Origin of the sequence: Chenggangzhangella methanolivorans (assembly GCF_042648545.1) — a bacterium.
GTDB lineage: Bacteria > Pseudomonadota > Alphaproteobacteria > Rhizobiales > Methylopilaceae > Methylopila > Methylopila methanolivorans.
Map to the genome: position 1 here is coordinate 216,551 of NZ_JBHRXS010000004.1, position 167,907 is coordinate 384,457.

The window sequence follows — 167,907 nt, forward strand, 5'->3', positions numbered from 1 at the left end:
GATCGACGCCGACGGAAAGCCGCGCTTCCAGGGCTTTGGGGGCGGAGGCGGCCCTTGGGCGCAGCGCGCCGGCGGCCAGCGCCACGAGTTCGATTTCGGCGGCGGCGGTCCGTTCGGCGGCGGCCGGCGCGGCCAGCCGGGCGGCAACGACGACATCATCGACGAGATCCTCGGGGCTTTTGGCGGTCGGCGCTCGCGCGCCGAGAGCGCGTTCGGCGGCGGCGGCCAGGCCCCGAAGGGCGAGGATCTGCGCGCCGAGGTCACCGTGCCGTTCCGCGACTGGGCGCTCGGCGCGAAGACGCGCGTGCGCCTGCCGAACGGGCGCGAGCTCGAGGTCTCGGTGCCGGCCGGCGTCGAGGACGGCAAGACCATCCGCCTGAAAGGGCAGGGCGGCCAGTCCGGCTTCGGCGGCGAGGCCGGCGACGTGCTTATCGTCGTCCATGTGGGCAAGGATCCCGCCTTCAAGGCGGAGGGCAAGGACGTGCGCGTCGAGGTGCCGATCACGCTCTATGAGGCGGTGCTCGGCGGCAAGGTGCGGGTGCCGACGCTCGACGGACAGGTGGAGATGAAGGTGCCGCCCGGCTCCGACGGGGCGCGCACGCTGCGCCTGCGGGGCAAGGGGGTGCAGGCGAAGTCCGGCGCCGGCGACCTGCTGGTCGAGCTTCGCATCGCGCTGCCCAAGGGCGGCGACGCGCGCCTCACCGAATACGCCGAGGCGATGCGCGACAACGCGCCCTACGACCCGCGAGGGTAACCCGATCACCATCCCGTGGGTCGCCGCCCGCATGACTGGCCTCGGCTGCGACCGGTTCTAGAACCGGTTGCAGACAACCGGGGAGAACGGCTTGGCGAGTTTCGCGGACGAGGTGGCGGCGTCGCTGCCCGAGGGCTTCGAGCTTCCGGACGCGTTCCGGAAGATGTTCGACTGGATGGAGCCGAGAGGGCACGTCGAGACGGTCGAGGAGATCGGGCTCAGCTATGTGGGCTTGTTTCCGAAAGGCGACCCGGGCGGTCTGAAGTCCTGCATCGCCTTCAGCACCAACGAGTCCGACTGGTTCGGCGGATGGCTCGCCAATGACGAGCCGGACGTCGCCGATCGCGTCGCCGTCATCATGCAGACCGGCGGCGACGGCTCCCGCGCGGGTCTCTGGCTCGACGACGAGGGGCGCCAGCGCATCGTGCATATGGGGTCGGGCTCCGGCTCCACGATGGTGTGCGTGCTGCCCGACGACCCCGTCGAGATCCTGCGGCTGTGCGCCATCGGCTACGACGAGCTCTGCTGGCCGGAGGACTACGGGCTGACGCCGTCCGAGATTAGGGAGCGGAGGGCCGTCAGGGATGACGACGGCGAGCTGGTCGTTCCCGACCCGAACGAGGTCGAACCGGTCGCGTTCCGCGCCTGGGTCGAGACGACGTTCGGCGTCACGGTTCCGGCGACGGCGTCCGAAATCGTCGCGACCACCGCGGACATGGACGACGAGACGTCCGACGATCCGTTCTGTCGCTGGACGCGCGAATACTCGGGCTGAAGGGCCGTCGCCCATCGCAGGCGCGAATGGGCCTCATGAGGATCATTGGTTGGACCGGCGGCGGGCGCGGGCGCATCTTTTTCGGATCGCCCGCCCACAGCCGGAGATCCGCCATGCCCGAACCCACGACCCTTCTCGCCTTCGCGGCGGTGGCGCTCGGCATGGTGCTGACGCCCGGGCCGAACATGATCTACCTGATCTCGCGCTCGATCTCTCAGGGCGTGCGCGCGGGTCTGATCTCGCTCGGCGGGGTGGCGCTCGGCTTCGTGTTCTGGGCGATGTCGGCGGCCTTTGGCCTCACGGCGCTGCTGCTTCTCGTGCCCTACGCCTATGACGCGCTCCGCATCGCCGGCGCGCTCTATCTCGCATGGCTCGCCTGGGAGGCGATCCGCCCCGGCGGGCGCTCGCCGTTTCAGGTGAGCAAGCTTCCGGCCGCGAGCGGCAGGCGGCTGTTCGTGATGGGCTTCGTGACGAACCTGCTGAACCCCAAGATCGCGATGGTCTATCTCGCGCTGCTGCCGCAGTTCGTGGATCCAGCCGCGGGTTCGGTGCTGACCCAGACGCTCGCGCTCGGCGCGGCGCAGATCCTGGTGAGCGTCTCGATCAACGCCCTGATCGCGATGACCGCGGGAACGATCGCGGCCTTTCTCGCCGGCCGCCCGTTCTGGGCGGTGGTCCAGCGCTGGCTGATGGCGACGGTGCTGGGCGCGCTCGCGGTCAGGATGGCGCTCGACGCGCGGCGCTGAGCGCGGACGACGCGCCGCCGTCATCCCGGCCGAAGAGCCGGGATCCATGAACGCCGAACGGCGGAAAGTTTCGAGCCGTCAGCGGCGATGGATCCCGGGTCAAGCCCGGGATGACGGTCTCAGGTTCCAGAGCGCGTCGTCGGACGATGGCGCCCTCGCCCTACCCCCCGCTCACCGCCGTCAGGATGACCACCTCCGCGCCAGGCAGCAGCTTGGCGTCGAGCCTGGCGCGCTTGCCGTCGACGAAGACGTTCATGTGCCGACGGATCGCGGGGCGGGAGTCGCAGATGCGGTCGCGCATGCCCGGCCAGCGGGCGTCGAGCGCGTCGACCATCTCCTTGACCGACGCCGCCGGCAGATCCACCTCGCGGTCGGCCTCGGGAAACAGGCGAACCAGCAGCGGCGACAGCCGCACGGTGACGGGCGGGGCTTTGCTTTCCTGCGAGACGCCGCTCATCGCTCCACCACCAGCGTCTCGACGGACGAGATCGACGGCAGGTGGCGGGCGACGCAGTCCCAGGTCTCGCCCTCGTCGCGGCTGGCGTAGAGCTCGCCGGAGCCGGTGCCGAAATAGACGCCCGCCGGCTCCAGCCGGTCGACGGCGAGCGCCTGCCGCAGCACGTTGAGATAGGCGTTCTTCTGCGGAAGCCCCGCGCGCTTGTCGGCCCATGTCGCGCCGCCGTCGCGCGTCTTCCAGGCGGCGGCCTTGGCGTCGGGCATGTAGCGGCCGTGGATGTCGCCGTTGAGCGGCAGCAAGTAGAGCGTCTCGGGATCGCGCGGGTGGACGGCCGCCGGGAAGCCGAAGCTCGACGGCAGGCCGTTCTCGATCGAGGCCCAGTTTTTCCCGCCGTCGTCGGAGCGGTACATGCCGCAATGGTTCTGCTGGTAGAGCCGGCCCGAGCCGCCCGGCGCCATGACGATGCAGTGCACGCACTGGCCGAACTCGGGATATTTTTGGCCTTCGGGCAGGAAATCGCAGCGCGTGCCGGAATTGCGCGGCTCCCAGGTCTCGCCGCCGTCGCCCGTGTGGAACACGCCGACCGACGACATGCCGACCCAGATCTGCTTCTCGTCGTCCGGGTCCGGCACGATCGAATGCAGGATCAGCCCCGCGCCGCCCGCCTGCCATTCGGGCCGGGTCGGATGACGCTGCAGACCCTCGATCGGGCTCCAGGAGAGGCCGCCGTCGTCGCTCGAAAACAGCCCGGCGGGCGAGACGCCCGCGTAGAGCCGGCCATGGCCGGCGGCGAGACTCCAGACCGCGGTGATCGGGTCGTGGCCTTCCGGATAGGCGAGGCCCTGGCTCGAATGCGACCAGGTCTCGCCGAGATCCTCGGACTTCCAGACCGCCGGCCCGAACCACTCATTGCCGCCGCCGGCGTAGATCGTGCCGGTTCGGGGAACGCCGACCACATGGTTCATCGGCCATGTCTCGCAGAACGGACCGGACAGCTCCCAGTCCTTCCGCGCGGCGTCGCTCTTCAGGATGAACGCGCCCTTCTTGGTTCCGAGCAGAACAAGCACCATCGCGCCCATCTCGGCCTCCCTTTCGTGTCGTCACACGAGGCAAGGACGTTCTGAGCATCGCCGATCCGACAGGCGAGGGCGATTCTTTTCGGGCTTCAGAGACCGAGTTCGGTCAGTCCCGGAAAATCCTCCGGCCGCGGGCCCTTGGGCCACAGGAACTTGCGCTCGCTCTCCTTGATCGAAACGTCGTTGATCGAGGCCTCGCGGCGGCGCATCAGGCCGTTCTCAGCGAACTCCCACTGCTCGTTGCCGTAGGAGCGGAACCAGTCGCCCGCAGCGTCATGCCATTCGTACTGGAAGCGCACCGCGATGCGGTTCTCGTGGAAGGCCCAGAGCTCCTTGATCAGCCGGTACTCCTGCTCCTTCCGCCACTTGCGCGTCAGGAACTCGACGATCGCCGGACGCCCGGCGAAGAACTCCGAGCGGTTCCGCCAGGTCGAATCCTCGGTGTAGGCGAGCGAGACCTTTTCCGGGTCGTGGGTGTTCCAGGCGTCCTCGGCCTTGCGGGCCTTCAAGGCCGCCGAATCGCGGTCGAAGGGGGGAAATGGCGGGCGGGCTTCGGACATCGCGGATCTCGCCTGTTGATCATTTGGATAAATCGCGCGCAAGACGATCATGGCGCGGCGTCCGCGGTCAATGCGGGATCGTCCGCCGGCGCTCGATTTAGAGGAGGCGGGCGGTATCGCGATGCGAAACGCGGCGTGACCTCGTCGGACCTCGGACGGCTTGATGCGGGTCGACGGCCTGTGTCATAGCCAGCCCGTCCAAACGACGTGTCGAAGCAGCGCCGAGGCTCGTTCCCCGGCGCCCGCGCAAGAGGTGGGTTCATGACCGATGTCCGTGGCCTGATGGCCGGCAAGCGCGGCCTCGTCATGGGCGTGGCGAACAATCGGTCGATCGCCTGGGGCATCGCCAAGGCCTGCGCGAACGCCGGCGCGAAGCTCGCCTTCACCTACCAGGGCGACGCCTTGAAGAAGCGCGTCGAGCCGCTGGCCGCCGAACTCGGCGCGGAGGTGGTCGGCCATTGCGACGTCACCGACGCCGCCTCCATCGACGCGGTGTTCGACAAGACCGGCGAGGTTCTGGGCGGGCTCGACTTCCTGGTCCACTGCGTCGCGTTTTCCGACAAGGACCAGCTCGACGGCCGCTATCTCGAGACCACGGCCGACAACTTCAACAAGACGATGTTCATCTCCTGCTACTCGCTGACCGCGGTGGCGCAGCGGGCCGAGAAGCTGATGGGCGGCGGCGGCTCGATCCTGACGCTGACCTATTACGGCGCGGAGAAGTGGATGCCGCACTACAACGTCATGGGCGTCGCCAAGGCCGCGCTCGAGGCCAGCGTGCGCTATCTCGCGGCCGATCTCGGCCAGCAGAACATCCGCGTCAACGCGATCTCGGCCGGTCCGATCAAGACGCTGGCGGCGTCGGGCATCGGCGACTTCCGCTACATTCTCAAGTGGAACGAATACAACGCCCCGCTCCGCCGCACCGTCACCATCGACGAGGTGGGCGACTCGGCGCTCTACCTGCTCTCCGACATGGGCCGCGGCGTCACCGGCGAGGTCCACCACGTCGACGCCGGCTACCACATCGTCGGCATGAAGAACCCGGAAGCGCCCGACATCTCCGTGGTCTGACGCCGCTCGATGGCGCCGCTGATCTTCGTCCGCCACGGCGAGACCGACTGGAACGTCGCCGGCCGCCTGCAGGGCCGCACCGACACGCCGCTCAATCCGAAGGGCCGCGACCAGGCGGACTCCGTCGGCCGCGCGCTGAGGGACGTTCCGGACATCTCCGATCGCGTCTTCCTCGCGAGCCCGCTCACCCGCGCCGTCGACACCATGCGCCGCATGCGCGCGGCCATGGGGCTCGATCCGGACGGCTTCTCCACCGACGAGCGGCTCGCCGAGATGTCGTTCGGGCGCTGGGAGGGGCTGACGTTCCGCGAGATTGGCGAGCGCGAGCCCGCGGCCATGAAGGCGCGCGAGGCCGACAAGTGGTCCCACGTGCCGCCGGACGGCGAGAGCTACGTGCAGGTCTGCGAACGCGTCGGCGCGCTGCTCGGCGGGCTCGACCGGCCGGCCGTGCTGGTGAGCCATGGCGGCGTGGCGCGCGCGGTGCTGGCGCTTTGCGGCGCCGACCGGACGAAACTCGCCGACATCCGCATCCAGCAGGGCAGGGCGCTCGCGATCGAAGACGGCCGGTGGCGCTGGATTTGATCTGCTCCTTGTCCCGGCCTTGAGCCGGGACCCAGAACCGTTGTCGTTTCAAGAAAAGGCCTTCGCCAGGGAGCCTCATCCGGCGCGCGAACCGCTTCTGGGTCCTGGCTCAAGGCCGGGACATGGGAGGCGCTTCACCTCCTGAACGTCGCCACCGTCTCGACATGCGCCGAGTGCCGGAACTGGTCGATCGGCACGGCCCGCTCCAGCCGGTAGCCGCCCGCGATCAGGATCGCGGCGTCGCGGGCGAGCGTCACGGCGTTGCACGAGACCGCGACCACCGTCCGGACCTTCGAGGCCGCGAGCTGGCGCGCCTGGGCTTCGGCGCCGGCCCGCGGCGGGTCGAACACGACGGCGTCGAAGCGCGACAGCTCCGACGAGGTGAGCGGCCGGCGGAACAGGTCGCGGGCCTCGGCGGTGACGCGCTTCAGCCCCTGCGCGCCCCTCGCGGCGGCGTCGAGGGCGGCGATCGCGGGCTTTTCCGTATCGGCCGCATAGACTTCGGCGCGCTCGGCGAGACGCAGCGCGAAGGCGCCCGATCCGCAGAAAAGATCCGCGACGCGCTTGGCCTTGCCGACGCCCTCGAGCGCAAGTTCCGCGAGGGTCCGCTCGCCGAGCTCGGTCGCCTGCAGAAACCCGCCGGGCGGCGGCGCGAGACTTGCGCGGCCGACGGCGAGCGTCGGCTTGCGCCGCGCCACCACCGCCTCGCCATGGATCGAGAGGCGGGAAAGGTCGAGCTCTTCGGCGAGCCGGACGAGCTTCAGCCGCATCGGCTCGGGCAGGGGGCCGAGGCCGCGGACGTCGAGATCGAGCCCGGTGTCGGTCGCGGTCACCGCGAGGTCGAGCGGCTTGCCCTTGCCGAGCAGCACGGCGGCGACGGCGCGCGCGGCCGGCAGCGCCCGGGCCATGGAGGGCGCGAGCAGCGGGCAGTCTGAGAGCGCGATCACCGAATGGCTGCGCGCCTCCGAGAAACCGACCACGGACCGCCCGTCGGGTCCGCGCCGTGCGTGGAAGGTCGCGCGGCGGCGGCCGGCGCCGTGGGCGTCGACGCAGGGTCCGACCAGCCCCTCGCAGGCGACGCCCTCGCGCGACAACGCCTCCATGAGGAGATCCCGCTTCCAGGCGAGCGCGGGACTCTGCGCGAATTCCTGCGTGGCGCAGCCGCCGCAGCGGCCGACTTCGGGACAGTAGGCCGCAACGCGGTCCGGCGAGGGCTCCACCACGTCGAGAAGGGCGGCGCGTTCGCCGTTCCGCTCGACCGACACCAGTTCGCCGGCGAGCGCGCGGGCGACGAACAGCGGTCCGTCGGCCGTCGAGGCGACGCCGTCGCCGCGCGCGCCGAGGCGTTCGATCCGCACGAGCTCAGCCACGCGGGCCCCTCCGTCTTGCTGCGAGAAGATATTCGACGTTGCCGTCGCCGCCTGAGATCGGCGAGGGCGCGTGGCCGAGAACCGTCAGTCCGAGGCTCTCGACCAGCGCGACCGCGCCTTCGAGCGCGCGCAGCCGCGCGGCCTCGTCCTTCACGATCCCGCCCTTGCCGATCTCCTTGCGGCCGACCTCGAACTGCGGCTTCACGAGCGCGACGAGCGTCGCCTCCGGCGCTGCGAGCGCGAGCGCCGCCGGCAGCACCGCGGAGAGCGGCGCGAAGCTGACGTCGACGACGACGACGCCCGGCGGCTCGGGCAGGTCGGCGGCGGCGAGCGCGCGAATGTCGGTCTCCTCGCGGCTCGTCACGCGCGGATCGGCGGCGACCTTCGGATGAAGCTGGCCCCGGCCGACGTCGACGGCCGTGACGTGCGCCGCGCCTCGTTCAAGCAGAACCTCGGTGAAGCCGCCGGTCGAGGAGCCGACGTCGAGCGCATGGAGGCCCTTTGGCGACAGCCCGAACAGGTCGAGCGCGGCGCTGAGCTTCACGCCGCCGCGCGAGACGTAAGGGTGCGCCGGCTCGGCTTCGATCGCAGCGTCGGCGGCGAGCATGTCGGAGGCGCGGCGCACGGTCTCGCCGCCTGCGCGCACGAGGCCCGCGGCGATCGCGGCCTGCGCCTTGGCGCGGCTTTCGAACAGGCCGAGCTCGACGAGCAGCACGTCGGCGCGGCGGCGGGGCGGGGGCTGGGGCGTCATGGTTCGGCGCACCCTTAGCAGACCGGAGGCCCCCGCGCTCAAGCGCCTGCGATTTCCCGAAAGCGCGGCGGCCGCATAGGATCGCCCCGTCCCGCAGTCGCCGGGGCCCGGGGGATGCCGCGTGGACCGTTCCGTCGCCGTCGAGATCGACGCGCTTCGCCGCCGCCTGCTGCTCGGCGCAGGCGCGCTCGCGGCGCTGTCGGCGGCCCCGACTTACGCCCAGGCTCTGCCGGGCGCGCTCGACGCGGCCTCGATGGGCGTGAAGCCGGGCGACGCCGACCAGAGCCGCGGCCTCCAGCGGGCGCTCGACCGCGCCGCGCGCGACGGGCGCCCGCTCGCGCTCGCGCCCGGCCTCTACCGCGCCGCAGGCCTCACGCTGCCGGACGGAACCGTTCTGGTCGGCGCGCCGGAGCTCACCCGGATCGAGCTCGTCGGCTCCGGGCCGCTGATGACGGCGCAGGGCGCGCGGCGGGTCTCGCTGCGCGGCGTCGCGCTCGACGGCGCCAATGTCCCGGCCGGGCAGGAGATCGGCGTGCTGGCGGCCGACGACGTGCAGACGCTGACGCTCGACGAGGTCGCCGTGACGGGGGCGGGCGGCAGCGCCATCGTGCTGAACCGCGTCGGCGGGGCCGTCCGTCAATGCCGCATCGAGGGCGCCCGCCACGCGGGGCTGTTCGCGCTCGACGGCCGCGGGCTCTCGGTCGCGGACTGCGTCGTCCGGAACTGCCGCAACAACGGCGTGGTGATCCGCCGCTCGATCAAGGGGCCGGACGGCTCCGTGGTCTCCCGCAACCGCATCGAGGACATCGGCGCGCTCGACGGCGGCCTCGGCTGGAACGGCAACGCCGTCAACGTGTCGAAGGCCGCCGGCGTGATGGTGGCCAACAATTCGATCCGCCGCGCGGCCTTCAGCGCGGTGCGCGCCCACGAGGCGGACGACGCCGTGATCACCGACAATCTCTGCCTCGACAGCGGCGAGACCGGGATCTACGCCGAATACGGCTTCTCGGGCGCGGTGATCTCCGCGAACCTCGTGGACGGGGCCGCGAACGGCGTCTCGGTCGTCAACTTCAACGAGGGCGGCCGGCTCGCGACCGTCTCGGCGAACCTTGTCCGCAACCTGTTCCGCCGCAAGAACCTCGACGAGCCGGGCGAAGGCTATGGCGGCGGCATCGGCGTCGAGGCCGACACCGCGGTGACCGGAAACGTCGTCGAGAACGCCCCGGAGATCGGGATCCTGGCGGGCTTCGGACCGTATCTTCGCGACGTGACGGTGTCGGGCAACGTCGTGCGCGCCTGCGGCGTCGGGATCGGGGTTTCGGTCGTAGAAGGCGTCGGCGCGGCCTCGGTCGTCGGCAACACTATCTCTGGTTGTCGTCTCGGGGCGGTTCTTGGATACCGCTGGCGCGAGGTTGTGACCCAGGATCTGACTCTCGCGGGCGGCGACAGGCGATCGGGGCTCCTGGTGTCCCAGAACGCGGTTCGTTAAGGCCTCATTTACAGTTTCACGACGCTCTCGAAGCGGGCGTCCTGCAACCAATTGGATTTCTTATAGTTTGCCCAATTCTCGGGCGCCGACTGCCCTCAAAGCCCGGCGTTTCTTGGCTGCCACAGTTGCGACATTTCAGAGACAGTTGGGGCGGAACGGCGTCGCGAAGACGTGAATCCGGTAGCAAACGCCGCCTAAAAAATGTCCTCTGAGGAAGGCGGCGCCGAGTCGGGGGCGCACGTTGAGCCTATCGGTTGTGGTCCGACAGTTCGAATTCGGGACGGACGACACCGCACCGGAAGGCGAAGACGAAACAAAGCAATGCTCGGAGAGGCGGCGTTCCCGGCAGGGCGCCGATCGGAGGAAAAAGGCAACATGAAGAAGTTTCTGAAAATCGCGGCCGCGGGCGTGTTCGCCCTCGCCGCCACCACCTCGGCGGCCTTCGCCGGCGCGACTGCGCAGCCCGGCGAGACCGTCGGTCTGGCCAGCGGCGCGCCGCTCCCGGAAGGCGTCTACTTCGTGAACACCCTCGACTGGGGTGTCCGCAAGCTCCCGGGTCAGGACGCCAAGTCCCTGGTCACCATTCCGATCATCGCCTGGTCGACCCCGTGGTCGATCTTCGGTGGCAACCTGCAGCTGATCGGCGCGACCCCGGCGATCCACGCCGACGGTCCCGGCGCGGCTGACAACTACGGCTTCTACAACCCGATCCTCGCGGCCCGTATCGCTTGGGATCTCGGCGGCGGCTTCGGCTTCAGCTACCTGTCGGGCAACTACTTCAACGTCGGCGAGCGCGGCATCCGCGTCCCCGCCAACACCTGGCGTCAGGACTTCGCGATCTCGTACACCGGCGACGGCTGGAACCTGACCGCGAACCTGCTCTGGGGCATCACCTGGGACACGTCGAAGTTCGCCGGCAACAAGACCGCTAACGGCTTCAACCTCGACCTGACCGCCACGAAGACCTTCGGCAAGTGGGAAATCGGCGCCGTCGGCTTCGGCTCGACCGAGTACGATCGTCCGAACAACGCGCTCGGCGGCAAGATGAAGCAGTTCGCCGTCGGCCCGCTCGTCGGCTACAACTTCGGCCCGGTCATCCTCCAGGCCTACCTGACGCGCGACGTCTACCAGCGCAACATGGGCGGCAAGGACACCCGTGGCTGGACCCGCGTGATCATCCCGCTGTGGACGCCTGAGACCCCGGCCGCCCCGCTCGTCACCAAGTACTGAGACGAGCGGAACGGCTGATCCTCAGGGATCAATGAGACGGGGGCGCCTTGTGCGCCCCCGTTTTCGTTCGCGCTGCGGCCTGGTCCCGGAAGACGGCGCGCCGCTCGTAGCCCCGCGGCGAGGCGCTATCGCAGCAGCGCGTCCGCGGCGCGGACCTCGCCGACCTCCTTGCCCGCGACGTTGCGGAGCGGGCGCCGGACTCGGTCCGCGAGCCAGTCGCCGGCGTCGCCGGTCGGCGCGAGCAATCGGGCGAGCACCGCCGCCATCGCGGTCTCCGAGGCGCGGGCCGCGCCGTCGTCGATCTTGATCGCGATCCCGAGCCCGAGCGCTGGAAGCGCCGCCGCATGGACGCCCTCGGCCCCGACCTTGACGAACACCGCGTCGCCGAGCGCCTGGATCGCCTGCGTGTCGAAGCGCCCGGTCCCGGAGACCTGGTTGGGCGCCGACCACACGGCCGCCATCAGCCGCCGCGCCGCGGCCGCGCGCGCCGGCGTCAGCCCCTGGCCCGATCCGAAGCGCGCAAAGCCCCGGGCGATCGCGACGAGCGGCATAGCGTAGGTCGGGACGCCGCATCCGTCCGTGCCGACCGGCGCGCTGGCGAGGCTCGCCCCGGTCGTCGCCTCGATCGCGGCCGTCACCTCGCGCTGGACCGGATGGGCGGCCTCGACATAGCCCGCAGGCGCGACATCCATGGCGCAGGCGAGGCACAGAAAGCCCGCATGCTTGCCCGAGCAGTTGTTGTGCAGCGGGCTCGGCCCCACGCCGCTCGCGGCGAGCGCCCGCGCCGCCGTGTCGCTCAATGGCCAGTGAGCGCCGCATTCGAGCGCCGCGTCGTCGAGGCCGAGCCGCGCCAGCGCCCCGGCCGCGGTCGCCACATGCTCGGGCTCGCCGGCATGGGAGGCGCAGGCGAGCGCGAGCTCGGGCTCGGCGAAGCCGAAGCGGTCCGCCGCCCCGCTCTCGACGAGGGGCAGCGCCTGGAGCGCCTTGACGGACGAGCGCGCAAACACGGGCCGCTCGACGTCGCCGAGCGCCAGCACGGTCGCGCCGTCGGCGTCCACGACCGCGACGGCGCCGCAGTGCCGGCTTTCGACCGCGAGCCCGCGGGTGACTTCGACGAGCGTGGGGGAGGGGGCGATGGCGGCGTCCTCGGTCAGGGGATGGCGTCGCGCAATCTAGCGCGCGTCGTTCGAAAGGCGCGGGAACGGAGTCTCCCGCGCCCGAGTTGAGGTCTCGTCGACTTCGCGAGGGAGGCGAAAGATGGCGGCGACGAAGGCGTCCAAAAAATCTCCGAAAGACAATCCGTCGATCAAGAATCCGGAGGTCTATGAGGCGCTGCGCGAACAGGGCGCGAGCCCCGAAAAGGCCGCGCGCATCTCGAACGCGCAGGCGAAGTACGGAACCAAGGGCAAGAACGCGCCCTCGACCAAGGGCGGCAAATCGCCGGACTACGAAGAGTGGCGGCGCGACGACCTCTACGCCAAGGCCCGCGAGATCGGCCTCGCCGGTCTTTCGCGCGCGAGCAAAGGCGACATCATCCACGCGCTGAGGACGCATTGATGGCGGGGCCGGACGACGATGCGGCCTCGGTCGAAGAAATCGCGCGCGAGGCCGGGCTGAAGATCGCCTCGGCCGAAGACCTCGACATCACGCGTCGCCGGTCGGGCAAGGGCTTCTTCTACATCGACGGGAACGGCAAGCGGATTTCCGACGCCAAGGTCGTGGCCCGCATCAAGTCGCTGGCGATCCCGCCCGCCTATGAGGACGTCCGGATCGCGGCCGATCCTGCGCTCCATCTGCAGGCCGTCGGCAAGGACGAGGCGGGGCGGACGCAATACCGCTACCATCCCGACTGGGACGCGGTGCGCGAGACCCGCAAGGTCGAGCGGCTCGACCGGGTGATCGAGGCGCTGCCGAAGCTCCGCCGCGCCCTCGAGCGCGACATGGCGAGCCCGAAGCTTTCGAAGACCAAGGCGCTTGCGGCCGCCGTCGCGCTCATCGACGAGACCCACATCCGCGTCGGCTCCGAATCCTACGTCCGCACCAACAAGGCGCACGGCGCCTCGACGCTGCTCAAGCGCCACGTGAAGGTGCGCGGCGAGGCCGTCGAGCTCGCCTTTCGCGGCAAGGGCGGCAAGGACGTTCGCCTGCGGATGCGTTCGCCGCGGCTCGCTCGGGCGCTGGGGCGCGTCGGCTCGCTGCCGGGACGCCGCCTGTTCCAGTACAAGGATCCGGACGGCAAGGTGCGCCGCATCACCTCGGTGGACGTCAACGCGTATATCCGCGAGATCACCGGCCTGCCGGTGACCGCCAAGGATCTTCGCCAGCTCGGCGCGAGCGCGAGCGCGGCCGAAGAGCTCGTGGAGCTCGACCCCGCGACGAGCGAGACCGGCCGGCGCCGTCAGCTCGCGACCGTGATGCGCGCAATCTCCGACAAGCTCGCCAACACGCCTGCGGTGGTTCGCAAGTCCTATGTCCACGCGGTGGTGGTCGAGGGCTTCGCGTCCGGCGCGCTCAAGAAGGCGCATGAGGGCGCGCGCGGGCGGCCGGGCCTGCGACGGGCGGAGAAGACGGTGGCGCGGCTGGTCGAGCGGATGAAGCGGGGGCGCTGAAGCGCCTCAATTCACGCCGATCCGCGCCAGAATGACGTTTCGCCTTGTCTTCGCCGATATTCTCGCGCGAATGAAACGGCGGTCGCCGTCGCGGCGCCGCATTCGTTTCTGTCCGGGATGCTTGGATGACGCCTTTCGTCCGTCGCGCAGCGCTCGCTTTCGTGTTCGCGCTTCCGGCCGCCTCCGCCATGGCCGCCCCTCCGCCCGCCGACGTGACGGCCGCGCCCTGCGGCGGGGACTTCGACGGTTGGCTCGAGGGCGTGAAGAGCGAGGCGCGCGCCGCAGGCGTTTCGGACCAGGCGATTGCGCAGGCGCTCGAAGGCGTGCGGATCGAGCCGAAAGTGCTGGCCGCCGACCGCGGCCAGTCGGTGTTCCAGCAGACCTTCCTGCAGTTCGCCGGCCGCATGGCCGCCGCCCCGCGGCTGCCCAACGCCATCAAGCAGGTGAAGGCCAAGCGCGACATCTTCGATCAGGTCGAGAAGACCTATGGGGTCCCGGCCGAGGTGATCGCGGCGTTCTGGGGCCTCGAGACCGATTTCGGCGGCAATCTCGGCAAGTTCGACACCCGCAACGCGCTGGCGACGCTGGCCCATGACTGCCGGCGGCCAGCCTTCTTCCGGCCTCAGCTCATCGCCGTCATGAAGATCGTCGACCGCGGCGACCTCGCGCCCGCCGACATGCGCGGCGCCTGGGCCGGCGAACTCGGCCAGACCCAGATGATGCCGGTCGACTATGTCCGCTCCGGCGTCGACGCCGACGGCGACGGCCGCGTCGATCTCATGAAAAGCCTGCCCGACGCGCTGAACTCGGCGGGCAAGTATCTCGCCGACCTCGGCTGGCGGCGCGGCGAGCCCTGGCTGCAGGAGGTGGTCGCGCCCGCCGACATGCCGTGGAAGGAGGCCGACATCGACATCAAGCACCCGGTCTCGCAGTGGAAAGCCTGGGGCGTGAAGCCGCGCAACGGCGCGCTCGCGCCCGACGGCGCGCCCGCCGCGCTGCTGCTGCCGATGGGCAAGAACGGGCCGGCGTTCCTCGCCTACCAGAACTTCGACGTCTACAAGACCTGGAACCAGTCCTTCATCTATTCGACGACCGCGGCCTATCTCGCGACCCGCATCGCCGGCGCGCCGCAGATCTCGGAAGGCAACGCCCCGGTTCGTCCGCTCGGAAGCGACGAGCTCAAGGAGCTCCAGCGCCATTACGTGCGCGACGGCTGGCTGCCGGAGGACGAGGTCGACGGCAAGCTCGGCGGCGACACGCGCCGCGCGACCCGCAAGGCGCAGGAGAAGCTCGGCCTGCCGGCCGACGGCTATCCGACCGTCGAGCTCCTGCAGGCCCTCAACGCCTCTCGCGGCTGACCTCAGCCCGCCACGAACCGCGAAGACTGCGCCGATCTGGGGCGGTTTCGCATCTTCTGCGCTAGTTTTCTTGACGGCGAAGAGTTCTGGTTGCGCGAACGCCGCGCAGCTCCAGAAAAGTTTTATCGGCTACGTGCAACTACGCTCTTGTCGATGCGCTTGTCTGCGGAGACCCTAGATCAGCAAGTGGTTCGAGGGGCTTTGGGCGGAATGAGCGCTTCGACGTTTCTTAACGACTGCGATTTCGACGCGCTGGTCGATACGCTTCACGCGTTGACCAACGCCATGCGCGACCGCGGCGACATCGATCGCTGGCAGATCCGGCTGGCGCTCGGCGAGCACGGCGTCGCGCCGGCGGGCGCGGCCGGCGATTTCGACGAGCGCCTCGCGCAGAGCCTTGGGGCCGCGCGGCGCGGCTGGAGCGGGCGCGACGCCGCCTGAGCCGTCTCTCCGCGAAGGCTGTGCGTAGCGCGCATGGCCCGTCTTCTTGGCTTGCATGGCGAGGCTGCGCGGCCGATTGTGCCTGAATGCTTCGGGCATGGGCCTTGACGGACGGGGACGCCGACGACGAGACGCGCTGTCTCGGCGTCGCGGAGGCCGTCGCCGACCGCGTCGAGCGCCGCCATGTCGCGCCGCGCGCGCCCTGGCGCTGGCTCGCCCCCTTCGGTCCTATCGATCCGCGTGACGCGCCCGACCGCGCCGCCGGCCCGATCGCGCCGCGCCGCGGCTGGCCGGACGTCGTGGTCGCGAGCGGGCGGCGGGCCGCTCCCTATCTCGCAGCCGTCAAGCGCGCGTCGCGATCGCGCGTGGTCACCGTTTTCCTCGGAGACAGCGCGCTCGGCGCGCGCGCGGCCGACATCGTCGCGGTGGGCGAAGGATCGCGGCTGAGCGGCCTCAACGTGGTGCGCACGGTTTCGGGCCCGCACCGGATCGACGCCGTGCGCCTCGCCGCGGCGCGCGGGGGCGACGCGCTGGGACCCTCCGACGCCCGCGCGCGCGTCGCGGTGCTGCTCGGCGGGCGGTCGGGCCGCGCGTGGCAGGAGGAGGACGCGCGGCGCCTCGCGGCCGGCCTCGCACGGCTTGCGGCCGACGGCGCGACGGTGCTCGCGGCGGCCCGGCGGGAGGCTCCGGCGGCGCTCGATCTGGCGGCGCGCGAGGCGGCCGCCTATCTGTGGGACCGCGCCGGTCCCGATCCCCGCGTCGCGCTTCTCGCCCATGCCGACGCCGTCGTCGTCGCGGGCGACGACGCGCTCGCGGTCGACGAGGCGGTGGCGACCGGCCGGCCGGTCTTCGCCTTCCGGCCGACCGGACTGAAACGGGCCGCGGCCGCCCATCTCGACAGGCTCGCGGCGCATGGCGTCGTGCGGCCCTTCGCGGGGCGGCTCGAGGCCTATGGCTACGCGCCGCTCCACGCCGCAAGCGAGATCGGCCGCGCGGTGGCGGCGCTCGCCGCGACGCGCGAGGCGCTGCGGCCAAGAAACGAACGGCGCGCGGCGCCGCTCAAGCGTGAAACGAACGGACCGACGACCCGATGAGCTCTGAAAAGATCACCCACGCCCGCCTCGTCATCATCGGTTCGGGCCCGGCCGGCTGGACCGCCGCGCTCTACGCCGCGCGCGCCATGCTGGAGCCGGTCGTGATCTCCGGCCTCCAGCCCGGAGGCCAGCTCACCATCACGACCGAGGTCGAGAACTATCCGGGCTTCGCCGAGCCGATCCAGGGGCCGTGGCTCATGGAGCAGATGCAGACCCAGGCCGAGCGCATGGGAACCCGCACGCTGCATGACCACGTCGCCAAGGTCGACTTCTCGCGCCGCCCCTTCGTGATCGAGACCGAGAGTTCGGGCCGCATCACCGCGGACGCCGTGGTGGTGTCGACCGGGGCCCAAGCCAGATGGCTCGGGCTGGACAGCGAGGAGACCTTCAAGGGCTACGGCGTGTCGGCCTGCGCGACCTGCGACGGCTTCTTCTTCCGCGGCAAGGAGGTCGTGGTCGTGGGCGGCGGCAACACCGCGCTCGAGGAGGCGCTGTTCCTGACGAACTTCGCCTCGAAGGTGACGCTCGTGCATCGCCGCGAGAGCTTCCGCGGCGAACGCATCCTTCAGGACCGCGTCTTCGCCAATCCGAAGATCGAGGTGGTGTGGAACGCGACCGTAAGCGAGATCCTCGGCAACGCCGGCATGCCGCCGAAGGTCACCGGCGTGAAGCTCGTCGACGCGCGTACCGGCCAGCCGACGGTGAGGTCCGCCGACGGCGTGTTCGTCGCGATCGGGCACCAGCCGGCGACAGAGCTGTTCCGCGGCCAGCTCGACATGAAGCCCTCGGGCTATCTCAAGGTGACGCCGGGAACCTCGCTCACCAACGTGCCGGGCGTGTTCGCCGCAGGCGACGTCGCCGACGAGCATTACCGCCAGGCCGTCACGGCGGCGGGCATGGGCTGCATGGCGGCGCTCGACGCCGAACGCTTCCTCGCAGCCGAGGAGGCCGCCCGCACCGCCGCGTGACGGCGCGGGTTTTCCAATCGGGTCACGGTTTTTTCAGCCTCGCGAAAGGGGCCTGAAAGGACCGAGATCCTAGAATGGCGTAAACGCCCTCCGCTTGAGGGACATGTGCGAGCCCTTGCGGGGACAGGAATGGACTGGGACAAGCTGAGGATCTTCCACGCGGCGGCCGACGCCGGCAGCTTCACCAAGGCGGGCGAGACGCTTGCGCTCAGCCAATCCGCGGTGAGCCGTCAAGTCTCGGCGCTCGAGCACGACCTCAAGGCGCCGCTGTTCCATCGCCACGCCCGCGGGCTGATGCTGACCGAGCAGGGCGAGCTGCTGTTCCGCACCACGCAGGACGTGTTCTCCAAGCTCGAGCAGGCGCGCTCGATCCTCACCGACAGCCGCGAGCGGCCGCACGGGGTCCTGAAGCTCACCACGACGGTCGGCTTCGGCGGCGCCTGGCTCGCGCCGCGTCTCGGCCAGTTCATGGAGCGCTACCCGGACATCCAGGTGCAGCTCATCCTCACCGACGACGAGCTCGACCTCGGCATGCGCGAGGCCGACGTCGCCATTCGCCTGCGCGCGCCCACCCAGCCGGACCTGATCCAGCGCCGGCTGTTCACGGTGCACTATCACGCCTACGCCTCGCCCGAATATCTGAACTCCCACGGCCAGCCAGGCGGTCTCGACGAGCTCGACCAGCACCGCATCATCGAGTTCGGCGGGCCCATCCCGTTCTTCCTGCAGTCGATCAACTGGCTGAAGACCGCGAACCGCGCGCCCAAGAACCCGCGGCTCGCCAGCCTCACGATCAATTCGGTCGCGGCCATCAAGCAGGCGTGCGAGCGCGGCGTCGGCCTCGCGGTCCTGCCAGATTATCTCCTCGACGAGACCTCGAACCTCACGCGCATCTTCACCTCGATGGAGATGCCGGCGCTCGAGGCCTATTTCGTCTATCCCGAGGAGCTCAAGAACGTCGCGCGCGTGAACGTGTTCCGCGACTTCCTGCTCGAGAAGGCGCAGAAGTGGTCGTACTGAGAGGCGCGGCCGGACGCGTCACGTGACCGGGATCACGACGAAAAACCGACTGCCGCCGGCAGACCGAAGTCGATCGCATTCTCGAAGCTCATGCAAAAGCACCAGCGGTAGCGCTCGCTGACGAAATAATGGTGCTGCGGGTAGCTCAGGACGATCGGCATGATCTCGATCATGTCGTCCATGTCGGCCTGAACGGCGAGCGTGGTGACGCCGTCGCCAGCGTAGATCACGCGTCCCGAAAGGCCGTGAACGTCGCGCTGTTCCCGGAAGAACGACACGAACCGGCTGGTCCAGTCCGGCTCGTCGCCGCTCCCGCCCTGCACGCGCAGCTCCAGCTTTCGCCAGTCGATCCGGCTGTCGGCGAGCGGGTAAAGCCGGGCCAACATCTTGAAGACCTCGCCGTCCGGGCCGATCGACACGGCGCCGCGGGCGAGGCGATCACGCAGTTCGTTTCTCAGCTCGTCGTCATGCCATGTCATGGTTCGTCGGCTTTTTAGCGTTCTCAGCGATCGGAACAGCTGCGCGGGCGGCGCTCAAAAGTAATTTTATAACATCTGAAAAATCATGGTTCTAGTGTAACATCGGACGATTGGGGTATTGCTTGTCCGTTGCAAGGAGAGACGCCATGAGCGCTGGTTGCTGCGGACATAACGCCAAGTTCGACGGGCTGTCGGCGGACTACAAGCGTCGCCTCTGGGCCGTGATCGCGATCAACGGCGCCATGTTCGTCGTCGAGATGGCGGCGGGCGCGCTGTCGGGCTCGCAGGCGCTCAAGGCCGACGCGCTCGATTTCGCGGCCGACGCCACGACCTACGGCATCAGCCTCGCGGTCATCGGCGCCTCGCTTGCGACCCGCGCCAGGGCCGCGCTCCTGAAGGGGCTCAGCCTCGCCGCGATGGCCGTCTGGGTGCTCGGCATGACGGCCTACAACACGCTGGTGCTGGGCGTTCCCACCGCCGAGGTGATGGGAGTGGTCGGCCTGCTGGCGCTCGCCGCCAATCTCGCGAGCGTCCTTATCCTCGTCCGCTACAAGGACGGCGACGCCAATGTGCGCTCGGTGTGGCTCTGCTCGCGCAACGACGCGATCGGCAACGTCGCGGTGATGTTCGCGGCCGCCGGCGTGTTCGCGAGCGGCACCGCCTGGCCGGACCTCATCGTCGCGGCGCTGATGGCCGGCCTGTTCCTGACTTCCTCGGTCCAGATCCTGCGGCAGTCCTTCGCCGAGGTCGCCGAGGCGAAGCGGACAGGGCAGGGGAGCGGCGAGGCCCATGCGCACGAGGCCCACGCGCCGGACGCGCATGCGCACGGCGCCCACGGGCACGGGCATTCGCACTGAACGTTTCCGGCGCACGCGCAGGCGTGAGGGATCGGTTCGCGCCTTAGATCGTTACCCCCTTGAGACGTCCGGGCGACGACGCCCGGCGAAAGCAGGGAGGTTTCCCATGAGCGACGCCCACACCATCCATCAGAGCGAAGCCCCGAGCCGCCGGCCGCCGGCCGGCGAGACCACGACCGCCAAGCACGAGGTTCAAGCCAAGCAGGGCACCGACAAGCCGCGCGGAATGCCCGTGGTGCTGCTCGTCAGCACCGTCGGCGCGGCGGTGGCGCTGTGGGTGATCTGGTCGGTGTTCTTCGCGGCGGGCTGAGCGAAAGACGCGCTTAATCCGCATCCGCCATTCGGGCCAGGCCCGGGATGACGGATGAGACGACGCGGAAAACAAAAAGCGCCCGGAGCCATGGCTTCGGGCGCTTTGCTTTGGCTGAACGCTTGCGGTTTACGCGAAGCGGATGTTCAGGATCTCGTAGCTCTTGCCGCCGCCGGGCGTCGCGACCTCGACGGTGTCGCCGACCTTTTTGCCGACGAGCGCGCGCGCGATCGGCGAGCCGATCGAGACGCGGCCGGCCTTCACGTCGGACTCGGCCTCGCCGACGATCTGGTAGGCCTTCTCCTCGTCGGTGTCTTCGTCGACGAGGGTGACGGTCGCCCCGAACGTGATGGTGTCGCCGGTGAGCTTGGAGACGTCGATGATCTCGGCGCGCGCGATCATGCTCTCGAGCTCGGCGATGCGTCCCTCGTTCAGGCTCTGCTGCTCCTTGGCCGCGTGATACTCGGCGTTCTCGGACAGGTCGCCATGCGAACGCGCTTCGGAGATCGCGGCGATGATGCGCGGCCGTTCGGTGGAAGCGCGGTGTTTCAGCTCCGCCTCCAGCGCCGTATGGCCTGCGGCGGTCATCGGGATCTTGTCCATTTCACTTCTCTCTCGACACAAAAACGTCGCGCCCGCCGTGTGCCGACAGCGAGCGCGCATAAGATCAGAAACGTCGGAAGCCCGTTCGACGTTCCGGTCGGTTCGGCGAGCCGGGCCGCTCAGCCGAAATAGGACTGCAGCGACCGCACTTCCAGATCGTCGCCCAGATAGGCCTTGATCCCTTGCGCCGCCGCCACCGCGCCGGACAGCGTCGTATAGTACGGCACTTTGTGCAAGAGGGCCGCGCGGCGGAGAGACCGGCTGTCGGCGAGCGCCTGAGCGCCGTCGGTCGTGTTGAAGACGAGCTGCACCCCGCCGTTCTTGATGGCGTCCACGACGTGCGGACGGCCCTCCAGCACCTTGTTGATCTTATGCGCCTTAACGCCGTTGGCGACGAGGTGCTTCTGGGTGCCCGACGTCGCGATCACCTTGAAGCCGAGCTCGGCCAGCATCTTCACCGGCGCGAGGATCCGGTCCTTGTCGGCCTCCTTCACGGAGACGAACAGCACGCCCTCGCGCGGGACCCGCGTGCCGCCGCCGAGCTGGCTCTTGGCGAAGGCGACGCCGTAGTCGCGGTCGAGGCCCATGACCTCGCCGGTCGAGCGCATCTCGGGCCCGAGCACAGTGTCGACGCCGGGGAAGCGGGCGAAGGGGAACACCGCCTCCTTCACGCCGATATGGCCGAGCGGCTCTTCCTTCAGGCCGAAGGACGCGAGGCTTTCGCCCGCCATCACGCGCGAGGCGATCTTGGCGAAGGGCTTTCCGACCACCTTCGCGACGAAGGGCACCGTGCGCGAGGCGCGGGGATTCACTTCCAGAACGTAGATGACGCCGTCCTTGATGGCGTACTGCACGTTCATGAGGCCGCCGACCTCGAGCGCGAGCGCGAGCGCGCGGGTCTGGCTCTTCAGCGTCTCGATCAGCTCTTCGGAGAGCGAATGCGGCGGCAGCGAGCAGGCGCTGTCGCCCGAATGCACGCCGGCTTCCTCGATATGCTCCATGATGCCGCAGACGAACACGTCCTTGCGGTCGCAGAGCGCGTCGACGTCGACCTCGATGGCGTCGGACAGATAGCGGTCGAACAGCAGCGGGTTACGCGACAGCACCGTGTTGATCTGGCCGGTCTTGTCGTTCGGATAGCGCTGCTTGACGTCTTCCGGCACGAGGTCCGGCAGGGTGCCGAGCAGGTAGTCCGACAGCATCTTCTCGTCGTGCAGGATCGCCATCGCCCGGCCGCCGAGCACGTAGGACGGGCGCACGACCAGCGGGAAGCCGAGGTCGGAGGCCACGATCCGCGACTGTTCGACCGAATAGGCGATCCCATTCATCGGCTGCACGAGGCCGAGCTTGTCGAGCAGGCGCTTGAAGCGGTCGCGGTCTTCGGCGAGGTCGATCGCGTCGGGCGTGGTGCCGAGGATCGGGATCCCGGCCTTTTCGAGCGCGGTGGCGAGTTTCAGCGGAGTCTGGCCGCCGAACTGCACGATGACGCCGTGGAGCGTGCCGTTCTGGCGCTCGGTCTCGAGGATCTCGAGCACGTCCTCGGCGGTCAGCGGCTCGAAATAGAGTCGGTCGGAGGTGTCGTAGTCGGTCGAGACCGTCTCGGGATTGCAGTTGACCATGATGGTCTCGTAGCCGGCCTCGGTCAGCGCGAAGCAGGCGTGGCAGCAGCAGTAGTCGAACTCGATGCCCTGGCCGATCCGGTTCGGTCCGCCGCCCAGGATCACGACCTTCTTGCGGTCGGAGGGCTGCGCCTCGTCCTGGGGCTCGCCGCCGGCGAAGGGCGGCGCGTAGGTCGAGTACATGTAGGCGGTCGGCGAGGCGAACTCGGCCGCGCAGGTGTCGATGCGCTTGTAGACCGGCCGCACGCCGAGCGAGCGGCGGCGCGCCTGGACCTGCTCGGCCGAGAGCTTGGAGAGCGTGCCGAGGCGGGCGTCCGAGAACCCTTGCGCCTTCAGGCGCCGGAACGACTTCTCGGTCGTCGGCAGGCCGTGGCGGCGAACCTTCTCCTCGGTCTCCACCAGCGTCTTGATCTGCGAGATGAACCACGGGTCGAAAGCGCAGGCCTCGTGGATCTCCTCGATGGTGAAGCCGTGGCGCAGCGCCTGCGCGACCTTCAGCAGCCGGTCCGGCGTCGGCTTGCCGAGCGCGGCGCGGATGGCGTTCTTGTCGTCGCCCTGGCCGATGCCGTCGATCTCGATCTCGTCGAGGCCTGTGAGGCCGGTCTCGAGCGAGCGCAGCGCCTTCTGGAGGCTCTCGGCGAAGGAGCGGCCGATCGCCATCGCCTCGCCGACCGACTTCATCGAGGTGGTGAGCGTGGGCTCGGCGCCCGGGAACTTTTCGAAGGCGAAGCGCGGGATCTTCGTGACGACGTAGTCGATCGTCGGCTCGAACGAGGCAGGCGTCGCGCCGCCCGTGATGTCGTTCTCGATTTCGTCGAGCGTGTAGCCGACGGCGAGCTTGGCCGCGACCTTGGCGATCGGGAAGCCGGTGGCCTTGGAGGCGAGCGCGGAGGAGCGCGACACGCGCGGGTTCATCTCGATCACGATCATGCGGCCCGTCTTCGGGTCGATCGCGAACTGGACGTTGGAGCCGCCGGTCTCGACGCCGATCTCGCGCAGCGTCGCGAGCGAGGCGTCGCGCATGCGCTGATATTCCTTGTCGGTCAGCGTGAGCGCCGGCGCGATGGTGATCGAGTCGCCGGTGTGGATGCCCATCGGGTCGACGTTCTCGATCGAGCAGACGATGATGCAGTTGTCCGCCTTGTCGCGGACGACCTCCATCTCGTACTCCTTCCAGCCGAGCACGCTTTCCTCGATCAGAACCTCGTCGGTCGGCGAGGCGTCGACGCCGCGCTCGACGATCTCGAGGAACTCCTCGCGATTGTACGCGATGCCGCCGCCGGTGCCGCCCATGGTGAAGCTCGGGCGGATGATCGCGGGAAGGCCGATCTCCTCGAAGGCGACGAGCGCCTCGGAGAGGTTATGGGCCAGCATCGAGCGCGGGGTCTCGAGGCCGATCCTGGTCATGGCCTCGCGAAAGAGCTCGCGGTCCTCGGCCATGTCGATGGCTTCGGCGGTCGCGCCGATCATCTCGACGTCGTGGCGCTCGAGCGCGCCCATCTTCTTCAGCGACAGCGCGCAGTTGAGCGCGGTCTGGCCGCCCATCGTCGGCAGGAGCGCGAAGCCGCCCGGAACGACGTTGCGCTCCTTGGCGATGATCTTCTCGACGATCTCGGGCGTGATCGGCTCGACGTAGGTTGCGTCCGCCATGTCCGGGTCGGTCATGATGGTGGCGGGGTTCGAGTTCACCAGCACGATCCGGTAGCCCTCTTCCTTCAGGGCCTTCACCGCTTGCGTGCCGGAATAGTCGAATTCGCAGGCCTGCCCGATGACGATCGGTCCCGCGCCGATGATGAGGATCGTCGCGATGTCGGTGCGTTTGGGCATCGGGTCTTTCCATCGGGCGCCGGCAGGCGGCGCGGCGCCGCCGCTCGAAGAAGAGCGGAGCGCGGAGGAGTCATGCGTGGCTGAGCGCGTTCCTTACACAGTCGCGCGCTGGCAGGGAAGCCGGGCTTTGGGCTTTCCCCGACGCCGGGGCCGCGCGCGTGCGCGCCGTCACAGCGCGAAAGGAATGTCGGGCTTGCGAGAGGGCGTGCCGGGCGGCGGCGCCTCGCGCCAGCCGGGCTCGTGATAGAGCCCGAGACCGTAGCCGAGAAAGGCGTACATCCGATCCCACATCGGCGAGCGGACGCCCGCCACATAGCCTTCGTACTCGCACAGGGCCTTGTCGCGCCAGCGCTCGGCGATCTCGGGGGCGACGAAGGCGAAGAACACTGTGTCGCCGTCGGTCGCGTCGATCGACAGCAGGGCGTCGCCTTTCCCGGCGAGCGCGGCATCGAGCTCCGCCGCCGCCTCCGCGAACGTCGCGCAGAAAGTCTCCACGTAGCGCGAAAGAGCGTCGGGCGCGTCCCACAGGCCGCTGAAGTCGTCGGCCAGCATCGGGCCGAACACGGCCTTGGCGGCGGGCGGGAGATCGTCCGGAGAGAACCGCCCTTCGTCGCGCCAGCGGTGAAGCAGCTCGATGACGTATTTGTCCTCGACGTCCTGGACGTGGCCCTCGTTGTTGAGGTGCGAGACCGTCGCGAGATAGGCGCGGGCCTGCGGCCCATAGTCCTCGGAGCCGTAGAAGCCCATCTGCTCGGGCACAGTCGGCGGCGCGGCCGCGAACGCCTGCGCCCGGGCGACGGCGTCCGGATCGCCCTTTGAGAAATCGCGCGCGAAGCGGACGAGGACGGGGTCTGCGGTCATGGCGTCTTCGGTCATGGCCGCGCACCTAAGGCGGCGCGCCTGCGGCTCAATGTTCCGCGAGCGGGCAAGAGCGAGAATTGCGCGGGGCGTCGCCCTAACTGCACAGTCGGACCCGAGGCCGAGCGCCGTCTCCCATCCCATTCCGACCCGCCGAGAGAGATCCATGTCGCTTTTCGAGAACAACCGCACGGTGCTGATCACCGGGGCTTCGTCGGGCATCGGCGTGGAGCTCGCGCGGCTGTTCGCGGCCAACGGCGACAAGATCATCCTGACCGCGCGGCGCGCGGACCGGCTGAAGGCGCTCGCCAAGGAGTTCTGGGACAAGCACGCCATCGAGGCGGCGGTCGCGCCGGCGGATCTGGCGAAGCCCGACGGCGCGAAGGAGCTCGCGATCGCGATCGGCCGCAAGGGCCTCGTCGTCGACGTGCTGGTCAACAACGCAGGCTTCGGCCTGCGCGGCGACTTCGCCAAGCTGCCGCTCGACCGCCAGCTCGCCATGGTCCAGGTCAACGTGACCGCGCCGACCGCGCTCGCCGGCCTCTTCCTTCCCGGCATGCTGGCGCGCGGCAAGGGCGGCATCCTGAACGTCGCCTCGCTCGCGGCCTTCCAGGCGGGCCCCGAGATGGCGGTCTACTACGCCAGCAAGGCCTATCTGCTGTCGCTTTCCGAAGCGCTGCACGAAGAGGCCAAGAGCAAGAACGTGACCGTCACCGCGCTCTGTCCCGGGCCGGTGCCGACCGAATTCGGCGAAGTCGCCAAGATGGGCGACGCGGCGCTGTTCAAGACCGGCGTGGTCTCGGCCGAAGACGTCGCCAAAGCGGGGTTCGAGGGTTTTCAGGCGGGCGAGGCGATCGTCATCCCCGGCGCGCTGCCGAAGCTCGGCGCGTTCGGCACGCGCTTCATCCCGCGCGGCGTCTCGCGCCGTCTCGCCCACGAGCTCCAGCGCGTGAAGGAGTGAGGCGCCCGCCGCCCCCGGCGGCGAGGCGCCGCGAGGACCTCAGTCCTCGGCGTCGTCGGCGGTCGGCGCCGCGCCGGGATCGACCATGTATTTGGTGATGACCAGCGCCTTCTCGAGGATCAGCGGGTCGGCGATCAGGCCGACGAACAGCGCCACCGCGTGCGGCACCTCGGTCTTCTCGGTCAGCCACTTGTCGACGCGCTTGGCGGGCACGCCATAGAGCGCGGCGAACTGCTCAGGCGTGATGCTCGCTGTCTTGAGCCCGTGCGCGAGATCCGCGCCCGAAATGCGGCGATAGCTCATCGGCATGTCTGTCCGGTTCTCCTGATCAAGCGGACCGGTCCGCCCCCGGGGACGCGCCGTAGCCCATGCGGGGCCGGGTTGGGAAGCCCGCGGCCGGCGCGACAAAAACGAACGGGGCGCTTCTTGCGAAGCGCCCCGCCGGAATTTCAGTGTCGGTCCGACGGGCAAGGCCCGCGCGCCCCGACGGCCCGATCACTCGGCCTTCAGGTTCGCGGCCTTGGTCTTGCCGCGATCCATGACGACTTCGAACGCCACCTTCTGGCCCTCGACGAGGGTGTGAAGGCCCGAACGCTCGACGTCCGAAATGTGAACGAACACGTCCTTCGAGCCGTCGACCGGCTGAATGAAACCGTATCCCTTCTGGGTGTTGAAGAACTTGACGGTGCCGCTGGGCATTCCTGCTTCCCTCAAAGACAAGCGCGTGTGCGCATTTGGCCGATCGATCACACGATCCATCTGCCGGGCACAATCTCAACTTTGGTGCGTGTCGTTCGGGCGAAGCTAAGGCGGGGATACCGCCGATGCGAAGGCCAGACAGGGCGTCCAAAATCCGATTGCAGATGCGACTATGGCGCATAGGCGCCGGGCTCAGTCAAGCCGGCCGATGGGAAGCTTTCCCGGAACGAGCAGGGCCCGTCGCCGTTCCCGCCTAGGATGCGGCTGTCCCCGGCCGCCAAAAACAAGGCTCCTAAGTTGTCGAACGACGATATGAGGACGCTCGCGCTCCGCTTTTCCGATGACGGCGCGACGCCCAACCACCCACGCTTCGAACTTCTGCTTCACCGCGGCGCGCTAAAGGCGTCGGCCGGCGGCGACAGCGCGGCGGCGATCGAGGCGCTGTTCGCGGCCAATGGCTGGGGCGGCTTCTGGCGCGACGGCGTCTATCCCTTCCACCACTACCATTCGACCTGCCACGAGGCGCTTGGCGTCGCCCATGGCTGGGCGGAGGTTCGATTCGGCGGCGAGGCCGGCGAGACGCTGAGGCTGGAGACGGGCGACGTCGCGGTCCTGCCCGCCGGAACGGGCCACAAGCGGATCGACGCCAGCCCGGACTTCCTCGTCGTCGGCGCCTATCCGGCCGACGAGCCCTACGACATGATCCGCTCCGACGACGTCGCGGCCCATGAGGCCGCCGTCGCGCGAATCGCAGAGACGCCGGTTCCGGCGACCGACCCGGTGTTCGGCCCTGCGGGCGGGCTCAGGGAGCGTTGGGGACGCTCCTAGCGCGCGCTCGCCTTCAGGCCGATCGCGGCCGCGAGAGCGCCGCCGGCGAGCGCGAGCGACAGCCAGAGCGCGGCCTCGCTGCCCCACCGCTCGATCACGAGCGCATAGGCGACCGGCGCGCCGGCCGACAGCAGGAAGCTCGGCGCGATCAGCCGGCCGACCAGCGACCCATAGGTCGCCGGATCGAACAGCGCGAGCGGCAGCGTGCCGCGCGTGATGGTCGAGAGCCCGTTGCCCGCCCCGAACAAGAGCGCGAAGGCTGCGGCCGCCCCCATGAGCGGCGCGCCGAACGCCGCGGCGAAGCCCAACGGCAGCATGAGGGCTGCGAGGAGGTTGAGGTCGACGGCGCTCAGCCGCGCGCCGAACAGAACCTCGCAGCCGCGCGCGCCCGTCTGCCCGAAGCCGCGCAGCGCCGCGATCCAGACCGCCGCCTGGAGCGGAAGACCGAGCGCCGCCAGGATTCCGATCATATGCGCGGACATCGCCGAGTTGAGCGCGCTCACCAGCGCGACCGCGATCGCGTAGAGCACGGCCGCGCGGCGCGAGCCGCGGCGCACGGGCTCGGGCGCATCAGCTTTCGGATCGGGCGCGGGCGCGGCGTGGCGGCCGTTCGGGATCCCGATATGCAGCAGCGCCGAGGCCGCGCAGATCAGCGCATAGGCCGTCACCGCGCCGCGCCAGCCGAAGGCGTCGGCGAGCGCGTCGCCGAGCGGCCAGAACACGGTGGAGGCGAGCCCGCCGAGCAAGGTGATCTGCGCCATCGCGGCCTTGGCGTCGCGCCCGCCGATCCGCGCCAGCGCCGCGAAGGCGGCGTCGTAGAGCATCAAGCGCATCGCGACGCCGATCACGACCCAGGCGGCGCAGTAGCTCCAGGGTCCGTGCGCGAGCGCGAGGCCCGCGCAGCCCGCCGCGCCGACGAGCGAACCGGCGGTCATCACCGCCCGGCCGCCATGGCGGTCGATCGCGCGGCCGACGGCGGGCGAGGCGAGCGCCATGGCGAGCAGGCCGACCGAGAAGCCGCCCTGCACGGCCGACAGGCTCCAGCCGAGGTCGGCCGCGATGCGCGGCGCGAAGACGCCGACGAGATAGTAAGTGGCGCCCCAGCCGATCAGCTGCCCGAGCCCGAGCCGCAGGACCAGGCTGCGGCTTATCAATCCCTTTGGTCCGGGAGCGTCTCGCCGCCCCGGCCGAGCGGCAGCTGCATCATCACGCTGTCGACCCAGCGGCCGAACTTGAAGCCGACGTCGGAAAACGTCCCCACGTCGCGGAACCCGAGCGAGGCGTGGAGCGCGATCGAGCCGGCGTTGGCGCTGTCGCCGATCACCGCGATCATCTGGCGGAAACCCGCGGCCTCGCAGCGTGCGATGGTCTCGGCCAGCAGCGCCTTGCCGACGCCGCGCCCGAGCGCGTCGGGGGCGACATAGACCGAGTCCTCGACCGTGTGGCGATAGGCCGGGCGCGCGCGGTAGCTGCCGGCGTAGGCGTAGCCGGCGACGCGGCCGTCGAGTTCGGCGACGAGGTAGGGCGCGCCGAGCGCGAGCACGACCAGTCGCCGCGCGGCCATCTCGGCGGGGGAGGGCGGGACCTCCTCGAAGCTCGCGCAGCCGGTCAGGACGTGATGCGCGTAGATCTCGGCGACCGCGTCCATGTCGGCGTCGGTCGCGTCGCGGACGAGAAGATCAGATCGTGCAGGGGGATCAAACACGGCGGATCGCATCATGGCTGCGAGGAAGGCAGCTTTACCTCCCAGTACCGGATGCTTCCATAGATGTCGCCCGCAGCTTCGAGCCGGCCAGCCTCGACGAGCGCGCATAGGCGGACGGCGAGCGGTAGGTCGCCGACGGGCCAGCCGTCGCGCTCGTCCATGTCCGCCAAAACTTCGCCGATGACGCGTGCGGCTTTCCGCAGCGTCGTCGACGTTTTTGAGAGAAGCTGCTGGTCGAAGGCTTCGATCGGCAGGGAGACGGGCGCCCCGGCATGGACGGCCCGGAACGCGCCGTTCTCGGCTACGAGGCGCGAAACCTCGTCCCGCGCCTCGGCGCGCTCCTTCGCCGTGACGGGGCGGGCGAGTTCGATTAGGCGCTGCTCGACAATTTGATAAGGCGCTATGCGCGCGACGGGCCGACGACGAAGACTCGTAGGATCGCGCCAATCCGGAAAAAGCACGTCCGAGATGTCGATCACTTCCGCCAGAGCCTCGCTCAGTCGCGCGGCCCAAAACAGGAAGCCGATCCAGTCCTGAGCCCCGTGCCGCGTCGTCCATGCGATGAGGCGGCGGTCGGGGGCGAGCGCTTTCGGCCAGAAGTCCGTGTGGCGCTGCCCGATCAGGCCACGTTCGTAATCGACGCCCAGGACCTCGTCGAACCAGCGCTCGCGCGCGGGCAGATCGCCCAGGTCGAGCGGCCCACAGCGCAAGTCGTCGAAGAGCGCGACGACCTCGTCCGGACGGCCGAGGCTCTTCAGCGCCTCGACGAGTGACGCGCGTGCAGAAGGATTAAAGACGACGTGACGGATCGGCCGATCGTCGACGTCGCCCATCCGTCAGCCTCGCTTGCCGTCCATCAGCTCCACGAACCGCTTGAACAGGTAGTGGCTGTCCTGCGGGCCGGGCGAGGCCTCCGGGTGGTGCTGCACCGAAAAGGCCGGCCGGTCGGTGAGCTCGATGCCGGAGTTCGAGCCGTCGAACAGCGACACATGGGTCTCGCGCGCATTGGCGGGCAGACTCTCGCGATCGACCGAAAAACCGTGGTTCATCGAGACGATCTCGACCTTGCCGGTCGTCAGGTCCTTCACCGGATGGTTCGCGCCATGATGGCCCTGATGCATCTTCTCGGTCTTCGCGCCGACGGCGAGCGCCAGCATCTGGTGCCCGAGGCAGATGCCGAAGGTCGGCACGCTCTTCTCCAGAACGCCTTGGATCATCGGCACGGCGTATGCGCCCGTCGCGGCCGGGTCGCCCGGACCGTTCGACAGGAACACGCCGTCGGGCGAGAGCGCCAGAACCTCGTCGGCGGTCGCGGTCGCGGGGAGCACCGTGACCTCGCAGCCGGCCGCGGTCAGCAGGCGCAGGATGTTGCGCTTGAGGCCGTAGTCGATCGCCACGACCTTCTTGGCCGCGCCTTCCGGGCGCGCGCCATAGACGCCCGGCGCCTCGTGGCCGGGCCAGCCCCAGGCGCCTTCGTCCCAGCCGTAGCGCTGGGTCGCGCCGACCATCGGCACGAGGTCCTGGCCCTCGAGGCCGGGGAAGGCGGCGAGTTCGGCCTTGAGCTTCGCGTCGTCGATCTCGCCGTCGGGCGCATGGGCGATGACGGCGTTCGGCATGCCCTTCTCGCGCACGAGCGCGGTGAGAGCGCGGGTGTCGACGCCGGTGATCGCGACAATGCCGTGGGCCTTCAGCCAGGCGTCGAGGCTGCGGGTCGCGCGCCAGTTCGACGGGTCGGTGACGTCGGCCGAGAACACCGCGCCGCGCACGCCCGAGGCGGCCGCCGCCTTGATGGTCTCGAGGTCGTCCTCGTTCACGCCGACATTGCCGATGTGGGGGAACGTGAAGGTGATGATCTGGCCGGCGTAGGAGGGGTCCGTCAGGATCTCCTGATAGCCTGTCATCGCGGTGTTGAAGCAGAGCTCCCCGGCCGCGACGCCTTCGGCGCCGAAGCCTTCGCCCTCGATCACGGTCCCGTCCGCCAGCAGCAGGCGGGCGGTGGGGCGCGTTTCTTCCCAGCCGCGGTCGGCCGTGTTCGTCGCAAGCGTCATGATTGTCTTGACCCAAGAGCCGGCGGCCAATAGGGCGGTCGGCGTCGGCCGGAACCTAGGCGCCGACCCCGGCGCCGTCAACAAAGCGGCGCGACAGACGACGTAAAGGACTGGAAACCCCATGCGCGAGGCGATCTCGGCGGCCCTGAAAGAGTCCATGAAAGCCCGCGACGCCGACCGTACGGGCACGCTGCGCCTCGTCGTGGCCGCGTTCAAGGACCGTGACATCGAGGCCCGCGGCGCCGGCAAGGAGACCGCGACCGACGACGAGCTGAAGCAGCTGCTCGCCAAGATGGTGAAGCAGCGCCAGGAGTCGGCCGCGATCTACGAGGAGAACGCCCGGCCCGAACTCGCCGCCAAGGAGAAGGCCGAGATCGCAGTCATCCAGGAGTTTCTGCCCAAGCAGCTGTCGGACGAGGAGGTGTCGGCCGCGATCGACGCCGCCATCGCCGAGACGGGCGCGGCCTCCATGAAGGACATGGGCAAGGTCATGGGCGCGCTGAAGGCCAAGTACACCGGCATGATCGACTTCGCGGCCGCCAACGGCGCGATCAAGGCGAAGCTGCAGGGCTGAGAGCCTGGCGGCGCCGTTTCCGGCTCCTCCGTCATGCCCAGAGTTGACTTGATCCGGGCGTCTATCCGTCGGCCGCGTCTGCGGCCGATGGATCCTCAAGCCCGAGGATGGCGACCTGCATTCACCGCAGCACGCCGGCGGCCAGCGCCCTCTGGATCCCCGCCACGTCGACGCCGCGTGCGAGCGTCCGCTCCAGCGGCGCGCTCTGGCCCGAAACCCAGATCCGCATCTCGGCCTCCATGTCGAAGGTGCCGGCGGTCTCGATCGAGAACTGGGTGATGGCCCGGTAGGGGATCGAGTGATGCTCGACCTTGCGGCCGGTGATCCCCTGCTTGTCGATCAGGATCAGGCGCTTGTCGGTGAACACGTACATGTCGCGCACGAGCTTGAACGCGAGCCCCACCACCTCGCCCGGAGCCAGGATCGGCGCGAGGTCGCGCTGAACGGTCTCCGTCGAGGCGCTGGAGGCGTGCCCGAGCAGGCCGTCGAAAATGCCCATCGCGTCGTCTCCCGTCCTTCGTCGCCAGCCTATTTCGACAACCCCTCGGCGTCCTTCACCACCACGGCGAAGAGGTCCGCGAGGCCCGCCAGCGCGCCGTCATGCACCTCCTGCGCCGAGCGCGAGGCCTTGCCGACAGCGCCGGGAAGCGGGCGGCTCGCGGTCGCGTTCTCGACGATGGTGACGCCGTAGCCGAGATCCACCGCCGCGCGGGCGGTCGAGTCGACGCACATATGCGTCATGAAGCCCGTCAGGATCAGGTTCTTGCGCCCGAGCTTCTCGAGCGCCGGCTTGAACTCGGGATTGGTGAAGCCGTTCGGCAGCTCCTTCTTGAACACCGGCTCGCCGTCCTTGGGCGCGGCCTGCGGGGCGATCTCGGCGCCTTGCGTGCCCTCGACGAAGACGCCGGCCGGCGCGCGGTGCGCGAGATGGACGATCGGCGTCCCGGCGGCGCGCGCGGCGGCGAGCAGATCGGCGATCGCGCCGAGCGCCGGGCCGACGCCGGGGAGCGCGATCGGGCCGTCGACATATTCGTTCTGCGCGTCGATCACCACGAGCGTCGCGTCCTTAAGGGAGGCCGGCTGCGGGTCCGCTCCAGCGAGTTCGATCAGGGTCTTGGGCGCGTCGGTCATGGTCGTCTCCTCATGGTCGGGCGGACCTTGGCGCACACACCTAGGGCGCAGAAGCCGCCGCGTCGTCAGACTTTCCGACGAGGTCGGCGGCGTTGATCGGACGTTAACCGGAAGGCTCTCATTTTAGAGGGCATGAAGGCCCGTGTTGCGTATGGTCTCATCGCCGTCTGTCTGATCGGCGCGCTTGCGGCCTGCGGCTCCTTCAAGAGGGAGCAGCGGGCCGCCTGGCGCGGCGAGGCCGAGCGCGTGTGCCTCGCGCGCGGCCTCATCGTGCCGACCTCCTTCTCGCGGCCCGTGAAGGAGATCGACGGTCCGGGCGTCTGCGGGCTCGAACATCCGTTCTCGATCACCGCCGTCCAGGAAGGCGACACCGCGATCGATCCGTCGGCGCGGCTCGGCTGCCCGATGAACGCCGCCGTCAACGACTGGATGCGCGACGTCGTGCAGCCGGCGGCGCAGGCGCGCTTCGGCATGCGCGTCGCCTCGCTGAACAACATGGCGTCCTACGGCTGCCGCACCCGCAACAACCGAAAGGGCGCCAAGCTCTCCGAGCATTCCTTCGGCAACGCGCTCGACGTCGGCGCCTTCACGCTGACGGACGGGACGCAGATCTCGGTGCTGCGCGACTGGCGGAACGGCGCGCCGGAGGCGCAGGCCTTCCTGCGCGACGTCCACGGCGGCGCCTGCGGCCTGTTCAAGACGGTGCTCGGCCCCGGAAGCGACCGGTTCCACGAGAACCACTTCCACTTCGACCTTGCGCGCCACAACGCCAAGGGCTCGGCCTATTGCCGCCCGCGCCCCGTGCGCGTGGATCCGGCGCCGCAGCAGCCAGAGATCTATGCGCCCTCCCGCGAGGACGTCGAGGACATGCCGATGAGCTACGCCCCGGCGCCCGCCTGGCCGAAGTTCATGAAGCGCGACGACGCGTTGGCCACGGGAAGCCTGCGCGGCCGCCCGAAGCTCGACCTGCTCGACGTCGCGCCGGAGGACTACGGCGACGACGAGTGAGGATTTCGGGGCGTCTTTGACAGTCGGGCGCCCCGAGCGCGATGCTATGTCCGCTTAGAAGGAGCGGGTCATGTCGGCGGTCACCATCAACCTGACGGGCGAACTCGCGGCCTTCGTGGAGGATCGCGTCGCGCGGGGATATTCCCACTCAGCGAACGAGGCCGTCGCCGAAGGGTTGCGGTTGCTTCGGGAAGAGCAGAACCGGAAACTCGAAGCGCTGAAAGCGGCGATCAACGAGGGCGTAGCCGACATCGAGGCGGGACAAATTTATGAAGGTACGATCGACGATATCCTGAACGACGTTCTGAACCGCAAACGTTCGTGAAGGTCGCTTATTCGGAACGCGCCAGACGCGACATCGACGATATCCTTGATCAAAGCCTCGGTCTTTTTGGCGACGCTCAAGCGCGCATCTACGCGGATCTTTTGAAGAAAGCGGTTGCGCTGGCTGCGGAAGATCCGGCGCGGCCATCTTCGATCGATAGATCGGAGTTTCGTCCGGGCCTTCGGTCCATACACGTCAAGCTCGCAGCCGGTGCTCGGCGAAGAGCTTCTCATCAGATTTTCTATCGCGTCGGGAGGACGGCGAGCGGTTTCAGCCAACTCGAAATCCTTCGCGTGCTCCACCAAAGCATGGACGCCGGCGCCCATATCGCCGCAGGCGTAAGCGGACTTCCTCCAGAGTAAGCTATCCCGCCGCGATCTTCGGCCCGGTCGCGCCGTAGAGGTGCTCTTCCGCCGGGAAGCGCCTTGCGCGCACGTCCTCCGCATAGGCTTCCGCCGCGGCCTTGACGGCGGCGCCGACGTCGGCGTAGCGGCGCACGAATTTCGGCACATGGCCGAACGTCATGCCCATCATGTCGTCGGTGACGAGAATCTGGCCGTCGCATTCGGCCGATGCGCCGATCCCGATCGTCGGAACCCGGATCGTCGAGGTGATGCGGGCGGCGAGCGGCGCGACGACGCCCTCTACCACCACCGCGAAGGCGCCGGCGTCGGCGACCGCGCGGGCGTCGGCGACGATCGCCTCGGCCTCGGCCGCCTGCTTGCCGCGCGCCGCATAGCCGCCGAGCGCGTTCACCGATTGCGGCTGCAGGCCGATATGGGCGAGCACCGGCACGCCGCGCGCGGTCAGGAACTCGATGGTCTCGGCCATCACCGCGCCGCCCTCGAGCTTGACGGCGTCGCAGCCCGTTTCGGCCAGGATGCGCGCGGCGGAGCGGAACGCCTGCGCCGGGCTCTCCTGATAAGAGCCGAACGGCAGGTCGACGACGACGAGCGCGTGCTTCGCGCCGCGCGACACCGCCGCGCCGTGCGCGATCATCATCTCGAGGGTGACCGGAATGGTGCTTTCGAGCCCGTACACCACCATGCCGAGGCTGTCGCCGACGAGCAGCAGGTCGCACGACTGGTCGAGCGCCTGGGCGATCGGCGTCGTGTAGGCGGTGAGGCAGACCAGGGGCTCCTTGCCCTTGGCCGCGCGGATTTTCGAGACGGTGACGGGCTTCAGCGTGCCCCCGCCCTCGATCGGGATCGGTCGACGTGCGCTCATGATGGGCGTCAGGCTCCCTCGGCGCGGCCCCAGCCGCCTCCGGTCGGCGTTTCTATGACGATCGCGTCGCCCGGGTCGACCTTGATTTGGTCGCAAGCGGCGACTTCTTCCACCCCGCCATTGGTCCGGCGCACGGAATTTCGGCCCGGCTGGCCCTCGTGGCCGCCCTCCATGCCGAAGGCCGCCACGCGTCGGCGCCCCGACAGGATCGCGCAGTCCATCGGCTCGAGGAAGCGGATGACCCGGCGAACCCCGTCGCCCGCCGACCATCGTCCGCGCCCGCCCGAGCCTTGCCGGATCGAGAACTCGTCGAGCACGACCGGGTAGCGCTGTTCGAGGATCTCCGGGTCGGTGAGCCGCGAATTCGTCATGTGGACATGGACTGCGTCGGCGCCGTCGAAGCCGGGGCCGGCGGCCGAACCCGAGCAGATCGTCTCGTAATACTGCCGCTTGTCGTCGCCAAAGGTGAGGTTGTTCATCGTGCCTTGGCTGGAGCCCATCACCTTCATGGCGCCGAACAGGCAGTCGACCACCGCCTGGCTGGTCTCGACATTGCCGGCGACGACCGCCGCGGGCGGCCGCGGATTGAGCAGAGAGCCCTCCGGCGCGACGATCTCGATCGGCCGCAGGCATCCGGCGTTCATCGGGATGTCGTCTTCGACCATCACGCGGAAACAGTAGAGCACGGCCGCGCGCGTCACTGGCTCGGGCGCGTTGAAGTTGTCGCCGCGCTGGTCGGAGGTCCCGGTGAAGTCCACTTTGGCGGTGCGGGCTTCGCGGTCGATCGTGATCTTCATGCGGATCGTCGCGCCCTGATCCATCTCGACGGCGAATTCGGCGTCGTCGAGCGTCGTCAGCGCGCGCGCGACGCTCTCGGCCGCGTTGTCCTGCACGTGGCCCATATAGGCCTGCACCACGTCGAGTCCGAAGCTCGCGATCATTTTCCTCAGCTCCGCCACGCCCTTGGCGTTGGCGGCGACCTGGGCCTTCAGATCCGCGACGTTCTGGTCCGGATTGCGGGCCGGAAAGCGCGCGCCGGCCAGTACCTCGCGGATCTCGCTTTCGAGGAACCGGCCGCCCTCGACCAGCGGCATGACGTCGATGGTGACGCCTTCCTCCTCGATGGTGGTGGCGCGCGGAGACATGGAGCCGGGCGCGACCCCGCCGATGTCGGCGTGATGGCCGCGGCTCGCGACGAGGAACAGCAGTCTTGACCCCGCCTCGTCGAACACGGGCGTCACCACGGTGACGTCCGGCAGATGCGTGCCGCCGTCGTAAGGGGCGTTGAGCACATAGGACGCATCCGGCGTCAGCCGGTCGCCGGCGCGGCGCAGCACCGCCTCGACCGAGCGGTCCATCGAGCCGAGATGCACCGGCATGTGGGGGGCGTTGGCCACCAGCGCGCCGTCGGGCGCGAAGACGGCGCAGGAGAAGTCGAGCCGCTCCTTGATGTTGACGGAAGCCGCCGTGTTCTGGAGCACGAGCCCCATCTGCTCGGCGATCGACATGAAGAGGTTGTTGAAGATCTCGAGCATCACCGGATCCGCCTCGGCTCCGACGGCCTTGCGGGTCTCGCGGGGTTTTGCGCGGGAGAGCACGAGATGGTCGCGGGGCGAAACCTCGGCGCGCCAGCCGTCCTCGACCACCACTGTCTGGTTCGGCTCGACGATGAGCGCGGGACCATCGACCCGATGCCCGACGCCAAGCGCTTCGCGGCGGAACACGGCTGCCTCGTGGGCCTGACCGCCTGAGAAAATGTCTGCGGTCCGCTCCGGTGCGGGCAGGGGCCTTTCGGCCGGGTCACGCTCCGGCTCGTCGAGCCCGGAGCCCCCGCCGAAACATTCGACCTCGACCGCCTCGACGATGAGCCCGCGCGCCTCGTCCACGAAGCCGAAGCGCGCGCGGTGGAGGTCGGCGAAGTCGGCCGCGATCCGATCGAGGTCGATGGGTTGTCCCCCCTCCCCCTTGCGGTGAGGGGCAGGGGGTGGGGGTGGCTCCGAAGGAGGCCCAGAGGGTGACGCTGCTCCACGCGCAACGGCGCCGCTCTGTTCGGAACCACCCCCACCCGTACCCTCCCCACAAGGGGGAGGGGGCGGAGACGCCGCGCCAAGTCCGAGGACCGGAACCTCAATCGTCGAATCCGTGCCGTCGTAGCGGACATGGAGGCGGACCTCCGTCACGCCGTCCTCGACGCCTTGCGCCTGAAGCTCGCCCATCGCTTCACCGCCGAGCTTTTCCATCGTCTCAGCAATGGCTTCCCCGGCTTCATGAAGCCTTAACCGCAAACTCGCCGTCCGTTCCGCGCGAATGTCGGCGAGGCCCATGCCATAGGCCGAGAGCAGGCCCGACAGCGGGTGGATCAGCACCGTGTCGATCCCGAGCGCGTCGGCGACCAGACAGGCGTGCTGGCCGCCGGCGCCGCCGAAGCAGTTGAGCGCGTATTTCGTGACGTCGTAGCCGCGCGCGACCGAGATGGTCTTGATCGCCTCCGCCATGCTGGCGACCGCGACCGCGACGAAGCCGTCGGCCGCCTGTTCGGCGGACCGCCCGTCGCCGATCTCGGCCGCGAGAGCCCCGAATTTTTCGCGCACGACTGCGGCGTCGAGCGGCTGGTCGCGGCCGGGCCCGAAGATCTTCGGAAAGAGGTCGGGCGCGAGCTTGCCCAGCATGACGTTGGCGTCGGTGACGGTGAGCGGCCCGCCGTTGCGATAGGCGGCGGGGCCGGGCGCCGCGCCGGCGGAGTCGGGGCCGACGCGGAACCGGCCCTTGTCGAAATGCAGGATCGAGCCGCCGCCGGCCGCGACCGTGTGGATGCGCATCATCGGCGCGCGCATGCGCGTTCCCGCCACCACGGTCTCGAACGAGCGCTCGAACGCGCCGTCGAAATGGGCGACGTCGGTCGAGGTGCCGCCCATGTCGAAGCCGATGACCTTGTCGAAGCCGGCCGCCTTCGCCGTCGCGGCCATCGCCACCACGCCGCCCGCGGGGCCCGAAAGAATCGCGTCCTTGCCCTGGAACAGGCTTGCGGAGGTGAGGCCGCCGGCCGAGGTCATGAACATCAGGCGGCGCGCGTCGTCCTCGGAGAGGTTCAGCTCGTCGCGGACGCGCGCCACATAGGCTGCGAGCACGGGCGTCAGATAGGCGTCCACCACCGTGGTGTCGCCGCGCCCGACGATCTTGGGCAGCCCCGACACCTCATGGCTGACCGAGACCTGGGCGAACCCCATGTCGCGCGCGATTCTGGCCGCCGCCTGCTCATGGGCGGGATGGGCGTAAGCGTGCATGAACACGATGGCGAGCGCCTCGTATCCGTCCGCCTTCAACTCCTCCAGCGAAGCGCGGAACGCGGCGTCGTCGAAGGCGCGCTCGATCGTTCCGTCGGCCCGCACGCGCTCGTCGACCTCCACGACGCGTTCATAAAGCGGCTCCGGCCGCTCGATCTGCTTGGCGAACAGTTTTGGCCGCGCCTGATAGCCGATGCGAAGCTGGTCCTTCAGCCCCTTGGTGATGAGCAGCGCGGTCCGTTCGCCCTTGCGCTCCAGCAGCGCGTTGGTGGCGACGGTCGTGCCCATCTTCACCGCGTCGATCTTCTCGGCCGGCACGGCGTCCTTGGGCCCGAGGCCGAGCAACTCCCGCACGCCCGCGACCGCCGCATCGCGATAGGCCTCCGGGTTCTCCGACAGCATCTTCTTCACATGCAGCGAGCCGTCCGGCGCGCGGCCGACGACGTCGGTGAAGGTGCCGCCCCGGTCGATCCAGAACTGCCAGCGATCGGATGAGGTCATGGAACTCGGCTGCGTGCTTCGAGACGGCCGCTGACGCGACCTCCTCGAGCCATGAGGAAGGTGGGAGGGTGATAGAAGCGGCGAGAAGCCTACTCAACCTCTCTCATGCTGAGGAGCCGGCAAAAGGGCCGGCGTCTCGAAGCACGCAGTTGGCCTCCGCGGCGTTGCGCCAGTCGCAATGCACACTCCGGCTGCGCTAACTTGGCGCCAAGCGAATCCGGGAGCGGAAGACCAATGGCGTTCTGGGGAAAGCTCGGAGGAGCTGCGGGCGGCTTCATGCTGGGCGGGCCGCTCGGCGCGATCGCGGGCGTGATCGCCGGCCATCTGCTCGTCGACCGTGAGACCGACCCGGCAGTCGCGGAGGCCGAGGACCGCGACGCGAGAAGCCTCGCCTTCACCATCGGCGTCATCGCGCTCTCGGCCAAGATGGCGAAGTCCGACGGCGTCGTCGCGCCGGTCGAGGTCGAAGCGTTCCGAAAGGTGTTCGAGATCAAGCCTGACGACCTGGCGGAGGTCCAGGAGGTCTTTGACCGCGCGACCTACGATGTCGCCGGGTTCGAGTCCTACGCCAAACAATTGCACGATCTGTTCGAGGGCGAGCCCGCCACGCTCGAAGACGTGCTGCACAGCCTCGCCCACATCGCCGCCGCCGACGGGGCGATCCATGAGGCCGAGGTCAACTACCTGATGCAGGTCGCCGAGATCTTTTCGCTCGATCGCGCCAGCGTGCGGCGCGCGTTCGGACGCTATGTGCGGTTGCCCGAGGACGACCCTTACGAAATCCTCGGCGCGGAGCCTTCGGCGTCCGACGACGAGCTCAAGCGTCGCCACCGCGCGCTCGTGGCCGAAAATCACCCGGACCGGGCGCTCGCCCGCGGCCTGCCGCCGGAGGCGATCCGCGTCGCGACCTCGAAGCTCGCGGCCATCAACGCCGCCTGGGACGCGATCCGCGCCGAGCGGGCTCTGACATGAGGCCGGACAGCGCGCTGGTCTCGAAGATCATCCCCGCCGCCAATCACGACGAGCGGCGCGACGGGCGCGAGGCCGACATCCTGCTCCTGCACTACACGGGCATGACGTCCGCCGAAGCCGCGGTCGAGCAGCTGACCGAGGGCGAGGTTTCCTGCCATTACGTCGTCCTCGAGGACGGGGAGATCCTCCAGCTTGTCCCCGAAGAGCGCCGCGCCTGGCACGCGGGCCTGTCGAGCTGGGACGGCGAGACCGACGTGAATTCCGGCTCGATCGGCGTCGAGATCGTCAATCCGGGCCACGAACACGGCTACCGCGATTTTCCCGACGCGCAGGTCGCGGCGGTGATCGCGCTCTCCCGCGACATTTGCGCACGACGAGGTATTCAACCTCAGCGGGTGCTCGCTCATTCCGACGTCGCGCCGCGCCGCAAACAGGACCCGGGCGAGAAATTTCCGTGGTACCGGCTTGCCGCCGAAAACGTCGGCCACTGGGTCGCGCCGACGCCGATCGGGGAGGGCGCGCGCCTGGCTCCCGGCGAGGAGGGCGAACCGGTCGAGCATCTGCAGACGCTGCTCAGCCTCTACGGTTACGGGATCGAGATCGACGGCCGCTACAGCGCCGCGACCGAGGATGTGGTGCGGGCGTTCCAGCGGCATTTCCGTCAGGAACTCGTCGACGGCGTCGCCGACTTCTCGACCGTCGACACGTTGCGCAACCTGCTGGCGGCCTCGCCGTCCGTCTGAGGGGCCGCCGCCGAAGTCTCGCCATATGACGGCCTGACGACAGCCTGATCATGGTCGATCGGAGGTCTTTTTTCTCACGCCTAAGACCTGCCGTTGCGTAACGCATCGGGAGTGTGGACATGCGTAAATCGACGATCGTCGTCGCTCTGCTAGCGGCGACCGTCGCCTCGGCGGAAGCTTCGCCGAACTCAAGACATCTTGCCGGGGGTTCTCAGTTCTCCGGAAAATCTCAAGCCCGCGTCGCCTCGACTGCGGCCCAGACGAGAAAGTCTGAACGGCAGGTTAACGCGGCCAACGCCGCCGCCGTTCCATCCGCCGCTTCGCGCGGCGCCGCCGCCTTCACCTCGGCCCGCAACGCAGGCTCTGCGCCTGCCCAGCCGCAGGCCCCGGCTCCCAAGGCCGTCGCTTCGAAGACGGCCGGCGCGCAGCCGCGCCTCGTGAGCCGGACGAAGCAGGCGCGCGCCGAGGCCCGCGCCCGAGTCCGCGAAGCGTCGGCCCGCCGGCTTGCGCGCAAAACCAACACGGTCGCGCTCACCCGCGAGGTGCCGGTCGAGCAGATCGAGAAGCCTGCCGGCGATCTCGCGACCAATGCGCCCACGGGCTCGATCCAGGGAATGGTGACGGCCGCGGCGAAGACCGCCGGGGTGAGCCCGGCGCTCGGCCATGCGGTGGTGAAGGTCGAGTCGATGTACCAGCCGCGCGCCACCGGCAAGGGCGGTTACATCGGCCTGATGCAGCTCAGCTACCAGACGGCGCGCGGCATGGGCTTCCGCGGCAGCCGGCAGGCGCTCTACGAGCCGTCCGCCAACCTTCGATACGGCATGCGCTATCTCGCCGAAGCCGTTCGCAAGGCCGGCGGAAACACCTGCGCGGCGGTCTCGAAGTATCAGGGCGGACACGCCGTGAAGGGCGTGACGCGCGCCGGCGCGGTCTACTGCGCGAAGGTGCGCCGCTACATGGCGTCGGCGAGCTGATCGCAAGCTGCTTTCCCTTCGCCGCTTGACGCGCTCCGGCCGGCCGTCCCACAAGGGCCGGCCAGTCGGCCGGACGGCCGCTTCGCTCCTTCATCGGAGCGGAGAGGAAAGTCCGGGCTCCACGGAAACACGGCGCCGGATAACGTCCGGCGGGGGCGACCCCAGGGAAAGTGCCACAGAGAGCAAACCGCCTCCGGCTATGGCCGGCGGTAAGGGTGAAAGGGTGCGGTAAGAGCGCACCGCGCGACCGGTAACGGGAGCGGCACGGCAAACCCCGCCGGGAGCAAGACCGAATAGGGGCGACGCGCAGGCGGCGAAAGCCGTCGGCAGGCCTGCTTCCGGGCCGTCGCCCGGGTTGGTTGCTTGAGGCGTCCGGCGACGGACGTCCCAGAGGAATGGTCGTCACGCGCGCGCCGGTCCGCCGACGCGCGCCATACAGAACCCGGCTTACAGGCCGGCTGGCCCCAGATTTTTTCAAGCGCGCCGTCATGGCCGGGTTGTCCACAGGCTCTTGTGGACAACCCGTCGCCGCGCCGCCGCCTATGGGGCCGCGTCGGGGCGCCGTCGACGGCGTCGGAAACGCCTTCTTAACCCTAATAAAGCTCTAGTTGGTCGTCGCGCGCCGGTCGCGACCCGGCCCTTGAACAGGTCTCGCGTCCTGGGCCGAGCCGCGCCGGCCCGACTGGCCATTTCGTTGACGCCCATAGGGGCCCATGATATCCCAAGCTATCCCGTCGAAACGGCGTGCGGACGCTCCCTTCAGGGAAGCGTCGGCTGTTTCGTCCGCGGCCGTGGAGGCTGCGGACGCGCGCGGTCGTGCGCGCGGTGCGGGGCGGTTCAACGCTGGGGATCGGTCGATCGGCGGTTTGACGCCGTCGCCATGGGGAAACGGGCCGTCGGGGCATGGATCGCTTCCTGTCCAACCTGTCGACGAAGATCGACGCGAAGGGGCGGGTGTCGATCCCGGCGCCGTTCCGGGCGATCCTGACGCAGGACGCCATTCCGGGGCTTTACGTCCATCCGTCGCTGGACCTCGAGGCGCTCGACGCCGGGGGCGAGGCGCTCCTGTCGGAGATCGACAGGCTGCTGGACGCCCTGCCGCCTTATTCGACCGAGCGCGACAGCCTGTCGACGGCGCTGCTCGGCGTCAGCGAAATCCTCAAGATCGATTCCGAGGGCAGAGTCATCCTCACCGAGAGCCTCAAGGCCTATGCGGGCATTTCGGACGCCGTGACCTTCGTCGGCCAGGGCTCGAAGTTCCAGATCTGGGAGCCGGAGCGCTTCCGGGCGCATCTTGCGACCGCGCGCGCGGACGCGAGGGCGCTGAAGTCGCGGCTCGCGCGCCCCGGCGCTCCGGAGGCCTCGACATGAGCGCCGACGCCCGTCACCTGCCGGTCATGCTCGAGGAGGTGATCGCCGCGCTCGATCCCAAGCCCGGAGAGATCATTCTCGACGGCACGTTCGGGGCCGGCGGCTACACGCGCGCGATCCTCGAGACGGGCGCGGACGTCGTCGCGCTCGACCGCGACCCGACCGCGATCGCCGGCGGCTACGACCTCGTCGCGGCCTCGAAGGGGCGCCTCACGCTCGTCGAGGAGCGCTTCTCGAACCTCTCCGCAGCCCTCGACCAGCTCGGCGTCGAGGCGCTCGACGGTCTCGTGCTCGACGTCGGCGTCTCGTCCATGCAGCTCGACCAGGCTGCGCGCGGCTTCTCGTTCCGCTTCGAGGGCCCGCTCGACATGCGCATGGGCGGCGAAGGCCCGAGCGCCGCCGATCTTGTCGCCGATCTCGAAGAGAAGGAGCTCGCCGCGGTGCTCCGCACGCTCGGCGAGGAGCGCCGCGCCGGCGCGATCGCCCGCGCGATCGTGGCCGAGCGCGAGAAGGCGCCGATCGAGACCACGGCCCAGCTCGCCGCGATCTGCGAACGCGTGCTCGGAAGCTGGAACGACGGCATCTCGCCGGCGACGCGCACCTTCCAGGCGCTGCGCATCGCGGTGAACGACGAGCTCGGCGAGCTCGGCCGTGCGCTTTTCGCCGCCGAGAAGCGCCTGAAGCCGGGCGGGCGCCTTGTCGTCGTGTCGTTCCATTCGCTCGAGGACCGGATCGTGAAAACGTTCCTCGCCGACCGCACCCGCACCCAGGCGGGCGGGTCGCGCCACATGCCGCAGGCGATCGTGCCGCCCGCGACCTTCGAGGCGATTTCACGCGGGGCCGCCAAGCCCGGCGACGCCGAAACCAAGACCAACGCCCGCGCCCGTTCCGCGCGCCTGCGCGCCGCCCGCCGCACCGAGGCGCCCGCCCGCGGCGGCGATCCGTTCGCGTTCGGCGTGCCGCGCCTGCCGCTGCAAGGCCTTCCCGGAGGCGCGTCGTGAAGATCGCCCGCATCGTCAATGTCGTTGCCGTGCTGTCGCTGGTCGGCTCGGCGGTCTACGTCTACCGCATCAAATATGAGGCGACGCGCCACTCCGAAGAGGTCGCCAAGCTCAAGCGCCAGATCACCCAGGAGGTCGACTCCGTCGCGGTGCTGAAGGCCGAATGGGCGTTCCTCGCGCGGCTCGACCGCGTCCAGGCGCTGACCGAACAGCATCTCGATCTGAAGCCGCTGACGCGCGAGCAGACCTTGCATCTCGCCTCGTTGCCCGGGCGGCCTGCGCCGGTCGACGAGATCGGCAAGAAGCTCGAGGCGCTCGGCTTGATGGGCCAGGACGCCAGCCTCGTGATCGACAAGGAGCCGTCGACCCCGACCGCCGTGAAGAAACCGGCTCCGCCCGCCAAAAAGGCGACGATCGCCGTGAAGCCCGTGTCCCAGCTCAAGGCGCCGGCGACGCGGCCCGCGCCGCAGCCGATGCAGGTCGCGCCCGCCCCGCGGCCCGCGCAGCCTGCGAACCTGACCGATTTCCTCAGAAAGATTGGCGTCGTGCGATGAACGGGCAGGCGGTGATCGACGGCGCCTTCCGCAACGGCGCGATCGCGGGCGCGGCGCTCGGGCGCGGCGCCGGCGCGAGCGCGCGCGGCCTCTGGACCGCGACGAAGTTCGGCTGGCGCATGTTCCGACGCGCCGTGCGGCTGCTGATCGGTTCGGGCGAGGGCCTCGGCCTCACCTCGGGGCGGCTTCGGCTTGCGGCCATCGGCTTCGGCGTGATCTACGCGCTGATCGTCGGCCGCCTCGTCCAGTACGCCGTCGCGCCGAACATCGACGAGATCGAGCGGGTCGCCCAGACCGTCGCCGCCATCCAGCGGCCCGACATCGTCGACCGCAACGGCACCGTGCTCGCGACCGACGTGAAGGTGTCGTCGCTCTACGCCGAGCCGAAGAACATCATCGACGTCGACGAGGCGGTGGACCTGCTCAGCCAGGCGCTCCCCGACCTCAACGCCAAGGATCTTCGCGCCAAGCTCTCCACCAAGAAGGGCTTCGTCTGGCTGAAGCGCGAGATCTCTCCGCGCGACCAGGTGAAAGTGTTCCGCCTCGGCATTCCGGGCGTCGCCTTCGTGCAGGAGAACAAGCGCGTCTATCCGAACGGCACCCAGGTCGCCCATGTGCTCGGCTTCGCCGACATCGACAACAAGGGCATCGCGGGCATCGAGAAGTATCTCGACACGTCCGGCCTCACCCGCGCCGCGGCGCTCGAGGCCGGAAAGGGCGGCCGCATGGCGCCCATCCGCATGGCGCTCGACCTCAAGGTCCAGCACGCGGTGCGCGACGAGCTCGCCGAGGGCATGAAGAAGTTCAAGGCGATCGCGGCGTCGGCCGCCATCGCCGACGTCGACACCGGCGAGATCGTCAGCCTCGTCTCGTTGCCGGACTACGATCCGAACATTCCCTCCGACGCGCTGAAGCCGGAAGCCATCAACCGCGTCAACACCGGCGTGTTCGAGATGGGCTCGACTATGAAGGCGCTGACCATCGCCATGGGGCTGGACAGCGGCAAGGTCAGCCTCCAGAGCCGCTTCGACGCCCGCGCGCCGCTGCAGTACGGCCGGTTCAAGATCCACGACTTCCATCCGCAGCGTCGGGTGCTGACGGTGCCGGAGGTGTTCATCCACTCGTCCAACATCGGCACGGCGCGCATCGCGCTGACCATGGGCGTCGAGGCGCACAAGGCGTTTCTGAAGAAGATGGGCCAGCTCGACCGTCTCCAGACGGAGCTGCCGGAAAGCGCCCGTCCGCTGGTGCCGGCCCGCTGGGGCGAGCTCAACACCATCACCATCTCGTTCGGCCATGGCGTCGCGATCGCGCCGATCCAGTCGGTGATGGGCGTCTCGGCGCTCGTCAACGGCGGCTGGCTGATGAAGCCGACCTTCCTGCAGCGCACCGCCGAGGAGGCGCGCGCCGTCTCGACCAAGGTGCTGCGCGACCAGACCTCGGTCCAGATGCGCTACCTGATGCGCCTCAACGCCGAGAAGGGCTCGGCCAAGAAGGCCGACATTCCGGGCTACCGCGTCGGCGGCAAGACCGGCACGGCCGAGAAGGTCATCGGCGGCCGTTACTCGAAGACCAAGAACCTGACCGCCTTCACCGCCGTGTTCCCGATGGACAAGCCGCGCTACATGCTGCTCGCCGTGCTCGACGAGCCGAAGGCGCTGCCCGAGACCCACGGTTTCGCCACCTCCGGCTGGAACGTCGTTCCGGTCGGCGGCAGGATGGTCGAGCGCATCGCGCCGCTGCTCAACGTCGAGCCTGATTACGAGGCCCCGACCGCGACGGCGCTGCTCGGCGGCATCCCGACGGGCTCGGTTCAGGAGTGAGCGACCTGAAGGCTCCGGCCAGAACTCTCGGCGCGCTGTTTCCCGACGAAGGGCTCGCGCCCGACGTCGCGGCGACCGCGATCGCGGGGCTGACGGCCGACAGCCGGGCGGTGGAGCCCGGCTTCGCGTTCGCCGCGCTCGCAGGCGCCAAGACCGACGGCGCGCGCTTCGTGGCGCAGGCGCTGGAGAAGGGCGCGGCCGCGGTGGTGTCCGAAGCGCCGGTCGACGCGCCGGTTCCCGTGGTGCGGGTCGCCGACGGCCGGCTTGCGCTGGCGAAGGCGGCGGCGCGGCTCTATCCGCGCCAGCCGGAGCAGATCGCGGCCGTCACCGGCACGAGCGGCAAGAGCTCGACCGTCACGTTTCTCCGCCAGATCTGGAGCCATGCCGGCCACGCCGCCGCAAGCCTCGGCACGATCGGCGTGACCAAGCCCTCCGGGGCGACCTACGGATCGCTGACGACGCCCGATCCGGTTTCGCTCCATCGCACGCTCGACGGCCTCGCGGAGGAGGGGGTGACCCATCTCGCGATGGAGGCCTCGAGCCACGGCCTCGACCAGAAAAGACTGCATGGCGTTAACCTTAACGCCGCGGCTTTCACCAATCTCTCACGCGACCACATGGACTATCATCCGACGGTCGAGCACTACCGCGACGCCAAGCTTCGGCTCTTCACCGAACTGCTTCCCAAGGATGGGACAGCTGTGGTGTGGGCGGACTCCTCCGACGCCCCGGCCTTCATCGACGCCGCGAAGGCGAGGGGGCAGGGCCTCTTCACGCTCGGCCGCAAAGGCGAGACCTTCCGGCTGACGGACGTGCGCCGCGACGGCCTCGCCCAAATCCTTTCGCTCGACACGCCCGCCGGCCTGCGCGAGGTCCGTCTGCCGCTCGCAGGCGACTTCCAGGCCGAGAACGCGCTCGTGGCCGCAGGCCTCGCCATCGCGACCGGAGTCGACCAGGACGTCGCTCTCGCCGGCCTCGAACGGCTTGAAGGCGTGCCCGGCCGACTGGAGCTCGTGGGCGAAACGCCTTCGGGCGCCGCGGTCTTCGTCGATTACGCCCACAAGCCCGACGCTCTCGCCTCGGTGCTCGCGGCCCTTCGTCCCTTCGCCGCTGGACGCCTCGTCGCGGTCTTCGGCGCCGGCGGCGACCGGGATCCGGGCAAGCGCCCGATGATGGGCGAGGCGGCGGCGGCCGGCGCCGACGACGTCGTCGTCACCGACGACAATCCGCGCTCCGAAGAGCCCGCGAAGATCCGCGCCGCGATCCTCGCCGCGGCTCCGCAGGCGCGTGAAATCGGCGATCGCCGGACCGCGATCGAGACCGCGGTCGGCGAGGCGAAAGCCGGCGACGTGGTGGTGATCGCGGGCAAGGGTCACGAAACCGGCCAGATCGTGGGCGATCGGACATTGCCGTTCTCCGACCACGAGGTGGTTCGCGAGACGCTCGCAAAGTTGGGGGACGCCGCGTGACCGCGCAGACCGCATTCGCCGAGCCGCTCTGGTCCGCGCCGGAGCTCGCGCTCGCCACCGCCGGGCGCCTCGCCGGCCGTCCGGACGGCGCGCTGACGGGCGTCTCGATCGACAGCCGCACGGTCGGGCGCGGCGACGTGTTCTTCGCCATCAAGGGCGACGTGCATGACGGCCACAAATTCGTCGGCGACGCGCTCGGCCGCGGAGCGAGCCTCGCGGTCGTGGACGAGGCCCACGCCGACGAGGCGTCGGCCTTCGGCCCGATCCTCATCGTCAAGGACGTGCTCGAGGCGATGGTCGCGACCGGGATCGCGGCCCGCGCCCGCTCGCGCGCCAAGATCGTCGCGGTGACGGGCTCGGTCGGAAAGACCTCGACCAAGGAGGCGCTGCGCCTTGCGCTCGCGGAGGACGGCCAGACCCACGCCTCCGCCGCCTCCTACAACAACCATTGGGGCGTGCCGCTCACGCTCGCGCGCCTGCCGAAGTCGGCCGCCTATGGCGTGTTCGAGATCGGCATGAACCACCCCGACGAGATCCGCCCGCTCACCAAGATGGTGCGCCCGCACGTCGCGATGGTGACGAACGTCGAGCCCGTCCATCTCGCAGCCTTCAAGAACGTCGAGGGCATCGCCGACGCCAAGGCCGAGATCTTCGAGGGGCTGGTGCGCGGCGGCCATGCGGTCGTCAATCGCGACAACGCCCATTACGAGCGCCTGAAGGCCGCCGCCATCGAATGCGGCGCCGCGGTCTGGAGCTTCGGCGAGCACGTCTCGGCGGACTCTCGCCTCGACCGGCTGGCGCTCAAGGAGACGAGCTCCTGCGTCGCCGCCACCATCCTGGGCGAGCCCGTCACCTTCAAGATCGGCGCGCCCGGCCGCCACGTCGTCCAGAACGCGCTCGGCGTGCTGCTGGCCGCCAAGCTCGCCGGCGCGGACCTCGCGCTCGCCGCGCTCGCGCTCGCCAAGTTCGCCCCGCCCGCCGGGCGCGGCCAGCGCCACGAGCTCGGCGTCGCAGGCGGCTCGCTGCTTGTGATCGACGAAAGCTACAACGCCAATCCCGCTTCGATGCGCTCGGCGCTCGCGCTGCTCGGCCACACCATGGCGCCGCCGACGGGCCGCCGCATCGCCGTGCTGGGCGACATGCTGGAGCTCGGCGACGAGGGGCCGGCGCTCCACGCCAAGGTGGCGGAGACGGCGGCGGCGGCGCGCATCGACCTCGTGTTCTGCGCCGGGCCGCTGATGAAGTCGCTCTTCGACGCGCTGCCCAAGGCGCGCCGCGGCGGATGGGCCGAGACCGCCGCCGAGCTTCAGCCCAAGCTGCTCGATCGCCTGAAGGCCGGCGACGTCGTCATGGTGAAAGGCTCCAACGGCTCGCGCATGGGCCCGGTCGTCGCCGCGATGAAAGAGCGCTTCCGGCCTCTTTCGACGGTCGACGAGACGCAGGCGGCCGGGTAAAGCGCGACCATGCTCAGCTTCCTCGCCGAATTCTCGGACCTCGTTCCGGGCTTCAACATCTTCCGCTACATCACGTTCCGCACCGGCGGCGCCGTGATGACGGGCGCGCTGTTCGTGTTCCTGTTCGGCCCGCTGATCATCGACACGCTCAGGATCAAGCAGGGCAAGGGCCAGCCGATCCGAGCGGACGGCCCGGTCACCCACCTCTCCAAGCGCGGCACCCCCACCATGGGCGGGCTGATGATCCTCTCCGGGATGATCGCCTCGGTGCTGCTGTGGGGGAACCTCGCCAATCCTTACGTCTGGATCGTTCTGTTCGTCACCGTGGGCTTCGGCGCGATCGGCTTCTATGACGACTATCTCAAGGTCACGAAGCAGACCCACGCCGGCTATTCGGGCAAGATGCGACTGGGCCTCGAATTCGCCATCGCCATCATCGCGGTCTACTGCATCGCGATCGCGGGCCAGCCGGGCGGCTTCCGCGCCGCGAGCCTGCCGGGCCTCGACTTCGGCTTCTCGACCTCGCTAGCCTTTCCGTTCTTCAAGAACCTGTTGCTCGATCTCGGCTGGTTCTTCGTCCTGTTCGGCGCGGTGGTGCTGGTGGGCGCGGGCAACGCCGTGAACCTCACCGACGGCCTCGACGGCCTCGCGATCGTGCCGGTGATGATCGCGGCCGCGAGCTTCGGCTTCATCGCCTATCTCTCCGGCAACGCGCTCTTCGCCGAGTACCTTCAGATCCACTTCACGACCGGAACCGGCGAGATCGCGGTCGTGTGCGGCGCGATGCTGGGGGCGGGGCTCGGCTTCCTCTGGTTCAACGCGCCCCCGGCCTCGATCTTCATGGGCGACACCGGATCGCTCGCGCTCGGCGGCATGCTGGGCGCGACCGCGGTCGCGACCAAGCATGAGATCGTGCTCGCCATCATCGGCGGCCTGTTCGTGCTCGAGGCCGTGTCGGTGATCGTGCAGGTCGCCTCCTTCAAGCTGACGGGCAAGCGGGTGTTCCGCATGGCCCCGATCCACCATCACTTCGAGCAGCTCGGCTGGTCGGAGCCCCAGGTCGTCGTGCGTTTCTGGATCATCGCCGTCGTGCTGGCCCTCGTGGGCCTTGCGACGCTGAAGCTGAGGTGACGGGCATGGCTGCTTCGCAAGACCACATCGAGGCCAACTGCGTGCTTCGAGACGCCGTTCTGCGGACGGCTCCTCAGCATAAGGTGCATGTGTGGAGTCTAAGGGCTCCTCATGCCGAGGAGCGACGCGACGCGGCGCGTCCCGACGCACGCAGCGCCTCTCCCCAGAACGCCTTCTTCTGGATCAACCTCGCGCAGAGGCGGGCGTCTCTCTCGTGACGCCTGCGACCGCGTTCAAGGACATGAAGGTCGCGGTCTTCGGGCTCGGCGGCTCGGGGCTTGCGACCGTGCGCAGCCTCGTGGCGGGCGGCGCCGACGTCACCGCCTTCGACGACAACGCCGCGAGCGTCGAGAAGGCCAAGGCCGAAGGCCTGCCGACCGGCGACCTGCGCGAGGGCGACTTCTCCCGTTTCGAGCTTTTGGTGCTCGCGCCGGGCGTGCCGCTCACCCATCCCAAGCCCCATTGGAGCGTGGAGCTCGCCAAGGCCGCGGGCGTCGGCGTCATCGGCGACATCCAGATCTTCTGCAGCGAGCGCGACACGATCGCGCCGGACGCGCCCTTCGTCGCGATCACCGGCACCAACGGCAAGTCCACCACCACGGCGCTGACCGCTCATGTGCTGCGCGAGGCCGGCTGGGACGTGCAGATGGGCGGCAACATCGGCGTTCCGGTGCTGGAGCTCGCGCCGCCCGCGCCGAACCGCGTCCATGTGGTGGAGTGCTCCTCCTACCAGATCGACCTCACCATGACCCTCGCACCGACCGTCGGGGTGATGCTGAACCTCTCCGAGGATCATCTCGACCGCCACGGCACGATGGACGGCTACGCCGGCGTCAAGGAGCGGCTGGTGGTGAACGCGAAGACCGCTGTGATCGGCGTCGACGACGAGCGGTCGGCCGCGATGGCGAAGCGGCTTGCGATCGCGGGCGTCGAGGTCGTCAAGATTTCGGAGAACGATCCGCTCGACCTCTCCGGCGCCCGGGCGCTGCGCGGCGCGCACAACGTCCAGAACGCGAGCGCGGTCCGCGCGGTCGCCCGTGCGCTCGGCCTCGACGACGCGGCGATCCTGAAGGGCTTTTCGACCTTCCCGGGTCTCGCGCACCGGATGGAGGAGATTTCGACGCCTGGCCGCGTCGTGTTCATCAACGACTCGAAGGCGACAAACGCCGACAGCGCCGAGAAGGCGCTCGCCTCGTTCGAGAAGTCGTTCTGGATCCTCGGCGGCAAGCCCAAGACCGGCGGCATCGAGGCGCTGGTTCCGCTGCTCGGGCGCGTCGAGAAGGCGTTTCTCGTCGGCGAGGCCTCGGAGGCTTTCGCCAGGACGCTTGGCGAGCACGGCGTCGCGCACGACTTCTGCGGGACCGTCGACAAGGCGGTCGAGGCCGCCGCGAAGGCCGCGGAGGCGTCGGCCGATCCGGAGCCCGTCGTGCTGTTCTCGCCGGCCTGCGCCTCCTTCGACCAGTTCCGCAATTTCGAGGAGCGCGGCGAAGCGTTCCGCAGGGCCGTGCTGGGACTTCAGCTTTAAGCGCCGGGTCATCCCGGCCGAAGAGCCGGGATCCAGAACCGATAAGGGATGGGCAAGCCCCACGACGCGTCGGTTCTGGATCCCGGGTCAAGCCCGGGATGACGCGCTTTGGCTCCAGCGCATCTCGCTTGGCGGCCCCAGTTCGAACTTCATTAACGCTAACCGTCCATTCTCGGCTCGCGCCTTTCCGCCCGCCGGGCCGCGACGCGCCGCATGCTCTTCGGAGTGGAACAGAACCATGATCTCCCGCGCGGAACGCACCCTCTTCGGCGAGTGGTGGTGGACCATCGACCGGGCCCTGCTCTTCGCCGTGAGCGGCCTCATGGTCCTCGGCGTCGTCCTGTCGCTCGCGGCCTCGCCCCCCGTCGCCGAACGCATCGGGCTCGACCTGTTCCACTTCGTGAACCGCCAGGCGCTGTTCCTCGCCCCGGCGTTCCTCATCATGATCGGCATCTCGTTTCTGTCGCCGCGGCAGGTGCGCAGGCTCGCCTGGATCGTGTTCGCGGGCGGCATGGTTCTGCTCGCCGTGACGCTCGTCCACGGCACCGAGATCAAGGGCGCGCGGCGCTGGGTCTCGTTCGCCGGCATCGTCGTGCAGCCGTCCGAATTCGTGAAGCCGGCCTTCATCGTGCTCGCCGCCTGGCTCTTCGCCGAAGGCTCCGAGCGGCGCGACATGCCGGGCCACATCCTCTCCACCGTGCTGCTCGGCTCGGTGGTGGGCCTGCTCATCCTTCAGCCCGACCTCGGCCAGACCGTTCTGACGACGGCGGTCTGGGGCGTGCTGTTCTTCCTCGCGGGCCTGCCCTGGATCTGGGTGGTCGGGCTCGGCGGGGCGGGGGCCTTCGGCCTCATCACCGCCTATCAGGTGCTGCCGCATGTGGCGCGCCGCATCGACCGCTTCCTCGACCCCGAGACCGGCGACAACTTCCAGATCGAGAAAGCCACAGAGGCCTTCGCGTCCGGCGGCTGGTTCGGCAAGGGCCCGGGCGAGGGCACCGTCAAGCGCATCATCCCGGACGGGCACACCGACTTCATCTTCTCCGTGACCGCGGAGGAGTTCGGCGTGCTGTTCTGCATGGTGATCGTGTCGATCTACGCCTTCATCGTGCTGCGCGGCCTCTACCACGCCCGCAACACGCAGGACGGCTTCACAAGGCTCGCGATCGCCGGCCTCGTCATGCTGTTCGGCCTGCAGTCGGCCATCAACATGGCGGTGAACCTCCACATGATCCCGGCCAAGGGCATGACGCTGCCCTTCGTGTCCTACGGCGGCTCCTCGATGTTCGCGCTCGCGCTCGGCATGGGCATGCTGCTGGCGCTCACCCGCAAGCGCCCGCGCGCCGACGCGCTCGCCGCCGAGATCAGGCGTCACGCCCGCAAGAGCGGCCACGCGCCCGCCGGAGCCCCGGCGTGACCGGTCGGCCGATCCTGCTCGCCGCGGGCGGCACCGGCGGGCATCTCTTCCCGGCCGAAGCGCTCGCGACCGAACTCGCAGCGCGCGGCGTCCCCGTCGAGCTCATCACCGACGAGCGCGCGCTCGCCTACGCCTCGCATTTCCCGGCGCGCGCGCTGCACGCCGCCCCCGCCGACACGCTGCGCGGATCGGGGCCCGCGGCCTACGCCAAGCTGGGCCTCACGCTGTCGCGCGGCGTCGTCCGCTGCGTCTCGATCCTGCGCAAGGTCGAGCCGGCGGCCGTCGTCGGCTTCGGCGGCTATCCGACCTTCCCGCCGCTGGTCGCGGCCCGCATCGTCGGCGCGCCCGTGATCCTTCACGAGCAGAACGCCGTGATGGGCCGCGCCAACCGCATGCTGGCGAAGCTCGCGACGAAGATCGCCACAGGCTTCCCGACGGTCTCGGGCGCGCCGGAAGGCCGCGAGACCGTCCATGTCGGCAACCCTGTGCGCCCGCAGGTGATCGCGGCGAGCGAGGTCGCCTACCGGCCGCCGAGCAACCACCACCCCATTCGCCTGCTCGCCTTCGGCGGAAGCCAGGGGGCGCGCTTCATCTCCGAGATCCTGCCGGCCGCGCTCGCGCTGTTGCCGACGGAGCTGCGCGATCGGCTCGCCGTGACCCAGCAGGCCCGCCCCGAGGACATCGAGGCCGCGCGCGCAGCCTATGCGGCCGCGGGCGTGAAGGCCGAGCTCTCCTCCTTCTTCGCCGACATGCCCGGCCACATGGCGCTCGCCCAGTTCGTGATCGCGCGCGCCGGCGCCTCGACGGTCGCGGAGCTCGCGGTGATCGGGCGTCCCTCGATCCTCGTGCCGCTGCCCCACGCGCTCGACAACGACCAGCTCGCCAACGCCAACGCGCTCGCGCTCGCGGGCGGCGCGGTCGTCTGGGAGCAGTCCCGCCTGTCGCCCCAGGCGCTCGCCGACGATCTCGCCGTCCGCCTCGAGGACGCCGCGGGCCTCGCCGCCGCCGCCGACGCCGCCCGCCGCGTCGGCGCGCCCGACGCCGCCGCGCGGCTCGCAGATGTGGTATTGGCGGCGGCGAGCGGCCGGTCTGCCGCCCGAAGCTGAAGCCGTCCTTCCCTCGAACTGACCGCGTGCCGACCCATGAAACTTCCCCGCGACATCGGGCCCATCCATTTCGTCGGCATCGGCGGCATCGGCATGTCGGGCATCGCCGAGGTGCTGGCCAATCTCGGCTACACGGTGCAGGGCTCGGACGCCGCCGAGAACGCCAACGTCAAGCGCCTGCGCGAGAAGGGCGTCGCGGTCACGATCGGCCATGCGGCCGAAAACCTCGGCAAGGCCGAGGTCGTGGTCGTCTCCTCGGCGATCAAGCGCAACAACGCCGAGCTCGCCGCCGCCCGCGAGCGCCGCCTGCCCGTCGTGCGCCGCGCCGAGATGCTCGCCGAGCTGATGCGGCTCAAGACCTGCGTCGCGATCGCCGGCACGCACGGCAAGACCACCACGACCTCGCTCGTCGCCACGCTGCTCGACGCCGGCGGGCTCGATCCCACCGTCATCAACGGCGGCATCATCAACGCATACGGCGCGAACGCCCGCATGGGCGACGGCGACTGGATGGTGGTGGAGGCCGACGAGAGCGACGGCACCTTCCTCAAGCTTCCCGCCGACGTCGCGGTCGTCACCAACATCGACCCCGAGCATCTCGACCATTTCGGCACCTTCGACGCCGTGAAGGCCGCGTTCCGCTCCTTCGTGGAGAACGTGCCGTTCTACGGCTTCGCGGTGATGTGCCTTGACCACCCGACCGTGCAGGACATGGTGGGCCTGATCGAAGACCGCCGGGTCGTGACCTATGGCGAGAACCCGCAGGCCGACGTGCGCCTGCGCGACCTCGACCTCAAGGGCGGCCAGTGCCGCTTCCGCGTGACGATCCATGACCGCACGTCCGGCGCCGAGACCGCGCTCGACGATCTCGTGCTGCCGATGGCCGGCCGCCACAACGCGCTGAACGCGACCGCGGCCATCGCCGTCGCCCATGAACTCGGCGCGACCCCGGACCAGATCCGGGCGGGCCTCTCGAAGTTCGGCGGCGTGAAGCGTCGCTTCACCCGCGTGGGCGAGTGGAACGGGGTCACGATCTTCGACGACTACGGCCACCATCCGGTGGAGATCGCGGCCGTCCTGAAGGCCGCGCGCGCTTCCACGGACGCCAATGTCGTGGCCGTCGTCCAGCCGCACCGCTACTCGCGCCTCAAGGCGCTGTTCGACGGATTTTCGAGCTGCTTCAACGACGCCGACACGGTGATCGTCGCCGACGTCTACGCGGCCGGCGAGCAGCCGATCGAGGGCGCCGAGCGCGACGATCTGATCGCGGGCCTGCGGGCGCGCGGCCATCGCCACGTCATCCCGCTTGAGAGCCCGCAGGCGCTCGCGGGCGTCGTGGCGGGAGTGGCCAGGCCAGGCGACTACGTGGTGTTGCTGGGCGCGGGCTCGAGCACCTACTGGGCCGCCGCGCTCCCGGACGAGCTGGCGGCGCTTAAGAGCTGAACTGGAGGCGTGCTAGAACGAACGCCATGACGATGTCGCGCGAACATCTGATCCAGAGCCTTCTGGAGCTGGAGCCGAAGCTGAGGGCCAGGGGCGTGACCCACATGGCCCTGTTCGGTTCGCGCGCGCGCCAGGACAATCGACCCGACAGCGACGTCGACGTGGCGATCGAGGTTGATCCGCATGCCAAGTTCTCGCTGATCGACCTTTCGGGCGTCGCCGTGGCCATCGAGGACGAAACGTCTCTGGAAGCTAACGTTCTCATGCGTCGAAGCCTGGACGGCTCGTTCAGGAGTTCGTTCGAGAGAGACGCCATAGAGGTCTTCTGATGAACGAGAAGGTCAAAGACCGGCTCGGTCATATCAGCGTCGCCATTCAGGATATCCGGTCGCTCCTCGACGCGAAGACGATCGACCACCTCCGCACCGACAGGTTCGCCCGCGCGGCTTTCGAGCGGTTCCTCGAGATCGTGAGCGAAGCGTCTCGACATATCCCGGCCGAATGGAAAGCCACGGACGCTCCCGACATCGACTGGCCGGCCGTCGCCAATCTTGGAAACATCATCCGCCACGTCTATCAGCGGGTCGACCTCGATATCCTGTGGAGCGTCTATGAGGACGATCTCGGGCCCCTCGAGGCGGCGATAGATGTCATGACCGAACGTCACTTCCCCGAACCGCCATCTGGTTCAGAACCGTAGCGGCCGTTAAGCGCGAGCGATGCACAGCCAACCTCCGCCTCTCCCCGATCGCCTCACGGCCCTCATGCCCGATCTGCGCGGCAAGCTCGTCGTGGGCCAAGCGCTCGGCGACCTCGCCTGGTTCCGCGTCGGCGGGCCGGCTGAAGCGCTGTTCTCTCCGTCAGACGAGGACGACCTCGCTTATTTCCTCTCCCGCCTGCCGGCCGAAACGCCGCTCTATCCGATCGGCCTCGGCTCGAACCTCCTGGTGCGCGACGGCGGCGTGCCGGGCGTGGTGGTGAGGCTCGGCAAGAGTTTTGCCGGCATCGAGCGCGTTGGCGCGGATCGGCTGCTTGTCGGCGCCGCGGCGGCCGACAAGCGCGTCGCGCTCGCGGCCCATGAGGCCGGTTTGGGCGGCTTCGCGTTCTACCACGGCATTCCGGGCGCGATCGGCGGGGCGCTGCGCATGAACGCGGGCGCGAACGGGACCGAGACCTGCCAGCGCGTCGTCGAAGTCTACGGCGTCGATCGGACGGGCGCGAAGCGGACCTTCTCGAACGCCGAGATGGGCTACACCTATCGCCACTCCTCCGCGCCCGCCGACGTCATCTTCACCGGCGCGCTGATGCAGGGCGAGGTTCGGGACAAGGCCGAGATCCGCGCCGAAATGGACGCCGTCGCCGAGCACCGCGAGACCAACCAGCCGATCAAGAGCCGCACCGGCGGCTCGACCTTCAAGAACCCGCCCGGAAACTCCGCCTGGAAGCTGATCGACGCCGCCGGCATGCGCGGCCACCGGATCGGCGGCGCGCAGGTCTCCGAGATGCACTGCAATTTCCTCATCAATGTCGGGGGCGCGACCGCGGCCGACATCGAGGGGCTCGGCGAGGAGGTCCGCCGCCGCGTGCGCGAGACGTCCGGGGTGGAGCTCGAATGGGAGATCAAGCGGATCGGGACGGCGGCGTAAGGAAAGGCCTTGGGGAGGCCGACTGCGTGCTTCGAGACGCGGCCCAGAGGCCGCTCCTTAGCATGAGGTCAGGTTTGAGCTTCCACCACGCTCCTCATGCTGAGGAGGCCCGCAGGGCCGTCTCGAAGCACGCAGTTCGTCTCGGCGCGCGCGTCGCGGGCGCTTTGTCCTGAACACGATCCGGCCCGGCGCGTCGCGCCGTCCGGGATGACGACAAGAAGCATTCGGGGGAACGCATGTCGAAGCACGTCGCCGTCCTCATGGGCGGGCTCTCCTCGGAGCGACAGGTCTCGCTCTGGTCGGGAGAAGCCTGCGCCAAGGCTCTGGAGAGCAAGGGCTTTCAGGTCACGCGGGTGGATGTCGGCCGCGACCTCCCCGAGGTGCTCCAGCGCGTGAAGCCGGACGTCTGCTTCAATGCGCTGCACGGCCGCTTCGGCGAGGACGGCACGGTGCAGGGCCTGCTCGAGTTGATGGGCATCCCCTACACGCATTCCGGCGTGCTGGCCTCCTCGCTCGCGATGCACAAGGAGCGGGCCAAGACCGTGATGGCCGCCGCAGGAGTTCCTGTCGCGCGTGGCAAAGTCGTCACACGCGCGGAGGCTGCGAAGGCGCATCCGATCGAGCCGCCTTACGTTCTCAAGCCTGTCGACGGCGGATCGTCGGTCGGGGTGCTGATTGTTAACGAAGACCATGTCCACCCGCCGCAGGAGCTCACCCGCGAGGACTGGCCCCACGGCGAGCTGCTGCTGGCGGAAAAATTCGTGGCGGGACGGGAACTTACCTGCGCTGTCTTAGACGGCGAGGCGCTCGACGTGATCGAGATTCTCCCTTCCGACGGCTGGTACGATTTCGAGGCCAAGTACGCCAAAGGCGGCTCGAAGCACGTTCTCCCGGCCGAAATTTCATCCTTTGTTTACCAACAGGTCCGAAAACTGGCTGTCGCGGCGCACCACGCGCTCGGGTGCCGCGGGGTCAGCAGAGCGGACTTCCGTTTCGACGATCGTCCCAACGGAACCGGCGAACTCGTCTGCCTCGAAGTGAACACGCAGCCCGGCATGACGGAGACGTCGCTCGTGCCGGAACTCGCCGCTTATGTCGGCATGGGGTTTGGTGAGCTCGTCACATGGCTCGTGGAGGACGCGTCCTTAGATCGGTAGAGGAGCCGCAGCTCGCGGCCCCGCCCGTTCGCGCATCGCGTCCCCAGCCCACGCTGGTCTACCGCACCGATCCCAACATGCGCGCGGCCGGCGAGGCCCGCGTCCAGCGCCCCGACATCGACGACGTCGACGAGGTGATCGGCGCGAGCCGCTGGTCATCCCTCCGCTTCCGCCTCGAGCGCGTCGCGCGCAAGCGTCGCCTTGGCCTCGCGCTGGTCGCCGTCCTCTACGGCGGCACCGGCCTGCTCGGCATGATCGACGGCGGCCATTGGCCGACGGTGCGCGACGAAATCCTCAACGCCCACGTCACGACCGCCAACCTGATGGGCTTCCGCATCACCGCGGTGCAGACCGAGGGGCAGGTGGCGCTGACCGACGACGAGGTGCTGCTTGCGCTCGGCGTCAAGGACGACACCGCGCTGCCCTTCCTCGACGTCCGCGCGGCCCGCGAGCGCCTGATGGCGAACCCGCTCGTCCAGGACGCGACCGTCAAGAAGCTCTACCCCGACCGCCTCACCGTGAACCTCGTCGAGCGCAAGCCCTTCGCGCTCTGGCAGCACGACGGCAAGGTCCAGATCCTGGCCGAGGACGGCACGCCGATCGACGAGTTCCGCGACTCGCGCTTCGCGCATCTGCCGCTGGTCGTCGGCCCGTCGGCGAACCTCAAGGCCCAGAAGCTGCTCGACGCGCTCGCGCTCGCGCCGAAGATCCGCGAGGAGACCTACGCCGCGGTGTTCGTCGCCGAGCGGCGCTGGAACCTGCGCCTGCGCTCCGGGGTCGAGGTCAAGCTGCCCGAGATCGGCTATGCGGCCGCGCTGGCGCGTCTCGAGTCGCTCCAGGCCAAGCAGAACGTTTTCGCGAAGTGGATCAACGTGGTGGACCTGCGCTCCCCCGCGAAGATCGTGGTGCGCCTCTCGCCCGAGGCCGCGGCCCAGATGGCGGAGGCCGACAAGGCCGCCGCCAAGGCCAAGAAGAAGGCTGGCCAGATATGAGCGGCGCGTTCCCCTACGGCGTCGTGCCGAAGATGCGGCCGTTGCCGGGCCGCCGGGCCGTGATCGTGTCGGCGCTCGACGTCGGCACCTCGAAGGTCGTGTGCATGGTGGCGCGCCTGCGCCCCACCGAGGCCGGCGACGCGCTTCCCGACCGCAGCCACACCGTCGAGCTCATCGGCGTCGGCCACCAGCGCTCGCGCGGCGTGAAGGGCGGCAAGATCGTCGACATGGAGGCGGCCGAGCAGGCCATTCGCCTCGCCGTCGACGCCGCCGAACGCATGGCCGGCGTCCAGATCGAGAGCGTCATCGCGTCGATCTCCGCCGGGCGCCTCGCCTCCGAGACTTTTCACGCCGAGGTCGACATCGCCGGCCGCCCGGTCGAGGACCGCGACATCCGCCGCGTGCTGCAGGCGGGCTGCGTCCACACCGTGCGCCCGAACCGCGCCGTGGCGCATTCGATCCCGACCGGCTTCGCGCTCGACGCCACCCGCGGCGTGCGCGACCCGCTCGGCATGGTCGGCCAGCAGCTCGGCGTCGACATGCACATCGTGAGCGCGGAGGGCGCTCCGCTGCGCAACCTCACGCTCTGCGTCGAACGCAGCCACCTCAATGTCGAGACCATGGTGGCGGCGCCTTACGCGGCCGGTCTCGCGAGCCTCGTCGACGACGAGAGCGAGATGGGCGTCACGCTCATCGACATGGGCGGCGGCGCGACCTCGGTCGCGGTGTTCCAGGGCGGATCCTTCGTGCATTGCGACGCGGTGGCGCTCGGCGGCCATCACGTCACGCTCGACCTCGCCCGCGGCCTCTCGACCTCCATCGACGAGGCGGAGCGGCTCAAGACCCTGCACGCCAGCGTGTTTCCCTCGATCGCCGACGAGCGCGAGCAGATCGCCGTCACGCCGGTCGGCGAGGCGGAGCTCGAGGCGCAGAACTATCTGCCGAAGTCGATGATCGTGAAGATCGTCAAGCCGCGCGTCGAGGAGACCCTCGAGCTCGTGCGCGATCGCCTTCGCGCCTCCGGCCACGCCTCCGAGGCGCGCCGCGTGGTGCTGACCGGCGGCGCCTGCCAGCTCACGGGCCTGCCCGAGCTCGCGCGGCGAATCCTCGACCGCCCGGTCCGCATCGGCCGCCCGCTGGGCGCCCGCGGTCTTCCCGAGGCGGCCAAGGGCCCGGCCTTCGCGGCCCCGGTGGGGCTGCTCGTCTATCCGCAAGTCGCCGGCGTCGAGCATGTCGACCCGCGGCGGATGCGTCGCGGCGGCTCGCAGCCGCAAAAGGACACGTACATCCACCGGGTCGGCCGGTGGCTGAAAGAGAGCTTCTGACCGGCGGCGCGGCGGCCGTCGGTCGGCAGGGGCCAAGCGCGCCCTCCGATCGCCGAGGACTGAAACGACTCGCGGTTGGCGCGAAAATTCTAGAGGCTTGAGATGACCATCAACCTGAAGATGCCGGACATCCGGGAACTGAAGCCCCGCATCACCGTGTTCGGTTGCGGCGGCGCTGGCGGCAACGCGGTCAACAACATGATCGACGCCGGCCTCGTTGGCGTCGACTTCGTGGTCGCCAACACCGACGCGCAGGCGCTGACGCTCTCGAAGGCCGAGCGCATCATCCAGATGGGCGTGCAGGTCACCGAGGGCCTCGGCGCCGGCTCGCAGCCGGAAGTCGGCCGCGCGGCCGCCGAAGAGGTCATCGACGAGATCCGCGACCATCTCTCGGGCGCCCACATGGCGTTCATCACCGCCGGCATGGGCGGCGGCACCGGCACGGGCGCCGCGCCCGTCATCGCCCGCGCGGCCCGTGAAGCCGGCATCCTCACCGTCGGCGTCGTCACGAAGCCGTTCCACTTCGAAGGCATGCGCCGGATGAAGACGGCGGAAGCCGGCATCGAGGAGCTGCAGAAGGCGGTCGACACGCTGATCGTCATCCCGAACCAGAACCTGTTCCGGGTCGCCAACGAGCGCACCACCTTCGCCGACGCCTTCGCGATGGCCGACCAGGTGCTCTATTCGGGCGTGGCCTGCATCACCGACCTGATGGTCAAGGAAGGCCTCATCAACCTCGACTTCGCCGACGTCCGCGCGATCATGCGCGAGATGGGCAAGGCGATGATGGGCACCGGCGAAGCCTCGGGCGAGAAGCGCGCCGTGCAGGCCGCCGAAGCCGCCATCGCCAACCCGCTGCTCGACGACGTCTCGATGAAGGGCGCCCGCGGCCTGCTGATCTCGATCACCGGCGGCAACGACCTCACCCTCTACGAAGTCGACGAAGCCGCGACCCGCATCCGCGAGGAGGTCGACTCCGAGGCCAACATCATCCTCGGCGCCACCTTCGACGAGAGCCTGGAAGGCATCATCCGCGTGTCGGTCGTCGCCACCGGCATCGACCACATCCTCGAGGCCGGCATGCCGACCCCGGCCGAGCAGCGCATCGCCGAGCTCGCGAGCCGCGTGAAGCCGGCGGCTCCCGCGCCCGCGCCGATGGCCCACCGCTCGCCCGAGCCGCAGCCGCTCCCGACCTTCCGCCCGGCGGCGCCCGTCGCCCAGGCGCAGGTCGAGCAGGCGGCCGAGGTCGAGAACCACTACGACGCACAGGTCGTGGCGGCGATCGAGGACGTCACCATCCGTCCGGCCGCGCCGCGCGCGCAGGTCGCCGAGCCGGAGCACCACGCCGAGGAGCAGTACGTTGAGGAGAGCGCCCATGAGGCGCCCTTCATCCCGCCGCACGCCGAGCGCGCCCCGGCGCGCGGTCCGCGCATGCCGCGGATCGAGGACCTGCCGATGCCGGCCCAGGCGCAGATCCGCGCGAACCATCACGCGGAAGTCGCCGGCCAGCCGGACAAGAAGCGCATGACGCTGCTCCAGCGCCTCGCCAACGGCCTCGGCCGCGGCCAGGAGGACGAGGGCCATCACCACGCCCCGCAGCAGGCCTATCAGCCCGCTCCGCAGCCGGCTCCGCGCATGCAGGCTCCGGCCCCGCAGAGCGACTACGCCCGCCGCCCGGCGCAGCCCCCGATGGGCCGCCCGGCCCAGGGCAACCTTGACGCCCACGGCCGCGCCCCGGCTCCGCAGCATCCCCGCGGCCTCGAGGACGACCAGCTCGAGATCCCGGCCTTCCTTCGCCGTCAGGCGAACTGAGGCGCTGGACTTAAGGTGAACGACCAAGCGGCCCGGGCGGAGACGTCCGGGCCGTTTTCGTTTGGGGAAGCGCTTGACGATTATGCGCTGCCTCTCGCGCTCGGATCCTCCCCTGCGTCAGCGGGGGAGGGGGACCACCCGCAGGGTGGTGGAGGGGGCGAGCGCGACGCGCGGCATGGTCGCGGCGCCGGAAACGACGAGCTTGAGATTTCCGGCCCCTTCTTCGCCGCCGAGACGATCTCGGGGCTGCTTCCCGTTGAAAAGGGTAGCGCCGGCCTCCTCCACCATGGGCTTCGCCCACGGTCCCCCTCCTCCGCGTCGCAGAGGAGGATCAAGAGGCGCCGTCGCCTCCGCGCGCTTCCTCCCTTGCGTCAGCGGTCGAGGGGGTGAGCGCGACGTCCGCGATCATGAGCAGGACGCCTTCGAGGCCCTCGTCGTTCAGGACGTCCCGCGCCGCGAAGCGCAGCGTGCGAATCCCGCGCTCGGCGAGCAAAGCGTCACGACGCTCGTCGCGGACAAGTCGCTCTGCGAAATCGTGGACCGCTCCATCGACCTCGATGGCGAGTCGCGCGGAGGGGCAATAGAAGTCGAGGACGAACGGACCGATGGGATGCTGACGTCGGAAGCGTAGACCCTGAAGCTGGTCGCGTCGAAGCGCTCGCCAAAGCACGGCTTCCGGCAAGCTCAACTTCTTGCGCAGATTTCGCGCGATCCCGAACGTCCGTTTTGGGGCGCGCATTGTCGGTCCGTCGCGGCGGTCTCCTCCACCATGCTGCGCATGGTCCCCCTCCTCCGCAAGCGGAGCAGGATCATGGCCGCCGAGCCCTCCATCCCCTGTCTCAAAAAAGCCGCGCGTGCGTCGGAGATGAGTTTCGGCTATAGACATCCCGCCCGTCGCCAGCATGGTGCGTCGGGTTCCGCGTCAAGGCGCGGGCCGGTCCCGGGGGCCGAATCCGTCTGTTTGTGAAAGAGGCTTCGATGGCCGTGCGTCCGTCTACTGCTTCGTCCGCGCGGGGGCGCCGGATGATCCGCAACGCTCTTCTCGTCGCGCTCGCGCTGCCGATCGCCGGCTGCTCGATGTTCGAGGACAAGAAGGAAGAGCTCGCGCCGGACGAACCAGCCGACAAGCTCTACAACGAAGGCCTCAGCGGCCTGAACACCGGCGACTATGACGCCGCCAAGAAGAAATTCGCCGAGGTCGACCGCCAGCATCCGTACACGGACTGGGGCCGCAAGTCGGTGCTGATGACCACTTACGTCGCCTATCGCGACGGCAAGTATCAAGAGGCCATCACCAACGGCAATCGCTACGTCCAGCTGCATCCGACGAGCCCGGACGCGGCCTACGCCCAGTATCTCGTCGGCATGAGCTACTACAACCAGGTGCCGGACGTGAGCCGCGACCAGGAGCGCACGACGCGCGCGATCGCCGCTTTCGACGAGCTCGTGCGCCGCTGGCCGCAGAGCGAATACGCCGAGCCCGCCAAGCGCCGCGCCTCCGTCGCCCGCGACCAGCTCGCCGGCAAGGAGATGCAGGTCGGCCGCTTCTATCTCGCGCGCAAGGACTACACCGGCGCGATCAACCGCTTCCGCGTCGTCGTCAGCCAGTACCAGCAGACCCGTCACATCGAGGAGGCGCTTCACCGTCTGGTCGAGGCGTATCTCTCGCTCGGCATCGTCGGCGAGGCGCAGACCGCGGCCGCGATCCTCGGCCACAACTATCCGGACGGCGACTGGTACAAGCAGAGCTACGCGCTGCTGAACGGCTCCGGCCTGCAGCCCCAGCAGAACAACGACAGCTGGATCAGCCGCGCGTTCGGCGGCGGCAACAAGACCGCGGCCGCGAACCCGCCGGCCTGACCCCAAAACCCCTCCCGCGGGATCGTCCGTGCTCGCAAGGCTCTCGATCCGCGACATCGTGCTGATCGACCGGCTGGAACTCGATTTCGAGGGCGGCCTGTCGGTGCTCACGGGCGAGACCGGCGCAGGCAAGTCGATCGTGCTGGACGCGGTCTCGCTCGCGCTCGGCGGGCGCGGCGACGGCGGGCTCGTCCGCGAGGGCGAAGCCCAAGGCCAGGTGACCGCGGCCTTCGATCTCGCCCCCGGCCACCCGGCGCGCGCGCTGCTCAAGGCGCAGGACATCGACGACGACGGCGACGTGATTCTGCGCCGCGTGCAGGCCCGCGACGGGCGCACCCGCGCCTTCGCCAACGACCAGCCGGTGAGCGTCCAGACGCTGAAGAGCCTCGGCGCGCTGCTGGTCGAGATCCACGGCCAGCACGACGATCGCGCGCTCGTCGACCCGGCCGCCCACCGCGCTTTGCTCGACGCTTATGGCGGGCTCGGCCAGGAGGCCGAGGCGGTCCGCAGCGCCTGGACCGCGCGGCGCGCCGCCGAGAAAGCGCTTGGCCAGCATGCCGAACGGGTCGAGGCGGCGCGGCGCGAGGCCGACTACCTGAAGCATGCGAGCGAAGAGCTTTCCGCGCTTGCGCCCGAATATGGCGAGGAGGAGCAGCTCGCCGACCGTCGCGCCGCGATGATGCGCTCCGAGAAGGCGGCGGAGGACCTCAACGAGGCCTATGAGGCCGTGACCGGCGGCGCAGGGCCCGCTTCCGCGATCGCCAACGCGATCCGGCGGCTGGAGCGGCGCGCGGCGGCGTCGCCGGAACTCGTCGAGCCCGCCATCAAGGCGCTCGACGCGGCCCTCGTCGCGCTCGACGAGGGCGAGCAGCATATCAAGGCCGCGCTCGAGGCCACCGCCTTCGACCCCCGGGAATTGGAGCGGCTGGAGGAGCGACTGTTCGCGCTTCGGGCCGCGAGCCGGAAGTACGGCGTGCCGGCCGACCAGCTTGCGGCGCTCGCCAAGAAATACAAGCACGATCTCGCCGAGATCGACGCCGGCGAGGCGCGGCTGGCGGCGCTCGGCGCGGAGGCTGAGGCGGCGCGCCACGCCTACGCCGCCGCCGCCGAACGCCTGAGCGCCGCACGGCGCAAGGTCGCGGCCACCCTCGACGCGGCGGTGATGGCGGAGCTGCCAGACCTCAAGCTCGAACGCGCCCGTTTCACTACCGAGGTCGAGCCCGACACGGCCGGTCCCGAGGGCGTGGATCGCGTGGAGTTCTGGGTCCAGACCAATCCCGGCACGCGCGCCGGGCCCCTGGCCAAGATCGCCTCGGGCGGCGAGCTTTCGCGCTTCATGCTGGCGCTGAAGGTCGCGCTCGCCGACCGCGGCTCGGCCCCGACGCTGGTCTTCGACGAGATCGACACCGGCGTCGGCGGCGCGGTGGCGGACGCGATCGGGGCCCGCCTCGCCAGACTGGCGCGCACCGTGCAGGTGCTGTCGGTGACCCACGCCCCGCAGGTCGCGGCGCGGGCGGGTTCGCACTTCCTCATCTCGAAGGCGCAGGCGCCCGGCGAAACGCGGGTCGTGACGCGGGTCGCGGGGCTGGAGCGTCCCGAGCGCAAGGAGGAGATCGCCCGCATGCTGGCCGGCGCCTCGGTGACCGAAGAGGCGAGGGCTGCGGCGGCCCGGCTGCTGGAAGGGGCGGCGTGACCGGGGCGGAGACGGACTGCGTGCTTCGAGACGCCTTCGCTGGCGCGAAGGCTCCTCAGCATGAGGATCGTTTTCGCTTTTTCAACGGTCCTCATGCCGAGGAGACCGCAGGGCGGCGTCTCGGCGACCGAGGAGGCCAGGGCGGCGCCCACCCGGCTGCTGGAAGGGCGGCGTGACCGGGGCGGAGACGGACTGCGTGCTTCGGACGCCTTCGCTAGCGCGAAGGCTCCTCGGCATGAGGTCCGTTTGAGCTTGCCACCCTCGACCTCCTCATGCTGAGGAGCCGTTCGTGAGGACGGCGTCTCGAAGCACGCAGTCGGTCTCCGCCACGCTGGAACCCAAGGGCGATCTGAGATGGCCACGACAGACAAGGACGGCGGCGAACTCCCGCCCTCGCTGCCCGACGCGGCCGCCGAACACGCCAAGCTCGCCGACGAGATCCGCGCGCATGACCGGCGCTACTATCAGGACGACGCGCCGATCGTCTCGGACGCCGACTACGACGCGCTTCGCCAGAAGCTGAACGCGCTCGAGGCCGCGTTTCCCGACCTCGTCACGGCCGACAGCCCGAGCCAGACCGTCGGCGCGGCGCCCTCGGAGGCGTTCGCCAAGGTTCGGCATGCCGTGCCGATGCTCTCGCTCGGCAACGCCTTCAAGGACGAGGACGTGGCGGAGTTCGCCGCCCGCATCCGCCGCTTCCTGCAGATGCCGCCCGAGGAGGCGCTCGCGATCTCGGCCGAGCCCAAGATCGACGGACTCTCGGCCTCCCTGCGCTACGAGGACGGCGTCTTCGTCCGCGGAGCGACCCGCGGCGACGGCGCCGTGGGCGAGGACGTGACGCAGAACCTGCGCACCATCGCGGACGTGCCCGAACGCCTGAAGGGCAAGGACGTCCCCGCGGTGATCGAGGTGCGCGGCGAGGTCTACATGTCGCACGCCGACTTCCGTGCGCTGAACGAACGGCAGGTCGAGGCCGGCAAGCCGGTCTTCGCCAATCCGCGCAACGCGGCGGCCGGGAGCCTCCGGCAGATCGATCCGAAGAACACCGCCGCGCGGCCGCTGCGCTTCTTCGCCTATGCCTGGGGCGAGGCGAGCGAGGTTCCGGCCGAGACCCAGTCGGGCATGGTGAAAAACCTCGGCCGCTGGGGCTTCGCCGTCAATGACGAGATGACGGTCTGCGCGACGACCGACGAGCTTCTGGCGCATTACCGCGCGATCGAGGAGAAGCGCGCCACGCTCGGCTACGACATCGACGGCGTGGTCTACAAGGTGGACCGGCTCGACCTTCAGCGGCGGCTCGGCTTCGTGTCGCGCTCGCCCCGCTGGGCCATCGCCCACAAGTTCCCGGCCGAGCAGGCGACCACCGTGCTCGAGGCGATCGACATCCAGGTGGGCCGCACCGGTTCGCTGACGCCGGTCGCCAAGCTCAAGCCCGTTACGGTCGGCGGCGTCGTGGTGTCGAACGCCACGCTTCACAACGAGGACGAGATCGCCCGCAAGGACGTCCGCGTCGGCGACACGGTCGTGGTGCAGCGCGCCGGCGACGTCATCCCGCAGGTGGTGCGGGTGACCGACGCTGACCGGAAGGGCAGGGGCCCGGCGTTTGAGTTCCCCCATGTCTGTCCCGTCTGCGGCAGCCACGCGGCGCGCGATGAGGGGGAGGTGGTCTGGCGCTGCACCGGCGGCCTCACCTGCCGCGCGCAGGCGGTGGAGCGGCTCCGCCATTTCGTCTCGCGCGGCGCGATGGACATTGAGGGGCTCGGCGAGAAGCAGATCGAGGCCTTCTACGAGTGGGGCGAGATCCGCGAGCCGGCGGACATCTTCACCCTGGAGAAGCGCGAGAAGACCGAAGGTCGGCTCACCGCGCTGAAGAACCGCGAAGGCTGGGGCGAGACCTCGGCCAGGAACCTCTATGCGGCGATCGAGGCGGCGAAGTCGCAGACCGTCGACCGGCTGCTGTACGGGCTCGGAATCCGCCATGTCGGCGAGACCAACGCCAAGCGCCTGATGCGCCATTTCGCGACCATCGACGCCTTGCGCGAGGCGGCGAAGGCCGCGACGTCGCCGAGCGGCGAACGGGGCGACAAGGGCGACGAGGCCTGGCGCGAGATCGTCGACATCGACGGCATCGGCGCCGTGGTGGCCAAGGCCGTGGTGGAGTTCTTCCGCGAACCCAAGAACGACCCGCCGCTCGACGCGCTGCTCGCCGAGGCGACGCCCTCGGCCATGGAGGCGAGGGCGGAAAGCTCTCCGGTCTCTGGGCTCACCGTGGTGTTCACCGGCGCGCTCGAGAAGATGACGCGCGACGAAGCCAAGGCGATGGCCGAGCGGCTGGGCGCGAAGGTCTCGGGCTCGGTGTCGAAGAAGACCGACCTCGTGGTGGCGGGCCCGGGCGCAGGCTCCAAGCTCGAGAAGGCCAAGGAGCTCGGGATCGAGACGCTGACCGAGGACGAGTGGCTGGCGCGGGTCGGCGAGTAAGGCGCGACGTAGGCCGCCCCTTCTCCCGCTTGCGGGAGAAGGTAAGGATGAGGGGAAGTGGCGAAGGTCTTTCCGGCATGGACCCGTCCGTCGGGCGAGCTTTCTTTTCGAGGCGTCGGCGCCGACGGCCCTCACCCTTACCCTCTCCCGCAAGCGGGAGAGGGGGCGGAAGCGTCGCGCCAGTCCTGCCTCTCTTCCTCTGGCATGCCGCGCGCATGAGGCGTAGAACGCGCCCGTTCGACCGCCTCCCGCCTGAGGATCCTTCCCGTGACCGCCGCTCTCGCCGATCTCTCCGCCGCCGACCTCGAAGCCTTTCTCGCCAAGACCCGCGCCGATCTCGACGCGTTCAAGGCGCGCGGCCTGAAACTCGACATGACCCGCGGCAAGCCCTCGCCCGAGCAGCTCGTCTTCGCCGAGGGCATGCTGGCGCTGCCCGGCAACCGCGACCACACCTCCGAGGCCAATGAAGACGCCCGCAACTACGGCAACCTTCAGGGGCTGGCGGAGACCAGAAAGCTCTTCGCCGGCACCATGGGCGCGCCGGCCGAGCGGGTCGTGGTGGGCGGCAACGCCAGCCTCGCCATGATGCACGACGTCATCGTCTGGGCGCTGCTGAAGGGCGTGCCGGGCTCCGCGCGGCCGTGGAGCAAGGAAGAGGAGATCGTCTTCCTCTGCCCGGCGCCCGGCTACGACCGCCATTTCGCGATCTGCGAGGAATTCGGGATCAGGATGATCCCGGTGCGGCTCACGGGCGAAGGCCCGGACATGGACCAGGTCGAGGAGCTCGTGCGCGACCCGGCCGTGAAGGGCATGTGGTGCGTGCCGAAATATTCGAACCCGACGGCCGAGACCTATTCGGACGAGACCGTGCGGCGCCTCGCGAAGATGGAGACGGCTGCGCCGGACTTCCGCCTGTTTTGGGACAACGCCTATGCGGTCCATCACCTGACGGACGCCAAGGCCGAGATCCTCAACATTCTCGACGAATGCGCCGCGGCCGGCCATCCGGACCGGGCCTTCGTGTTCGCCTCGACCTCCAAGATGACGGTGGCGGGCGCAGGCCTCGCCTTCTTCGCCTCGTCGGAGGCCAACGTGAAGTGGCAGCAGGCCCGCGCCGGCAAACAGACCATCGGCCCGGACAAGCTGAACCAGCTGCGTCACGTGCGCTTCCTGAAGGACGAGGCGGGCCTCGCCGCCCATATGGACAAGCACCGCGGCTCGCTCGCTCCGAAGTTCAAGGCGGTGACGGACGCGCTTCAGGCGCGGCTCGGCGGCCTCGGCGCTGCGACCTGGATCACGCCTGCGGGCGGCTACTTCGTCTCGGTCGACCTCGCGCCGGGCGCGGCCTCGCGGACCGTCGCGCTCGCCAAGGAGGCGGGGCTCGCGCTGACGCCGGCCGGCGCGACGTACCCGTATGGCAAGGATCCGCAGGACTCGAACCTGCGGCTGGCGCCGTCCTTCCCGACGCTCGCCGACGTGAAGGTCGCCTCGGAGATCATCGCCGTCTGCATGGCGCTCGCCTGCGCCGAGGCGGAAGAGGCCCGGCGCAAGAAAGCGGCGGCGTAGGGTTCTTTTCCCGGACTTGATCCGGGACCCAGAACCGAGGCCGCTTCCGGAAGTTGCAGAACGCGCGCCGCTTCTCCTCTGAACCGTGCCGGTTCTGGGTCCCGGATCAAGTCCGGGACAAGGGCGGCGGCGCGGTTCCCCGCCGCCCGATTTCTCGAATCGCCAGCTCCAGCGCCTCGTCCGGCGCGGCCTGGAGCCAGCCCGGCATCCGGTTCCGGAACCAGGTCGACTGGCGCTTGGCGTAGCGGCCGGTGTCGAGGCGGGTGCGCTCCAGCGCCTCGTCGAGGCTGATCTCGCCGCGGGCATGAGCGGCGAGCGGGCGAACGCCGAGCGCCTTCATCGCCGGCAGCGCTGGGTCGAGACTGCGGGCGTCGAGCTTCGCCGCCTCCTCGACCGCGCCGTCGCGCGCCATGCCGTCGAGCCGCGCGGCGATGCGCTCCCTCAAAATCGCGCGGTCGGGCGCGAGCGCGATGCGCAGCGTCTCGGCGGGGTCGAGCGGCCCGCGCGTCGCTTCCTCCTGCCAGCGCGCGAGCGAGCGGCCGGTCGCCTCCAGCACCTCCAGAGCGCGGATGAGGCGCTGCGGGTCGGTGGGCCTCAGCCGCGCCGCCATTTCGGGGTCCCGGCGGGCGAGTTCGGCGTGGAGCTCGGCCGCCGGACCGAAGGACCGCCAGCGCACGCGCACCTCGTCGGGAATGGCGGGGACGGCCGCGAGCCCCGCGGTCAGCGCTTCGAGATAAAGCCCAGTGCCGCCAACGAAAATCGGGACGCGGCCGGGTTCGACGGCCTGTTGAGAACCCGGCTCAAAACCAGCGCTTAACCTGTTGATAACCCTGTGGACGTCGTCGAGATAGCGGCCGACCGCATAGGCCTCGGCTGCGTCCACATGGCCGTAGAGCGCATGGGGCGCGCGGGCCTCGTCGGCTTCGCTGGGGCGGGCGGAGAGCACCCGCAGGTCCGCATAGACCTGGCTCGCGTCGGCGTTCGCCACCACGCCGCCGCAGCGCTCCGCCAAAGCGAGCGCGAGCGCCGACTTGCCCGAGGCGGTCGGGCCGGCGATCAGGACGGCGCGGATCGGCGGCTCAGCGGCCATGCATCTCAGCTCATCGCCCAAGGTTGCGGCGGGCGTCGCGGTCCTTATAGACGAGGCCCCGGAACCCGGAGCCGTTCTTTCGATGAGCCAGTCCTTCGCCGCCGTGCTGATTTCGAACCCCGCGCGGCCGGCGGTGGACGAACGCGCGCTCGCTTGCGTCTCCGCCGCCCTTTCGGGCGCGAAGGCGCGCGTGCTCGCCGACGGCGTCGCGGCGGAGTTCGAGGTCTCGCGCTGCGATCCCGGGGACGTCCGCGCGAGGCTCGTCGAGGCGCTCGGCGGCGCGCCGATCGACGTCGCGGTCGTCCCCGTCGAAGTGCGGCGCAAGCGGCTGCTCATCGCCGACATGGACTCCACCATGATCGAGCAGGAATGCCTCGACGAGCTTGCAGGCGTGCTCGGGCTGAAGGCGCAGGTCTCGGCTATCACCGAGCGGGCGATGAACGGCGAGATCGCCTTCGAACCGGCGCTGCGCGAGCGTGTGGCGCTGCTCGAAGGCCTGCCGGCGGCCGAGACCGTGTCGCGCGTGCTCGCCAACCGCATCACGCTGATGCCCGGCGCCAAGACGCTGCTGGCGACCATGCGCGCCGACGGGGCCTATGCGGCGCTGGTCTCGGGCGGCTTCACGGCTTTCACGGGCGCGATCGCGGCGACGCTCGGCTTCCACGAGCATCGCTCCAACACGCTTCTTGAAGAGGCCGGCAAGCTCACGGGCAAGGTCGCCGAGCCGATCCTCGGCAAGGAGGCCAAGCTCGCGGCGCTCAACGACCTGATGGCGAGCCGCGGGCTGAAGACGGCGGAGACGCTTGCGGTCGGCGACGGCGCGAACGATCTCGCGATGCTCGGCGCTGCGGGCCTTGGCGTCGCCTATCGGGCCAAGCCCGCGGTGGCGCAGGCCGCCCATGTCCGCATCGACCATGGCGACCTGACCGCGCTCCTGTTTCTGCAGGGATACCGGTCCGACGAGTTCGTCGGCGGCTGACCACGCGCGCTCATGACGAGGGCAGGCGACGCGACTTTGATCGGATCGCGTTGCTTGAATATTTGCCAGGGCGCCCAAGCATCGATCGTCCCGAAATTCTTGTCGGACGCGTTGCGTTATTTTTACGAGAAAGTAATTCGTCGTTAAGCCTGCGCCGTGATCACTGTCCCGGTCGGATCCGTACGGCTGATCCGGTTCATGCAGCGCCAGGGGGGCGTGATGGCGAGCGCAGACGCAGCGACGATCGATCTCGCCGACTACACGCTCAGCATCGGCGGCCGCATCGACGGCTTTCTCTATCGGGGCCTGAACCGCGACGACTACGCCATGGTGTGGGTCTCGTCCGGTTTCGAGGAGCTCACAGGGCTCGACGCCGAGGCCTTCGTGCGCAAGCGCAGCTCCTTCAGCGCTCTGATCCATCCCGAGGACCTCGATCTCGTCAACGACGCGGTCGCCAAGGCGCTCGAGACCGGCGGGCGCTGGCAGGTCGCCTACCGTCTGAAAGCGCCGGACGGCGGCTGGCGCTACGTCCACGAGACCGGCGGCGGCTGCGATCCCGATCCGGAGACCGGCGTCGCGCGCTATCTCGACGGCATCATCCTCGAGTCCGGCCGGCTGACGGGGCTCGCCAAGAAGCTCGAGCAGGGCCGCGACTCGGTCCGGCAGATCAACGAGTCGATCGGCGAGATCTTCAAGACGCTGAAGACGCTGCGCCTGCTCGCGCTCAACGCGCGCATCGAAGCCGCGCGCGCGGCCGAGCACGGCCTTGGCTTCAACGTGGTGGCGCAGGAGATGAACGGCCTCGCCTCGGCGGGCGAGACCGTGATGAAGCTCGTCGAGGACGAGCTCCGCCGCCTCAACGAGGCCGTGAGACTGTAAGGCCTATTCGATCGACAGCGCGACGAACCGCACGTCGCCCTGCTTGCCGGAGAGCAGCAGCAGCGCGGTCTTTTTGCCTTCCTTCTTGAGCGCGTCGAGGCGCTTGGTCACGTCGGCCGGCTTCTCCACCGTCTCCTGCGCGACCTCGACCAGCAGGTCGCCTTCCTGGATCTGGTTCTCCTGCGCCTTCGAGCCGGGATCGACCTTGGTGATGACGAGGCCCTTGGCGTCGGGCTTGAGGCTGAACTTCAGCCGCAGCTCGTCGGTGATCGCCGTGAAGGACAGGCCGAGCGCCGCGCCCGTCTTCGGCTCCTCGGCGGGCGAGGGCGCCTTGAGCGCGGCCTGCTTCGGATCGGTTTCCTCGAGGCGGCCGACCTTCAGCTTCAGCGTCACTTCCTTGTCCTTGCGCCACACCGTGACCTCGACCTCGCGGTCGATCACGGTGTCGGCGACGATCCGCGGCAGGTCGCGCATCGCGCGCACCGGCTTGCCGTCGAACTTCAGCACCACGTCGCCGGACTGCATGCCCGCCTTCGCCGCCGGCCCGTCGTCGTTGACGCCGGCGATCAGCGCGCCCTTGTCCGGACCCTTGATGCCGAGGCTCTCGGCGATGTCGTCGGTGACCTCCTGGATGCGCACGCCGATCCAGCCGCGACGCGTCTCGCCGAACTGGAGGATCTGGTCGACGACGTTCTTGGCGATCGTGGACGGCACCGAGAAGCCGATGCCGATCGACCCGCCCGACGGCGAGATGATCGCGGTGTTGATGCCGACGACGTCGCCGTCGGTGTTGAACAGCGGTCCGCCCGAATTGCCGCGGTTGATGGCGGCGTCGGTCTGGATGAAGTTGTCGTAGGGGCCGGAATTGATGTTGCGGTTGCGCGCCGAGACGATGCCGGCCGAGACCGACCCGCCGAGGCCGAACGGGTTGCCGATGGCGAGCACCCAGTCGCCGACCCGCAGCTTCTCGGCGTCGCCGAACTTGACTGCCTTGAGCGGCTTCGGCGGCTTCACCCGCAGCACCGCCATGTCGGTCTTCTGGTCCTTGCCGACGAGTTCGGCGGTGAGCTTCGAGCCGTCGTTGAAGTTGACCGTGATCTCGTCCGCGCCGTCGATCACGTGGTTGTTGGTCACCACGATGCCGTTGGGGTCGATCACGAAGCCGGAGCCGAGCGACGTCTGCTTGCGCGAGGGCCGCTTCGGGCCGTTGTCGCCGCGCTTGTTGAAGAACTCGTCGAAGAAGTCCTCGAAGGGCGAGCCTTCCGGCACCTGCGGGCTCGGCACCGCCTTTTCGGCGGCCGCCGGCGCGTTCTGCGAGGTCGAGATGTTGACCACGCTGTCGATGATGCCCTCGGCGAGATCGGCGAAGCTCTCCGGCGCCGGGCGGGCGACGGCCGGCTGAAGCGGCGCGAACGCGAGGCCCGCGGCGAGAGCGAGCGCCGTCGCGCGGAAGAGGGGGCGGTCGGCGTGGCTCATGACGTCTCCTGGCGGGGCGAGTGCGCGCGCGACTCTATAGAGGCTCATGAGGCGGAAAAAGGGTGGGCGTCCCGATGGTCTGTCGACGCCGTCGACCGGGACGGCCGCCGGGGCCGGTCAGGGACCGCCTTCGAGGCAAGACGTGAGAACGCGGGAGACGGTTTTGCCCGGTCTCGCCGCCCGAGAGCGCCCGACCCGCCAGCCGTCATCCCGGGCCTGACCCGGGATCCAGAGCCGACGCCGGCGCTTGGCTCTCGGTCCGCCTCGGTTCTTGATCCCGGCTCTTCGGCCGGGATGACGGGCGGAGGTTCGCGCGCCGGGGGCGACGGGGGCTGTTCCTGCGCCGGGGATGGCCGGGGCCACCCTCGCGCCGGAGTGGCTGAGCGCCCGACCCGCCAGCCGTCATCCCGGGCCTGACCCGGGATCCAGAACCGACGCCGGCGCCGCCTGGCTCCCGGTCCGCTTCGGTTCTGGATCCCGGCTCTTCGGCCGGGATGATGGGCGGAGGTTCGCGCGCGGGGGGCGACCGGGGCGGCTGTTCCTGCGTCGGGGATGGCCGGGGCGACCCTCGCGCCGGAGTGATAGGGCGCCCGACCCGCCAGCCGTCATCCCGGGCCTGACCCGGGATCCAGAGCCGACGCCGGCGCCTGGCTCCCGGTCCGCCTCGGTTCTGGATCCCGGCTCTTCGGCCGGGATGACGGGCGGAGGTTCTCGCGCGGGGGGCGACCGGGGCTGTTCCTGCGCCGGGGATGGCCGGGGCGACCCATGCGCCCCAGTGGCTGAGCGCCCGACCCGCCAGCCGTCATCCCGGGCCTGACCCGGGATCCAGAACCGACGCCGGCGCCTGGCTCTCGGTCCGCCTCGGCTCTGGATCCCGGCTCTTCGGCCGGGATGACGGGCGGAGGTTCGCGCGCCGGGGCGACCGGGCGGCTGTTCCTGCGCCGGGGCCGTCCGTCGGCGCTCCGGCCGAACTCACCGCGCCTGCGGCGTGCAGACCACCTGTTCGCCGAGCACGTAGCAGGCGCTCATACGGCCGGTTCGGCGCTCGACGCGATAGACGCCGCCCTCCTGCGTGTGGCTGGAGGCGGCGAGGCCGTAGGATCCCGGCTCCTGGGGCCCGGCGCCTTCGCCAGGCGCGAGGCAGAGCGTGACGCCGACCGAGCCGTCCTTCACGGCGTATTGGCAGACGCCGATCTCGCCGGTCGTCTTCTCGACGCGGAACATGCGGTTGAGGTCGGTCTGGGGCGCGGCGAGGAACTCGTAGTCCTGCGGCGGGGGCGGGGCGGGCTCCTGCGCGACGGCGACGGAGGCGGAAAGCAGTGCGGCGGCGATCCCCGACGTCAGTCCCCGGAACGTTCCCATGGCGGCCTCCCGGATCGCAATTCGCGCCGCGCGTCGAATCGCGGCGGTTGACGGGGCGGAGCCTAGCAGGCCTATGCCGGGGCGACATCGCCCCCTTCCAAGCCATCCCCCCGAGCCTCATGACCAACGACATTCCGCTCACCGTCGTGTTCGATCTCGACGGCACCCTCGTCGAGACCGCGCCGGACCTGATCGCGGCGCTCACCGTGTCGCTCGCGGCCGACGGCGCGCCGCCGCTGCCCTACGAGCAGGGCCGCGACCTCATCGGCGCGGGCGCGCGGGCGCTGGTCGAGCGCGGGCTGGAGGCGGCCGGCCGCCGCCTCGAAAAGTCCCGCGTCGACGAGCTGCACGCGATCTTTCTCGAGCACTACGGCGCCCACATCGCCGACGAGAGCCGGCCCTATCCGGGCTGCCTCGAGGCGCTCGACCGGCTCCGCGCGTCCGGCGCCAAGCTCGCGGTCTGCACCAACAAGGTCGAGAGGCTCGCGCGCCAGCTGCTGGACACGCTCGAGATGACCGACAAGTTCGACGTGATCGTGGGCGGCGACACGTTCCCGACGTCGAAGCCCGACCCGCAGTCGCTGCTCGGCGCGATCCAGCGGGCCGGCGGCGACGTCGCGCGCGCGGTGATGGTCGGCGACGCCTTCACCGACGTCGGCGCGGCGAAGAACGCGGGCGTTCCCGTGGTCGTGATGAGCTTCGGCTACACCGTCACGCCCCCGCACGAACTCGGCGGCGACGTCGTCATCGACCACTTCGACGAGCTCGAAGGCGCCATCGCCGCACTGGTCCCGGCCGTTTGAAGCGCCATATGGCGCCGCAGTGCAAAAAGATGGGAACAAGCGGCGGCGACGTGGCGTTTTAACGGCGGACATGAACACCCATTCATTTGATCGCCGCGCCACATGCGCGCCCCGGCCGGTGCGCCGCCAAGAAGAGCATGGAGCCGCGCCATGTCGCGGCTGATCGTGGTCTCCAATCGCGTGCCGGTGCCGAAGGGCGGCCAGCCGCCGGCCGGCGGGCTCGCGGTCGCGCTGTCAGGCGCGATGGAGGAGCGCGGCGGCGTCTGGTTCGGCTGGAGCGGCGACACCGCCCGTCATGACGAGGCGAGCGAGGTCCGCACGCTTGAGCGCGGCAAGGTCACCTACGCGCTTGTCGACCTCAGCCAGCGCGATCTCGAGGACTATTACGCGGGCTTCTCCAACCGGATGCTGTGGCCGCTGTTCCACTACCGGATGGACCTGACCGACTTCACCCGCGTGACGCTCGGCGGCTACTACCGCGTCAACCGGCTGTTCGCGAAGCTGCTCGCGCCGATGGTCGAGGCCGACGACGTCGTCTGGATCCATGACTATCATCTGATCCCGCTCGCCAACGAACTGAGACAGGCGGGCGTGCGCTGCCGGATCGGCTTCTTCCTCCACATCCCGTTCCCGCCGCCCGACATCCTCACCGTTCTGCCGAACCACGCCGACCTCGTGCGCGGGCTCGCGGCCTATGACGTGATCGGCTTCCAGACCCCGCTCGACGTCGAGAATTTCGAGACGTATCTGCGCCGCGAGAAGGTCGGCCGCCGCATGTCGGACGGCCGCTTCGTGATCCATGGCCGCGCGGTGCGTGTGGAGGCCTGGCCGGTCGGCATCGAGACCAAGGCCTTCGCCGACATCGCCGCCAAGTCCGACGACAACACGCTCGTCCAGCGCATGGACGAGAGCCTCGTCGGGAAAAGCCTCATCATCGGGGTCGACAGGCTCGACTACTCCAAGGGCATCGCCGAACGCATGCTCGCTTTCCAGTCGTTCCTGACGCTCGACACCGAGGCGCGCGGCAAGGTCACCTATCTCCAGGTGACCCCGAAATCGCGCTCCGAGGTCGCCGAATACGCCGCGATGGAGAAGGAGGTGGCGGAGCTCGCCGGCCGCGTGAACGGCCAGCACGCCGATCTCGACTGGACGCCGATCCGCTACGTGAACCGAACCGTCGGCCGCAACGCGCTTGCGGGGCTCTATCGGCTTGCGCGCGTCGGGCTCGTGACGCCGCTTCGCGACGGCATGAATCTCGTGGCCAAGGAGTTCGTGGCGGCGCAGAAGCCGGACGACCCGGGCGTGCTGCTGCTCTCGCGCTTCGCAGGCGCCGCGGCCGAGCTCGACGGCGCGCTGATCACCAACCCCTACGACATCGACGGCACCGCGGGCGCGATCTCGCGGGCGCTCGAAATGCCGCTCGACGAGCGGCTCGACCGCTGGCGGCGCATGTATGAGCGCATCGCCGAGCACGACGTCGCGTGGTGGTGCCGCAGCTTCCTCGACGCGCTTGAGGCCGCGCCCTCGAACGGCGCGAGCGCCGAGCCCCAGCTCAAGGCTGCGAGCTGAGCGGACGCCCCCAGGCCGCCGCGACGCGGTCGACCGACGGCTTGAGGTCGCGGGCCGAGCCGAGATCTGCCTCCGCGCCCGCGACGTCGCCGAGGGAGCGGCGCGCAGCCGAGCGGCCGCAGAGCGCCATCCATTTTACGCGGTCCCTCAACTGGCCTTCGCGCCCGCCCGACTGACGAGCGAGCGCGAGGTCGAACGCCTCGACGGCGGCCGAGGGCGCGTCCTCGGCGAGCGACACCCAGCCGGCGACGGCGAGCGCCTCGGCGTGGTCGGAGCCGCGGTTCAGGACCGAGCCCACGAGCGCCCGCGCTTCGGCGACGTCGCCGCGCGAGAGGACGATCCGCGCGAGGGCGAGCATCATGGTGGGATCGTTCGGCTGAATCGCGAGCGCGTAGTCGACGTCCTCCGCTGCGCGTTCGAACTCCCCGAGCTCGACCAGCGTGATGGCGCGGTTGGCGCGGAAGATGAACTCGTCGGGCGCGAGAGCGACGGCGCGGTCGAGATCGGCGAGCGCCTCCTCGTCCCGGCCGAGCAGGCCGAGCGCCGTGGAGCGGTTGTTGAGCGAGGGCGCGTCCTCGGGATCGAGCCGGATCGCGATGTCGCAATGAGGCATGGCGGCCGCCGGGTCGCTCTCGGCGATCGCCGCGCAGAGCCCGGCCCGCACCTCCGCGGCCTGGGGCGCGAGCGAGGCGGCCGTCTGAAGGTCGGCGATCGCGAGCGCGCGCTGCTCCAGCATCAGATAGGCGGTCGCCCGCCGCTCCAACGCGTCGACGTCCTCCGGATCGAGCGCGAGCGCACGCGTCAGCACCTCGACGGCCTCCTCGTAGCGGCCGTCCTCCACCAGCACGAAGCCCTGGTCGACGAGCTGGCCGGCCTCGCGCGCCTTGCCGAAGCCGAAGAGGCCGAACAGGTTGATCGCGAGCGCGATCGGCTCGAGCATCGAGGGATCCATCGAGGCCTCCAGACACGAAACCGCCCGCCGGAGGGGCGGGCGGCTCGGGCGCGCTGAGCTAGCGCGCCGATCGGAACATGGTAGCCGGACGCCGTTTTACTTCGGCGCCGGGGGCAGGAAGTCCGGCGGCGGCGGCATGCCGAAGTCGTCGGTCTTCTGGCCGTTTCCGCCGCCTCCAGGCGCGGGATCGCCGTAACCCATGTCCGGGATCTCGATCTTGATCGTGCTCGGATCGACCCCGCTCCCGGCCTTCTTGTAGTGCGTGACCATCTGCGGGAAAGCGATCACCAGAGCCACCATGATGCACTGGATCACCACGAAGGGGATCGCGCCCCAGTAGATCTGCGCCGTGGTGACGCCTTCGGTGCGCCTCTTGGTGATCTTGTCGATGTAGGACGAGCGCGGCGCGACCGAGCGCAGATAGAACAGCGAGAAGCCGAACGGCGGGTGCATGAACGAGGTCTGCATGTTCACGCCCAGCATCACGCCGAACCAGATCAGGTCGATGCCGAGCGCGGCGGCGGCCGGTCCGAGCAGCGGCACGATGATGAAGGCGAGCTCGAAGAAGTCGAGGAAGAACGCCAGCACGAAGACGAGGATGTTGACGACGATCAGAAAGCCCACCTGGCCGCCCGGCAGGCCGGTCAGCAGGCCCTGGACCCACTTGTCGCCCTCGACGCCGTAGAACGTCAGGCTGAACACGCGCGCGCCGATCAGGATGAAGATCACGAAGGTCGAGAGCTTCGCGGTCGAGTCGAGCGCATGCAGCATCAGCGGCATGTTGATCTTGCGCTTGAGGCCCGCGAGCACGAGCGCGCCGAACGCGCCCATGGCGCCGCCTTCGGTCGGCGTCGCGACGCCGATGAAGATGGTGCCGAGCACGAGGCCGATCAGCACCAGCGGCGGGATCAGCACGAACAGCACGCGGCCGAGCAGCGCCGCGCCGCGAAGCGAGCGCGCCTCCGGCGGCAGGGCCGGCGCGAACTCCGGCTTGATCATGGTGACGAGGAACACGTAGCCGGCGTAAAGCGCGGTCAGCACCAGGCCCGGCACCAGCGCGCCGTGATACATGTCGCCGACCGACTTGCCGAGCTGGTCGGCCATGACGATCAGCACGAGGCTCGGCGGGATGATCTGGGCGAGCGTGCCGGACGCCGCGATGACGCCGGCCGCGAGCCGCCGGTCGTAGCCGTAGCGCAGCATGATGGGCAGCGAGATCAGGCCCATCGAGATCACCGAGGCCGCGACCACGCCCGTGGTGGCGGCGAGCAGCGCGCCGACGAAAATCACGGCGTAAGCAAGACCGCCGCGCGCCGGGCCGAACAGCTGGCCGATCGTGTCGAGCAGATCCTCGGCCATGCCGGATCGTTCGAGGATCAGGCCCATGAAGGTGAAGAACGGGATCGCCAGCAGCGTCTCGTTGTTCATGACGCCGAGAACGCGGAACGGCAGCGCCTGGAGGAAGTCGGGCGCGAACAGGCCGAGCTCGATGCCGATGAAGGCGAACAGCAGGCCGTTGGCCGCGAGCGAGAACGCGACCGGGTAGCCCATCAGCAGGAAGATCACGAGCGCCGCGAACATAATCGGCGCCATGTTGTGGGTGAAGAACTCGACCATCGGGTGTTCCGCCGGGTGCTTGGTGTTTCAGCGAGAAGAAGGGCAGCGCGTCAGGCGACGACGGGTTCGTCGTCGCCCTCGTGCTTCTCCTCGTGAGGATCCGGGATCAGGCCCTGGATCACGGCGAGACGCTTGATGAGTTCGGAAATCGCCTGGAGCAGCAGCAGGACGAAGCCCGCAAGCAACAGGAACTTGGCCGGCCAGACGATGAGGCCGCCCGGATTGTTGGATATCTCTCCCGACAGGTACGAGTTCAGGAAGAACGGCCACAGGTCATAGATCATCAGCAGGCAGAACGGGACGAGCACGATCGCGTGGCCCGCGACGTCGACCCAGTCGCGGGTCTTCTTCGTCCACCGGCTCGCCACCACGTCGATGCGGATGTGCTCGTTCTTCAGCAGCGTATAGGCCGCGCAGAGCATGAAGGTGCCGCCGAACAGATACCACTGCGCTTCGAGCCACGCGTTGGAGCTGTACTGGGGCGCGACGTAGCGGATGATCGCGTTGCCGGTCGAGATCAGCACCGCGGCGAGCGTCAGCCACATGGCCGCGCGGCCGATGGCCGTGTTCATCGCGTCGATCACGCGACTCACGCTGAGCAATGCGCCCATTGTCGGCTTCTCCCCGTTCGAGCGCTTTATCGAAGCGCAAACCTCCTCTTGAGGCCTCCGCCGCCACGCCTTTCGCGCTGCTTACCACCGCGCTTTCCGCATGGCGAGATCGCACAGCGTCGATCGATCAGGAAAACTGTTGAGGCCATTCACGAAAATTATAGCGCCCGGGGGTGGGAGCCGGGCCGGGAGCCCCGATGTCAGCGGAGCGCTGGACAGGAGGCCCCATGACCATCGCGCCCGAACGCGCGGACCGCGCCAAGCTGTCATGGCCGCTGATGGACACGGCGGCGCGCCGTGCGCTCTCGGTCGGCCTGATGGAGGGGCTCAGTGCGAACCTCGACTGGTTCCCGCGCTATCAGGTCTACCTCCGGGACGAACGTCCGCCGGCGCTGATCGTCTGGGGGCCGCGCGACGGCTACATGCCGGAGGCGGCGGCGCTGATACGGGAGTTTCTGGGGCGCATGCACCCGCCCTTGTCCCGGACGTGATCCGGGACCCAGAACCGATGCGATTTCATAGGAGATCGACGACCGCCCCGTCTGATCGGCCGGCGCCGTCGGCTATTTGTCTCGGATCACGTCCGGGACAAGAAGCCTAGCCGCCCGTGGTGGACATGTGCCGTGCGACAGCCGGGCGGGCGTTCTTCCGGTCGATGATAAAGTCGTGGCCCTTGGGCTTGCGGGTGATCGCCTCGCGGATCGCCTCGACGAGCCGCTCGTCGCCTTCGCTCGCGCGCAAGGGGGCGCGAAGGTCGGCGGCGTCGTCCTGGCCGAGGCACATATAGAGCGTGCCGGTGCAGGTGACGCGCACCCGGTTGCAGCTTTCGCAGAAATTGTGGGTCATCGGCGTGATGAAGCCGATGCGCCCGCCGGTCTCGGCGACGCGCACGTAACGCGCCGGGCCGCCGGTCTTGTAAGGAATGTCCTGCAGGCTCCAGCGGCTCGCCAGCCGCGCGCGGACGAGGCTCAAGGGGAGATACTGGTCGGTGCGGTCGCCCTCGATGTCGCCGAGCGGCATGGTCTCGATCAGCGACAGGTCCATGCCCTTGCCATGCGCCCATTCGGCGATGCCGGCGATCTCGTCCTCGTTGACGTCCTTGAGCGCGACCGTGTTGATCTTGATCTTGAGGCCGGCCGCGAGCGCGGCGTCGACGCCGCCGAGCACCTGGGAGAGGTCGCCCCAGCGGGTCACGGCCTTGAACTTCGCTGGATCGAGCGTGTCGAGCGAGACGTTGATGCGGCGAACGCCCGCGGCGTAGAGGTCGGCGGCGTGCGTGGCCAGCTGGCTGCCGTTGGTGGTGAGCGTCAGCTCCTCGAGCGCGCCCGAGTCGAGGTGACGGCCGAGCGAGCGGATCAGCGTCATCAGGTTCCGCCGCACCAGCGGCTCGCCGCCGGTGAGCCGGAGTTTCCGCACGCCGAGGCCCACGAAGGCCGAGCACAGCCGGTCGAGCTCCTCGAGGCTGAGGAGATCGCGCTTCGGCAGGAACGTCATGTGCTCCGACATGCAATAGACGCAGCGGAAATCGCAGCGGTCCGTGACGGAGACGCGAAGATAGGTGATCGGCCGCGCGAACGGGTCGACGAGCGGCGACTGGAACATGTTCGGAAGGGCGTCCATCAGCGCGACGCGTTCCTCATACTCATCTGCCTTCTCGCCCGGACGCTCCCGCCGCGGGCGAGCGGCTGTTATCTCTGTCCTGGAGTCGTTCTACAAGCTATGAACGCCCCGCCGCGCCGTAAAGGTGCGCGGGCGCAACAAGGATCGAGCATGAACGAGGGAGAGTGGCCGATCGAGCTGAGGCTTTCGCCCGACGGGCGGACCCTCACGGTGGCCTGGGCCGACGGCGCCCGCCACGCGATCGCGGCGGAGCTCCTGAGGGTCGAAAGCCCGAGCGCCGAGGTGCAGGGCCATTCGCCGGACCAGAAGACGATCGTGCCCGGCAAGCGGAACGTCGTTATCCGCGACGTGCAGGAGGTGGGCTCCTACGCGGTGCGCCTCGTGTTCGACGACGGCCACAACACCGGCATCTACACCTGGACGGCGCTCCGCCGCTTCGGCGACGACGGAGCGGAGATGTTCTCGGACTATCTCGCGGCGCTCGACGCGAGCGGCCTCAAGCGTTGAAGTCGTAAGTCCGAAGCCTCAATGGGACACCGGCGGGGCGACTTCCGCGCCGGCCTCGGCGCGCTTCGACACCCAGCCGCAGTCGCACATCTTCTGAAGGATCTCTTCGGGGGTCTCGACGACGCCGACGCAATGCGTTCGATCCATCGAGCTCGTCAGCATGTCGATGGTCGTCTTCTCGCCGAATCGCCGCATATGCACCGCGAGCGACATGTTCACATAGATCTCGTGGTTCCCGAGCGCCGTGAGCCTGAGCCACTGCATGACGTCCTCCTGCGTTCTTCTTGCCCTCACGTTCCCCGATCACAGGATCGGAACACGAAAACGTCAGAGTGGCTAGGAATTTCCTCGCTGCGGCGCCGAAGAGGGGACGCAAAAAGGGCCGCCCGAGAATCGAGCGGCCCTTCGCCTAATGTCCGCTGACGTCGCGGCGACTTACATCTTTTTGTCGCCGCCGCCGGTCTGTTTGCCGGCCTTGCCGGAATCGCCCTCGGTGGTCGGGGCGGTCGCGCCCGTGCCCTGCTTCTGGACGTCCTGCGGGCTGGTCGCCACGCCGCCGGTCGAATTCTGCATCGCGCCAGTCGTTCCCGGCGACATCTTCTCGGTTTGTCCGCCCTGGCCAGACGCCGCGGGCTTGTCGGTTGTCGACGGCGAGGTTTGGGCCAGAACAGGGCCGGTCGCCAGAGCAAAGACCGAAGCGGCCAAAATCATTCTTTTCATCGCGTCCTCCTTCATGTGTGTCTTTTCATTGGTCGGCGAGCGATGTCTGTCGACGACACAATCGCAACGTGTCGGCTTGCCGAATGTTCCTGCTTGAAGCTCGGTAACATTATTGTGCGCTCGAACCGTCGTGGGCGACGAAAGCCGTCGGTCGGGCCGCGCGTCGGCGAAGCGCGCCTGTTCCCGGGTCGTGAGAACGCCGCTTAAGGTTTCCGCGTCAATGCGATGAAACCAAAGCGTATTGGCGCGCGGTCCGAGACGCCCATTCAAATGTAGGATGCTTATGCGCCAGAAAGTTATCGATCGATAATCATGCCGGGTCACAGTCTCGTCCGCGCGAAAAAAGATGAGGGCGCCCAGCCAAGCCATCTGGACTTCCGAGCCTCGCCGGAAGATGACCGCCCGCGGTGCACAACCGTGGGGAAACAAGAATGCGCATGAACATCAGTGCGGCGTGCAGCGTGGCGATCCTGCTGGCGGGGGCGTCGGCCGCATCGGCCACGAGCCTGTCGGGGGCGCCCTTCAATCTCAATCCCAGCGCTCCGAACCAGAGCGTCGTGGCGACCGCGTTCAACAACAAGGACGGCGGCTTCGGGGCCGTGCTCTCCGAAGACAGCGACGGCGACAAGACCCCGGAGACGATCTACCTCCAGCTGTTCGACGCCAAGGGCAAGCCGAACGGCAAGAAGGGCCTCGTCTTCCAGGGCGTTCCGACCGGCCCCATCCCGGCCTCGACGGTTCCCGGCGGCGGCTTGCCGCTCGGCGGCGGCAAGACGCTCGCCGGATACACCGATCTGAAGTTCAGCCCGACCGGCGCGTCCGGGGCTTTCTCCGGCCAGGCGATGGCCAAGGGCAAGAAGTCCGGCAAGGCGTTCGAGCTCTCCAAGAGCGACGGGCCGATGTCGTTCGGCTATCTGCTCCAGCTCTCCGACGGCCGCGGCCTCGCCTATTGGAGCTCGATCGATCTCCAGCTGAAGAACAAGGCCGGAGCCCGCTTCGTCTCGAAGGCCGGCGATCCCAGCCCCGCGACCATCGACCTGACGCGCAAGGACAGCCTGTTTTCCGGCGCGACGCCGTTCATGGACGGCTTCATCGTCCAGCACGCCCAGTACGACAGCAAGTTCAAGAAGGCCTCGGTCTTCGCCCGCGTCTACGACGGAAACGGCAAGCCGAAGAGCGCGGAAGCCACGCTCGAGAAGAACGGCAAGTTCGATGACGCCGTCTTCACCTCGGCGATGGGGCTGACGAACGGCCAGATCGTCGTGCTGCGTTCCGTCGCCACCAAGAAGGGCGCGGAGCTCACCGCACAGCTCCATGACGGCGCGCTCAAGCCGCTCGGACAGCCGAAGACCTTGTCGAAGGAGGCGCTCGCCCAGCCTTACGCCGCCCACCCGCTTCCCGGCGGCGACTTCGTGGTCGGCGTGAAGGTCCGCGACGGCGCGAAGGACCTCGCGCTCGAATACAGCCGCTTCAGCCCCGCGCTGAAGCAGGTCGGCGCCTCGGCGCGGATCGCGGGCGTCGCCGCGCCCGAGTTCTCGCAGATGGTGGGCCTCGACGGCGGCAACCTCGTCGCGATCTACACCTCGAAGGGCGCCGACCTCACCGGCCAGGTGATCAAGCCCTGAAGACGAACCCGGCGGCGTCAAACGCCGCCGGGCTTGGTCGTTTCGCGACGATCCGGCGGACGGCGGCGCCTGCGGCGACTGCCGTCCGCCTCATGATAATCATTCGATCATCTTTCGCGCTCGACGGGGCGCCGTCCGATTTTCTTGTTCGACCTTCGACGTCGTGATTGGACGACCTTCGGTCGCGCATGATCCTTTCGCCGAGACGATCGTCGGGGAGGCATGGCATGCGCATCGGTTTCGCTGCGGCGGCGCTGCTCGCCATGGCGTCGTCGGCCTCGGCCGCGAGCCTGTCCGGATCGCCCTTCGCGATCGACGCGCTGACCTCCCGCCAAGAGATCCGCCATTCGCTGTTCGAAACGCGAAAGGGCGGCTTCGGCGTCGTCATGGCCCGCGACGACGGCCAGACCGGTTTTCCGGATTCGACCTATCTCCGCCTGTTCGACAAGAAGGGTAAGCCGCTCGGCAAGACGTTCTTCGTCGGCCGCAGCAAGCCGGCGCCGGGGCCGTCCGCCGGGACGTTCCCGGCCGGCGCGCTGCAGCTCGCCGGCGGGAAGATCCTCGTGAGTTACGCCGACCACCGGATGAACACGATCTATTCGTGGGGCGGCCTGTTCGCCCAGACCGTGGCTCGGGGCGCGCCCGAAGGGACCGAACGCCGCGTCGACACGAGCGAAAGCGGCACTTTCGAAGCCGGCGGCCTGATCGGGCTCTCCGCGGGCCGCGGCCTGGCCTACTGGAGGATCTCGAACTCCCAGACCCGCCAGGTCGAGGCCTATGGCCGGTTCGTGACCAAGCTCAACGAGCTCGATCCGATCATCTTCGACTTCAGCCGCGAGGGACGCGTGCTGGTCGACGCCGCGCCCTATCGCAGCGGCTTCATGCTGAAGCAGGCCGCGAGCGACGAGACGAGCGGAACCGCCTCGGTGTTCTTCCAGCTCTATGATTCGCTCGGAACGCCGTCGGGCAAGGAGTTCCGGGCGCTCGATGGGGGAAAGATCGGCGAAGTCCCCTTCGTCTCGGCCGTCGGCCTGCCGAACGGCTCGATCGTCGTCCTGCGCAGCCTCAAGTCCAAGGGCGGCGCGGAGCTCACAGCGCAGCTTCACGCCGCGAACTGGAAGCCGAAGGGCAAGCCCAAGGTGATCGCCAAGGATCTCGTCCGGCGCGACTACATGGCGCGCGCGCTCCCCAACGGCGACTTTCTCGTCGGCGTGACGGTTCCGGACGGGGAGAGCGAGACCGCGCTGAAGTTTATGCGCTTCGAGCCTTCGCTGAAGCAGAAGGGCGGGCCGGCGCGGATTTCGAGCGTCGACGGCGGCGCGCCGCAGCTCTCGCAGATGCAGATGCAGGTTCTGGCGACCGGCGACGCGGTGGTTCTGTATACGGTCCGCGGCAAGGGCCTCGCCGGGCAGCTTCTTCGGCCCTGAAGCGGCGGCCATGGGTCCGCCATACGAGATCGTTTGGAAGATCGTTTCGATCGCCGCGCAAGCCCGATTGAAATCCGCGGCGGGCGGGAGTAAGAACCCGGCTTCCGCCGGTCTGCCCGAATAGCTCAGCGGGAGAGCACACCCTTCACACGGGTGGGGTCACAGGTTCGATCCCTGTTTCGGGCACCATTTTATCCCCTCTCAAGGCATAACAGCCTGTAACAGCGCATAACGCGCTGAGACGTGAAGCACCTCAGTTTCCAACCAAAAATTCCCCATTTGCTGATCATGCCGTAACAGGCCGTAACTCCCAATCGCGCCAATTCTGACGGTATTTTTGACGGTATCGATTGTTACAAGCGCCTGACCGGGCACGCTCGAGGGAGCGCGCTCTGATGAGCGGCTGTGGATTTTTCGGATTGAACGGTGGTGTGACCTTTTCAACCGCACGTCGTAAGTGCAGATGAAATGGTCCCCTCAGGGGATGCCTTAGGGAGAGTGAAGGTGAGTTCCACCGCCGCCGCCGATTTGCTGTCGCTGCCGACGAAGGCGACCGTCGCAAATACGATTTCTGACCGTAGATCTCAGGAACTAATTATCGCGTTGGTCGGGCCGGTGGGCTCAGGAGTTTCAACGGCGGCCGAATTTATTAGAGAGATCATGGAAGTCGAATTTAAGTATTCAGTATGCCCTATCATTAAGCCAAGCGACATAATAAAATCAGAGGCGCATAGAGTTGGCATGACGTCTTTGCCCGCCGCTAACGCGGCAAACTATATAGACGTTATGCAAACTGCTGGCAACAAACTTAGAGAGAAATTTGGCAACAATTACTTAGCAGAGAAGGCCGTAGAGCGGATCGCAAAATTCCGAAAAGAAAAAGGGGGCGTCGCCGAGGGTGGCGTTTTAAAGCCTGGCAGGCGCGCTTACATAATTGACTCGATAAAGCATGTCGACGAAATCGATTTATTCAAAAAAGTTTATGGCGAGATGGTCTGCATATTTGGCGTTTTTGCGCCGGATCAGTTGCGGTCAAGTCGACTGAAAGACGGAGGTGTTCCCGAATTATCCGTCTCGAATATTATGAACCGTGACCGAGGGGAAGTTGCAACCTTTGGTCAGAAAACTCGAAAAATATTCGTCCAGTCTGATTTCTTTTTATGCAACGATAAGAAAAAGGACGAGTTGAGACAAAATATATCGCGCTATCTGCACATTCTATTCGGTGTAGGCGTTCATACGCCTACACGAGCCGAGTCGGCAATGTACGAGGCGAGTTCCGCGGCAGCGAACTCTGCATGTATGTCACGTCAAGTGGGTGCATCTATTGTGGCCGAGAATGGCGAGTTGATTGCCGTCGGGTGGAATGACGTACCAAAATTCGGTGGCGGGCTGTACAATGAAGATGATCAGTCCGTTTGGGATGCAGAAAAGGGCTCTTTAGTTGATAAAGACAATCGTTGCTTTAAGTGGAAAGGATGCGTTTGTCACAATGAGACTAGAAGACTCGGGATACTTGAGGAAATAACGGACAGTGTCGTCAAATCTGGCATGCTGAAGCGAGGCATCAGTCGGGCTGACGTCCGTGAAATATTTAAGGGCACAGCAGTCGACTCATTGATCGAGTATTCCAGGGCCATCCATGCAGAGATGGAGGCGATACTAACTGTAGCGCGAGAAGGGAAAAGATCTATATATAAAGCGACATTGTATACGAATACGTATCCATGTCATAATTGCGCTAGGCATATTGTTGCCGCTGGCATCAAATCAGTCATCTATATCGAACCATATGATAAAAGCCTCGCGGTTTCATTGCATGATGACGCCATCTCGGAAGATCCTGAAGACCGTACGCGCGTAGTATTCCGTCAATACGACGGCGTCGCGCCGTCGAATTATGTAAAACTTTTCAAATCAGGAGCCGAACGAAAGAGATCTGGAAAAGTTATTCGAACTAATCCAGCAACGTCCGTGCCATTATTTAGCATGCCATTGGATAGCATGGCCGATTACGAGGCAAAAGTGATTGCGGATTTGTCTGATAAGGAGCAAGCTCCGCTTGCGTGATGATCGTCTGACGGGAGCGATGGAGTGTCTAAGCGGAAGGATCGTACGGAGCCACAACTGTCACTTCAGTTGACCGAGCAGCCGCGGAAAGCCCACGACGCCCAGCAATGGGAGCGCCCGAAGGTGATCTCTTTTGTCGACTCAGCCACTCAAGCGATTCGGCAGGACGCGAAGGACCGGGTGCGTGCTGCGGGTATTTTCGCGATGCCGACCGAGCCGCGAGCGAAGGGTTGAGGCACCTGTTTTGCGGCTCTGCAGAGGTGCCAAATCTTCACAAGTTTGATGCCCAACCCGCAAAAAATGTGGTGCAAAAATGACACATTTTTTGACGGTATTTTTGACGGTACGGAAAAATCGTTTGCTAGAATAGTTGCGTTATCTCAATGACTTACAAAATCTAAACCTCCCTGTTTCGGGCACCATTCTTTCCTTCCGAGACGGTCTGTCCTGCGCTGCGGCCCTCGGCCTTGGCGCGCCGCGGCGGCGCGCGCCGATCAGGCTCGAGGCCGCGGCGACCAGGCCGAAGATCAGCACCAGCCAGCAGGGCCGCAGGCCCAGAACCGTGGTGAAGTTCGCCTTCAGCACCCGCAGCGGATCGACGCCGGTGGCGAGCCCGTACCAGATCGCCTCGGAAAGCGCGGTGGCGAGCGCCGCGGCGACCGCAAGCCCGGCGAGCCAGGCGAGGCTCACGGCTCGCTCGCCGTCGCGCTGCAGCCAGCGCCAGCCCATCGCCCACAGGAACAGGCCCCACATCAGCGTCGGCTCGGAGACGTCGAGCTTGGTCTGCATGAAGAAGTGCAGCGTCGCGAGGCCGGCGATCAGGTAGGCGAGGCGGTGCAGCCGGCTCCAATTCTGCGCGCCCATGCGCTTCACCGCGCCGTCCCAAGAGGTCGCGCCGAGCGCGATCAATCCGAGCAGGGCCACGAGGCCGATCGCAAGGTAAATCCTGAGCGCGATCTCGCTCGCGATCTTCGAGACCACGAACTCCTGGTCGAGCGCGTAGAGCCCGAGATGGCCAAGCCCATAGGCGAGCGCCGCGAGGCCGATGCGCCGGCGCGTCAGCACGAGGCGCGGCCAGTGCAGCAGCCGACGGAACGGCGTGATCATCAAGGACAGGATGAGGAAGCGGAACGCCCAGTCGCCGGTGAGATGGATCGCGGCGTAGATCGGCCGCGCGCTGTCGCCGCCCGGGCCGCCGTCCGGCGCGCCGAATCTCGGCGCGGCCGCCGGGCCGAAGGGGGTCGAGCCGGAGCCGGCGGCCGGCCCGCCGATCCCGGGGCCGTCGGCGAAGCCCGGCGGCAGGCCAGGCGGGCCCGCGGGCGCCGCGCCCGAAAAATCGCCGTGCGCGGCGCGGAAGGCGAGCCACGCCGCCGGCAGGCAAAGCCCGACGAGCGTGAGCGTCAAGAGCGGCGAGAAGCGGCCGGTCCGGTCGTGCAGCAGTCCCATGCGGTTCGCCCGTCTCCAGAAAAAAGGCCTCGGTGCGCCTACGCGCAAGCGCGCTTGATCGTTACGCGGCGCGTCTCAAAAGGACGTGTGGGCGGCGCTCCTGCGCGCGGCGGTTGCTTCAAATTTGAGGGCTTTCGGGAACCCAGGCTTAAGGTCCCATGGCGTATGACATGCCACACCGGAACCGCTCGTCCGCGCTTCAGTCCATCGAGCCCGAGTCCGCCTATGCCTGCGTATCGCGTCTGTCTGCTCCGCCGGTTCATCGCCACATGCCTTGATTGGCTGTCCAGCCCGAAGGCCTCGCTGGCATTCTGCTACGGCGGGGGCCTCCTGGCGATGCGCTCGCTGGGGGAGGGAACCAACGGCGCGCCGCTGATGGGCCTGGCGGCCGCAGCCGTCGCAGGCCTCGTCATCCGCTACGGCCGCGGCTTCAGCGCCGGCGACGCCTTGCGGCTCGGGGCGGTACGGCTCGCTTTCGCGGCGGCGTCCAGCGAGAACGTCGTCGACGCCGCGCTCTGGTTCGGCCTCGATGTCGTGGCGATCTGCGGGGCCGCGGGCCTGTTCGGCTGGCTCCGCCGCAAGGGCTTCATCTCGTCCCAGTCGCGCGTCGTCGCGGCCTTGGGCGCTGCGGCCGTCACCATGGGTGTCGTCCAGGCCTCGCCCTTCTTCGCCGCCTTCGGCGAGTTCGGCGTCGGCTTCGCGGCCGCGCTCGTCGCCGCGAGCCTCGCCGCCATGCTGATCATGACAGTTACGCTGTCGTTCGACAGGCCCGAGCGCCGGCTCGACGACGCCAGCGGCCCACGGAACTTCCAGGGCGAGGCGCTCGCAGCCTCCGCGTTGCTCACGGTCTGCGCCGTCGCCGCGATCGCCGACGGGCGTCAGGAGATCGCGCTCGGCGCCTCGGCTGTGCTGATGTGGTTCGCGACCCGGCTCGGCCTGTTCCCGACCGCGCTCGCCGCCTTCCTGCTGGTCTCGACCCTGCACGCTTTCGGAGCCGGGGAGCAGTGGTCCGCGCTCGCCGAGGCGGGCCCGCGCGAGGCCGAACTGATGCGGGGGCTCGCGCTTGCGCTGCTGACGCTTCCCGCGCTCATCGCCGCCGCCGCGACCCACGACCAACGCCGCCTGAGCCGCGACCTGGCCTTCCGCGCCTTCCACGACGGGCTGACGACGCTCGCCAACCGCACGCACTTTCTCGAGACGCTCGGCTCGGCGATCGAGGGCGCCCGCGGCAAGGGTCGCCGCTTCGCGCTGTTCCTCGTCGATCTCGACCACTTCAAGTCCGTGAACGACAGCTTCGGGCATGCGAGCGGCGACGCGCTGCTGGTGGAGGTGTCGCGACGGCTGCGCGACACGGTCCGAGCGACCGACATGGTGGCGCGGCTCGGCGGCGACGAATTCGCGGTGATCGCGCCGGTGCCGACGGCCGATGACGCCACGCGGCTCGCCGGACGGCTCGTGGCCGGCGTCAATCAGGCCTTTGTGCATGACGGGCTGGAGCTTTCGCCGACCATCACGGTGGGCGTCGCGCTCGCGCCGGATTCCACCGTTGATCCCGAACGCCTAATGGCGCTCGCCGACCATGCGCTCTACGAGGCCAAGGCCGCGGGCCGCAACTGCTGGCGGCTCTGCTCGGCGGAAGCCGCCGACGCCTTCGCGGTCGACTGGAACGTGGTCGACTGCGAGCCGAAGGCGCAGATCGTCTATCTGGATTGACGCGGCGCGCACTCTTCCGGCCGAACGGCGTAAGACCATTTCAGGTTGTGTCGCCATGGACGCGGCGCACAGTATCGCCATACGGCGTTGTTTGGCGGTCGCGTCGAGCCAGGGCCGGGGGCTTTGGCCGGCGCCGCGGGGCTGCGCGTCGGGTCGACGTCGTCCGTCCAGGTGTTCGTGGACGGGGAACAGGCGATGGTCGCCGTGAACGCCGAGGGCGGCAACGTCCAGAACTGGAAGAAATTCTCCACGACCTTCACCGCCACGAAGGCGCGCACGAAGATCAGGTTCAACAATGGCGACGCGCCGTCCGACACCCACAACGGCCTCGACGCCGTTTCGCTGACGCCCGTCGAGGCGGACTGACGTTCGAGCGTACGACCGAAGTCGCGCGCGCCGCGCCTTGACGACCGGCTTCGCCGCACGTAACTTCCGAGCGAATTCCGGCTGAGGAGCGACGAATGTCGCGCAAGCTTATCGTAATCTGGGCGTCATCGAAGGTGCGGGCCGCATAAGGTTCGCGCTCGAACGATGACGCCAAGCCAAGGGTCCCCCACGGGGCCCTTTTTTGTTGCCTAAGCGTCCGAAAAGCGCGAGGGCGATGGTCAGGAAAAGGCGAGAGGAAAACGCCATGGCCGCGCAAGACGCCGCAGAACTGGAACCGAAGACCACCGAAGAGGCCGCCTCGATCGACCCCAAGGCGGTGAACCTGTCCGCCGAGACGATGACCGGCGCCGAGATCGTCATCCGCGCCCTTCAGGATCAGGGCGTGGCGCACATCTTCGGCTATCCGGGCGGCGCGGTTCTTCCGATCTACGACGCGCTGTTCCAGACGGAGGACCTCGAGCACGTGCTGGTCCGCCATGAGCAGGGCGCGACCCACATGGCCGAAGGCTACGCCCGCTCGACCGGAAAGTGCGGCGTCGTGCTCGTGACGTCGGGCCCTGGCGCGACCAACGCGGTCACCGGCCTCACCGACGCGCTGATGGACTCGATCCCGATGGTCTGCATCACCGGTCAGGTGCCCACGCATCTGATCGGCTCGGACGCGTTCCAGGAATGCGACACGGTCGGCATCACGCGGCCCTGCACCAAGCACAATTACCTGGTGAAGGACGTCAACGACCTCGCCCAGGTGCTGCACGAGGCGTTCTACGTCGCGACCCGCGGTCGTCCGGGCCCGGTCGTCGTCGACATCCCGAAGGACGTCCAGTTCGCGACCGGCCGCTACGTCGGCCCGGGCGACATCATCCACAAGAGCTACCAGCCGAGGCTCAAGGGCGACGTCGCCAAGATCCGCGAGGCGGTGGAGCTGCTGGCCTCGGCGCGCAAGCCGATCTTCTACACCGGCGGCGGCGTCATCAATTCCGGCCCGCGCGCGAGCGAACTGGTGCGCGAGTTCGCCGATCTCACCGGCGCGCCCGTCACCTCGACGCTGATGGGCCTCGGCGCCTATCCGGCGTCCGGGCCGCAGTGGCTCGGCATGCTCGGCATGCACGGCACGTTCGAGGCCAACAACGCCATGCATGACTGCGACGTGATGCTGTGCGTTGGCGCGCGCTTCGACGAGCGCATCACCGGCCGTCTCGACGCCTTCTCGCCGGGCTCGAAGAAGATCCACATCGACATCGACCCGTCGTCCATCAACAAGAACGTCCGCGTCGACGTCGGCGTCGTGGGCGACGTCGCGCATGTGCTCGAGGAGATGGTCGCGATCTGGAAGGCGAGCCGCTCGCGGATCGATCCGGCGGGCCTCGCGGACTGGTGGCGGCGCATCAACTCCTGGCAGGCGCGCAACTGCCTCGAGTTCAAGAACTCCGACGAGACCATCAAGCCGCAGCATGCGGTGCGCCGTCTCTACGAGCTCACCAAGGGCCCGAACACCTACGTCACGACCGAGGTCGGCCAGCACCAGATGTGGGCCGCGCAATACTTCCGCTTCGACGAGCCGAACCGCTGGATGACCTCCGGCGGTCTCGGAACGATGGGCTACGGCCTGCCGGCTGCGGTCGGCGTGCAGAAGGCCCATCCGGACGCGCTCGTGATCGACATCGCGGGCGAGGCCTCGATCCAGATGTGCATCCAGGAGCTCTCGACGGCGATCCAGTACAATCTGCCGGTCAAGATCTTCATCCTGAACAACGAGTACATGGGCATGGTGCGCCAGTGGCAGCAGCTGCTGCACGGCAGCCGCTATTCGCACTCCTATTCGGAGGCGTTGCCGGACTTCGTGAAGCTCGCCGAGGCCTATGGCGCGACGGGCCTGCGGGTGTCGAACCCGGCCGAGCTCGACGACACCATCCGCAAGATGGTCGAGACGCCGGGCCCGGTCGTTGTCGACGTGCATGTCGACAAGATGGAGAACTGCTTCCCGATGATCCCGTCGGGCCGCGCCCACAACGAGATGCTGCTCGGCGAGGCCGGCGAGCAGACCATCAACCAGGCGATCACCGACGAGGGCAAGAAGCTCGTCTGACCCGTCTAAAGCGCGTCATCCCGGACGGCCCGAGAGGGCCGATCCGGGATCGTCGTCAGAACGCTCTCGAACCTCAGCCGTCATCCCGGGCTTGACCCGGGATCCATGAACGCCGACGGCGCAGGATCGCGCCGGAGCGCCGTGGATCTGGATCCCGGCTCTTCGGCCGGGACGACGGGTTCCGCCTCATCAGATCGACCCGGACGCGTCGCGTCTTCCGCATCTCCAATCAGAAGAACACCGACATGCGCCAGCCCACCGGCTCCGCCTATTTCATGGACGACACCCACGAGCCGCGCTCGAGCCACACGCTGGCGGTCCTCGTCGACAACGAGCCGGGCGTTCTCGCCCGCGTCATCGGCCTGTTCTCCGGCCGGGGCTACAATATCGACAGCCTCACCGTCTCCGAGGTGAGCCACGAGGGCCACCTCTCGCGCATCACCGTGGTGACGACCGGCCCGGACGACGTCGTCGACCAGATCAAGACCCAGCTCGACCGCCTCGTGCCGGTGCACAAGGTTCTGGACCTCACCCAGACCGGCCGCGCGCTCGAGCGCGAGCTCATGCTGATCAAGGTGCGGGGCAAGGGCGAGGCGCGCGTCGAGGCGCTGAACCTCGCGGACGCCTTCCGGGCGCGCGTCATCGACGCCACCACCGAGAGCTTCGTGTTTGAGATCACCGGCAAGCCCGACAAGCTCGACCAGTTCATCGTGCTGATGACCCCGCTAGGCCTCGTCGAGGTCGCCCGCACCGGCGTCGCGGCGATCGCCCGCGGACCCGAGGGGATCGGCTGAGCGCGGGCCCCTAGAGCACGATGACTTTCGGATGACTCGCCACGTCATGCCCGCGTCTTCGCGGGTGTCCACGACTTCGACGTAACGCTCTACGTTTCCAGTAAGTCGTGGATGCCCGGCTCCGCCGGGCATGACGGCATGAGCCGATGAGATCGCGTCACGCTCTAGCCGACGAGCCGAAGCTCTGGCGGCGTCTGCGACGGCAGGCCCATGGCCGGCGCCGCCATCGAGGGCTCGAAGGTTCTGAAGGCGCCGCGCCCGGCGGCCTTGGCGGCGTAGAGCGCAAGGTCGGCGCGCGCGAACCATTCGGCCGGGGCCGCGCCGTCGGAAGCCGCGAAGCCCGCCGAGGCGCCGATCGCGATGCGCGCGCCGTCGCCCTCGACGTCCATCCGCAAGGCCTCCACCACGCGGGCTGCGAGCCGATCGCCGCCTGCGGCGTCGGTCACCAGCACGGCGAATTCGTCGCCGCCGAGCCGCGCCACGACGTCCGAGCCGCGGCAGGTGGCCTCGAGCCGGCGCGCGGCCTCCTTCAGGCAGGCGTCGCCGCGCGAATGGCCGAACGTGTCGTTCACGCCCTTGAAGCCGTCGAGATCGACGAGCAGCAGCCCGGCGCGCGGGTCATGGGCGCGCTCGGCCAGCCGCTCGTCGAACAGGCGGCGGTTCGCAAGTCCCGTCAGCGCGTCGACCTCGGCGAGGCGGCGGGTCTGGGCCGCGATCGCGCGTTCGCCGGTGACGTCGCGCTTCATGCCGTAGAGCCGCGTGGCGCGGCCGCCCTCATGCTCCACCACCGCCGCGATCCGGATCCAGCGGCTGACGCCCCTGGCCGTGGTGATCTCGGCGTCGAGCGAGAACCGGCCGCCCTTCACGAGGGCCTCGCCGCGCACGCGCTCGAGCCGTTCGAGCGAGGCGGGCTTGTAGAGATCCAGCATGTCGCGGCGATGGAGCCGGCTTCCGGCGGGCAGGCCGAAGAGGTCGTAGACGCCCGCGCTCCAGTCCAGCCGCTCGTCGCCGAGGCGGCACTCCCAGAGGCCAGAGCGCGCCGCGCCAAGCGCTGCGTCGATGGTGCGGCTGCGGCGGTCGGCCTCCAGCCGCAGCGCGTCGATCGCCCGCGCCTGCGCCTCCACGAGATCGGCGAGCCTGCGGCGGTCCTCCTCGAGCCGGCCGCGCCGCAGCGCATGGGCGGCGTCCTCGGCGAGCCGCGCGATCGCCTCGGCCTGCTCGCGTTTCAGTCCGGGCGTCGACAGCGCCTGGCGCACCTCGGCGATGAGGCGCGCGGCGTCGTCGTCGCTTGGGGGCGTCGCGTCATTGGGCAAGGCGTCGGACATCGAAAAGCGGCGGGGCGAAGACTCGACTCTGGAGGAAGCTATTCCTCATCCCTTTCGAACTCGTGTCCAGCGCCTTAGAAGCCCAGCACCTTCGCGATTTCGTCAGCGGCGAGCGTCGGGGCGAGTTCGCCTCGCGCGACTTCGCCTTCGAGCGCCGGCACGCGCTCTGCGAGGCGAGGGTGCTCGCCGAGGCGCTCGCGGAAGCGCGCCTCCACCATGTCCCACATCCAGCGCACCTGCTGGCTCGCGCGGCGTTCGGCGAACTCGCCGGATTTTTCGCGCGCGGCGCGGCAGGCCAGAACCCGCTCCCACAGCGTGTCGAGCCGGATGTTCTCGCGGCCCGAAACGGTGATGACCTCGGGCGTCCAGGCGCCGGAATTCGCCGAAAGGATCCTCAGCGCCGCCTTGTAGTCGGAGGCCGCGTCGCGGGCGCGCGCCGCGTTGTCGCCGTCGGCCTTGTTGACCGCCATGATGTCGGCGATCTCGAGCACGCCCTTCTTGATGCCCTGGAGCTCGTCGCCGGCGCCGGGCAGCATCAGCACCACGAACACGTCGGTCATGTCCGCCACCGTGATCTCGGACTGGCCGATGCCGACCGTCTCGACCAGGATCACGTCGAAGCCCGCGGCCTCGACCAGCAGCATGGTCTCGCGCGTCTTGGCCGCGACGCCGCCGAGCGTGCCGGCGGACGGCGAGGGGCGGATATAGGCGTGCGGATCGTGCGCGAGGCTCTTCATCCGAGTCTTGTCGCCGAGGATCGAGCCTCCGGTTCGCTTGGACGACGGGTCGACCGCGAGCACCGCGACCCGATGGCCCTGCGCGGTCAGCATGCTCCCCAGCATGTCGATCGTGGTCGACTTGCCGACGCCGGGCACCCCCGTGATGCCGACGCGCACCGCCCGCCCGGTCTCCTCGATCAGCGCCTGCACCATCGCGCGGGCCGCGGCCTGGTGATCGGCGCGGCGGGATTCCGCGAAGGTGATGGCGCGCGCGAGCGCCGCCCGCTCGCCTTTTCGGATGCGCTCGGCGAAAGCCGCGACGTCGATCTCCTGCACGGGCGTCTGTGAAACGGGCACTGCGGGCTTTCGGCTTGAAAACTGAGGGAGTTCCGCCAGCCTATCAGGCTGCGGCGGCTGGCGCGAAGCGCGCGGGGCGAGACCAAGTGATGAGTCGCCTCAGCACGGAAATTTCATCCGCTACGTCGAACTGTCATCTGCCGTTCAGCGTTCTCGTCGCATAGTGTCTGTTACAGATTGTTTCAGCTCGCGAGGATGGCAATGAACGCCGATCGACTGGAAGGAATCTACCGTCAGGTGAAGGGCCGCCTGCTCCAGGCCTGGGGCCGCATGAGCGGCGACCAGGCGATGGTGCTGCGCGGCCGCGCCACGGCGCTCTCCGGAAAGGCCCAGGCGAGCTTCGGCCGCGCCATGGGCGCGACCAAGCTTCTCGGCTTCCGCCGCCGTCTCGGGGTGTGAAGCTGCACATTTGACCTCATGGCCGGCGATCCGCCGGCCGGGATCTGCCGGCTCGTCTTACGAGGACGCGCCGGTGAAGGCTTCTTGAGCGCGCCGCCGAAAGGCGGCTTTTTCGTCCTCGCTGGCGAACAGATAGCCTTCGGTGGGCAGTCCCGCCTGCTCGAACAGCTTTCCGTCCCACAACCGGCTCGGCGGGTTCTCGGCGCGAAACAGCTGCTTGGCGATCGCCTCGATCATCTCGGGCGTCGGCTCTTCGGACGGGCCGCTCATTCGGCCGCCTGCGCGGGCGAATAGCCCAGCCGCTCGTTCAACATCACGACAAGCTCCTTGGCGGCGTTCGCCACCACTGTGCCGGGCGGGAAGATCAGGCTCGCGCCCGCCTCTTTCAGCGCCGGATAGTCGACCGGCGGAATGACGCCGCCGACCACGATCATGACGTCCTCGCGCCCTTCCGCCTTCAGCGCGTCGCGCAGCGCCGGGACGAGCGTCAGGTGGCCCGCCGTCATGGTCGAGATGCCGACGACGTGGACGTCGTTCTCGATCGCCTGCCGGGCCGCCTCCTCGGGCGTCGCGAACAGCGGGCCGATGTCGACGTCGAAGCCGAGGTCGGCGAAGGCCGAGGCGATGATCTTCTGGCCGCGGTCATGGCCGTCCTGGCCGACCTTGGCCACGAGGATGCGCGGCCGGCGGCCGTCGGCCCGCTCGAAGGCCGCGACAAGCTTCTGCACGTCCTCGATCGCGCCCATGGCCTTGGCCTCCCGCTTGTAGACGCCCGAGATCGACTTGATCTCCGCCCGGTGGCGCCCGAACACGCGCTCCATCGCGCTCGTGATCTCTCCCACCGTCGCCTTGGCGCGGCCGGCCTCGATCGACAGCGCCAGCAGGTTGGCGTTCCCGCGCGCGCCGGCTTCGAGCGCGTCGAGCGCGGCCTGGACCTTGGCCTCGTCGCGCTCCTCGCGCAGGCGCTTGAGCTTGGCCTCCTGCGCGGCGCGAACTTCCGCGTTCTTGATCTGGCGGACGTCGAGCGTCTCGTTCTCCAGCACCTTGTAGGCGTTGACGCCGACGACGACCTGATCGCCCGAGTCGATGCGCGCCTGCGTGGTGGCGGCCGCCTCCTCGATGCGCAGCTTCGGCACGCCCGCCTCGATCGCCTTCGCCATGCCGCCCAGCCGGTCGATCTCGGCGATGTGGGCGAGCGCCTTCTTGGCGAGGTCGTGGGTGAGCTTCTCGACATAGGCCGAGCCGCCCCACGGGTCGATGAAGCGCGTGGTTCCGCTTTCCATCTGGAGCACCAGCTGGGTGTTGCGGGCGATGCGGGCCGAAAAGTCGGTCGGCAGCGCCAGCGCCTCGTCGAAGGAGTTGGTGTGGAGCGACTGGGTGCCGCCCTGCGTGGCCGCGATCGCCTCGAGCGTCGTGCGGGTGACGTTGTTCCAGACGTCCTGCGCGGTGAGCGACCAGCCGCTGGTCTGGCAATGGGTGCGAAGGGGAAGCGACTTCGGGCTCTTGGCGCCGAGGTCGGTCATGAGCTTCGTCCAGATGAGGCGCGCGGCCCGCATCTTCGCGATCTCCATGAACACGTTCATGCCGATGGCCCAGAAGAAGGAGAGCCGCGGCGCGAACTTGTCGATGTCGAGGCCCGCCGCCATGCCGGCCTTCACGTATTCCGCCCCGTCCGCCAGCGTGTAGCCGAGCTCGAGGTCGGCCGTCGCCCCGGCCTCCTGCATGTGGTAGCCGGAGATCGAGATCGAGTTGAACTTCGGCATGTGCTGGGACGTGTGCGCGAAGATGTCCGCGATGATCCGCATCGAGGGCTGCGGCGGGTAGATGTAGGTGTTGCGGACCATGAACTCCTTCAGAATGTCGTTCTGAATGGTTCCGGCGAGCTTTTCCTGCGGCACGCCCTGTTCTTCGGCCGCCGCGATGAAGAGCGCCAGCACCGGCAGAACGGCGCCGTTCATCGTCATCGACACGGTCATCTTGTCGAGCGGGATGCCGTCGAAGAGCGTGCGCATGTCGTAGATCGAGTCTATCGCGACGCCCGCCATGCCGACGTCGCCGGCGACGCGGGGGTGGTCCGAGTCGTAGCCCCGGTGCGTCGCGAGATCGAACGCGACCGAGAGGCCCATCTGACCGGCCGCGAGGTTCGCCCGGTAGAAGGCGTTGGAGTCTTCCGCCGTGGAGAAGCCGGCATATTGCCGGATCGTCCAGGGCTGGGCCGCGTACATGGTCGGGTAGGGGCCGCGGATGAACGGCGCGAGGCCCGGCCAGGTGTCGAGGCCCTTGAGGCCGTCGAGATCGGCCTCCGAATAGACCGGCGGCACGTCGATGCCCTCGGGCGTGGTCCACGGCGCGGCTGCAGCCTTCGGCGCGGGGAGGTCGGGCCGGGCCCAGGCGATGTTCGAGAAATTCGGAAGGGTCGCGCTCATGCCGCGCCTCCTTTCGCCGTGCTGGCGACAGTGGAGGCGATTGTGGTCGCTTCCGTGAGAATGTCGATGGCGTCGTCGCCGGCGGCCACGAAACGGGCGACGCCTGCGGCCTCGAGCGCGTCGCGGCCGTCCTTGGGCCGGCCCGCGAGCCACACGGTCGCGCCGGACGCTTTCAGCGCCTTGGCGATCGCCGCTCCGCTCTCCTGATAGTCCGGATCGGCGCCGCAGATCACCGCGAGCGCTGCGCCGGAGGCCTTGAACGCGTCCGCGATCTGCTGCGCCGAGGCGTCTGCCGGTCCGTCGGGCGTCGCGAACCCGCCGGCGGCGAGCAGGTTGCGGATGAAGCCGGCGCGCGCGGCGTGGCGGGCGATGGGGCCGACAAGCGCGAGGAACGCCGCGGGACGCTCCGACGCCGCTTCGTTGGCGTGGCGGATCCGTTCGAATGGCTCGGAAAGCCGCGCGGTCGCAAGCGGCGCGCCGACCGGCTGGCCGGCGTCCACACCGAGGCTTTCGCCCTTGCCAAACGCCTCGATCAGCGCCGCGAAGTCCGCTGACCGGCCGCCGCCATCGCCGCCGCCGCTGCGATCGCTGGTCGCCGTAGGCGCCCCGGCCGCGTCGGCCTTCGGAAATTCGCTGACGCCGACGAGCGGCATCCTGCGCGTCGCGACGAGCTTGCCGCGGGCCTTGGCGGTCTCGCCGATCTTCGCCTGCCAGAAACCGGACGTCAGCGCCGCCAGCGCGCCGCCCTCTGCCTCGATCTCCTGGAACAGTCCCCAGGCCTTTTCGGCGAGCGCGTCGGTCAGCGCCTCGATCGCGCCGGCGCCGGCCGCGGGGTCCGCGACCCGATAGGCGTTGGTCTCTTCGAGCACGATCGACTGGACGTTGCGGGCGATGCGGCGGGCGTCGCCGTCCGCGGCCCCGCGCGCGAAGCTGTAGGGCAGCACCATGACCGAATCCGCGCCGCCGACGCCGACCGCGAAGGCCGCGATGGTCGAGCGCACGATGTTGGTCTGGCTGTCGTCGAGGGTGAGCATGCGCCGCGAGGTTTCGGCGTGAATGTGCAGCGGCGCGTCGGCGAGCCCGAACTCGCGGCGCAACGCCGCCCACAGCAGGCGCGCGGCCCTGAGCTTGGCGATGGTCGCGAACTGGTCGCCGTCAGCCGCGAGCGCGATCGCCGAGGCGTCGAGCACGGTTTTGGGGTCGAGCCCGTGCGCGGCGAGCGTCCGGACATGCTCGACCGCGGCCGCGAGCACGCCCGCGAGTTCCTGCGCTTCGCTGGCGCCGGCCTCATGGGCGACGCGCCCGTCGAGCAGCAGAACCGGGGAGGAGAAGCCGAGGCCGTTGAGCGTCTTGAGCGCGTCGGCGACGGACGCGGGATCAGCGGCCGAACCGGCGAGCAGCGCGTCGCGGACGAGGTCGAGGCCGAAGAGGACCGACACGTCCTGCGGCGCGTGACCGCGCTGTTCGACGAGCGCCGCGACGAGCGCCGCCGCCTGCGCGCCGCCGAGCGGCTCGGTCTCGACCACGGTCGTGACGAGATCGAGCATCACGCCTTCAAGCGCGGCGTCGAGAGCATCGATCTTTCGGGCGCCGAGGCCGTCCGGGGTTAGCACCAGCGCGACGCCCGACGAACCGTTGGTGAGATCCTCGAGAACCTGCGCGTTGGCGTCGGCGATGTCCGCAAGATCCATGCGGGCGAGGGCCGACCACCGCGCGCCGGCCGGGCGGCCTGCGATGGCGCGAACAGGCGCGCGCGGCCGGATCGCCTCGAAGGCGACGCCGTCGACGAGCTTCGCGTTCACCACCGGATCGAGCGGTCGGCCCTTGAGCGCGGCCTCGGCGGCCCTGCGCCAGGAGGCCTCGTCGGAGGGGAAGTCGGCGGCGAAATCGGTCGTGAATGCGGACGCGTCGGCGGTCATGGTCGTCTCTGCTGCAATGCGGCGCCACCCTGCCACAGGCCCGCACCCCAGCCATCTTGGAAAATCGAACTACTGGAGAGGGCCGCCGAAACGGAACGGCCCGGATGCGCGAGACGCGTCCGGGCCGGCGAAAGCAGGAGATTCGGAGCGAGGCCGCGCCTTAGAAAGAGACGCCGAGGCGTCCGCGGGTCGCGCGGGTCGAAACGCCGTCGCGGCGGCCGTAGTCGTAGTTCACCTGGACGGTCACGCCCTCCATGAGGGACGTTCCGACGCCAAGACCGCCGACGAGCCCGCGTCCGGTCGGCGAACCGCCCATCGCGATGGCGTCGACGCGTTCGCCGCCCACCGAGGCCTTCAGCTTGCTCGAGCTGAAACCCATCACGCCCTCGCCGCCGACGAAGGCCTCGACCTTCAGCTTGCGCTTGGAGTCGAGGCGGAACGAACGCGAGCCCGACAGCCGCGCCGCGCCGATCGCCGCGACCGCAGACCGCGCGCCGAACGAGGCGGCGCCCGAACCGCCGCGCTCGGAATAGCCGGAGAGCCGGTCGCCGAGCGCCGAGGCGGTCAGCATCGGCGTGATGGTGATTCCGGCGATCTTGGTCGAGGCTCCGATCTGACCGGACGCGCGCGCCACGACGCTCGAGGCGGCGGCCTGGCACTGGTCGCCGGCCTCGCCGCGCTCGATCGCGCCGAAACCGAACTGCGACGCGCCCACCAGAGCCTTGGCGAAGACGCGGCCCTCGTTGAACTTGGCGTAGAAATCGACATGCCGCCCATAGGCCCGCGCGCCAAGATCCCCGGAGCCGACGCCGCCGAAGCCCGCGCTCGCCATCGCGCCGATGATAAGGCCGGGGCGGGTTTCGCGATCGAGGCCGATGCGCATCTGGGTGGCGGACGCGCCCGAGCCGATGCGGCCTGCGCGCTCGCCTTGGCCGTAGCCGACGCCGGACGACTCCCAATAGCTCATGAAGCCGGGAACCGGCTTGTTCGCGCCGACGCGCTCGGCGTCGAGCCGCGAGAACGCGGCGTCGATCTCGGCCATCGACAAAAACAGCGGCGCCTCTACCAGCGCCTGGGTCGATCGAAAGTCTCTCGGGGCGTCGGCCTCGCCGGCCGCAACCGGAGCGGGCGTCGCCGCGAAGGCCAAAATCGTCCCCAGCGCGCCGAGCGTGAGCCCGGCGCGTCGCGCCAGTCCGACCATGATTCGCTGCCTCTGCCGCCTGCCGACGAGGCCCCGCACGGCTCTCGTCTCGCTGCGTCGCAGTATGAACGAACGTTCAGGAAATGGCGCCCCCGAAGACTCACGAAACCGTCATGGGGGACGACGAAAGTCGGAGGTGTTGCCCATACGGCTCAAATGGTTAACCGACGTTAACCGCTGCGCCGAAGCCTTGTGCGCCTTGCCCGGGAAAGGGCGCCTGCGGGGCGGGCACACACGCAGGATCAGCGCCGAACGCGGGCAGGGCGCCTGTCCAGCGTGCGTTGCACAAATGATTTGCCGTCAGTCGAAGCGGTAATTCAGCCCGCCAACGCGCCTAGGATCCGGATCCAGGAGCGCGTGCCTTTCCGGAAGCTCTCGAGGTCGTACTTCTCGTTCGGCGAGTGGATGCGGTCGTCGTCGAGGGCGAAACCGACCATCAGCGTGTCGAGGCCGAGCGTGCGCTTGAAGTCGCCGACCACGGGAATCGAGCCGCCCATGCCGATCGTCACCGGCGCCACGCCCCATTCGGCTTCGAGCGCCGCCCGCGTCTTGGCGAGCGCCGGGCTGTCGATCGGAACCTGAATCGCGCGCGAGCCCTTGTGGCCGTCGAATTCGACCGCGCAGTCGGAGGGCAGGCGCTCGCGCACGAAGGCGCGGAACGCCTGGCGGATCGCCGCCGGGTCCTGGTCGCCGACGAGGCGGAACGAGATCTTGGCGTGAGCTTCCGCCGCGATCACTGTCTTGGCTCCGGCGCCGGTGTAGCCGCCCCACATGCCGTTCACGTCGCAGGTCGGGCGCGACTGGATCTGCTCGATGATCATGCGGTCGCGCTCGCCCGCGGGCTCCGACAGGCCGACCGGCTTCAGGAAGGCCTCCGCGTCGAGCCCGAGGCCGCGCCACTGCTCGCGCACGTCCTCGGGCGTCTCGTGAACGCCGTCATAGAAGCCCGCAAGCGTCACGCGGCCGTCGGCGTCATGAAGGTCGGCGACGATCTTGGAAAGCACGTGCAGCGGGTTGCGCGCCGCGCCGCCATACATGCCGGAGTGGAGGTCGCGGTTCGCGGCCTTGATGGTGATCTGCTCGTAGATGAGGCCGCGCAGCGCCGAGGTGATGGCCGGCCGGCCTTGCGCCCACATGGTGGTGTCGCAGACGAGCGCGGCGTCGGCCTTGAGCTCGTCCTTGGCCTCGTCGAGGAAGCCGCCGAGATTGACCGAGCCGCACTCCTCCTCGCCCTCGATCATCAGCGTGACGCCGACCGGCAACTCGCCGGTCGCGGATTTCCAGGCGCGGCAGGCCTCGACGAAGGTGAGCACCTGGCCTTTGTCGTCGCTGGACCCGCGGCCGAGGATGATCTTCTTGCCCTCCTTGGTGGTCGCGATCTTCGGCTCGAAGGGCGGCGTCTCCCATTTCTCCAGCGGATCGACCGGCTGCACGTCGTAGTGGCCGTAGAACAGCATGTGGGGGCCGGTGGGTTTGGCGTGCTTGGCCAGCACCACGGGGTGGCCGGGCGTCTCCCGAAGCGCGGCCTCGAATCCGAGCTCGGCGAGTTCGCGCTTCAGCCAGTCGGCGGCCTCGCGGCAGCCGTGGCGATAGGCCGGGTCGGTCGAGATCGACGGGATCTTCAGCCACGAGAACAGCCGGTCGAGGCTCTGCTCGAGGCCCTCGTCGGCGGCGGCGAGGGCGCGGTCGAGATCGGACATCGATGATCCTTTCGGAAGAGGCTTCAGGCGAGGTCCGTATGGACGAAATCGTCGCCCTTGTAGAGCAGCGGCACGGCGTGCGCCTTGGCGCAGGCGTAGGCGAAGCAGTCGCCGAGATTGAGGCGGGCAGGGTGGCCGGTCCCCTTGCCGTAGCGCGATCGCGCGTCGATGGCGAGGCGGCCGATCTCGGCGGTGATGGGGACCGTCTTCACCTTCGGCGAGGTGTATGCCGCTGTCTCTTCGGCGGCGAGTTCGAGGTCGATGCGCAATCGCGCCGAAACCGCGAGCGCTGTCTCAAACAGCGCCAGAGCCGAGGTGATCAACGGCGTCTTGGATGCGAGCAGACGCGCCTCGATGTCGTCGGCGTCCTTTTCCCGGACCAGGATGGCGGTCAAAGCCGAGGCGTCGACGAACATGATCGCTATTCGTCGTTGAGAGCGTCGAAGAACGCCTTGTCGAGCGCCACGCCCTCATCTTGAGGGTACTGGGCGAGCCGCTCCCTGACAGCGCGCATCTGGGCGCGCTTTTCCTCTTCGCTTTCCGCAAGCTTCAGCTTCTGAAGCTCGGCGTCGCACGCGACGCGGATCGTTTCGGTGAGCGAGGCGCCCGTCGCGGCGGCGAGCGCTCGCACCACCCTGTCGGTTTCCGGATCCCTTACGTGAAACGCCATCGTCTACACCCCATGGCCTGTCGGTGTAGATAAATAGCGCGCCCGACCGCGTTCAACAACCTCACCGCCGCATCAGGCTGCCCAGCACGCCGCGCACCACAGCGCGCCCGACCGAGCCGCCGACCGAGCCCGCGATCGATTTGCCGATCGAGGCCGCGACGTTGCCGGCGGTCTGGTTGACGATGGTGCGCGTCACCTCGCGGGCGACGCGCTGGCCGGGGTTCAGCGTGCTCGAGCGCGAGGAGCCGCCGCCGAAGATCGTGCTGAAGATGCCGCCGATCCCGCCTCCGCCGGCGTCGGCCTCCACCACCTGCTGGGCGCGCTGCGTCAGCAGCTCGTAGGCCGACTCGCGATCCACCGCCGTGTCGTATTTCGCGCCCATCGCGGAGTTCTGGATGATGGCGCGCCGCTCCTCCGGGCTCACGGGCCCGATGCGCGCGGCCGGCGGTCGGATGAGCGTGCGCTGGACGATCGAGGGAACGCCCTTGCCTTCGAGCGTCGAGACCAGCGCCTCGCCGACGCCGAGCTCCATGATGACTTCAGCGGTCTTGAGCTTCGGGTTCGGTCGGAAAGTCTCGGCGGCGGCCCGCACCGCTTTCTGCTCGCGCGGCGTGTAGGCGCGCAGCGCATGCTGGACGCGGTTGCCGAGCTGGCCCGCCACCGTCTCGGGCACGTCGAGCGGGTTCTGCGTCACGAAATAGACGCCGACGCCCTTCGAGCGGATGAGGCGCACCACCTGCTCGACCTTCTCGATCAACGCTTTCGGCGCCTCGTCGAACAGCAGGTGCGCCTCGTCGAAGAAGAACACGAGTTTCGGCTTCTCCGGATCGCCGACCTCGGGCAGCTCCTCGAAGAGCTCCGAGAGCAGCCAGAGCAGGAAGGTGGCGTAGAGGCGGGGGCTGCCCATCAGCTTGTCGGCCGCCAGGATGTTGATCATCCCCTTGCCGTTGCGGCTCGTGCGCATGAGGTCGGGAAGCGTCAGCGCCGGCTCGCCGAAGAAGCTCGATCCGCCCTGTTGCTCGAGCACCAGCAGCTGACGCTGGACGGCGCCTACGGTCGCCTTGGCGACGTTGCCGTATTTGGTGGTGAGCGCGGAGGCGTTCTCGGCCACATAGTTCAGCAGCGCCTGCAGATCCTTGAGGTCGAGCAGAAGCAGCTTCTCGTCGTCCGCCACGCGGAACACGATGTTGAGCACGCCCTCCTGCGTGTCGTTGAGGTTCATGAGCCGCGCGAGCAGCAGCGGCCCCATCTCCGAGACGGTGGCGCGGATCGGGTGGCCCTGCTCGCCGAACAGGTCCCAGAACGTCACCGGGAAGGCGTCGTTGACGTAAGGGGTGAGCCCGATCTCCTCGGCGCGCTTGACGAGGAAGTCCTTCGGCTCGCCCTTGGCCGCGACGCCCGAGAGGTCGCCCTTGATGTCGGCGGCGAAGACGGGGACGCCGGCGTCCGAAAACCCTTCGGCCAGCGCCTGCAGCGTGACGGTCTTGCCGGTGCCGGTCGCGCCGGTCACGAGGCCGTGGCGGTTGGCGAGCTTGAGCTCGAGATACTCGCCCTTCTCCTTCGCGCCCTTCTGGTCGAAGCTCGTCCCGATGAAGATCTTGCCGTCCTCGAGCATGCCGTCTCCTCGCCTCTGTCCGCCGGGCGATTAGTGGCCCGCCGGGCGAGCCGAGACAAGCTGACAGGTCGCGCTTCGCCCATCGGCAGCTTGCCATCGGACCGGCCCTGCCTACTATGCGCCTCCCAATGAGAACCCGGGGAGAAGCCGGACGATGGACGAACTCGTGAACCGCCTGACGGCCGCAGCCGGCCTCGACCGCGCCAAGGCCGAGGCCGCGGTCAAGACCATCCTGGTGTTCCTCGACAAGGAGGCGCCGGCCGACGCGGTGAAGGAGCTCGTCGACGCCATGCCAGGCGCCGACAAGGCGCTGGAGCAGGGCCGCAAGGAAAGCGACGGCTCGGATTATCAGGGGTTCGGCGCCATGGCGGCCTATCACGCGCTGACCGCCGCCGGCCTTTCGGGCGGCGAGGTGCAGATCGTCACCAAGGAGCTGCTCGCCCATTCCCGCGAGACGGTGGGCGAAGAGACGACGGGTCGCATTGTCGGCTCGGTCCCTGGGCTCGAAGCTTTCGTTTGACAACTTCGGTCGCCGAAGGATTTTATTCTTCGGCCTTATGCGCAGTCGCGTTGAGAGGTGACTGATCCCCTGCGTCTTCTGGGGCTGTTATGATCTCGGGGGACGCGCTTGACCTACGCCATCTTGAAGCTCGCAGGCGTCTGTCCGGACACGGTCAAGAAGCTGAGAGCCGTTGGCGTGCGCACGACGGCGACGCTGCTCGAGCGGGCCAATCATCCGCGGGGCCGCAAGGCGCTGGCGGCGGCCTCCGGGGCGCCTGAAGCCACCATCCTGCGCATCGCCAACATGGCGGACCTGATGCGGGTGAAGGGGGTCGGCGGCGAATACGCGGAGTTGCTCGAGGCCGCCGGCGTCGACACGGTGAAGAGCCTCAGGAACCGCAACGTCCAGAACCTCACCCGCGCGATGGCCGAGCTCAACGTGAAGAAGAAGCTCCTGAAGGCGCCGCCATCCGAAAAGCGCGTCGCGGCCTGGATCGAGCAGGCGAAGTCGATGCCGGCCGTCATGACGTACTGACGGGCGCTCGCGCGGGGCGGAAAACGCCGCTATGTCGGGCCTGCCAGCCATTCCGCGCCGCCAAGTGATCCCGACATGTCGCCGAACGAGCCTTTCGCCGCCGCCCGCCTGTTCGACCGCGCCGGCGGCCCGCGCATCATGGGCATCCTGAACGTCACTCCGGATTCGTTCTCCGACGGCGGACGCTTCGAGGCGGTCGAAACGGCGGTCGCCCACGCCCGCGCCATGGCCGAGGAGGGGGCCGACGTCATCGACGTCGGCGGCGAGTCGACCCGGCCCGGTCACACGCCGGTCGACGCCGAGGAAGAGATCCGCCGCGTCGTTCCGGCGATCCGGGCGCTCCGGGCCGCGCTCGAAACGCCGATCTCGATCGACACGATGAAGGCCTCGGCGGCGGCGGCCGCGCTCGAGGCCGGTGCCACGATCGTCAACGACGTCTGGGGCCTGCAGCGCGATCCCGACATCGCCCGCGTCGCCGCCGAACACGGCGCGCCGGTCTGCGTGATGCATCACCGGACCGAGGTCGACGCCTCGCTCGACGTCGTCGAGGACATGAAGCGGTTCTTGAGCCGCTCCATCGAAATCGCTCAGAAGGCTGGCGTTCCGGACCGCGCGATCATGCTCGACCCCGGCGTCGGCTTCGGCAAGACCGTGGAGCAGAACCTTCAGGCGATCCGCCGCGTCGACGCGCTCGCGGCCATGGGGTTTCCGGTGCTGCTGGGAACCTCGCGCAAGTCGCTGATCGGACACATCATCCCGCGCGAACCGAAGGAGCGGGTCTTCGGCACGGTCGCGACGTCCGTCGTCGGCTGGGCCGCGGGCGCGACGATGTTCCGCGTCCACGACATCCGCGCGAACCGCGACGCGTTGCTGGTCGCCAAGGCCGTGCTGGAGAGCTGAAGCGCGAGGCGGACGTTCGCCGGACGCGGCCGAAAACGCCGGCCGTCGTTCCGGGACAGGCCGGGACGACAGCTGCGTCTCACGCGGCTCTCATGGAAGCGCGCGAGCTTACGGCCGCGCCACGATGGGTTTCGGCGGAGCGAGCGGCTTCGGGCCCGGAGCCGCGTTGGGCGGCGGCGGGGCGGCGTTCTTGACGCCGCTCGCGATGGTCTCGGGCGTCGAGGCGCCGGCGGCGACGCGCGTCGCGTCGCTGACGGGCCCGGTCTGCGCGACGGTGACGCCGCGCTTCAGCCGCGAGCCGAGAAAAGCGAGCATCGGAGGCGTCTGCGGGGCCCAGAGCTTCCAGTTGTGCCCGCCGGGCGAAACCGAAAAAGTCACCGGAATGCGCGCCGCCTTCAGCGCCTCGACGAATTTGGCGTTTCCCGCGGCGAGGATCGGAATGTCCTGGTCGCCCCAGGTCATGAAGAGCGCCGGCGTCTCCTCGACCGTCTCGCCGTCGTCGTCGATGCTGCGCCAGGGGCTGGCGGCGTTGAAGGTCACCGGATCGAAGGTCTTGCCGAAGGTGCGGCCGAACAGGCCGATCTGGAAGGCGGGGAAATCGGTCGCGCTCTTGACGTCGGCGAACAGCGCGCCGGAGAGGCTCGCCGCGGCGGCGAACTCGTCGGGCTCCATCAATGCGAAGCGCAGCGCCCCGTATCCGCCCATCGACAGGCCGCCGATCGCGCGCGCCGCGCCGTCGGCGATCGTGGGATATTTGGCGTCGATATAGGTGATGAGGTCGTCGAGGATGGCGGTCTGCCATCGTCCGGTGCCCTCGGGCCCCGAGCTGTCCACGTACCAGCCGGTCTGGGCGAAGGGCATGACGATGATCGAGGGCGGCAGCTTGCCATCGGCGATCAGCCGGTCGGCGGTTTCGCGCAGTCCGCCCTGGTCGAGCCAGGAGACGTCCGTTCCGCCATGGCCGTGCAGCAGGTAGATGGTCGGATATTTTCTAACGTCGTCATCGGCGTCGTAGCCGGGCGGCAGATAGAGCGAGAACTGGAGCTGGCGGCCAAGCGCCATGCTCTTGAATGAAATGCTGCGGATGACCGTGCTTTCGGCGACCGCCGGTTCGGCGCGCGCGGGAAGCGCAGGCGCGAGACACACGGCCGCGAGCGCGGCGCAAGCTGCGATCTGTCGTCCGAGGCGGTTCATGTCCGGAAGAGTTGGGACTCGTTCGCGCCGCGTCAACTTCGGCGCACGCGGGCGTGACGACGTCGATGTCGCAGCGCTTCTCAAACGCGAGGGCCGCGCCCCCGACTGACGGAGGCGCGGCCCTTTGGTCTCGCTTTTCAGCGTTCGGCGCGAACGCCGCGCTTACTTCGCTTCGTCGTAGAGCTTCTCGACATATTCCCAGTTCACGAGGTTCTCGATGAACGCCTTGAGATAGTCGGGACGCTTGTTGCGGTAGTCGATGTAGTAGGAGTGCTCCCAGACGTCGCAGCCGAGCAGCGGCACGCCGCCATGGACCAGCGGGTTCTCGCCGTTCGGGGTCTTGGTGACCTCGAGCTTGCCGTTCTTGAGGGTGAGCCACGCCCAGCCCGAGCCGAACTGGCCCTTGCCGGCCTCGATGAAGTCCTCCTTGAACTTCTCGACGCCGCCGAGGTCTTCCTTGATCTTGGTCTCGAGCGCGCCCGGAATGGCACCGCCGCCGTTCGGCTTCATCCAGTTCCAGAAATGGAGGTGGTTGAAGTGCTGGCCGGCGTTGTTGAACAGCGGCGCATTCTTGCCGTAGCTCTGCTTCACGATCTCTTCGAGCGAAGCGCCTTCAAGACCCGAGCCTTCGAGCAGCTTGTTGCCGGTCTCGACATAGGTGTTGTGGTGCTTGTCGTGATGGAACTCCAAGGTCTCCTTGGACATATAGGGCTGCAGCGCGTCGTAGGCGTAAGGCAGCTCGGGCAGCTTGAAGGCCATTGAAAATCTCCGGCGAAAAAAGATATCGGTCGCCCCGGAGCCGGGCGAAATCCCCGGACGCGGCGTTCGCAGCCCTACATAGGTTCCACCGGGCGCGCGACAACGCCGTGCGGTCGAGAGCCCTGGAGCGCGACGAAACGCAGCGGCTTTACGCCGCGCTAACCACGCCGCAGGAAAACTGTCCGCCCGCCGGAGCCTGAGGAAGGTCGCGAGACATGTCGTTCGTGCTTTACGCGCTCGGCGCAGGACTGATCGGCTGGGGCGGCTACATGCTGCTCGCCGGCGACAGTTTCGCCGCGCTCGACATCGCCGCGAACCTCGTGGGCTGGGGCGTGTTCGCCATCGGCCTCGGGGCGCTCGCCGGCGGGCTGCGCCGCCTCGTGCGCGCCATCGAGGCGTCGGGTCCGGCGCGGGTTTCGCGCGGGCTGCCGGCCATGCTCTCGGGGGCCGCGCCGCGCGAACAGGCGCCGCCCTCCGACTATGGCCGGCCCACGCCCGCGCCCGCCTTCGAGCCGGCGCCCGAGCCGCGCGGGCTGGCGAATTTCGAGCCGCGCCTCGATTTCGAGCCGCGCCAGGAGCCGCAGCCCGAGCCTGCGGACGTCGTCGAGCCTGCGCCGATCGCGCCGGAGCCGCAGCCGTCGCGGCGCTCGGCGCCCCGCTTCGAGGCGCCGCGCTTCGACCGCACGCCGCCGCCGCCGGCCGCGCGGAAGCCCGCGCCGGCCGTGGAGCCGATCCAAGAGCGAGTCCAAGAGCTGGTCCAAGAACCGGTCGCCGAGCTCGCTTTCGCGCCGGCGCTCAAACCGGAGCCGATCGCAAGCGATCCTCCGCCGCTTTCCGAGCCTCAAGCCGAGCCGCAGCCTGCCGACGAGCCTGCTCCGAGCGTCGCGGCCGAACCGGACGAGGACGGCGACGCGGGCCTCAGCAAGAAGGAGCGCAAGCAGCGCCGCCGCGAGGCCCGCCTGCGCGAGGAGGCCGAAGCCGTCGAGCGGCCCGAGGTGGTCACGCCCCAGCTTGGCGGCAGCCGCAACATCTTCGGCGGGCCGGATCGGGGCGTTCGGGGTCCCGAAGCCCCCGGTCCCGTCGCGCCTCCGCTCGAGCGGGCGTCGCGGCCGGTCCTGCCCTTTCAGACGCCGCCCGTGCTCGAAGAGCCGGCGGAGCCGCTCGTCGCCGAACCCGTTCCCGCGGAACTGGACGCGGGTCAATCCGTCGCGATCGAAACGCCCGCCGCCGAGGCCGACGCGCCCGCGCCGACGGAGCCCGAGACTGTCGAGCTGACGCCCGTGGAGCCGGAGCCCGCCGCGCCGGAGCCTGAAGCGCCCAAGCCGGCTCCTGCGCCATCGATCGAGCCCAAGGTTCCGGACTGGCTGGCGAAGGCGCGCGCGCGTCGGCAGGCGCGCGCCGAGACTGATCCGACCGCCGTTCCGTCGCCGGCCGAGCCAGAGCCAGAGCCAGAGCCGGAGCCGGAGCCGGAGCATCAGCCTGCGCCGGAGGCGGTCGTGGAGACGCCGGAGCCGCCCGTGGCCGAAGAGGCCGCCGCGACGGAAACCGGTCATGACGAGGAGACCGTCGAAACCGCGGCTCCGGAGACGGCCGCCGAACCGAAGGTGGTGCGCGAGGGCGAGCATCGCGGCGTGACCTATCGATTCTACGACGACGGCTCGGTCGAGGCCCTGTCGCCGCACGGCGCCCGGCGGTTCTCTAGCGTGGAAGAATTGCGCGCCACCGTCATCGCGGCGCGCGGGCCGGGCTATGTCGAGCCGCCGTCGGATCCGGAGCCTCAGCCCGACGCCGCGCCCGAGTCGCGAAGCGAGACGCCGCGCGAGCCGGGCGACGAGGATCCGCTCGAGGCCGCGCTGACGGAGCTCGAAGGCGGGCGATCCTCGACGCGCTCCGCGTAAGCGTCAGCGTTCAGCCGCTCGCCCGGCCTGTCGCCGAGAGCGCGAAGGCGTAGGCCAGCGCCACCTCCTCCAGCCGGTCGAAGCGGCCGGACGCGCCGCCGTGGCCTGCGTCCATGTTCGTGCGCAGCGCGATCGGCTGGTCGGAGGTGGTCGCGTCGCGCAGCCGCGCCACCCACTTGGCCGGCTCCCAATAGGTCACCCGCGGATCGGTGAGGCCGGCGAGAGCGAGGATCGCGGGGTAGGGGCGGGGCGCGACGTTGTCCACCGGGCTGTAGCCGCGGATGCGCTCGAAGGCGGCCGCGTCCCGGATCGGGTCTCCCCATTCGGGCCATTCGGGCGGGGTGAGAGGAAGCGTCTCGTCCATCATGGTGGCGAGCACGTCGACGAAGGGCACCTCGGCGAGGATCGCGGCGAAGAGGTCGGGCCGCATGTTGGCGACCGCGCCCATCAGCATGCCGCCGGCCGATCCGCCATGGGCGACGATCGCGCCGGGACTGGCGAAGCCCTCGGCGCAGAGCGCCTCGGCGGCGGCGATGAAGTCGGTGAAGGTGTTGGTCTTGTTGGCGAGCTTGCCGTCGAGATACCAGCCCCAGCCCTTTTCCGTGCCGCCGCGGATATGCGCGATGGCGTAGACGAAGCCCCGGTCGACGAGCGAAAGCCGCCCGCCCGAAAAGCTCGCCGGGATGGCGATGCCGTAGGCGCCATAGCCGTAGAGCAGGCAGGGCGCCGCGCCGTCTGGCGCGAGATCCGCGCGGTGGATGATCGTCACCGGAACGGTCTCGCCGTCCGGCGCGGGCGCGAGGATCCGGCGCACCACGTAGTCCGACGGATCATGACCCGAGGGAATCTCCTGGCGCTTGCGGAGCGTGCGCTCGCGCGTGCCCATGTCGTAGTCCCAGGTCTCGGACGGGGTCGCGGGCGAGGAATAGACGAAGCGCGTCAGGTCCGTGTCGAAGGTCGGGCCCGACGAGACGCCGAGCGAATAGGCCGCCTCCGGAAACGCGATCTCGTGTTCGGCGCCGCTCGCGAGGTCGCGGATCACGATGCGCGGCAGGGCCTCGACGCGCTCGAGCCGCGTGAGATGGCGCGCCGTCACCGCATGGTCGAGGAGATAGACGCCCGCCCGGTGGGGGATGATCTCGCGGACGTTCGACGGATCGTCGGCGTCGGCCGCGACCAGCTTGAAGTCGACGGCGTCGCCGGCGCTCGTGCGGATGAAGAGGGTGGAGCGGCCCTCATAGTCCGGATGATGGTCGATCTCGTAGCGCACGCCCGCCTGGCGCGGATAGATGAGGCGCGGGGCGGCGTCGGGCGCGGCGCGCGCGATCAGTCGCGCCTCGCTCGTGTCGTGGTCGGAGACGGTGACGACGCAATAGGCGCCCGACCGGGTCTCCTCGATCCCGACGAACCAGCCCGGATCGGCTTCCTTGAACACGAGGACGTCCGTTTCGGCCGGCCTTCCGAGCGCATGGCGCCAGACCTCGAGCGCGCGGTGCTCGGCGTCGAGGCGCACATACCAGTAGGCTCGTCCGTCCGCGGTCCAGACCACCGCGCCGGTCGCGTCGGGCGTGACGTCGGGAAGATCTTCGCCGGTCGAGAGATCCCGGATGCGGATCGCGAGGAACTCCGAGCCCGCCTCGTCCGCGCTCCAGGCCAGCAGCCGATGGTCGGGCGAGGGGCTCCAGGAGCCGAGCTGGAAAAAGGCGCGTCCTTCCGCGAGCGCGTCGCCGTCGAGCAGGATCTGCTCGTCCGCTCCGGGCGCGTCGGCTGGACGGCGCACGACCAGCGGATGCTGGCCGCCCTCGCGATGGCGCACGGCGTAGTCGAACGGGCCGTCGCGCACGGGCACGCTCGAGTCGTCTTCCTTGATCCGGCCGCGCATCTCGGCGACGAGCCGTTTCTTGAGGTCTTCGAGCGGCCCAAGCAACGTCGCCGCATAGGCGTTTTCGGCCTCGAGATAGGCGCGGATGTCGGTGGGCAACGTTTTGGGATCGCGCAGGGCCTCGCGCCAATTTTCGGCCTTCAGCCACGCGTACGGATCTTCGAGGCGGCGTCCGTGAACTTCGACGACATGCGGGCGCTTCTCGGCGCGCGGCGGTTCGACGGTGGGCGCGCCAGCGCTTTCCGACATCTGCGATTGCTCCGAAACAGGACAGGGGAAACTTGCGGTAGGGCCGCCGATACCTAGCGGCGGGGCGCCGACCCGGCAAGCGGCGCGCGCGCAATCAATGTCCCGCGCAAGACTCCCGAGCCGCCGCAAACCTTTGCACGTGACTCAGAACCGGCCGGATCGGACGGTAATGCGGGCAGTCATGCCATAAATCGTCAAACAAAAACGGTTCACAACCTGTTTGAGAACTTGCGCAGTTGCCGAGGCTCGTCTATTTACCAGGCAGTCAAGCGGGCTTCGAATCGAACGCCGTCGTAATTTCGGTCGGCGGCGCTGGTGGGCTCAAGGACATCACAAGAGCGTGCGGCGGTTTGCTCGTAATCGGCCCGCCAAAAGACAAACCTACGGAAACGGATTTCATGACCGATACCGCCCCCACGTCGAACTATATCGAGCTGGCCGCCGACATCGTGTCCGCTTATGTGAGCAACAACTCGGTCGCCGCGGCGGATCTTCCCTCGCTGATCAACGACGTGCACGCCGCGCTTAACCGCGTTTCGACCGGCGCCGTCGAGACCGTGGCCGAGGCTCCGAAGCCGGCCGTGCCGCTCAAGAAGTCGGTCACGTCGGACTACATCATCTGCCTGGAAGACGGTAAGAAGTTCAAGTCGCTGAAGCGCCATCTGCGCACGCAGTACAACATGTCGCCGGAAGAGTATCGCGAGAAGTGGGGGCTTCCCGCGGACTATCCGATGGTGGCGCCGAACTATGCGGCCGCCCGCTCCGAGCTCGCCAAGAAGATGGGTCTCGGCCAGCAGCGCGGCAAGCGCACCCGCTGACGCTCCAAGCCGTCGTCAAGTCCCGCCCGGGCTGACGACGCGCAAGACATCGAACAGAACGCGGCGCAGCGTCAGCCGCGCGGCGTTTTTGTTTGTTCAGCCTGATGTTTCTCGTTCGGCGTCTTGCGCAGGCGCCGGATCGACCTTGCGGCGCTGCGTCGCGCGGACGGCTTCGCCGGCGATCGCCTGCGCGAGCGCCAGGTGGCGGCTGACGTCATAGGTCCAGTGGCCGGCGGCTCCCCGCCGACGTTCGGCGCGGAGCGCACGCGCAAGCCGCGTCCGGATCCGGCGATCGAGCGCCGCGCTGTCTCCGTCCAGTTCCCGAGGATCGAGGCCGATGAGACGCGGCAGCGTGCGGCGGCGGTCATAGGCCGCCGCGCCGCCCGCGATCGTGCGCGCGAAGCCGTCTTCGGCCGCCGCCCGCCAGACGCGCCCATGCGCCGGAGCCGCTGCTCCCCTGCCGCCGTTCCTGCTGTTCCTCTCCATGCCCGCTCCTTCCGGTCGCCGACGGAAAGGATGGGCGCGCCTCGCTCATTGGACAAGAAAAAAATCCTATTATAGGATAAAAGGCGAGATGGAGGTCTGGCGCGCCGCCGCCGCGCGGTGCGCCGCGTCCGCGCCGCCAGGAGGATCGTCATGAGCAAAGCCGTCCGTCCCCGCAGTCCGCGTCCGGCGCGATCCGCAGGCCGAGCCGGGCCTCAGGCCGCGCCGTCGCTCACGCGGCTCCCGCCTGTCGAAGCCAGATTGCTGGCCCGCGTCGCGGCCGCCGGGGAGGCGGGGATCGCGGCTCCCGCCTCCGAGGCGGCTCGAGGGCTTGGCCGCCGCGGCCTCGTCGAGGAACTGGGCGGCCGTCTGGTCGCGACGGAGACTGGTCGCGCGCGGGTGGCGCGGGAGGCCGCGGGCCCCGAAGGCTTGCTGGCGCAGCATCGACGGGTGGAGCGTCGCGCCGTCGAGACCGGGAACGGCCACGAACATTTGCTGGTCGATCTGGACGAGAGCCCGCTCGCCTGGCTGGCGCGACGCAAGGGGCGGGACGGGCGCCCTCTGCTCGCGGTCGCCGAGGTCGCGGCGGGCGAGCGCCTGCGCGCCGACTTCACCCGCGCGCAGATGGGCCCGCGCGTGACGGCGAACTGGGAGGCGGCGGTGTCGTCCGGCCGTCGCGGCGGCGGCGCGGGCGACCTCGGCGACGCGGCGCTTGCGGCGAAGGCGCGGGTCGCCCGCGCGCTCGAGGCGGTCGGGCCGGAGCTTTCCGGCGCGCTGCTCGACGTCTGCTGCTTCCTGAAAGGCCTCGAGGAGGTGGAGCGCGAGCGCGGCTGGCCGGCGCGGGGCGCCAAGCTCGTGCTCGGCCTTGGTCTTGCGCGGCTCGCCCGCCACTACGGGCTCGTCGCCGAGGGCAGGGGGCCGGGCCGTATCGTGAGCTGGGGGGCGGAGAGGAGCCGCCCGACGATCGACGGCGCCTGAGACAGGCTCAGCCGGCCGGCGCTTCGGCCTTCGCGGCGGCGGCGGCGGCCTCGCGCTTGATGCGCTCCACCATCGAGCGGAGGCCGTTCGAGCGCTGGGGCGTCAGATGCTCGCGCAGCTTGATCCGGTCGAAGGTCTGGCCGGCGTCGGTCGCGAGGATCTCGCGCGCGGTTCGCCCGGAATAAAGCGCGAGCGTCACGGCGACGAGGCCCTTGACCAGATGGGCGTCGCTGTCGCCGCGGAAGGCGAGGATCGGGTCCGAACCGTCGCCCACCGTGGTCTCGAGCCAGACCTGGCTCGCGCAGCCCTGCACCTTGTTGGCGTCGGTGCGCGCCGCGTCCGGCAGCGGCTCCAGATCGCGGCCGAGCTCGATCAGGAAGCGGATGCGCTCCTCCCAGTCGTCGATGAACTCGAAGCCGTCGATGATCTCTTCGATGGTCGTAGGCATGCGGGGCCGCCGTTTTCCTTGAACACACGACGTAGTGCGGGACGGACGCGGCTGCAAAAAGAAAAAGCGCCGCGGACGGACCGGGCGGGACAGAGCCCGGCCGTCGTCGCGGCGCTGGAGTTGCCGGCGGGGCAGGACCGCCGGGGTCAGAAAAAGCGTTCGGCCGTCAGGCCGCCGGGCCGCGCCAGGCGGGCTTGCGGTCGGAGGTCGTGAGGGTGTTGCGCGAGGCGGAGGAGTCGGCGGCGGATGTCGTCGTGGCCGTAGGCCTCGGCGCGGTTGAAGTCTGAGCGGCCTTGTTGGTCGCGAGATAGCTCTGCACGGCGGCGGCGCCCGCGGCGGCGCGTTCGCCCACCATCTTGAGCGCCTGCTGGCCGACGTCGCAGGCGCCGGGCTGGCGCGAGCAGAAGCCGGAGACGTCGGAGATCGTGGCGCCGGCGGCGGCGAGCGCCGCCATGCCGTCGATGGCGGCGCGGTCCTCGGCGTTCGGCCCCGCGCTCTTCGGGTCGGACCCGAACGGGACGAACATGAGGAGCACCGAAACCCAGAACGCCGTGCGCAGAAGGAAGAACATGGGAAACCCGCCTATCGTCATCGTCGGTCTCCGCGCTCGTTTCGAGCCGGCGCGGTCAGCCGATGGATAGGACCGTAGCAGGGGCGTCTGAATTCGCGTTCAACGGGCAGGCGGCATTTGTCGCGAATGCGTTCAGCAATCCGAAAGACTTCGGAAAGGATTTGGAAAGTCTTTCCTCACCGCCCGCACAGACCGTCGAAGACGCGTTCAGGCTCACGCGAAATCCATCGCATTTTAGCGTTCGCTTAAGCCGGAGGGCGCAAAACTCCGACCTGTGGATGGAAGGATCGGAGCGCCGGCGGCGCGGCCGGTCACGCCGGACCCGCTGGTCCGGCCCGGAGTAAGGCGCGTTGCTTCAGACCGCAGCTTTCAAGGCGCTCTCGGAGCATGTCGCGGACCGGCTCCACGACAGCGTGACGGCCGACGCGGCCGCCGCCGAGCGCCACCGCGGATTCGTTCTCACCCATGTCGTCGTCGGCGCCGCGCCCTTCGCGGCGCTGCCGGCGCTGCTCGCTTTCGCGCCGGCTTCGTCGGCCGTCGGCTTCGCGGCCTTCGGCTGGCTGGTGCTGCCGTTGCTCGCCGCCCTCGACCTCACCCGCTCCGGGCGGCTCGACCGCGCCGCGGGGCTTGCGGCGGCCGCCTATGTCGGCCTTGCGGCGCTTGTCGCGGCCGCGACCGGCGGCGTCGCCTCGCCCGCGGTCGCGCTGCTTGCGCTGCCGGCCGCCGACGCCGCGCTGTCGGGCGCGCGCCGCGCCGGCCGCTTCGCGCTTGGCCTTGCGGGCGCGGCCTTCGCCGGCCTTGCGGCTTTCTCGCTTTCCGGCGTCGCGGGCCCGGTGATGGAGCCGGCGCTCGCGGTCGTGGCGGGCGGCGCCTTCGGGCTCTACGCGCTCGCGCTCGCGCTTCGGACCGCGGGCCTCGCCCGCGCGCTCGAACGCGCCGAGGCGCCGAGCGACGAGCGGTTCGCGCTCTTCGCCGACGGCCTCGACGATCTCGTCACGCGCCACGCCCCGAGCGGCGCGGCGACCTTCGTTTCACGCGCTTCGCGCGACGTCATCGGCGCGAACGCGCGCGACCTCGCCGGGCAGGGCCTGTTCGAGCGCGTCCACATCGCCGACCGGCCCGCTTATCTCCGCGCGCTCGCCGCAGCCGTCGACGGCGCGCCGGCCGAGGCCGAGATCCGCCTGCGTCGCGGCCCGGCGGAGGCGCCCGCCTTCGGCTGGTTCTCGATGCGCGCGCGCCCGGCGCTTCCGCATGAGGCGAACGCCGCCGCTTTCGCGGCGGCGCCCGTCGTCGCCATGTTCCGCGACCTCGGCGACTCGAAGGCGCATGAAGCCGCGCTGACGGAGGCCTGTCAGGAAGCCGAGCGCGCGAGCCTCGCCAAGACGCGCTTCCTCGCGCATATGAGCCACGAGCTGCGCACGCCGCTCAACGCCATCATAGGCTTCTCCGAGATCCTGTCGGACGAGACGCTGTGCCGGCTGACGCCGGAGCGACGCTCCGACTACGCCGCGCTGATCCATCGCTCCGGCGCGCATCTGCTCGAGGTCGTGAACTCGATCCTCGACATGACGCGCATCGAGAGCGGCGCTTTCGCGATTTCGCCGCGCGCCTGCGCGCTCGAGCCGCTCGTCGAGCACTGCCTCAAGCTGATGGAGCTGAAGGCCGGGACCGCGGGCGTCTCGCTTCACGCCGACCTCGACCCGGCGGCCGCCGAGATCGAGGCCGATCCGCGCGCCGTCACCCAGATGCTGATCAATCTGGTGGCCAACGCCATCAAGTTCACGCCGCGCGGCGGCGAGGTCCGGATCGCGCTCGCGCCTCGCGGCGAGGGCGTCGCGCTGTCGGTGCGCGACACCGGCTGCGGCATCGCGCCCGAGCATGTCGGCCGGCTCGGCGAGGCCTTCTTCCAGGGCGACGCCGCGGGCCGCCCGCAGGAGGGCGCGGGCCTCGGACTGTCGGTGGTGCGCGGCCTCGTCGCGCTGCATGGCGGCGAATTCGCGGTCTCGAGCGTGCTCGGCCGCGGAACGTCGGTCGACGTCTTCCTGCCGCGCCGGCCCGGTTCCGTGCGGCCGCTGCGCGCGCCGGTCTTCCAGCATTCCGTCGAAAACATTCCCGCCGAGAAGGTGAAACGTCGTGCCTAGGCCCGCACCGCGACAGTTCGAGATCGAGGACGAGGCTCCCGGCATGATGGGCGCCGCGGCCGCCATGGTGCTGCGCCGGCCGGTGGACGCCTTCGCGGGCCTGCTCGCCGCCGCCTGCACGGCGATGATCCTCGTCAACGCGCTCGCGCTTCAGCAGGGCCGGCCGGGCCCGGCCCCGGAGGCGGCGGCGCGCCAGTCGGCCACCGCGCCGGCCGCCCAGCAGTGGCGCGCCGAGCCCAAGCGCGACGAACTCGTCGCCCAGGTCCAGACCGCGCTCGCCGAGCGTGATCTCTATGACGGCGTCGTCGACGGCGTGATGGGCCCCGGCACCGCGTCCGCGATCCGCGCCTTCGAGCACGCGCAGGGCATGGCCCAGACCGGCGAGGCGAGCGAGAAGACGCTCGCGGCGCTCATGACCGCGCCTGTGCGCCGGGCCGAGGCGAAGCCCGCCGCAAAGCCTGCGCCGCAGCCGGCCGCCCAGGCGCAGCCCGCCACGACCGGCTCCACCGCGCCGAACGCCAAGCTGATGGCCGCCCAGCGCGCGCTGGCGCGGATCGGCTATGGGCCGGTCTCGATCGACGGCAAGATGGGGACCGAGACGCGCAACGCCATCAAGAGCTTCGAGAAGGACCGCGGCCTGCCGGAGACCGGCGAGCTCGGCCCGCAGGTTCTGCGCGCGCTCCAGCAGATGACCGGCGCGCCGATCCAGTGAGGCGCGTATAAGGCGCGCCATGAGCGCGCGCCTCACCTCCGATTTCTGGGTCTCGGCCTATGTCCGCCGCTGCCAGCTCGCCGGCGCCTATGCGCTGGTGCGCCGGCGCGGCTCGCCGGAGGCCGGCGCCATCTTCATCGTGGTCGACCGGCTGGACCGGACCAACGATCTCTACGGCCCCGCGATCCAGAGCGAGGCCGAGGACGTGCGCGGCCGCGCGTTCGAGCGGCTCGCCGAGGGGCTGGACGGCCTTGCGGTCGAGGAGCGGCTCCAGCGCGAAATGCGCTTCGACCCGGATCTGTGGATCGTCGTCGTCGAGGACCGGCAGGGCCGGGCCCATCTCGAGGAAACGTGAGCGTTTCGCCGAGCGGGGCGTTTGGCTCGAGTCTTTTGCGCGGGAGCCGCCGCCCGTCATCCCGGGCTTGACCCGGGATCCATGACTGTCGCTCGACCGATGTGGTCATGGATCCCGGCGCGTCGGCCGGAATGACGGCGGCGTTTGGATCAGCCGCGCTGGCGCTGATCCGCGCCGCGCGCCGAAGGGCGGCGCTGGCTCGCGGGCCGGGCCGCGCCCGCCCGCTCCATCACGCCGCTCTGTTCGAACAGCGGCTCGTGGCGCGGCGCGGCGGAGGCGCGGTCGGCCTCTCCGGTCAGCGCCGCGAGAATGTCGTGCGCGACGGCGCGGGACGTGGTCTCGGCGAGCTCGACGAGGTCGAAGACGCGCACGACCGAAGGTGCGATCTCCGGCTGGGCGATCAGCAGGGCGCGGGTGACGAGGTCGGGCTCGACGCCGATGGAGCGCAGCATCAGCACGAAGGGCTCGCCGCTCGGCTCGGTCGCAAGACGCGCCGCGTCGTCGGGGCGAAGGCGCAGCGCCTCGGCGAGCACCTCGGCGATGAGATGGCCTTTTCCTTCCGAGACCGCGGCCTCGGCGATGGCGGCCTCGACCGGCTCCGCGTTGCGCGAGGCCCGCGCGGGCAGGGGACGCGCCGGCCGGGCCGCGAGGGCCTCGCGGATCTCCGCGCGGCGCGTCGGTCCGGCGTGAAGGTAGAGCGCGGCGAGCGCTCCGGCGTCGAGGTCCTCGCGCCGCAGCAGCGCGGCGGCGAGCGCCGGCGCGCCGCGGGCGCGCTCGACGAGGCTCGCGAGCGGGCCAGACCCGAGCCGCGCCGCAAGGTTCGCGGCGAGCGTCTCGAGCACGAGCTCGTCCCTGTTGTGGGCGAGCAGGCGGATGAGGTCGGCGTCGAGGTCGCGCCGGGAGGCGACCGCCGCGGCCTCGACCGGGCCGCCGTCCATGACGCGGGCGAGCAGCACGTGGCGCGGCGCGTCGGGAAAGCGCGCGAGGATCGGCGCGGACACTGCGGCCTCGTCGGCGATCAGGCGCTCGATGACGGCGGCCGGCGCGCGGTGGTCGTCGGCGAGCTTGCGCGCCACCGCGGCGCGGGCCTCGACGCTCACGACGTCGAGAAGCCCCAGGACGAGCTCCTCGTAGCGCGCGGTCTCCTCGGCCGAATGATCGGCCTTCTGGACGAAGAGATCCGTCAGGACGCGGATCAGGATCGGCCGCGTGTCGAGGCCGTCCCGCCGCGAAAGGCGCTCCAGAGTTTCGAGAGGAAGAATGTCGTCGCTCATCAAGCGTCCGTTGAGAAGGCGCCGGCTGGATGCGATCACGCCCGCGCGCGCCTTCGGGCCATGAGACTGTTAGGTCCGGATGGTTATCGGGAGGTTAATCCCCGGACCGGACGAGGGTTCCGAAGCGCGTCGGCGCGGTATCGGACGGATGCCGGAGACGCCTATGTGGCGCAATCGCAACAGCAAGCGCCATCACAAGTTGCATGGGGCGACGCTTACTCCTCGTTAACCATTTGGACCCAAGAGTTAACGGCAGACAAGGCCCGCAGCCGGGCTCTTCCGCCGGGCCACATGACCTCCAGCCCCCTTTTGGGGAGGACACCATGGGCCTCGTGCTCGCCTTCCAGAACGCGCCGCGCCGGGCCTCCGCCCGTCCGGCGGTCAAGCGCCCCGCGGAACCCGCAAAGAGCGCCGACATCCTGTTCTTCACCGGCGTTCGTTACGAACGCTACGGCGACGCCTCCGACGCCTCGGCCCAGCCGAGCGCCCGGCAGGACGCGCCGACCCAGGGATCGTGAGGCTCGGCGCGGTCCTTCTCGCGCCGCTCGCGCTCGCAGCCTGCGCCGAGACGGGCGACTTCGGCCGCCCGAAGCCCAACGTCCTCAACGACGCGGTCTATCCTGCCATGGGCGCGGCTCTCGCCTATCAGCGCGACGAGCCGGTCTCCGCCTATCGGCTGACCGACAACGAACGCGAGATGCGCGACTTCGGCTGGGGCATCGTGATGCCGCCGCTCGAGGGCCAGCGGCGCGACCGCATCCTGACCGAGCTGCGCCGCACCCGCATCCTCCCGGCCGACCGGGCGCGCCTCGACCGCGCCTCTTACGTCCGCACGCTGATCGCGACCGACTACCGGTCCTCGCGGGCGCGCTACGCCAAGCTCAAGGACGACGTCGTCAACGACACGCTCCGCGTCGAGCCGTTCTTCGCCGCGGCCTCGCGCGTGGCGCGCGACGACCGGGCGCGGGCGAGAGCGCTCGCCGACGTTCCTGAGGTGACGCCCGCCGAGCGCGAGAACGCGACGGCGCGGATCGACGAGAACGGGATGATGATCGCCTGGGCGCGCGAGAGCCTCGACGAGCGCCTCGACAGCTACCGTTACGCGCTCGACCGGCTGATGCTGGAGACGCCCGATCCTTATTCGAACGAGGTCGCAAGCGCGATCGACGCTTTCGCGGCCGTGCTCGCGAGCCTTCGGCCGCTCGGGCCTGCGCGCGGGATCTTCAAGAGCTAGGCGCGACTTTCGCGCAGGTCGCCTTGGCGGCGAGGTCGCGCAGCGCCGGCCGCGCGCTTTCGCCCGGCGCGAACAGCCGCACCAGGATGAAGCCGGTTTCGGTCGGCGAGACGATCTTGAGCTTCGGGCGGCTCTCCTCGCTCGGCTCCTCCTGCTCCGCCGCCGCGACGTCGTCCTTGGCCAGGATGGTGATCTCGACGCGGCCCCCGGTCGCGGCCCGGTCGGTCAGCGCGTAGAAGGGCTGGCCGGCGCGGGCGTGGACCGAGATCGCCCCGTAGGTCGAGGGCAGGGGAGCCGTGACGGCGACCGGCCCGCTCGACAGGTCGTAGCGGCAGGCCGCGGTGACGAAGGCCGGATCTCGGAACGGTAGCAGGTCGGCGGCGTCGCCCTCGTCGGCGAGCGTGACGAAGGCGCCTTCGGGCCCGAGCGCCGCGATCCGCTCCAGCGGCCCCTGGGTCGCGTAGCGCGGCACGCCGAGCAGCGAGCCGATATGGACGAGCCCAGCGAGAACCAGCCCGACGACGACCACATAGGCGACGCGCATCAGCGGCATGCGCCCCTCCGGATCGAGAGGAGGGCGGAGGGGTTGGCGCGCTCGAGCGGCGTGCCGAGCACGGTTTCGTAGAGCGACAGGCGCAGCGTGAAGCGGCCCTCGCCCTCGAGCTGCGCCCACGCGCCCGGCCGCGCGCGTCGCGACAGGGCGATCTTGAGCGGTTGTCCCACGATGCGCACGTCCGTCGCGCTGGTCAGCGCGAGGTTCTTGGCGCCGTTGGAGAAGCGGCGTCCGTCCGGCGTGAAGGCCGCGAGCGTCCAGAGGCGGCCGGACGGCAATTCGCCCTCGAGCTCGTAGTCGCAAGCCGCGTCGAGCGGGCGGCCGTCGTCATCCATCGTCGCGGTGAAGGCGAGCCCGTCGCCATAGGACAGCGGAGCCTCGCCGCTGCGCGCCACCTTGGCGATCTCGTACGGATCGGCCCCAATGGTGCCGGCGTCGGGATCGGCGCGCCAGGCCCCGATGGTGAGGCCCGCGACCGGCAGGCCGTTGGCGACCGTCCACCAGGTCGCCGCGAGACCGAGCGTCGCCGCGAGGCCCAGGGCAGCGAGCGTTCCAAGGATCAGCCGCATCGCGCCCTCAGCGCGCCGCGACGGCGGGCGCCGCCGAGGCGGGGGCGAGCGTCGCGCCGCGCTCCGGCGCGGTCCGGCCTGCGGCCGTGACGTCCGAGACGATGTCGTCGAGCACCCGCGCGGCGTTCTCCGTGAGGTTGCGGGAGCGTTGCGGCCCGGCGTCGTCGGCCGGCGCCTGAGCCGCCGCCTGCGCCGCGGCGGGCGGGGCCGGCAGGCCGTAGATCGGCTTCGGCGGCAGGCCCTGATGGGCGAACTGCATGATCTCCTTGAAGGTCATGGCCGGAAGCGATCCGCCGGTCATCTCCTTGGTCATCGTGAAGTCGTCATTGCCGAACCAGACGCCGCCCACGAGCGAGCCGGTGAAGCCCACGAACCAGGCGTCGCGATAGGATTGCGAGGTGCCGGTCTTGCCGCAGACCTGCAGCCCGTCGAGCCGGGCCCTGCCGCCGGTGCCGGCCTCCGTCACCGCGTGCATGATCTTGGCCATGTCCGCGACGACGTAAGGGGCGAGCACCTGGGCCGCCGGCTTGATGTCGCGGTCATGCCTCCAGAGCAGGTCTCCCTTGGCGTCGGTGACCTCGATCGCGGCGTAGGCGGTCGACTTGCGCCCGCCGTTCGCGATCGTGGCGTAGGCGGTGGTGTGGTCGAGCACCGAGATCTCCTCGACGCCGAGCGCGAAGGCGCGGCCGACGTCGAGCTTCGAGCGGATGCCCATGGCGTGGGCGAGGTTGATGACGTTCTTCTGCCCGACCGCGAGCGCGAGCCGCACCGGGATCGTGTTGATCGACTTGGCGTAGGCGGTGGTGAGCTGCACCCGGCCCGCGAAGCGGCGGCCGTAGTTCCGCGGGCACCAGTTGCCGACGCAGATCGCGGCGTCCGAGACCACCGTGTCGGGCTGGTATTTTCCGGAGGCGAAGGCGGCCGCGTAGACGTAGGTCTTGAACGACGATCCGGGCTGGCGATAGGCGTCGACCGCGCGGTTGAACTGGCTCTGGCCGTAGTCGCGCCCGCCCACCATCGCCCGCACGGCGCCGTCCGGCTCCATGATGACGGCGGCGGCCTGGTCGACGTCGTACTGATCGCCGTACTGGCGCAGCATCTGCTCGACCGAAGCCTCCGCGTGCTGCTGGACCGCGATGTCGAGCGGAGTGCGCACCCGCAGCACCCGCTGGCCGGCGAAGGAGCCGTCCTTGGCCATCTGCTGGACCTGGTTGAAGGCCCAGTCGAGGTAATAGTCGGGGCTGATCGTCTGCTGGACGGGCTTGGGCGTCGCGGGGTTGAAGCGCGCGACCTGCACCTGGCCCTCGGTCATGAGGCCGGAGTTCACAAGGTTGTCGAGCACGACGTTGGCGCGCGCGCGGGCGGCCGCGAGGTTGATGTGCGGCGCGAACTTGGTCGGCGCCTTGAAGAGGCCCGCGAGCATCGCGCTCTCGGCGAGCGTCACCTCGCGGGCGGACTTGCCGAAATAATAGTTCGCGGCCGCGTCCACGCCGAAGGCGCCGCCGCCCATATAGGCGCGGTCGAGATAGAGCTTGAGGATCTCGTCCTTGGTGAGGTGATGCTCGAGCCAGAGCGCGAGGAACGCTTCCTTGATCTTGCGCTCGATGGTGCGCTCGTTGGTCAGGAAGATGTTCTTGGCGAGCTGCTGGCTGATCGAGGAGCCGCCCTGCCGCACGCCGTTCGCGCGCGCGTTCTCGACGATGGCGCGCAGCGTGCCGGGAATGTCGATGCCGAAATGCTGGTAGAAGCGACGGTCCTCGGTCGCAAGCGCCGCCATGATGAGATGGGGCGGATATTCGCTCAACGGGATGCCGTCGTTCTGCATCACCCCGCGCTTGCCGATCTCGACGCCGTGGCGGTCAAGGAAAGTGACGGAGATGTCGCCGCGGGTCAGCCAGTCGTCGCCGGTCTCGCGGAACGCCGGCGTCGCGAGCGCGGTTACAAGCACGACGCCGGCCGCGCCGAGGGTGAGGCCCTCGCCGAGGATCTCGGCGGTCCAGCGCCGCCAGCCGCGGACGCGGAACCAGTCGAAGGCCGCGCAGACGGCGTCCCACTTGCGGGTCGCCGACGGCAGCATCGACCAGACCGTGTCGTCGAGCCAGGAGTCGATCGCGAGCAGGCGACGCTTCAGCACGGCTCGCTTCTTGCCCTCGAACCCGAACACCGAAAACGCCCTTCCTTCACGCCCGACCAAGCACTTGACCCGATCCGCGCCGCCGCGCAAGAGCCATGCCGTCCCCCTGCGGGACGCGTCCGAGACATGCGATCGATGGCCGAAGCCAAGACCTTACAGCCGCAGCCTTTCTGGCGCGTGAAGCGCCTCGGCGAGATGACGTCCGCCGAATGGGAGAGCCTGTGCGACGGCTGCGGCCGCTGCTGCCTGCTGAAGCTTCAGGACGAAGAGACCGAGCGCGTGGCGTATGTGGACGTCGCCTGCCGGCTGCTCGACCATGAGGCCTGCCGCTGCAAGGACTACCCCAACCGGGCCGCCCATGTTCCGGACTGCGTGCGGCTGACGCCCGAGGCGGTCGAGGAAATCGGTTGGCTGCCGGTGACTTGCGCCTACAGGCTCATCGACGAAGGCAAGGATCTGCCCTGGTGGCATCCGCTCGTCTCGGGCCGCGCCGAGACGGTGCACGAGGCCGGCGTGTCGGTGCGCGGCCGCATCTTCGCCAGCGAGACGGATGTCGGCGTCGACGAGCTGGAGGACAGGATCGTCGGATGGCCGGGCAAATGGCCGAAGGCCGCCAGAAGCGCGCCGAAACCGCGCCAGGCCCGCAAGAGGTAGCCCAAGACCATAAATCGGGATCATCCCGGACTTTGCATAATCGCACTGCGTGCGCCCGGCGCGCAGGGGCGTTCTCCAAGTTGAATTTTGCGCGATCGGTCCGTGATTTAACGCTGTGATAAGCTGCGTTCGCAGATGGCTTTGCGGTGGGAACGTCTCATTCCCGAACGCAAACCCGAGCGCCCCAGAATGCAGGCCGTCTTCAGCTGCGTCACAGAGAGCCACGACCTGATCCTGGTCGCGCTCGCAGCGTTCATCTGCGCGCTCGGCATTTTCGCAGCCTTCGGGCTCGCCAGGGAGGCGGCGCGCGCGGAAGGGGGAGGGCGCATCAAGGCGCTCTGGAGCCTCGGCGCCGCCGCCTCGCTCGCCTCTGCGATCTGGGCCACGCACTTCATCGCCATGCTCGCCTACCAGCCCGGCATGGCGGTCTCGTTCGAGATTCCGCTGACCGCGCTTTCTTATGTCGTCGCGATCGCGCCTGTCGGCGCCGGCGGCGCCGTTCTGGCCGTCGCCCGGGGAACGGCGGCGCGGCTGTCCGGCGGCGCGATCCTGGGCCTTGCGATTTCGGCCATGCACTACACCGGCATGGCGGCCTATCGCGTCCAGGGCGTCATCGAGTGGGATCACGGCATGGTCGCCATGTCGACCGTGCTCGGCGTCCTGTTTTCGGTCGCCGCTGTGCTCGTCGCCTATCGTCCGGGCCGCCTCGCGGCGGCGGCGGCCCCGACGCTGATGGTGCTGGCCGTGTGCGCCACGCATTTCGTCGGCATGACCGCGGCCGTCCCCCGGTTCGATCCCGCCGTCGCGCCGCCCGCCGACTTCGGGAACGTCACGACGCTCGTCACGCTCGTGGCCAACGTCGCGCTCGTCATCGTGGCGTTCTCGCTCGCGGCCGTATGGGTGTCGTTCCGGGACCGCCTCAAGCTCGCGGCGGAGGAGAAGCGCCTGCGCGATCTCGCGGACATCGCGGTCGAGGGGCTGCTGATCTGCGACGGCGAAAGGATCGTGGGCGCCAACAGCAGCATCGAAAGCCTCGCGGGCTGCGCGCGCGCCGATCTCGTCGGCCGCGCGCTCGAGGACGTCGTCTCCGGCCTCAAGGTCCGGGACGTCTCGATGCAGCACGAGGCCGAAGCGCGCATCGACGCGGCGGGCGGCGGGATCCCGGTGCGCGTCATCGCCCAGGAGATTTCGCTCGGCGGCCGCAAGCACGTCGTCGTCGCCGTCCGCGACCAGCGCGAGCGTCTGCGCACCGAGGCCGAGATGGTGCGTCTGGCCTATCAGGACGCGCTGACCGGCCTCGCCAATCGCGCGAGCTTCGCCAAGCACCATGACGAGCTCGAGGCGAGCCGGGTGGAGACGCGCGCCTATGCGCTCTTCACCGTCGATCTCGACCGCTTCAAGGAGGTCAACGACACGCTCGGCCACGCCGTCGGCGACGAGCTGCTGCGGCGCGTCGCCGGCCGCCTCAAGAGCGCGGTGCGCGGCGTCGACGCGGTCGCCCGGCTCGGCGGCGACGAGTTTTCGGCGCTCGCGCCGGGCGTCTCGGATCCGAGATCGGCGAGCGCCATCGCGGAACGCATCATCGACCTCTGCGCGCGGCCCTATCTCATCGACGGCAAGATCGTCGAAGTTTCGGCGAGCGTCGGCGTCGCCTTTTCGCCGGCCGACGGCGACAGCGCGGCGGAGGTCGCCCGCGCCGCCGATCTCGCGCTCTACGACGCCAAGCAGAGGGGCGGCGACGGCTTCCGCCTGTTCGAGACCGAGATGAACGAACGCGCGCTGTCGCGCCGCTCGATGGAGATCGACCTTCGCCGCGCGCTCGGCCGCAACGAGTTCAGCGTGTCGTACCAGCCGCAGGTCGACCCCCGCACCGGCGAACCGCATGGGGCCGAGGCGCTCATCCGCTGGCGCCATCCCATCCGCGGCATGGTCCCGCCGGTCGAGTTCATTCCGCTCGCCGAAGAGCTCGGCCTGATCAACGAGATCGGCGAGTGGGTGCTGCGCACCGCCTGCCGGGACGCCGCCAGCTGGCAGGGCGATCTCGCCATCGCCGTCAACCTCTCGCCGGTCCAGCTACGCGACCCGCGCCTGCCGGCGATCGTGGCCGACGCGCTCGCAGAGTCCGGACTTCCGGCCCGCCGGCTCGAGCTTGAGGTGACCGAGACCGCGCTGATCCAGGACGAGGAAGCCTCGTTCGCCGCGCTCACCGCGCTCCGCAATCTCGGCGTGCGGCTCGCGATGGACGATTTCGGAACCGGCTACTCTTCGCTCAGCCACCTCCGGCGCTTTCCCTTCGACAAGATCAAGATCGACCGGTCCTTCCTCAGCCAGCTTCCGGGCGACGCCGACAGCGCCTCGATCGTGCAGGCGGTGATCGGGCTCGCCGGGCGGCTCGGAATGCAAGTCACGGCCGAGGGCGTCGAGACCGAAGGCCAGCGCGCCTTCGTCGCGCGCGAAGGCTGCGGCCTCGTCCAGGGCTACCTCACCGGACGGCCGGCGCCGATCGACGAGATCGCTCCGATGCTCGACAGGTCGCGGCCGACCGCCGCGGTCGCATGAGGTCCGACATGATCGTCCATCGCCTCGTCTATCGCAGCGACGTCGCCATCTCGGTCGGCGACGACGCCTCGGGCGGCCTCGCCCAGATCCTTGACCGCGCCCGCGCCGCAAACCAGCGGGCGGACCTCACGGGCGCGCTTATGGTGGCGTCGAACACCTTCGTCCAGGCGCTTGAAGGACCGCTTCCCGCGCTCGAGCAGACGTTCGAGCGGATCTGCAGGGACTTCCGCCACCGCCGCGTGCGGCTGCTTGAGTTCGTCGAGGCGGAGGACCGGGTCTTCGGCGAATGGCCGCTGGGCTTCGTCAGGCCGGGCGCCGAGATCGCCGGGCTCTGCTCGCCGCTCGACGCAGGCGCGATGCGGCTCGGCCCCGACGCGTCGACGAGCGGGCTCGCGCAGATGATGCGCGCGCTGCTCGTGACCAACGCCCAAACTTTCGACGCGGCCGCCGCCCCGGAAGCGCCTCGACTGCGCCAAAAGCCCGCCACGAAGGGCGCGGCATCCTGACGGCGAGGGTCGCGTAACGGGGTCTCACATCATGCGTATCAGCCTTGCCGCCTTGTCGTTTCTCGCCGTCGCGGCCGCGCCGGCGGCCGCCTTCGCCGCCGACTATCCGGAAGACGACTACTCCTACCGCGAACGCGGCTCCTACGAGCGCTCCTACGACCGGCGCGCCGACTACGACGAGCCCGAGCTCGAGGAGCGCGTGGTCGTCCGCCGCCCGGCGCCCGTGCGGCGCGTCTATGTCGAGACGCCTGCGCCGGTGGTCTATGTCGGTCCCGGCTTCTACGGCCCGCGCCGCTTCTACGGTCCGCGTCGCGTTTATGGTCCGCGCGCCTATTACGGTCCGCGCGCCCGCTGGGCGCACCGCCGCTGGTGACCGCTGAGGGCGTCGTTCGCCCGGCGCCTTGAATTTGTCCTCCCGCCCGGCCGCGCTTGACGCTAAAGCGCCTCGGGCGAGGGGACATGCGCGCCGGCCGAGGCGCTTCGTCCCGGTTTTACGGGAACGGAGCGCAGATGCCGGATCTGAACACGGTCGTGGCCGAGATCGCCGCGGAGATGCTGGCGCGGCCCGACCGCGGCGACGTCGCGACCTATATTCCTGAACTCGCCCGGGTCGACCCGAAGCATTTCGGCATCGCGGTGATCGACGCGCAGGGCGAGATCGCGGCCGCCGGCGACGCCGAGACGCCGTTCTCGATCCAGAGCGTGTCGAAGGTTTTCACGCTGACGTTGGCCCTCGGCAAGGTCGGCGACCGGTTGTGGCGGCGCGTCGGGCGCGAGCCCTCGGGCAGTCCCTTCAATTCGATCGTCCAGCTCGAGCGCGAGGAGGGCGTGCCGCGCAACCCCTTCATCAACGCCGGCGCGATCGCGGTCACGGACGTCATCCTGTCGGGCCACAAGCCGCGCGAGGCGCTCGGCGAGATCCTGCGCTTCATGCAGTTTCTGGCCGACGACGAGACGATCTCGATCGACAAGGCGGTGGCGGAGTCGGAGGCGCGCACCGGCTTCCGGAACGCCGCGCTCGCCAATTACATGAAGTCGTTCGGCGTGATCGAGAACCCGGTCGACTACACGCTCGGCGTCTACTTCCACCACTGCGCGATCACGATGACCTGCCGGCAGCTCGCCATGGCGGGCCGCTTCCTCGCCCATCGGGGCAAGAACCCGACGACCGGGCATTCGGTGGTGACGCCGGAGCGGGCGCGCCGCATCAACGCGGTGATGCTGACCTGCGGGCATTACGACGGCTCGGGCGACTTCGCCTATCGGGTCGGCCTGCCGGGGAAGAGCGGGGTCGGAGGAGGGATCTTCGCGGTCGCGCCGGGCAAGGCCTCGATCGCGGTGTGGGCTCCGGGGCTCGACGCCGCGGGCAACTCCCATCTCGGCCGCATCGCGCTCGAGACGCTGGCCAAGCGCATGGGCTGGTCGATCTTCGGGGCGTGACGCCTGGCGGGACGCCCGCCTGCGCAAAGAAAAAGGGCCGCCAGCTTAACGCTTGCGGCCCTTGTCGTCGTCCGGTTCCCGCCTTGCGGCTACAGGCCCCGGCGCGTTTGTCGGCTGATGCGGCATCAGTGCTTGCCGGCAGGCTGCGCGTCCGCCACCGCCTCGGCGTGGTACCAGCTGTCGATGTCGACGGCGGCGACCGCATAGATGGGCTTGGACACGCGCAGTTGCGCGATTTCGGCCGTGCGGCCGGGAAGCGGCGCGGCGCCCGAGCGGGTCCGCGGACGGAAGTCGAGGATCTTGGCCGATCCTCGGATCGGATCAGGGGTCATGCGATGCGTTCTCCTTCAGACAGCGCCGACCTTGAGCCGGCTCGCATCGTGAAGATAGCAACGACTGCGCATTTTTTGTACTGAGTGCCTCATCAAAAAGCAGCTTTTGGCGCAAGTATCAGCAAAGAGCTTGGCGCCCCATTTCGAAGCAAGGGTTTCACGCTCAGTTTTTGTGCATGAGTTTGCGCGCGCCACGTGGGCGGCGTGGCCGGAGCGACCATGACGGTCGTCAGGCCGGTCCGCGACGGCCTTGGTCCGGCCCGGCGCCATAGCGTGATTAAAGCGCTGCGAACGTTGCGGGATGAGGCCATAGCGGCGCAGCCGCATGTCTCTCCCCGAGCGGGCCCCGGTTCCGAGAGGCGACGCGCGCCAACCCGACGCAGCCCGCATTCCCCGCCATTGGCACGGTTGATGCTTTCATTCGGGCGTTCGTCCGCCGCCCGCGCGCGCCGCGGCGCGTCGGACGTCGACCGTTTCTCAACCCCTCGCGTGATCGCGCTTCTGAGAGGTTCGCAATGACGAAGTATAAGCTCGAGTATCTCTGGCTCGACGGCTACTCGCCGGTCCAGGGCCTCCGCGGCAAGACCCAGATCAAGGAATTCGCGGAGTATCCCACGCTCGAGCAGCTGCCGCTGTGGGGCTTCGACGGCTCGTCCACGATGCAGGCCGAAGGTTCGAACTCCGACTGCGTGCTGAAGCCGGTCCGCCACTTCTTCGACGCCACCCGCGAGAACGGCATCCTGGTGATGTGCGAAGTGATGATGCCGGACGGCGTCACCCCGCACCCGACCAACGCCCGCGCCACCATCCTCGACGACGACGGCGCCTGGTTCGGCTTCGAGCAGGAATACTTCTTCTACAAGGACGGCCGCCCGCTCGGCTTCCCGACCACCGGCTACCCGGCCCCGCAGGGCCCGTACTATTGCGGCGTCGGCTATGCGGCGTCCGGCTCGGTCGCCCGCAAGATCGTCGAGGAGCACCTCAACCTCTGCCTCGCCGCCGGCATCAACCACGAGGGCATCAACGCGGAAGTCGCGAAGGGCCAGTGGGAGTTCCAGATCTTCGGCAAGGGCTCCAAGAAGGCCGCCGACGAGATGTGGGTCGCGCGCTACATCCTGCAGCGCCTCTGCGAGTCCTATGAGATCGACATCGAGTACCACTGCAAGCCGCTCGGCGACACCGACTGGAACGGCTCGGGCATGCACGCCAACTTCTCGACCGAGCACCTGCGCACGGTCGGCGGCAAGGAGTACTTCGAAGCGCTGATGGCCGCCTTCGAGAAGAACCTGATGGACCACATCGCCGTCTACGGCCCGGACAACGACAAGCGTCTGACCGGCAAGCACGAGACCGCCCCGTGGAACAAGTTCTCCTACGGCGTGGCCGACCGCGGCGCCTCGATCCGCGTGCCGCACTCGTTCGTCAAGAACGACTACAAGGGCTATCTCGAGGATCGCCGCCCGAACTCGCAGGGCGACCCCTATGCGATCGCCTCGCAGATCCTGAAGACGATCTCCGAGGTCCCGGCCCAGAAAGCCGCCGCCGCGGCCTGATCTGACCCGTCTTATCCTCCCTCGACGACTTGAGAGCCGGCCTTTGGGCCGGCTCTTTTCTTTTGCGCGTTGCGGCGCGCGGCGCCGCGCCTATGTGCCGGATGATGAAGACACGCTCGCTCGTCGCCGCGCTCGCTCTCTTGTCGTCGAGTCCGGCGCTCGCCGCTCCCGTGCCCTCGGGGCTCTGGAGCCTTTCGAACGGCAAGGCGCAGATCCGCATCGCGGATTGCGGCGGATCGCTCTGCGCGACGCTCACGGGGTTGCGCAAGCCGAACGCCAAGGACGGCCGGCCGAAGCGCGACAAATACAATCCGGATCCGGCGCTGCGGGACCGGCCGGTGATCGGCCTCGCCCTCGTCAGCGGCATGCGCTTCGACGGCGACGTCTGGACGGGCCGTTTCTACAATCCCGACGACGGCCGCACCTATGCCGGCCGGATCTTTGCCGACGGGCCGAACCGGCTGCGGCTCAAGGGTTGCGTCGTCGGCCTGCTGTGCAAGACGCAGTCGCTCACGCGCCTCGATTGAGACGGCGGAGGCGAGGCGCCCGCCGCCTGCGCGGTCAGCGCTGGCGGGCGCGGTCGATCTCGATGTCCTCGACGCCCCGGTCGGAGCCGTTCGCCTCAGACGCAGGGGCCGCCGCGGAAGGCGCCGCCGGCTTCGTCGAGAAGCGCGCCGGATAGGCCGCCGCCCACATGACGTTGTCGAGGTCGCCGATCGCCGCGCTCGGCGGCTGCGGCGCATAGTTCGCGACGTAGCGCAGGTTCTGGAACATCACCACGAAATAGGCGCCGTAGTTCACGTTCCGCTCGGGGATCGAGGCGGCGCTCCAGCGCCAAGCGCCGGAGTGCCAGAAATTGTAGGTCACGCCGTCGCGGCTGATGCGCTGATACGTGCCGATCGAATAGAAGGCCCCGCCCTCCAGGCCGACCTGCGGCCAGGAGCTCGGCGGCGACTTCAACAGCTTGCTGCCCGGGCGGAAGTGATCGAGGAATTTGGCGTAGTCGACGGCCGAGATGTTCCAGCCGCCCCAGGACGCCATGATCCGCCAGTTCGGATCGAAGCCCGCCTTCTTCACGCCGGCCGGCGTCAGCACGAGTTTCGAGCAGGCCTTCTCGTAGCTCTTGCCCGTCACGGACTCGATCACGAGACCGAGCGCAGCGTAGTTGGCGTTGTTGTAGACGTAGGTCTTCGCTCCGAGGGGCCGGTTGAGCGCCATGGCGGTCACCGACGTCAGGTCCGGCTTCTTGAAGTCGAGAGCCGCGAACTCGGCCGTGCCCTGCGTGGGGTCGTAGGTGAGACCGGCGGCGTGGTTCAGCAACTGGCCGACCGTGATGGACTTCGCTGCGGGATCGGCCGGCGGGCGCTTCTTGAAATAGGCTTTCAGGAGCTTGCCGAGATTGGCGCCGTAGGAAAGCTTCTTGCTCTCGACGAGTTCGGCGACGCAGACGCCTGTGATCGCTTTCGAGAGGCTCGCCACGGGACGTGGGGCTTTCGGATCGCCGTCCCCGACTTTCGCAAGGCCCACGACGTCGTCGTCGCGCATGACCGCGAAACTCGCGTTCTGGACGCCCCATTGGGCCGCCCAGGACTTGAACGCCGCCTTCATCCGTCCGCCCTGCGCGTCCTTCTTCGGGGCGGGTTCCTGAGCCGAGGCCCCGATGCTCGAGGCCAACAGGACGGCCAGTGCCGCGGCGACGCGAACCATTTGAGCTCCCAAGAGAATCCGGTCGGCGGACCGATGTTCGTCGAGAGCTCACTATTAATTGGGGCGGCGACCCCGCGGACAGTCGGGAAGACTACGTATGCGTCCGCGGGGCCAGCTGTTTCGGGCGATCAGAGATGCCCGAGAAGCGCGAGAATGATCAGCACGATCACGATCACGCCCAGGATCCCGCTTGGCCCGTAGCCGTAGCCGCGCGAATGCGGCCAGACCGGCACGACGCCGATGAGGATCAGGATCAGGATGATCAGCAGTATCGTGGACATGGAAATGCTCCGGAAGGCCCGGCGATCGCTGTCGCCGGGACCGTCATCGCCCTCCCGGAAGCAACCTTCGGACGGCGATGACGGTTCCGTGACGCATCGCGTTCGTCAGGAGCGGCGCTGTTTTTCGCAGCCGAGGTCGTCGGCCGCGCGCAGGCTCGCCAGGAGCTTTTCGATCTCCGTGGACGACGTCGGCTGACGGTCGACGTCGAGTTTCTCGCGCAGCATGCGGCCAAGCCGCTCCTGCGTGTGCCGATCGAGGACCGGCTCGGCCTCGCGGATCATGCGCGGCCCTCCCTTCGTTTGTGTCTTGAAGCCGCGTCGTCGACGCGGGTCGCCCGAGGGTCTCATCTGCGGGTCACGTATCGACGAACGGTCCTCGACTCCGCCAAGTTCCAAACCGGGACGAGATTATTTAGATTGTCCACAAGTCTAAATTTTCTGCGGAACCCGCCATGACATTGCGCGTTCTGACTGGCGAGGGCGAACTACATGGAAGCGCGCACGAGGCCTGAAGGTTCGTCGCGCTCCGTAACGCGGCCGTCCAAGACGAATTGACGAGATCGGCGAGCCGCCGCGATGCGGCGGGTCGCGTCATGTCCGGCGGGCGCGCGGAGGATGCACAGATGACGACCAATGACACCCGCGGCCTGATGGCCACCGTCCGTCGCGCCGGTCCTGTGGCGCTGCTCGCCGCTTGTCTGGCCGCCGGTCCGGCGCTTGCGCAGACCACCGTGGTGACGACCGACCGCGACCGCACCGAGAGCACGGACGTGAAGGTCAAGGAAAAGAAGAACGGCGACGTGGTCATCAAGTCGAAGGAGAAGGACTCCGGCGACATGGTGAAATCGAAGACCACGATCGACGACGACGGCGACGTGAAGACCAAGACCACGATCCGCTGATCAGGTGGATTCCGGCAGTCCGAGGCCCGCGCGAGACCCCCTCGCGCGGGCCTTTTCGCATGGCTGCGCCGCAAGGCTCGCTTTCCGTCGCGTCAGGCGCTAGGTCCCGCTCTTCTCTTCGAGAAGCCGCGGAGCTGACGCCGATGACCACCACCCCGCTCGATCCCAAAACCCTGACGGTTCTCGTCACCGGAGCGACGTCCGGCTTCGGCGAGGCGATCGCGCGTCGCTTCATCGGCGCCGGCGCCAAGGTGGTCGGAACCGGGCGACGGGTCGAGCGGCTCGAGAAGCTCAAGTCCGAGCTGGGCGACGCCTTCCATTTCGCCGAGCACGACGTGCGCGACTACGAGGCCACGGTGAAGCTCTTCGAGAGCCTTCCCGAGCCCTTCGCGGGCGTCAACGTCGTGGCGGCGAACGCCGGCCTCGCGCTCGGCCTGCTGCCGGGCGACCAGGTCGCGATCGACGACTGGCACACGATGATCGACACCAACGTCACCGGCTTCGTGAACACGGTTCGCGCCGCGCTGCCGGGCATGGTCGCGCGCGGGCAGGGCCACGTCTTCGGACTGGGGTCGGTCGCCGGCGACTATCCCTATCCGGGCGGCAACACCTATGGCGGCACCAAGGCCTTCGTGAAGCAGTTCTGCCTCGCGCTGCGCGCCGACATGCTCGGCAAGAACATTCGCGTCACCAACATCGAGCCCGGCATGGTGGAGACCGAGTTCTCGCTGGTCCGCTTCAAGGGCGCCGAGGACAAGGCCTCGAGCGTCTACGAGAACATGCGCGGCATGACGGCCGACGACGTCGCCGAGACGATCTTCTGGTGCGCGACGTTGCCGGCCCACGTGAACATCAACCGCCTGCAGGTGATGCCGACCGACCAGGCGTTCTCGCCCTTCGCGGTCCATCGCGGCAAGGCGGGCTAAGGCGCGTTTCGGGCGAGCCGCGCTTGCCAGAGGCAGATCGCCGGCGTGACCACGAGCTCCATCACGAGGGCGAGCCGCATCGCGAGGTCCGGCTCGCCGGCCAGAAGCCCGAACGCCCGGGCGAGGCCGCCCAGGACGACCACCGCGCCGAGCAGCCGGTAGCGGGCGCCATGAACTTCCGGACGCCCGAGCGTCGCCCAGAAGGCGAGCCCAATGCCGAGCAGCAGGCCCGAAAGGTAGCGCGCATGGCTGTCGAGCGAGAGATCGAAGGGGTCGGGCGCGGCGGCGAAGACGGCCGCGCCGCCGAGCGCGCCCGCAAGCCCCGCGCCGACGGGCACGAGACCCGCGAGCGCGACGACGATGCGGAACGCGGTCTTCTCCGAAACCATGGGCCGAGGTCATAGCCGATGCCGGTCGACGAGGTCGACGTCGTCGTGGTCGGGGCCGGCGCCGCCGGGATCGCGGCCGGTCGGCGGATCGCGGCCGCGGGCCTGACCCTTCAGGTCCTCGAGGCTCGCGCGCGACTGGGCGGGCGCGGCTTCACCCGCGTCGATCCGCTCGCCGGGCCGCTCGACCTCGGCTGCGGCTGGCTGCATTCGGCGGACCGGAACCCCTGGGTCGAGGTCATCGAGCAAGAGGGCGGCGAGGTCGTCCGCGGTCCGACGCCGTGGACGCGGCCGATGATGGAGGCCGGATTTCCGGCGGCCGATCAGGCGGCCTACCGCGCCGACGCCGCGGCGCTGCGCGAGCGGCTCGCGCTCTGGGCCGCCCGGCGGGACGGCGCGGACCTCCCGGTTTCCGATTTCCTTGATCCCGCGTCGCGCTGGAACGGGCTGATGGGCGCGACGTCCACCTATGTCAGCGGCGCCGAGCCTGAGCGCGTTTCGGCCGACGACCTCAACGCCTATCGCGACACCGGCGAGAACTGGCGCGTCGCCGGCGGCTACGGCGCCGCGATCGCCGCGCATGGCGCGGGGCTGCCGGTGGCTTTCGGCGCGCCTGCGACGCGGATCGATCACTCGGGGCGCCTCGTCAGGGTCGAGACGCCCGCTGGCGCGGTCTCGGCGCGGGCCGTCATCGTTTGCGTCCCGAGCGCGCTGATCGCGGCCGGCGCGATCGCGTTCGCGCCGGACCTTCCCGACAAGCGCGACGCGGCCGCGGGCCTGCCGCTCGGGCTTGCGGACAAGCTCTATTTCCGGCTCGACCGGCCGGACGGCTTTGAGCCCGAAAGCCGCGTCTTCGGCCGCACCGACCGGGCGGCGACCGCCGCCTATCATTTCCGCCCGCTCGGCCGGCCTGTCGTCGAGGCCTATTTCGGCGGCGCCTGCGCGGCCGAACTCGAGCGAGGCGGCGAAGCGGCTTTCGTGGACTTCGCCTTCGCCGAACTCACTCGCCTGTTCGGCGCCGGGGTCACGAAGCGGCTCAAGCCGCTGCCGATGCATTTGTGGGCGTCCGACCCATTCGCCCGAGGGTCCTACTCATACGCGGTTCCCGGCCGGGCCGGCGACCGGGCGAGGCTGGCGGCGCCCGTCGACGAACGGCTGTTCTTCGCCGGCGAGGCCTGCTCGGAGCGCGACTTCTCGACCGCGCACGGCGCCTACCGAACGGGGGACGCCGCTGCGGCTGCGGTGGTGGATCGGCTTAAGGTCGCCTGATGATCACGGGAACGTGATCTTAAGCCCCGCGTCGCTACGTGGTTCTACGACTACCGCTTCGGTTTTCCGGAACGATCGTTCCGCCCATGGCCGCCAGTCTGCGGCCTGTGGGGAACGTGACATGAAGACGATGCTGACCTGCGCCGCCGTCGCGGCGCTTCTCGCGACTGTCGGACCCGCCTCCGCGCAGTCTCCCGCTCCGGCGTCCTACAAGGCGACCCGCGATTTCTCGTACAACAATCCAGGCGGCGTCTGGTCCTACGGCTACGGCACGGCCGGCGACAAGGCCAGCTTCGTGCGGTACCCGGCCGGGCTGATCTCGGCCGCCAACGGACTGCTCGACAGCTTCTACGACGGCGAGTCCTCGGTGTCGGTGAACGCGACCGGAGCCGTGGCGCTGCACGATCCCGGCTCGAGCAAGGTCGTCATCCCGACCGACGCGCTGGTGATGCATCCGCGCTTGGACGGCCAGGAGACCATGGTGGTGTTCACCGCGCCCGCGCACAGCTTCTACAGGATGGAAGGCTTCTTCGAGATCCTCGACAACGCGCCGACCAGCGTCGCGCCGCGCATCGTCATCGGCACGAAGGACCAGACCCGGAAGGCGTTCGGCGAGAAGCAGACCGTCGTGTTGAGCGGCGCCGCGGACCCCGCCGCGCTGAAGCCGGGCGAAAAGAAGTCCTTCAGCTTCACCCGCGAGCTCTCGAAGAACCAGCGCGTGCAGTTCGCCCTCAATCCGAACGGCCACTGGCGGTTCGACTCGACCGGCTTCGACGTGACGATCACGCCGGTCGCCTCGAAGTGACCTGACGGGCGGCGCGGGGAGGGGCCGGCGTCGCCTTCGTCCCGCGCTCCGCCGCGGAGCGGTTTTCCACATTCGGCTTCGAACGTTCCGCGGCGACGCGCCCGACGCGGCTGAGGCCCGCGCCGGGAACAGGCGATTTAAGAGTCGCAAGCGATCACATTGGTCGGGCGACCAAATCGATCGTCGGCCGCTCGCTCTTCTGTGACTGGTCAGGGCCGTAAGTAGTTGTCCTTATAGCGACGAATTGGGATTTTCGCCTGTTGCGCTCGTGCTTTTGATGAAACATAAGCGACGAAAGGCCAGCGGCGTCTAAGCCGCGGCCGCGTGTTTGGACCGGCGGAAAGTCAATACCGCCAAAGAACGATGCGGTTCACCGCCTCGCCGGTCGGCGTCAGGGAGAAGACGAGAATGCTGAAGTCGTTCGCCGCAGCCGCGGCTATGTTCGTGGCTCTCGGGGTAGGAGCGGCTCACAGCGCCGACTATCCCAATCGCACCATCACCGTCGTCGTGCCGTTCGCGGCCGGCGGCCCGACCGATACGGTCACGCGCCTCATCGCCGAGTCGATGGGCAAGGATCTCGGCCAGCAGCTCATCGTCGAGAACGTCGGCGGCGCCGGCGGCACTCTCGGCGCAGGCCGCGTCGCCAAGGCCGACGCCGACGGCTACACGCTGCTGCTGCATCACATCGGCATCTCGACGAGCGCGACGCTCTACCGGAAGCTCCCCTACGACACGCTGAACGCCTTCGACTATGTCGGCCTCGTCACCGAAGTGCCCATGACGATCGTGGCCCGTTCGGACTTCGAGCCGACGGATCTCAAGAGCCTCGTCGACTACCTGAAAGCCAACAAGGACAAGGTGACCTACGCCAACGCCGGCGTCGGCGCCGCGAGCCATCTCTGCGGCATGCTGTTCATGCAGAAGATCGAGACGCCGCTCGTCACCGTTCCCTACAAGGGCACCGGCCCGGTCATGACCGACCTCGTCGGCAAGCAGGTCGACCTCACCTGCGACCAGACCACCAACACGACGAACCAGATCAAGACCGGCAAGATCAAGGCTTACGCCACGACCACCAAGGAGCGCGTGCCGGCGCTGCCCGACGTGCCCACCGCGACCGAAGGCGGCCTGGCGGGCTTCGAGGTCGGCATCTGGCACGGCCTCTACGCGCCGAAGGGCACCTCGCCCGAGATCCTGAAGAAGCTCACCGCCTCGCTCCAGAAGGCGCTGAAGGATCCGAACGTGGTGAAGCGCTTCGCCGATCTCGGCACCACCCCGTCGCCGGAAGCCGACGCGACGCCGGAGGCGCTCAAGGCCAAGCTCAGCTCCGAGGTGGAGCGCTGGGCGCCGGTGATCAAAGCCGCCGGCGTCTACGCCGACTGACGACCCGCGAGGGCCCGCAGGAGATCCTCTCCGGCGGGCCTTCCTGTTTTGGCGTCCGCGCGGGGAGAGCCCGCGCGTCGACCCTTCGGGACCCGGATCTCCATGCAAGTCAACACACGCGACGCCGCCGCGGGCGGCATCTTCATCGCGATCGCAGCGCTGTTCGCGCTCGGCACGATGGAGCTCACGATCGGCTCGGCCCTGCGGATGGGCCCGGGCTTCTTTCCGCTCCTGCTCGCCGCCGTGCTCGGCGCGCTCGGGCTGATCATCCTCATCAAGGCGGTCGGCAAGGCGCCGTCGCCCATGACCGGCGTGCCGTGGCGAGGCGCGATCCTGATCCTCGCGGCGCCGATCGTGTTCGGCCTGACGGTGCGCTGGTTCGGCCTCGCTCCGTCGGTCGCGCTCGTCGTTCTGATCTCGGCCTTCGCCAGCCAGCGCTCGACGATCAAGCTCGCGATCATCCTGACGGTCCTGCTCACCTTCTTCTGCGTGATCGTGTTCCAGCGGATGCTGGGCCTGCCGACGCCCGTCTTCGCAGGGCCCTTCGACGCCCTGAACCCTTATTTCGACGCGCTGATGTCGCCCTTCGCCGGCCTCGGCACAGCCATCGCGGGCGCGCTCGGCGCGGTCGTGCACTGGTTCCGCGACCTTTTCGGCATCGGCGCCTGAGCGAGGAGACAGACAGATGGATTTCCTCAGCTCCGCCGCCGAACTCGGCAACAATCTCGGCCTCGGCTTCGCGACCGCGGCCCTTCCAGTCAACCTGGCCTTCTGCTTCGTCGGCGTCCTGCTCGGCACGCTGATCGGCGTTCTCCCGGGCATCGGGCCGACGGCCACGATCGCGATGCTGCTGCCGATCACCTTCAACTTCGAGCCGGCGACCTCGCTGATCATGCTCGCCGGCATCTATTACGGCGCGCAGTACGGCGGCTCCACCACCGCGATCCTGATCAACCTGCCGGGCGAAAGCTCCTCGGCCGTGACGGCGATCGACGGCTACCAGATGGCCAAGCAGGGCCGCGCCGGCCCCGCGCTCGCCACCGCCGCGCTCGGCTCGTTCTTCGCGGGGTCGGTCGCCACCGTCCTGATCGCGCTGTTCGCGCCGCCCCTCACCGATCTCGCGCTGAAATTCGGTCCCGCCGAATATTTCTCGCTGATGATGTTGGGCCTCGTGGCCTCGGTGGCGCTGGCGTCCGGATCGGTGATCAAGGCGCTGGCGATGGTGGTGGTCGGGCTGCTGCTCGGCCTCGTGGGCTCGGACGTCAACACCGGCGCCCAGCGCTTCACCATGGGTTATCTCGAGCTTGCCGACGGCCTCAACTTCGTCGCGGTCGCGGTCGGCATCTTCGGCATCGCCGAGATCCTCCGGAACCTCGAGGACGAGAGCGACCGCGAGGTCATGGTCAAGAAGGTCACGAACCTCTGGCCGACCAAGGAAGACTTCAAGGCGATGTGGGCGCCGGTGCTGCGCGGCACTGCGCTCGGCTCGGTGCTCGGCATCCTGCCGGGCGGCGGCGCGGTCCTGTCGTCTTTCGCCGCCTACACGGTCGAGAAGAAGATCTCGAAGACGCCCGAACGCTTCGGCAAGGGCGCGATCGAGGGCGTGGCGGCTCCCGAATCGGCCAACAACGCCGGCGCGCAGACCTCCTTCATCCCGATGCTGACGCTCGGCATCCCGGCCAACCCCGTCATGGCGCTGATGATCGGCGCGATGATCATTCAGGGCATCCAGCCCGGCCCGAACGTCGCCACCGAGAAGCCGGAGCTGTTCTGGGGCGTCATCGCCTCGATGTGGATCGGCAACCTGATGCTGGTGCTGCTCAACCTGCCGCTGATCGGCATGTGGGTGCGCCTGCTCACCGTGCCCTACACGATGCTGTTCCCGGCGATTCTCGCCTTCTGCTGCATCGGCGTCTATTCGGTGAACTCGAACGCCTTCGACCTCTACGCGGTCACGGCCTTCGGCCTGCTGGGCTACATCCTCGTCAAGCTCGAATGCGAACCCGCGCCGCTTCTGCTCGGCTTCGTGCTCGGGCCGATGCTCGAGGAAAACCTGCGCCGCGCCATGACGATCTCGCGCGGCGATCCGACGGTGTTCGTCACCCGTCCGCTCAGCCTGTCGCTGCTGATCATCGCGGCGCTGGTGCTCGTCGTGGTGTTCCTGCCCTCGGTGAAAGCCAAGCGCGAGGAAGTTTTCCAGGAAGACGCGTAAGACGGCGCTTGCCAGCGGCGGGGAGCTTTGTTACATCCCCGCCGCTGCCGCACGGCAGACCGAAACCCCTCGGGTTTCCGGGCGCATAGCTCAGTTGGTAGAGCAGCTGACTCTTAATCAGCGGGTCCTAGGTTCGAGCCCTAGTGCGCCCACCAAGCCCTCAAGGCTTGGTGGGGAGTTCCTGAAGGAACTTCTTTCTCAAAATGTCGATCCCAGATCGAACGTGTCGGGCGAACCGAGACGGGCCGGGCGGAGTTTCCGCGCCGGCCCGCGTTCGTTTCCGGCTGTCGGCGGAATAGGCCGCGCTCCGCGCTGAACCGGCCGCAAGAGGCCATCGGCGGTTTCGACGACGCAGTCGGCCGGCAGGCGTCTGTCGCCAGCTCGCTTGCCCTGCGCGACGTCAGTCCTCGAGAACCACCATGTCGGTCACGTCGACCGTCAGGTTCTTGATCATCTTGCCCTTGGTGGTCTTGCCCGACTTGACGTTGACCTTGTGCAGCGTGCGCTTGGCGATCATGTAGCCGCCGGCCTTTTTGCCGGTGGTCAGGACGTCGAAGGCGATGGGAGCCTCGACGTCGACGCCGAGCCTGCCGATCGGGACCATGGTTCCGCTGGTGGGCGGGGAGACGAGGAACAGCTGGTCCGTCAGTCCCTCCACCAGAAGCAGGCGCAGATCGGCCGCGTAGGCGACGCCGAGGACGCGCTTTCCGAGCAGCCCGTTCAGCCCCGGCAGGACCAGCGCGTTGTCGCCCTTGGGAAGATCGAAGGCTGCAAAGTAGCCGTCCTGCGAGATGAACCTGCAGCTGTCGCGCGTCCCGATCCGGGCGCAGTCCATCCGCGTGGTGGGCGTGGCGAAGCGCCCGATGTTGCCGGTGTATTTCGAGGCGCCGGTCTCCGGCGTGATTCGGAACAGGTCGAAGAAGTCGTCCATGCCGTAGATCGACTGGTCGCTCGGGTTGAAGGCGATCGTCCGCAGCGTCCCGAGCGCCGCGGCTCCCTTGAGGCGCACGGTCTTGATGACCTTCGCCTTGTCCGCGTCGATCAGGATGAGCGAGCGGCTCATCGGCGACAGCGCCACGATGGTGGTCGCTTTCGCCTCTCCTGCGCCCGCCTGCAGCGCTCCGAGCGCGGCCAGGCCGCAGGCAAGACTCATCAGCCAACGCTTCGCCATCGTCGTCTCCGTCGCTGCGGCCGAAGCCGGCGGATCATTCGGGTGGAAATTCCCGGATAAGGAGGCGATGTCGGGAGCGATTGCTCAATACGTGCGACTACTTAGCTGACGTCCTCGTGATCATGGAGAGGCCGGGGGCGTCATCGGAAGTCGCATGAGGTTTCGGTCAAACATTCGGCTGGACGCACTTCGTTATCGTCGCTGGACGAGATAAGGTTACCCGGGCAACGAATCTTACCGGCGGGTAAATGACGAGGCCGCGCACGACCGCCTCGACCAGACTTGCGTTCGGCATGGCGCTCGCCCTGCTCGCATGCGCCGTCGCGTCTATGGGGCTCGTCGGTCAGGTTCTGGGCGCGCCCCGCCTGTCGAGCCTGCTGCCGGGCCTGCCCGCCATCAAGGTGAACGCCGCGCTGTCGATCCTGGCCTCCTGCGGCGCCTGGTTCGCGCTGCAGCGTCGCGGCGCGGGCTTCCGGGCCTTCGGCTACGGGCTTGCGGCGGTCGGCGGCCTGATCGCCGTGCTCACGCTGCTGCAGCATCTCACAAGCTTCGATTTCGGCATCGACACGCTCGTCGCCCGCGACGTGAGCGAGCCATGGACCGGGCACCCCGGCAGATCGAGCGTCGCGGTCAGCCTCGCGCTGCTGCTCGCGGCGATCGCCGCGGCGCTGACGCCGGCCCGCTCGGGACGGGCCGAGGATCTTCGACAGTGCCTGAGGCTCTGCGGCCTCGCGATCCCGCTCTTCGCCATCGCGCTGCACGTCTACGATCCGGCGACGCTCGGCGTGATCGACGGCTTCGAGCAGACGGCCTTCAACGCGGCGCTCGCGCTCACGCTGCTGCTCGTCGCGATGGGATTCGACCGTCCGGCGGCGAGCCTGCGCTGGCAGGTCGCCAACATCGGCGTCGTGGTGCTCGCGCCGCTCGTCGCGCTCACCGTCCATTTCGCAAGCGCCGAGCGCGAGGCGGCGCTTGCGGCCGCGAGCGAGCGTCTCGCGGCGCTCGGACGGCTCGGCGGCGAACGCCAGGACGCGGTGGTGGCGCAGACGCGCCAGATGCTCACCTTCCTCGCCCGCTCCCAGTCGGTCCGACAGCCGGGGCCCGTCTGCGATCGGGAACTCACCGCCTATCTGCCGATCATCTCCGGCGTCCGCGCCCTCTACACCGTCGACCGGTCGGGCGTCGTCCGCTGCTCGAACGATCCGGCGAGCCTGTCGCTCAACGTCGGCGACCGCGACTATGTGCGCGAGGCCTTCGCAAGCGGCCGTTTCACGCTCTCGGGCTTCATCCTCGCGCGCATCAGCGGCGCGCCGCGCATGGCGCTCGCGATGCCGGTGACCGAGGACGGCGAGACCACGATGCTGCTGGTCGCGAGCCTCGATTTGTCGGAGCTCGCATCGCCGCTCGAGGGGCTCGGCGGCGACATGCCCCGCGGCGAGACGCTCGTCCTGCTCGACCGCGACGGCGTCGCGATCGCCACGCAGCCGAAAGATCTCGCCGGCGTCGGCCAGAACCTTGCGGACGCGACCTTCGCCACCCAGGCGCTCGCCAATCCCGGGCAGGCGTTCCAGGCGTCGGACCTCAAGGGGCGGCCGACGGTCTATTTCGCCCGGCGCGTGCTGGACGGGCAGGGCACCCTGGTCGTCGGCGCGCCGCGTCGTGAGGTCGTGCGGCCGGTCGACGCCCGCCTGAACGCCCGCCTGCTGCTGATCGTCTCGATTCTGCTTGGCTCGCTCGCGCTCGGCGTGCTCGGCACCGAGATCATGGTTCTGTCGCCGCTCAGGCGGCTGATCGCCTACGCAGGCCGCCTGCAGGCCGGCGAGCTCGCGGCGCGGCCGGACGTGAGGGCGGGCGGCGAGGTCGGCGCGCTCGGCCGCGCGCTCGCCGCCATGGCGGCCGCCATCGAGGATCGCGAGCGCCGCCTGACAGGCGCCGAGGCGCTGTTCCGCGGGCTGTTCGACCACTCCCCCGACGCCAAGGTGGTGATCGGCGTCGGCCGCGACGGAGAGTTTCGCGTCGAGACTTGGAACGCGGCCGCGACGGCGATCTCGGGTCTTGCGGCGAGCGAGGTCGTCGGCCGGTCTCCCCGCGAGGTTTTCCCGGGCTCGCGCGGCCTTGCGATCGAGCGCGACCTCAAGCGCACCCTCGAGCTCGGAGCCGTGACGACCGTCGAGCGCGAGCCGCAGACGAGCGGACTGTCGACCGTCTTCGAGGTCGTCCAGGTGCCGCTGCGCGGGGCGAACGGCGAGATCGAGCGCATCTTCCTCAGCGCCCGCGACATCAGCGAGCGCAAGCGCGTGGAGCGGCTGAAGAGCGAGTTCGTCTCGACGGTGAGCCATGAGCTGCGCACGCCGCTGACCTCGATCGCGGGATCGCTCGGCCTGCTGACGGGCGGCGCCGCCGGCCCGCTGGGCGAGCGCGCCCGTCACCTGATCCAGATCGCCCATTCAAACAGTCTGCGGCTGGTGCGGCTCATCAACGACATTCTGGACATCGAGAAGATCCAGGCCGGCCGGATGACGTTCGAGCTGCGGTCGGTCTCCGTGATCGACCTGGTCGGCCAGGCGATCGGCGGGCTGAAGGCCTATGCGGACGAGTACGAGGTGGAGGTCGAGCTTGCGCCCGGCGGCGCCGGCCTGATGGTCTACGGCGACCATGACCGTCTGACGCAGGTGGTCACCAACCTGCTGTCGAACGCCATCAAGTTCTCGCCGCGCGGCGGGATCGTGACGGTCGTCGTCTCGGCGCTCGGCGAAGCGGTGTCGGTGGTGGTCAAGGACCGCGGTCCGGGCATTCCGGAGTCGTTCCGGCCGCGCCTCTTCACGAAGTTCGCCCAGGCGGACGGCTCCGACAGCCGGCGCAAGGGCGGCACCGGGCTCGGTCTCGCAATCTGCCGCGAGATCGTCGAGCGGCACGCCGGCGCGCTCTCGTACCGCACGGCGATCGGCGAGGGCACCGAGTTCGAGGTGCAGTTGCCTCGCCACGTGACCCGCGGGCGCGCCGCCGCGCCGGCCTTCGCGGAGCTGCCGCCCAAAGCCAAGGTTCTGGTGTGCGAGGACGACGCGCTGATCGCCGCGATCCTCGCCGAGCAGATGCGCGACGCCGGCTATGAGGCGCTCACCGCCGGGACGGTTCGCGCCGCGCTCCAGGCGGTCGAGCAGGAGGAGATCGTCGCCGTGTTGGTCGACCTCAATCTTCCGGACGGCGACGGCATCAGCCTCATCCGCGACCTCAGAGCGACCGAGAAGGGCCGTGAGCTGCCGGTCTTCGTCATTTCGGCCGACGCCGATCGCGCGCGCAGCGACGTCCGCGCCAATGGGCTCGACGTGGCGGCCTGGATGCGCAAGCCCGTCGATACGAGCCGCCTCGCCAAGCTGCTGTTGCAGCGGGTGGGGCCGCAGACCAATCGTCCGCGCATTCTCCACGTCGAGGATGACGCCGACCTCTGCAACGTGGTCGCCGCCGCGCTTGCGCCTTACGCCGACGTCACAGCGGTCGCGAGCGTCGCGGCGGCGCGCCGCGAGGTCGAGACGGGCGGCTACGAGATCGCGATCCTCGACGTCGCGCTCGAGGACGGCTCGGGTCTCGATCTGCTGTCGACCTTCGAGGAAGCCTATCCACGGCCGTTGCGCGCCATCATCTTCTCGGCGCGCGACGCCGATCGCGCCGTCGCGGCGCGCGCGGAGGCCGCGATGACGAAGTCGCGAAGCTCGCTCGCGACGCTGGTCGAGACCGTGCGCGGCATGCTGGCCGAGCGGGACGCCGAGCAGGCTCAAAGATGGGCGGGCCGGCGCTCGGCGGGCTGACCCGAGGCGCGATCACGCGAACGCAGCGAGCAAACGAAAGCCCGCAGGCGAACGTCGTTCGCGCCGCGGGCTTTGTCTGATTTTTCGGACGCCGCCGAAGCCGCGTCCGTCGGCGTCATTGAACGGCGGACTTCACCTTCGTGATGGCCTTGCCGGCTTCCTTCTGGACCTTGCCGGCCGCCTGCTGCGCGCGGCCCTTGGCCTCGAGGTCCTTCTCGCCCGTCGCGCGCCCGACAGCGGCCTTGGCCTTGCCGGTCGCTTCCTTGGCCGCGCCTTTGACTGTGTTGGTGTTGACCATTTCGTCGTCCTCCAATGCGGCGAGACCGGAGCGGTTCGCCCTCAAAATCTCACAAAACGAAGCGTCCCAGCACGACGCCGACCAGAAGCGCCGCGCCGGCGGCCGCGATCGGGTTGCGCCGGATCGTCGCCTCGAGCGAATCGACGCGCTCTTCGAATTCGTCGGTCGTCGCGTCATAGGCGTCGGCGGTTCGGCGCGCGGCCCGACGCATGCGCGCCGCGCCGGCCGCCGAGCCGCGCTCGATGGCCGCTCCCGCGTCCGCGCCGGCGCGCCGGGCCCGCGTTCCGGCCCTGCGGCCAGCCGCCGCGACCGTGTCGGCGGCGTCGTCGCCGTTTTCCGTGATCCTGCGAGAAACCATCCAGCGGTCGTCCTTGTGTCGTCGACGGCGTGGGAAAACCGCCTCTTCAGGCGTGCAACGCGCCGTCGGCGAAGCAGGTTCCACGCTCTGCGGTCCTTAGCCGGGCGCGACGAATGGGGACGGCCGCACAAGGTCGCTTGCGGAGCGCGAGCGCGGCCCCTATAAGGCGCGTCGTCGGCTCGGAGTGTGGCGCAGCCTGGTAGCGCACCTCGTTCGGGACGAGGGGGTCGCAGGTTCGAATCCTGCCACTCCGACCAACGTTTCTCCAATGTTGGCGGCCGACGATCCTGCGCCGAAAGCTCGCGCCTCCCGAATGCGCGCAGCGTGGCGCTCAAGATCCTTTTTCAGCTCGAAACAGGTTCTGCGCGCCGGGTCGGTTCTTCCGCCGCAGCCCGAGTGACGCTATCGCTCGGCCATGACCGAGCCGCCCGCGACGCCTCCCGTCCTCGCAATGCCCGACCGGCCCGAAAAGCCGTTGCCGGTCCTGACCCTGCTCAAGACGATTCCCACGAACTCGCTTGGCGTGCTCGACGCGGAGCTCTATCGCGAACTGTTCGTGCGGCGCTCCTACGGGATGGTGTCGGCCTGCTTCGTCAGCGATCCCGCGGGCGTCAAACGGGTGCTGGTCGACAATTTCGACAACTATCCCCGGGTGCCGACCATCCGGCGGCTGTTCGAGGCCGAGATCGGCACGGGGACGCTCGCGAGCGAAGGCGAGACCTGGCGGCGGCATCGCCGCATCGCCACCCCCTCGATCGACGCCCGTTCGGTGAAATCCGACGCGCCGGCCATCATCGCGCTCGCGGAGGCCTGCGCGGCCGACCTCGCAAAGAAGGCCGGCGCGAAGGGGAGCAAGAAGCCCGTCGACATGGAGCGGGTCGCCGGCGACCTGCTGATGCGGATGCTGAACCAGATCTCGACCGGCGGCGATCCGGACGCGATCCCGGTGATGAAATGGCTCTCCACCGTGCCGCGCAAGCCGCGGGCGCTCGACATCGTGCCGAAGCCCGAATGGGTGTCGAAGCTGTTCGTCCGGCGGCGGATCGAGGGTTGGAAGGGCGAGGCGGACGTGACGCTGCGCCGCCTTATCGACGCCCGCCGGTCGCCGGACTGGGCGGGCGGGCAGGATCTGCTGTGGCGTCTCGCCCACGCCCGCGACCGGCAGGACGGCCAGCCCTTCTCCGCCGAGGAGGCGCGCGACGAGGCGGCCTCCATCATCGCGGCCGGCGACGCCACCATCCGCGCGCTGACCTGGATCTGGTACCTGCTCGACCTGCATCCGCACGTCGCCGAGCGCATGCACGCCGAGATCGACGCGGTGCTCGGCGACGACCCGTTGACGCCCGAACATGTCGGGCTCGTGCCCTACACCAGGCGCGTGCTCGACGAGACGATGCGGCTCTATCCGCCGATCCCGGTGATCGTGCGCAAGGCGCTAAAGGCCGACGAGGTTGCGGGCCAGAGGGCGCCGAAGGGCGCGATCATGTGCGTCGCGCCCTTCATCATCCACCGCCACGAGAAGCTGTGGGAGCGGCCGGGCGTGTTCGACCCGGACCGCTTCGCGGACGAGAATCGCGACAAGCGCCACCGCTTCGCCTTCATCCCCTTCGCGGCGGGGCCGCGCGTGTGCCCCGGCGCGAGCGCCTCGAGCGCCAATCTGATGTTCGGCATTCTGGCGCTCGCCCGCAGGCTGAGGTTCCGGCTTGCGACCAAGGGGCCCATCGTCCCGTTCGGCGGGATCTCGCTTCAGCCCAAAGGCGGCCTGCCGATGATCGTCGAGCGGCGGCGGTAGGGAGCCGTCGCCGTTCGCCACGCGGGTCATTGTTTTGCAGGCGCGTGACGCACCGCCCGTCATCCCGGCCTTGAGCCGGGATCCAGAACCGAACCCCTCGCAACCAGACCGGCGACGGCGTCGGTTCTGGATCCCGGGTCAGGACCGGGATGACCGGGTGGTTCGTGGGCTCGCTTCCGAGGCGCGCCTTCTCCCGAACGAAAAGGGCGCCGCCTTGCGGCGACGCCCTTCCGTTCGGTCCGACCGGAACGTCGGTCAGTTCAGCAGGCGGCCGTCCAGCGTCGCGCCGATGAGACGATCGTCGGCGGAGGCGCCGTTCGCGCCGTTGACGCCGGTCCAGAGCGGAACCTGCTCCTGGATGCGGCGGAACTCGGCGAGGGCCTGACCCACGACCTGGTCCATGTTGTAGTACCGGTAGGTCGCGAGGCGGCCGACGAAGTGCACATTCTCCGTCTGCATCGCGAGAGCCTGGTACTTCTTGTAGAGCGCCTGGTTCTCGTCACGGGGGATCGGATAGTAGGGATCGCCCGTCGCCGACGGATACTCGTAGGTGATCGTCGTCTTGTGGTGTTCCTGGCCCGTCAGGTGCTTGTACTCCGAGATGCGGGTGTAATCCTCGCTCATCGGATAATTGACGGTGCCGGTCTCCTGATACTTCTCCTGATCAAGCGTGACATGCTTGAACTTGAGCGAGCGGTAGGGCAGGCGACCGAAGCGGAAGTCGAAGAACTCGTCGATCGGACCAGTGAAGATCAGCCGGCGATGCGGGATTTCGTCCCGGATCTCGCGATAATCCGCGTTCAGCATGATCTTGATGTTCGGATGACTCAGCATCCTCTCGAACATCCGCGTGTAGCCGTGCTTCGGCATGCACTGGTGGGTGTCCGTGAAGTAACGGTCGTCCGTGTTGGTGCGCGTCGGCACGCGCGAGGTCACCGACTTGTCGAGCTCGGACGGATCGAGGCCCCACTGCTTGGTGGTGTAGCCTTTAAAAAACTTTTCGTAGAGCTCGCGGCCGATCTTGGAGACGACCACGTCTTCCGACGTCTTGATCGTCTCGACCGGCTCGGCGCGCGAGTCGAGGAAGGCCTGAGCCTCCTCGTCGGTCTTGAGATCGAGGTCGTAGAGCGCATTGATCGTGGTCCGGTTGATCGGGATCGGCACCGTCTTGCCGTCGATCATGCCGAGCACGCGATGCTCGTATTTCCGCCACTCGGTGAACTTCGACAGATAGTCGACGATCTGGTCCGAGTTGGTGTGGAAGATGTGCGGCCCATACTGATGCATGAGCACGCCGGCGTCGTCGTACTTGTCGTAGGCGTTGCCTGCGATATGCGGACGACGGTCGATGATGAGGACGGACTGGTCGCGTTCGGCCGCGATCCTTTCCGCCAGGACGCTGCCTGCGAAGCCTGCGCCGACGATCAGCCAATCATACACGGAGAGTTTCCTTTCCGAAGTTTGCCCCTTCGGAACGCGAGTGACGGCGGTCATGCGCCCTCACCACGAGCTCGTAGATCCTTTCGAACGTCTGATCCCAAGAGTTCTCGGCGAGTTTCTGATCGACCCGCTCGAGGAACGGCGCGCGATCCATCGCCATCAGCTCTTCGGCCGATTTCACGACGGAGGCGGCGTCTTTCACGATCTCGACGTAGCCTTCGTCCCCGTAGGAGCGAATGACGTCGTGGATCGGCGTCGACACGACCGGCAGGCCGGCCGCGAGGAATTCCGGCGTCTTAGTGGGGCTGATGAACCGCGTGGATTCGTTCAGCGCGAAGGGCATGAAGCCGACGTCCCAGCCGCCGATATAGTCCGGGAGCTGCTTGTAGTCGCGCCCTCCGAGCCAATGGATGTTGTCGCCCTTCGGCAGATCCGCCGGGTCGATCTTCACCACCGGGCCGATCATGACGAACTGCCAGTCGGGCTTGGCGGCGGCGACCTCGCGAAGGAGATCGATGTCGAAGCGCTCGTCCACGACGCCGAAGAAGCCGAGGCGCGGATGGCCGATCGCGGCCTGGTCCTCGGGCTCCTTGCGGTCCGCGGCGCGGGCACGCGCGAAGTGCTTGGTCTCGATCGAGGACGGGAAGGCGTGGATGTCGTGGTGGCGGTGCTTCTTGGCCTCGTAGAGGCTGTGGCCGCCGGTGAAGACCACGTCGGCGCGGCCCATGATCTCTTCTTCGAGCGCCAGCAGCTCGGGCGGCGCGCCCTTGAAGGCGGACAGCTCGTCCATCGAGTCGAACACAATGACGTCGGCGTCGAGGTGGCGCGTGAACAGCAGCGCCATCGGCGTGTAGTACCAGAAGACGCGCTTGGAGGTCTTGAGGCCCGCCAGCATCTGGTCGACGAGCTTGCGCTGGGCGAGCACGTCGCCGGCATGGCCGAGGCCGTGCGGCAGCACCGGAACGCCAACCTTCACCCGGCCGTCTCGCGGGGTCACGCGCAGTTCGGGCTCGGCCACGTCTTCGAAGACCGGCTCTTCAATCACCATCACGTCGTGATGGCGAGAGAACCGGCTGAGGAGATGTTGCGGGCGCTGATAGACGAAGTCCCAGCGGAGATGAGAAAAGCAAACGACAGTTGCGTCTTCAAATCTAATCGGATCGTCTGATCCTGAATTCGGCGCAAGTTTCGCTGTCGTGAGCATTATCTCTCCCAAAAATGCGAGACATCATTACGAAAACGGTAGGGGAGGCGAAATGAACCGAAACTGAACGAGCGACAAGCAATCGCGTCCGGCGCAATGGTCGCCGGTCCCGAAACAACCGATCGTGAGAGCAGGTTCCTAAGAGCGCTTATTTGTACGAAACCGTACAAATAAATACAGCTTTGCGTGAGCCGCGCGATCAGGACCCATATGGCTTCCGCGCCGCTCCTCCGGCGCATCCCCGAAATTTCCACGGAGACGACCCTTGAGCTCTAGCGTCCTGCCGAGCGCCGCCGGACTTCGCAGCTTCTTCATGGCGGGCTTCGAATGCGCTTCGCAACGGCGCGCCGACGGCAAGCGTCTCGACCTGCTCGCGTCCACCAGGCACGACGTCTGCGCCGCGACCGATTATGCGCTGGTGGCCGGCCGCGGGATGCGGGCCGCGCGCGACGGCATGCGCTGGCATCTCATCGAGAAGACCGCGGGCTTCTACGATTGGTCGAGCGTCGCGCCGATGGCGAAGGCGGCGCAAGGAGCGGGCGTCCAGATCGTCTGGGATCTGTGCCACTACGGCTATCCGGACTGGCTCGACGTCTGGTCGCCGTCCTTTCCCGAGCGTTTCGCCCGTTTTTCAAAGGCCGCGGCGCAGTTTCTCAAGGATCAGAGCGACGAGATTCCCTATTTTTGCCCCGTGAACGAGATGTCGTTCTGGGCCTGGGCCGGCGGGGACATGGGCCGCTTCAACCCGACCACGAAGGGCAGGGGCGACGAATTGAAGCGTCAGCTCGCCCGCGCGGCCATCGCGTCGATCGACGCTGTCCGTGAGGTCGACCCGCGGGCGCGCTTCATCGTCGCGGAGCCCTGCATCCATGTCTCGCCGAACGGCGACAGCCCGCAGGCGCTCGCCGACGCGGCCGACTACTGCAACGTCCAGTACGCCGCCCACGACATGCTGGTCGGCCGGTTGAACCCCGAGCTCGGCGGCTCGCCCGACAAGCTCGACATCGTGGGCGTCAACTACTACCCGGACAACCAGTGGGTTCTGGGCGGTCCGCCCGTGCCGCTCGGCCAGTACAATTACCGGCCGTTCCGCGAGCTTCTGGCGCAGACCGCCGAGCGCTACGGCCGCCCCGTCATCGTCTCGGAGCTCGGCGCCGAGAACACCGCCCGCCCGGCCTGGCTCTATTACGTCGCCCAGGAGGTCGCGGCCGCGCGGAAGGCCGGAGTGAGCGTCGAGGCCATGTGCCTCTATCCGATCTTCGACTATCCGGGCTGGGACAACGATCGCCACTGCGACGTCGGCCTGTTCGGGAACGCCGGCCACGACGGCGAGCGCCTGATCTGCGAGGAATACGCCGCCGAACTCGAGCGACAGCGCCAGCGCTTCGAGGCGGATCTTCTCGCCGCCAATGACGAACCGCTCGCGCCGCTCCGCCGCGAGGCGTCATGACGGACCACGCCGCTTCGACCGCCGAGATCGTGCGCGCGGCCGACCGGCCTTACGCGCCCGAGCGCCTGGAGGAGAACGAGGATCTCGCGCGCTCCATGCAGGGGCCGCTGCGGTTCCTCTGGCGCTACGTGAAGCTTTGGCCGGGCCATTTCATCGGGCTCACCACCGTGGTGGTCACCGCCTCGCTCGCCGGCATCGCCTCGCAATACGGCATGAAGCTTCTCGTCGACGCGATGGAGAAGCCGCCGGCCGACAATGTCGCGGTCTGGTACGCGCTCGCCTTCTTCGTCGGGCTGTTCGCGCTGGAGGCCGCGCTGTGGCGCGTTTCGGGCTGGCTCGGCTGCCGAACCTCGGTCGGCGTGGGCGTGGATATCCGCCTCGATCTCCTGAACTACGCCACCGGTCATCCGATGCGCTTCTTCCAGGAGCAGCGCGCCGGCTCGCTCGGCCATCGCATCACGTCGACGGCCGGCGACTTCTCGGCGATGGTCAACAAGCTGACCTGGAACTTCGCGCCGCCGATCGTGAATTTCTTCGGCGCGTTCTTCATCTTCCTGACGATCAACGTCTGGATGGCGCTCGCGCTCGCCTTCTTCGCCGCGGCGATCACCGGGCTGCTGTTCTTCTATTCGACCCGCGGCCGGCCTCTCCATCGCCAATACGCCGAGCAGGCCGGCCAGACCGGCGGCGAGATGGTCGACGTCCTCACCAACATCTGGTCGATCAAGGCGTTCGCCGCCGGGGCCCGCGAACGCGCGCGGCTGCGCTACACCCTCGACGGCGAGGCCAACGCCCAGCGCCGCAGCTGGATGTTCACCGAGAAGGCCCGCGTCATCCACGACGTCATGCTTTGGACCATGGCGGGCTCGATGCTGGTCTGGGCGCTGCTGCTCTGGAAGGCGGGCCAGGTCACCGCCGGCGACGTGGTCGTCGTGTCGACGCTGGTGTTCCGCATCCTGCATGGCTCGCGCGATCTTGCGGTGGCGCTCGTCGAGATCGAGCAGCACGTCAATTATCTCGGCCAGACCCTGAAGGTCGTCGGCGTCGCCCATGAGGTCGTCGACGCCGAAGACGCCAAGCCGTTTCGGCGCGAGGCCGGGACGGTGCGGTTCGAGAACGTCACCTTCGGCTACGATCCGGCCAAGCCCGTGCTCCGCGACTTCGACCTCGACATTCCGGCGGGACAGAAAGTCGGCGTGGTCGGGCCTTCGGGCGCCGGCAAGTCGACCATCATCCACCTGACCCAGCGCCTGCACGACATCCAGGCGGGCCGGGTGCTAATCGACGGTCAGGACGCAAGGACGCTCACGCAGGAATCGCTGCGCTTCGCGATCGCCGTGGTGCCGCAGGAGATCTCCCTGTTCCACCGCACCGTGATGGAGAACATCCGCTTCGGACGCCCCGAGGCGAGCGACGAGGAGGTGAAGGCGGCGGCCGCCGCCGCGCATTGCCACTTCATCGACGATCTGCCGGACGGCTACGGCACGATCGTGGGCGACCGCGGCGCCAAGCTCTCGGGCGGCCAGCGCCAGCGCGTCGGCATCGCGCGCGCGATCCTGAAGGACGCGCCGATCGTGATCCTCGACGAGGCGACTTCGGCGCTCGACACCGAGTCCGAGCTCGAGGTCCAGCGCGCGCTCGACAAGCTGACCCAGGGGCGCACCGTCATCGCGGTCGCGCATCGCCTGTCGACGCTGACGAGCTTCGATCGGATCGTGGTTCTGATGGGCGGCAAGGTCGCCGAGGACGGACCGATCGAGGAGCTGATCCAGAAGGGCGGGATCTTCGCACGCATGTGGAAGCTGCAGATCCGCGGCATCTCGGTCGACGTCGCGCTCGAGCAGCAGGGGTCTTAGGGCCGCCAAGGCTCCACGTGGCAGCCGCAGGAGGCCGCCTCGAGCCTTGCGAGGTCTCGGACCTCCACCGAGCCGCGCCGGCACCGGACGGCGCGCTCGCCCTCGAGCAGATGCAGGCTCGTGGTCACGCTCGCTCTCCGCACGGCGAAGATGTCGCCGAGCTGCTGGTGGGTGACCTCGATGGGCCGTTCGCCAAGGAGCGCCGTCGCCGACAGCAGCCACCGCGCCAGCCGCCGCTCGATCGAATGGGCGGCGGCGCAAGCGCAGAGCCTCTCGGTCTCCGCCGCGCGGGCGAGGGCGTAATCGACGAGATCGCGATGAAGGGGAGGGCTCCCGGTCGCGAGCGCGGCCAGCGACGCCCCGTCGAGCAGAAGGCCGCGCGTCGCCGTGAGCGCGAGCGCGTCCGTCGAGGCCGTCCGCGCGCCGAGCGCCGCCTGATGGCCGACGAGCCCGCCGGGGCCGACGAGCCCGGCCTCGGCCCGCGCGCCTCCGGGCGTCCTCGCAAGGATTGCGACGAGCCCCTCGGTCACGAGATAGGCGGCTGAAAGCGGCGCGCCGCTTTCGATCATCGCCGTCCCACGCGCGACCTCGAACCCGCGCGGTTCGGAGCCCACCAGCGCCGCGCCGCTCGCCGCGAGCGAGGGCGGCCGGAAGGCTTTGCGGCGGTCGAGGGAGATGGGGCGCTGCATCGCCGCCGGCCTCGCGGGTCCGGGCCGACGGCCCGTCAGATCTGGTAGATGAAGCCCGCCATGGCGTTCTCGCCGATGTCGCGCATCTCGGCGAGCGTATGCTCGTCGAGAATTCGGGACATCGCGTCGCGCACGTCGAGCATCAGCAGCCGCACCTGGCAGGCCTTGACGTCCTTGCAGTCCTCGCACGGCACATAGGCCGAGCGGCTTGCGCATGGGATCGGCGCGAGCGGGCCGTCCAGCGTGCGGATGATCGAGCCGATGGTGATGGCCTCGGCGGGCTTGGCCAGCATGTAGCCGCCGGCCTTGCCCTTCTTCGAGGTCAGCATGCCGGCGTTGCGCAGCTCGCCCAGAATGGCGTCGAGAAACTTCTTGGGGATCGCGTTGCGGCTCGCGACATCGGCCACGAAAGTGGAGTGACCGGGCTCGAGGCGTGCGAGATCGACCATCGCTTTCAGACCGTATTTGGCCTTCTTGGTCAGCATCGCGGTCCCGTCCATGCGCGGCCGCGCCAGAATCGGCGGCCGCTCATCGCCTTAAATAGATCGGCTCGATTGGTTCATAAACCGCAACCGCGTCGAGCGGCGCGTCACGCCGGCGTTCATGCGGCCCGATCGAGGATTTTCCACAGCCCGTTGGCCGCGGCCGCCGCCCTGTCGCCGACCATGAGCGTGCCGCGCATGAAGACGAGCGAGCGCGTGAGGCGCACGAGCTCGGGCTGCATGGAGGCGAACTCGCCCATCTTCACGGCGGACAGGAACTGCATGTCGAACTGCACGGTGACGCTCGGCTTGCCGCCCGCCGCGTCCCATGCCGCGACGCCGAGGGCGCGGTCGGCGAGCGTCATCAGCATGCCGCCATGGACGACGCCGATCAGGTTGGCGTGCTTGGGCTCCGCCACGAAGCCGAACGAGCGCAGGCCGTCCGCGCCGGTCCGCACGTAGAACGGACCGACATGGTCGACGAAGCCCTGGCCGTCGAACACCTCCCAGCCTTCGCCGAGAGGGTCGAAGGCGGGCGAGGGGGCGTCGTTCATGCGGGGACCTTTCGCCAGAGCGCTGGGCCGAGCTGGTGGATCGAGGAGCCTTGCGCGTCGACCGCGACGGTGACCGGCATGTCCTCGACGTCGAACTCGTGGATCGCCTCCATGCCGAGATCGGCGAAGGCGAGCACTTTCGACGACTTTATCGCCTTGGCCACGAGGATCGCCGCGCCGCCGACCGCGATCAGCGAGGCCGCGCCGTGGCGGCGGATGGCCTCGATCGCCTGGGGGCCGCGCTCGGCCTTGCCGATCATCGCGAAGAGGCCGGTGTTCTCCAGCATCTCGGCGGTGAACATGTCCATGCGGGTCGCGGTGGTGGGGCCGGCGGGGCCCACGGCCTCGTCCCCCACCGCCTTCACGGGGCCCACATAGTAGATCACCCGGCCCTTGAGGCTCACCGGAAGCGGCTCGCCGCGCGCCATCATCTCGACCATGCGCTTGTGGGCGGCGTCGCGGCCGGTGAGGAGTTTTCCGGACAGCAGCAGCCGGTCGCCGGCTTTCCAGGACGCGACCTCGGCGCGGCTCAAGGCGTCGAGGTCGACTTTCTTCGCGGCGTCCGCCGTCCGCTGCAGCGCGATCTCCGGCCAGTCGGCGAGCGAGGGCGGATCGAAGCGCGCGGGCCCGGAACCGTCGAGCGTGAAGCGCACATGGCGGTTCGCAGCGCATTGCGGCACGAGGCCGACGGGCTTCGAGGCCGCATGGGTCGGCGCGGTCTTCACCTTCACGTCGACCACGGTCGTCAGCCCGCCGAGCCCCTGCGCGCCGATGCCGAGCGCGTTGATGCGCTCGTAGAGCTCGATCCGCAGCTCCTCGGCGGCGGTCGATGGCCCGCGGCGCAGCAACTCGCCCATGTCGATCGGCTCGAACAGAGACTCCTTGGCGAGCAGCATCGCGTGGTCGGACGAGCCGCCGACCCCGATCCCGATCATGCCCGGCGGGCACCAGCCGGCGCCGAGCGTCTCGACGGTCTGGATCACCCACTCGGCCACGGAGGCGCTCGGATTGAGCTGCGCGAACCGCGCCTTGTTCTCCGACCCGCCGCCCTTGGCCGCGACGATCACCTCGACCGCATCGCCCGCGACGAGGTCGACATGCAGCATCGCCGGGCCGTTGTCGCCGGTGTTCTTCCGGTCGCCGAGCGGATCCGACACCATGGTGGGGCGCAGAGGGTTCTCGTCGTCGAGATAGGCGCGAGCCACCGCCTCGTCGACGAGATCCTGCAGTCCGCGCGTGGTCTCGAACCGGACGCCGACGCCTGCCTTCACGAACACCGCCACCATGCCGGTGTCCTGGCACATCGGCCGCCGGCCGATCGCGGCCATGCGCGAGTTCACGAGGATCTGGGCGATCGCGTCCTTGGCCGCCGGGCTTTCCTCGCGGTCGTAGGCGGCTTTGAGGCTCTTCAGGAAATCGGCCGGATGATAGCAGGCGATGAACTGCAGCGCGGCCGCGACCGAGGCGACGAAATCCTCCTCGCGCACCACCGTCATCGCCGCTACTCCCCGGCCGCCCGGAGCGGCGCGAACTCGGCGCGCAACGCCGCGTCGTGCTGTCCGAGCGCCGGAACGGGGCCGAGCGTGCGGCGCTTTCCCTCGATCACCACCGGCGGCGCGAGCACTTCGGCCGGCCCGCCCGGCGTCTCGACGGGCAGCGTCGTGGCGCTGCGATGCGCCATGAGGTCGGCGACGGTGGACACGAGCCCATAGGCGATCCGCGCCCGGTCGAGCGCTTCCGTCACCTCGGCGCGGCTGCGGCTCGCGAGCGCCTTCTGCACGCGGGCGTCGCACGCCTCGCGGTTCTTCACGCGCTGGACGTTGGAAGAAAAGCGCGGGTCTTCGGCGAAGTCGGGATCGCCCAGCGCCTCCGCGCAGAGGATGCGCCACTCGCGTTCGTTCTGGATCGAGATGACGATCTCGCCGTCCGCGAGGGCGAAAACGCCGTAGGGACAGATCGACGGGTGCGCGAGGCCGAGCCGCTTCGGCTCGAAACCGCCATAGCGGCGCGTGAGATACGGCACGTTCATGTGGTCGGCGAGCGTGTCGAAGAGAGACAGCTCGATCAGCGAGCCCTCGCCTGTCTTTCCGCGTCGGATCAGCGCTTCGAGGATCGCGGCGTAAGCGGCCTCGCCGGTGGCGATGTCGCAGAGCGAGACGCCCACGCGCGCAGGGGCGGAGCCTTCGGCGCCCGTGATGGCCGAGAGGCCGACCTCTGCCTGCAGCAGCAGATCGTAGGCCTTGCGCTCGTGGTCGGGCGAGCCGGCCGCATAGCCGGAGATTTCGCAGACGATCAGCCGCCGGTGACGCTTGCGCAGCTCGGCGCCGCCGAGCCCGAGGCGCGAAGCTGCGCCCGGCGCGAAGTTCTGGATGAAGACGTCGGCGCGGGCGACCATCGCCTCGACGAAGGCCCGGTCCTCTGGGGTCTTGAGATCGACCCGGCAGCTCTCCTTGCCGCGATTGACCCAGACGAAATAGGTCGACTGGCCCTGGACGAAGTCGTCGTAGCCGCGCGCGAAGTCGCCGTCTTCGCGCTCGAGCTTCACCACCCGCGCGCCGGCGTCGGCAAGCCGGGCGCTCGCGAGCGGAGCCGCCACCGCCTGCTCCATCGTCACCACGAAGATCCCGTCGAGCGCGCCCGGCATGAGGCCTCCTGAACCGTCGATGAGAAGCCTTCTAACCCTTCCGCGCCGCGCGCGGAAAGAGCCGGGCCGAATGCGAGCCGCTCGCGAATCGGCGCCCCGGCTGCGATTGTCCCGCCCGTGAGCAGCTTTCGCTTCGTCCACGCCGCTGACCTGCATCTCGGAGCGCCGCTTTCCGGGATCGCGCGCGCCGACCGTGATCTCGCGGAACGGTTTGCGAGCGCGAGCCGCGACGCCTTTTCCGATCTCGTCTCCCGCACGATCGAGCTCGGCGCCGCGCTCTTCGTGATCTCCGGCGACGTCTATGACGGCGAATGGCGCGACGCCTCGATCGGTCTGTTCTTCGCCCGGGAACTCGGGCGGCTCGATCGCGCCGGCGTCAAGGTCGCGATGGTGAAGGGCAACCATGACGCCGACAGCGTCGTGACGCGCGCGATCACCGCGCCCGAAAGCGTCGCGCAATTTCCGTCGAAGAAGCCCGCGACCGTGCGTCTCGACGAGCTGAAGGTCGCGCTCCACGGCCAGAGTTTCGCGGACCGCGCCGCGCCGGACAATCTCGCCCGCGGCTATCCGGCGCCCGTGCCGGGCTGGTTCAACATCGGCCTGCTGCACACTTCCTGCGGCGGCTACGCGGCGCACGAGACCTACGCGCCGTGCTCCGTCGAGGAGCTTCGCCTGAAGGGCTACGACTACTGGGCGCTCGGTCACGTGCATATGCACGAAGAGCTGTCGCAGGATCCCTGGATCGTGTTTCCCGGCTGCATGCAGGGCCGCAGCGTCCGCGAATGCGGGCCGAAGGGCGCGGTCGTCGTGGACGTCGAGGACGGGCGCGTCGTCTCCGCAGAGCGGCTGCTGGTCGACCGGGCCCGCTTCGCGATCGCGGAGGTCGACCTCGCCGACGTCGCGGACGAGGCCTCGGCTCTCCGACGCATCGAAGAGGCCGCCGCGCCGCATGTCGCCGAGGCCGAGGGCCGGCTTCTCGCCGTCCGCGTGACGCTTCATGGCGAGACGCCGCTTCATCTTCCTTTCGCCGCCGCGCGGGGCCGGATCGCCGAAGAGGCGCAGGCCGCGCTCCATCGGCTCGGCGCCGACGTCTGGCTCGAGAAGCTGAAGCTCGCCACGTCTTCGCCCGCCGCCGCCGCGGAGCGAGCGCCGGAGTTGAAGTCGCTCGACCTCGCGGGGCTGATGGAGGGGATCGACGACGATCCCGAGTTCTTGGCCCGCGCCGCCGAGACGCTGCAAGCGATGGGCGCGCGTCTTCCGGCGGCCTCGTCGGACGAGCCGGCGCTTGCCGACGATCTTGCCGGGCTTCTCGCCGAGGCGCGGGCGCTCGCGCTCGGTCGGCTCGGAGCCTGAGGCGGCGATGCGGCTGCTGCGGCTCGATCTCGAGAAATACGGCGCGTTCGAGGGACGAGCGCTCGTCTTCCGGCCGGACGCGCGGCTTCATCTCGTCTTCGGGCCGAACGAGGCGGGCAAATCTTCGGCGCTCTCGGCGGTCGGCGACCTGCTGTTCGGCTTCGGCCAGCGCACTGATTTCGCTTTCCGCCATGCGACCGGCGAGCTGAGGCTCGGGGCGCTGATCGCGGACGCCGAAGGGCGCGAGGTCTTCTTCCGTCGCCGCAAGGGCGCCAAGGCGACGCTGATCGACGCCGACGACAAGCCGCTGCGCGACGACCTGCTGGCGCCCTTCCTCGGGGCTCTCGGACGCGAGACCTTCGAGCGGGCCTTCGGCCTGACCTCCGACGCGCTCCGCAAGGGCGGCGAGGAGCTTCGCAAGGCCGACGGGGAGGCGGGCGCGAGCCTGTTCGCCGCGGCCTCCGGCCTTCGGGGATTGGAGGAGAAGCGTCGCGGGCTCGACGAGGAGGCCGACGCGCTGTTTCGCCCGCAGGCCTCGACGCGGCGCTTCAACGAGGAGTTCCGCGCCTTCGAGGCCGCGCGCAAGGAGGTGGCGGCGAACGAGCTCGGCCAGACCGAGTGGAAGCGGCTGAACGAGGCCATCGCGGCGCTCGAGACGCGTCACGCCGAGCTCGAACGGCGCCTCGCCGAAACCCGCACCGACCGCGCCCGGATCGAGCGGCTCGGACGCGCCAGGCGGGCCGCGACCGGCGTCGACGAGACGCGGCGCGCGCTAGAGGATCAAGGCGAAGCGCCTGACCTGACGATCGCCGGCGCCGCCGCGCTCGCCCGCGCGCTCGACGCCGCGGAGGCCGCGCGCGAGGCCGCTGGCCGGGCCGCCGGCGCTCTCAAGGCGCTCGAGGCCGAGGTCGCCTCGGCCGGGCTCGACGAGGCGGCGCTTGGCGCGGCGGAGGCGATCGAGCGCGCGTTCCGCCAGTCCGGCGCCTACGCCACGCTCCAGACCGACTTGCCGCGGGTGCGGCGCGAGGCGGAGGAGCGCGAGGCCGCGCTCGCCCAGCTCGCCGAACGGCTCGGACTTCCCGACGTCGCGGCCGTCGAAGCCGCGCGCCCGACCGATGCGGCGCGGGCCGAGCTGAAGGCGATGATCGAGGACGGCCGCGAACGCGCCCGCGCATCGGCCGAACGCGCGAAGGCGATCGCGGCCGAGCGCGAACGCCTGTTCCTGCTCGAACGGGACCGGGGGCCGCTCGAGTCGATCGACCCGCGACCCTTCCGCGAGATCTTCGCAGGCCTTTCGCCGCGTCTCAGGTCGCTCGACCGGCGCGAGGCCGCGGCCGCTGAGGCAGGCGCCGAGGCCCGCGCGCTGGCGGAGGCCGCCGCGAGGCTGTTGCCGCCGGTCGGCGATCTCGACCAGCTCGCCGGACGCGCGGTTCCGGGCGCCGAGACCATCGCGCGTCATCGCGGCGCGCTCGACCGGCTCGACGCCGACATCGCGCGCGCGGCCGAAGCGCTCGCCCGCGACGAGGCCGAGAGCGCGCGGGCTGCGAGCGAGGCGCGGGCGCTCGCCTCGAGCGGGCCGATCGCCTCGCCGGAGGCGGTGCGCATGGCGCGCGAGGCGCGCCGGGCCGGCTGGGAGCGGCTCCGGACCCACCTCTTCGGTCTCGCGCCGCTTGAACCGGGCGAACTTGCGGCGGCCGTGTCGGAGCTCGAAGCGGCCATGGCCGAGGCCGACCGCCTCGCCGACCGCGCCGCCGAGGACGCCGGGCGCGCAGCCCGCGAAGCCGAGCTGAAGCGTCGCGGCGAGGATCTCGCGGCCGCTCTCCACGCGGGCAGGGCGCGACGGACGGCGCTCGAAGCTGGACGGGGCGAGGCGCTGGAGGACTGGCGCGGCGCCTGGGCCCCGTCCGGCGTGTCGCCCGCGACGCCCGCCGAGATGGAGGGCTGGCGCAAGGACGTCGCGGCGCTGCTCGATCGGCGCGAGCGCAACGGCCGGCGCCTCGCCGATCTCGCAGCGCTCGACGCGCAGGCGGCCGAGCTGCGGCCCGAGCTTGCGGCGCTCGGCGCCGAAATCGGGCTCAAGGGCGTCGAGGACCTTTCGGCCCGGGCGCTGGGAGAACGGATCGAGGAGCGGCTCGCCGCGCTCGACGAGGTCTGGCGCGACGCGGCCGAGGCCGCCGCCGCCATCGGCGAGCTCGGCCGGCGGCTCGCCCGGCTCGAGGCCGAGGAGCAGGCGGCGCAGGCCGGCGCGGCCGCCCGCGCCGCGCTCTGGTCGTCGGCCTGCGCGGCCGCGGGCCTTGCGCCGGAATCGGCGCTTTCCGGCGCCGCCGCCGCGCTCGCCGCCTGGGACGAGGCGCCGGCGCTCATCGCCGAGCGCGAGGACAGGAGCCGGCGCGTGCGCGGCATCGTGCGGGACTCGGCGCTGTTTTCCGATCAGGTCGCCGAGCTCGTCGGCGCCGTCGCGCCGGATCTCGCCGACCTTGCGCCGGACGCCGCGGCCCGGCGCCTCAACGACCGCCTCACCGCCGCGCGCGCGGCCGAGACGCGCCGCGTCGAGACCTCGCGACGCCTCGTCGAAGCGCGGCGTTCGGCCTCGGCCGCGGCCGAGCGGCGCGCCGAAGCGAGCGCGGCCGTCGCTGCGGCCTCGTCGGCTTTTCCCGAAGGCGCGGACCTTCGCGACGCGCTCGCCCGCTTCGCCGCGCGCCAAAAGCTCGCCGAGACGCTCGCCGAGCGGCGCGCCCAGCTGCTGATGGCGGGCGAGCGGCCCGACGAAGAGACGCTGCGGGGCGAACTCGCCTCCTTCGATCCTGACGCCGCGCCGGCCGCGATCGAGGCGCTCGGCGCGGACGAGGCCCGGCTCGTCGCCGAGGACCGGGAGGTCTTCGCCGAGCTCACGGCCCAGCGCGCGCGCCGCGACGCGCTCGGGGGCTCGGCGG

At 69.2% G+C, this 167,907-nt stretch carries 160 protein-coding genes, 3 tRNA genes and 1 other RNA gene (1 of these 164 running past the window's edge); 96 read left to right on the forward strand and 68 right to left on the reverse strand.

Going from position 1 to position 167,907, the window contains the following annotated elements; translation table 11 throughout:
* The 3 genes from ACFOWB_RS06330 to ACFOWB_RS06340 all read left to right on the forward strand — a co-directional run.
* A protein-coding gene (locus tag ACFOWB_RS06330) for a DnaJ C-terminal domain-containing protein (protein ID WP_378146295.1) crosses the window boundary here: on the forward strand, positions 1-754 show its 3' portion. The gene continues 203 nt to the left of window position 1, outside the view; only the last 754 of its 957 coding nucleotides appear in the window; its start codon lies beyond the left edge, outside the window; the stop codon is at positions 752-754.
* A gap of 91 nt (positions 755-845) precedes the next feature.
* Positions 846-1,529: a hypothetical protein gene (locus ACFOWB_RS06335; RefSeq protein WP_378146297.1), complete on the forward strand. Its 684-nt coding sequence runs from the start codon at positions 846-848 to the stop codon at positions 1,527-1,529.
* Positions 1,530-1,642: 113 nt separating this feature from the next.
* On the forward strand, positions 1,643-2,275 hold the full coding sequence (locus ACFOWB_RS06340) for a LysE family translocator (protein WP_378146299.1): 633 nt from the start codon (positions 1,643-1,645) through the stop codon (positions 2,273-2,275).
* A gap of 160 nt (positions 2,276-2,435) precedes the next feature.
* On the opposite strand, the gene ACFOWB_RS06345 is transcribed toward ACFOWB_RS06340, so the two are convergent.
* From ACFOWB_RS06345 to ACFOWB_RS06355, 3 genes are all read right to left on the reverse strand, one after another.
* The gene (locus ACFOWB_RS06345) at positions 2,436-2,732 is read right to left on the reverse strand and encodes a MoaD/ThiS family protein (protein WP_378146301.1); all 297 of its coding nucleotides are present in this window, start codon (positions 2,730-2,732) and stop codon (positions 2,436-2,438) included.
* Entirely contained in the window at positions 2,729-3,811 is a 1,083-nt protein-coding gene (locus ACFOWB_RS06350; RefSeq protein WP_378146303.1) for a WD40/YVTN/BNR-like repeat-containing protein, read from the reverse strand. Before ACFOWB_RS06350 ends, ACFOWB_RS06345 begins: the two co-directional genes overlap by 4 nt.
* Before the next feature lie 86 nt (positions 3,812-3,897).
* Positions 3,898-4,368 (reverse strand): nuclear transport factor 2 family protein, encoded by a 471-nt coding sequence (locus tag ACFOWB_RS06355; protein WP_378146305.1) that lies wholly within the window; start codon positions 4,366-4,368, stop codon positions 3,898-3,900.
* Between the two features lie 261 nt (positions 4,369-4,629).
* Between ACFOWB_RS06355 and fabI the strand changes: the two genes are divergently transcribed.
* Positions 4,630-5,442 (forward strand): enoyl-ACP reductase FabI, encoded by an 813-nt coding sequence (fabI, locus tag ACFOWB_RS06360; RefSeq protein ID WP_378146307.1) that lies wholly within the window; start codon positions 4,630-4,632, stop codon positions 5,440-5,442.
* 9 nt (positions 5,443-5,451) lie between these two features.
* Positions 5,452-6,024 carry a histidine phosphatase family protein gene (locus tag ACFOWB_RS06365; protein ID WP_378146309.1) on the forward strand — a complete coding sequence of 191 codons (573 nt, stop codon included), beginning with the start codon at positions 5,452-5,454 and terminating at the stop codon, positions 6,022-6,024.
* 134 nt (positions 6,025-6,158) lie between these two features.
* On the opposite strand, the gene ACFOWB_RS06370 is transcribed toward ACFOWB_RS06365, so the two are convergent.
* Both ACFOWB_RS06370 and ACFOWB_RS06375 read right to left on the reverse strand, forming a co-directional pair.
* Complete coding sequence (locus ACFOWB_RS06370; RefSeq protein WP_378146311.1) at positions 6,159-7,394, reverse strand: class I SAM-dependent RNA methyltransferase; 1,236 nt, start codon at positions 7,392-7,394, stop codon at positions 6,159-6,161.
* A complete protein-coding gene (locus ACFOWB_RS06375; RefSeq protein ID WP_378146313.1) occupies positions 7,387-8,145 on the reverse strand; it encodes a TlyA family RNA methyltransferase in 759 nt (252 codons plus the stop codon). Before ACFOWB_RS06375 ends, ACFOWB_RS06370 begins: the two co-directional genes overlap by 8 nt.
* 121 nt (positions 8,146-8,266) lie before the next feature.
* Between ACFOWB_RS06375 and ACFOWB_RS06380 the strand changes: the two genes are divergently transcribed.
* Entirely contained in the window at positions 8,267-9,634 is a 1,368-nt protein-coding gene (locus ACFOWB_RS06380) for a TIGR03808 family TAT-translocated repetitive protein (protein ID WP_378146315.1), read from the forward strand.
* 375 nt (positions 9,635-10,009) lie between these two features.
* Positions 10,010-10,864 (forward strand): transporter, encoded by an 855-nt coding sequence (locus ACFOWB_RS06385; RefSeq protein ID WP_378146319.1) that lies wholly within the window; start codon positions 10,010-10,012, stop codon positions 10,862-10,864.
* Between the two features lie 125 nt (positions 10,865-10,989).
* On the opposite strand, the gene ACFOWB_RS06390 is transcribed toward ACFOWB_RS06385, so the two are convergent.
* Positions 10,990-12,000: an asparaginase gene (locus tag ACFOWB_RS06390; RefSeq protein WP_378146888.1), complete on the reverse strand. Its 1,011-nt coding sequence runs from the start codon at positions 11,998-12,000 to the stop codon at positions 10,990-10,992.
* Between the two features lie 121 nt (positions 12,001-12,121).
* On the opposite strand from ACFOWB_RS06390, the gene ACFOWB_RS06395 reads away from it, so the two are divergent.
* The 7 genes from ACFOWB_RS06395 (at position 12,122) to ACFOWB_RS06425 (ending at position 18,354) form a co-directional block, all read left to right on the forward strand.
* Positions 12,122-12,421: a DUF7218 family protein gene (locus ACFOWB_RS06395; RefSeq protein ID WP_261404096.1), complete on the forward strand. Its 300-nt coding sequence runs from the start codon at positions 12,122-12,124 to the stop codon at positions 12,419-12,421.
* Complete coding sequence (locus ACFOWB_RS06400; RefSeq protein WP_261404095.1) at positions 12,421-13,473, forward strand: DNA topoisomerase IB; 1,053 nt, start codon at positions 12,421-12,423, stop codon at positions 13,471-13,473. The genes ACFOWB_RS06395 and ACFOWB_RS06400 overlap by 1 nt, the downstream gene beginning before the upstream one ends.
* A 125-nt stretch (positions 13,474-13,598) precedes the next feature.
* The gene (locus tag ACFOWB_RS06405) at positions 13,599-14,831 is read left to right on the forward strand and encodes a lytic murein transglycosylase (RefSeq protein ID WP_378146322.1); all 1,233 of its coding nucleotides are present in this window, start codon (positions 13,599-13,601) and stop codon (positions 14,829-14,831) included.
* Positions 14,832-14,921: 90 nt separating this feature from the next.
* Entirely contained in the window at positions 14,922-15,272 is a 351-nt protein-coding gene (locus tag ACFOWB_RS06410; protein WP_378146324.1) for a hypothetical protein, read from the forward strand.
* 104 nt (positions 15,273-15,376) lie between these two features.
* The gene (locus ACFOWB_RS06415; RefSeq protein WP_378146326.1) at positions 15,377-16,366 is read left to right on the forward strand and encodes an ELM1/GtrOC1 family putative glycosyltransferase; all 990 of its coding nucleotides are present in this window, start codon (positions 15,377-15,379) and stop codon (positions 16,364-16,366) included.
* Entirely contained in the window at positions 16,363-17,334 is a 972-nt protein-coding gene (gene trxB / locus ACFOWB_RS06420) for a thioredoxin-disulfide reductase (protein WP_378146328.1), read from the forward strand. Before ACFOWB_RS06415 ends, trxB begins: the two co-directional genes overlap by 4 nt.
* A gap of 129 nt (positions 17,335-17,463) precedes the next feature.
* On the forward strand, positions 17,464-18,354 hold the full coding sequence (locus ACFOWB_RS06425) for a LysR family transcriptional regulator (protein WP_378146331.1): 891 nt from the start codon (positions 17,464-17,466) through the stop codon (positions 18,352-18,354).
* 32 nt (positions 18,355-18,386) lie between these two features.
* Here ACFOWB_RS06425 and ACFOWB_RS06430 read toward each other — a convergent pair whose 3' ends face one another.
* Complete coding sequence (locus ACFOWB_RS06430) at positions 18,387-18,833, reverse strand: hypothetical protein (RefSeq protein ID WP_378146333.1); 447 nt, start codon at positions 18,831-18,833, stop codon at positions 18,387-18,389.
* A 146-nt stretch (positions 18,834-18,979) separates the two neighbouring features.
* Between ACFOWB_RS06430 and ACFOWB_RS06435 the strand changes: the two genes are divergently transcribed.
* Positions 18,980-19,690, forward strand: coding sequence for a cation transporter (locus ACFOWB_RS06435; RefSeq protein ID WP_261404092.1), 711 nt, complete (start codon positions 18,980-18,982; stop codon positions 19,688-19,690).
* Between the two features lie 106 nt (positions 19,691-19,796).
* A complete protein-coding gene (locus ACFOWB_RS06440) occupies positions 19,797-20,000 on the forward strand; it encodes a hypothetical protein (protein ID WP_378146336.1) in 204 nt (67 codons plus the stop codon).
* Positions 20,001-20,129: 129 nt separating this feature from the next.
* On the opposite strand, the gene greA is transcribed toward ACFOWB_RS06440, so the two are convergent.
* The 3 genes from greA to ACFOWB_RS06455 all read right to left on the reverse strand — a co-directional run bounded on the left by greA (position 20,130) and on the right by ACFOWB_RS06455 (position 24,925).
* A complete protein-coding gene (greA, locus tag ACFOWB_RS06445; protein WP_261404090.1) occupies positions 20,130-20,603 on the reverse strand; it encodes a transcription elongation factor GreA in 474 nt (157 codons plus the stop codon).
* A gap of 119 nt (positions 20,604-20,722) precedes the next feature.
* Positions 20,723-24,049 carry a carbamoyl-phosphate synthase large subunit gene (gene carB / locus ACFOWB_RS06450; protein ID WP_378146338.1) on the reverse strand — a complete coding sequence of 1,109 codons (3,327 nt, stop codon included), beginning with the start codon at positions 24,047-24,049 and terminating at the stop codon, positions 20,723-20,725.
* Positions 24,050-24,217: 168 nt separating this feature from the next.
* Positions 24,218-24,925 carry a hypothetical protein gene (locus ACFOWB_RS06455; RefSeq protein ID WP_378146340.1) on the reverse strand — a complete coding sequence of 236 codons (708 nt, stop codon included), beginning with the start codon at positions 24,923-24,925 and terminating at the stop codon, positions 24,218-24,220.
* Between the two features lie 148 nt (positions 24,926-25,073).
* On the opposite strand from ACFOWB_RS06455, the gene ACFOWB_RS06460 reads away from it, so the two are divergent.
* Positions 25,074-25,868, forward strand: a complete 795-nt coding sequence (locus ACFOWB_RS06460) for an SDR family NAD(P)-dependent oxidoreductase (RefSeq protein WP_261404088.1) — start codon at positions 25,074-25,076, stop codon at positions 25,866-25,868.
* A 39-nt stretch (positions 25,869-25,907) separates the two neighbouring features.
* On the opposite strand, the gene ACFOWB_RS06465 is transcribed toward ACFOWB_RS06460, so the two are convergent.
* Both ACFOWB_RS06465 and ACFOWB_RS06470 read right to left on the reverse strand, forming a co-directional pair.
* Positions 25,908-26,177 carry a hypothetical protein gene (locus ACFOWB_RS06465; protein WP_378146343.1) on the reverse strand — a complete coding sequence of 90 codons (270 nt, stop codon included), beginning with the start codon at positions 26,175-26,177 and terminating at the stop codon, positions 25,908-25,910.
* A gap of 186 nt (positions 26,178-26,363) precedes the next feature.
* Complete coding sequence (locus tag ACFOWB_RS06470; RefSeq protein WP_261404086.1) at positions 26,364-26,567, reverse strand: cold-shock protein; 204 nt, start codon at positions 26,565-26,567, stop codon at positions 26,364-26,366.
* Positions 26,568-26,864: 297 nt separating this feature from the next.
* Here ACFOWB_RS06470 and ACFOWB_RS06475 point away from each other — a divergent pair, with 297 nt between their 5' ends.
* Entirely contained in the window at positions 26,865-27,395 is a 531-nt protein-coding gene (locus ACFOWB_RS06475; protein ID WP_378146345.1) for a cupin, read from the forward strand.
* On the opposite strand, the gene ACFOWB_RS06480 is transcribed toward ACFOWB_RS06475, so the two are convergent.
* From ACFOWB_RS06480 to carA, 4 genes are read right to left on the reverse strand one after another with little or no spacing between them, the layout of a single operon-like run.
* Positions 27,392-28,549 carry an MFS transporter gene (locus ACFOWB_RS06480; protein ID WP_261404084.1) on the reverse strand — a complete coding sequence of 386 codons (1,158 nt, stop codon included), beginning with the start codon at positions 28,547-28,549 and terminating at the stop codon, positions 27,392-27,394. The genes ACFOWB_RS06475 and ACFOWB_RS06480 overlap by 4 nt on opposite strands.
* Complete coding sequence (locus ACFOWB_RS06485) at positions 28,546-29,112, reverse strand: GNAT family N-acetyltransferase (RefSeq protein ID WP_378146890.1); 567 nt, start codon at positions 29,110-29,112, stop codon at positions 28,546-28,548. The genes ACFOWB_RS06480 and ACFOWB_RS06485 overlap by 4 nt, the downstream gene beginning before the upstream one ends.
* Complete coding sequence (locus tag ACFOWB_RS06490; protein WP_378146348.1) at positions 29,112-29,933, reverse strand: DUF3658 domain-containing protein; 822 nt, start codon at positions 29,931-29,933, stop codon at positions 29,112-29,114. Before ACFOWB_RS06490 ends, ACFOWB_RS06485 begins: the two co-directional genes overlap by 1 nt.
* Positions 29,934-29,936: 3 nt before the next feature.
* Positions 29,937-31,148: a glutamine-hydrolyzing carbamoyl-phosphate synthase small subunit gene (gene carA / locus ACFOWB_RS06495; protein WP_378146350.1), complete on the reverse strand. Its 1,212-nt coding sequence runs from the start codon at positions 31,146-31,148 to the stop codon at positions 29,937-29,939.
* 121 nt (positions 31,149-31,269) lie between these two features.
* Between carA and ACFOWB_RS06500 the strand changes: the two genes are divergently transcribed.
* Positions 31,270-31,722: a GatB/YqeY domain-containing protein gene (locus tag ACFOWB_RS06500; RefSeq protein WP_261404081.1), complete on the forward strand. Its 453-nt coding sequence runs from the start codon at positions 31,270-31,272 to the stop codon at positions 31,720-31,722.
* A 121-nt stretch (positions 31,723-31,843) separates the two neighbouring features.
* Here the strand turns inward: ACFOWB_RS06500 and ACFOWB_RS06505 are convergent, their stop codons facing one another.
* Positions 31,844-32,221, reverse strand: a complete 378-nt coding sequence (locus ACFOWB_RS06505) for a PH domain-containing protein (protein WP_261404080.1) — start codon at positions 32,219-32,221, stop codon at positions 31,844-31,846.
* Positions 32,222-32,250: 29 nt separating this feature from the next.
* On the reverse strand, positions 32,251-32,853 hold the full coding sequence (locus tag ACFOWB_RS06510; RefSeq protein ID WP_261404079.1) for an isochorismatase family protein: 603 nt from the start codon (positions 32,851-32,853) through the stop codon (positions 32,251-32,253).
* Between the two features lie 132 nt (positions 32,854-32,985).
* Here ACFOWB_RS06510 and ACFOWB_RS06515 point away from each other — a divergent pair, with 132 nt between their 5' ends.
* The 3 genes from ACFOWB_RS06515 (at position 32,986) to ACFOWB_RS06525 (ending at position 34,548) form a co-directional block, all read left to right on the forward strand.
* Entirely contained in the window at positions 32,986-33,861 is an 876-nt protein-coding gene (locus tag ACFOWB_RS06515) for an extensin-like domain-containing protein (RefSeq protein ID WP_261404078.1), read from the forward strand.
* A 70-nt stretch (positions 33,862-33,931) separates the two neighbouring features.
* A complete protein-coding gene (locus tag ACFOWB_RS06520; protein WP_261404077.1) occupies positions 33,932-34,186 on the forward strand; it encodes a type II toxin-antitoxin system ParD family antitoxin in 255 nt (84 codons plus the stop codon).
* Positions 34,183-34,548: a type II toxin-antitoxin system RelE/ParE family toxin gene (locus ACFOWB_RS06525; RefSeq protein ID WP_378146354.1), complete on the forward strand. Its 366-nt coding sequence runs from the start codon at positions 34,183-34,185 to the stop codon at positions 34,546-34,548. Before ACFOWB_RS06520 ends, ACFOWB_RS06525 begins: the two co-directional genes overlap by 4 nt.
* 1 nt (position 34,549) lies before the next feature.
* Here ACFOWB_RS06525 and panB read toward each other — a convergent pair whose 3' ends face one another.
* Together panB and ACFOWB_RS06535 are read right to left on the reverse strand one after the other, a co-directional pair.
* Positions 34,550-35,413, reverse strand: coding sequence for a 3-methyl-2-oxobutanoate hydroxymethyltransferase (panB, locus tag ACFOWB_RS06530; protein WP_378146357.1), 864 nt, complete (start codon positions 35,411-35,413; stop codon positions 34,550-34,552).
* Positions 35,414-35,421: 8 nt separating this feature from the next.
* A complete protein-coding gene (locus ACFOWB_RS06535; RefSeq protein WP_378146359.1) occupies positions 35,422-39,198 on the reverse strand; it encodes a hydantoinase B/oxoprolinase family protein in 3,777 nt (1,258 codons plus the stop codon).
* 234 nt (positions 39,199-39,432) lie between these two features.
* On the opposite strand from ACFOWB_RS06535, the gene ACFOWB_RS06540 reads away from it, so the two are divergent.
* The 22 genes from ACFOWB_RS06540 (at position 39,433) to ftsZ (ending at position 63,110) form a co-directional block, all read left to right on the forward strand.
* Entirely contained in the window at positions 39,433-40,170 is a 738-nt protein-coding gene (locus ACFOWB_RS06540) for a TerB family tellurite resistance protein (protein WP_378146361.1), read from the forward strand.
* The gene (locus tag ACFOWB_RS06545) at positions 40,167-40,913 is read left to right on the forward strand and encodes an N-acetylmuramoyl-L-alanine amidase (RefSeq protein ID WP_378146363.1); all 747 of its coding nucleotides are present in this window, start codon (positions 40,167-40,169) and stop codon (positions 40,911-40,913) included. The genes ACFOWB_RS06540 and ACFOWB_RS06545 overlap by 4 nt, the downstream gene beginning before the upstream one ends.
* Positions 40,914-41,032: 119 nt before the next feature.
* Positions 41,033-41,887, forward strand: coding sequence for a transglycosylase SLT domain-containing protein (locus tag ACFOWB_RS06550; protein ID WP_378146365.1), 855 nt, complete (start codon positions 41,033-41,035; stop codon positions 41,885-41,887).
* A gap of 61 nt (positions 41,888-41,948) precedes the next feature.
* Positions 41,949-42,353: RNase P RNA component class A (rnpB, locus tag ACFOWB_RS06555), an RNA gene on the forward strand.
* A 437-nt stretch (positions 42,354-42,790) separates the two neighbouring features.
* Positions 42,791-43,258 (forward strand): division/cell wall cluster transcriptional repressor MraZ, encoded by a 468-nt coding sequence (locus ACFOWB_RS06560; protein ID WP_261404073.1) that lies wholly within the window; start codon positions 42,791-42,793, stop codon positions 43,256-43,258.
* The gene (rsmH, locus tag ACFOWB_RS06565) at positions 43,255-44,259 is read left to right on the forward strand and encodes a 16S rRNA (cytosine(1402)-N(4))-methyltransferase RsmH (protein ID WP_378146368.1); all 1,005 of its coding nucleotides are present in this window, start codon (positions 43,255-43,257) and stop codon (positions 44,257-44,259) included. The genes ACFOWB_RS06560 and rsmH overlap by 4 nt, the downstream gene beginning before the upstream one ends.
* Positions 44,256-44,813 carry a cell division protein FtsL gene (gene ftsL, locus ACFOWB_RS06570; protein WP_378146370.1) on the forward strand — a complete coding sequence of 186 codons (558 nt, stop codon included), beginning with the start codon at positions 44,256-44,258 and terminating at the stop codon, positions 44,811-44,813. The genes rsmH and ftsL overlap by 4 nt, the downstream gene beginning before the upstream one ends.
* Positions 44,810-46,636 (forward strand): peptidoglycan D,D-transpeptidase FtsI family protein, encoded by a 1,827-nt coding sequence (locus ACFOWB_RS06575; protein ID WP_378146372.1) that lies wholly within the window; start codon positions 44,810-44,812, stop codon positions 46,634-46,636. The genes ftsL and ACFOWB_RS06575 overlap by 4 nt, the downstream gene beginning before the upstream one ends.
* A gap of 5 nt (positions 46,637-46,641) precedes the next feature.
* Positions 46,642-48,105 (forward strand): UDP-N-acetylmuramoyl-L-alanyl-D-glutamate--2,6-diaminopimelate ligase, encoded by a 1,464-nt coding sequence (locus tag ACFOWB_RS06580; RefSeq protein ID WP_378146892.1) that lies wholly within the window; start codon positions 46,642-46,644, stop codon positions 48,103-48,105.
* Positions 48,102-49,559: a UDP-N-acetylmuramoylalanyl-D-glutamyl-2,6-diaminopimelate--D-alanyl-D-alanine ligase gene (locus ACFOWB_RS06585; RefSeq protein WP_378146374.1), complete on the forward strand. Its 1,458-nt coding sequence runs from the start codon at positions 48,102-48,104 to the stop codon at positions 49,557-49,559. Before ACFOWB_RS06580 ends, ACFOWB_RS06585 begins: the two co-directional genes overlap by 4 nt.
* A 9-nt stretch (positions 49,560-49,568) precedes the next feature.
* Positions 49,569-50,690: a phospho-N-acetylmuramoyl-pentapeptide-transferase gene (gene mraY / locus ACFOWB_RS06590; RefSeq protein ID WP_378146376.1), complete on the forward strand. Its 1,122-nt coding sequence runs from the start codon at positions 49,569-49,571 to the stop codon at positions 50,688-50,690.
* Between the two features lie 214 nt (positions 50,691-50,904).
* Positions 50,905-52,215, forward strand: a complete 1,311-nt coding sequence (murD, locus tag ACFOWB_RS06595) for a UDP-N-acetylmuramoyl-L-alanine--D-glutamate ligase (protein ID WP_378146378.1) — start codon at positions 50,905-50,907, stop codon at positions 52,213-52,215.
* A gap of 238 nt (positions 52,216-52,453) precedes the next feature.
* Positions 52,454-53,629, forward strand: coding sequence for a putative lipid II flippase FtsW (ftsW, locus tag ACFOWB_RS06600; protein WP_261404069.1), 1,176 nt, complete (start codon positions 52,454-52,456; stop codon positions 53,627-53,629).
* On the forward strand, positions 53,626-54,735 hold the full coding sequence (gene murG / locus ACFOWB_RS06605; protein ID WP_378146381.1) for an undecaprenyldiphospho-muramoylpentapeptide beta-N-acetylglucosaminyltransferase: 1,110 nt from the start codon (positions 53,626-53,628) through the stop codon (positions 54,733-54,735). Before ftsW ends, murG begins: the two co-directional genes overlap by 4 nt.
* A 36-nt stretch (positions 54,736-54,771) precedes the next feature.
* On the forward strand, positions 54,772-56,178 hold the full coding sequence (murC, locus tag ACFOWB_RS06610; RefSeq protein WP_378146383.1) for a UDP-N-acetylmuramate--L-alanine ligase: 1,407 nt from the start codon (positions 54,772-54,774) through the stop codon (positions 56,176-56,178).
* Between the two features lie 32 nt (positions 56,179-56,210).
* Positions 56,211-56,507, forward strand: coding sequence for a nucleotidyltransferase family protein (locus tag ACFOWB_RS06615; RefSeq protein ID WP_378146894.1), 297 nt, complete (start codon positions 56,211-56,213; stop codon positions 56,505-56,507).
* Positions 56,507-56,878, forward strand: a complete 372-nt coding sequence (locus ACFOWB_RS06620) for a HepT-like ribonuclease domain-containing protein (RefSeq protein WP_378146385.1) — start codon at positions 56,507-56,509, stop codon at positions 56,876-56,878. The genes ACFOWB_RS06615 and ACFOWB_RS06620 overlap by 1 nt, the downstream gene beginning before the upstream one ends.
* A 64-nt stretch (positions 56,879-56,942) precedes the next feature.
* Entirely contained in the window at positions 56,943-57,824 is an 882-nt protein-coding gene (gene murB, locus ACFOWB_RS06625) for a UDP-N-acetylmuramate dehydrogenase (RefSeq protein ID WP_378146387.1), read from the forward strand.
* A gap of 236 nt (positions 57,825-58,060) precedes the next feature.
* A complete protein-coding gene (locus tag ACFOWB_RS06630) occupies positions 58,061-58,981 on the forward strand; it encodes a D-alanine--D-alanine ligase (RefSeq protein ID WP_261404066.1) in 921 nt (306 codons plus the stop codon).
* The gene (locus tag ACFOWB_RS06635) at positions 58,948-59,973 is read left to right on the forward strand and encodes a cell division protein FtsQ/DivIB (RefSeq protein ID WP_378146389.1); all 1,026 of its coding nucleotides are present in this window, start codon (positions 58,948-58,950) and stop codon (positions 59,971-59,973) included. The genes ACFOWB_RS06630 and ACFOWB_RS06635 overlap by 34 nt, the downstream gene beginning before the upstream one ends.
* On the forward strand, positions 59,970-61,298 hold the full coding sequence (ftsA, locus tag ACFOWB_RS06640) for a cell division protein FtsA (protein ID WP_378146391.1): 1,329 nt from the start codon (positions 59,970-59,972) through the stop codon (positions 61,296-61,298). The genes ACFOWB_RS06635 and ftsA overlap by 4 nt, the downstream gene beginning before the upstream one ends.
* Positions 61,299-61,400: 102 nt before the next feature.
* Entirely contained in the window at positions 61,401-63,110 is a 1,710-nt protein-coding gene (gene ftsZ / locus ACFOWB_RS06645; protein WP_378146393.1) for a cell division protein FtsZ, read from the forward strand.
* A 117-nt stretch (positions 63,111-63,227) separates the two neighbouring features.
* On the opposite strand, the gene ACFOWB_RS06650 is transcribed toward ftsZ, so the two are convergent.
* Both ACFOWB_RS06650 and ACFOWB_RS06655 read right to left on the reverse strand, forming a co-directional pair.
* The gene (locus tag ACFOWB_RS06650; RefSeq protein ID WP_378146395.1) at positions 63,228-63,398 is read right to left on the reverse strand and encodes a hypothetical protein; all 171 of its coding nucleotides are present in this window, start codon (positions 63,396-63,398) and stop codon (positions 63,228-63,230) included.
* Between the two features lie 43 nt (positions 63,399-63,441).
* Positions 63,442-64,014 (reverse strand): endonuclease domain-containing protein, encoded by a 573-nt coding sequence (locus tag ACFOWB_RS06655; protein ID WP_378146398.1) that lies wholly within the window; start codon positions 64,012-64,014, stop codon positions 63,442-63,444.
* A 74-nt stretch (positions 64,015-64,088) separates the two neighbouring features.
* Here ACFOWB_RS06655 and ACFOWB_RS06660 point away from each other — a divergent pair, with 74 nt between their 5' ends.
* The 4 genes from ACFOWB_RS06660 (at position 64,089) to ACFOWB_RS06675 (ending at position 70,707) form a co-directional block, all read left to right on the forward strand.
* Positions 64,089-64,970 carry an outer membrane protein assembly factor BamD gene (locus ACFOWB_RS06660; protein ID WP_378146401.1) on the forward strand — a complete coding sequence of 294 codons (882 nt, stop codon included), beginning with the start codon at positions 64,089-64,091 and terminating at the stop codon, positions 64,968-64,970.
* A gap of 28 nt (positions 64,971-64,998) precedes the next feature.
* Positions 64,999-66,663 carry a DNA repair protein RecN gene (recN, locus tag ACFOWB_RS06665; protein WP_261404061.1) on the forward strand — a complete coding sequence of 555 codons (1,665 nt, stop codon included), beginning with the start codon at positions 64,999-65,001 and terminating at the stop codon, positions 66,661-66,663.
* A gap of 354 nt (positions 66,664-67,017) precedes the next feature.
* Entirely contained in the window at positions 67,018-69,141 is a 2,124-nt protein-coding gene (gene ligA, locus ACFOWB_RS06670; protein ID WP_261404060.1) for an NAD-dependent DNA ligase LigA, read from the forward strand.
* Between the two features lie 267 nt (positions 69,142-69,408).
* Entirely contained in the window at positions 69,409-70,707 is a 1,299-nt protein-coding gene (locus tag ACFOWB_RS06675; RefSeq protein ID WP_261404059.1) for an aminotransferase class I/II-fold pyridoxal phosphate-dependent enzyme, read from the forward strand.
* A gap of 106 nt (positions 70,708-70,813) precedes the next feature.
* On the opposite strand, the gene miaA is transcribed toward ACFOWB_RS06675, so the two are convergent.
* On the reverse strand, positions 70,814-71,797 hold the full coding sequence (gene miaA / locus ACFOWB_RS06680; RefSeq protein WP_261404058.1) for a tRNA (adenosine(37)-N6)-dimethylallyltransferase MiaA: 984 nt from the start codon (positions 71,795-71,797) through the stop codon (positions 70,814-70,816).
* Between the two features lie 82 nt (positions 71,798-71,879).
* On the opposite strand from miaA, the gene serB reads away from it, so the two are divergent.
* Positions 71,880-72,776: a phosphoserine phosphatase SerB gene (serB, locus tag ACFOWB_RS06685; RefSeq protein WP_261404057.1), complete on the forward strand. Its 897-nt coding sequence runs from the start codon at positions 71,880-71,882 to the stop codon at positions 72,774-72,776.
* A gap of 219 nt (positions 72,777-72,995) precedes the next feature.
* The gene (locus ACFOWB_RS06690) at positions 72,996-73,655 is read left to right on the forward strand and encodes a PAS domain-containing protein (RefSeq protein ID WP_315855137.1); all 660 of its coding nucleotides are present in this window, start codon (positions 72,996-72,998) and stop codon (positions 73,653-73,655) included.
* A gap of 3 nt (positions 73,656-73,658) precedes the next feature.
* On the opposite strand, the gene ACFOWB_RS06695 is transcribed toward ACFOWB_RS06690, so the two are convergent.
* Positions 73,659-75,131, reverse strand: coding sequence for a DegQ family serine endoprotease (locus tag ACFOWB_RS06695; protein WP_378146405.1), 1,473 nt, complete (start codon positions 75,129-75,131; stop codon positions 73,659-73,661).
* Between the two features lie 972 nt (positions 75,132-76,103).
* Positions 76,104-76,493: a hypothetical protein gene (locus tag ACFOWB_RS06700; protein WP_261404055.1), complete on the reverse strand. Its 390-nt coding sequence runs from the start codon at positions 76,491-76,493 to the stop codon at positions 76,104-76,106.
* 119 nt (positions 76,494-76,612) lie between these two features.
* Between ACFOWB_RS06700 and gph the strand changes: the two genes are divergently transcribed.
* Both gph and otsA read left to right on the forward strand, forming a co-directional pair.
* Positions 76,613-77,296 (forward strand): phosphoglycolate phosphatase, encoded by a 684-nt coding sequence (gene gph, locus ACFOWB_RS06705; RefSeq protein ID WP_261404054.1) that lies wholly within the window; start codon positions 76,613-76,615, stop codon positions 77,294-77,296.
* A 150-nt stretch (positions 77,297-77,446) separates the two neighbouring features.
* Entirely contained in the window at positions 77,447-78,865 is a 1,419-nt protein-coding gene (gene otsA / locus ACFOWB_RS06710; protein WP_261404053.1) for an alpha,alpha-trehalose-phosphate synthase (UDP-forming), read from the forward strand.
* On the opposite strand, the gene ACFOWB_RS06715 is transcribed toward otsA, so the two are convergent.
* The 3 genes from ACFOWB_RS06715 to ACFOWB_RS06725 all read right to left on the reverse strand — a co-directional run bounded on the left by ACFOWB_RS06715 (position 78,849) and on the right by ACFOWB_RS06725 (position 82,006).
* Positions 78,849-79,817, reverse strand: coding sequence for a tetratricopeptide repeat protein (locus ACFOWB_RS06715; protein ID WP_261404052.1), 969 nt, complete (start codon positions 79,815-79,817; stop codon positions 78,849-78,851). The two genes, otsA and ACFOWB_RS06715, sit on opposite strands and share 17 nt — an antisense overlap.
* Positions 79,818-79,913: 96 nt before the next feature.
* Entirely contained in the window at positions 79,914-81,434 is a 1,521-nt protein-coding gene (locus ACFOWB_RS06720; RefSeq protein ID WP_261404051.1) for a TRAP transporter large permease, read from the reverse strand.
* A 50-nt stretch (positions 81,435-81,484) separates the two neighbouring features.
* Positions 81,485-82,006, reverse strand: coding sequence for a TRAP transporter small permease subunit (locus tag ACFOWB_RS06725; protein ID WP_261404050.1), 522 nt, complete (start codon positions 82,004-82,006; stop codon positions 81,485-81,487).
* Between the two features lie 266 nt (positions 82,007-82,272).
* Here ACFOWB_RS06725 and ACFOWB_RS06730 point away from each other — a divergent pair, with 266 nt between their 5' ends.
* Positions 82,273-82,536, forward strand: coding sequence for a hypothetical protein (locus ACFOWB_RS06730; protein WP_378146409.1), 264 nt, complete (start codon positions 82,273-82,275; stop codon positions 82,534-82,536).
* A 106-nt stretch (positions 82,537-82,642) separates the two neighbouring features.
* Here ACFOWB_RS06730 and moaA read toward each other — a convergent pair whose 3' ends face one another.
* Positions 82,643-83,665 carry a GTP 3',8-cyclase MoaA gene (gene moaA / locus ACFOWB_RS06735; protein ID WP_261404049.1) on the reverse strand — a complete coding sequence of 341 codons (1,023 nt, stop codon included), beginning with the start codon at positions 83,663-83,665 and terminating at the stop codon, positions 82,643-82,645.
* Positions 83,666-83,815: 150 nt separating this feature from the next.
* Between moaA and ACFOWB_RS06740 the strand changes: the two genes are divergently transcribed.
* Positions 83,816-84,172, forward strand: coding sequence for a DUF971 domain-containing protein (locus ACFOWB_RS06740; RefSeq protein WP_261404048.1), 357 nt, complete (start codon positions 83,816-83,818; stop codon positions 84,170-84,172).
* 18 nt (positions 84,173-84,190) lie between these two features.
* On the opposite strand, the gene ACFOWB_RS06745 is transcribed toward ACFOWB_RS06740, so the two are convergent.
* Together ACFOWB_RS06745 and ACFOWB_RS06750 are read right to left on the reverse strand one after the other, a co-directional pair.
* The gene (locus ACFOWB_RS06745; RefSeq protein WP_261404047.1) at positions 84,191-84,436 is read right to left on the reverse strand and encodes a hypothetical protein; all 246 of its coding nucleotides are present in this window, start codon (positions 84,434-84,436) and stop codon (positions 84,191-84,193) included.
* Positions 84,437-84,607: 171 nt separating this feature from the next.
* Entirely contained in the window at positions 84,608-85,261 is a 654-nt protein-coding gene (locus ACFOWB_RS06750; RefSeq protein ID WP_261404046.1) for a hypothetical protein, read from the reverse strand.
* A 68-nt stretch (positions 85,262-85,329) separates the two neighbouring features.
* On the opposite strand from ACFOWB_RS06750, the gene ACFOWB_RS06755 reads away from it, so the two are divergent.
* The 4 genes from ACFOWB_RS06755 to ACFOWB_RS06770 all read left to right on the forward strand — a co-directional run bounded on the left by ACFOWB_RS06755 (position 85,330) and on the right by ACFOWB_RS06770 (position 90,014).
* Positions 85,330-86,517 (forward strand): hypothetical protein, encoded by a 1,188-nt coding sequence (locus tag ACFOWB_RS06755; protein WP_261404045.1) that lies wholly within the window; start codon positions 85,330-85,332, stop codon positions 86,515-86,517.
* A 227-nt stretch (positions 86,518-86,744) separates the two neighbouring features.
* Positions 86,745-87,944: a hypothetical protein gene (locus ACFOWB_RS06760; RefSeq protein ID WP_378146412.1), complete on the forward strand. Its 1,200-nt coding sequence runs from the start codon at positions 86,745-86,747 to the stop codon at positions 87,942-87,944.
* 114 nt (positions 87,945-88,058) lie between these two features.
* Positions 88,059-88,133: transfer RNA gene (locus tag ACFOWB_RS06765), tRNA-Val, on the forward strand.
* Between the two features lie 315 nt (positions 88,134-88,448).
* Positions 88,449-90,014: an anti-phage dCTP deaminase gene (locus ACFOWB_RS06770; protein ID WP_261404043.1), complete on the forward strand. Its 1,566-nt coding sequence runs from the start codon at positions 88,449-88,451 to the stop codon at positions 90,012-90,014.
* Between the two features lie 375 nt (positions 90,015-90,389).
* On the opposite strand, the gene ACFOWB_RS06775 is transcribed toward ACFOWB_RS06770, so the two are convergent.
* Positions 90,390-91,460, reverse strand: coding sequence for a protein-methionine-sulfoxide reductase heme-binding subunit MsrQ (locus ACFOWB_RS06775; protein ID WP_378146415.1), 1,071 nt, complete (start codon positions 91,458-91,460; stop codon positions 90,390-90,392).
* A gap of 336 nt (positions 91,461-91,796) precedes the next feature.
* Here ACFOWB_RS06775 and ACFOWB_RS06780 point away from each other — a divergent pair, with 336 nt between their 5' ends.
* The 4 genes from ACFOWB_RS06780 to ilvN all read left to right on the forward strand — a co-directional run bounded on the left by ACFOWB_RS06780 (position 91,797) and on the right by ilvN (position 96,443).
* Positions 91,797-93,173, forward strand: coding sequence for a GGDEF domain-containing protein (locus ACFOWB_RS06780; protein WP_261404041.1), 1,377 nt, complete (start codon positions 91,797-91,799; stop codon positions 93,171-93,173).
* A 123-nt stretch (positions 93,174-93,296) separates the two neighbouring features.
* Entirely contained in the window at positions 93,297-93,539 is a 243-nt protein-coding gene (locus ACFOWB_RS06785) for a hypothetical protein (protein ID WP_261404040.1), read from the forward strand.
* 358 nt (positions 93,540-93,897) lie between these two features.
* Positions 93,898-95,649, forward strand: a complete 1,752-nt coding sequence (locus ACFOWB_RS06790) for an acetolactate synthase 3 large subunit (RefSeq protein WP_261405637.1) — start codon at positions 93,898-93,900, stop codon at positions 95,647-95,649.
* Between the two features lie 245 nt (positions 95,650-95,894).
* Positions 95,895-96,443 carry an acetolactate synthase small subunit gene (gene ilvN / locus ACFOWB_RS06795; protein WP_378146417.1) on the forward strand — a complete coding sequence of 183 codons (549 nt, stop codon included), beginning with the start codon at positions 95,895-95,897 and terminating at the stop codon, positions 96,441-96,443.
* 164 nt (positions 96,444-96,607) lie between these two features.
* On the opposite strand, the gene ACFOWB_RS06800 is transcribed toward ilvN, so the two are convergent.
* Positions 96,608-97,768 carry a GGDEF domain-containing protein gene (locus tag ACFOWB_RS06800; protein WP_261404038.1) on the reverse strand — a complete coding sequence of 387 codons (1,161 nt, stop codon included), beginning with the start codon at positions 97,766-97,768 and terminating at the stop codon, positions 96,608-96,610.
* A 74-nt stretch (positions 97,769-97,842) separates the two neighbouring features.
* Positions 97,843-98,844, reverse strand: a complete 1,002-nt coding sequence (gene meaB, locus ACFOWB_RS06805) for a methylmalonyl Co-A mutase-associated GTPase MeaB (protein WP_261404037.1) — start codon at positions 98,842-98,844, stop codon at positions 97,843-97,845.
* A gap of 201 nt (positions 98,845-99,045) precedes the next feature.
* Here meaB and ACFOWB_RS06810 point away from each other — a divergent pair, with 201 nt between their 5' ends.
* Positions 99,046-99,243: a CsbD family protein gene (locus ACFOWB_RS06810; RefSeq protein WP_261404036.1), complete on the forward strand. Its 198-nt coding sequence runs from the start codon at positions 99,046-99,048 to the stop codon at positions 99,241-99,243.
* A 57-nt stretch (positions 99,244-99,300) separates the two neighbouring features.
* On the opposite strand, the gene ACFOWB_RS06815 is transcribed toward ACFOWB_RS06810, so the two are convergent.
* The 8 genes from ACFOWB_RS06815 to ACFOWB_RS06850 form a co-directional block, all read right to left on the reverse strand.
* Positions 99,301-99,513 carry a hypothetical protein gene (locus tag ACFOWB_RS06815; RefSeq protein WP_261404035.1) on the reverse strand — a complete coding sequence of 71 codons (213 nt, stop codon included), beginning with the start codon at positions 99,511-99,513 and terminating at the stop codon, positions 99,301-99,303.
* Positions 99,510-101,669, reverse strand: a complete 2,160-nt coding sequence (gene scpA / locus ACFOWB_RS06820) for a methylmalonyl-CoA mutase (RefSeq protein ID WP_261404034.1) — start codon at positions 101,667-101,669, stop codon at positions 99,510-99,512. The genes ACFOWB_RS06815 and scpA overlap by 4 nt, the downstream gene beginning before the upstream one ends.
* Positions 101,666-103,588, reverse strand: a complete 1,923-nt coding sequence (locus ACFOWB_RS06825) for a methylmalonyl-CoA mutase family protein (RefSeq protein WP_378146422.1) — start codon at positions 103,586-103,588, stop codon at positions 101,666-101,668. Before ACFOWB_RS06825 ends, scpA begins: the two co-directional genes overlap by 4 nt.
* A gap of 160 nt (positions 103,589-103,748) precedes the next feature.
* Positions 103,749-104,789, reverse strand: coding sequence for a hypothetical protein (locus ACFOWB_RS06830; RefSeq protein WP_378146424.1), 1,041 nt, complete (start codon positions 104,787-104,789; stop codon positions 103,749-103,751).
* Between the two features lie 317 nt (positions 104,790-105,106).
* A complete protein-coding gene (locus tag ACFOWB_RS06835; RefSeq protein ID WP_378146426.1) occupies positions 105,107-106,489 on the reverse strand; it encodes a dipeptidase in 1,383 nt (460 codons plus the stop codon).
* A 23-nt stretch (positions 106,490-106,512) separates the two neighbouring features.
* Positions 106,513-106,905: a type II toxin-antitoxin system VapC family toxin gene (locus ACFOWB_RS06840; protein WP_261404030.1), complete on the reverse strand. Its 393-nt coding sequence runs from the start codon at positions 106,903-106,905 to the stop codon at positions 106,513-106,515.
* A gap of 5 nt (positions 106,906-106,910) precedes the next feature.
* On the reverse strand, positions 106,911-107,159 hold the full coding sequence (locus ACFOWB_RS06845) for a type II toxin-antitoxin system VapB family antitoxin (RefSeq protein WP_261404029.1): 249 nt from the start codon (positions 107,157-107,159) through the stop codon (positions 106,911-106,913).
* A gap of 61 nt (positions 107,160-107,220) precedes the next feature.
* Complete coding sequence (locus ACFOWB_RS06850) at positions 107,221-108,774, reverse strand: helicase HerA-like domain-containing protein (RefSeq protein ID WP_378146429.1); 1,554 nt, start codon at positions 108,772-108,774, stop codon at positions 107,221-107,223.
* 154 nt (positions 108,775-108,928) lie between these two features.
* Here ACFOWB_RS06850 and ACFOWB_RS06855 point away from each other — a divergent pair, with 154 nt between their 5' ends.
* The 3 genes from ACFOWB_RS06855 to folP all read left to right on the forward strand — a co-directional run bounded on the left by ACFOWB_RS06855 (position 108,929) and on the right by folP (position 110,710).
* Positions 108,929-109,294 carry a hypothetical protein gene (locus tag ACFOWB_RS06855; RefSeq protein WP_261404028.1) on the forward strand — a complete coding sequence of 122 codons (366 nt, stop codon included), beginning with the start codon at positions 108,929-108,931 and terminating at the stop codon, positions 109,292-109,294.
* A gap of 108 nt (positions 109,295-109,402) precedes the next feature.
* A complete protein-coding gene (locus ACFOWB_RS06860) occupies positions 109,403-109,810 on the forward strand; it encodes a DUF4332 domain-containing protein (RefSeq protein ID WP_261404027.1) in 408 nt (135 codons plus the stop codon).
* Between the two features lie 75 nt (positions 109,811-109,885).
* The gene (folP, locus tag ACFOWB_RS06865) at positions 109,886-110,710 is read left to right on the forward strand and encodes a dihydropteroate synthase (RefSeq protein WP_261404026.1); all 825 of its coding nucleotides are present in this window, start codon (positions 109,886-109,888) and stop codon (positions 110,708-110,710) included.
* Between the two features lie 108 nt (positions 110,711-110,818).
* On the opposite strand, the gene ACFOWB_RS06870 is transcribed toward folP, so the two are convergent.
* Both ACFOWB_RS06870 and ACFOWB_RS06875 read right to left on the reverse strand, forming a co-directional pair.
* On the reverse strand, positions 110,819-111,904 hold the full coding sequence (locus tag ACFOWB_RS06870) for an alpha/beta hydrolase (RefSeq protein ID WP_261404025.1): 1,086 nt from the start codon (positions 111,902-111,904) through the stop codon (positions 110,819-110,821).
* A 162-nt stretch (positions 111,905-112,066) separates the two neighbouring features.
* Positions 112,067-112,663, reverse strand: coding sequence for a superoxide dismutase (locus tag ACFOWB_RS06875; RefSeq protein ID WP_261404024.1), 597 nt, complete (start codon positions 112,661-112,663; stop codon positions 112,067-112,069).
* Between the two features lie 215 nt (positions 112,664-112,878).
* On the opposite strand from ACFOWB_RS06875, the gene ACFOWB_RS06880 reads away from it, so the two are divergent.
* A complete protein-coding gene (locus ACFOWB_RS06880) occupies positions 112,879-114,561 on the forward strand; it encodes a hypothetical protein (protein WP_261404023.1) in 1,683 nt (560 codons plus the stop codon).
* A 10-nt stretch (positions 114,562-114,571) separates the two neighbouring features.
* Here the strand turns inward: ACFOWB_RS06880 and ACFOWB_RS06885 are convergent, their stop codons facing one another.
* The gene (locus ACFOWB_RS06885; protein ID WP_261404022.1) at positions 114,572-116,692 is read right to left on the reverse strand and encodes a S9 family peptidase; all 2,121 of its coding nucleotides are present in this window, start codon (positions 116,690-116,692) and stop codon (positions 114,572-114,574) included.
* Between the two features lie 398 nt (positions 116,693-117,090).
* Here ACFOWB_RS06885 and ACFOWB_RS06890 point away from each other — a divergent pair, with 398 nt between their 5' ends.
* Positions 117,091-117,510: a MucR family transcriptional regulator gene (locus ACFOWB_RS06890; RefSeq protein ID WP_261405636.1), complete on the forward strand. Its 420-nt coding sequence runs from the start codon at positions 117,091-117,093 to the stop codon at positions 117,508-117,510.
* Positions 117,511-117,606: 96 nt separating this feature from the next.
* On the opposite strand, the gene ACFOWB_RS06895 is transcribed toward ACFOWB_RS06890, so the two are convergent.
* On the reverse strand, positions 117,607-117,996 hold the full coding sequence (locus ACFOWB_RS06895; RefSeq protein WP_261404021.1) for a DUF6477 family protein: 390 nt from the start codon (positions 117,994-117,996) through the stop codon (positions 117,607-117,609).
* A 150-nt stretch (positions 117,997-118,146) separates the two neighbouring features.
* On the opposite strand from ACFOWB_RS06895, the gene ACFOWB_RS06900 reads away from it, so the two are divergent.
* On the forward strand, positions 118,147-118,971 hold the full coding sequence (locus ACFOWB_RS06900) for a DUF6456 domain-containing protein (RefSeq protein WP_378146434.1): 825 nt from the start codon (positions 118,147-118,149) through the stop codon (positions 118,969-118,971).
* A 7-nt stretch (positions 118,972-118,978) separates the two neighbouring features.
* Here ACFOWB_RS06900 and ACFOWB_RS06905 read toward each other — a convergent pair whose 3' ends face one another.
* Both ACFOWB_RS06905 and ACFOWB_RS06910 read right to left on the reverse strand, forming a co-directional pair.
* A complete protein-coding gene (locus ACFOWB_RS06905; protein ID WP_261404019.1) occupies positions 118,979-119,419 on the reverse strand; it encodes a SufE family protein in 441 nt (146 codons plus the stop codon).
* Between the two features lie 166 nt (positions 119,420-119,585).
* Positions 119,586-119,990: a DUF5330 domain-containing protein gene (locus ACFOWB_RS06910; RefSeq protein ID WP_261404018.1), complete on the reverse strand. Its 405-nt coding sequence runs from the start codon at positions 119,988-119,990 to the stop codon at positions 119,586-119,588.
* A gap of 350 nt (positions 119,991-120,340) precedes the next feature.
* On the opposite strand from ACFOWB_RS06910, the gene ACFOWB_RS06915 reads away from it, so the two are divergent.
* From ACFOWB_RS06915 to ACFOWB_RS06925, 3 genes are read left to right on the forward strand one after another with little or no spacing between them, the layout of a single operon-like run.
* On the forward strand, positions 120,341-122,131 hold the full coding sequence (locus tag ACFOWB_RS06915; RefSeq protein WP_261404017.1) for a sensor histidine kinase: 1,791 nt from the start codon (positions 120,341-120,343) through the stop codon (positions 122,129-122,131).
* Positions 122,124-122,843, forward strand: a complete 720-nt coding sequence (locus ACFOWB_RS06920; RefSeq protein WP_261404016.1) for a peptidoglycan-binding domain-containing protein — start codon at positions 122,124-122,126, stop codon at positions 122,841-122,843. Before ACFOWB_RS06915 ends, ACFOWB_RS06920 begins: the two co-directional genes overlap by 8 nt.
* Before the next feature lie 19 nt (positions 122,844-122,862).
* Positions 122,863-123,198, forward strand: a complete 336-nt coding sequence (locus ACFOWB_RS06925) for a DUF1491 family protein (RefSeq protein ID WP_261404015.1) — start codon at positions 122,863-122,865, stop codon at positions 123,196-123,198.
* A 149-nt stretch (positions 123,199-123,347) separates the two neighbouring features.
* On the opposite strand, the gene ACFOWB_RS06930 is transcribed toward ACFOWB_RS06925, so the two are convergent.
* Positions 123,348-124,472, reverse strand: a complete 1,125-nt coding sequence (locus tag ACFOWB_RS06930) for a DUF2336 domain-containing protein (protein ID WP_261404014.1) — start codon at positions 124,470-124,472, stop codon at positions 123,348-123,350.
* A gap of 323 nt (positions 124,473-124,795) precedes the next feature.
* Here ACFOWB_RS06930 and ACFOWB_RS06935 point away from each other — a divergent pair, with 323 nt between their 5' ends.
* Together ACFOWB_RS06935 and ACFOWB_RS06940 are read left to right on the forward strand one after the other, a co-directional pair.
* Positions 124,796-124,990 carry a hypothetical protein gene (locus ACFOWB_RS06935; RefSeq protein WP_261404013.1) on the forward strand — a complete coding sequence of 65 codons (195 nt, stop codon included), beginning with the start codon at positions 124,796-124,798 and terminating at the stop codon, positions 124,988-124,990.
* Positions 124,987-125,706 carry a hypothetical protein gene (locus tag ACFOWB_RS06940; protein ID WP_261404012.1) on the forward strand — a complete coding sequence of 240 codons (720 nt, stop codon included), beginning with the start codon at positions 124,987-124,989 and terminating at the stop codon, positions 125,704-125,706. The genes ACFOWB_RS06935 and ACFOWB_RS06940 overlap by 4 nt, the downstream gene beginning before the upstream one ends.
* Here the strand turns inward: ACFOWB_RS06940 and ACFOWB_RS06945 are convergent.
* The 3 genes from ACFOWB_RS06945 to ACFOWB_RS06955 are packed head-to-tail and all read right to left on the reverse strand — an operon-like array spanning position 125,696 to position 128,992.
* Positions 125,696-126,259, reverse strand: a complete 564-nt coding sequence (locus tag ACFOWB_RS06945) for a DUF1254 domain-containing protein (protein WP_261404011.1) — start codon at positions 126,257-126,259, stop codon at positions 125,696-125,698. The two genes, ACFOWB_RS06940 and ACFOWB_RS06945, sit on opposite strands and share 11 nt — an antisense overlap.
* Entirely contained in the window at positions 126,250-126,828 is a 579-nt protein-coding gene (locus ACFOWB_RS06950; protein WP_261404010.1) for a DUF1214 domain-containing protein, read from the reverse strand. Before ACFOWB_RS06950 ends, ACFOWB_RS06945 begins: the two co-directional genes overlap by 10 nt.
* A gap of 7 nt (positions 126,829-126,835) precedes the next feature.
* Positions 126,836-128,992 carry a transglycosylase domain-containing protein gene (locus ACFOWB_RS06955; RefSeq protein ID WP_261404009.1) on the reverse strand — a complete coding sequence of 719 codons (2,157 nt, stop codon included), beginning with the start codon at positions 128,990-128,992 and terminating at the stop codon, positions 126,836-126,838.
* A gap of 105 nt (positions 128,993-129,097) precedes the next feature.
* Here ACFOWB_RS06955 and ACFOWB_RS06960 point away from each other — a divergent pair, with 105 nt between their 5' ends.
* The 5 genes from ACFOWB_RS06960 to ACFOWB_RS06980 all read left to right on the forward strand — a co-directional run bounded on the left by ACFOWB_RS06960 (position 129,098) and on the right by ACFOWB_RS06980 (position 134,121).
* Entirely contained in the window at positions 129,098-129,616 is a 519-nt protein-coding gene (locus tag ACFOWB_RS06960) for a YcgN family cysteine cluster protein (RefSeq protein WP_261404008.1), read from the forward strand.
* A 189-nt stretch (positions 129,617-129,805) separates the two neighbouring features.
* On the forward strand, positions 129,806-132,175 hold the full coding sequence (locus ACFOWB_RS06965; RefSeq protein WP_378146441.1) for a bifunctional diguanylate cyclase/phosphodiesterase: 2,370 nt from the start codon (positions 129,806-129,808) through the stop codon (positions 132,173-132,175).
* An 8-nt stretch (positions 132,176-132,183) separates the two neighbouring features.
* Positions 132,184-132,681, forward strand: a complete 498-nt coding sequence (locus ACFOWB_RS06970; protein WP_261405634.1) for a BLUF domain-containing protein — start codon at positions 132,184-132,186, stop codon at positions 132,679-132,681.
* A 31-nt stretch (positions 132,682-132,712) separates the two neighbouring features.
* Entirely contained in the window at positions 132,713-133,054 is a 342-nt protein-coding gene (locus tag ACFOWB_RS06975; protein ID WP_261404006.1) for a hypothetical protein, read from the forward strand.
* Positions 133,055-133,191: 137 nt separating this feature from the next.
* A complete protein-coding gene (locus tag ACFOWB_RS06980) occupies positions 133,192-134,121 on the forward strand; it encodes a glutaminase (protein WP_261404005.1) in 930 nt (309 codons plus the stop codon).
* Positions 134,122-134,246: 125 nt separating this feature from the next.
* Here the strand turns inward: ACFOWB_RS06980 and ACFOWB_RS06985 are convergent, their stop codons facing one another.
* Both ACFOWB_RS06985 and ACFOWB_RS06990 read right to left on the reverse strand, forming a co-directional pair.
* Positions 134,247-134,453, reverse strand: coding sequence for a DUF2735 domain-containing protein (locus ACFOWB_RS06985; protein WP_261404004.1), 207 nt, complete (start codon positions 134,451-134,453; stop codon positions 134,247-134,249).
* 15 nt (positions 134,454-134,468) lie between these two features.
* Positions 134,469-134,780 carry a hypothetical protein gene (locus tag ACFOWB_RS06990; RefSeq protein ID WP_261404003.1) on the reverse strand — a complete coding sequence of 104 codons (312 nt, stop codon included), beginning with the start codon at positions 134,778-134,780 and terminating at the stop codon, positions 134,469-134,471.
* A gap of 188 nt (positions 134,781-134,968) precedes the next feature.
* Between ACFOWB_RS06990 and ACFOWB_RS06995 the strand changes: the two genes are divergently transcribed.
* A complete protein-coding gene (locus ACFOWB_RS06995) occupies positions 134,969-136,006 on the forward strand; it encodes a glutamine synthetase beta-grasp domain-containing protein (RefSeq protein ID WP_261404002.1) in 1,038 nt (345 codons plus the stop codon).
* A 104-nt stretch (positions 136,007-136,110) separates the two neighbouring features.
* Positions 136,111-136,533, forward strand: a complete 423-nt coding sequence (locus tag ACFOWB_RS07000; RefSeq protein ID WP_378146446.1) for a DUF2147 domain-containing protein — start codon at positions 136,111-136,113, stop codon at positions 136,531-136,533.
* A gap of 34 nt (positions 136,534-136,567) precedes the next feature.
* Here ACFOWB_RS07000 and ACFOWB_RS07005 read toward each other — a convergent pair whose 3' ends face one another.
* The 3 genes from ACFOWB_RS07005 to ACFOWB_RS07015 all read right to left on the reverse strand — a co-directional run bounded on the left by ACFOWB_RS07005 (position 136,568) and on the right by ACFOWB_RS07015 (position 138,276).
* On the reverse strand, positions 136,568-137,713 hold the full coding sequence (locus tag ACFOWB_RS07005; protein ID WP_261404000.1) for a serine hydrolase domain-containing protein: 1,146 nt from the start codon (positions 137,711-137,713) through the stop codon (positions 136,568-136,570).
* A gap of 128 nt (positions 137,714-137,841) precedes the next feature.
* Positions 137,842-138,000 (reverse strand): DUF3309 domain-containing protein, encoded by a 159-nt coding sequence (locus ACFOWB_RS07010; RefSeq protein ID WP_261405633.1) that lies wholly within the window; start codon positions 137,998-138,000, stop codon positions 137,842-137,844.
* Between the two features lie 99 nt (positions 138,001-138,099).
* A complete protein-coding gene (locus ACFOWB_RS07015) occupies positions 138,100-138,276 on the reverse strand; it encodes a hypothetical protein (RefSeq protein ID WP_261403999.1) in 177 nt (58 codons plus the stop codon).
* A 341-nt stretch (positions 138,277-138,617) separates the two neighbouring features.
* Here ACFOWB_RS07015 and ACFOWB_RS07020 point away from each other — a divergent pair, with 341 nt between their 5' ends.
* Together ACFOWB_RS07020 and ACFOWB_RS07025 are read left to right on the forward strand one after the other, a co-directional pair.
* A complete protein-coding gene (locus tag ACFOWB_RS07020) occupies positions 138,618-138,896 on the forward strand; it encodes a hypothetical protein (protein ID WP_261403998.1) in 279 nt (92 codons plus the stop codon).
* A gap of 143 nt (positions 138,897-139,039) precedes the next feature.
* Entirely contained in the window at positions 139,040-139,822 is a 783-nt protein-coding gene (locus tag ACFOWB_RS07025) for an SDR family NAD(P)-dependent oxidoreductase (RefSeq protein WP_261403997.1), read from the forward strand.
* Here ACFOWB_RS07025 and ACFOWB_RS07030 read toward each other — a convergent pair.
* The gene (locus tag ACFOWB_RS07030) at positions 139,819-140,211 is read right to left on the reverse strand and encodes a DUF4345 domain-containing protein (RefSeq protein WP_261403996.1); all 393 of its coding nucleotides are present in this window, start codon (positions 140,209-140,211) and stop codon (positions 139,819-139,821) included. The two genes, ACFOWB_RS07025 and ACFOWB_RS07030, sit on opposite strands and share 4 nt — an antisense overlap.
* An 18-nt stretch (positions 140,212-140,229) precedes the next feature.
* Between ACFOWB_RS07030 and ACFOWB_RS07035 the strand changes: the two genes are divergently transcribed.
* From ACFOWB_RS07035 to ACFOWB_RS07060, 6 genes are all read left to right on the forward strand, one after another.
* Positions 140,230-141,477: a flavin monoamine oxidase family protein gene (locus tag ACFOWB_RS07035; RefSeq protein WP_261403995.1), complete on the forward strand. Its 1,248-nt coding sequence runs from the start codon at positions 140,230-140,232 to the stop codon at positions 141,475-141,477.
* A 121-nt stretch (positions 141,478-141,598) separates the two neighbouring features.
* Positions 141,599-142,282 (forward strand): hypothetical protein, encoded by a 684-nt coding sequence (locus ACFOWB_RS07040; protein ID WP_261403994.1) that lies wholly within the window; start codon positions 141,599-141,601, stop codon positions 142,280-142,282.
* A gap of 408 nt (positions 142,283-142,690) precedes the next feature.
* Positions 142,691-143,665, forward strand: a complete 975-nt coding sequence (locus tag ACFOWB_RS07045; RefSeq protein ID WP_261403993.1) for a tripartite tricarboxylate transporter substrate-binding protein — start codon at positions 142,691-142,693, stop codon at positions 143,663-143,665.
* A gap of 102 nt (positions 143,666-143,767) precedes the next feature.
* Positions 143,768-144,334, forward strand: coding sequence for a tripartite tricarboxylate transporter TctB family protein (locus ACFOWB_RS07050; RefSeq protein WP_378146451.1), 567 nt, complete (start codon positions 143,768-143,770; stop codon positions 144,332-144,334).
* Between the two features lie 16 nt (positions 144,335-144,350).
* The gene (locus ACFOWB_RS07055) at positions 144,351-145,877 is read left to right on the forward strand and encodes a tripartite tricarboxylate transporter permease (RefSeq protein WP_378146453.1); all 1,527 of its coding nucleotides are present in this window, start codon (positions 144,351-144,353) and stop codon (positions 145,875-145,877) included.
* A 79-nt stretch (positions 145,878-145,956) separates the two neighbouring features.
* Positions 145,957-146,032, forward strand: a tRNA-Lys gene (locus ACFOWB_RS07060).
* A gap of 245 nt (positions 146,033-146,277) precedes the next feature.
* Here the strand turns inward: ACFOWB_RS07060 and ACFOWB_RS07065 are convergent.
* Positions 146,278-147,048: a DUF4394 domain-containing protein gene (locus ACFOWB_RS07065; protein ID WP_261403991.1), complete on the reverse strand. Its 771-nt coding sequence runs from the start codon at positions 147,046-147,048 to the stop codon at positions 146,278-146,280.
* A 248-nt stretch (positions 147,049-147,296) separates the two neighbouring features.
* Here ACFOWB_RS07065 and ACFOWB_RS07070 point away from each other — a divergent pair, with 248 nt between their 5' ends.
* The gene (locus ACFOWB_RS07070) at positions 147,297-150,854 is read left to right on the forward strand and encodes an ATP-binding protein (RefSeq protein WP_378146455.1); all 3,558 of its coding nucleotides are present in this window, start codon (positions 147,297-147,299) and stop codon (positions 150,852-150,854) included.
* Positions 150,855-150,969: 115 nt separating this feature from the next.
* Here the strand turns inward: ACFOWB_RS07070 and ACFOWB_RS07075 are convergent, their stop codons facing one another.
* Both ACFOWB_RS07075 and ACFOWB_RS07080 read right to left on the reverse strand, forming a co-directional pair.
* Positions 150,970-151,152 (reverse strand): CsbD family protein, encoded by a 183-nt coding sequence (locus tag ACFOWB_RS07075; protein ID WP_378146457.1) that lies wholly within the window; start codon positions 151,150-151,152, stop codon positions 150,970-150,972.
* A gap of 49 nt (positions 151,153-151,201) precedes the next feature.
* Positions 151,202-151,510: a hypothetical protein gene (locus ACFOWB_RS07080; RefSeq protein WP_378146459.1), complete on the reverse strand. Its 309-nt coding sequence runs from the start codon at positions 151,508-151,510 to the stop codon at positions 151,202-151,204.
* Positions 151,511-151,690: 180 nt separating this feature from the next.
* Between ACFOWB_RS07080 and ACFOWB_RS07085 the strand changes: the two genes are divergently transcribed.
* Together ACFOWB_RS07085 and ACFOWB_RS07090 are read left to right on the forward strand one after the other, a co-directional pair.
* Positions 151,691-151,767, forward strand: a tRNA-Pro gene (locus ACFOWB_RS07085).
* A 158-nt stretch (positions 151,768-151,925) separates the two neighbouring features.
* Positions 151,926-153,302 carry a cytochrome P450 gene (locus ACFOWB_RS07090; RefSeq protein ID WP_261403985.1) on the forward strand — a complete coding sequence of 459 codons (1,377 nt, stop codon included), beginning with the start codon at positions 151,926-151,928 and terminating at the stop codon, positions 153,300-153,302.
* A 255-nt stretch (positions 153,303-153,557) separates the two neighbouring features.
* Here the strand turns inward: ACFOWB_RS07090 and glf are convergent, their stop codons facing one another.
* Positions 153,558-154,742, reverse strand: coding sequence for a UDP-galactopyranose mutase (gene glf, locus ACFOWB_RS07095; protein WP_261403984.1), 1,185 nt, complete (start codon positions 154,740-154,742; stop codon positions 153,558-153,560).
* On the reverse strand, positions 154,735-155,790 hold the full coding sequence (locus ACFOWB_RS07100) for a glycosyltransferase (RefSeq protein WP_378146462.1): 1,056 nt from the start codon (positions 155,788-155,790) through the stop codon (positions 154,735-154,737). Before ACFOWB_RS07100 ends, glf begins: the two co-directional genes overlap by 8 nt.
* 421 nt (positions 155,791-156,211) lie before the next feature.
* Between ACFOWB_RS07100 and ACFOWB_RS07105 the strand changes: the two genes are divergently transcribed.
* Both ACFOWB_RS07105 and ACFOWB_RS07110 read left to right on the forward strand, forming a co-directional pair.
* Entirely contained in the window at positions 156,212-157,396 is a 1,185-nt protein-coding gene (locus ACFOWB_RS07105; protein ID WP_378146464.1) for a beta-glucosidase, read from the forward strand.
* Positions 157,393-159,252 carry an ABC transporter ATP-binding protein gene (locus ACFOWB_RS07110; protein WP_378146466.1) on the forward strand — a complete coding sequence of 620 codons (1,860 nt, stop codon included), beginning with the start codon at positions 157,393-157,395 and terminating at the stop codon, positions 159,250-159,252. Before ACFOWB_RS07105 ends, ACFOWB_RS07110 begins: the two co-directional genes overlap by 4 nt.
* On the opposite strand, the gene ACFOWB_RS07115 is transcribed toward ACFOWB_RS07110, so the two are convergent.
* The 5 genes from ACFOWB_RS07115 to ACFOWB_RS07135 form a co-directional block, all read right to left on the reverse strand.
* Positions 159,249-159,941: a Crp/Fnr family transcriptional regulator gene (locus ACFOWB_RS07115; protein ID WP_378146468.1), complete on the reverse strand. Its 693-nt coding sequence runs from the start codon at positions 159,939-159,941 to the stop codon at positions 159,249-159,251. The genes ACFOWB_RS07110 and ACFOWB_RS07115 overlap by 4 nt on opposite strands.
* A 35-nt stretch (positions 159,942-159,976) precedes the next feature.
* The gene (locus tag ACFOWB_RS07120) at positions 159,977-160,426 is read right to left on the reverse strand and encodes an RrF2 family transcriptional regulator (protein ID WP_378146897.1); all 450 of its coding nucleotides are present in this window, start codon (positions 160,424-160,426) and stop codon (positions 159,977-159,979) included.
* Between the two features lie 116 nt (positions 160,427-160,542).
* Positions 160,543-160,977, reverse strand: a complete 435-nt coding sequence (locus ACFOWB_RS07125; protein ID WP_261403976.1) for a PaaI family thioesterase — start codon at positions 160,975-160,977, stop codon at positions 160,543-160,545.
* On the reverse strand, positions 160,974-162,473 hold the full coding sequence (locus ACFOWB_RS07130; RefSeq protein WP_378146471.1) for a fumarate hydratase: 1,500 nt from the start codon (positions 162,471-162,473) through the stop codon (positions 160,974-160,976). Before ACFOWB_RS07130 ends, ACFOWB_RS07125 begins: the two co-directional genes overlap by 4 nt.
* A gap of 5 nt (positions 162,474-162,478) precedes the next feature.
* The gene (locus tag ACFOWB_RS07135) at positions 162,479-163,621 is read right to left on the reverse strand and encodes a CaiB/BaiF CoA transferase family protein (RefSeq protein WP_378146473.1); all 1,143 of its coding nucleotides are present in this window, start codon (positions 163,619-163,621) and stop codon (positions 162,479-162,481) included.
* A 117-nt stretch (positions 163,622-163,738) separates the two neighbouring features.
* Here ACFOWB_RS07135 and ACFOWB_RS07140 point away from each other — a divergent pair, with 117 nt between their 5' ends.
* Positions 163,739-164,974 carry a metallophosphoesterase family protein gene (locus ACFOWB_RS07140; protein ID WP_261403974.1) on the forward strand — a complete coding sequence of 412 codons (1,236 nt, stop codon included), beginning with the start codon at positions 163,739-163,741 and terminating at the stop codon, positions 164,972-164,974.
* Positions 164,907-167,907, forward strand: a 3,001-nt coding sequence (locus ACFOWB_RS07145; protein ID WP_378146476.1) for an AAA family ATPase, incomplete at its 3' end; no start/stop codon positions are given. The genes ACFOWB_RS07140 and ACFOWB_RS07145, both read left to right, overlap by 68 nt.

Coding starts and splice junctions, on each gene's coding strand:
- ACFOWB_RS06340 (WP_378146299.1), top strand. CDS start 1,643: ATGCCCGAACCCACGACCCTTCTCGCCTTCGCGGCGGTGGCGCTCGGC.
- ACFOWB_RS06345 (WP_378146301.1), bottom strand. CDS start 2,732: ATGAGCGGCGTCTCGCAGGAAAGCAAAGCCCCGCCCGTCACCGTGCGG.
- ACFOWB_RS06350 (WP_378146303.1), bottom strand. CDS start 3,811: ATGGGCGCGATGGTGCTTGTTCTGCTCGGAACCAAGAAGGGCGCGTTC.
- ACFOWB_RS06355 (WP_378146305.1), bottom strand. CDS start 4,368: ATGTCCGAAGCCCGCCCGCCATTTCCCCCCTTCGACCGCGATTCGGCG.
- fabI (WP_378146307.1), top strand. CDS start 4,630: ATGACCGATGTCCGTGGCCTGATGGCCGGCAAGCGCGGCCTCGTCATG.
- ACFOWB_RS06365 (WP_378146309.1), top strand. CDS start 5,452: ATGGCGCCGCTGATCTTCGTCCGCCACGGCGAGACCGACTGGAACGTC.
- ACFOWB_RS06375 (WP_378146313.1), bottom strand. CDS start 8,145: ATGACGCCCCAGCCCCCGCCCCGCCGCCGCGCCGACGTGCTGCTCGTC.
- ACFOWB_RS06385 (WP_378146319.1), top strand. CDS start 10,010: ATGAAGAAGTTTCTGAAAATCGCGGCCGCGGGCGTGTTCGCCCTCGCC.
- ACFOWB_RS06395 (WP_261404096.1), top strand. CDS start 12,122: ATGGCGGCGACGAAGGCGTCCAAAAAATCTCCGAAAGACAATCCGTCG.
- ACFOWB_RS06400 (WP_261404095.1), top strand. CDS start 12,421: ATGGCGGGGCCGGACGACGATGCGGCCTCGGTCGAAGAAATCGCGCGC.
- ACFOWB_RS06405 (WP_378146322.1), top strand. CDS start 13,599: ATGACGCCTTTCGTCCGTCGCGCAGCGCTCGCTTTCGTGTTCGCGCTT.
- trxB (WP_378146328.1), top strand. CDS start 16,363: ATGAGCTCTGAAAAGATCACCCACGCCCGCCTCGTCATCATCGGTTCG.
- ACFOWB_RS06425 (WP_378146331.1), top strand. CDS start 17,464: ATGGACTGGGACAAGCTGAGGATCTTCCACGCGGCGGCCGACGCCGGC.
- ACFOWB_RS06430 (WP_378146333.1), bottom strand. CDS start 18,833: ATGACATGGCATGACGACGAGCTGAGAAACGAACTGCGTGATCGCCTC.
- ACFOWB_RS06435 (WP_261404092.1), top strand. CDS start 18,980: ATGAGCGCTGGTTGCTGCGGACATAACGCCAAGTTCGACGGGCTGTCG.
- ACFOWB_RS06440 (WP_378146336.1), top strand. CDS start 19,797: ATGAGCGACGCCCACACCATCCATCAGAGCGAAGCCCCGAGCCGCCGG.
- greA (WP_261404090.1), bottom strand. CDS start 20,603: ATGGACAAGATCCCGATGACCGCCGCAGGCCATACGGCGCTGGAGGCG.
- carB (WP_378146338.1), bottom strand. CDS start 24,049: ATGCCCAAACGCACCGACATCGCGACGATCCTCATCATCGGCGCGGGA.
- ACFOWB_RS06455 (WP_378146340.1), bottom strand. CDS start 24,925: ATGACCGAAGACGCCATGACCGCAGACCCCGTCCTCGTCCGCTTCGCG.
- ACFOWB_RS06460 (WP_261404088.1), top strand. CDS start 25,074: ATGTCGCTTTTCGAGAACAACCGCACGGTGCTGATCACCGGGGCTTCG.
- ACFOWB_RS06465 (WP_378146343.1), bottom strand. CDS start 26,177: ATGCCGATGAGCTATCGCCGCATTTCGGGCGCGGATCTCGCGCACGGG.
- ACFOWB_RS06470 (WP_261404086.1), bottom strand. CDS start 26,567: ATGCCCAGCGGCACCGTCAAGTTCTTCAACACCCAGAAGGGATACGGT.
- ACFOWB_RS06485 (WP_378146890.1), bottom strand. CDS start 29,112: ATGCGATCCGCCGTGTTTGATCCCCCTGCACGATCTGATCTTCTCGTC.
- ACFOWB_RS06490 (WP_378146348.1), bottom strand. CDS start 29,933: ATGGGCGACGTCGACGATCGGCCGATCCGTCACGTCGTCTTTAATCCT.
- carA (WP_378146350.1), bottom strand. CDS start 31,148: ATGACGCTTGCGACGAACACGGCCGACCGCGGCTGGGAAGAAACGCGC.
- ACFOWB_RS06500 (WP_261404081.1), top strand. CDS start 31,270: ATGCGCGAGGCGATCTCGGCGGCCCTGAAAGAGTCCATGAAAGCCCGC.
- ACFOWB_RS06505 (WP_261404080.1), bottom strand. CDS start 32,221: ATGGGCATTTTCGACGGCCTGCTCGGGCACGCCTCCAGCGCCTCGACG.
- ACFOWB_RS06510 (WP_261404079.1), bottom strand. CDS start 32,853: ATGACCGACGCGCCCAAGACCCTGATCGAACTCGCTGGAGCGGACCCG.
- ACFOWB_RS06515 (WP_261404078.1), top strand. CDS start 32,986: ATGAAGGCCCGTGTTGCGTATGGTCTCATCGCCGTCTGTCTGATCGGC.
- ACFOWB_RS06520 (WP_261404077.1), top strand. CDS start 33,932: ATGTCGGCGGTCACCATCAACCTGACGGGCGAACTCGCGGCCTTCGTG.
- panB (WP_378146357.1), bottom strand. CDS start 35,413: ATGAGCGCACGTCGACCGATCCCGATCGAGGGCGGGGGCACGCTGAAG.
- ACFOWB_RS06535 (WP_378146359.1), bottom strand. CDS start 39,198: ATGACCTCATCCGATCGCTGGCAGTTCTGGATCGACCGGGGCGGCACC.
- ACFOWB_RS06540 (WP_378146361.1), top strand. CDS start 39,433: ATGGCGTTCTGGGGAAAGCTCGGAGGAGCTGCGGGCGGCTTCATGCTG.
- ACFOWB_RS06545 (WP_378146363.1), top strand. CDS start 40,167: ATGAGGCCGGACAGCGCGCTGGTCTCGAAGATCATCCCCGCCGCCAAT.
- ACFOWB_RS06550 (WP_378146365.1), top strand. CDS start 41,033: ATGCGTAAATCGACGATCGTCGTCGCTCTGCTAGCGGCGACCGTCGCC.
- ACFOWB_RS06560 (WP_261404073.1), top strand. CDS start 42,791: ATGGATCGCTTCCTGTCCAACCTGTCGACGAAGATCGACGCGAAGGGG.
- rsmH (WP_378146368.1), top strand. CDS start 43,255: ATGAGCGCCGACGCCCGTCACCTGCCGGTCATGCTCGAGGAGGTGATC.
- ACFOWB_RS06575 (WP_378146372.1), top strand. CDS start 44,810: ATGAACGGGCAGGCGGTGATCGACGGCGCCTTCCGCAACGGCGCGATC.
- mraY (WP_378146376.1), top strand. CDS start 49,569: ATGCTCAGCTTCCTCGCCGAATTCTCGGACCTCGTTCCGGGCTTCAAC.
- ftsW (WP_261404069.1), top strand. CDS start 52,454: ATGATCTCCCGCGCGGAACGCACCCTCTTCGGCGAGTGGTGGTGGACC.
- murC (WP_378146383.1), top strand. CDS start 54,772: ATGAAACTTCCCCGCGACATCGGGCCCATCCATTTCGTCGGCATCGGC.
- ACFOWB_RS06615 (WP_378146894.1), top strand. CDS start 56,211: ATGTCGCGCGAACATCTGATCCAGAGCCTTCTGGAGCTGGAGCCGAAG.
- ACFOWB_RS06620 (WP_378146385.1), top strand. CDS start 56,507: ATGAACGAGAAGGTCAAAGACCGGCTCGGTCATATCAGCGTCGCCATT.
- murB (WP_378146387.1), top strand. CDS start 56,943: ATGCCCGATCTGCGCGGCAAGCTCGTCGTGGGCCAAGCGCTCGGCGAC.
- ACFOWB_RS06630 (WP_261404066.1), top strand. CDS start 58,061: ATGTCGAAGCACGTCGCCGTCCTCATGGGCGGGCTCTCCTCGGAGCGA.
- ACFOWB_RS06635 (WP_378146389.1), top strand. CDS start 58,948: ATGGCTCGTGGAGGACGCGTCCTTAGATCGGTAGAGGAGCCGCAGCTC.
- ftsA (WP_378146391.1), top strand. CDS start 59,970: ATGAGCGGCGCGTTCCCCTACGGCGTCGTGCCGAAGATGCGGCCGTTG.
- ftsZ (WP_378146393.1), top strand. CDS start 61,401: ATGACCATCAACCTGAAGATGCCGGACATCCGGGAACTGAAGCCCCGC.
- ACFOWB_RS06650 (WP_378146395.1), bottom strand. CDS start 63,398: ATGGTGGAGGAGGCCGGCGCTACCCTTTTCAACGGGAAGCAGCCCCGA.
- ACFOWB_RS06655 (WP_378146398.1), bottom strand. CDS start 64,014: ATGCTGGCGACGGGCGGGATGTCTATAGCCGAAACTCATCTCCGACGC.
- ACFOWB_RS06660 (WP_378146401.1), top strand. CDS start 64,089: ATGGCCGTGCGTCCGTCTACTGCTTCGTCCGCGCGGGGGCGCCGGATG.
- ligA (WP_261404060.1), top strand. CDS start 67,018: ATGGCCACGACAGACAAGGACGGCGGCGAACTCCCGCCCTCGCTGCCC.
- miaA (WP_261404058.1), bottom strand. CDS start 71,797: ATGGCCGCTGAGCCGCCGATCCGCGCCGTCCTGATCGCCGGCCCGACC.
- serB (WP_261404057.1), top strand. CDS start 71,880: ATGAGCCAGTCCTTCGCCGCCGTGCTGATTTCGAACCCCGCGCGGCCG.
- ACFOWB_RS06690 (WP_315855137.1), top strand. CDS start 72,996: ATGGCGAGCGCAGACGCAGCGACGATCGATCTCGCCGACTACACGCTC.
- ACFOWB_RS06695 (WP_378146405.1), bottom strand. CDS start 75,131: ATGAGCCACGCCGACCGCCCCCTCTTCCGCGCGACGGCGCTCGCTCTC.
- ACFOWB_RS06700 (WP_261404055.1), bottom strand. CDS start 76,493: ATGGGAACGTTCCGGGGACTGACGTCGGGGATCGCCGCCGCACTGCTT.
- gph (WP_261404054.1), top strand. CDS start 76,613: ATGACCAACGACATTCCGCTCACCGTCGTGTTCGATCTCGACGGCACC.
- otsA (WP_261404053.1), top strand. CDS start 77,447: ATGTCGCGGCTGATCGTGGTCTCCAATCGCGTGCCGGTGCCGAAGGGC.
- ACFOWB_RS06715 (WP_261404052.1), bottom strand. CDS start 79,817: ATGGATCCCTCGATGCTCGAGCCGATCGCGCTCGCGATCAACCTGTTC.
- ACFOWB_RS06720 (WP_261404051.1), bottom strand. CDS start 81,434: ATGGTCGAGTTCTTCACCCACAACATGGCGCCGATTATGTTCGCGGCG.
- ACFOWB_RS06725 (WP_261404050.1), bottom strand. CDS start 82,006: ATGAACACGGCCATCGGCCGCGCGGCCATGTGGCTGACGCTCGCCGCG.
- ACFOWB_RS06730 (WP_378146409.1), top strand. CDS start 82,273: ATGACCATCGCGCCCGAACGCGCGGACCGCGCCAAGCTGTCATGGCCG.
- moaA (WP_261404049.1), bottom strand. CDS start 83,665: ATGGACGCCCTTCCGAACATGTTCCAGTCGCCGCTCGTCGACCCGTTC.
- ACFOWB_RS06740 (WP_261404048.1), top strand. CDS start 83,816: ATGAACGAGGGAGAGTGGCCGATCGAGCTGAGGCTTTCGCCCGACGGG.
- ACFOWB_RS06745 (WP_261404047.1), bottom strand. CDS start 84,436: ATGCAGTGGCTCAGGCTCACGGCGCTCGGGAACCACGAGATCTATGTG.
- ACFOWB_RS06750 (WP_261404046.1), bottom strand. CDS start 85,261: ATGGCTTGGCTGGGCGCCCTCATCTTTTTTCGCGCGGACGAGACTGTG.
- ACFOWB_RS06755 (WP_261404045.1), top strand. CDS start 85,330: ATGAACATCAGTGCGGCGTGCAGCGTGGCGATCCTGCTGGCGGGGGCG.
- ACFOWB_RS06760 (WP_378146412.1), top strand. CDS start 86,745: ATGCGCATCGGTTTCGCTGCGGCGGCGCTGCTCGCCATGGCGTCGTCG.
- ACFOWB_RS06775 (WP_378146415.1), bottom strand. CDS start 91,460: ATGGGACTGCTGCACGACCGGACCGGCCGCTTCTCGCCGCTCTTGACG.
- ACFOWB_RS06780 (WP_261404041.1), top strand. CDS start 91,797: ATGCGCTCGCTGGGGGAGGGAACCAACGGCGCGCCGCTGATGGGCCTG.
- ACFOWB_RS06790 (WP_261405637.1), top strand. CDS start 93,898: ATGACCGGCGCCGAGATCGTCATCCGCGCCCTTCAGGATCAGGGCGTG.
- ilvN (WP_378146417.1), top strand. CDS start 95,895: ATGCGCCAGCCCACCGGCTCCGCCTATTTCATGGACGACACCCACGAG.
- ACFOWB_RS06800 (WP_261404038.1), bottom strand. CDS start 97,768: ATGTCCGACGCCTTGCCCAATGACGCGACGCCCCCAAGCGACGACGAC.
- ACFOWB_RS06810 (WP_261404036.1), top strand. CDS start 99,046: ATGAACGCCGATCGACTGGAAGGAATCTACCGTCAGGTGAAGGGCCGC.
- ACFOWB_RS06815 (WP_261404035.1), bottom strand. CDS start 99,513: ATGAGCGGCCCGTCCGAAGAGCCGACGCCCGAGATGATCGAGGCGATC.
- scpA (WP_261404034.1), bottom strand. CDS start 101,669: ATGAGCGCGACCCTTCCGAATTTCTCGAACATCGCCTGGGCCCGGCCC.
- ACFOWB_RS06825 (WP_378146422.1), bottom strand. CDS start 103,588: ATGACCGCCGACGCGTCCGCATTCACGACCGATTTCGCCGCCGACTTC.
- ACFOWB_RS06830 (WP_378146424.1), bottom strand. CDS start 104,789: ATGGTCGGACTGGCGCGACGCGCCGGGCTCACGCTCGGCGCGCTGGGG.
- ACFOWB_RS06835 (WP_378146426.1), bottom strand. CDS start 106,489: ATGTCCGATCTCGACCGCGCCCTCGCCGCCGCCGACGAGGGCCTCGAG.
- ACFOWB_RS06840 (WP_261404030.1), bottom strand. CDS start 106,905: ATGTTCGTCGACGCCTCGGCTTTGACCGCCATCCTGGTCCGGGAAAAG.
- ACFOWB_RS06845 (WP_261404029.1), bottom strand. CDS start 107,159: ATGGCGTTTCACGTAAGGGATCCGGAAACCGACAGGGTGGTGCGAGCG.
- ACFOWB_RS06850 (WP_378146429.1), bottom strand. CDS start 108,774: ATGCTCGAGGACGGCAAGATCTTCATCGGGACGAGCTTCGACCAGAAG.
- ACFOWB_RS06855 (WP_261404028.1), top strand. CDS start 108,929: ATGGACGAACTCGTGAACCGCCTGACGGCCGCAGCCGGCCTCGACCGC.
- folP (WP_261404026.1), top strand. CDS start 109,886: ATGTCGCCGAACGAGCCTTTCGCCGCCGCCCGCCTGTTCGACCGCGCC.
- ACFOWB_RS06870 (WP_261404025.1), bottom strand. CDS start 111,904: ATGAACCGCCTCGGACGACAGATCGCAGCTTGCGCCGCGCTCGCGGCC.
- ACFOWB_RS06875 (WP_261404024.1), bottom strand. CDS start 112,663: ATGGCCTTCAAGCTGCCCGAGCTGCCTTACGCCTACGACGCGCTGCAG.
- ACFOWB_RS06880 (WP_261404023.1), top strand. CDS start 112,879: ATGTCGTTCGTGCTTTACGCGCTCGGCGCAGGACTGATCGGCTGGGGC.
- ACFOWB_RS06885 (WP_261404022.1), bottom strand. CDS start 116,692: ATGTCGGAAAGCGCTGGCGCGCCCACCGTCGAACCGCCGCGCGCCGAG.
- ACFOWB_RS06890 (WP_261405636.1), top strand. CDS start 117,091: ATGACCGATACCGCCCCCACGTCGAACTATATCGAGCTGGCCGCCGAC.
- ACFOWB_RS06895 (WP_261404021.1), bottom strand. CDS start 117,996: ATGGAGAGGAACAGCAGGAACGGCGGCAGGGGAGCAGCGGCTCCGGCG.
- ACFOWB_RS06900 (WP_378146434.1), top strand. CDS start 118,147: ATGAGCAAAGCCGTCCGTCCCCGCAGTCCGCGTCCGGCGCGATCCGCA.
- ACFOWB_RS06905 (WP_261404019.1), bottom strand. CDS start 119,419: ATGCCTACGACCATCGAAGAGATCATCGACGGCTTCGAGTTCATCGAC.
- ACFOWB_RS06910 (WP_261404018.1), bottom strand. CDS start 119,990: ATGTTCTTCCTTCTGCGCACGGCGTTCTGGGTTTCGGTGCTCCTCATG.
- ACFOWB_RS06925 (WP_261404015.1), top strand. CDS start 122,863: ATGAGCGCGCGCCTCACCTCCGATTTCTGGGTCTCGGCCTATGTCCGC.
- ACFOWB_RS06930 (WP_261404014.1), bottom strand. CDS start 124,472: ATGAGCGACGACATTCTTCCTCTCGAAACTCTGGAGCGCCTTTCGCGG.
- ACFOWB_RS06935 (WP_261404013.1), top strand. CDS start 124,796: ATGGGCCTCGTGCTCGCCTTCCAGAACGCGCCGCGCCGGGCCTCCGCC.
- ACFOWB_RS06945 (WP_261404011.1), bottom strand. CDS start 126,259: ATGCCGCTGATGCGCGTCGCCTATGTGGTCGTCGTCGGGCTGGTTCTC.
- ACFOWB_RS06950 (WP_261404010.1), bottom strand. CDS start 126,828: ATGCGGCTGATCCTTGGAACGCTCGCTGCCCTGGGCCTCGCGGCGACG.
- ACFOWB_RS06960 (WP_261404008.1), top strand. CDS start 129,098: ATGGCCGAAGCCAAGACCTTACAGCCGCAGCCTTTCTGGCGCGTGAAG.
- ACFOWB_RS06965 (WP_378146441.1), top strand. CDS start 129,806: ATGCAGGCCGTCTTCAGCTGCGTCACAGAGAGCCACGACCTGATCCTG.
- ACFOWB_RS06970 (WP_261405634.1), top strand. CDS start 132,184: ATGATCGTCCATCGCCTCGTCTATCGCAGCGACGTCGCCATCTCGGTC.
- ACFOWB_RS06975 (WP_261404006.1), top strand. CDS start 132,713: ATGCGTATCAGCCTTGCCGCCTTGTCGTTTCTCGCCGTCGCGGCCGCG.
- ACFOWB_RS06980 (WP_261404005.1), top strand. CDS start 133,192: ATGCCGGATCTGAACACGGTCGTGGCCGAGATCGCCGCGGAGATGCTG.
- ACFOWB_RS06985 (WP_261404004.1), bottom strand. CDS start 134,453: ATGACCCCTGATCCGATCCGAGGATCGGCCAAGATCCTCGACTTCCGT.
- ACFOWB_RS06990 (WP_261404003.1), bottom strand. CDS start 134,780: ATGCGGCTGCGCCGCTATGGCCTCATCCCGCAACGTTCGCAGCGCTTT.
- ACFOWB_RS06995 (WP_261404002.1), top strand. CDS start 134,969: ATGACGAAGTATAAGCTCGAGTATCTCTGGCTCGACGGCTACTCGCCG.
- ACFOWB_RS07000 (WP_378146446.1), top strand. CDS start 136,111: ATGAAGACACGCTCGCTCGTCGCCGCGCTCGCTCTCTTGTCGTCGAGT.
- ACFOWB_RS07005 (WP_261404000.1), bottom strand. CDS start 137,713: ATGGTTCGCGTCGCCGCGGCACTGGCCGTCCTGTTGGCCTCGAGCATC.
- ACFOWB_RS07015 (WP_261403999.1), bottom strand. CDS start 138,276: ATGATCCGCGAGGCCGAGCCGGTCCTCGATCGGCACACGCAGGAGCGG.
- ACFOWB_RS07020 (WP_261403998.1), top strand. CDS start 138,618: ATGACGACCAATGACACCCGCGGCCTGATGGCCACCGTCCGTCGCGCC.
- ACFOWB_RS07025 (WP_261403997.1), top strand. CDS start 139,040: ATGACCACCACCCCGCTCGATCCCAAAACCCTGACGGTTCTCGTCACC.
- ACFOWB_RS07030 (WP_261403996.1), bottom strand. CDS start 140,211: ATGGTTTCGGAGAAGACCGCGTTCCGCATCGTCGTCGCGCTCGCGGGT.
- ACFOWB_RS07035 (WP_261403995.1), top strand. CDS start 140,230: ATGCCGGTCGACGAGGTCGACGTCGTCGTGGTCGGGGCCGGCGCCGCC.
- ACFOWB_RS07040 (WP_261403994.1), top strand. CDS start 141,599: ATGAAGACGATGCTGACCTGCGCCGCCGTCGCGGCGCTTCTCGCGACT.
- ACFOWB_RS07045 (WP_261403993.1), top strand. CDS start 142,691: ATGCTGAAGTCGTTCGCCGCAGCCGCGGCTATGTTCGTGGCTCTCGGG.
- ACFOWB_RS07050 (WP_378146451.1), top strand. CDS start 143,768: ATGCAAGTCAACACACGCGACGCCGCCGCGGGCGGCATCTTCATCGCG.
- ACFOWB_RS07055 (WP_378146453.1), top strand. CDS start 144,351: ATGGATTTCCTCAGCTCCGCCGCCGAACTCGGCAACAATCTCGGCCTC.
- ACFOWB_RS07065 (WP_261403991.1), bottom strand. CDS start 147,048: ATGGCGAAGCGTTGGCTGATGAGTCTTGCCTGCGGCCTGGCCGCGCTC.
- ACFOWB_RS07070 (WP_378146455.1), top strand. CDS start 147,297: ATGACGAGGCCGCGCACGACCGCCTCGACCAGACTTGCGTTCGGCATG.
- ACFOWB_RS07075 (WP_378146457.1), bottom strand. CDS start 151,152: ATGGTCAACACCAACACAGTCAAAGGCGCGGCCAAGGAAGCGACCGGC.
- ACFOWB_RS07080 (WP_378146459.1), bottom strand. CDS start 151,510: ATGGTTTCTCGCAGGATCACGGAAAACGGCGACGACGCCGCCGACACG.
- ACFOWB_RS07090 (WP_261403985.1), top strand. CDS start 151,926: ATGACCGAGCCGCCCGCGACGCCTCCCGTCCTCGCAATGCCCGACCGG.
- ACFOWB_RS07100 (WP_378146462.1), bottom strand. CDS start 155,790: ATGGTGATTGAAGAGCCGGTCTTCGAAGACGTGGCCGAGCCCGAACTG.
- ACFOWB_RS07110 (WP_378146466.1), top strand. CDS start 157,393: ATGACGGACCACGCCGCTTCGACCGCCGAGATCGTGCGCGCGGCCGAC.
- ACFOWB_RS07115 (WP_378146468.1), bottom strand. CDS start 159,941: ATGCAGCGCCCCATCTCCCTCGACCGCCGCAAAGCCTTCCGGCCGCCC.
- ACFOWB_RS07120 (WP_378146897.1), bottom strand. CDS start 160,426: ATGCTGACCAAGAAGGCCAAATACGGTCTGAAAGCGATGGTCGATCTC.
- ACFOWB_RS07125 (WP_261403976.1), bottom strand. CDS start 160,977: ATGAACGACGCCCCCTCGCCCGCCTTCGACCCTCTCGGCGAAGGCTGG.
- ACFOWB_RS07130 (WP_378146471.1), bottom strand. CDS start 162,473: ATGACGGTGGTGCGCGAGGAGGATTTCGTCGCCTCGGTCGCGGCCGCG.
- ACFOWB_RS07135 (WP_378146473.1), bottom strand. CDS start 163,621: ATGCCGGGCGCGCTCGACGGGATCTTCGTGGTGACGATGGAGCAGGCG.